Origin of the sequence: Ekhidna sp., assembly GCF_965212185.1 — a bacterium.
Classification (GTDB): Bacteria; Bacteroidota; Bacteroidia; order Cytophagales; family Cyclobacteriaceae; genus Ekhidna.
The window spans coordinates 657,501-888,186 of record NZ_OZ243102.1 but is presented as its reverse complement, the minus strand read 5'-3'; the positions used below and the strand labels follow the sequence as shown (position 1 = coordinate 888,186).

213 protein-coding genes, 1 tRNA gene, 2 rRNA genes and 1 riboswitch (2 of these 217 only partly in view) are annotated in these 230,686 nt (G+C 38.7%); of the genes, 123 read left to right on the top strand and 93 right to left on the bottom strand.

Annotated features, from left to right (window positions below; genetic code table 11):
* Both ACOMC3_RS03995 and ACOMC3_RS03990 read right to left on the bottom strand, forming a co-directional pair.
* Positions 1-335, bottom strand: the 5' end (the start) of a protein-coding gene (locus ACOMC3_RS03995; protein ID WP_420318237.1) for a SusD/RagB family nutrient-binding outer membrane lipoprotein. It extends 994 nt beyond the left edge of the window; the window shows 335 of its 1,329 coding nt (coding positions 1-335); its start codon is at positions 333-335; its stop codon lies off the left edge, out of view.
* Between the two features lie 21 nt (positions 336-356).
* Positions 357-3,623 carry a SusC/RagA family TonB-linked outer membrane protein gene (locus tag ACOMC3_RS03990; protein WP_420318236.1) on the bottom strand — a complete coding sequence of 1,089 codons (3,267 nt, stop codon included), beginning with the start codon at positions 3,621-3,623 and terminating at the stop codon, positions 357-359.
* Positions 3,624-3,838: 215 nt separating this feature from the next.
* Between ACOMC3_RS03990 and ACOMC3_RS03985 the strand changes: the two genes are divergently transcribed.
* The 3 genes from ACOMC3_RS03985 to ACOMC3_RS03975 all read left to right on the top strand — a co-directional run bounded on the left by ACOMC3_RS03985 (position 3,839) and on the right by ACOMC3_RS03975 (position 6,919).
* On the top strand, positions 3,839-4,690 hold the full coding sequence (locus ACOMC3_RS03985; protein ID WP_420318235.1) for a transketolase: 852 nt from the start codon (positions 3,839-3,841) through the stop codon (positions 4,688-4,690).
* A 15-nt stretch (positions 4,691-4,705) separates the two neighbouring features.
* Complete coding sequence (locus ACOMC3_RS03980; RefSeq protein WP_420318234.1) at positions 4,706-5,662, top strand: transketolase family protein; 957 nt, start codon at positions 4,706-4,708, stop codon at positions 5,660-5,662.
* 75 nt (positions 5,663-5,737) lie between these two features.
* On the top strand, positions 5,738-6,919 hold the full coding sequence (locus ACOMC3_RS03975; RefSeq protein WP_420319301.1) for an aspartate aminotransferase family protein: 1,182 nt from the start codon (positions 5,738-5,740) through the stop codon (positions 6,917-6,919).
* Between the two features lie 12 nt (positions 6,920-6,931).
* On the opposite strand, the gene ACOMC3_RS03970 is transcribed toward ACOMC3_RS03975, so the two are convergent.
* Positions 6,932-8,110 (bottom strand): aspartyl protease family protein, encoded by a 1,179-nt coding sequence (locus ACOMC3_RS03970; RefSeq protein WP_420318233.1) that lies wholly within the window; start codon positions 8,108-8,110, stop codon positions 6,932-6,934.
* An 85-nt stretch (positions 8,111-8,195) separates the two neighbouring features.
* On the opposite strand from ACOMC3_RS03970, the gene ACOMC3_RS03965 reads away from it, so the two are divergent.
* A complete protein-coding gene (locus ACOMC3_RS03965) occupies positions 8,196-9,008 on the top strand; it encodes a purine-nucleoside phosphorylase (protein ID WP_420318232.1) in 813 nt (270 codons plus the stop codon).
* A gap of 5 nt (positions 9,009-9,013) precedes the next feature.
* Here the strand turns inward: ACOMC3_RS03965 and ACOMC3_RS03960 are convergent, their stop codons facing one another.
* The gene (locus tag ACOMC3_RS03960; protein ID WP_420318231.1) at positions 9,014-9,229 is read right to left on the bottom strand and encodes a hypothetical protein; all 216 of its coding nucleotides are present in this window, start codon (positions 9,227-9,229) and stop codon (positions 9,014-9,016) included.
* A 358-nt stretch (positions 9,230-9,587) separates the two neighbouring features.
* Here ACOMC3_RS03960 and ACOMC3_RS03955 point away from each other — a divergent pair, with 358 nt between their 5' ends.
* On the top strand, positions 9,588-10,040 hold the full coding sequence (locus ACOMC3_RS03955) for a DUF2214 family protein (RefSeq protein ID WP_420318230.1): 453 nt from the start codon (positions 9,588-9,590) through the stop codon (positions 10,038-10,040).
* Between the two features lie 248 nt (positions 10,041-10,288).
* Here the strand turns inward: ACOMC3_RS03955 and ACOMC3_RS03950 are convergent, their stop codons facing one another.
* Complete coding sequence (locus ACOMC3_RS03950; protein WP_420318229.1) at positions 10,289-11,485, bottom strand: acyl-CoA dehydrogenase family protein; 1,197 nt, start codon at positions 11,483-11,485, stop codon at positions 10,289-10,291.
* Between the two features lie 75 nt (positions 11,486-11,560).
* Here ACOMC3_RS03950 and ACOMC3_RS03945 point away from each other — a divergent pair, with 75 nt between their 5' ends.
* Genes ACOMC3_RS03945 through ACOMC3_RS03935 form a run of 3 tightly spaced genes read left to right on the top strand, consistent with a single transcriptional unit; the run spans position 11,561 to position 14,710 of the window.
* Positions 11,561-12,520 (top strand): tryptophan 2,3-dioxygenase family protein, encoded by a 960-nt coding sequence (locus ACOMC3_RS03945; protein ID WP_420318228.1) that lies wholly within the window; start codon positions 11,561-11,563, stop codon positions 12,518-12,520.
* The gene (locus ACOMC3_RS03940) at positions 12,513-14,345 is read left to right on the top strand and encodes a toxin-antitoxin system YwqK family antitoxin (RefSeq protein ID WP_420318227.1); all 1,833 of its coding nucleotides are present in this window, start codon (positions 12,513-12,515) and stop codon (positions 14,343-14,345) included. Before ACOMC3_RS03945 ends, ACOMC3_RS03940 begins: the two co-directional genes overlap by 8 nt.
* On the top strand, positions 14,342-14,710 hold the full coding sequence (locus tag ACOMC3_RS03935) for a CoA-binding protein (protein WP_420318226.1): 369 nt from the start codon (positions 14,342-14,344) through the stop codon (positions 14,708-14,710). The genes ACOMC3_RS03940 and ACOMC3_RS03935 overlap by 4 nt, the downstream gene beginning before the upstream one ends.
* On the opposite strand, the gene ACOMC3_RS03930 is transcribed toward ACOMC3_RS03935, so the two are convergent.
* Positions 14,707-15,501, bottom strand: a complete 795-nt coding sequence (locus ACOMC3_RS03930) for a DUF2490 domain-containing protein (RefSeq protein WP_420318225.1) — start codon at positions 15,499-15,501, stop codon at positions 14,707-14,709. The two genes, ACOMC3_RS03935 and ACOMC3_RS03930, sit on opposite strands and share 4 nt — an antisense overlap.
* Positions 15,502-15,881: 380 nt before the next feature.
* Between ACOMC3_RS03930 and gyrB the strand changes: the two genes are divergently transcribed.
* Positions 15,882-17,840 carry a DNA topoisomerase (ATP-hydrolyzing) subunit B gene (gene gyrB, locus ACOMC3_RS03925; RefSeq protein ID WP_420318224.1) on the top strand — a complete coding sequence of 653 codons (1,959 nt, stop codon included), beginning with the start codon at positions 15,882-15,884 and terminating at the stop codon, positions 17,838-17,840.
* A 206-nt stretch (positions 17,841-18,046) separates the two neighbouring features.
* On the top strand, positions 18,047-19,876 hold the full coding sequence (locus ACOMC3_RS03920) for a M1 family metallopeptidase (RefSeq protein ID WP_420318223.1): 1,830 nt from the start codon (positions 18,047-18,049) through the stop codon (positions 19,874-19,876).
* Position 19,877: 1 nt separating this feature from the next.
* Here the strand turns inward: ACOMC3_RS03920 and ACOMC3_RS03915 are convergent, their stop codons facing one another.
* On the bottom strand, positions 19,878-20,954 hold the full coding sequence (locus tag ACOMC3_RS03915) for a DUF1573 domain-containing protein (RefSeq protein WP_420318222.1): 1,077 nt from the start codon (positions 20,952-20,954) through the stop codon (positions 19,878-19,880).
* A 72-nt stretch (positions 20,955-21,026) separates the two neighbouring features.
* Here ACOMC3_RS03915 and trpS point away from each other — a divergent pair, with 72 nt between their 5' ends.
* The 4 genes from trpS to pgi all read left to right on the top strand — a co-directional run bounded on the left by trpS (position 21,027) and on the right by pgi (position 26,441).
* A complete protein-coding gene (trpS, locus tag ACOMC3_RS03910) occupies positions 21,027-21,998 on the top strand; it encodes a tryptophan--tRNA ligase (protein WP_420318221.1) in 972 nt (323 codons plus the stop codon).
* A complete protein-coding gene (locus tag ACOMC3_RS03905; protein ID WP_420318220.1) occupies positions 21,991-23,712 on the top strand; it encodes a phospho-sugar mutase in 1,722 nt (573 codons plus the stop codon). Before trpS ends, ACOMC3_RS03905 begins: the two co-directional genes overlap by 8 nt.
* Positions 23,713-23,828: 116 nt before the next feature.
* Positions 23,829-24,839 (top strand): calcium/sodium antiporter, encoded by a 1,011-nt coding sequence (locus tag ACOMC3_RS03900; RefSeq protein ID WP_420318219.1) that lies wholly within the window; start codon positions 23,829-23,831, stop codon positions 24,837-24,839.
* A gap of 12 nt (positions 24,840-24,851) precedes the next feature.
* Entirely contained in the window at positions 24,852-26,441 is a 1,590-nt protein-coding gene (gene pgi / locus ACOMC3_RS03895) for a glucose-6-phosphate isomerase (RefSeq protein ID WP_420318218.1), read from the top strand.
* Here pgi and ACOMC3_RS03890 read toward each other — a convergent pair.
* Positions 26,423-27,154: a TrmH family RNA methyltransferase gene (locus tag ACOMC3_RS03890; RefSeq protein WP_420318217.1), complete on the bottom strand. Its 732-nt coding sequence runs from the start codon at positions 27,152-27,154 to the stop codon at positions 26,423-26,425. The two genes, pgi and ACOMC3_RS03890, sit on opposite strands and share 19 nt — an antisense overlap.
* A gap of 44 nt (positions 27,155-27,198) precedes the next feature.
* Here ACOMC3_RS03890 and ACOMC3_RS03885 point away from each other — a divergent pair, with 44 nt between their 5' ends.
* Positions 27,199-29,691: a BamA/TamA family outer membrane protein gene (locus ACOMC3_RS03885; protein WP_420318216.1), complete on the top strand. Its 2,493-nt coding sequence runs from the start codon at positions 27,199-27,201 to the stop codon at positions 29,689-29,691.
* Positions 29,691-30,587, top strand: coding sequence for an oxygen-dependent coproporphyrinogen oxidase (gene hemF / locus ACOMC3_RS03880; RefSeq protein WP_420318215.1), 897 nt, complete (start codon positions 29,691-29,693; stop codon positions 30,585-30,587). Before ACOMC3_RS03885 ends, hemF begins: the two co-directional genes overlap by 1 nt.
* A gap of 15 nt (positions 30,588-30,602) precedes the next feature.
* Here the strand turns inward: hemF and ACOMC3_RS03875 are convergent, their stop codons facing one another.
* On the bottom strand, positions 30,603-31,307 hold the full coding sequence (locus tag ACOMC3_RS03875) for a LytR/AlgR family response regulator transcription factor (RefSeq protein WP_420318214.1): 705 nt from the start codon (positions 31,305-31,307) through the stop codon (positions 30,603-30,605).
* The gene (locus tag ACOMC3_RS03870) at positions 31,308-31,889 is read right to left on the bottom strand and encodes a riboflavin synthase (RefSeq protein WP_420318213.1); all 582 of its coding nucleotides are present in this window, start codon (positions 31,887-31,889) and stop codon (positions 31,308-31,310) included.
* Positions 31,890-31,912: 23 nt separating this feature from the next.
* On the opposite strand from ACOMC3_RS03870, the gene ACOMC3_RS03865 reads away from it, so the two are divergent.
* The 4 genes from ACOMC3_RS03865 to ACOMC3_RS03850 all read left to right on the top strand — a co-directional run bounded on the left by ACOMC3_RS03865 (position 31,913) and on the right by ACOMC3_RS03850 (position 35,599).
* The gene (locus ACOMC3_RS03865) at positions 31,913-32,578 is read left to right on the top strand and encodes a protein-L-isoaspartate(D-aspartate) O-methyltransferase (RefSeq protein WP_420319300.1); all 666 of its coding nucleotides are present in this window, start codon (positions 31,913-31,915) and stop codon (positions 32,576-32,578) included.
* Between the two features lie 12 nt (positions 32,579-32,590).
* Positions 32,591-33,112 carry an acyl-CoA thioesterase gene (locus ACOMC3_RS03860; RefSeq protein ID WP_420318212.1) on the top strand — a complete coding sequence of 174 codons (522 nt, stop codon included), beginning with the start codon at positions 32,591-32,593 and terminating at the stop codon, positions 33,110-33,112.
* Between the two features lie 135 nt (positions 33,113-33,247).
* Positions 33,248-33,784: a hypothetical protein gene (locus ACOMC3_RS03855; RefSeq protein WP_420318211.1), complete on the top strand. Its 537-nt coding sequence runs from the start codon at positions 33,248-33,250 to the stop codon at positions 33,782-33,784.
* 24 nt (positions 33,785-33,808) lie between these two features.
* On the top strand, positions 33,809-35,599 hold the full coding sequence (locus tag ACOMC3_RS03850) for a hypothetical protein (RefSeq protein ID WP_420318210.1): 1,791 nt from the start codon (positions 33,809-33,811) through the stop codon (positions 35,597-35,599).
* A 74-nt stretch (positions 35,600-35,673) separates the two neighbouring features.
* Here ACOMC3_RS03850 and ACOMC3_RS03845 read toward each other — a convergent pair whose 3' ends face one another.
* Together ACOMC3_RS03845 and ACOMC3_RS03840 are read right to left on the bottom strand one after the other, a co-directional pair.
* The gene (locus ACOMC3_RS03845) at positions 35,674-36,138 is read right to left on the bottom strand and encodes a hypothetical protein (RefSeq protein WP_420318209.1); all 465 of its coding nucleotides are present in this window, start codon (positions 36,136-36,138) and stop codon (positions 35,674-35,676) included.
* A 47-nt stretch (positions 36,139-36,185) separates the two neighbouring features.
* Positions 36,186-36,500: a hypothetical protein gene (locus ACOMC3_RS03840; protein WP_420319299.1), complete on the bottom strand. Its 315-nt coding sequence runs from the start codon at positions 36,498-36,500 to the stop codon at positions 36,186-36,188.
* A gap of 58 nt (positions 36,501-36,558) precedes the next feature.
* On the opposite strand from ACOMC3_RS03840, the gene ACOMC3_RS03835 reads away from it, so the two are divergent.
* From ACOMC3_RS03835 to ACOMC3_RS03810, 6 genes are all read left to right on the top strand, one after another.
* A complete protein-coding gene (locus ACOMC3_RS03835; RefSeq protein WP_420318208.1) occupies positions 36,559-36,828 on the top strand; it encodes a hypothetical protein in 270 nt (89 codons plus the stop codon).
* Positions 36,825-37,202: a sensor histidine kinase gene (locus tag ACOMC3_RS03830; RefSeq protein ID WP_420318207.1), complete on the top strand. Its 378-nt coding sequence runs from the start codon at positions 36,825-36,827 to the stop codon at positions 37,200-37,202. The genes ACOMC3_RS03835 and ACOMC3_RS03830 overlap by 4 nt, the downstream gene beginning before the upstream one ends.
* Complete coding sequence (locus tag ACOMC3_RS03825; protein ID WP_420318206.1) at positions 37,177-37,485, top strand: sensor histidine kinase; 309 nt, start codon at positions 37,177-37,179, stop codon at positions 37,483-37,485. Before ACOMC3_RS03830 ends, ACOMC3_RS03825 begins: the two co-directional genes overlap by 26 nt.
* Positions 37,486-37,496: 11 nt before the next feature.
* Positions 37,497-37,589, top strand: a complete 93-nt coding sequence (locus ACOMC3_RS03820) for a hypothetical protein (RefSeq protein WP_420318205.1) — start codon at positions 37,497-37,499, stop codon at positions 37,587-37,589.
* Between the two features lie 2 nt (positions 37,590-37,591).
* Positions 37,592-38,281, top strand: a complete 690-nt coding sequence (locus tag ACOMC3_RS03815) for a response regulator transcription factor (protein WP_420318204.1) — start codon at positions 37,592-37,594, stop codon at positions 38,279-38,281.
* Positions 38,282-38,545: 264 nt separating this feature from the next.
* On the top strand, positions 38,546-49,033 hold the full coding sequence (locus ACOMC3_RS03810; RefSeq protein WP_420318203.1) for a cadherin domain-containing protein: 10,488 nt from the start codon (positions 38,546-38,548) through the stop codon (positions 49,031-49,033).
* On the opposite strand, the gene ACOMC3_RS03805 is transcribed toward ACOMC3_RS03810, so the two are convergent.
* From ACOMC3_RS03805 to alaS, 4 genes are read right to left on the bottom strand one after another with little or no spacing between them, the layout of a single operon-like run.
* On the bottom strand, positions 49,005-49,595 hold the full coding sequence (locus tag ACOMC3_RS03805) for a methyltransferase domain-containing protein (RefSeq protein WP_420318202.1): 591 nt from the start codon (positions 49,593-49,595) through the stop codon (positions 49,005-49,007). The two genes, ACOMC3_RS03810 and ACOMC3_RS03805, sit on opposite strands and share 29 nt — an antisense overlap.
* A gap of 3 nt (positions 49,596-49,598) precedes the next feature.
* Positions 49,599-50,711: a peroxiredoxin family protein gene (locus ACOMC3_RS03800; RefSeq protein WP_420318201.1), complete on the bottom strand. Its 1,113-nt coding sequence runs from the start codon at positions 50,709-50,711 to the stop codon at positions 49,599-49,601.
* Positions 50,712-50,716: 5 nt separating this feature from the next.
* Positions 50,717-52,171, bottom strand: coding sequence for an Asp-tRNA(Asn)/Glu-tRNA(Gln) amidotransferase subunit GatB (gatB, locus tag ACOMC3_RS03795; RefSeq protein WP_420318200.1), 1,455 nt, complete (start codon positions 52,169-52,171; stop codon positions 50,717-50,719).
* Positions 52,172-52,173: 2 nt separating this feature from the next.
* The gene (gene alaS / locus ACOMC3_RS03790) at positions 52,174-54,786 is read right to left on the bottom strand and encodes an alanine--tRNA ligase (protein WP_420318199.1); all 2,613 of its coding nucleotides are present in this window, start codon (positions 54,784-54,786) and stop codon (positions 52,174-52,176) included.
* Between the two features lie 141 nt (positions 54,787-54,927).
* Between alaS and ACOMC3_RS03785 the strand changes: the two genes are divergently transcribed.
* The 4 genes from ACOMC3_RS03785 (at position 54,928) to dprA (ending at position 58,617) form a co-directional block, all read left to right on the top strand.
* Positions 54,928-55,911 (top strand): M23 family metallopeptidase, encoded by a 984-nt coding sequence (locus ACOMC3_RS03785; RefSeq protein ID WP_420318198.1) that lies wholly within the window; start codon positions 54,928-54,930, stop codon positions 55,909-55,911.
* Between the two features lie 66 nt (positions 55,912-55,977).
* The gene (locus ACOMC3_RS03780) at positions 55,978-57,162 is read left to right on the top strand and encodes a CapA family protein (RefSeq protein WP_420318197.1); all 1,185 of its coding nucleotides are present in this window, start codon (positions 55,978-55,980) and stop codon (positions 57,160-57,162) included.
* A gap of 18 nt (positions 57,163-57,180) precedes the next feature.
* Positions 57,181-57,516, top strand: a complete 336-nt coding sequence (locus ACOMC3_RS03775) for a MerR family transcriptional regulator (RefSeq protein ID WP_420318196.1) — start codon at positions 57,181-57,183, stop codon at positions 57,514-57,516.
* A 3-nt stretch (positions 57,517-57,519) separates the two neighbouring features.
* Positions 57,520-58,617, top strand: a complete 1,098-nt coding sequence (gene dprA, locus ACOMC3_RS03770; RefSeq protein ID WP_420318195.1) for a DNA-processing protein DprA — start codon at positions 57,520-57,522, stop codon at positions 58,615-58,617.
* 3 nt (positions 58,618-58,620) lie between these two features.
* On the opposite strand, the gene ACOMC3_RS03765 is transcribed toward dprA, so the two are convergent.
* From ACOMC3_RS03765 to ACOMC3_RS03740, 6 genes are read right to left on the bottom strand one after another with little or no spacing between them, the layout of a single operon-like run.
* Entirely contained in the window at positions 58,621-59,466 is an 846-nt protein-coding gene (locus tag ACOMC3_RS03765) for a hydroxymethylglutaryl-CoA lyase (RefSeq protein WP_420318194.1), read from the bottom strand.
* A gap of 1 nt (position 59,467) precedes the next feature.
* Complete coding sequence (locus ACOMC3_RS03760; protein ID WP_420318193.1) at positions 59,468-59,926, bottom strand: hypothetical protein; 459 nt, start codon at positions 59,924-59,926, stop codon at positions 59,468-59,470.
* Positions 59,927-59,979: 53 nt separating this feature from the next.
* Complete coding sequence (gene metF / locus ACOMC3_RS03755; RefSeq protein ID WP_420318192.1) at positions 59,980-60,933, bottom strand: methylenetetrahydrofolate reductase [NAD(P)H]; 954 nt, start codon at positions 60,931-60,933, stop codon at positions 59,980-59,982.
* A complete protein-coding gene (gene metH, locus ACOMC3_RS03750) occupies positions 60,934-63,621 on the bottom strand; it encodes a methionine synthase (protein ID WP_420318191.1) in 2,688 nt (895 codons plus the stop codon).
* A gap of 5 nt (positions 63,622-63,626) precedes the next feature.
* Entirely contained in the window at positions 63,627-63,980 is a 354-nt protein-coding gene (locus ACOMC3_RS03745; RefSeq protein ID WP_420318190.1) for a four helix bundle protein, read from the bottom strand.
* 13 nt (positions 63,981-63,993) lie between these two features.
* Entirely contained in the window at positions 63,994-65,019 is a 1,026-nt protein-coding gene (locus ACOMC3_RS03740; RefSeq protein ID WP_420318189.1) for a homocysteine S-methyltransferase family protein, read from the bottom strand.
* 46 nt (positions 65,020-65,065) lie between these two features.
* A riboswitch (SAM riboswitch) is annotated at positions 65,066-65,177 on the bottom strand.
* Positions 65,178-65,236: 59 nt separating this feature from the next.
* Between ACOMC3_RS03740 and ACOMC3_RS03735 the strand changes: the two genes are divergently transcribed.
* Positions 65,237-66,142 (top strand): Ppx/GppA phosphatase family protein, encoded by a 906-nt coding sequence (locus ACOMC3_RS03735; protein WP_420318188.1) that lies wholly within the window; start codon positions 65,237-65,239, stop codon positions 66,140-66,142.
* Positions 66,143-66,317: 175 nt separating this feature from the next.
* On the opposite strand, the gene ACOMC3_RS03730 is transcribed toward ACOMC3_RS03735, so the two are convergent.
* From ACOMC3_RS03730 to ACOMC3_RS03720, 3 genes are read right to left on the bottom strand one after another with little or no spacing between them, the layout of a single operon-like run.
* A complete protein-coding gene (locus ACOMC3_RS03730) occupies positions 66,318-66,830 on the bottom strand; it encodes a DsrE/DsrF/DrsH-like family protein (protein ID WP_420318187.1) in 513 nt (170 codons plus the stop codon).
* Positions 66,831-66,849: 19 nt separating this feature from the next.
* Positions 66,850-67,158 carry a TusE/DsrC/DsvC family sulfur relay protein gene (locus ACOMC3_RS03725; protein WP_420318186.1) on the bottom strand — a complete coding sequence of 103 codons (309 nt, stop codon included), beginning with the start codon at positions 67,156-67,158 and terminating at the stop codon, positions 66,850-66,852.
* Between the two features lie 11 nt (positions 67,159-67,169).
* Positions 67,170-68,447, bottom strand: coding sequence for an NAD(P)/FAD-dependent oxidoreductase (locus tag ACOMC3_RS03720; protein ID WP_420318185.1), 1,278 nt, complete (start codon positions 68,445-68,447; stop codon positions 67,170-67,172).
* A 288-nt stretch (positions 68,448-68,735) separates the two neighbouring features.
* Between ACOMC3_RS03720 and ACOMC3_RS03715 the strand changes: the two genes are divergently transcribed.
* Positions 68,736-69,764 (top strand): metallophosphoesterase, encoded by a 1,029-nt coding sequence (locus tag ACOMC3_RS03715; RefSeq protein WP_420318184.1) that lies wholly within the window; start codon positions 68,736-68,738, stop codon positions 69,762-69,764.
* 141 nt (positions 69,765-69,905) lie between these two features.
* Here the strand turns inward: ACOMC3_RS03715 and ACOMC3_RS03710 are convergent.
* Positions 69,906-69,978, bottom strand: a tRNA-Met gene (locus ACOMC3_RS03710).
* Between the two features lie 46 nt (positions 69,979-70,024).
* The gene (locus ACOMC3_RS03705; protein WP_420318183.1) at positions 70,025-70,471 is read right to left on the bottom strand and encodes a YybH family protein; all 447 of its coding nucleotides are present in this window, start codon (positions 70,469-70,471) and stop codon (positions 70,025-70,027) included.
* A gap of 14 nt (positions 70,472-70,485) precedes the next feature.
* Between ACOMC3_RS03705 and era the strand changes: the two genes are divergently transcribed.
* The 6 genes from era to ACOMC3_RS03675 all read left to right on the top strand — a co-directional run bounded on the left by era (position 70,486) and on the right by ACOMC3_RS03675 (position 77,881).
* Positions 70,486-71,370: a GTPase Era gene (era, locus tag ACOMC3_RS03700; RefSeq protein ID WP_420318182.1), complete on the top strand. Its 885-nt coding sequence runs from the start codon at positions 70,486-70,488 to the stop codon at positions 71,368-71,370.
* 15 nt (positions 71,371-71,385) lie between these two features.
* Positions 71,386-73,218, top strand: a complete 1,833-nt coding sequence (locus ACOMC3_RS03695; protein ID WP_420318181.1) for a S41 family peptidase — start codon at positions 71,386-71,388, stop codon at positions 73,216-73,218.
* Between the two features lie 61 nt (positions 73,219-73,279).
* Positions 73,280-75,019 (top strand): DUF885 domain-containing protein, encoded by a 1,740-nt coding sequence (locus tag ACOMC3_RS03690; protein ID WP_420318180.1) that lies wholly within the window; start codon positions 73,280-73,282, stop codon positions 75,017-75,019.
* Positions 75,020-75,069: 50 nt separating this feature from the next.
* On the top strand, positions 75,070-76,374 hold the full coding sequence (der, locus tag ACOMC3_RS03685; RefSeq protein WP_420318179.1) for a ribosome biogenesis GTPase Der: 1,305 nt from the start codon (positions 75,070-75,072) through the stop codon (positions 76,372-76,374).
* The gene (locus ACOMC3_RS03680) at positions 76,371-76,979 is read left to right on the top strand and encodes a SprT-like domain-containing protein (RefSeq protein WP_420318178.1); all 609 of its coding nucleotides are present in this window, start codon (positions 76,371-76,373) and stop codon (positions 76,977-76,979) included. Before der ends, ACOMC3_RS03680 begins: the two co-directional genes overlap by 4 nt.
* Positions 76,980-77,071: 92 nt before the next feature.
* Positions 77,072-77,881, top strand: coding sequence for a ParA family protein (locus tag ACOMC3_RS03675; RefSeq protein WP_420318177.1), 810 nt, complete (start codon positions 77,072-77,074; stop codon positions 77,879-77,881).
* Here the strand turns inward: ACOMC3_RS03675 and ACOMC3_RS03670 are convergent.
* The 7 genes from ACOMC3_RS03670 to miaA form a co-directional block, all read right to left on the bottom strand.
* The gene (locus ACOMC3_RS03670) at positions 77,874-78,443 is read right to left on the bottom strand and encodes a hypothetical protein (RefSeq protein WP_420318176.1); all 570 of its coding nucleotides are present in this window, start codon (positions 78,441-78,443) and stop codon (positions 77,874-77,876) included. The genes ACOMC3_RS03675 and ACOMC3_RS03670 overlap by 8 nt on opposite strands.
* Before the next feature lie 92 nt (positions 78,444-78,535).
* Positions 78,536-81,253 carry a TonB-dependent receptor gene (locus tag ACOMC3_RS03665; RefSeq protein ID WP_420318175.1) on the bottom strand — a complete coding sequence of 906 codons (2,718 nt, stop codon included), beginning with the start codon at positions 81,251-81,253 and terminating at the stop codon, positions 78,536-78,538.
* A 187-nt stretch (positions 81,254-81,440) separates the two neighbouring features.
* Positions 81,441-82,250, bottom strand: a complete 810-nt coding sequence (gene murQ, locus ACOMC3_RS03660; RefSeq protein WP_420318174.1) for an N-acetylmuramic acid 6-phosphate etherase — start codon at positions 82,248-82,250, stop codon at positions 81,441-81,443.
* Positions 82,243-83,082 carry a hypothetical protein gene (locus tag ACOMC3_RS03655; RefSeq protein WP_420318173.1) on the bottom strand — a complete coding sequence of 280 codons (840 nt, stop codon included), beginning with the start codon at positions 83,080-83,082 and terminating at the stop codon, positions 82,243-82,245. The genes murQ and ACOMC3_RS03655 overlap by 8 nt, the downstream gene beginning before the upstream one ends.
* On the bottom strand, positions 83,075-84,079 hold the full coding sequence (locus ACOMC3_RS03650) for a Gfo/Idh/MocA family protein (RefSeq protein WP_420318172.1): 1,005 nt from the start codon (positions 84,077-84,079) through the stop codon (positions 83,075-83,077). The genes ACOMC3_RS03655 and ACOMC3_RS03650 overlap by 8 nt, the downstream gene beginning before the upstream one ends.
* Positions 84,079-85,359: a glycosyl transferase gene (locus ACOMC3_RS03645; RefSeq protein ID WP_420318171.1), complete on the bottom strand. Its 1,281-nt coding sequence runs from the start codon at positions 85,357-85,359 to the stop codon at positions 84,079-84,081. The genes ACOMC3_RS03650 and ACOMC3_RS03645 overlap by 1 nt, the downstream gene beginning before the upstream one ends.
* Positions 85,360-85,387: 28 nt before the next feature.
* Positions 85,388-86,305, bottom strand: coding sequence for a tRNA (adenosine(37)-N6)-dimethylallyltransferase MiaA (gene miaA, locus ACOMC3_RS03640; protein WP_420318170.1), 918 nt, complete (start codon positions 86,303-86,305; stop codon positions 85,388-85,390).
* A gap of 127 nt (positions 86,306-86,432) precedes the next feature.
* Between miaA and ACOMC3_RS03635 the strand changes: the two genes are divergently transcribed.
* From ACOMC3_RS03635 to ACOMC3_RS03500, 28 genes are all read left to right on the top strand, one after another.
* Positions 86,433-89,693, top strand: a complete 3,261-nt coding sequence (locus ACOMC3_RS03635) for a PAS domain S-box protein (protein ID WP_420318169.1) — start codon at positions 86,433-86,435, stop codon at positions 89,691-89,693.
* Positions 89,686-90,060, top strand: a complete 375-nt coding sequence (locus ACOMC3_RS03630) for a response regulator (RefSeq protein ID WP_420318168.1) — start codon at positions 89,686-89,688, stop codon at positions 90,058-90,060. The genes ACOMC3_RS03635 and ACOMC3_RS03630 overlap by 8 nt, the downstream gene beginning before the upstream one ends.
* Positions 90,050-90,325 carry a hypothetical protein gene (locus ACOMC3_RS03625; RefSeq protein WP_420318167.1) on the top strand — a complete coding sequence of 92 codons (276 nt, stop codon included), beginning with the start codon at positions 90,050-90,052 and terminating at the stop codon, positions 90,323-90,325. The genes ACOMC3_RS03630 and ACOMC3_RS03625 overlap by 11 nt, the downstream gene beginning before the upstream one ends.
* Positions 90,322-91,083, top strand: coding sequence for an MBL fold metallo-hydrolase (locus ACOMC3_RS03620; RefSeq protein WP_420318166.1), 762 nt, complete (start codon positions 90,322-90,324; stop codon positions 91,081-91,083). Before ACOMC3_RS03625 ends, ACOMC3_RS03620 begins: the two co-directional genes overlap by 4 nt.
* Positions 91,084-91,179: 96 nt before the next feature.
* Complete coding sequence (locus tag ACOMC3_RS03615; protein WP_420318165.1) at positions 91,180-92,715, top strand: NFACT RNA binding domain-containing protein; 1,536 nt, start codon at positions 91,180-91,182, stop codon at positions 92,713-92,715.
* Between the two features lie 1,059 nt (positions 92,716-93,774).
* Positions 93,775-94,323, top strand: a complete 549-nt coding sequence (locus tag ACOMC3_RS03610) for a hypothetical protein (RefSeq protein ID WP_420318164.1) — start codon at positions 93,775-93,777, stop codon at positions 94,321-94,323.
* Between the two features lie 498 nt (positions 94,324-94,821).
* A complete protein-coding gene (locus tag ACOMC3_RS03605) occupies positions 94,822-95,226 on the top strand; it encodes a hypothetical protein (protein WP_420318163.1) in 405 nt (134 codons plus the stop codon).
* A 351-nt stretch (positions 95,227-95,577) separates the two neighbouring features.
* Positions 95,578-96,168, top strand: coding sequence for a hypothetical protein (locus tag ACOMC3_RS03600; RefSeq protein WP_420318162.1), 591 nt, complete (start codon positions 95,578-95,580; stop codon positions 96,166-96,168).
* 254 nt (positions 96,169-96,422) lie between these two features.
* Complete coding sequence (locus ACOMC3_RS03595; RefSeq protein WP_420318161.1) at positions 96,423-96,857, top strand: hypothetical protein; 435 nt, start codon at positions 96,423-96,425, stop codon at positions 96,855-96,857.
* A 52-nt stretch (positions 96,858-96,909) separates the two neighbouring features.
* Entirely contained in the window at positions 96,910-97,356 is a 447-nt protein-coding gene (locus ACOMC3_RS03590) for a hypothetical protein (protein WP_420318160.1), read from the top strand.
* Positions 97,357-97,648: 292 nt separating this feature from the next.
* The gene (locus ACOMC3_RS03585) at positions 97,649-98,812 is read left to right on the top strand and encodes a PKD domain-containing protein (RefSeq protein WP_420318159.1); all 1,164 of its coding nucleotides are present in this window, start codon (positions 97,649-97,651) and stop codon (positions 98,810-98,812) included.
* Between the two features lie 328 nt (positions 98,813-99,140).
* The gene (locus ACOMC3_RS03580) at positions 99,141-100,346 is read left to right on the top strand and encodes a TlpA family protein disulfide reductase (protein ID WP_420318158.1); all 1,206 of its coding nucleotides are present in this window, start codon (positions 99,141-99,143) and stop codon (positions 100,344-100,346) included.
* 129 nt (positions 100,347-100,475) lie between these two features.
* Positions 100,476-100,919 carry a hypothetical protein gene (locus ACOMC3_RS03575; RefSeq protein ID WP_420318157.1) on the top strand — a complete coding sequence of 148 codons (444 nt, stop codon included), beginning with the start codon at positions 100,476-100,478 and terminating at the stop codon, positions 100,917-100,919.
* Positions 100,920-101,265: 346 nt separating this feature from the next.
* Positions 101,266-101,850, top strand: coding sequence for a hypothetical protein (locus ACOMC3_RS03570; RefSeq protein WP_420318156.1), 585 nt, complete (start codon positions 101,266-101,268; stop codon positions 101,848-101,850).
* A gap of 144 nt (positions 101,851-101,994) precedes the next feature.
* Positions 101,995-103,161, top strand: coding sequence for a threonine aldolase family protein (locus ACOMC3_RS03565; protein ID WP_420318155.1), 1,167 nt, complete (start codon positions 101,995-101,997; stop codon positions 103,159-103,161).
* Positions 103,162-103,303: 142 nt separating this feature from the next.
* On the top strand, positions 103,304-103,492 hold the full coding sequence (locus tag ACOMC3_RS03560) for a hypothetical protein (protein ID WP_420318154.1): 189 nt from the start codon (positions 103,304-103,306) through the stop codon (positions 103,490-103,492).
* Positions 103,493-103,518: 26 nt separating this feature from the next.
* Entirely contained in the window at positions 103,519-103,680 is a 162-nt protein-coding gene (locus ACOMC3_RS03555; RefSeq protein ID WP_420318153.1) for a hypothetical protein, read from the top strand.
* Between the two features lie 161 nt (positions 103,681-103,841).
* A complete protein-coding gene (locus ACOMC3_RS03550) occupies positions 103,842-104,243 on the top strand; it encodes a lysozyme inhibitor LprI family protein (RefSeq protein WP_420318152.1) in 402 nt (133 codons plus the stop codon).
* 8 nt (positions 104,244-104,251) lie between these two features.
* On the top strand, positions 104,252-104,950 hold the full coding sequence (locus ACOMC3_RS03545) for a hypothetical protein (RefSeq protein WP_420318151.1): 699 nt from the start codon (positions 104,252-104,254) through the stop codon (positions 104,948-104,950).
* A gap of 20 nt (positions 104,951-104,970) precedes the next feature.
* Entirely contained in the window at positions 104,971-105,645 is a 675-nt protein-coding gene (locus ACOMC3_RS03540) for a DUF6624 domain-containing protein (protein WP_420318150.1), read from the top strand.
* Positions 105,646-105,878: 233 nt separating this feature from the next.
* Positions 105,879-106,829: a helix-turn-helix domain-containing protein gene (locus ACOMC3_RS03535; protein ID WP_420318149.1), complete on the top strand. Its 951-nt coding sequence runs from the start codon at positions 105,879-105,881 to the stop codon at positions 106,827-106,829.
* A gap of 67 nt (positions 106,830-106,896) precedes the next feature.
* Positions 106,897-107,238 carry a hypothetical protein gene (locus tag ACOMC3_RS03530; protein ID WP_420318148.1) on the top strand — a complete coding sequence of 114 codons (342 nt, stop codon included), beginning with the start codon at positions 106,897-106,899 and terminating at the stop codon, positions 107,236-107,238.
* 12 nt (positions 107,239-107,250) lie between these two features.
* Positions 107,251-107,694, top strand: coding sequence for a YHS domain-containing (seleno)protein (locus tag ACOMC3_RS03525; RefSeq protein ID WP_420318147.1), 444 nt, complete (start codon positions 107,251-107,253; stop codon positions 107,692-107,694).
* Between the two features lie 128 nt (positions 107,695-107,822).
* On the top strand, positions 107,823-108,062 hold the full coding sequence (locus tag ACOMC3_RS03520) for a CBU_0592 family membrane protein (RefSeq protein ID WP_420318146.1): 240 nt from the start codon (positions 107,823-107,825) through the stop codon (positions 108,060-108,062).
* The gene (locus ACOMC3_RS03515) at positions 108,062-108,262 is read left to right on the top strand and encodes a YwbE family protein (protein WP_420318145.1); all 201 of its coding nucleotides are present in this window, start codon (positions 108,062-108,064) and stop codon (positions 108,260-108,262) included. The genes ACOMC3_RS03520 and ACOMC3_RS03515 overlap by 1 nt, the downstream gene beginning before the upstream one ends.
* A 124-nt stretch (positions 108,263-108,386) precedes the next feature.
* The gene (locus tag ACOMC3_RS03510; RefSeq protein ID WP_420318144.1) at positions 108,387-110,108 is read left to right on the top strand and encodes a chitobiase/beta-hexosaminidase C-terminal domain-containing protein; all 1,722 of its coding nucleotides are present in this window, start codon (positions 108,387-108,389) and stop codon (positions 110,106-110,108) included.
* 24 nt (positions 110,109-110,132) lie between these two features.
* Positions 110,133-111,857: a tetratricopeptide repeat-containing sensor histidine kinase gene (locus tag ACOMC3_RS03505; protein ID WP_420318143.1), complete on the top strand. Its 1,725-nt coding sequence runs from the start codon at positions 110,133-110,135 to the stop codon at positions 111,855-111,857.
* Positions 111,858-111,951: 94 nt separating this feature from the next.
* On the top strand, positions 111,952-113,805 hold the full coding sequence (locus ACOMC3_RS03500) for a cation:proton antiporter (protein ID WP_420318142.1): 1,854 nt from the start codon (positions 111,952-111,954) through the stop codon (positions 113,803-113,805).
* Here the strand turns inward: ACOMC3_RS03500 and tilS are convergent.
* Positions 113,783-115,093: a tRNA lysidine(34) synthetase TilS gene (gene tilS, locus ACOMC3_RS03495; RefSeq protein WP_420318141.1), complete on the bottom strand. Its 1,311-nt coding sequence runs from the start codon at positions 115,091-115,093 to the stop codon at positions 113,783-113,785. The genes ACOMC3_RS03500 and tilS overlap by 23 nt on opposite strands.
* A gap of 24 nt (positions 115,094-115,117) precedes the next feature.
* On the opposite strand from tilS, the gene ACOMC3_RS03490 reads away from it, so the two are divergent.
* The 9 genes from ACOMC3_RS03490 to ispE all read left to right on the top strand — a co-directional run bounded on the left by ACOMC3_RS03490 (position 115,118) and on the right by ispE (position 123,971).
* The gene (locus ACOMC3_RS03490; protein WP_420318140.1) at positions 115,118-116,752 is read left to right on the top strand and encodes an OstA-like protein; all 1,635 of its coding nucleotides are present in this window, start codon (positions 115,118-115,120) and stop codon (positions 116,750-116,752) included.
* A gap of 58 nt (positions 116,753-116,810) precedes the next feature.
* A complete protein-coding gene (locus tag ACOMC3_RS03485; RefSeq protein ID WP_420318139.1) occupies positions 116,811-117,617 on the top strand; it encodes an outer membrane protein assembly factor BamD in 807 nt (268 codons plus the stop codon).
* Positions 117,618-117,627: 10 nt separating this feature from the next.
* A complete protein-coding gene (locus ACOMC3_RS03480) occupies positions 117,628-117,960 on the top strand; it encodes a DNA-directed RNA polymerase subunit omega (RefSeq protein WP_420318138.1) in 333 nt (110 codons plus the stop codon).
* 10 nt (positions 117,961-117,970) lie between these two features.
* Positions 117,971-119,161: a bifunctional phosphopantothenoylcysteine decarboxylase/phosphopantothenate--cysteine ligase CoaBC gene (gene coaBC / locus ACOMC3_RS03475; RefSeq protein ID WP_420318137.1), complete on the top strand. Its 1,191-nt coding sequence runs from the start codon at positions 117,971-117,973 to the stop codon at positions 119,159-119,161.
* Positions 119,158-120,045, top strand: a complete 888-nt coding sequence (locus ACOMC3_RS03470) for a DUF4835 family protein (RefSeq protein WP_420318136.1) — start codon at positions 119,158-119,160, stop codon at positions 120,043-120,045. The genes coaBC and ACOMC3_RS03470 overlap by 4 nt, the downstream gene beginning before the upstream one ends.
* 26 nt (positions 120,046-120,071) lie before the next feature.
* On the top strand, positions 120,072-121,742 hold the full coding sequence (recN, locus tag ACOMC3_RS03465) for a DNA repair protein RecN (protein ID WP_420318135.1): 1,671 nt from the start codon (positions 120,072-120,074) through the stop codon (positions 121,740-121,742).
* 96 nt (positions 121,743-121,838) lie between these two features.
* Positions 121,839-122,261, top strand: a complete 423-nt coding sequence (locus tag ACOMC3_RS03460; protein ID WP_420318134.1) for an endonuclease domain-containing protein — start codon at positions 121,839-121,841, stop codon at positions 122,259-122,261.
* A gap of 11 nt (positions 122,262-122,272) precedes the next feature.
* Positions 122,273-123,085 carry an enoyl-ACP reductase FabI gene (locus ACOMC3_RS03455; protein WP_420318133.1) on the top strand — a complete coding sequence of 271 codons (813 nt, stop codon included), beginning with the start codon at positions 122,273-122,275 and terminating at the stop codon, positions 123,083-123,085.
* A gap of 97 nt (positions 123,086-123,182) precedes the next feature.
* Positions 123,183-123,971 (top strand): 4-(cytidine 5'-diphospho)-2-C-methyl-D-erythritol kinase, encoded by a 789-nt coding sequence (gene ispE, locus ACOMC3_RS03450; RefSeq protein ID WP_420318132.1) that lies wholly within the window; start codon positions 123,183-123,185, stop codon positions 123,969-123,971.
* A gap of 7 nt (positions 123,972-123,978) precedes the next feature.
* On the opposite strand, the gene ACOMC3_RS03445 is transcribed toward ispE, so the two are convergent.
* The 4 genes from ACOMC3_RS03445 to ACOMC3_RS03430 are packed head-to-tail and all read right to left on the bottom strand — an operon-like array spanning position 123,979 to position 126,994.
* Positions 123,979-124,761, bottom strand: coding sequence for a queuosine precursor transporter (locus ACOMC3_RS03445; protein ID WP_420318131.1), 783 nt, complete (start codon positions 124,759-124,761; stop codon positions 123,979-123,981).
* Complete coding sequence (locus ACOMC3_RS03440; RefSeq protein ID WP_420319298.1) at positions 124,751-125,662, bottom strand: ribonuclease Z; 912 nt, start codon at positions 125,660-125,662, stop codon at positions 124,751-124,753. The genes ACOMC3_RS03445 and ACOMC3_RS03440 overlap by 11 nt, the downstream gene beginning before the upstream one ends.
* A gap of 15 nt (positions 125,663-125,677) precedes the next feature.
* Complete coding sequence (locus ACOMC3_RS03435; RefSeq protein ID WP_420318130.1) at positions 125,678-126,049, bottom strand: STAS domain-containing protein; 372 nt, start codon at positions 126,047-126,049, stop codon at positions 125,678-125,680.
* 6 nt (positions 126,050-126,055) lie between these two features.
* The gene (locus ACOMC3_RS03430) at positions 126,056-126,994 is read right to left on the bottom strand and encodes a phosphoribosylaminoimidazolesuccinocarboxamide synthase (RefSeq protein ID WP_420318129.1); all 939 of its coding nucleotides are present in this window, start codon (positions 126,992-126,994) and stop codon (positions 126,056-126,058) included.
* Positions 126,995-127,042: 48 nt separating this feature from the next.
* On the opposite strand from ACOMC3_RS03430, the gene ACOMC3_RS03425 reads away from it, so the two are divergent.
* Positions 127,043-127,855 carry an alpha/beta fold hydrolase gene (locus ACOMC3_RS03425; RefSeq protein ID WP_420318128.1) on the top strand — a complete coding sequence of 271 codons (813 nt, stop codon included), beginning with the start codon at positions 127,043-127,045 and terminating at the stop codon, positions 127,853-127,855.
* A 358-nt stretch (positions 127,856-128,213) separates the two neighbouring features.
* On the opposite strand, the gene ACOMC3_RS03420 is transcribed toward ACOMC3_RS03425, so the two are convergent.
* From ACOMC3_RS03420 to ACOMC3_RS03410, 3 genes are all read right to left on the bottom strand, one after another.
* Positions 128,214-128,372, bottom strand: a complete 159-nt coding sequence (locus ACOMC3_RS03420) for a hypothetical protein (protein ID WP_420318127.1) — start codon at positions 128,370-128,372, stop codon at positions 128,214-128,216.
* Between the two features lie 177 nt (positions 128,373-128,549).
* Positions 128,550-129,557 (bottom strand): 3-oxoacyl-ACP synthase III family protein, encoded by a 1,008-nt coding sequence (locus ACOMC3_RS03415; RefSeq protein WP_420318126.1) that lies wholly within the window; start codon positions 129,555-129,557, stop codon positions 128,550-128,552.
* Between the two features lie 94 nt (positions 129,558-129,651).
* The gene (locus tag ACOMC3_RS03410) at positions 129,652-131,214 is read right to left on the bottom strand and encodes a hypothetical protein (RefSeq protein WP_420318125.1); all 1,563 of its coding nucleotides are present in this window, start codon (positions 131,212-131,214) and stop codon (positions 129,652-129,654) included.
* Positions 131,215-131,474: 260 nt separating this feature from the next.
* On the opposite strand from ACOMC3_RS03410, the gene ACOMC3_RS03405 reads away from it, so the two are divergent.
* Genes ACOMC3_RS03405 through ACOMC3_RS03395 form a run of 3 tightly spaced genes read left to right on the top strand, consistent with a single transcriptional unit; the run spans position 131,475 to position 133,573 of the window.
* The gene (locus ACOMC3_RS03405) at positions 131,475-132,029 is read left to right on the top strand and encodes an RNA polymerase sigma factor (protein WP_420318124.1); all 555 of its coding nucleotides are present in this window, start codon (positions 131,475-131,477) and stop codon (positions 132,027-132,029) included.
* Positions 132,022-132,540 carry a hypothetical protein gene (locus ACOMC3_RS03400; RefSeq protein ID WP_420318123.1) on the top strand — a complete coding sequence of 173 codons (519 nt, stop codon included), beginning with the start codon at positions 132,022-132,024 and terminating at the stop codon, positions 132,538-132,540. The genes ACOMC3_RS03405 and ACOMC3_RS03400 overlap by 8 nt, the downstream gene beginning before the upstream one ends.
* Entirely contained in the window at positions 132,512-133,573 is a 1,062-nt protein-coding gene (locus tag ACOMC3_RS03395) for a hypothetical protein (protein WP_420318122.1), read from the top strand. Before ACOMC3_RS03400 ends, ACOMC3_RS03395 begins: the two co-directional genes overlap by 29 nt.
* Positions 133,574-133,612: 39 nt before the next feature.
* Here the strand turns inward: ACOMC3_RS03395 and ACOMC3_RS03390 are convergent, their stop codons facing one another.
* Positions 133,613-134,677: an NAD(P)H-dependent glycerol-3-phosphate dehydrogenase gene (locus tag ACOMC3_RS03390; protein WP_420318121.1), complete on the bottom strand. Its 1,065-nt coding sequence runs from the start codon at positions 134,675-134,677 to the stop codon at positions 133,613-133,615.
* The gene (locus ACOMC3_RS03385; RefSeq protein ID WP_420318120.1) at positions 134,655-136,328 is read right to left on the bottom strand and encodes a 1-acyl-sn-glycerol-3-phosphate acyltransferase; all 1,674 of its coding nucleotides are present in this window, start codon (positions 136,326-136,328) and stop codon (positions 134,655-134,657) included. Before ACOMC3_RS03385 ends, ACOMC3_RS03390 begins: the two co-directional genes overlap by 23 nt.
* Positions 136,329-136,493: 165 nt before the next feature.
* Between ACOMC3_RS03385 and ACOMC3_RS03380 the strand changes: the two genes are divergently transcribed.
* Positions 136,494-137,468 carry a polyprenyl synthetase family protein gene (locus ACOMC3_RS03380; RefSeq protein ID WP_420318119.1) on the top strand — a complete coding sequence of 325 codons (975 nt, stop codon included), beginning with the start codon at positions 136,494-136,496 and terminating at the stop codon, positions 137,466-137,468.
* On the opposite strand, the gene ACOMC3_RS03375 is transcribed toward ACOMC3_RS03380, so the two are convergent.
* Positions 137,469-138,209, bottom strand: a complete 741-nt coding sequence (locus ACOMC3_RS03375; protein WP_420318118.1) for a tryptophan-rich sensory protein — start codon at positions 138,207-138,209, stop codon at positions 137,469-137,471.
* 101 nt (positions 138,210-138,310) lie between these two features.
* Between ACOMC3_RS03375 and ACOMC3_RS03370 the strand changes: the two genes are divergently transcribed.
* Complete coding sequence (locus ACOMC3_RS03370) at positions 138,311-139,498, top strand: phosphoglycerate kinase (RefSeq protein WP_420318117.1); 1,188 nt, start codon at positions 138,311-138,313, stop codon at positions 139,496-139,498.
* 105 nt (positions 139,499-139,603) lie between these two features.
* On the opposite strand, the gene ACOMC3_RS03365 is transcribed toward ACOMC3_RS03370, so the two are convergent.
* Positions 139,604-141,490, bottom strand: a complete 1,887-nt coding sequence (locus ACOMC3_RS03365; RefSeq protein ID WP_420318116.1) for a RecQ family ATP-dependent DNA helicase — start codon at positions 141,488-141,490, stop codon at positions 139,604-139,606.
* A gap of 33 nt (positions 141,491-141,523) precedes the next feature.
* Positions 141,524-142,765, bottom strand: coding sequence for an MFS transporter (locus ACOMC3_RS03360; RefSeq protein WP_420318115.1), 1,242 nt, complete (start codon positions 142,763-142,765; stop codon positions 141,524-141,526).
* 126 nt (positions 142,766-142,891) lie between these two features.
* Here ACOMC3_RS03360 and ACOMC3_RS03355 point away from each other — a divergent pair, with 126 nt between their 5' ends.
* The 6 genes from ACOMC3_RS03355 to ACOMC3_RS03330 all read left to right on the top strand — a co-directional run bounded on the left by ACOMC3_RS03355 (position 142,892) and on the right by ACOMC3_RS03330 (position 149,987).
* Positions 142,892-146,161, top strand: coding sequence for a S41 family peptidase (locus ACOMC3_RS03355; protein ID WP_420318114.1), 3,270 nt, complete (start codon positions 142,892-142,894; stop codon positions 146,159-146,161).
* Positions 146,162-146,261: 100 nt separating this feature from the next.
* Complete coding sequence (locus ACOMC3_RS03350) at positions 146,262-146,801, top strand: DUF2975 domain-containing protein (protein WP_420318113.1); 540 nt, start codon at positions 146,262-146,264, stop codon at positions 146,799-146,801.
* A gap of 3 nt (positions 146,802-146,804) precedes the next feature.
* Positions 146,805-147,011, top strand: a complete 207-nt coding sequence (locus tag ACOMC3_RS03345; RefSeq protein ID WP_420318112.1) for a helix-turn-helix domain-containing protein — start codon at positions 146,805-146,807, stop codon at positions 147,009-147,011.
* Positions 147,012-147,035: 24 nt separating this feature from the next.
* Positions 147,036-147,731: a CPBP family intramembrane glutamic endopeptidase gene (locus ACOMC3_RS03340; protein WP_420318111.1), complete on the top strand. Its 696-nt coding sequence runs from the start codon at positions 147,036-147,038 to the stop codon at positions 147,729-147,731.
* A gap of 94 nt (positions 147,732-147,825) precedes the next feature.
* The gene (locus ACOMC3_RS03335; protein WP_420318110.1) at positions 147,826-149,310 is read left to right on the top strand and encodes an OmpA family protein; all 1,485 of its coding nucleotides are present in this window, start codon (positions 147,826-147,828) and stop codon (positions 149,308-149,310) included.
* A 128-nt stretch (positions 149,311-149,438) separates the two neighbouring features.
* The gene (locus ACOMC3_RS03330) at positions 149,439-149,987 is read left to right on the top strand and encodes an REP-associated tyrosine transposase (RefSeq protein WP_420318109.1); all 549 of its coding nucleotides are present in this window, start codon (positions 149,439-149,441) and stop codon (positions 149,985-149,987) included.
* 56 nt (positions 149,988-150,043) lie between these two features.
* On the opposite strand, the gene ACOMC3_RS03325 is transcribed toward ACOMC3_RS03330, so the two are convergent.
* Positions 150,044-153,487 (bottom strand): pyruvate carboxylase, encoded by a 3,444-nt coding sequence (locus ACOMC3_RS03325; RefSeq protein WP_420318108.1) that lies wholly within the window; start codon positions 153,485-153,487, stop codon positions 150,044-150,046.
* A 94-nt stretch (positions 153,488-153,581) separates the two neighbouring features.
* Between ACOMC3_RS03325 and ACOMC3_RS03320 the strand changes: the two genes are divergently transcribed.
* From ACOMC3_RS03320 to ACOMC3_RS03300, 5 genes are all read left to right on the top strand, one after another.
* Positions 153,582-154,067, top strand: a complete 486-nt coding sequence (locus ACOMC3_RS03320; RefSeq protein ID WP_420318107.1) for a MarR family winged helix-turn-helix transcriptional regulator — start codon at positions 153,582-153,584, stop codon at positions 154,065-154,067.
* Complete coding sequence (locus ACOMC3_RS03315; RefSeq protein ID WP_420318106.1) at positions 154,060-155,499, top strand: pyridoxal phosphate-dependent decarboxylase family protein; 1,440 nt, start codon at positions 154,060-154,062, stop codon at positions 155,497-155,499. Before ACOMC3_RS03320 ends, ACOMC3_RS03315 begins: the two co-directional genes overlap by 8 nt.
* Before the next feature lie 8 nt (positions 155,500-155,507).
* Complete coding sequence (locus tag ACOMC3_RS03310; protein WP_420318105.1) at positions 155,508-156,026, top strand: GNAT family N-acetyltransferase; 519 nt, start codon at positions 155,508-155,510, stop codon at positions 156,024-156,026.
* Positions 156,023-156,514 (top strand): GNAT family N-acetyltransferase, encoded by a 492-nt coding sequence (locus ACOMC3_RS03305; RefSeq protein WP_420318104.1) that lies wholly within the window; start codon positions 156,023-156,025, stop codon positions 156,512-156,514. The genes ACOMC3_RS03310 and ACOMC3_RS03305 overlap by 4 nt, the downstream gene beginning before the upstream one ends.
* A 291-nt stretch (positions 156,515-156,805) precedes the next feature.
* Positions 156,806-157,234, top strand: coding sequence for a DUF6326 family protein (locus tag ACOMC3_RS03300; RefSeq protein ID WP_420318103.1), 429 nt, complete (start codon positions 156,806-156,808; stop codon positions 157,232-157,234).
* Positions 157,235-157,541: 307 nt separating this feature from the next.
* Here ACOMC3_RS03300 and ACOMC3_RS03295 read toward each other — a convergent pair whose 3' ends face one another.
* Both ACOMC3_RS03295 and ACOMC3_RS03290 read right to left on the bottom strand, forming a co-directional pair.
* Positions 157,542-158,132 carry a LysE family translocator gene (locus tag ACOMC3_RS03295; protein ID WP_420318102.1) on the bottom strand — a complete coding sequence of 197 codons (591 nt, stop codon included), beginning with the start codon at positions 158,130-158,132 and terminating at the stop codon, positions 157,542-157,544.
* Positions 158,133-158,482: 350 nt separating this feature from the next.
* Positions 158,483-158,857, bottom strand: a complete 375-nt coding sequence (locus ACOMC3_RS03290; RefSeq protein ID WP_420318101.1) for a DUF2784 domain-containing protein — start codon at positions 158,855-158,857, stop codon at positions 158,483-158,485.
* 276 nt (positions 158,858-159,133) lie between these two features.
* Here ACOMC3_RS03290 and ACOMC3_RS03285 point away from each other — a divergent pair, with 276 nt between their 5' ends.
* Positions 159,134-159,535: a DUF6326 family protein gene (locus tag ACOMC3_RS03285; RefSeq protein ID WP_420318100.1), complete on the top strand. Its 402-nt coding sequence runs from the start codon at positions 159,134-159,136 to the stop codon at positions 159,533-159,535.
* Between the two features lie 153 nt (positions 159,536-159,688).
* Here the strand turns inward: ACOMC3_RS03285 and ACOMC3_RS03280 are convergent, their stop codons facing one another.
* Both ACOMC3_RS03280 and ACOMC3_RS03275 read right to left on the bottom strand, forming a co-directional pair.
* Positions 159,689-160,261: a hypothetical protein gene (locus ACOMC3_RS03280; protein ID WP_420318099.1), complete on the bottom strand. Its 573-nt coding sequence runs from the start codon at positions 160,259-160,261 to the stop codon at positions 159,689-159,691.
* Positions 160,262-160,499: 238 nt separating this feature from the next.
* Positions 160,500-161,033: a hypothetical protein gene (locus tag ACOMC3_RS03275; RefSeq protein ID WP_420318098.1), complete on the bottom strand. Its 534-nt coding sequence runs from the start codon at positions 161,031-161,033 to the stop codon at positions 160,500-160,502.
* A gap of 67 nt (positions 161,034-161,100) precedes the next feature.
* On the opposite strand from ACOMC3_RS03275, the gene ACOMC3_RS03270 reads away from it, so the two are divergent.
* The 4 genes from ACOMC3_RS03270 to ACOMC3_RS03255 all read left to right on the top strand — a co-directional run bounded on the left by ACOMC3_RS03270 (position 161,101) and on the right by ACOMC3_RS03255 (position 163,682).
* Positions 161,101-161,922, top strand: a complete 822-nt coding sequence (locus ACOMC3_RS03270; protein ID WP_420318097.1) for a peptidylprolyl isomerase — start codon at positions 161,101-161,103, stop codon at positions 161,920-161,922.
* Positions 161,923-162,007: 85 nt separating this feature from the next.
* On the top strand, positions 162,008-162,481 hold the full coding sequence (locus tag ACOMC3_RS03265; RefSeq protein WP_420318096.1) for an outer membrane protein: 474 nt from the start codon (positions 162,008-162,010) through the stop codon (positions 162,479-162,481).
* 47 nt (positions 162,482-162,528) lie between these two features.
* On the top strand, positions 162,529-163,221 hold the full coding sequence (locus ACOMC3_RS03260; protein ID WP_420318095.1) for an SIR2 family NAD-dependent protein deacylase: 693 nt from the start codon (positions 162,529-162,531) through the stop codon (positions 163,219-163,221).
* Positions 163,218-163,682, top strand: a complete 465-nt coding sequence (locus ACOMC3_RS03255) for a nuclear transport factor 2 family protein (protein WP_420318094.1) — start codon at positions 163,218-163,220, stop codon at positions 163,680-163,682. Before ACOMC3_RS03260 ends, ACOMC3_RS03255 begins: the two co-directional genes overlap by 4 nt.
* 185 nt (positions 163,683-163,867) lie before the next feature.
* Here the strand turns inward: ACOMC3_RS03255 and ACOMC3_RS03250 are convergent, their stop codons facing one another.
* Genes ACOMC3_RS03250 through ACOMC3_RS03240 form a run of 3 tightly spaced genes read right to left on the bottom strand, consistent with a single transcriptional unit; the run spans position 163,868 to position 166,950 of the window.
* Positions 163,868-164,920, bottom strand: coding sequence for an amidohydrolase family protein (locus tag ACOMC3_RS03250; RefSeq protein ID WP_420318093.1), 1,053 nt, complete (start codon positions 164,918-164,920; stop codon positions 163,868-163,870).
* Positions 164,921-164,945: 25 nt separating this feature from the next.
* The gene (locus ACOMC3_RS03245) at positions 164,946-166,103 is read right to left on the bottom strand and encodes a tetratricopeptide repeat protein (RefSeq protein WP_420318092.1); all 1,158 of its coding nucleotides are present in this window, start codon (positions 166,101-166,103) and stop codon (positions 164,946-164,948) included.
* Between the two features lie 46 nt (positions 166,104-166,149).
* Positions 166,150-166,950, bottom strand: a complete 801-nt coding sequence (locus ACOMC3_RS03240) for a hypothetical protein (RefSeq protein WP_420318091.1) — start codon at positions 166,948-166,950, stop codon at positions 166,150-166,152.
* Between the two features lie 413 nt (positions 166,951-167,363).
* On the opposite strand from ACOMC3_RS03240, the gene ggt reads away from it, so the two are divergent.
* The 3 genes from ggt (at position 167,364) to ACOMC3_RS03225 (ending at position 172,895) form a co-directional block, all read left to right on the top strand.
* Positions 167,364-169,061 (top strand): gamma-glutamyltransferase, encoded by a 1,698-nt coding sequence (gene ggt, locus ACOMC3_RS03235; RefSeq protein ID WP_420318090.1) that lies wholly within the window; start codon positions 167,364-167,366, stop codon positions 169,059-169,061.
* Between the two features lie 64 nt (positions 169,062-169,125).
* On the top strand, positions 169,126-170,907 hold the full coding sequence (locus tag ACOMC3_RS03230; protein WP_420318089.1) for a DUF3857 domain-containing transglutaminase family protein: 1,782 nt from the start codon (positions 169,126-169,128) through the stop codon (positions 170,905-170,907).
* Entirely contained in the window at positions 170,904-172,895 is a 1,992-nt protein-coding gene (locus tag ACOMC3_RS03225) for a DUF3857 domain-containing protein (protein ID WP_420318088.1), read from the top strand. The genes ACOMC3_RS03230 and ACOMC3_RS03225 overlap by 4 nt, the downstream gene beginning before the upstream one ends.
* Here the strand turns inward: ACOMC3_RS03225 and ACOMC3_RS03220 are convergent.
* Genes ACOMC3_RS03220 through aat (ACOMC3_RS03195) form a run of 6 tightly spaced genes read right to left on the bottom strand, consistent with a single transcriptional unit; the run spans position 172,892 to position 180,497 of the window.
* Positions 172,892-173,800 carry an ROK family protein gene (locus ACOMC3_RS03220; RefSeq protein WP_420318087.1) on the bottom strand — a complete coding sequence of 303 codons (909 nt, stop codon included), beginning with the start codon at positions 173,798-173,800 and terminating at the stop codon, positions 172,892-172,894. The genes ACOMC3_RS03225 and ACOMC3_RS03220 overlap by 4 nt on opposite strands.
* Positions 173,797-175,053: a sugar MFS transporter gene (locus tag ACOMC3_RS03215; protein WP_420318086.1), complete on the bottom strand. Its 1,257-nt coding sequence runs from the start codon at positions 175,051-175,053 to the stop codon at positions 173,797-173,799. The genes ACOMC3_RS03220 and ACOMC3_RS03215 overlap by 4 nt, the downstream gene beginning before the upstream one ends.
* On the bottom strand, positions 175,046-176,023 hold the full coding sequence (locus ACOMC3_RS03210) for an isoaspartyl peptidase/L-asparaginase family protein (RefSeq protein ID WP_420318085.1): 978 nt from the start codon (positions 176,021-176,023) through the stop codon (positions 175,046-175,048). Before ACOMC3_RS03210 ends, ACOMC3_RS03215 begins: the two co-directional genes overlap by 8 nt.
* A 3-nt stretch (positions 176,024-176,026) precedes the next feature.
* Positions 176,027-178,927, bottom strand: coding sequence for a GH92 family glycosyl hydrolase (locus ACOMC3_RS03205; protein ID WP_420318084.1), 2,901 nt, complete (start codon positions 178,925-178,927; stop codon positions 176,027-176,029).
* Positions 178,928-178,974: 47 nt separating this feature from the next.
* The gene (locus ACOMC3_RS03200; protein ID WP_420318083.1) at positions 178,975-179,850 is read right to left on the bottom strand and encodes an alpha/beta fold hydrolase; all 876 of its coding nucleotides are present in this window, start codon (positions 179,848-179,850) and stop codon (positions 178,975-178,977) included.
* Positions 179,850-180,497, bottom strand: coding sequence for a leucyl/phenylalanyl-tRNA--protein transferase (gene aat / locus ACOMC3_RS03195; RefSeq protein ID WP_420318082.1), 648 nt, complete (start codon positions 180,495-180,497; stop codon positions 179,850-179,852). Before aat (ACOMC3_RS03195) ends, ACOMC3_RS03200 begins: the two co-directional genes overlap by 1 nt.
* Before the next feature lie 99 nt (positions 180,498-180,596).
* Between aat (ACOMC3_RS03195) and ACOMC3_RS03190 the strand changes: the two genes are divergently transcribed.
* Both ACOMC3_RS03190 and ACOMC3_RS03185 read left to right on the top strand, forming a co-directional pair.
* Complete coding sequence (locus tag ACOMC3_RS03190; protein ID WP_420318081.1) at positions 180,597-180,962, top strand: glyoxalase/bleomycin resistance/extradiol dioxygenase family protein; 366 nt, start codon at positions 180,597-180,599, stop codon at positions 180,960-180,962.
* An 80-nt stretch (positions 180,963-181,042) separates the two neighbouring features.
* On the top strand, positions 181,043-182,158 hold the full coding sequence (locus ACOMC3_RS03185) for a DUF2914 domain-containing protein (RefSeq protein ID WP_420318080.1): 1,116 nt from the start codon (positions 181,043-181,045) through the stop codon (positions 182,156-182,158).
* Here the strand turns inward: ACOMC3_RS03185 and aat (ACOMC3_RS03180) are convergent.
* From aat (ACOMC3_RS03180) to ACOMC3_RS03155, 6 genes are all read right to left on the bottom strand, one after another.
* Positions 182,155-182,796, bottom strand: a complete 642-nt coding sequence (gene aat / locus ACOMC3_RS03180) for a leucyl/phenylalanyl-tRNA--protein transferase (RefSeq protein ID WP_420318079.1) — start codon at positions 182,794-182,796, stop codon at positions 182,155-182,157. The genes ACOMC3_RS03185 and aat (ACOMC3_RS03180) overlap by 4 nt on opposite strands.
* Positions 182,797-182,799: 3 nt before the next feature.
* Complete coding sequence (locus tag ACOMC3_RS03175) at positions 182,800-183,549, bottom strand: ABC transporter substrate-binding protein (protein ID WP_420318078.1); 750 nt, start codon at positions 183,547-183,549, stop codon at positions 182,800-182,802.
* 3 nt (positions 183,550-183,552) lie between these two features.
* On the bottom strand, positions 183,553-184,005 hold the full coding sequence (locus ACOMC3_RS03170; RefSeq protein WP_420318077.1) for a hypothetical protein: 453 nt from the start codon (positions 184,003-184,005) through the stop codon (positions 183,553-183,555).
* Positions 184,005-185,072 (bottom strand): M42 family metallopeptidase, encoded by a 1,068-nt coding sequence (locus ACOMC3_RS03165; protein WP_420318076.1) that lies wholly within the window; start codon positions 185,070-185,072, stop codon positions 184,005-184,007. The genes ACOMC3_RS03170 and ACOMC3_RS03165 overlap by 1 nt, the downstream gene beginning before the upstream one ends.
* Positions 185,073-185,266: 194 nt before the next feature.
* Complete coding sequence (locus ACOMC3_RS03160; protein ID WP_420318075.1) at positions 185,267-185,956, bottom strand: SDR family oxidoreductase; 690 nt, start codon at positions 185,954-185,956, stop codon at positions 185,267-185,269.
* Between the two features lie 43 nt (positions 185,957-185,999).
* Positions 186,000-187,583, bottom strand: a complete 1,584-nt coding sequence (locus tag ACOMC3_RS03155) for an acyl-CoA carboxylase subunit beta (RefSeq protein ID WP_420318074.1) — start codon at positions 187,581-187,583, stop codon at positions 186,000-186,002.
* Between the two features lie 116 nt (positions 187,584-187,699).
* On the opposite strand from ACOMC3_RS03155, the gene ACOMC3_RS03150 reads away from it, so the two are divergent.
* Together ACOMC3_RS03150 and ACOMC3_RS03145 are read left to right on the top strand one after the other, a co-directional pair.
* Positions 187,700-188,644, top strand: coding sequence for an exopolyphosphatase (locus tag ACOMC3_RS03150; RefSeq protein ID WP_420318073.1), 945 nt, complete (start codon positions 187,700-187,702; stop codon positions 188,642-188,644).
* A 24-nt stretch (positions 188,645-188,668) separates the two neighbouring features.
* Positions 188,669-189,748 (top strand): Ldh family oxidoreductase, encoded by a 1,080-nt coding sequence (locus tag ACOMC3_RS03145; RefSeq protein ID WP_420318072.1) that lies wholly within the window; start codon positions 188,669-188,671, stop codon positions 189,746-189,748.
* 4 nt (positions 189,749-189,752) lie between these two features.
* On the opposite strand, the gene ACOMC3_RS03140 is transcribed toward ACOMC3_RS03145, so the two are convergent.
* A complete protein-coding gene (locus ACOMC3_RS03140; protein WP_420318071.1) occupies positions 189,753-190,070 on the bottom strand; it encodes a hypothetical protein in 318 nt (105 codons plus the stop codon).
* Between ACOMC3_RS03140 and ACOMC3_RS03135 the strand changes: the two genes are divergently transcribed.
* From ACOMC3_RS03135 to ACOMC3_RS03120, 4 genes are all read left to right on the top strand, one after another.
* A complete protein-coding gene (locus tag ACOMC3_RS03135) occupies positions 190,069-190,380 on the top strand; it encodes a hypothetical protein (RefSeq protein ID WP_420318070.1) in 312 nt (103 codons plus the stop codon). The genes ACOMC3_RS03140 and ACOMC3_RS03135 overlap by 2 nt on opposite strands.
* Before the next feature lie 2 nt (positions 190,381-190,382).
* Complete coding sequence (locus ACOMC3_RS03130; RefSeq protein WP_420318069.1) at positions 190,383-190,808, top strand: DUF1801 domain-containing protein; 426 nt, start codon at positions 190,383-190,385, stop codon at positions 190,806-190,808.
* Complete coding sequence (locus ACOMC3_RS03125) at positions 190,792-191,280, top strand: hypothetical protein (protein ID WP_420318068.1); 489 nt, start codon at positions 190,792-190,794, stop codon at positions 191,278-191,280. Before ACOMC3_RS03130 ends, ACOMC3_RS03125 begins: the two co-directional genes overlap by 17 nt.
* A gap of 121 nt (positions 191,281-191,401) precedes the next feature.
* The gene (locus ACOMC3_RS03120; RefSeq protein ID WP_420318067.1) at positions 191,402-191,758 is read left to right on the top strand and encodes a SiaC family regulatory phosphoprotein; all 357 of its coding nucleotides are present in this window, start codon (positions 191,402-191,404) and stop codon (positions 191,756-191,758) included.
* On the opposite strand, the gene ACOMC3_RS03115 is transcribed toward ACOMC3_RS03120, so the two are convergent.
* The 4 genes from ACOMC3_RS03115 to ACOMC3_RS03100 all read right to left on the bottom strand — a co-directional run bounded on the left by ACOMC3_RS03115 (position 191,755) and on the right by ACOMC3_RS03100 (position 194,500).
* Positions 191,755-192,282: a hypothetical protein gene (locus ACOMC3_RS03115; protein WP_420318066.1), complete on the bottom strand. Its 528-nt coding sequence runs from the start codon at positions 192,280-192,282 to the stop codon at positions 191,755-191,757. The two genes, ACOMC3_RS03120 and ACOMC3_RS03115, sit on opposite strands and share 4 nt — an antisense overlap.
* Positions 192,282-192,584, bottom strand: a complete 303-nt coding sequence (locus ACOMC3_RS03110) for an FtsB family cell division protein (protein ID WP_420318065.1) — start codon at positions 192,582-192,584, stop codon at positions 192,282-192,284. Before ACOMC3_RS03110 ends, ACOMC3_RS03115 begins: the two co-directional genes overlap by 1 nt.
* A gap of 217 nt (positions 192,585-192,801) precedes the next feature.
* On the bottom strand, positions 192,802-193,227 hold the full coding sequence (locus ACOMC3_RS03105; RefSeq protein ID WP_420318064.1) for a type I restriction enzyme HsdR N-terminal domain-containing protein: 426 nt from the start codon (positions 193,225-193,227) through the stop codon (positions 192,802-192,804).
* A complete protein-coding gene (locus ACOMC3_RS03100) occupies positions 193,205-194,500 on the bottom strand; it encodes an MFS transporter (protein ID WP_420318063.1) in 1,296 nt (431 codons plus the stop codon). The genes ACOMC3_RS03105 and ACOMC3_RS03100 overlap by 23 nt, the downstream gene beginning before the upstream one ends.
* A 70-nt stretch (positions 194,501-194,570) precedes the next feature.
* Here ACOMC3_RS03100 and ACOMC3_RS03095 point away from each other — a divergent pair, with 70 nt between their 5' ends.
* Together ACOMC3_RS03095 and ACOMC3_RS03090 are read left to right on the top strand one after the other, a co-directional pair.
* Entirely contained in the window at positions 194,571-195,500 is a 930-nt protein-coding gene (locus tag ACOMC3_RS03095) for a succinylglutamate desuccinylase/aspartoacylase family protein (protein ID WP_420318062.1), read from the top strand.
* A complete protein-coding gene (locus ACOMC3_RS03090) occupies positions 195,497-195,946 on the top strand; it encodes a GNAT family N-acetyltransferase (RefSeq protein WP_420318061.1) in 450 nt (149 codons plus the stop codon). The genes ACOMC3_RS03095 and ACOMC3_RS03090 overlap by 4 nt, the downstream gene beginning before the upstream one ends.
* Here ACOMC3_RS03090 and ACOMC3_RS03085 read toward each other — a convergent pair.
* Together ACOMC3_RS03085 and ACOMC3_RS03080 are read right to left on the bottom strand one after the other, a co-directional pair.
* Positions 195,943-197,421, bottom strand: coding sequence for an OmpA family protein (locus ACOMC3_RS03085; RefSeq protein ID WP_420318060.1), 1,479 nt, complete (start codon positions 197,419-197,421; stop codon positions 195,943-195,945). The two genes, ACOMC3_RS03090 and ACOMC3_RS03085, sit on opposite strands and share 4 nt — an antisense overlap.
* Before the next feature lie 121 nt (positions 197,422-197,542).
* Positions 197,543-198,193: a DNA-3-methyladenine glycosylase gene (locus ACOMC3_RS03080; protein WP_420318059.1), complete on the bottom strand. Its 651-nt coding sequence runs from the start codon at positions 198,191-198,193 to the stop codon at positions 197,543-197,545.
* Between the two features lie 16 nt (positions 198,194-198,209).
* Between ACOMC3_RS03080 and ACOMC3_RS03075 the strand changes: the two genes are divergently transcribed.
* Positions 198,210-199,073, top strand: coding sequence for a DUF2911 domain-containing protein (locus ACOMC3_RS03075; RefSeq protein ID WP_420318058.1), 864 nt, complete (start codon positions 198,210-198,212; stop codon positions 199,071-199,073).
* A 32-nt stretch (positions 199,074-199,105) separates the two neighbouring features.
* Here ACOMC3_RS03075 and ACOMC3_RS03070 read toward each other — a convergent pair whose 3' ends face one another.
* A complete protein-coding gene (locus ACOMC3_RS03070; RefSeq protein WP_420318057.1) occupies positions 199,106-200,812 on the bottom strand; it encodes a sodium:solute symporter in 1,707 nt (568 codons plus the stop codon).
* A 134-nt stretch (positions 200,813-200,946) separates the two neighbouring features.
* Entirely contained in the window at positions 200,947-203,415 is a 2,469-nt protein-coding gene (locus ACOMC3_RS03065) for a PIG-L family deacetylase (RefSeq protein WP_420318056.1), read from the bottom strand.
* Between the two features lie 130 nt (positions 203,416-203,545).
* Here ACOMC3_RS03065 and ACOMC3_RS03060 point away from each other — a divergent pair, with 130 nt between their 5' ends.
* Complete coding sequence (locus ACOMC3_RS03060) at positions 203,546-204,706, top strand: hypothetical protein (protein ID WP_420318055.1); 1,161 nt, start codon at positions 203,546-203,548, stop codon at positions 204,704-204,706.
* Entirely contained in the window at positions 204,703-205,857 is a 1,155-nt protein-coding gene (locus ACOMC3_RS03055; protein ID WP_420318054.1) for a histidine kinase dimerization/phosphoacceptor domain -containing protein, read from the top strand. Before ACOMC3_RS03060 ends, ACOMC3_RS03055 begins: the two co-directional genes overlap by 4 nt.
* Before the next feature lies 1 nt (position 205,858).
* On the opposite strand, the gene ACOMC3_RS03050 is transcribed toward ACOMC3_RS03055, so the two are convergent.
* Both ACOMC3_RS03050 and ACOMC3_RS03045 read right to left on the bottom strand, forming a co-directional pair.
* Entirely contained in the window at positions 205,859-206,332 is a 474-nt protein-coding gene (locus tag ACOMC3_RS03050) for a response regulator (protein WP_420318053.1), read from the bottom strand.
* Positions 206,333-206,485: 153 nt separating this feature from the next.
* Positions 206,486-207,874: a 7TM diverse intracellular signaling domain-containing protein gene (locus tag ACOMC3_RS03045; RefSeq protein WP_420318052.1), complete on the bottom strand. Its 1,389-nt coding sequence runs from the start codon at positions 207,872-207,874 to the stop codon at positions 206,486-206,488.
* A gap of 138 nt (positions 207,875-208,012) precedes the next feature.
* Here ACOMC3_RS03045 and ACOMC3_RS03040 point away from each other — a divergent pair, with 138 nt between their 5' ends.
* Positions 208,013-208,315 (top strand): hypothetical protein, encoded by a 303-nt coding sequence (locus ACOMC3_RS03040; protein ID WP_420318051.1) that lies wholly within the window; start codon positions 208,013-208,015, stop codon positions 208,313-208,315.
* A gap of 52 nt (positions 208,316-208,367) precedes the next feature.
* On the top strand, positions 208,368-208,835 hold the full coding sequence (locus ACOMC3_RS03035) for a nuclear transport factor 2 family protein (RefSeq protein WP_420318050.1): 468 nt from the start codon (positions 208,368-208,370) through the stop codon (positions 208,833-208,835).
* Between the two features lie 7 nt (positions 208,836-208,842).
* Here ACOMC3_RS03035 and menC read toward each other — a convergent pair whose 3' ends face one another.
* Complete coding sequence (gene menC / locus ACOMC3_RS03030) at positions 208,843-209,898, bottom strand: o-succinylbenzoate synthase (RefSeq protein ID WP_420318049.1); 1,056 nt, start codon at positions 209,896-209,898, stop codon at positions 208,843-208,845.
* Position 209,899: 1 nt separating this feature from the next.
* Here menC and ACOMC3_RS03025 point away from each other — a divergent pair, with 1 nt between their 5' ends.
* Positions 209,900-211,060 carry an S-adenosylmethionine:tRNA ribosyltransferase-isomerase gene (locus ACOMC3_RS03025; protein WP_420318048.1) on the top strand — a complete coding sequence of 387 codons (1,161 nt, stop codon included), beginning with the start codon at positions 209,900-209,902 and terminating at the stop codon, positions 211,058-211,060.
* Here the strand turns inward: ACOMC3_RS03025 and ACOMC3_RS03020 are convergent.
* On the bottom strand, positions 211,057-211,497 hold the full coding sequence (locus ACOMC3_RS03020; RefSeq protein ID WP_420318047.1) for a DoxX family protein: 441 nt from the start codon (positions 211,495-211,497) through the stop codon (positions 211,057-211,059). The two genes, ACOMC3_RS03025 and ACOMC3_RS03020, sit on opposite strands and share 4 nt — an antisense overlap.
* A 450-nt stretch (positions 211,498-211,947) precedes the next feature.
* Between ACOMC3_RS03020 and trhA the strand changes: the two genes are divergently transcribed.
* Together trhA and ACOMC3_RS03010 are read left to right on the top strand one after the other, a co-directional pair.
* The gene (gene trhA / locus ACOMC3_RS03015; protein ID WP_420318046.1) at positions 211,948-212,580 is read left to right on the top strand and encodes a PAQR family membrane homeostasis protein TrhA; all 633 of its coding nucleotides are present in this window, start codon (positions 211,948-211,950) and stop codon (positions 212,578-212,580) included.
* 175 nt (positions 212,581-212,755) lie between these two features.
* Positions 212,756-215,827 carry a two-component regulator propeller domain-containing protein gene (locus tag ACOMC3_RS03010; RefSeq protein WP_420318045.1) on the top strand — a complete coding sequence of 1,024 codons (3,072 nt, stop codon included), beginning with the start codon at positions 212,756-212,758 and terminating at the stop codon, positions 215,825-215,827.
* Positions 215,828-215,837: 10 nt separating this feature from the next.
* On the opposite strand, the gene ACOMC3_RS03005 is transcribed toward ACOMC3_RS03010, so the two are convergent.
* On the bottom strand, positions 215,838-216,794 hold the full coding sequence (locus ACOMC3_RS03005) for a hypothetical protein (RefSeq protein ID WP_420318044.1): 957 nt from the start codon (positions 216,792-216,794) through the stop codon (positions 215,838-215,840).
* A 26-nt stretch (positions 216,795-216,820) separates the two neighbouring features.
* Between ACOMC3_RS03005 and ACOMC3_RS03000 the strand changes: the two genes are divergently transcribed.
* From ACOMC3_RS03000 to ACOMC3_RS02990, 3 genes are read left to right on the top strand one after another with little or no spacing between them, the layout of a single operon-like run.
* A complete protein-coding gene (locus tag ACOMC3_RS03000) occupies positions 216,821-217,345 on the top strand; it encodes a DUF1905 domain-containing protein (protein WP_420318043.1) in 525 nt (174 codons plus the stop codon).
* Positions 217,346-217,364: 19 nt separating this feature from the next.
* A complete protein-coding gene (locus ACOMC3_RS02995) occupies positions 217,365-218,087 on the top strand; it encodes a hypothetical protein (RefSeq protein ID WP_420318042.1) in 723 nt (240 codons plus the stop codon).
* Between the two features lie 51 nt (positions 218,088-218,138).
* Positions 218,139-218,543 (top strand): OsmC family protein, encoded by a 405-nt coding sequence (locus ACOMC3_RS02990; RefSeq protein WP_420318041.1) that lies wholly within the window; start codon positions 218,139-218,141, stop codon positions 218,541-218,543.
* Here the strand turns inward: ACOMC3_RS02990 and ACOMC3_RS02985 are convergent.
* The 3 genes from ACOMC3_RS02985 to ACOMC3_RS02975 are packed head-to-tail and all read right to left on the bottom strand — an operon-like array spanning position 218,540 to position 220,533.
* Positions 218,540-219,142: a hypothetical protein gene (locus ACOMC3_RS02985; protein WP_420318040.1), complete on the bottom strand. Its 603-nt coding sequence runs from the start codon at positions 219,140-219,142 to the stop codon at positions 218,540-218,542. The genes ACOMC3_RS02990 and ACOMC3_RS02985 overlap by 4 nt on opposite strands.
* Before the next feature lie 15 nt (positions 219,143-219,157).
* Positions 219,158-219,511, bottom strand: a complete 354-nt coding sequence (locus tag ACOMC3_RS02980) for a response regulator (RefSeq protein WP_420318039.1) — start codon at positions 219,509-219,511, stop codon at positions 219,158-219,160.
* Positions 219,508-220,533 (bottom strand): sensor histidine kinase, encoded by a 1,026-nt coding sequence (locus ACOMC3_RS02975; RefSeq protein WP_420318038.1) that lies wholly within the window; start codon positions 220,531-220,533, stop codon positions 219,508-219,510. Before ACOMC3_RS02975 ends, ACOMC3_RS02980 begins: the two co-directional genes overlap by 4 nt.
* A 65-nt stretch (positions 220,534-220,598) precedes the next feature.
* On the opposite strand from ACOMC3_RS02975, the gene ACOMC3_RS02970 reads away from it, so the two are divergent.
* Entirely contained in the window at positions 220,599-221,540 is a 942-nt protein-coding gene (locus ACOMC3_RS02970; RefSeq protein WP_420318037.1) for a carbon-nitrogen hydrolase family protein, read from the top strand.
* Complete coding sequence (locus ACOMC3_RS02965; protein ID WP_420318036.1) at positions 221,537-222,406, top strand: hypothetical protein; 870 nt, start codon at positions 221,537-221,539, stop codon at positions 222,404-222,406. The genes ACOMC3_RS02970 and ACOMC3_RS02965 overlap by 4 nt, the downstream gene beginning before the upstream one ends.
* 133 nt (positions 222,407-222,539) lie before the next feature.
* Here ACOMC3_RS02965 and ACOMC3_RS02960 read toward each other — a convergent pair whose 3' ends face one another.
* The 9 genes from ACOMC3_RS02960 to ACOMC3_RS02920 all read right to left on the bottom strand — a co-directional run.
* Positions 222,540-222,947 carry a DUF2721 domain-containing protein gene (locus tag ACOMC3_RS02960; RefSeq protein WP_420318035.1) on the bottom strand — a complete coding sequence of 136 codons (408 nt, stop codon included), beginning with the start codon at positions 222,945-222,947 and terminating at the stop codon, positions 222,540-222,542.
* An 18-nt stretch (positions 222,948-222,965) separates the two neighbouring features.
* Positions 222,966-223,934 carry a glycosyltransferase gene (locus ACOMC3_RS02955; RefSeq protein ID WP_420318034.1) on the bottom strand — a complete coding sequence of 323 codons (969 nt, stop codon included), beginning with the start codon at positions 223,932-223,934 and terminating at the stop codon, positions 222,966-222,968.
* Between the two features lie 5 nt (positions 223,935-223,939).
* Complete coding sequence (locus ACOMC3_RS02950) at positions 223,940-224,902, bottom strand: glycosyltransferase family 2 protein (RefSeq protein ID WP_420318033.1); 963 nt, start codon at positions 224,900-224,902, stop codon at positions 223,940-223,942.
* Positions 224,892-225,416, bottom strand: coding sequence for a DUF4199 domain-containing protein (locus tag ACOMC3_RS02945; RefSeq protein WP_420318032.1), 525 nt, complete (start codon positions 225,414-225,416; stop codon positions 224,892-224,894). The genes ACOMC3_RS02950 and ACOMC3_RS02945 overlap by 11 nt, the downstream gene beginning before the upstream one ends.
* 3 nt (positions 225,417-225,419) lie before the next feature.
* Positions 225,420-225,914, bottom strand: a complete 495-nt coding sequence (locus ACOMC3_RS02940; RefSeq protein ID WP_420318031.1) for a DUF4199 domain-containing protein — start codon at positions 225,912-225,914, stop codon at positions 225,420-225,422.
* Between the two features lie 11 nt (positions 225,915-225,925).
* Positions 225,926-227,179 (bottom strand): dihydroorotase, encoded by a 1,254-nt coding sequence (locus ACOMC3_RS02935; RefSeq protein WP_420318030.1) that lies wholly within the window; start codon positions 227,177-227,179, stop codon positions 225,926-225,928.
* Entirely contained in the window at positions 227,176-229,047 is a 1,872-nt protein-coding gene (locus ACOMC3_RS02930; RefSeq protein WP_420318029.1) for a BatA domain-containing protein, read from the bottom strand. The genes ACOMC3_RS02935 and ACOMC3_RS02930 overlap by 4 nt, the downstream gene beginning before the upstream one ends.
* A gap of 89 nt (positions 229,048-229,136) precedes the next feature.
* A 5S ribosomal RNA gene (rrf, locus tag ACOMC3_RS02925) occupies positions 229,137-229,248 on the bottom strand.
* A gap of 91 nt (positions 229,249-229,339) precedes the next feature.
* Positions 229,340-230,686, bottom strand: a 23S ribosomal RNA gene (locus tag ACOMC3_RS02920) (it continues 1,517 nt past the right edge of the window).

Below are 230,686 nucleotides of genomic sequence, written 5' to 3'. Positions count from 1 at the left end.
TCTTCTGCTATAGCTGTTACAGTTCTTAGCTCAACAATTACGTTTTCATACATATCACTCCAATCAGCATCAAATCGATTGGCAGTAACCACATAGTCATTGAAGGAATCCCACTGACGTGCAACACCTTCTACTTGCTGACTAAACATACAGTTCCATCGAGAAGTACCTCCACCATAAGTGTCAGCCATCTGAATTTGAATCTGTCCAAGTTGACCAGAAATAGGCACATCAAGTGGCTTATTCGGATCTGCGTTCAAGTCTCCACCTATAAAGTCCTCACATGAGAATGCTGTAAGAGCCAATACAATAGGTAGTATATTTTTTATTTTCATAAATTTCATAATCTTTTGCTATTAAAAGTTAACAGATAGCTTAAACATGAAAGTTCTAGTTGATGGGTTGTTGAAGTAGTCAAATCCTTGACCATTTCCTGTTCCAGTCAAACTAGTTTCAGGATCTACTCCATCATATTCCCAATCATACCAAAGGTTTCTTCCAACGAAACCTACAGAAGCATTCTTCACAATGTTGTTAGCAAACCATGCTCCAGGTAGTTGGTAATTAACACTAAGCTCTCTTAGTCTTATCCAACCTCCATCTTCAACAAATTGCTCACCAACTGCACCAAATCCTCCTAGAGACGACTGCCAGTAGCTTTGATCTCTTACAATTTCAATATTGTTTGGAGATCCGTCAGAAAGTACTCCAGGAATAGCAAATGGAGATTCTTCTCTTGTTTGAGCGGTCAGAGCAGATCTTCCGAAGAACGAAAGTGCCCACTGTGTACCATTCCAAAGATCACCACCTTCTCTCCAATCTAATAATGCTCCTAAGGATACATTCTTATATGTGATACTGTTTCTCCATCCTAAAATGAAGTCAGGAATTGGATTTCCAATAGCTCTCTGCACTGGATCAACTGCCTGGAATCCATATTCTGATGAGTTAACATCATCATTGATTACAACAGCACCAGAAGGAAGAGACAAGTCACCATCAGGGTGAGTAGCCGCACCTTCTCTTAAGTATGCACCTCCTCTAATACCACCATATGGCTGACCAACAATAGCATAAGATCCTGCACTGTTAAATCCAGCAAGGAATACACTCTCAATACCAGGAGCTAGTTCATCTACAATTGTCTCTGTAGTTGACCAGTTCACTTGAGTATCCCAGTTGAAATCACCTGAACTTACCGGAGTAGCGTTCAACGTAATCTCAATTCCATCTGAAGAAAGTTTACCAGCATTTAACCATGCACTAGTATATCCTGACTCAGGAGATACTGACGCTGGAAGAATCGCATCTTCCGTTGTTTGCGTGTAGTATGCAAGGTCTAAACCAATTTTTCCATCAAAGAATCTCAAATCAAGACCAATCTCAGTTTGAGTCGTTAACTCAGGAGTCAATCCTGGATTTCCAAGAAGATTATCTCTTTCGAATGATGTAACACCATTAATTGGCCATGGAATTGTAGTTCCCCATCCGTCACCTACTCCTACATTTTCATATACTGAAGAAGTACTGTAAGCGTTTGGAGGTGGAGCACCTACTTGTGCCCATGAGAATCTTACTTTACCGAATGATAATACATCATTAGATGGCATTAACTCAGAAAAAGCAAGTGCTGTTGAAATTGATGGATAAAAGAATCCAGCAGCAGAAGCATCAAATTCAGCAGGATTCACTAATCGTGAATCATAATCTTGTCTAGCTGTCAAGGTTACGAATGCTGTGTTTCTCCAGCTTGTTTCAACTTGTCCAAATATACCAAGCGTTCTATATCTTGTATCATCTTCCTGTGCACTAATGGAAGTTGCATTAGATATATCTCTGAACCCGCCAAACACTAGACCATCACCTTGTGTATAAGTGTTGTGTCTGTTATAGCTAAACATGTTAAGTCCAACCAAGTAGTTTAAAGAGAAATCATCATTAAGTTGACCTTGTCCACTTAAGTTTAGGTAGAAATCTGTCTGACGAGTAATGTACTCATCAAGAATAATTGTACCATTTGGATTTGTTCTTGAATTGATTTCAAATTCTTGCTTTCTATCATCATTCGTGATATCCGTACCAATGTTCATTCCGAAATTCACCCAATCACTTACTTTGTAATTAGTTTGGAAGTTTCCGAAAGTACGGTGAACAGTTTCAAATCTCAATGCATTATTAACTACCCAGTAAGGGTTGTCATAACCACCACCACCACGGTAGTTTCTCTGCTGTCCATCTGGGAAGATGTAAGAAGAAGGCTGGTTATATGCATCATTTCCAAAACCATTGGAGTTATCAAATGAAGCTGGCGTTCTATACAACCCTAATAATAGACCAGAAGTGTTAGATCCTTGCTGGATTCTAGTATGATCACTTCTTGTGTAATTAATCGTTGCAGAGAATGAAAGTGCATCAGATGCTTTCAGTGTTGATGCAACACTTGCTGTTTTTCTCAGATACTCTTCATTAGGAATAATTCCTTGCTGATCATGATTTGATCCAGAAAATCTGAAAGTAGCTACCTCATTTCCACCAGAAATACTTATCGAACTAGTATTGGTAACACCAGTATTATAGAAATCTCCAAGATTATCATAAGTATTCGCAGGAGCGGATCCTCCAGAAGATACCAAGAAACCATTTTTATCCCACTTATAATTTCCATCTGCATCAAACGCATTTGAATTGGTTGGAGCTTCCGGGTGGTTTGGATCGTTAGAATATTGCAAAGATGAGATTCTTGGACCCCATGAAGCAAAATATCCAGTTGAAGGATCTCTATAAGTACCCGCAGTACCTTGAGCAAATGTGCTCTGAAGGCTTGGAGCTGTAGTCACTTTATCAAAAGCAGTCTGATGAGTAAAGTTTACAGATAGTCCAGCACCTTTTTGGCCTTTCTTAGTCGTAATTACAATTACACCAGTAGATCCTGCAGTTCCATATAATGCTGTCGCAGCAGCACCTTTTAGAACACTGACATTCTCAATGTCATTCACATTCAAGTCCATCAACCTGTTTGACTGAGCAGTACCAGCTGTGTTAGCTTCAGTACCACCAATGGTTTCGTTATTGGTTCTTACACCATCAATAACGATAATAGGTTGATTGTTACCAATAATGGACGTAATACCTCTCAAAAGTATTCTTGATCCACCACCAGCAGAACCTGAAGATCGAGTAATTTGGATACCTGCAGCTTTTCCTACTAATGCATCTACTGCACTAACAGCACCGGAATTAACAATTTCTTGGTTTCCGACTTCTTGCACTGCATAACCCAACGCTTTCTCGCTTCTTTCAACACCTAATGCGGTAACAACAACCTCTTGTAATTCAGTTGCTCCACCCATTGTAATGTCTAAAGTAGTTCTTGAACCAACCGCAACTTCTTGCGATTCAAAACCTACATAAGAAAAAACCAGGGTTGCACCATCTTCAACGGAAATACGATAGTTTCCATCAAGATCGGTTGTTACCCCTGTAGTTGTGCCTTTAATCACAACATTCACACCTGGTAAGGCTTCTCCGGAATCATCCGACACCTTACCAGATACTGTCCTCTGCGCCATAACTGTAATGACGGCAAGAGAGAACATAACAGTAAGTAGTAAAATCCTCTTCATACTTTACTTTTTAGTTAAAAATTAAGTTACATGCCGTTAAAGTAAGTTAAAATTTAGCTTCTGCACAATCTAAATGTTGAGAATTAAATGTCATAACATCTATTTTCTCTTTTTTCGAATTAATATTTGGAATTTTCTTTAGTACAGGAAATTAAGATCGTCTGCCTTTTTTAATTGAAAAGAATAGATTTGCGCTCTTAACTCAAATCATTAACATGACTGCCAAGCCAGATACCAAAACCCTGAAGGAAATTTGTTCACAAACCAGAAGAGATATCGTACGAATGGTCCATGCTGTAAACTCTGGGCATCCAGGAGGCTCGCTCGGATGCACTGAATTTTTTGTTGCTCTATATCATCATATCATGGAATATGACAACTCATTCAATATGGACGGTAAAAATGAAGATGTTTTCTTTCTTTCAAATGGACATATCTCGCCTGTGTTTTATAGCACTTTAGCCAGAGCAGGATTTTTTGATGTATCGGAACTTGCTACTTTCAGAAAGATAGATTCACGCTTACAAGGACATCCGGCTACAGAAGAGGGATTACCTGGTGTTCGAATAGCTTCAGGATCACTAGGTCAAGGTCTCTCAGCTGCAATTGGAGTTGCTTTAGCTAAAAAAATAAATGGTGATGATAAAAACGTTTTCGTCCTGATGGGTGATGGAGAGCAACAAGAAGGACAGATTTGGGAAGCTGCATTATTTGCCGCTCATAATAAAGTGGACAATCTCATTGCTACCATAGATTATAATGGTCAGCAAATCGATGGACCATTGGAGGAGGTGAACGGACTTGGGGATATTAAGTTAAAATATGCATCCTTCGGTTGGTCAGTCCTGGAATGTGATGGTAATAACCTTGAAAGTTTAATTGATACACTTCAGGATGCTCGATCAAAGTCAGGAAACGGAAAACCAATCATGATTATCATGACAACAGAAATGGGTAAAGGAGTAGATTTTATGGAAGGAACCCATAAATGGCATGGAGTTGCTCCAAATGATGAACAGCTTGTGGATGCATTGAGTCAATTAGAAGAAACATTAGGAGATTACTAATCACCATAACTAAATATGAAAACAAAGCTTACTTATACAGACAAAAAAGATACTCGATCAGGATTTGGTGATGGACTCTTAGAAGCTGCCAAGCAGAACCCTAATATTGTTGGTTTATGTGCTGATCTTACAGGATCTCTTAAAATGAATGCTTTTCAAAATGAATTCCCGGAAAGGTTTTTTCAAGTAGGAATTGCAGAAGCAAACATGATGGGCATTGCGGCTGGATTAGCGACTGCAGGTAAAATTCCATTTACAGGCACATTCGCAAACTTTTCAACCAGTCGGGTATATGACCAATTAAGGCAGTCAATTGCCTATTCTGAAAAGAATGTAAAAGTGTGTGCATCGCATGCTGGTCTTACATTAGGGGAAGATGGTGCTACGCATCAGGTTTTGGAAGATATAGGGATGACGAAAATGCTACCAAACTTTGTAGTGATTAATCCCTGTGATTATCATCAAACAAAAGCTGCTACCCTGGCAATTGCTGATCATCATGGACCCGTTTATCTACGTTTTGGAAGACCAGGATGGCCAATGTTTATGGAGGGGCAGCCATTTGAAATTGGTAAAGCCATTACCCTTATAGAAGGAGCCGATGTTTCCATCTTTGCAACCGGACATATGGTCTGGAGGGCTATAGAAGCAGAAGCTATTCTATCAGAGCAAGGCATTTCAGCAGAAATTATTAACATCCACACCATTAAGCCACTAGATGAAGAGGCTATTTTGCGCTCAATCTCTAAAACGGGTTGTGCAGTCTCTGCGGAAGAACACCAAATGGCTGGAGGTCTTGGAGAAAGTATTGCTCAGACTATTGTTAAGAATCAGCTTGTACCTCAAGAATTTGTGGCTGTCAATGACCAATTTGGAGAAAGTGGGAAACCTGCCGACCTACTTGACAAGTATGGCTTAAGTGTAAATGACATTGTAGAAAAAGCTAAAAAGGCAATTAATAGAAAAAACTGATCCATCATCGGATTCTCAGAGAAAGCCGAAACAACGTTGTTTCGGCTTTTTTTGTCATGCATCTTTGCAACTATGATTACCAATCGACAGATTTTTCTATCTCATCTTGCGCAGACTTCTGATGCTCCTTTAATGCTTGAAATGGTATCAGCGGATGGCATCTACATGAGTGATGTAAATGGAAAGAAATATATAGATCTTATTTCTGGAATTGGTGTTTCAAATGTAGGTCACCGACACCCTCGAGTCATAAGTGCCATAAAGAAGCAGGTAGATAAACATCTCCATGTAATGGTCTATGGTGAGTTCGTACAAAGCCCTCAAGTGCAGCTTGCCAAGGCCTTGACAAATACACTTCCAAAAGATTTAGATTCTGTCTATTTGGTAAATTCCGGAAGCGAAGCAATTGAAGGTGCTATGAAGCTCGCCAAAAGATACACGGGGCGTTCCAATATCATGGCTTGCAAAGAATCTTATCATGGCTCCTCACATGGTGCACTTTCATTGACAGGAAGTGAATCATTCAAACAAAATTACCGCCCATTATTGCCCGGAATAGCTCATATCGAGTTCGGTAAAATTGAAGATCTGAATTTAATTAGCGAAGAAACAGCCGCATTTATCGTTGAGACTGTTCAAGGTGAAGCAGGAGTTCGACATGCTGATGAATCTTACTGGAAAGCTGTGAGAAAAAGATGCTCAGAAACAGGCACACTTTTAATTCTTGATGAAATTCAGTGCGGCTTTGGAAGAACGGGGAAACTTTGGGCCTTCGAACATTACCATATTCAGCCGGATGTGCTAGTCAGTGCAAAAGGAATGGGCGGAGGTATGCCGATAGGCTGTTTTATTTCTTCAAAAGAAGTGATGAATGTATTTACCCACAATCCAGTACTAGGACATATATCTACTTTCGGAGGACATCCTGTTTCTGCGGCAGCATCAAAAGCAACACTAGAAACCATCTTAGAAGATGGCCTTCTAAAAGGTGTTGAACAAAAAGAACAGCTATTTCATCAGCTTTTAAAGCATGCTAAAATCAAAGAAATAAGGAGTAAAGGATTGATGATGGCCGTGGAATTTGAATCGTATGAGGTACTTAAATCAATAATAGATAGAGCTATCGAATTAGGCGTTGTTACCGACTGGTTTTTATTCAATGATAAATCAATGCGAATTGCACCACCATTAACAATAACGGAGGATGAAATAAAAGTAGCCTGTGAATCAATTTTACAGGCCATTGAAAGTGTTTAACTTGTAAAAATCTTAAATAAGTTGCCGTAGATCTAGTTTAATAGACTTCTCCTCCCCCATTTGCCATAGCGTTAATTCTACATCTTGATTTACCTCTTCAAGTAATTCTCTGAGTTCCGGTAATGAATATTCACTTGCATCTTTGCCATTCACTTTAAGAATTTCAGCATCTACCACTACTCCTGCTATTTTTGATGGGCTTGCGTCATATACTCGATGAACGATCACCTTACTCATATCTTCATTTAACTGAAGGTATAATCCACTTGCATTGACTTTGAATGCATCATTATAACTCTTGTTTTTCAAAAAGTAGATTTTCCCTCTGGAATAGTCAAAAGTGATATTAAATCTCCTAAGTAATTTATTACCCAGGATTCCAGCTACTTTCTTATTGTTTTGAATTCCACTTTTAGCTGTACTTATTCCGATAGGCATTTTCGAAAAATCGAATGTTCCAAATCCGAAATTCCTAACCCTTCCTTCGTAATGCATGGTCTCTTTCTTGCTCAAACCAGCTACAGGATATGAAAAATGTTTTCCTGTTTTAGATATAACATCATTTTTTTCAGCAAATCGTGTATTAAAATCAAGCGTAGTGCCTGCTCCTGTATTGATAAAGAATTCTCCAGAAATTACCTCTCCATCATTCAAAGTAACTTCTCCCTCTATATGTGGAATATAATTATCAAGTTTAAATTCAAAACTTTCTCCAAATCCATCATGATTGTAGCTACCTGGGTCGTACAATTCAAACAATCCTTTATCATAATCAAGCTTTACCACATAATGATGTAACAGGTCATATCCGATAATACCGTCTATATTTTTACCTATACTCCTCTCAAGGTGGCTCAAACTTGTTGCGTAAAGTTGAATATCCTTTTCCAGTAAAATTCCATTCAATTCTATGGTGTTATGATCAATTAAGGCTCCCTGAACAGTTCCTTGTGCGCTTGTTTTAGATGAAGAATGATCAAGATCAAGATTAAGGCTTTCTGCAATATCAATATCAATTACCGGAAGGCCATCACCAGTATCAAATATGAAATCCAGTGGATCTGACCCATCGACACTTAAACTTATGAATATATGATCTCCATACAGTTTCATCTCGGTTGATGTAATCGGCTTTTGGGCCGATATGGTAATACAAGACGCTAGAGCTGCTGTTAAAAACAATTTTTTCATTGGGAATGAATCTATCTAATTAATTTCAAGTCAATTTAGAGATTTCTTCTAAGAATCAGACTTAAAAAATAATCACACTATGCAAATGATCGAAAAAGTTAGTGCAGCTGTAAAGTTTTTAAAAGAGAAAGGGTTTGACAGTCCTGAAGTAGGAATCATCCTTGGAACAGGGCTAGGTGCTTTAGCTGAAGATATTGAGGTCATTCAGGAGTTTGTATACGCTAACATCCCACATTTTCCTATTGCAACCGTTGAATTCCATAAAGGAAAACTTATTTATGGGAAATTAGAGGGTAAGTCTGTTGTCGCAATGCAAGGCCGATTTCATTATTATGAAGGTCATAGTATGCAACAGGTTGTGTTTCCAGTGAGGGTAATGCAAATGCTTGGGATACAGAAATTGATTATTTCTAACGCAGGTGGATGTATGAATTTAGAATGGAAAAAAGGTGAGCTTATGCTCATTGAGGATCATATCAATCTTCAACCTGACAACCCTCTAAGAGGGCACGAGGCGAATGCCTTTGGTCAGATATTCACTGACATGAGTCAGCCTTATGATGTAGAAATGAATAAGGAATTAATCAAAATTGCCAAAGACAAGAATATATCCTTAAATCAAGGAACCTACATTTCAGTGACGGGTCCAAGTTTAGAGACAAGAGCTGAATATCGCTTTTTAAAAATGATTGGAGCTGATGTAGTTGGTATGAGTACGGTACCTGAAGTAATTGCAGCCAATCAAATGGGTCTCCCGGTATCTGCCATTTCTGTGCTAACTGATGAATGTGACCCTGATAATTTGAAGCCAATAAACATTGAAGATATAATTGCAACTGCTAAGACTGCCGAAAAGGATTTGGTCATCCTCCTTAAAGAACTACTAAAACGAATCTAAATCAACTACTTTAATTCATAAATTGATAGCAAATAATGAACATTTGGATCCACTTTACTGAGTGTTCCAGTAAAGGGCCATGGCTCATCTAAGTCGATATGACTCACATCTGATTTCTCAATGCCAGAAATATATTTCTCCCTTGGAGTGTGAGACATTTTGGCTTTTACTATGACTAAAATGATAAAAAGATTGATTGAGATAATAATTAATTTCTTCATGTCTTTTAGCAAATACATTGAAGGTTAAATGTATGCTGCTAATTCAACAAAGTAAATCCCTAAAAAAGGGTATTTTCAAGATGAAAGTTTAATTAAAAAAATCTAAGACATTGGCTCTTTAAGATTTATTTGAGTTTTTATTATTAGTAACGCTACCCACTTTATGGTATTTTAAATAAAAAAAAATAAAAAATGACGTAATTACTCGCCAGAAGTAATTAATCTAGACCAATAATTCTAAAAGATAACTTTTCACATCTTGTAAAAGATCTATCTACGGATAGTTGGTTTGGTTCGACTTGGCATCAGCTAAAGTCGGACCTTTTTTTTATATTCCTGCCAGCTAAATAATGAATAAATGATTAGTCTGGCGTTTAATACCTATGTGCATTTAATTTTTATTGTAACAATATTCTGTTGTCTAACGGCAGAGATTATCATACTAAAGAAAAACCTCAGTGCGAAATCATTAAAAATTCTAAGTCAAGTTGATGGCATTTATGGATTAGCTGCCATCATGGTCGTAGGAACCGGACTTTTAAACTGGTTCATTTTTGGTAAAGGGTCCTCCTATTATTCAAGTAATTTGATTTTTTTAATCAAAGTAGGTCTATTCATTATTGTAGGATTATTGTCCATCTATCCCACTGTCATGATTGCAAGAGCTAAAAAAAGTGCTCGCATCTTAGATCTAAAAGATATTGAGATTACCAATGAGAGAAAAATTAAGAGATTCATATTTTTTGAATTGATTATCATGGGATGTATACCCCTACTCGCTGAATTAATGGCAAATGGCATAGACTTATAAATCATGTAGTTGCCTCAATGCAAAATCTATTGAAATATTCCTTCGGCACTAATCTTCACCTTTTCTCCTGCATCCCAATTCACATGAAGGTTTCATTGTGGAAGCATCTAAATAATCAACACCTAACAATTTTCAATCAATTGAGTTTTTACAATACAGAGTGGGTTTAGATCTATTTTCTAACCTCATTTTGTAGTAGTAGAGTAGGTTTTAAGCGCCCCAATCCCAAATAGGGGCGCTTCTTTTATTTATGTGAATGCTGGAATACCAGTGATTTCAGCACCAAGGATTAATAAATGAATATCATGTGTTCCTTCATAAGTGACCACTGATTCTAAATTCATCATATGCCTCATCATCGGATACTCACCAGTGATGCCCATACCTCCATGAATTTGTCTTGCTTCTCTCGCAATATTCAAAGCAACCTCAACACTGTTTCTCTTTGCCATCGAAATTTGCGAAGTAGTAGCATTCCCTTCATCCATCATTTTACCAAGCTTCCAATTAAGCAATTGTGCTTTTGTGATTTCTGTCAGCATTTCTGCCAGTTTCTTTTGAACTAACTGGAACGATCCAATTGGCTTACCGAATTGCTCTCTTTCTAAGGAATATCTTCTTGCAGAATCGTAGCAGTCCATTGCTGCACCAATGGCTCCCCAGGCAATTCCATACCTTGCTTTATCAAGACAGCCAAGTGGTGCTCCTAATCCACTCTTATTAGGCAGCAGGTTGTCTTTGGGCACTTTAACATCACTGAAAACCAACTCGCCAGTACATGATGCTCTTAATGACCACTTCCCGTGAGTCTCTGGTGTTGTAAATCCTTCCATTCCACGCTCTACGATCAATCCATGGATCCTACCCTCTTCATTTTTAGCCCACACAACCGCAATGTCAGCTTTTGGTGAATTGGAAATCCACATTTTGGCACCATTCAATAAATAATGGTCTCCCATGTCTTTGAAGTTGGTCTCCATTCCGCTCGGGTTAGAGCCATGATTTGGTTCTGTTAGACCAAAACAACCCAACATCTCACCAGAAGCCAATTTTGGTAAGTATTTCTTTCGTTGATCTTCAGAGCCGTAGGCATAAATGGGATACATTACAAGGGACCCTTGAACAGAGGCTGTTGAACGCATCCCAGAATCACCCCTTTCAATTTCCTGCATGATCAGGCCATATGAGGTGTAATCCAGTCCCCCACCTCCATATTCTGCAGGAACAGTTGGTCCAAACGCACCAACCTCACCAAACTTTTTTACAATTTCCTCTGGAAAATGGTTCTTTTCAGCCCACCCTTCTATGTAAGGTGTGATCTCTTTTTTTACAAAATCTCTAACCGAAGATCTTATTAATTTATGCTCATCAGTCAAAAGATCATCAAGAGCATAAAAATCCGGTGATTCAAATTCATCAACAAAGTTTCGCTTTTCTGCGCTCATCAAAGGTAGGGTTTATGTCTATTGTTAAAATTTGGGCCAAATTTACAACCATAAAACACAACTAAAACAACTACTATGGACGAAAAGAAGATCGATGAAAACATTCTTAATCAACTCCATAAACTCGAAGAAAAATATGAGGCAATGGGTCAGGATCTATCGAGTTATTTGGATGGTCTTCTTTATTCAGATTATCTGACCTATTGGGACTATATTCATCTCGATACTCTATTGAGCCTTCAGACTCCTCGAACGGCCATTCCTGATGAGAAAATTTTCATTCTATATCACCAGATAACTGAGCTTTATTTCAAATTAATTCTAAATGAAATGGAGCAAGCTACTTACACCGACTCAATAGATCCTCAGACATTTCTAAAGCGCTTAAAACGGATTAACAGATATTTGGATCACCTAATTGACTCATTTGATGTAATGACAGATGGCATGGATCAGAATCAATTTCTGGCATTTCGTATGGCATTACTCCCAGCAAGTGGATTTCAGTCTGGTCAATATCGAAAACTTGAAATTATGTCCACAGATTTTAAAAATCTGGTAAATGTTGAAAAGAGGGAAGAACTCAAAAATGAAAATGATATTTCAAAATTATATGAGTCGCTATACTGGAAAGCGGGGGCAACTGAATTGGCAACAGGTAAAAAAACACTCACTTTAAAGCAATTTGAAGCGAAGTATAGTAAAGAATTTATCGAGATGGGCGAAAACTTGAAAGATTGTAATCTTCAGAGGAAATACCATGTTCACTATGAAGGAGACAAAGAAATAATTGAAGAATTAAAGAAATTAGATCAAAAAGCCAATGTTGACTGGCCACTTCAACATTTAAAATCGGCAACAAGATATTTACAGAGAGATCCCGATGTAATAAAAGCTACTGGTGGAACAAATTGGCAAAAATATTTGCCCCCACGTCGGCAAAGAATCATTTTCTACCCTGAGTTATGGACACAAGAAGAAATGAAAGAATGGGGTCAAAAGTTTAAAAGAGAATTGTCGAGCTCACATGCTTAGACCTATCGCATATATTGTATTATTATGCTCCCTTTTTTCAATTCAAGGGCAACTCAAGCAAGTCAAAAACTACTTTGATTCGGACAGTACAAAGATTAGTGAGATCTACCACTATTCAATTCAAGATTCTACCCTGGAAGGCTTATATGAAGCTTTTTATTTCAATGGATCATTAAAAACCTACGGTTGGTACAAAAAAAATCTAGCGGACAGTGTATGGAATTATTATTATGAAAATGGCAGAAAGAAAGTAGAAGGAAGATTTAAGAAAGGCAGTCCTTTTGGCAAGTGGCGATACTTTTATGAGAATGGAAACATCAAGTCTGAAGGTGTTTTAAAAGGATCTTCGAAGGAAGGAATATGGAAATTCTATTTTGAAAATGATGGTGAAAAAAGTAACGGTGCATACGAAAAAAATAAGAAGGTAGGCATTTGGAATTACTTCTTTGAAGATGGATCAATTAAGTCGCAATCTGTCTTTAAAGAAGGAGTTGGTTTCTATACTGAGTTTTATCCCTCCGGCTCAAGAAAAATGGAAGGACAAAATATCAATAATAAAAGTCATGGCGAATGGACTTACTATTATGAAACAGGAGAAATTGAGGCAGTCGGACATTTTGAGAACGGACTAAAAGCAGGAGAGTGGGTTTATTACCACAAAAATGGCATTGAGGCTGCTACGGGGTTTTATGAAAATGGAAAACGACAAGGAGATTGGAAATACTTCCACGATAATGGTGAACTCAGTCAATCAGGGAAGCTTATCAATGATCAAAAAGATGGCTATTGGAAGCTCTTTTATCCTACTGGCGAAATATTAGGTGAAGCAACATTTAATGAGGGAGATGGGGTTTTTAATGAATACTATCCGAGTGGTAACCAGAAATCAAAGGGCCAGATTATTGACGGAAAAAAGAGTGGTCAATGGTCATATTTCAGCGAGAAAGGGCAGCTCGAAGGAGAAGCTGAACTAAATGATGGAGAAGGCCCATACATTGGCTATTATCCCAATGGGACAATCAAAATGAAAGGTCAAATCAAGGATGACAAGCGTGTTGGTGAATGGACGCTTTTCAAGCCTGATGGAACTACTGCTGGAACATATAGACCAATATATGAAGATGAGAAACCGATTTTTAAGACTAGAATTTCTGATGATGAAATTGAAAAAGATTTGCTCGATAAACCTAACTATCATCCAGAAAAACGCGGCTTAAGATATTTTCTTCCAAGAGTAAATGAATATAAAGGGATAATTATTGGAACCAATCCATTATGGTTAATAGATGATCAGCTTCCTATATCTGTAGAATACTACATTCAAGAGCGATTAGGCTATGAAGTTCAAATAGATATGATTCGATCACCTTTCTTCACTTCTGATAATGAAATCGATGACTATCAAGTATATCGAAGAGGTACGCGAATACATTTCCGGCAGAAATTTTATCATGCAGATTCTAAAATGGGAATGTTCTATTTCGGCCATGAAATAAATTTCAAGTATCAAAACAATCAGGTGAATCACACAGATACTCTTATTATACAGATGCCCAGAAGATTCGGAAATCTGGTTGAGACATCATATGGCTATGGAGTATTTGCTGGTACACGCTGGATGAAAGATGTAGGAACCTCAGGATTCACAGTTGATGCCTTCTTGGGAATTGGTGTAAATGGACGGTCTTATACAAAACAATATGAACCAATTCAGGTTTTGGACAATTACTTTGATCAAGAAATCAAATCCTCTGTTCATTTTCCTGTGATATTTGGATTGAATATAGGATTTGCGGTAACGAAAAGTAAGAGTAAGACTCAATGAGTAAAAAGACTGTCATTTTTGGTGCTACCAACAACCCAATGAGGTATGCATACATTGCAGCCGAAAGGCTGAAAGCAACCGAACATGAATTAGTGCCATTAGGAATTAAACATGGAGAGGTGTTTGGTCAAAGTATTCTGGATCTCCGTAAAAAACCAACGATAAATAACGTACATACTATCACTATGTATGTTGGGCCTAAAAATCAACAAGAATGGGAGGATTACATACTATCTCTTAATCCAAAACGAATCATCTTTAATCCAGGAGCAGAAAATAGAGAATTAGCCGCGAGAGCAAATAAACAAGGTATTGAAACATTGAACGCCTGCACATTGGTCATGCTTTCAAATGGACTTTATTAATGAATTGGTATTGGCCGCTCCTCTCTGTGTCTATATAAGTGCAAATCCATATGGTGATATAGGCTCAATCGGATAATATGTCGTTGTTCATAATGATATGGAGAGCCCTTATGTCTAAATGTAAACATATACCCTCCCTGGACTTGAAATTGTTCGCTTAAATTATAGCCCAGTCCCAAAAAAGTCCGATTATCTTCAAAATAATTGTAAACAATAGATTTACCTGCCTGTATAAATATCTCATTGTAGGTCGAGACAAACAGTGTGTGGTTTTCAAATGCTGGCTTATTTAATGGTACATAAACTGTAAGTTTATAACGAAATCGGTAGGTTAATTCGAATGGTGAATCTTGTTTATAATCTCTCCTCCAACGTTGTTCCGTTCTTAGGGTATGAAAAACTTTTATATGATCAAAAGGAGTAGCCAGTACAGCTTGCTGCCAAAGTCGATACTGAGGTACAACTTCATCAACATTTGGATCTTCTGAATTAGGTGCCCAATAAAAGGGAAGAACTATACCTGCAGTAAAATCAAGATATTTTTGAATGGTATAAGTCGCTCCAAATCGGAGATACAATTGAGCCATTTCACTAAAACCATTTCGTTTCCTAACATGGTACTCTCCGTAGTACGCCCATTTTTCATTGAAGTGATACTTCGTGTAAAAACCTAACCAAACTCCATTAGAATTGGTGATTTGTTTTTCAGGAGGTGGATTGTTTGTTTGAGAATATGTTTTAGTAGCAAATAGAACTAGTACTCCTACAAAAAGACGAAATAGCTGATTCATTTCCATAGTGGTTAGGAAGTATCAAAAATGACCTTTTTAAATGGGAAAATTTCTTCTTTCCTATAATAAAAAGTTCAAACTACAGGATTGAAAGAATAATAGTCAAATATTGTGTCTTTGAGTCCAACTAAAATGACCCATTTCACTATAATATCATCTCCAAAAATTCATTTATGTGGTATACCACATTCCAAATTTATAAGTCATGTCAATTGTTGATTTCAACGGTCGATTTAAAGCTGTAAAAACCTCGCCAGATCGAGATAATTTTAGTACTTTTGCCTATTGAAAATGACTACATTTTAAACACTTAGGAGCACATTGAAAAACTATTAATAAATCTATCGATTTAGCTCTTAATTCTGTTTTAATCACTGCACATGGAAGAAAATAAGCAAAACAAAAAAGGGGATTATTCCGCCAGTAATATCCAAGTTTTAGAAGGTCTGGAAGCTGTTAGGAAAAGACCGGCGATGTATATAGGTGACATTGGGGTAAAAGGACTTCATCACATGGTCTGGGAAGTGGTGGATAATTCCATCGATGAAGCACTTGCAGGGCACTGTGATACCATTACAGTAGAAATAAATACTGACGAATCAATTAAAGTCACTGATAATGGTAGAGGTATTCCTACTGATATGCACAAAAAAGAAAATAGAAGTGCATTAGAGGTGGTTATGACCGTTCTCCACGCAGGGGGTAAATTCGATAAGGATACTTATAAAGTATCAGGTGGCCTTCATGGTGTTGGGGTTTCATGCGTTAACGCCTTATCCTCAAAGCTTGTGGCTACTGTTCACAGAGGTGGCAAAGTCTTTCAGCAGGAATATAAGATTGGTGTGCCTCAGGCCCCAGTTAAAGAAATTGGCAAAACAGATATTAGTGGAACAATCATCCATTTCAAGCCTGATATGGATATTTTTAGTGCAAATCGCTACAATTCTGAAACGATTGCCTCAAGATTAAGAGAATTGTCATTTCTTAACGCTGGTATCACAATCATCATGATTGATCACCGAAACCTCGATGAGGATGGTGAACCGGAAAAAGAAACATTCTTCTCTGAAGGTGGGTTAGCTGAATTCGTTACTTACCTTGATTCAACGAGGGAAAATCTGATTCCAGCTCCTATTTACATGAACAGTGAAAAAGGAACTGTGCCGGTAGAAGTTTCATTAAGCTACAATACTTCTTACTCTGAAAATGTTGTTTCCTATGTAAACAATATCAATACCATTGAAGGTGGTACCCATGTTTCAGGATTTAGAAGAGCACTTACCAGGACACTTAAAAGTTACGCAGATAAGTCTGGCTTACTTGATAAGGTCAAAGTTGAAATCTCAGGAGATGATTTTCGGGAGGGGCTTACTGCTGTAATTTCAGTAAAAGTGGCAGAACCTCAATTTGAAGGCCAAACCAAAACAAAGCTTGGAAACTCTGATGTGATGGGCGCTGTAGACACATGCGTAAGTGAGATTTTAAATGAGTACCTCGAAGAAAATCCAAAGGAGGCTAAGCAGATTGTTTCTAAGGTGATCGTCGCTGCTCAAGCCAGACATGCAGCAAGAAAAGCTCGTGAGATGGTGCAGCGAAAAAACGTCTTATCCGGCACTGGACTTCCTGGTAAGCTTGCTGATTGCTCAGATAAAGACCCATCGGTTTGTGAGCTATATCTGGTTGAGGGAGATTCAGCTGGAGGATCAGCTAAACAAGGAAGGGATCGTAAATTTCAAGCTATACTTCCATTGAGAGGTAAAATTCTTAACGTGGAAAAAGCTCAGGAACACAAAATTTATGATAACGATGAGATCAAAAATATGATCACTGCGCTTGGCGTTTCATTCGGAACCGAAGAAGATGAGAAAGCGCTGAATATGGTAAAACTTCGTTATCACAAGATTATAATCATGACGGATGCCGATATTGATGGCAGCCATATTAGAACACTGATTTTAACTTTCTTCTTTAGATACATGAGGGCTCTTATTGAAAAAGGATATTTATATATCGCTTTACCTCCTTTGTATTTGATTAAAAAGGGGAAAACTGAGAAATATGCATGGTCTGAGGATGATCGAGAACGTGTGACAAAAGAGATTGCGCCAAATGGGAAAGAGGATTCAGTAAATGTTCAGAGGTACAAAGGTCTTGGAGAAATGAATCCGGATCAGTTATGGACAACTACGATGGATCCGGAGCACAGAAGTTTGAAGCAGGTAACCATTGAGTCTGCTGCAGAAGCCGATCATTTATTCTCAATGCTCATGGGAGATGAAGTTGCACCTCGCCGGGAGTTTATAGAGAAAAATGCTAAATACGCTAACGTAGATGTTTAAAAATCTACTTTGATAATATAATCTGATACATGGCCTGGATAAACTTCCAAATTACAGCAAACGTAAAGAGGATTGCAGATCCAAAAGCGAAAATGATCAGAAGAAAAAAGTCTAAAATTTTTTCCATACTCTCAGGATTAATTGAATAATCAATATACATGGTATTAAACCAGAATGGAGATAAAATGTTAAACTAATTTTCAAATATGAAATATAATTTTATTAATAAAGTCTTTTTCCTATTAATCTTTGGTTGTTACGGGTCATTTAGCTACTCACAAGGCTATTGGCAACAGGAAGTGGCTTACAAAATGGACATAGATTTTAATGTTGAAAATCATCAGTTTACTGGTAAGCAAAACTTAAAGTACGTTAACAATAGCCCGGATACCCTGAATAAGGTTTTCTATCACTTGTATTTCAATGCTTTTCAACCTGGAAGCATGATGGATACCCGAAGTAGAACAATTGAAGATCCCGATAGTCGTGTCGGAGATCGAATTTCTAAATTGGATGAAACAGAGATTGGTTTCCAGAAAATCAAAACACTCACACAGGACGGATCACAATTAAGATACAATATCGAAGGAACTGTTCTTGAAGTAGAATTAGCTAAACCAATCTTGCCTGGATCTGAAACCATTTTCGATATGGAATTTGAGGGGCAGGTTCCAATCCAAATTCGAAGAAGTGGCAGAAACAATAAAGAAGGTATTGACTACAGCATGGCTCAATGGTATCCTAAAATGGCAGAGTACGACGAAAGAGGGTGGCATGCCCACCCTTATATAGCGAGAGAATTTTATGCGCCATGGGGAGATTTTGAAGTAAACCTAACTATTGACAAGGATTACATAGTCGCAGCATCGGGTATCCTTCAAAACCCAAACGAAATAGGGTATGGATATGAAGATGCAGGCGTAAAAGTGAAAAGAAAAGATAAAAACCTTACCTGGAAATTTAAAGCTGAAAATGTGCATGATTTTGTCTGGGCTGCAGATCCTGATTATACACATACAACTGCCATGGTTGAAGGCGGACCGGAATTACACTTCTTTTATCAGAAAGGAAATAAAACTGAGGCATGGGAAGATTTACCTGATCTAGCAGTAAAATCATTCGAATATATTGAAGAGAACTTTGGTGAATACCCATATCCACATTATTCAATCATTCAAGGTGGAGATGGAGGTATGGAATACCCAATGGCAACCCTCATAACCGGAGAACGAAATCTTCGGAGTTTACTTGGCGTAACTGTTCATGAAGGATTACACAGTTGGTATCAAGGATTACTAGCAACTAATGAAAGCTACTTAGCATGGATGGATGAAGGTTTTACTACATATGCCACCGCAGAAACACTTAAGAATGTACTCGCAGAACCAAACCGAACCCAAAGTGGTAATTATAGATCATATGTGTATTTGGCAAAGTCTGGTAAAGAAGAGCCTTTAAGCACACATTCTGACCATTTTAATACAAATATGGCTTATGGGATAGCATCATACAATAAAGGAGCTGTTGCACTTGCTCAAATGAACTATTTGATTGGTGAAGCAACTACTGCAAAAGCCTTAAAAAAATATTATTATCAATGGAGATTTAAGCATCCGGATGCGAATGATTGGATCAGGGTGTTTGAAAAGGAATCTGGACTAGAATTGGATTGGTATCTTGATTATTGGGTAAATACGACCCATACCATTGATTATTCAGTAGATGCTGTGGTAGAAGAATCAGGAAATACTGTGGTTACTTTGAAAAGAGAGGACATGATGCCAATGCCGATGGACGTTTATGTGACATTTAAAGATGGTTCAAAGAAGATTTACTATGCTCCGCTTAGTATTATGAGAGGAGAAAAGGAAAATGACACGGAATTAGAGCGCATCCTCCTTCCTGACTGGTCTTGGACTCACAGATATTATCAATTTACCATTGAAGGACCTATCAGCAATATCAGTACTATCGAAATTGACGAAAGCGGATATATGGCTGACATCAATAGAGAGAACAACAAATGGGATAACTAAATCAATTATCCGCTTTTTGGACGTTCCCTTTGATTGTAATTATCTGAGTGGGGGCTACCGGATCATTGGAATAAATAGTGATTGATTTATACTGATTCCCACGCATTTCTGAGGTATCAAAAAAGACATTAAGCGTTTGAGTTTTTCCTTTTTTGATACCTCTTTTTTTAATCCCATATGTTAAGCAGCCACAATTTGATTTAATGGCTCGTAATTCCAATTTATTGTTTCCAATATTGGACAACTCAAACTCTTTCTCCAACATTACTCCTGCTGTTACTTTCCCGAAATCATAAGATCTTTCAGTGATATCCAATTTTGGCGCATTGTCTAGCTCTTCAGCCGACATTTCAGGAAAATATTCTTCAATAACAGCAATGACTGAAAGACTTTCTTCAGACCTATCAGCTAGCTGAATATTATCACTTACAAAACCGTAATCCTTTTTCAATACTGGATCATAAAAGATCTTCACATCACCTACTTCTCTTTTCTTAAGTGAATCTTGTACTAATGAAATTTTAATGTGATCAGGAAGTATAAAGTCACCTTCATTCAACCTTACGGTAGAATCCGTATGGTTGAAAATTTCAAATGTTTTTTCGACTGGTTTCTCTGTTGTGATTTTACCAATATTCAGTCCTCGATATTTGAATCGTAAATTTCCAATAAGAATTGGAAACTCTTCTTCCGGAGATTTAGGCTTTGGTTTCACATAACCAGAAATATAAAGCGTGGTATTTGAAGACGGATCTGATGTTGTAATTCGTAAAGATTTTCGAAATTTTCCAGGCCTATTGTTGGGATTATATTTGGCTTTTACATAGCCAGTATCTCCAGGCTGAACTTCCTCTCTACTCCATCCAGGCGTTGTACATCCACAAGAAGCCTTAACTGACGTTAATTTAATTGGATTTTCTCCAGTATTCACAAAAGTAAATGTGTATTCAACAGGGCCTGCTTGCTCTTGAATATCACCGAAATTATGATCAGAAACTTCAAATTTAAGTTTAGACTGACCAAATACTGATGCAAACACAAATAATGAACTTATACAAATAATTACTCTCATCTTCATATTCAAAATTTCAACAGGTTCTCTAAAAAATCAAAACACCAAATTATATAGGTTTGCACAAATTTCAACTGCATGGCCCGAATTCTAACAGGTATACAAAGTTCTGGGAAACCTCATTTAGGTAACCTACTAGGGGCAATAAAGCCGGCGATCGAATTATCTAAAAACAAGGATAATGAATCATTCTTCTTTATAGCTGATTTGCACTCCCTTACAACCATCAAAGATGCAAAAATACGCATCGAAAATACTAACGCAGTTGCTGCCGCATGGTTAGCGTGCGGATTTGATACATCAGCCAATACTTTCTATAGACAATCCAGAGTGCCGGCATGCACTGAGCTTACATGGTATCTAAACTGTTTCACGCCATTTCCAATGTTAGCGAATGCACATTCATTTAAGGATAAATCTGATAGGCTTGCTGATGTTAATGCTGGATTATTTGACTATCCTGTCTTGATGGCTTGTGACATCCTATTATATGATGCCAATTTTGTGCCGGTAGGTAAAGATCAAAAGCAGCACTTAGAAATGACTCGCGACATTGCATCATCATTCAATCATCAATTTGGTGAAACATTCACTTTACCAGAGGTACTTATTGATGATAATGTGATGACTGTCCCTGGTACTGATGGACAGAAAATGAGTAAAAGTTATGGGAATATTATAGACGTGTTTCTACCGGAGAAGAAACTCAGAAAGAATGTGTTGCAAATCGTTACTGATAGTACACCACTTGAGGAACCTAAAAATCCGGACACATGTCATGTTTTTGCAATTTACAAGCTCCTGGCATCTGAAGATCAAGTCAGAGATATGCGAGCCAAATATGAAGGTGGAAATTACGGATACGGTCATGCTAAGCAAGAGCTGTTTGAGCTGATTTTGGATCAATTCAAAGTTGAAAGAGAAAAGTTTGATTACTTCATGAATAACCTGGGTGAACTTGAGGAAGAATTGCATAAAGGTGAAAAGAAAGCCTCAGAAATAGCCAATGAAGTTTTGTTAAGAGTTAAGAAAAAATTAGGATATGCCTGAACAAGTGATGAGTGCAAGAGAGAATGCGATTCTTTGGATGAATGCATCCAACTTAGATGAAAGTGCAAAAAAAGAAATCGAAGCTCTTTTAGAAAATCAAGATGAACTTGATGAGACTTTTTTAAACAGTCTTGAGTTTGGGACTGGTGGGCTAAGAGGTATAATGGGAATTGGCACCAATAGAATAAATAAATATACCATTGGCATGGCCACACAGGGATTCGCCAATTACCTAAAAAGTCAATTTAGTGAGAAGATTAAGGTTGCTATTGCTTTCGATAGTAGAAATAACAGTGCGCATTTTGCGCAAACAACCGCCAATGTTTTCTCAGCAAACGGAATTGAAGTTTACTTATTTGATGAACTTCGCCCGACTCCTCAATTATCATTTGCGATCAGACATTTAGGATGTCACGCAGGAGTTGTCATTACTGCTTCTCATAATCCAAAGGAGTATAATGGATATAAAGCCTACTGGTCAGATGGTGGGCAAATAGTACCACCACATGACAAAAATATAATTGAGGAAATAAAGAAAATTAAATCAATCGATGAAGTGAATTTCAATGCTAAAACTGCATTGATCCATACTTTAGATTCTGAGATGGATGACGCTTATATCAGTATGATAAAGCGTCTCTCTCTATCTCCTGATGCTATTAAATCAGCCAGTGATACCAAAATAGTTTATTCATCCATTCATGGTACAGGAATCACCATGGTGCCACGGGCATTGAATGAGCTAGGGTTTAAAAATGTGCATGTTGTTGAAGAACAAAAAAATCCTGATGGAAATTTTCCTACTGTAGTTTATCCAAACCCAGAAGAGGCTGAAGCAATGTCAATTGCACTTGAAAAAGCTGAAGAACAAGACGCTGACATGGTCATGGCTACTGATCCGGATGCTGACAGAGTAGGTATCGCTGTAAAAAATACTAAAGGTGAGTACCAGTTATTGAATGGTAATCAGACAGGTGCTTTGTTAGTCTATTACTTATTAAGTAAATGGCACGAGAAAGGATTAAAAGGCAATGAGTACATAGGCAAAACCATTGTGACTACAGAATTAATTCGCTCGATTGCAACTAGCTTTAATACCAACTGTTATGATACACTTACTGGATTTAAGTGGATTGCAAATATGATTCGAGAGAAAGAAGGTAAGGAGATTTTTATAGGAGGAGGTGAAGAAAGCTATGGCTATATGATCGGAGAAGAAGTTCGTGATAAGGATGCTGTAGCAAGTAGTGTGATGATAGCAGAAATGGCAGCATGGGCCAAAACCAAACAGCTATACGTTTTTGAATTATTAATTAACATTTACAAGGATCATGGATTTTACTACGAGGAGTTAAAATCAATTACCAAAAAAGGACTTAAGGGGGCAGATGAAATCAGGAAAATGATGATTGAATTTAGGGAGAACCCTCCATCAACACTTGCTGGCTCTAAAGTAACCACTACGATCGATTACCAAGAACAAATAAAATTCGATGAAGAAGGGAAAAAAGAAGATGTCAATCTTCCAAAATCAAATGTCCTTCAATACCTTACTGAGGACGGGACGAAAGTAAGTATCAGACCTTCTGGAACAGAACCGAAAATAAAATTTTATTTTTCGGTTATGAGCAAACTAGAAAATGACGATTATTTTTCAACCCAAGAAAAATTAAAAAATAAAGTGCATAACTTATTGAAAGACTTGAATTTGTGATCAAACTCCTAATTATTGGATTAAATAAACCAAAAGTGTTAATTTGCGAAGATTAGAGAGAATTAATTACATTTCATCTTTCTTGAAAGTGAGTCACCAATCTAACCGAAACTGAATTGAGCAACGTTGCATTAAATTTTGTGCTTGTAATTGTTGGGTTTGTTCTTCTTATAAAGGGAGCTGACTACCTGGTAAATGGAGCATCATCTTTAGCTAAAAGATTTAACGTTTCTGACATTGCAATTGGACTCACAGTTGTTGCTATGGGTACCTCTGCTCCAGAACTTGTTGTAAATATCATTTCTGGATCAGTGCAAGATGGAGGCAGTGGTGCAAATGAGGTGGTATTTGGTAACATTATTGGTTCCAACATTTTTAACATATTCCTTATTCTAGGAATTGCTAGCATCATCTATCCCCTTACTGTTGAAAGAAATGCGCTCTGGAAAGAGGTGCCTTATTCTCTTCTAGCCACATTCATCTTTTTTATATTGGTTAATGATGTTATGTTCTTTGGCGGAGATGTCAATGGGCTTGACATAAAAGACGGGATTATTCTTCTGGTAATGTTCTGCCTGTTCTTAATATACATTTTCATGAACCTGAGTAGAAATCCAGAAGCGGAAGTGGTAGAGGATATAGAAATTTATGGCAGTTTAAAGACTACCGTAATGATCGTATTAGGTATTGTTGGTCTTGTTTTCGGAGGTAACCTAATAGTAGAAAATGCAGTTACTATCGCAAAGTTTTTTAATGTTAGTGACAAAATGATTGGCTTAACAATTCTTGCTGCAGGAACCTCACTTCCAGAACTTGCAACCTCAGCTGTCGCTGCATTCCACAAAAAATCAGATCTAGCTGTCGGGAATATCGTAGGTTCAAACATTTTCAACCTGCTACTGGTACTGGGCGCTACAGCATTAGTGCATGCACCATTGATCTATACACCTTCTCTAAACACAGATTTAATTATGGTGATGGTAGGTACATTGATGTTATTTCTATTCATGTTCACGCTCAACAAATACAAACTGGATAGAGCAGAAGGCATGGTGTATCTCATTGGCTTTGTTGCTTATTCATACTACCTCTTTGTGAGAGAAGGCATTCTGCCTGGGTTTTTCTAAACTATAACAATTATGCTTCCAAAAATTGATCCTTTGACCACTAAGTCTTGGGCATCACTTCTTGATCTTTCTTCTAATAGAATTGATATCAAGAAATTACTTGATGATCCACAGCGCATAAATAAGTTCACCTTTGATCACCAGGACTTACATTTCGATTTTTCAAAAAATCAGATTTCTGATGAAGTATTTGACATACTTATAAGCCTTGCAGAGGAATGTAAACTGCAAGAAGGGATCAATTCCATGTTTAATGGGAAATTGATCAATGAAACTGAAAATCGAGCCGTACTGCACACCGCTCTAAGAAATGTCTCAAAACCTGAAGTAAAGCGGGAGCTGGATAAGGTTAAAGTCTTCAGTGATAAAATCAATTCTGGAAACTGGAAAGGCTTATCCGGAAAAAAAATCACAGATGTAGTAAATATTGGAATTGGTGGATCAGACTTAGGACCGAAAATGTTAACATATGCTTTGAGGCCATATTGGAAAAATATTACACCACATTTTATTTCAAATGTAGATGCAGCTCAAATGGTTGAGACTTTAGAGCATCTCAATCCCGAAACCACTCTTTTTATCATTGCCTCTAAAACGTTTACCACTCAAGAAACCCTAACCAATGCATTCTCTGCAAGAGATTGGTTTTTAGAAAATGGAGGTACTAAAGAGGCTATCAGTAAGCATTTTGTTGCGGTGAGCACCAATCAGGAAGCGGTCAATGATTTCGGCATTTCTACCGAGAATATGTTCGAATTCTGGGATTGGGTTGGTGGAAGATACTCCCTTTGGTCGGTTATTGGATTATCCATTGCTTGCGCAGTAGGATTTGAAAATTTTCGAAAATTACTTGATGGTGCTAAGAAAATGGATGATCATTTCAGGAATTCTGATCTTCGTGAGAATCTACCTGCTATTTCAGCACTAATTGGAATCTGGTATAATAACTTTCTTGGCTTTGATTCGATGGCCATCTTGCCATATGATCATCGATTGAGATATCTACCCTCCTACTTACAACAGGTGGATATGGAGAGCAACGGCAAGTACATTGATCGTTCTGGCAATAAAATAACTTACCAATCAGGACCTATCATTTGGGGTGAACCAGGAACAAATGGTCAACATGCCTTTTATCAGCTTATTCATCAAGGTACCAAAATCATTCCTTGCGAATTTATTGGTATCGCAAATGCTGCACATAATCATGAAGATCATCAAGAAAAGCTTCTCGCAAACTTCTTTGCTCAATCCGAGGCACTTCTAACCGGGAAATCAAAAGATCAGGTCATCAAAGAATTGGGTGATAGCTCCAATGAAATATTGATCAACTCAAAAGTTTTTGAAGGCAATAGGCCCTCAACAAGCATATTGGTAAATGAATTAAACCCATATGCTCTAGGCCAACTAATCGCTTACTATGAACATCGGGTATTTACTCAAGGATTAATTTGGAACATATTCAGTTTTGATCAATGGGGCGTTGAGCTTGGAAAACAGTTATCAAAACCAATATTGAAAGAAATCAAATCAAAAACTAGCGGTAATCATGATCCATCTACCCAATCGCTAATGAAGAAATATCAAAGCATGCGTAAATGACCAGCCAAAATACCGGTGGCTATTCCAACATTTAGTGATTCGGCTTGACCATATTTTGGTATAGCAATCTTTTTATCTGCTACCTTCTCCGACAATTCACTAATACCGTGTGATTCACTACCCATTACAATCACTGAGGGCTCATCGATTGTTGTTTCGTTCAAAGGTTCACCCGCCATATCAGTAATGAGAATTGGCAGCTTATTCATTTTGTAAAACTCATTCAAATCAATGTGAATTACTTTCAATCGCGTAAATGATCCCATTGTGCTATTAATCACCTTAGGATGATAAAATTCGGCGCAGTTGTCTGAGCATATAAGTTGGGAAAACCCAAACCAATCCAAAGTTCTGATAATCGTTCCTACATTTCCAGGATCTTTAACATCATCTAAAACAAAAAGATGATCATTAAAGACAATTTCTTCTAGTGAGGTTGATTTCGTTTTAGCAACTGCAAGTACATCTTCATTCGTTTTAAACGTACCGAGCTGAGCTAATAAATCCGGCTTTACAACCTCATTTCGATGATTTCCAGTTTTGAGATTAAGTGAAAAATAATCTTCTGTACCAACAATTAAATCAATCTCAAAATCTGATTGTAATAACTCCAGCACATTTTTTGCTCCTTCCACCAAAAAGCGTTTTTCGCGCACCCTGTACTTCTTAACTTTGAGCGATTTTATTAATTTCTGTTCCTTCCTAGAGAGCATCTGATTTGAAGAGATTTTTTAAACTGAGTCAAATATCACTATTCGTGGGCATATTCTTGACCTCCTGCCTTGGCTCGAAGTTTTTAAAGGAAGATGAAAAAATTCTGGCAAAGCAAAAAATACATGGATTATCCGGATCGCTTAAAGACGATACCAAGGGACTATACGAGCAAACTCCAAACAGTCGGATTCTATTTGGTCAATTTCCATTCACACATTTAGCTCACTTATATAAGCTTGGGGAAAATGGATTTCTTTTTATTGATGGCTATGACAAACAAAAGGCAATTGCTAAAAGAGATTCTTTAGCAGTGAATTATGATCGAAAGATCGAGGAAGCTACCTCTCAAAGTAAAAGACTGAAGCTAAGAAATAAGAAAGCGAAAAAATACGATAAGAAAAACAGAAAAGTTAAACAGGGGAACCAGCTCATGAGATGGGGCGAACCATTGGCCGTTTACAACAATGCGAGTACTCGCCTTGCTATTGAAAAAATGAATCAATTCCTAAGTTCAAAAGGATACTTTGATGCTTCGATTCAGATAGATACGTCCAACTATGACAGCCTCAACTTTGTTGGCAAGTTTGGCAGAAATGTCAGGAATTGGGTAAGTGGTTGGACTGGAAAGAGTGATGGATACATCAACCTCGATTATCATATCGAGTTAAACACACGCTATTACATTGATTCTATCCAGTATCAAATAGAGGATTCTGTGCTACAAGCGCTCATCTTAAAGAATCGTGATGAAGCACCTTTACAAAAAGGTCATTATAGCCAAGATAAACTTACAAATGAAAGAGATTTTATATTTGACTTAGCTGTAAACAATGGCTACTATGACTTCTCAAAGCAGTATATCTCATTTCAATTAGATTCTACTGAGCTTGGTCTAGATACCGTTATCGTAAGAGAAACCATTAAAAATCCACCAGGCACAAATCAACATAAAATTTATTACCTCGATTCAATCGTTTTCATATCTGAAGCAAGTGTTAGCGAACAAGTTGATAGAACAGAGGAAAAGTATCGAGATATAACATTCAGTTTTGCTAGAAACATCTACTCAAAAAAGGTGCTGGAATGGCGCATTCCACTTGAACAAGATGATCGCTACAGTCGTGATCTTACCATTGAGACCCAAAGGCAACTGTCTTATCTTGACAATTTTAAATTTATAAATATTAATTACGACACAACTGGAAACTATTTTGTAGCAAATATTTTCACTTCACCATTCGCTAAATATGAAACTTCCAGCGAATTTGGATTCTCCAGATCGCAAGGGAAACCAGGACCATTTGCGAGTGTTAATTTAAAGAATCGCAATACTTTTAGAACGCTCGAAATTTTAAGTTTGGACCTAGACGCTCGATTAGAGGATTTACCATCTGTCAGGGAGACTACAGAGTTTAACGGAAATTATACTTCAAGGCAATTTGGAGCTGAGGGGGCAATAACATTTCCACAATTCTTATTTCCGCTGGGGTCATATTATAAAAACAAGATTGGCAGATTCAATCCCAAAACAAGAGTTTCACTTAGCTTTTCATTCGAAGATCGGGTAACTGAATATAGAAGGCAGACGTATACCGGCAGGTTATCTTATAGCTGGCAGATTAAAGATCAGGTAAAGTATGTGCTTACCCCATTTCAATTGAGTATAACCGATGCTAACACTTTTGGTGAGTTTAGATCATATACTGATTCTTTAATTGCTGAAAACAATCCATACGGTCTCGCATTTGTACCTGCCATTGTTAGCAGTGCTGCTTTTCAAGTAGATTTTTCATTTGGGGATTACTCGCAAGGAAAAGATGGAGCTTATATTAGATTAAACAGTGAATTGGGAGGGAATTTAGGAAATGCAATAGGAAATCCATTAAAGAATGTATTTGGTGATAGCTTAGAGACCTATCAATTTGCCCGAATTCAAACAGATTTAAGAAAAATTGAACGACTGTCCAGAAAAACCAACTTAGCATTTAGATTCAATTTGGGGCTTGCCTATCCTTATGGTTCAAATGAGTCCTTACCCTATGAAAGGTATTTCTTTGCAGGTGGTAGTAGTAGTATTAGAGCCTGGAGACCAAGAAGATTAGGACCCGGGACATATACTGAGTACGTAAAGGATGAAAATGACAACTTGACAGATGAAATTGATGACCAAAACGAACGTCAGGGAAATTTGCTGATCGAATCAAGCATTGAATTGCGTCAGGATTTAGTGGGATTTTTAGAAGGAGCAATATTTTTGGATGCAGGTAATATCTGGCAGGTGAGAAATTCACTTGTCGGAAAAGATCCTGAGGGTGATGATGGTCTTTTCAGGTTCGATGACTTTATGAATGAATTAGCAGTAGGAACAGGTGTTGGTCTGCGTTTTGATCTTCAATTTCTTGTCTTCAGGGTTGACCTTGGTATCAAATTGATAGATCCAGCGAGGATGACAGGAGAGAGATTCGTTGGTGACGAACTTTTCACAAACTTCAATGAAAACACCCAGGTTAATATAGGAATAGGATATCCGTTTTAATGGAAGATATAACGAAAGAAAACATTGCCAATTGGTTCAAAGATTTACAGGATTCAATTTGTAACACTTTGGAAGAACTCGATGGTAAATCAAAATTCCTTGAGGATAAATGGGAACATCCTGAAGGAGGTGGTGGAAGATCAAGAGTTATAAAAAATGGTAGCTTAATTGAAAAAGGAGGCGTCAATTTCTCTGCAGTTTCAGGACCTACACCAGACAAAATCCTTCAAGCATTGAATTTGCCTCAAGCTGATTTTTTTGCGACTGGCGTTTCTATCGTTTTGCACCCTGAAAATCCATGGGTTCCAATCATACACATGAATATTCGCTACTTTGAAATGAGCAATGGAGTCTGGTGGTTTGGCGGAGGCATTGACCTAACTCCGCATTATGTAATAAAGGAAAAAGCTCACTCTTTTCATCAATATCTAAAAGCAGCTTGTGACAAGCATGATTCAAGTTTCTATCCGAAATTTAAGAAATGGGCGGATGATTATTTTTTTGTAAAACACAGAAACGAAACTCGTGGAGTCGGTGGAGTATTTTTTGATCGACTCACTAACACTGAACATAAATCAAAAGAGGACCATTGGGCATTTGTTAAAGAAATAGGTCAAACTTTTATTCCTGCATATGAAGATGCTGTTGCAGAATTAAGAAACCGTGAGTGGAACAAAGCCGATAAAGATTGGCAAAAAATTCGTAGAGGAAGATATGTTGAGTTTAATCTTGTTCACGATAAAGGAACCAAATTTGGATTGGATACCAACGGTAGAACTGAATCAATACTGATGAGTCTTCCTCCTGAAGCTAATTGGGAATACGATTATCAACCGATCAACGATCTTCAAAAAAAGACATTGTACCTACTTAAAAAAGACATTGACTGGATCTAATCCTAAGTAAAAAGTCTACAGCATATTAAATTTCTCCATTAAGGCTTCCTTATATGAAGCACCAATTGAGAATGTTTTTTCGCCAATATGTACTTGTAGGTCTTCTATTTTATCAATTTTATTTCTATTGATAATGTAGCTTCTGTGCACCCTACTGAAGATACTCTCAGGAAGTCTTTTTTCTATTCCCTTCATGGTGTGATGAACAATGTGTTTTTTGCCAATTTCTGTATTGAAAATTACATAATCAGCCAAAGCTTCTACGAAAAGGATGTTGTTATAGCTAAGGCGAAATAGCTTTCCATCACTTTTTACATAAATGTGATCTTCTTGCTCAGCGATCGCCTTTTCCTTTTCAAGGTTTTCTTTCACCTTGTTCACGGCTTTCATGAAGCGCTCGTACTCAACAGGCTTCACCAAATAATCTGCTACCGCATCTTCAAATGCCTCAATAGCATATTCTTTCTTAGAGGTTACAAGGATAACGTTATAAGCATGCTGGAGGTCTTTAACCAACTCCAACCCGCTCATTCCAGGCATCTCGATATCGAGAAAAACAATATCTACATCATTAGCACTTTCTCCTAAAAGAATATCATGAGCTTCCTGAGTATTATCAAGATCATGAGTCAGTACCAGTGAATCAGTTTTATCTATAAATTTCTTAACAACGAGACGAGACATCTTGTCGTCATCTACTACCATGCAATTGAGAGCCATCTATTTTCTATTTACTATTAGGTGAATATACTTTCCGATAATATCAAATTCAATATTTACAGTATTACCAACTGCTAGCTGATTGAAGTTGGTATGTTCAAATGTATATGGAATTATTGCCACAGAAAAGATTTTTTTATCAACGGCGAAGCATGTTAAACTCGTGCCATTGATACAAATACTTCCTTTTTCTACCACTAAACCGTCTTTTTGAAGTTCAAATGTAAAAATCCAACTTCCATTTTCATCTGAAATTTCTTTCACAGTGGCAGTGGTATCTACATGTCCCTGCACAATATGACCATCAAATCTACCATCAGCTTTCATGCAGCGTTCCAGGTTAATTTGTGAATCTACGTTCAATTCAACCAAGTTAGATTTTTTCATGGTTTCATCAATGGCTGTAACCCAATGTCTCCCCTCATCTACTCTCGTCACCGTGAGACATACGCCATTATGGGATACGCTTTGATCTACCTTCAATTCATCAGAAATTAATGATGATATGACAAAATCAACATTAGATCCTACTTGTGAAATTTCTTCTACTTTCCCTACAGTTTCAACTATTCCTGTAAACACGCTGATTAAATTTAAGCTTCAAAATAAGTCAATTGGAAGATACCTACAAGCATAAGGGATTACGGAAGCAATTAGTTTTAGAAATTGCAAAAAAAGGAATCAAAGACAAGCGTGTTTTGGATGCTATAAGCAAAATCCCCCGCCATTTCTTCTTTGAAAAAATTTTTGACATCCATGCCTATGAGGATAAGGCTTTTCCAATTGATGCAGGACAAACCATTAGCCAGCCATATACCGTCGCTTTTCAATCTGCTCTATTGCAAGTGAATCCTGGTGATAAAATTCTTGAAATTGGTACAGGTTCAGGTTATCAAGCATGTGTCTTAGTTGAGATGGGAGCAAAAGTTTATACCATTGAATACCAAAAAAAGCTTTATCAAAAAGCCATACGATTTCTACCTAAACTTGGCTATCAACCACATATGTACCAAGGGGATGGCTCAAAAGGAATGCCTCGCTTTGCACCCTATGATGGAATAATTGTAACAGCCGGCGCACCAACTGTTCCGGAGGAATTGATTCAACAGTTAAAAATTGGTGGAAGATTAGTTATCCCAGTAGGGAACAATGACATACAATCTATGGTTTTGATCCAAAAAGTGGGCGAAAACAAAATAAAAAAGAAGCAATTCGACCATTTTAGCTTCGTACCTTTGCGTGGTGAAAAAGGATGGAGTGATAACGAATAAAAAAAGTACTTAATGAAAAAAGTAAAAAAATGTAAGGACTCCTTCGTTACGATGACTGAGTTGGTACTACCAAATGATACAAATGGATTGGATAATCTAATGGGCGGTCGACTTATGCATTGGATGGATATTGCAGCTGCTATTGCCGCTCAAAAACACTCTAATAGAATCGTTGTAACTGCATCCGTTGATAATATTTCTTTCTCTGAACCTATTAGAAAGGGAAATACCGTGACGATTTCAGCATTCGTGACTCGTGCATTTAGTTCTTCGATGGAGGTTTATTTGGAGGTAGTTGCCGAAGATATTCCTGCAGATAAGAAGGTACATACTAACCGAGCATTTTTCACCTTTGTAGCAGTGGACCAATCTGGAAAACCAATAGATATTCCGCAGCTAGAACCGGAAACGGAATTTGAAAAAGAACTTTACGAAGGAGCATTGAGAAGACGTCAATTAAGGTTGGTTCTTGGTAAACGAATGAAACCAAGTGAAGCCAAGGAACTAAAGTCTATCTTTGATATGGAAGACTGATACGCTCAAAATTGATTTGTCATTTCGACAATCCTGCCACGGGCAGGTGAGGAGAAATCTTTAAATTGAGCTTCTGTGCTCATTTGAAAAAGATATCTCACTGCGTTCGATATGACATCTAATATTATCTAGTTGATGGAAAAAGAACACCTACACTTATTGATTCACGAAGAAATCTTCTTGCTACCGCAAGACGAAATCATTGAAGATGAGACTGATAAGACAGAAGAAGTTCAGGAATCTGGTCAGGTAGCAGAGCCAGAACCTGAACTAATTGATAAAAAGGTGGAAACAGAGGAAAAACAACCAGAAACGACAGAAGAGCATCATCAGGACTCCCCTCATATTCCGCATCACGACCTACCGGATGCTAAGCCTTTGCCGTTTGCAGTTTTTCACACCAGTCATGTTCCTACAGAAAATGATCTCTTACATAAAATAATAGAGGCATGTAAAATTCCTGAGGATCAATACAAGATCTTCAGCAATGGTTTTGATCAGGCCGTAAAGTTTAAAAAGGCCCTGGTATTTGTTCCTGAGGCAAAGGCCTTCTATACTCCTATCCCATACAAAGGCAGTGAATTCCTTTGCTCTAAACCTCTCTCACTTCTGGCTGCTGATCAAAATGAAAAAGCAAAGTTGTGGACAGCATTGCAAAAATTTGTACTCTGACAAGTGCCTTACTCAGCTTCCAATATGATGAGGACTAAACTTCTGTTTTTAAACCTTTCATTTATTCTTTTCCTGGTGGGCGTAGCTCTTGCCGTTGATTCCCAATTGCAGCTGGCAGCAATTAGCATGCTTAGTGGAGGGGCCATTATAGCAGGTGTTGTGATCATACAAATCTACCAATTGCTAAAAGCATCCCAACAATGGAAATGGCATGCATTAGCACTATGTGGGTTCTTGTTTGTGTTAGCAATCATTTTCATCCACGGATTTAGCTCATCTATTGGTATGATGTTCGTATACCGAATTAAAGCATTTACATATTTATACTTTCTAGCGGGCACGCTCCTACCAATCCTGCTTTTTTATTTTAGCATTAAGTCATCCATTGGTTTAATGGATAAAAAATGGGTAATCATAGGGACAGCACTAGGATCTATAATAGCCATATGTGGTTTTTTAGGCTTTTCGCAACTCATCCCTTATACTGGGAAATTGGTCTTTTATAGCTGGATATTCTTGCTTGTTTTCTATTTCATTTTTTTAATCAAGCTAATTTTAACAAACAAAGAGAACAGATCTGAATGGATTAGGCTACTAATTATTACCTCAACTATGATCGGCTTTTGTTTTTTCCGATTTATGGGGTCTGATCAAATGACAGGTGGATTATCGAAAGCAATCATCTCCTTTGGATTTATTCCATGCATAATCCTTCCTTTTACCGTTTTATCCACGAAAAAACTGTACGCATTTACAGCATTTATATGTTATTTCATTTGTCTGGATTTCTTCTTCATTCATTTCGATTCAAATTACAATTACCTCGTAAAAATTGGGATTAATGGGTGTGTTGACTATGAGCAGGCAACCGATTATCCAATCAATACTGATCCCGGCTTACCAGTATCCGAACTTCTTAAAGAACCTACGGAAGATGAAATTAAAACCATCATGCGCGAATGGGAAATGAAGGATTTTAAACCAAAAGATGTTCAGGTTGTTTCCAATACCGTACTTGGCAATGGTGATTCTATTAAGGTGATTTCGCACCTTATCAACGGACAAAAACACTATGGAGCCATTCGAATACCCAACAATATTGATGTGCAAAATGCTCCCATACTCCTTGAACTAGAAGGCGGTGGAACTGGTATGGATGTCTCTGAAATAAGTACGTTAACTCGTGGAAAATGTGAAGAAATAAGGACCAGGTTTATTTCAATTTTACCTTCTTACAGAGGTTGTGTGTTGAGAGGAAAGGATATCTGCTATCGATCTGGAGGATACTACGGGGATGCCTGGTTAGGACCAGCCGAAGATGCGGTTGCTTTCCTGGAAGCAGTCAAAAGCATGTATAACAAATCGGATAGCACGCGAGTATTAGCTCATGGAGTCAGTCGAGGAGCAACAGTCTCTTTAATTATTGGGGGGCTTACCAACAAACTCGATTATATCATTGCAACCTCAACTCATACCAATTTTGCAGATCAATATGTGTTTGAGAATGAAAGAGTTGGGAATTCATACAGCAGAGCTTTCTTTACCCCTGCGGCTTCTAAACAGCAAATAAGGAAAAAGATCATCACAAGTTCATCTTTATATTTTGCAGAAAATCTTCCTCCATTTGAGCTTCATCAAGGAACCGACGATGAGCTAAATACGGTGAGACATGCCATTGCTCTAAAGAATGAGCTTCAAAGATTAGAAAGGGACAGCAGCACTTACAAAATATATCTACATGAAGGTAAAGGTCATGGCTATGATGACGATGATATTGTATGTGCATCGATGGAGGGGTTTATCAATAACCATTGAGTGAGGACTCACAATAAAAGGTTGAATCGTTAACAAAAACAGATGTCCTGTAAAAGAATCTGATAATCTCCTCATTACCTATTAGAATTGATCTTAATCGCCAACTTTAGTTTCTTATTTGATTTAATGTGAAACGGAATGGATGAAACAACCATAGCACCTCCTAAAAAATAGGGTGCCTTAATAACCTGATAGGGCTCATCAGGCTTATTACTAAAGGCGGAATCAACAAAACTCCCTACAACATTTAGGAAAAGGCCAGTTACAATTAAGACCCCACCTGAATAAACTAAAATATTCCCCACAGATCGTTTCTTTAATGATTCGTCAAGATATAAGTTTATTTCAGGATGGTTCCAATCGTAGGTTTCTGTATTAAACCCATTACTGTTTAGCCATTTATTTTTTCCTTTTCTGTAAGGGGTTTCATGCTTAAGTATCGTTTCGGATTTGGCCGAATCACTTTTTTGACATTTTGCCTGGTGACCAAATAAAAAGAGAATGATGGAAAATAGGTAAATGGTGAGATTAGGTTTCATACCTATTTGTCAAATAATGGTTTAGCAACCCCTAAAAGTCAATCATACTACGTCCTATTTAGAAGAATAAAAGCTTCCCTCCCCTTTCTTGGTTTAATGGAATTGTAGCAGGGTTCCAATGTTATGATTTGAAACTGAGAATCAAACAACTTCTCATACTCATCTAAAGATCCTCCAAAAGGAGGTTGATCCTCGTTCATAGCAACTGACCATAACACTCCTACCAGTTTACCACCTGGTCTTAAAAGTTCTTGAATTTTTCGTACGTAAGATTTCCGCAATGATGGATCAATCGCACAAAAAAAAGTTTGTTCAAGAATAAGATCATACGACCCTCGGTGCTCAAAGAAATCTTCTTGAATTAATTGATTTTCAGGAAAGTCAGGAATTCGTTCTTTAGATTCTCAAGTGGACAAGACCATGCGAGCGATCATTAATCCTATTTTAGAGAAACAAGGCATTGATTTACAATATGAATATGCCGTTTATGAACACAAACCCATTGAATCCGGATTTGATTTCGTTTTAGGTGATAAATGTTCCAGTCCTGAATTTCAACTGACTAGTTGTGAAAATCCCAATGAAAGAGGTCATGGTTGGGCCAATTTGACCTGTGCTGCAGGAGGAAATCTCCACCTTGCACTATTCTTTCCTGAGCCTATGTATTCGCACAATCAAAAGGCGCTTTGATTTTATCCGTTGTTTTTATCGAATTATTAATTAGAAGCTTTACCTATACGTTGATAGTTATTCGAAAACAAAAGCGACTTTCATCCATTAAAAACAATTTTATTAATAACCTCACGCATGAATTTAAAACTCCAATAGCTTCCATTTCTCTGGCAACCAATATGCTCAAAAATGGGAGTACATCGTTGGATGATAAAAAGAGGACCAACTATCTGAATCTTATTGATTTAGAAAGCAAACGATTGGAAGGACAAGTGGATAAAGTGCTACAGATCGCTATGATAGATTCTGGCAATTTCACACTCGAAAAGCAAAATCTGGATGTCCATGAAGTAATTAACCAGGTTATTGATAGCGTCAGTCATAGTAAGTAAAAGAAATGGTTCCATTTCGCTTCAATTAAATGCAACCAATACGGAGGTATATGCAGATCGAACTCATTTGCTAAATATCATCTACAACCTTATTGATAATGCATTAAAGTATACCATGGACATTCCTGAAATAATTATAGGTACATCTGATCATCCACAAGGGGTTGAGATTTCAATTAAGGATAATGGGATAGGTATGGTGAGGAAATTCAGAACTACATTTTTGATAAATTTTAAAGGGCTGAATCTGGCAACACCCAAAATGCTAAAGGGTTTGGTTTAGGTTTAAGCTATGTGAAGAAAATTATTGAAGAACATAGAGGAACCATAGCACTTCAAAGTCAGCTAAACCATGGAAGTGAGTTTCGTTTATATTTTCCATTCTGATAATGGCTTTAGGTAAAATCTTGCTAGTAGAAGATGATGAGAGTTTTGGATACATCTTAAAAGAGTATCTGGAAATAAATGATTTCTCTGTTACACTAGCGATTAATGGTGAAGATGGATTAGAAAACTTCAAACAAAATACATATGATCTGTGCCTGCTGGATGTGATGATGCCACTCAAGGATGGATTTACGTTGGCCAAAGAAATCCGTGATGCAGATCCGGACATTCCGTTTATGTTTCTCACTGCAAAAGCTCTGAAAGTGGACAAACTCAAAGGATTCAGGTTGGGTTGTGATGATTACATTGTGAAACCAATTGATGAAGAACTACTGGTCGCCAGGATCAAAGCATTAATTAGACGTTCATCCGCTGAAAGTGAATCAACCATAAAAAACTACCATTATCAAATTGGCAAATACCAGTTCGACTTTTCCAATCAGGCACTGTCGCTGAATGGAAAAACGAATAGACTCACTGAGAAAGAAGCTCGCCTACTTCAGCTATTATGTGAAAATAAACACGCCATCCTGGACAGGAATAAAGCACTGAAAAGTGTCTGGGGCAAATCAGACTTTTTTAATCGTAAAAGTATGGATGTGTTTATTCACAAGCTCCGCCAACATTTGAAAGATGACCCTTCTGTTCAAATTTTAAATGTTCATGGCAAAGGATTTGTACTGCAGGATTGAGTTAAGCCTCCAGAAAATTAATTATCTCTTGTTTTCTCTAGATTAATGAAAACCTCTTTGTTCTTCGCGGTTTGACGGAACAATTAAAAAGTGCAAGAATATTCGCTTTTCTACTTTGCCACAATTCAACATCTGGTCTCAGAGTCAATAATTTCTAGCAAAATTTCATAGCAGTTATTGAACAATTAAATGTCTAATTGCCACTGAGTTAGTGCTTTTGAAACATGCTAGAAATTCATTAAATTAAAGGTAAACTACCTCACCATGAACTACTTACATCATCTTTTCTTTATCACTACAGTTGCTATTGCCTGCAATTTATCAGCCCAATCAATTACTTATTCATCACCGATCGATCTAACAAATCATTCCAATGTTTCCTTTGACCAGCCTTTTGACGTTTCGTCTGAATTGGAAGAGCCTGAAGGAATTGCTTTCAGCTCAGATGGAACCAAAATGTTTGTTCTGGGCAGTTTTAACTTTCCTGAGATTGATCAGTACAGCCTAACTACCCCCTTTGATATTTCATCAGGGGTAAGTTTTGACGGGAGCCCATTAGATATATCCTCTCAAGTATCTACTCCATATAGCTTAACCTTCAATCCAGATGGCACTAAGATGTATATCGTAGGAAGCGGAGAGGTTAATCAGTATAGCTTGTCTACACCATTCAATATTACCTCCGGTGTAACTTTTGACAATAATCCATTTGATCTGACGACCCAGGAAGGCCAACCAACAGGCTTAACATTTAATTCCGACGGGACCAAGATGTTTGTAACCGGATTCAATAATGACAATGTCTATCAGTACAGCTTATCTTCTCCTTATAATACGACTACTGGTGTAAGTCATGATGGAAATCCGTTGGATATTTCATCAGAAGTGGATTACGCTGTTGGGATTGCATTCAATACTAATGGTTCAAAGTTATTTATCGTTAACAGCCTTAATAGGCAAGTACTACAATACAGTTTATCTACTCCTTATATTGTAACATCCGGAGTAACACATGATGGGAATTCCCCTTTTATTTCATCTGAAGACTTAACACCAAGGGGAATTGTCTTCAATACAACTGGGACAAAAATGTTTGTGACTGGTAGATCGGATCATGAAATCAATCAGTATAGCCTTAGTGTGAACGTTTTTAAAGAGTCTTCGTCCAATGATGCTTCAGTAAATGGATCATTGACCATATCGATTAGTGAAGATACCTTTGTTAATGGGGGTGGTTTATTGACTTCTCCTACCCACTTTAATGTTGATAACCTGCCGAATGGCCTCACACCTTCTATGTCTGTTATGACAGATGGTCTTTCAGCCTCTATGACATTAGCTGGAAATGCTACTGAACTCAGCGATATCCCGGATCTTCAATTTACTTTCACTGATGCGGCATTCACAACTTCAAATGCAAGTTCTGTTACGAACGCAACAGGAACTGGTAGCGGACTAGGAATAGATTTTAATAGCCGGAAACTCAGTTACTTCTCTCCAATCAACCTTGACGCAGGAGTCAGTTTTGATGGAAGTCCATTGGACCTGTTACCACAAGATCTAGGTCCTGGTGATATTACTTTCAGTGCAGATGGTACGATAATGTATATGGTTGGAACTGCAGGAACTGATATAAATAGGTACAACTTAACAACCCCTTTTGATATTACAAGTGGTGTGAGCTTCTATAACTCCAGAAATTTATCCGGAGAAATGGACACATCCATGGGTATGGTATTCAATAATGATGGAACAAAAATGTTTGTAGTAGGAAGAGGGTTTTTCAGCTCAGCCGTTCATCAATATACGCTGGTAGCTGCACCATACGGTATTTTAAACGCAGCATATAATGGGTCATTCAATGTCACAAACGAGGATTTCCAAATGAGTGGGATTGCGTTCAATACTGATGGGTCAAAAATGTTTTTAATAGGGGATATTAACGATCAAGTACATCAGTATACACTGACAACTCCATTTGAAGTAACTTCAGGAGTCAGCTATGATGGTAGCCCTCTCAGTGTGGCATCTGAAGAAACAACTCCAACAGATGTTGCATTTAATGCAGATGGATCACATATGTTTGTAACAGGCTCTATTTTTGATGAAATAAGTCAGTATGAATTATCTACTCCTTTTGATATTACATCCGGTGTAAGCCTCAGCAGTCAGTTTGATGTTTCATCTGAAGAAGGAGCCCCCACAGGTGTTGCCTTTAATACGGATGGAACAAAGATGTATGTCATGGGAGCAGGCGATGATGAAGTCAATCAATACACTTTGAGCAGCAATGTTTTTATTGAAAATAATACCAATGACGGTACTGTGGTTGGTTCACTTATCATTCAGCTGACCAATGATGCCTTCATCAATGCAGGCAGTTCCTTAACTTCTGGAATTGACTACTCAATCAGCAATCTGCCCTCTGGATTAATACCTGACTTGTCCATTTCATCTGATGGCCTGTCTGCGAAGCTAACATTGTCAGGAAATGCTGATAATCATGGAATTCAGGACGGTATAAATGACCTCCTCTTCACTTTTGAAAATTCTGCATTCTCTGTGAGTGATGCAAATGCAGTGACCAATGCAGTTGATGCAAATAGCAGCTTCGGGATTGATTTTGATGTCAATCCGGTTTTAACATATCATTCTCCTATTCAGCTGGCTAATCCGGTTATTTGGGAAGATAGTCCACTAAATGTTTCGTTAGAAGAAGGATTACCTCAAGGCTTGACCTTCAGTGCTGATGGCTTAAAAATGTTCATTGTTGGCGCCATCGATTCTGATGTGGATCAATACAGTTTAACAACCCCATACAACATTATTTCTGGAGTCACTCATGATGGTAGTCCCTTTGATGTCGCAGCTGAAGAATCCGCTCCTACTGGAATTGCTTTCGATGCAGAAGGCACCAAAATGTTCATATTGGGAATTGGAGGAGGATCTGAGGTGAACCAGTATAGCCTATCCAGTCCCTTTGATATCACCTCTGGGGTTACGTTTGACGGGAGCCCGTTTAGTCTGGCATCTGAAGAACTATTTGCGCAAGATCTTACATTCAATAGTGATGGAACAAAAATGTATATCGTTGGATCCAATGGTGATGAGGTCAATCAATATAGTCTTTCCACTCCATTTGACATAACATCAGGGGTCTTGTTTGATGGGAGTCCACTCGATATCTCTTCTGAAGAATCAGACGCATTAGGTCTTGCTTTCAATGTGAATGGTACCAGGCTGTTTATTAGTGGTCAGGGGGGTCAGGAAATAAATCAATACATACTTTCCACCCCATTTGACATTACTTCAGGGGTAACAGTAGATACTCCGTATGATCTTTCAGCGGTAGATCCAACTCCTACCGGAATAGCCTTTAATGATGACGGCACAACTCTTCTTGTACTCGGTTTTGGTTTTGGTGCGGAGGTCAATCAATTCAGTTTGAGTACAGGTATTTTTACTGAATCAGCTTCTAACGATGGGTCAGTTTCAGGTGAACTGATTATTTCCATTACTGATGATACTTTCTCACTTCCTTCACTATCATATCCTACTGACTTTAGCATCACCAACCTGCCAGCAGGATTTAGTGCAAACGTGAACGTTACTAGTGATCGCCTGTTTGCTGCCATAACAATTTCTGGCAATGCAAGCAATCATCAGGAAGTTGATAATCTGGACGACCTGATTTTCACGTTTGAAAACTCCGCATTCACTGGAAATAATGCATCAGCAGTTTTTAACTCCAACAACGCAAGCAGTGGATTTGGGATTGATTTTTCAGAAAATGCCAGTCTTACCTACCGATCGACAATTGACATCACAGATGCTACCTCCATAAGTTTTGCTGGCAATCCATTTGATATTTCAGCCGAAGATACGGGTCCTCAAGATATTGCTTTTAGCAAAGATGGCTACAAGATGTTCATCTTAGGTGTAGCAAATGATATAGTAATACAATATAGCCTTGTGACACCATTTGAAACAACGGGAGGAGTCAGTCTAGATGGAACCACTTCCATACCTAATAATGCTGGGGGTCTCACTTTTAATTCCGATGGGACCAAAATGTATATCATGGAATTTAATAATGATGAGGTCTATCAGTATAGCTTAACTACACCTTTTGATATTACAGCAGGTATTTCTTCAGACGGAGCACCTTTTGATGTGACCACTGAAGAGTCTAGTCCATTCGGTATTGCTTTCAATGCCAATGGCACAAAAATGTTCATAGTAGGATCAGGAAGCAATCAAGTAAACCAATACACGCTCTCTTCTCCTTATGAAACTACTTCTGGTGTTACCTTTGATGGAACCCCTTTCGATGTATCTGCCGAAACAGTCGCTCCGGTGGATATTTCCTTTAACCCAACAGGCACCAAAATGTTTGTCGTTGGACAGATATTTCAGGAGATTAATCAGTACAGTCTTTTGTCCCCATTTGATGTGACATCTGGAGGGTCGTTTGATGGAACATATTCCGTTTCAATCGAAGATCAGACCCCCAGGGGCGTTTCTTTCAATTTCGAAGGTACTAAGATGTTTATTGTCGGAGCAGGTGGAGATCAGGTCTATCAATACAACCTTGGGGCTGTGACATTCAACGAGGTATCTGCAAATGATGGTTCGGTACAAGGCGAGTTACTCATCTCCATTGCGGATGATAGTTTCACCAATCCTGGTAGTACGCTTGCCTATTCTACAGACTTTAATATTATTAACCTGCCAGCTGGTTTAGTTCCGAACTTATCTGTTGCCAGTGATGGTCTGTCTGCAATTTTAACAATATCAGGTAATGCAACCAATCATCAGGAGGATGATAATCTTGACAACATAATTTTCACCTTTGAAAATTCAGCTTTTGTTGGAAACAATGCTTTATCAGTATTGAACTCTGCTAATGCAAACAGTGGCTTTGGGATAGGTTTTGCCAATAATCCGATCCTGACTTATGCTTCTTCTATTGACTTGTCTAACCCTGTCACCATCGACGGGAGTCCTTTGGACCTGTCAACTGAAGAGAGCTTTCCTCAAGGCTTTACCTTCAGTCCTGATGGATTGAAGATGTTTGTGGTAGGTGCCAATGACACGGAGGTAAACCAATACAGTCTAACAAACCCTTTCGATATCACCTCAGGAGTAACATTTGATGGAAGCCCATTCGATGTATCTTCAGAAGAGACCGTACCCACTGGCATAGCTTTCAATACAGCGGGTACCAGGATGTTCATCTCTGGAATTGCAGGGGGCTCTGAAATAAACCAATATAGCCTCACAACACCGTTTGATGTAACCTCCGGAGTAACATTCGATGGAAGCTCATATAGTGTGGCAACTGAGGAATTATTTGTACAGGATCTTATATTTAATCTGGATGGAACCAAACTATTTATTGTGGGATCAGACGGAGATGAAGTCAATCAATACAGCCTCACCACTCCTTTTGATATCACATCAGGCGTCTCTTTTGATGGGAATCCTTTGGATATTTCAAATGAAGAAACGGATGCTTTTGGTATAGCTTTTAATGCTATTGGCAACAAACTATTTATCAGTGGTCAAAATGGTCAGGAAATAAATCAATATCATCTGGACAACCCTTTTGACATTACTTCTGGCGTGACAACCGATACACCTTATGACATCTCATCAATTGACCCCACTCCCACTGGAATTGCCTTTAACAATACAGGGACAAAGCTTCTGGTTATAGGGTTAGGTTTTGGTGCCGAGGTTAACCAGTTTAGCTTGAGTACTAATGTATTCACTGAATCAACTGCTAACGATGGTTCTGTTTCGGGCGAATTACTCATCTCCATTACGGATGATAGTTTCACCAATCCTGGTAGTACTCTTGCCTATCCTACAGACTTTAGTATTACTAATCTGCCAACTGGATTAACCCCCAACTTAGCTGTAGCAAATGATGGTTTAACTGCAACACTTAATTTTACAGGAACTGCCGACAATCATCTTTTTAGTGACGATGTTGATGAGCTCATCTTCACTTTCGAGAACTCCGCTTTTACAGGGAATAATGCTTCAGCTGTTAACGATGCTATTGCAGCAAACAGCAACTTTGGTATCGATTTTATATCAAGCTCGGAAACAGACATTCTATCGTTCAGTTTTCCCGAACAAACTAGTGTGGCAGTAATCGATGATGTTAATCACACCATAGACATTGAAGTGGCTGCCCTTACCAATGCAACGAACTTGGTGAGTACATTTACTTTATCTGAAGGTGCCATTCTGCAGGTTGCCGATGTGGATCAAGTCAGTGGTATTACTGCCAATGATTATACTAATCCTGTAACCTATACGATTACCGCCGATGATGAAGTAACTACACAGGATTGGACGGTAACTGTAACGGTCGTTCAAATACCTGCACTGATCTATTCAAAGTCGCCAGACCTTTCAGAACTGTCTCCAACGGGAGCTAAACTCTCTGTTGCTACTGAAGAAGATGAACCTAAGGGTATTGCGTTTAGCGCTGATGGATTAAAACTTTTCGTGGTTGGCAATGCCGTCAATGTGTTTGAATATACCCTTAGTTCACCCTATGATCTATCCACAGCTACTTTGAGCAACAGCTTAGATGTTTCCTCCGAGGAAGTTGTCTTGCAAGCAATTTCATTTAATAATGAAGGAACGAAATTGTTTTTGCTAGGGGCCTCCAATGGGGTTAATCAGTATGGATTGAGTTCTTCTTTTGACATTAGCACGGCAAATTATATCAGCAGTTATTCAGTACAAGCTCAAGATGTATCCCCCTTTGGGCTTTCTTTCAGTAGTTCAGGTTCGAAAATGTATATCGTTGGGAACTTTAATGATAATGTATACGAATACCAGCTAAGTACTTCTTTTGACGTAAGTACGGCAAGTTTTAATTTTAGTTTTTCTACTGCATCTGTACAGGAAGTACCTACCGACTTATGGTTTTCAAAAGATGGTAGCAAAATGTATTTAACTGGATTTACTGGATCAGCAGTTAATGAATTTTCTTTGTCCACTCCATTTGATTTAACAACAGCGACACACGATATCTCAGTTAGTGTATTACCGGATGCTACCAGTCCTCATGCACTTACTTTCAACCAAAGTATGTCCAAACTGTATGTTGCTGGCATCACCTTTGATGAAGTTGTTGAGTTTGATTTCGGACAACAAGCCTTTACTGAGACTTCCAGCGAATCTGGAATGTTGGATGGAGAGCTAAACATTACATTGATAAATGAAACGTTTACGAATGCTGGTGGTACTCTTACATTACCGACTGATTTCACTATTGCTAACCTACCAATTGGGCTTGGCGCCAGTTTGTCTATCTCGGTAGACGGAAAGTCAGCTATTTTGCAGCTTTCTGGCATGGCCACTAGCCACACAGATGCTGATGATATTGATGATCTAATCTTTACATTTGAAAATTCAAGCTTTACGGGTAATGACGCTTCGGCTGTTTCTAATGCAATAAATGCCAGTAGCAATTTAGGTATTGATTTCCTAGAGGATAACCCTCCTGTTTTTACTTCTTCAGATGTAGCAGATTTTAATGAAAATGGAACAGGAAGTGTTCTTGATATAGATGCGAATGATGGTGATGGCGGAATTGATGATGATAACATTACCTATGCAATAAATGGTGGAGCTGATCAAACCCTTTTTAATTTGGACATCAATGATGGCGTATTAACATTCATTTCTTCACCAGATTACGATATCCCAAATGATGCTAATACGGACAATGATTATGAGCTTGAAATATCAGCTGATGATGGTATTAATACAACAATTCAATCAGTAGTAATCACGGTATTGGATGTAAATGAGGATCCTGTTTTCACATCTACAAATACGGCAGACTTTGATGAAAATGCGACTGGAGCTGTGATTGATGTGGATGCCAATGATGGTGATACTGGAACCAATGATCTGGGGATAACATATAGCATAAGTGGAGGTGATGATCAGTCTGAATTCAATATTGATGAGGATAATGGAATGCTAACCTTTTTGACTGCTCCTGACTTTGAAGACCCTCAGGATGCCAACCTGGATAATGTATACGAAGTACAAGTCACTGCAGATGATGGAGTCAATACTACTGATCAACTCCTCACGATTACCATCATAGACCTCATGGATATTCCTTCATTGAATTATGCTGCTGGTTTCAACATTCAAACCGCCTTTTTAAATGACACTAGATCTGTAATTGATGAGGAAGATGGTTCCAGGGATGTGGAATTCAGCTCAGATGGTTTAAAGATGTATCTCCTTGGCTCTGGAAATACAATAATCCATCAATATTCGCTATCCGATCCTTTCCAAATATCAACAGCAACATTCATGGATACATTCATTGATGCACAAGGGTCTTCTGGATTCAGTCTTACTTTCAATAATGATGGCTCGCAGTTGTTTGTGCTCGGCAACAATGAAGATGAAGTCAATCAGTACCTATTGACTACTCCATGGGAAATCAACACTGCAACTTTTTCACAAAGCATTTCCATTACGAATGATGAGCCTGATCCGTCTGGATTATTATTCAATGATGATGGTACCAGCATGTTTGTCTCCGGAACTTTAGTTTCTGAATTTACTTTGACTAGTCCTTTCGACATATCTACAGCCGTTTTCTTGAAAAGTTTTACTCCGGTGGCCTACGCAATGGATGTATCATTTAGTAATGACGGTTCCCGTATGCTCATTGTTGATGTAGTTGATAATGTACTTCAATACGACCTTGGTGCTCCTTATGATGTTACTACAGCCTCACCACAAAGCGAAAGTAAGTTCATTGGAAGTGATGGAAATGCACCTCACGGATTCACATTCGATCCTGATTTTACCTCTATGTTTATTGCAGATGCAGCTATTGATGCAATCAATGAATACAAAAGTGCAACAGCTTTTTTTGAGTCATCGTCAAATGACGGGTCAGTAACAGGAACATTAACAATAAGAATTGTGAATGGAAGTTTCTCTAATGCTGATGGCGATCTCACCTCACCTACTGATTATACCATCTCTAACCTTCCTGCTGATTTAACACCCAATCTATCAATCTCAGCAGATGCCAAATCTGCAATACTCACACTAACTGGCAATGCTTCAAACCATCAAAAACTTAATGGTGTGACTGATTTAATTTTCTCTTTTGAAAACTCAGCTTTTGAAGGAAATGATGCAATTGACGTTGAAAATGCGTTAAGCTTCAACACCAATTTGGGAATCTTTTTTGATGATAATCCGAATACTGATCCAACCATTTCAGATCAGATTTTCTCAATTGATGAGAACGCCACTTTTGGAACTAGCATCGGAACAGTAGAGGCTTCAGATGCCGATAGTGATCCTCTTACCTACTCCATTACCAATGGCAACACAAATGATGCATTTGCCATTGATGCCAGCACAGGGAGTTTAATAGTCAATTCCACTTCTGCATTGAACTTTGAGACGACTTCTTCCTTTGCTTTAATAGTGGAAGTCAATGATGGAAATGGTGGAATTTCAGATGCCACCATAACGGTCAACCTACTTGACATTAATGAATCTCCACTGATCTCGGATCAAACATTTTCTATGGATGAAAACAGCCCTTTTGGAGCGATCGTGGGAACAGTTGTAGCTACAGACCCTGAGAACGACCCACTTACATTTTCAATTATTACTGGCAATACACTTGATGCATTTAGCATCAACGCATCGAATGGAGAATTAGCCGTCAACAATTCATCAGCACTCGATTTTGAATCCAGAGAAGCAATTGATGTAGGTGTGCAAGTAGATGATGGTAATAGCACTATAGCAACAGCAGTCATTACTGTTCAGCTCAATGATATAGATGAATCATCGAATACGGCACCAGTCATTTCAGATCAAAGTTTCACTATTGATGAGAATAGCCCTTTTGGGACGACCATTGGCACAGTAGTGGCATCAGATGCAGATAGTGATGCACTTTCCTATTCAATTACCGCTGGTAACACGAATGATGCTTTCGCCATCGACATCAGCAATGGAGACCTATCGGTCAATAATTCTTCGGCATTAGATTTCGAGACCACACCGTCCTTCTCTTTAACAGTAGAAGTCAATGACGGGCTTGGTGGAATAGCAGATGCTACCATTACAATCAGCCTCAATGATGTAGATGAAAACGAAAATGCTGAACCAGTCATCACAGATCAAAGTTTTTCTATTGATGAAAATAGTCCTAATGGCGCTTCCGTAGGTACTGTGATAGCCACTGATGAAGACGGTGATGCACTTACCTATTCCATCACAAATGGAAACACCAATAATGCTTTTGCTATAGGATCCAGTACCGGTGACTTGACAGTCAAAACCACATTAGCCCTGGACTTTGAAACCACACCCTCATTTGCTTTGAATGTGGAAGTAAATGATGGTAATGGGGGTATTGCAAACGCTACCATTACCATTAATCTAAAAGAAATTGAGGAAGCAACTGGAATTAAAAACTTAGATCAGTTGATGGATATATATCCCAATCCTTTTACTAACAAATTGATTATCGAATTAAAGCAAATATCAAAAGACTATAACATCATTCTTACAGATATTTCTGGTAAAACACTTAAGTCCTTCAATGGAGACCTTCCAAATGAATTAATTATGGATCTTTCCGGTTTGTCTGATGGCTTATATATCCTACATATTGAGACATCACTATCAAATGCTGTCATTCGAGTTCTAAAGAAAGCAAATTAATGAACACTTCCCTCCCCTTTCTTGGTTTAATGGAATTGTAGCAGGGTTCCAATGTTATGATTTGAAACTGAGAATCAAACAACTTCTCATACTCATCTAAAGATCCTCCAAAAGGAGGTTGATCCTCGTTCATAGCAACTGACCATAACACTCCTACCAGTTTACCACCTGGTCTTAAAAGTTCTTGAATTTTTCGTACGTAAGATTTCCGCAATGATGGATCAATCGCACAAAAAAAAGTTTGTTCAAGAATAAGATCATACGACCCTCGGTGATCAAAGAAGTCTTCTTGAATTAATTGATTTTCAGGAAAGTCAGGAATTCGCTTCTTTAGATTCTCAAGTGGTTGTTCTGCAAAATCTATAACATACACATGCTCGAATCCCTTTTCATAAAGGTATTCAGCCTCATACGCATTGCCGGCACCAGGAATAAGAATTTTTAGATGTTTATTCTCAAGCTGATCTATATACTCTACGAATGGTCTTGTGGGCCCGCCAGCATCCCAACCAGTAGATCCATCATGATAGCGCTTTTCCCAATAAGCTTGATCTAAGCGCATCGGCTATCCAAAAATCTCTTTTAGTTTGGCTTCTAAACTTGCTCCTCTCAAGTTCTTAGCAATAATTTTCCCGTCAGGATCGATCAAGAAGGTAGCAGGAATAGCGTTCACCTGATAATCCACAGCTGCCTTACTTCTCCAGTACTTAAGGTCAGAAACATGAAGCCATGGCAGACCGTCTTGCTCGATGGCTCCAAGCCATTTGTCTCTTGTGCGATCCAAAGAAACCCCTAATATTTCGAAATTCTCATTGGAGTATTTATTGTAGACACGAACTACGTTAGGGTTTTCAGCTCTGCAAGGTCGACACCAAGCAGCCCAAAAGTCAATAAGTACGTATTTACCTCTTAGTGAGCTTAAAGTGATGGTTTCGCCCTCTGGATTTTGAAGTGCAATCTCTGGTGCTATTTTACCGATTGCAAGGCTTTTCTTAGTAGATACTTGCGAGATAAGATTTTCAACATGGAAGTTTTCAGGCATTTCCGCTTGCAGCTGCGTAGCAATTGAGTCAATGAATTCGAAATTTTGAGTCGCGTCAATCATCTGAAGCCCATAAAAAGCTGCCAATGAAGGGGTAGCTTGTTTGATCAAGTCTTTTAATTGTCCCTCTGTTTGCTGAGAAAATGCTATCATCTCAGATTGAGATTGTTGAAAAGCCTGCACATCATTGTTGGCGCGTGCTTGTCTCTGAGTTTGTTGCATGATTTGAATTTCAGTCCGATACTGTTGCATGATCGCGTCAATTTGATTCTTGAACTCAGTATCATAAGATCCGGACACTTCAAAAAACCCTCTTGGGTCATTGCCGTGAGCATTTACAACCACCTCTTGTTCTTCTCCGGTTAAAATCAAAGTAATGATCTGTCTTCCATTGATATTTACTCTGAAAAATGCAGGTTCTTCAATCTCTAAAAAAGATATAAAATTTCCACTTGCATCAAGCTCCAAAGTATCATATGGTTGAACTCCATTTTCTCCTATTATCTCTAAGTAAGCAAAACCTCCAACCGGAAACTGCTCAAAATTTCCAGTGAGTTTCACACCCTCACTGCCTTGCTGATTGCATCCAGAAAGGATTGCTAAAAGTGCTAAAATCAAGAATTTATACTTCATCATTTTGTCTAGTTCTTCTTTTCCAACGCCTCTAATAAAAGTTCGTTCGTTTTTTTCGGGTCTGCCTTACCGTGGGTTTGTTTCATAACCTCACCCATAAACATTCCTAATAGGTTTTTCTTTCCATTTTGATAAGCTTTTACTTTATCAGGAAATGCATTCACCACTTTCAAAATTACATCGGAAATATCATCTTGACTGACTGTTTCCACATCAAGTTCGCTCAATAATTCAGCTATGCTTTTTTCACTGTCTACTAAAGCAGGGAAAACTTTTTTCATAGCAAGTGAGTGACTCAACTTTCCATTTGCTATAGCTTCGACCAGTTCAACTAATTGATTTTCGGTAATTGGCAATGCTGGCTCATCTGAATCATCTTCATTGATTACTGATTTTATCGGACCCATTATCCAATTTGCTACCTGTTTATAATGAGTTGTTTTTTGACAAACGTTTTCAAAATAATCTGCAGTCATCTTAGTGTCAGTAAGTACTCCAGCGTCATAGGGTGAAAGTCCAAATTCTGAAATAAATTTTTCCCGTTTCATCCCTGGTGTAGCTGGCATATTATTCTGAATCTCTTTCAGCCATTCTTCAGAAACTGTAAAAGGGCTAAGGTCTGGTTCCGGAAAATATCTGTAATCATTCAATTCTTCCTTCGTTCGCATACTCGATGTGGTCCCAGTATTGGCATCAAATAAACGGGTTTCTGAAATGATTGAATCGTCGTTTTCCTTTAGCTCAATTTGCCTATTAAACTCATACTCGATAGCTCTTCCCACATTACGAATCGAATTCATATTCTTTACTTCTACCTTCTGACCGAGCTTCTTATCTCCTTTCTTTCTAATCGAGATATTTGCATCGCATCTCAACGATCCTTGTTCCATATTACCATCACAGATTTCCAGGTAGCGAACGATTTTTCGAATTTCAGTCAGAAAAGACATGGCGACCTCAGAACTTTCAATACACGGTTCTGTTACAAGTTCCACTAACGGTACTCCAGCCCGATTTAAATCAATCATTGAATCTGATGAGTCTTCATCGTGAATCGATTTACCTGCATCCTCTTCCAGATGTATCCTATTAAGTGTAACATCTACCTCATTACCGTTTTTTAGAGAAACGGGTACATTACCACCTATACAAATTGGTGTTTTGTCTTGGGTTGTTTGAAATCCCTTAGGTAAGTCTGGATAGAAATAATTTTTACGGTCAAAGATGCAATACCTGGAAATCTCGCAATTGCATGCTAATCCCATTCGAACTGCATATTCGATAGCCTTTCTATTTAGCTTAGGCATGGTTCCAGGATGCGCAAGGGTTATCACACTGACATTACTGTTTGGATTTTTTCCAAAAGCAGTGGAATCTGATGCAAACAACTTGCTTTCAGTGGCCAGTTGAATGTGCACTTCCAACCCGACAATCAACTCATATTTACTCGCCAGATCTGACACGATCAACCCTTGATAAGTTCTTCACCAATTATCAATGCCTCATCCAAACCAGAGAGGTCTTTACCTCCAGCAGTGGCATAAAATGGTTGACCCCCTCCTCCTCCTTTGATAGGAGTTGCCATTTTTCGAATGATTTCATTCGCGTTCATTCCATCCTTGACCAAATTATCCGCCAGCATCACAGTAAGCATTGGCTTTTCGTTAATTTTTGCAGCGATAAGAAGCACAAGATCGTCTACTTCTCTTTTCAAATCGAAGGCTACTTGTTTCATGCTATCAGCAGATGGGAATTCACCTTTATAGGTGATGAGTTTTTTACCATTTATCTCTTTTGCGCCATTCTTTAACTGATTCTTAATCTGACCAGCCTGTTGCTGGTTCATCTCATCAATCTTTTTCTGATTTGCCAGGTTTTCTTTTACCAGATTTTCAACCGTTTTCTTAAGATCTTTTGGATGCTTAAGCATCTCCTCTATTTCAGAAATCAATTGTAGTTTATTCTGATAATACTTCTCTGCCTCAACCGATGTAACCGCTTCAATTCTTCGCACGCCAGCAGCACTAGAACCCTCACTTACAATCTTGAATAATCCAATATTTCCAGTTCTAGGGACGTGGGTTCCTCCACACAACTCAACAGAATAGTCGGAATCAAAAGTGATCACTCGAACAAAATCGCCATATTTTTCACCGAAAAGTGCCATTGCCCCCATTTCCTGAGCTTCATCAATCGGCACATTTTTCTTTTCGCCTAGCGCAATGTTTTCTCTGATCTTCTGATTGACTATTCGCTCTACTTCAGCAATTTCTTCATCCGTCATTTTTGCAAAGTGCGAAAAGTCGAATCTTAACACCTTATCATTTACTAATGATCCTTTTTGCTGAACATGATCGCCCAAGACCGATCTGAGAGCGGCGTGCATCAAATGAGTTGCAGAGTGATTGTTTTCTGTCAATCGTCGTTTACTTTCATTTACAACAGCCCTTACCTCTCCTTTTAAGGATGAGGGTAATTTTTTAGTAAAGTGAACAATGAGATCGTTTTCTTTTTTGGTATCCACAACATCGACCTTTTCTTCACCAAACTGTAGGTATCCCGTATCTCCCACCTGACCACCACTTTCAGCATAGAATGGAGTCGTTTCCAGAACTATCTGATACAAGGCCTTATCTTTTTGCTTCACTTCCCGGTAGCGAAGCAGTTTAGTCTCAGATTGAATTTCATTATAACCAACAAACGTTACATCATCTCCTTCATTTACTACCGTCCAGTCTCCTGTAGTTTGCTTTCCCGCACTTTTAGATCGGTTCTTTTGGACTTCCATTTCTTTTTGAAAACCAGCCTCATCCACTTCCATATTGTTTTCTCTGGCAATCAATGCAGTCAGATCCAATGGAAAACCATAGGTATCATATAATTCAAATGCTGTAGACCCCTCAATCACTTTGGAATTTCCTGATGTGATTGTATCGAGCTTTTTCAATCCATTATCAAGCGTTCGAAGGAATGACAGCTCCTCCTCCTTAATCACCTTAGCAATAAAATCCTTTTGACCTGTCAATTCAGGAAACACCCCATCAAACTGGTCGACTAATACACCTAGAAGTTCGTGTAGGAATGGCTCTTTGAATTCAAGAAATGTATATCCATAGCGAACAGCCCTTCTAAGAATTCTACGGATAACATATCCGGCCTTATTATTACTTGGAAGTTGACCATCAGCTATGGTAAAAGCAATTGCTCTAATGTGATCGGAAATTACCCGAATAGCAATATCTGTTTTTTCATCCTTTCCGTATTCTACACCCGCCTTTTTTGCAATCCACTGTATTAGTGGTTGGAAAACATCCGTGTCATAATTGGACTGTTTGCCCTGAATGGCCATTGCCAAACGCTCAAAGCCCATTCCGGTATCCACATGCTTTTCAGGAAGATTTTCCAATGCTCCGTTTGCCAATCGGTTATATTGAATAAATACCAGGTTCCACACTTCTACAACCTGAGGGTGATCCTGGTTAACTAAATCTTTTCCAGGCACTTTGTCTACTTCACTTTGAGGTCTGAGATCTATATGGAGCTCTGAGCATGGACCACAAGGTCCTGTATCTCCCATTTCCCAAAAGTTATCTTTTTTGTTCCCATTGAGCACTCTATCAGCCGGAAGATGCTGCAACCAATATTTTTTTGCTTCTGAATCCTGATCCAGGTTTTCAGATGAATCACCTTCGAAAATGGTTGCATAGAATCGTTCCTTAGGTAATTTGAATCTATCAGTAAGCAACTCCCACGCCCAATCAATGGCTTCTTCTTTGAAATAATCACCAAATGACCAGTTCCCAAGCATTTCAAACATGGTGTGATGATAAGTATCAATTCCTACCTCTTCAAGATCATTGTGTTTTCCTGATACACGAAGACATTTCTGCGTATCTGCTACACGTTTATTTTCCGCAACCTTGTTACCCAAAAAGTAGTCTTTAAACTGATTCATGCCCGCATTTGTAAACATTAGGGTTGGATCATTTTGTACCACAATTGGCGCTGAAGGCACTATTTTGTGCGATTTGCTTTTAAAAAACTCAAGGAATGTGTTCCGGATTGACTTAGAGTCCATTTAGGATGAAAAAATTAGAATGTTACTGTAAAATCTTGCAATTATGAAAAAATCTTAAATATCTGTAAATTTGCCGCTGTAATTTGTAAACCACCTGCTTTAAACTATTTTGCAAAATTACGATTAATTACGCATCAACCCATGGCAAAAATTAAGTACTACTACGACACGGAATCTTGCCGGTATGAGCGGATCAAAGTCTCTTCATGGGATATTGTGCTCAACCTACTAGGTTTTTTAGTAGTTTCTTCCATTATCGGACTAGGCATTTTTTTTGTGACAGACCATTACTTTGAGTCTCCAGCAAAAGCTGCTTTAAGAAAGGAAAATGAAGAGCTGAAACTATACTACCAATTACTTGAAAAAGATGTAGCTGAAGTTAACAAGATGCTTGCAGTTCTTGAGGAGCGTGACGATGATATATATAGAGTTGTATTTGGAGTAGAGCCTATCCCTGATGAAATTAGATCTGCCGGTGTTGGGGGTTCTAACAGATATCGAGAGCTTTTAGAAAAAGGGTTGCAAAGGGAAGAACTTATCCTTAACAATATGCAACGCATCGATAAGCTGAAGAAACAGATGTATATCCAGACCATGTCATACGATGACATTATGGATATGGCGAAAGATAAAGAGGATCTCTTGGCTAGCATGCCAGCAATTCAGCCTGTTTCTAATAAAGAGCTCAAAAGACTTGCCTCTGGATTTGGTTATCGAATGCATCCAATCTATAAGGTTAGAAAGATGCATGAGGGAACTGATTTCTCACTTCCTACTGGAACACCAGTATATGCTACAGGTGACGGTGAAGTAGTATATACTAAGACCAAGTTTTCTGGCTATGGTAAGCATATTAAAATCAAACATGGGTTCGGTTACCAAACTCTATATGCTCACTTAAGTGAATTTATTGTGAAGCCGGGACAAAAAGTGAAAAGAGGTCAGGTCATTGCTTACTCCGGCAATTCCGGAGGATCAACAGCTCCTCACTTACACTATGAAGTAATTAAGGATAATAAGAAAGTAAATCCTGTAAACTTCTTTTACCAGGACTTGAGTGATGAAGAGTATGCTGAGGTTTTAAGATTATCAGCTCTTGAAAATCAATCAATGGGTAATTATTAGTACCTAAATCAAAGAATATTGAAAGCGGTTAGTCATTCTGGTTAACCGCTTTTTTATTTGTATCCAATGAAAACACGCTACTTCATTTTACTGATCATTGGAACGTGGGCTTGCAAATCAGTCAAAACCACCACCTCAACGCCTGTTTTGATTCCCGTCGAAACTGTTGCAAAAGATGTAGCCATTGATACTATTTATTTGATCACTCAAAAAGGTGATACCCTATTAAGTCTTGACGAAGAAGTAAGCATTACCATTGAACGGCTACTACCTGATACAGTAACCATAGCTGCTGTTGGAGATATCATGACTGGAACAAATTTTCCAAACACTTCTTATTTACCAGAAAACGATGGGGCTTATTTGTGGCGTGAGGTGAAACCCTATTTACAATCAGCTGATATCACGTTTGGAAACCTGGAAGGAACCATTTTAAATGATGGAGGAGAGCAAAAGGAATGCAACAACCCTAAGCTTTGCTACTTATTTCGATCACCCGAATACCTTGCAAAGAATTTTGTTCAAAGTGGATTTGATTTAATGAGCGTGGCAAACAACCATGCTAACGACTTTGGGGAGACAGGCAGAAAAAATACCCAAAAAGTACTCGACTCTTTAAATATTACTCATGCTGGATCTATTGATCAACCATTCACTATCGTGAAAATTGGTCATCTAAAAATTGGTTTTTGCGCATTTGCACCTAACAGAGGTACCGTAAGTATTCATAATTACGAAAACATCAAATCTACCATTCAACATCTTGATAGTCTATCCGATATCGTCGTGGCTTCTTTTCATGCCGGAGCTGAAGGTTCGAAGCATCAGCACGTTACCAGGAAAAGAGAATACTATTATGGTGAAGATAGAGGGAATGTTTATGAGCTAGCTCATCTAATGATTGATAAGGGTGCAGATGTAATACTTGGTCACGGTCCCCATATTGTCAGAGCGATAGAAGTATATAAGGAACGTATCATCGCATATAGTCTGGGTAATTTTTTGACTTATGGAAGATTCAATTTGAGAGGTCTGGCTGGCGAAGCTCCTCTTTTAGAGATCAAAACAAATGCTTCTGGTAAGTTTCTTTCGGGAAGAATTCATGCTTTTCGACAAAGTTATTCGCTTGGACCAAGAAATGATTTGAATCTTTCTTCTATAAAAACAATCCAACGATTATCTTTGGAAGACTTTCCTGAAAATCCTGTGACCATTGATGATGAGGGAAGAATTATCTATCTTCAAAAATAAAAGCCTACTTCACCAAAAGTGCCCTACAAGGAAAAGGAAATTGAAAAGAAATACTACACCATCGGCGAGGTTGCCGACGAGTTAGGTGTAGCTACTTCCTTAATACGATTTTGGGAGGGTGAGTTTGACAACATCAAGCCGAAGAAAAACCGCAAAGGCAATCGGCAATTCACGAAAGATGACCTTCAGAATGTCAAACTAATATTCCATCTGGTTAAAGAGAAAGGCTATACGCTTCAGGGCGCAAGAGACTTCATCGCAAATGGCGGAGAAACCACATCAGACAAAATGGAGATGATTGAGTCTCTCAAAAAAATCAGAAAATTTCTTACCGAGCTTAAGCAAGAGCTTTAATACATGTCCGAAGAGTTGGTTTTCCAGATAGCGCTGGAGCTAATTCCAGGTGTTGGCAATAGAGCCACTAAGCAGCTTATGAGTTATTGCGGCTCAGCGGCATCTGTATTTCGATCTTCAAAAAGTAAACTCCTTAAGATCCCTGGTGTTGGCGAAAAAATGGCTGACATTATCTCCAAATCCAGTCCTTTTAAAGAAGCAGAAGCTATCTGTAAATTGGCTGAAAAGATCAAGGCAGATGTTTTACATTACAGCAATCCAAGATTTCCGAAACGACTGAAACAGGTTCCGGATGCTCCAAATATTCTTTATGTTAAAGGAAAAGGAGAATTAAATCCAAAACGCTCCATTGCAATCGTAGGGACCAGAAAAGCTACTGAATACGGAAAGAGCATTACAGATAAAATTGTAGCTGACCTTTCTAACCTTAATGTTTCTATCACTAGCGGCCTTGCTTATGGTATTGATATTCAAGCTCATAAAGCTTGTCTAAATAGTAACATACCCACATTTGCGATATTGGCAGGAGGACTCGATCGAATATATCCATCAGTTCACAAAAAGTATGCGGAGCAAATCCAAGAATCTGGTGCAATCCTTACAGAAAGTATACCAGGAACCAAACCTGATCCTCATCTATTTCCTGCTCGTAATCGTATCATTGCAGGTACTACCGATGCGACAATTGTAGTAGAAGCCGCAGAAAGAGGAGGAGCTCTTATCACAGCAAATATTGCAGATTCATATAACAGATTGGTCTTTGCCGTCCCCGGTGATGTCGGACATACCTTTTCTGAAGGCACCAACAAACTCATTGCAACTCAAAGAGCCCTTATCTACACAGGAGTAGAAGACTTAATCTATCATCTCAATTGGGATGTGAGTCTCGAGGATGATAAACCTAAAATCATGCCTGAGCTTACTGTTGATGAGCAAAATATTTTTGAACTGCTATCAGAGAATCGGTCACCCATTGAAATAGATTTGATCGCATTAAAAACACAAATCCCTATCAATCAGGTTGCTTCCCATCTCTTGAGTCTAGAATTTAAAAACTTGGTGAAAAGTATGCCTGGAAAGAAATTTGGGGTTACTTCTTAAACTTCACCCCAACACTGAAGGGGCCATAGCAATGGCTTCTTCAAATTTTTCCTGATTCAAACCGGTTTCAACTCTGTTTTCATCCAGCCAAGAAACCATTACCTCTGTAGCCATATTGCCCGTGAGGTCATCTTTGGCCATGGGGCAGCCTCCAAATCCTTTTATCGCTCCATCCATTCTTCTACAACCGGCTTCATAAGCGGCCTTTACTTTCTCTTTAATTGTATCAGGTGTGGAATGTAAATGTGCTCCAAATTCAATGTGTGGGAACTTTGGAATCAGTGTTTCAAAAAGGCTTGTAATATTAGCAGGCTCAGAAACACCGATGGTATCTGCTAGTGAAATAATTTGAACCTCCATCTTATCCAGCCGATCTACAAATTCTCCAACGTAACCCATCTCATATGGATCACCGTATGGGTTGCCAAAACCCATAGACAAATACACCACCAACACTTTTTCATGATCTTCAGACAGCTCCTGCATTTCAGCTAAATCATCAAAAGCATCATTGATGGATCGATTGGTATTTCGCTGTTGAAAGGTTTCGGATAATGAAAGTGGATATCCCAAATATCGAATTTCATCAAATTGACAGGCGTCTTTTGCACCTCTAATATTTGCTACAATGGCTAGCAATTTTGATGTAGTTTCTGCCAGATTTAATCTTTCCAAAACCTCTGCTGTGTCTCGCATTTGAGGAATAGCTTTTGGAGAAACAAAGCTTCCAAAATCTATGGTGTCAAATCCAACTTTAAGAAGCTGATTAATGTAGCTGATTTTGGTTTCTGTAGGGATGAAGTCATGCAAACCCTGCATGGCGTCTCTTGGACATTCGATAATTTTCATATCATTTGTCGAATATTTTATTTAACTCTTCCATCTTACTCTTAACTTTCTGAAGATCATCCTCTGTGATCATGGCTTTCATTTGTTCTGAAGAGGCAGCCATATATTGTTGCACTTGTGCTCTTTGTTCTGCTGGCATTTTAGCCATTTCCTCTTCCATTTTCACTAATCCGTAAGCTATTGATATGGTAATCCACTTTCCTGTCCAATCCCCATCCCAGCCGTGCTTTGCAAAAACTGATTTTATTTTCTCATTTGCTGCAAGTGTTTGAATCATATTGTAGTCTCCTACATTATCAAATGATTCACCTAAAGCATCTAAATCTGCTACTAGAGGCTCATATGTTTTGATAAATTTATCTACATCACCTTCTTTAAGTGGTGTTGTCGTAGGCATTTGAGAAAAAGAGAGAATACTCGCGGATAGGAAGAATGCAATTGAGAAAAGTGATTTTTTCATAGTAATAGAATTAAGACTTGAAGTTAACCACTTCCGAAATCGTGCCAAAGAAATTAGAAAAACTCTCTTGCTATTCGACGAATAGCGTCTGATTTTCCCATGCTGTAAAAATGGATCACTGGAGCTCCGTAATCAATCAACTCTCGGCACTGCTGAATCCCCCATTCTATTCCTAATTCCTTCACCTCAGTATTGTCTTTACATTTCGTTATCTCCTGCTCCAATTCATCGGGTAGATCGATCTTGAAAATGTTGGGAAGTATGGTTAAATGTTTTTGAACTGCAACAGGTTTGATTCCAGGGATGATCGGAACATTGATTCCAATAGCTCTACAGTCTTCTACAAATTTGAAATACGCCTTGTTGTCAAAAAACATTTGAGTAACAATATATTCTGCTCCCAATTCGACCTTTTTCTTTAACCATTTCAAATCAAAGTTCATGTTTGGTGCTTCAAAGTGCTTTTCCGGATAGCCTGCCACCCCAATGCAGAAATCAGAAGGAATCGCATTTTGTAATTCTTCATCCAGGTATTCTCCTTTATTCATTGCAGCAATTTGCTCAACAAGGTCTGAGGCATAAGCATTTCCATCTGGTTCTGGTTTGAATTCCCTTTCAGACTTGATGTTATCTCCACGTAGCGCTAATACATTATCAATTCCGAGGAAATTAAGATCGATTAAGGCATTCTCAGTTTCTTCTTTTGAAAATCCACCACAAATGATGTGAGGAATAGCATCTATGTGATAGTGGTTTTGAATAGCCGCACAAATACCTACCGTCCCGGGACGCTTCTTGATACTTCGTTTCTCTAACAACCCATTTTCACGTTCTTTATACACATATTCCTCCCGATGATACGTCACATCAATGAATGGAGGATTGAATTCCATCAATGGGTCAATCTGATCAAAGAGATTTCTGATGCTATCACCCTTTTTGGGTGGAATGATCTCTAACGAAAAAAGTGTCTTATCTGCGTTTGCTATATGTTCGGTTACCTTCATTTACTTGTAGTTCAAATTCGGAGCAAGCCATTTTTCAACCTCCTCAAGTTTCATTTGCTTTCGTTTTGCATAACTCTCTACCTGATCCTTTCCGATCTTTCCTAGCCCAAAATATTTAGAGTCCGGATGTGAAAAGTAGAATCCACTGACTGCTGCAGCTGGATACATGGCATAGGATTCCGTAAGGGATATACCAGTATTCTTCTTAACTTCCAGCAGATCAAAAAGTGTTTGCTTTTCCGTATGATCCGGACAGGCAGGATACCCGGGTGCTGGTCTAATGCCCTGATACTTTTCCTTGATCAAATCCTCATTTGACGACTCTTCATTAGCAGCATATCCCCACAATTCCTTTCTCACCTTTTGGTGCATCAGTTCAGCAAAGGCCTCAGCCAATCGATCGGCTAATGCTTTGGCCATGATCTCTTTATAGTCGTCGTGCTCAGCTTTATACTTTTCTATTAGTTTCTCCAGGCCAATTCCTGCCGTCACAGCAAACCCACCCATAAAATCATTTTCTTTCGGATTTAGAAAATCAGCCAATGAAAGGTTAGGAATATTAGGTGCTTTTTTCCCTTGCTGACGTAAAAAATGGAACGATTGATCGCTTCCAACAACCTTTACATCATCGCCATTTCTAGTTACTTCAAATAGTCCTACGACTGCATTTGCCTGAAGTGTTTTATTTGAAATGATTTCATCAAGCATCTGCTCTGCATCATTGAAAAGCTTCTTGGCCTCACTTCCTACTGTTGGATTCTCAAATATGGCCGGATATTTCCCTTTGAGCATCCAGGTAGAGAAGAATGGGGTCCAGTCGATGTACTTGCGAATTTCTGACAAGTCATAGTCCTCTAATACGGTGATTCCTGGTTTATTTGGTTTAGTAATTTTGTGCTCAGACCAATCAATGGGTAACGCGTTTTTCTTTGCTACATCGTATGAAATATAATTTTTAGCCTCTGTTCGCGTCGCATGATCTGAAGCTAAATCTTTGTATTCTGACTTGATCAATTTGCTATACTCTGAAGACCTATCACTTAGAAGGTTGGTGGACACTCCAACGCTTTTGGAAGCATCCAACACGTGGACGACCGTCTGATCATATTTAGGCGCAATTTTTACCGCAGTGTGAATTCTTGACGTTGTGGCTCCACCAATTAACAAGGGTGTTTTCATCTTGCGGCGACTCATTTCTTCGGCAACATTCACCATCTCATCCAGTGATGGAGTAATCAAACCACTCAAACCAATGATGTCAGCTCCAATTTCTTCTGCTCGATCCAAAATTTTATCTGCGGGCACCATCACTCCCATATCCTCAATATCAAAATTGTTGCAAGCCATAACGACTCCAACAATGTTTTTCCCTATATCATGAACGTCTCCTTTTACAGTTGCTAAAAGGATCTTCCCTTTGGTGTTGCCGGAAGCTTTTTCTTTTTCCAAATATGGCGTTAGGTATGCTACTGACTTTTTCATCACCCGTGCACTTTTTACTACTTGTGGCAGAAACATTTTTCCGCTTCCAAACAGATCTCCTACAATATTCATCCCATCCATCAGTGGACCTTCAATCACTTTCAGCGGACTTTGATATTTAAGTCGTGCCTCCTCTGTATCTTCTACTATAAAATCAACGACTCCTTTCACCAACGCATGTGACAATCGATCTTCTACACTGGCTTCACGCCAACTGAGATCTTCTACTTTTTTCTTGCCACCTCCTTTTACATTTTCAGCAAATGCAAGTAGCCTTTCTGTAGCATCCTCCCTGCGATTTAGAAGTACATCCTCTACGTGCTCGAGAAGATCTTTCGGAATCTCATCGTACACTTCAATCATACCAGCATTGACTATACCCATGTCCATACCTGCCTGAATCCCATGATACAGAAAAGCAGAATGCATCGCTTCTCGGACTACATTGTTTCCTCGAAAAGAGAATGAAACGTTACTTACTCCCCCGCTTACTTTGGCCCCTGGTAGGTTTTCCTTTATCCATTTGGTTGCTCTGAAAAAGTCAATTGCATTGTTGTTGTGTTCTTCAATTCCAGTTGCGACTGGGAATATATTCGGATCAAAAATGATATCCTGCGGTGGAAATTTCACCACCTCTACAAGGATTCGATAGCTTCTTTCGCAGATTTGAATTCTTCGTTCATAGCTATCTGCCTGGCCCTTCTCATCAAAAGCCATCACAATTACTGCCGCACCATATCGCTTGACCTTTTTTGCATGATCAATGAATTCCTGTTCGCCTTCTTTCAAACTAATAGAATTCACTACACCTTTCCCTTGCACGCATTGTAAACCTGCTTCAATGATTTCCCATTTGGAAGAATCGATCATGATTGGAATTCGTGCGATTTCAGGCTCGGATGCAATCAAATGAAGGAATTTGATCATGGCTTTTTTTCCATCTAACATTCCCTCATCCATGTTCACATCCAGAATCTGTGCTCCTCCTCGTACTTGATCCAGCGCCACCTCCAACGCCTCATCGTATTTATCTTCAGCTATGAGTCGAGCAAAACGTTTGGAACCTGTCACATTGGTGCGCTCACCAACATTGACGAAGTTGGTGTGCTCAGTGACGATTAGCGGTTCTAAACCAGAAAGAATTAGGGGCTTCATTGCTTCAGTCGACGGCTGCCTGTCGACTGTCGACTGATCTGCTGTTGACATATTCCTCATATCAACCCCTTCTTTAAAGCTTGAATCATCACAATAATTTCCTCAGTTTCTTTATAAAATCTATTAAAATCCTCATCAGATATTATTTTTCTCCTCCTTCCAACATATAAACATGAAACCACTTCAATACCGGATCGTTGAGCATAGCCTAAGAACTTGGCAAATTCCTTATTGGACTGCCCAGTAGATCCTTCGGCAATATTCAGACAAATGGAATCTGCAGCTCTTTTGATCTGAGCGGTGAGAATGAATCGCTCATCAGGTGGAAATTTCTTGGTAAGATCATCAATGTCCCCAGTGAGCTCTAGAGCCTTTTGCCAAACTCGTAAATTTTCAAACTTAAATGCCATTCTAAATTGATGATTATTGTTGACTATCGACTAAAAACTGTGGACTATATGCTAATGATCGTGGACTGTAGCCTTGCGCAAGCTTGGCTATCGCTGCAATATGCTCAGGCGTGGTTCCACAACACCCTCCAATGATGTTCACTAATCCTTCCTCTAAGAATTCCTTAATCTGATCCGCCATCATTTCAGGAGTTTCATCGTACTGACCAAATTCATTTGGTAAACCGGCATTGGGATGGGCGCTTACTAAAAAGTCCGACTTATCTGCCAAAACCTTTAAGTATGGTCTTAACTGTGCAGCTCCTAACGCACAATTCAACCCTACACTTAGCAAATCCATGTGTTGAATTGATATTAGAAAAGCTTCTGTAGTTTGGCCTGAAAGCGTACGTCCTGATGCATCTGTGATAGTACCAGAAACCATGACCGGAATATCAATTTTTCGCTGTTCTTTGATTTCATCAATAGCAAATAGAGCGGCCTTTGCATTCAAAGTGTCAAACACGGTTTCCACCAACAGCATATCTACTCCACCTTCTATCAATGCTTCCGCCTGCTGCTTGTATGCTACTCTCAGTTCTTCAAACGTAATCGCCCGAAATCCTGGATCATTTACATCTGGAGAAAGAGAAGCAGTTCGATTCGTAGGACCCATTGCTCCAGCTACAAATCTTGGTTTATCAGGCTCATTTTTCGTGAATTCATCAGCAGCTTCTCGAGCAATTTTAGCAGATTGATAATTCAACTCATACACTAAATCTTCCAGCCCATAATCAGCTTGAGCAATGGTAGTTCCTGAAAAAGTATTGGTTTCTGCAATGTCTGCGCCAGCCTCAAAGTACTGAGCATGAATCTCTTTGATAATATCTGGTCGGGTAATTGAAAGAAGGTCATTGTTCCCTTTCAATGATTTTTCATGATCCTTCAACGACTCATTTCTAAAGTCATTTTCCTCCAACTTATGCCGTTGAATCATCGTGCCCATGGCTCCATCGAGCACCAGGATTTTTTTTAGTAAAAGTTCTGTTAGTTTCTTCATTCTCTGGATTAAAGCTTACTTACCAGAGAAAGTTCCGATTGGATTCAACTCATCTCTCCCGCAACTGCGAGATGGGAAGTAGCACCGAAATTCATTCACTGATGAACAGGTTGCTAAGACGTCACAGGGCCCAGTCCCTCGGTCTTTCTTGATAAGTAATGCAAATATATCAGAAAATAATTCTCAGCAGTAAATAGGATGTTACCTTTATCTTAAGATGAAATTAGCAGCGATTGATATAGGCTCCAATGCAGTTCGCTTACAAATAACCAGAGTGTTGGAATATGAAAAAGTGATCACATTTAAGAAGTTAGAGTATGTTCGATTCCCTCTTCGGTTAGGACACGATGTATTCTCGGAAGGCCGGATCAGTGAATACAATGAGGACCGATTTTTTAAGCTTATGACGGCCTTTAAAAACCTAATTGATTTGTATGAAATCGATGGTTATTTTGGTTGTGCTACTTCTGCAATGCGTGAGTCAGAGAATGGAAAAGAAATCGTGGATAAAGTTCATGAACAGCTAGGTCTGAATATTGAAATTATTTCAGGAGAACAAGAGGCTGAGATGATTAACAAAGTCATCTTACAAGGATTAGATGATGGGCATTATATACACATTGATGTTGGCGGTGGTAGCACTGAGTTGAATATATATGACAGGCATGAGAAAATATTTTCTCACTCTTTTAAGATTGGATCCGTACGAACACTTGAAGGCAGAGATACACCAGAGGCCTGGGAAGAAATGAGGGAATGGGTAGCCAAACATGCATTTAAAAAAGGAGAAAAGATAACAGCCGTTGGTACAGGGGGTAACATCAATAAACTATTTGAACTCTCAAATCCTGAGAAAAAGAGTCGCAAAATGTCATTGAATACGCTTATGCGTACACAGGATATTTTGAAAAATCTTTCGTTGGATGATCGATTGAATAAGCTTCAACTTAATCCAGACAGGGCTGATGTAATCATCCCTGCATCAGATATATATGTTGGGGTAATGCAAGCTGCCAGAGCTAAAAGCATCATTGTTCCAGATGTGGGATTAAAGGACGGTATCAATTATCACCTTTATCAGACACACCACCCTGAGAGTGAGAAGGTTTTTGTGAAGAATTGATTGATGTTGTTTTTTTTGTAAATATTGGGTTTAGTCTAGGAAAAGGCTCCTGAAAATTTGTTCATCCATCCTTCCAGATGGATAAAACGCTTGTCTCTTTGATAATTTGAAAGAGCGTTTTTTTTAGGAAATTCAAAAAAAGGGCTCTAAAACAAGAGCCCTTCAATTCACTTAATTATATGAAGATGATTTGTGATCCCTCTTCCTGTCCACGTTCGTAAAAATCACCGACAGTCAGCACATCGTCCAACTCGTCCCAAAGGTCTTCCTTTTTAAGATGAAACATATCCATGGCAAGCTTGCAGGCAAATACTTTACCTCCAGATGCTTTGTATATTTCTAAAAACTCACTGACAGGAGGGATATCCAGTTTATCCATTTCGCGTTTCATCATGGCACTTGCCAATGTTTCCATACCTGGTAACCCTCCGATCATTGTTGGAATATGCATCCCGGGATTACCCACGGTAGCTACATGTAGGTTGTCCATCTTCTTGGGCTGTAGCATTTCCAATCCAAAGAAAGTACAAAAGATCTCAGACTCCAGCCCCTCCATTCTTGCTCCGTTCGCAAGTATCAATGCAGCATAAACTGAGTCTACGGTAGCTTTGGAATTGATAATCATCAATTTCTTCAATGCTCGTTTTTTCTTTGTTGTTTCCTTTGCAGGTGCTTCTATTGTTTCCATTTTGGTAAAATTTTAAGTTTTAAATACAACTTGCAGGTTTGGGTATTCCTGCGCAGCGAGATGCCTTTTTAAGTGGGCCACCAGGAAAGAGTTGATAGAATTCCTTTATGTCCACCACCCCGGATTTGCCTACCCTTCTTATAGACAGGGCAGTTCCTTTCACTTGCTCTTCCCTCAGATAATCCAGGATTTCAAAGTGACGATCAGTCAAATCAATTTCTTCCTCAGCAGCAATACTTTTGGCAATTTCTTTGTCCCATTGCTCCATGTCCAATAAGTACCCTTGCTCATTTACTTCTACTGGTCTATTTGCAATTAGTGTTTCCATGATTCAAATATTTAGTGTGTTGTCAGTTCTTCTTTTTTTGTTAGTTCTTCTTTTTTTTGCTCCACCTCTTTGCCTGCATAGGACATTTGAGGAGATATAAATGGTATCGTTTTACCTTTCATTAGTCGATTCCAGTAAATCCATCTAAAGGCTAATTTTCCCCAGTGATTGACTTTATTTTCTTTTAATAGCTTCATTGGACCTACACCCTTAAAAGGAAATAGTCCAGGAACAGGCTCTTGATCGTAATTAAAATCGATCAACATTGCTTTATTAAAACCTGTCTCAACGAAACAGTTAGCATGACCATCAAAGGCCGGTTTCAATTCCTTTCCATCGACGTAATTCAAAATGTTTTCTGTCAACACTTCAGCTTCAAAGTGAGCGACAGAGCCAGCTTTGGAAGTCGGGATATTTGTAGCATCGCCAATTACAAATACATCTTCATATTCCTGAGATTGTAATGTATGCTTGTTAGTAGGCACAAAGTTCAAATCATCCCCCATTCCACTTCTGAGAATTACATCATCACCCATATTTGTTGGTACCGTAACCAATAAATCAAATGGCACTTCTATTTCGTCCCATGAGACAATCTTCTTATTTTCATTATCTACTGAAGCTATGGCAAAATCCGGGACTATTTGGATGCCCTTTTCGTCAAGCAGATGTCCCAGCGTCGCAGCTGCTGTGGGCTTGGTGAAAGCCCCATCCAATGGAGTCACATAGGTGATCTCCACCTTTTCTCTGATGCCTCGTTCCTGAAAGTACCAGTCAGCCAAGAATGCAAACTCTAGCGGTGCTACCGGACATTTTATTGGCATTTCGGTAATGTGAACCACCAGCTTGCCTTCATCAAATGTTTCCAATTTCCTTCGTAATTGGCTAGCACCTTCGAATGTGTAAAAATCAAAAACAGATTTTTGCCATTCTGACCCATTCATACCCTCAACCTCCTCTGGCGCTATTCTGGAGCCCGTTGCGATAATCAATAAGTCATACTTCAAGACATCCCCTTCTTCTAACCTGACCTGGTGCTGTTCTGGCTCAATTACTTCAATCCTCTTTTGGATATAGTTTACTCCCTCAGGAATATATGCTCCCTTCGTTCTAAAGCAGTCCTCCTCTTCATAAATTCCAAATGGAAGAAATAGAAATCCGGGTTGATAGTAATGTTTTTCGAATTGATCAACAATTGTAATCTCCCAGTCTTTAGGTAATCTCGTTTTTAGATGATTGGCCATCATTGTTCCTGCCGATCCTGCTCCGAGTATGAGTAAATTTTTCATCTTTTATCTCCTTTATTGATGGGGTAAAATAAGACCACAATGAGGGGAGAAGTGCTGATAAATATCAAGGACAGACATGAGCTATGTCGCTGATAGTTAGTTATGTAACAAATGTTACATAAGGCTTTACTCATTTATTAAGTAAAGCGAAACCACACCTTAAATCGCAAGTGTTATAATAGTTTCCTTTCCCTTCATGCGAAGCAGGCGGCTTACTTTTTTTTGCGAGACCAAATGATGGTGCTACATCAATGCATAATGAGGAGCACATTTTATAACTTAGACTTTATGTTACGACTCATCATTGCTGCACTAGCAATAACCTCCTTATTCATTGCAAATGCTCAAAACAACAGCCATAACTCTAATATCAACGACGGTCCCTACATCTTCATTGAAGACCAACAGCTGGTACAAAAAAGCGTGGTAGACGGAGCGGTGGTCCGAAAGGAATTAATAGCAGAGACCTATGATACTACTTTCCGGGTGGAGCCATCCACGTACATTAAGGTGGAGAAGATCGCTGCTTTGAGTGACATCCATGGCCAATATGATTTGGCTGTAGAGATTCTTCAAAACAATCAAATAATTGATGAGGAGTTGAACTGGAGTTTTGGAAAAGGTCACCTTGTTATTGTTGGTGACATTTTTGACCGTGGAGACACGGTAACAGAAGTCCTTTGGCTTATCTATAAGCTAGAAAAGCAAGCGCAGAAGGCGGGTGGAAACCTCCATTACCTGCTTGGTAATCATGAATACATGGTCCTTCACAAGGATCTGAGGTATCTACATGAAAAATATCCAGTGGTTTCTGAATTACTGAAAATGAGTTATGATGATTTGTATGGAAAAAATACCGTTCTGGGACGGTGGTTACGTTCCAAGCACACCATTATCAAAATCAACGAACACGTGTTTGTACATGGAGGGATCTCCAATGCTTTTTTGAGTACTGTTAGGTTCGACCTAGCATCCATCAACAAAACCATGCGAGAATCCATTGATCGAAGTAAAGAGGAGATGAAAGCCACTGATTTCTACACTACATATTATGGAAGCTCTGGCCCCATCTGGTATCGGGGTTATTTTTATAATCCTATTCCGGAGCAAACGATAGATAGCATTCTAACTAAAATCACATCGGATCATATTGTTGTTGGACATTGCTCTAATGAAGAAGTTGTCAGTCGGTACAACCACAAAGTCTTTGGGGTTGACTCCAGTATCAAAAAGGGAGAATATGGAGAAATCTTATTCTTGTTAGATGATAGGTATTACCGTGGAACGAAAGAGGGGGATATAATTGAATTTGAATAAAAAAATCTCAGATTTCTCTGAGGCTTAGCTTGTAGCGAGGACAGGACTTCCCGTGGCAAGCACGAGACAGGCTTCTCGCCTTGTTTTATTTCTCATAAAGAAAAAAATCCCAGTCATATAATGACCAGGATTCTTATCTAGTAGCGGGGACAGGACTCGAACCTGTGACCTTCGGGTTATGAGCCCGACGAGCTACCAACTGCTCCACCCCGCGATATGAGTGCAAAATTAGATAGAATATATTGATTCGCAAAAGAATTTCAATCTTCCTCTTTAATTCTATTCCAGATATCTAAATAGATCTTCCAAACACCGTCAACCTTGCGCCAAATGACCACATACTTTCCTCTCCAATTATAAGTTTGTTCGCCATAGGAACTTGTACCTTCATAATACCCAAAGTCATAAGCTTCATTCTCCCATACTTTAATCTCAGTAGGTATAAACTTGTGATGTGTGGTTTTCCATTTTCTTTCTTTATCAGCTGGATTCCAATAATTGGACAGCTCTTTGCCCTCAAGAATATCTGTATCTTCAGGGAAGATTTTGGCATCTTTGGTGTACATCGCCACCACCTTATCACGATCTCCGGAAATAAGATATTTAGAGAATTTTGTAGCCTGAGATTTAATCGCCTCGACTTCCTTATTCTGTGCATTGGTAGCTATAGATACAATCAGTATTAGTATGGTTAGGGTTATCCGCATAGTTTTGTGTTTGAATGAGTGAAACGAAAGACTTTAAATCTGGGTTCGTCAATATCATTGGTCGACCCAATGTAGGCAAGTCAACCCTGCTAAATGCTTTGATGAATGAGAAAATTGCCATTACCAGCAACAAAGCTCAAACAACGCGTCATCGCATGTTTGGAATCCTAAATGATGAAAACTATCAGATCGTATTCTCAGACACTCCGGGCGCTATCGACCCAGCATATAAGTTGCAGGAAAAAATGATGGGATATGTGCGTACAGCTCTTGATGATGCCGATGTAATCCTTTACATGGTTGCTCTGGAAGATAAAAATGAGTATCCCGAACTGATCGAGATGGCACAACGAGCAGAAGCTCCGGTCATCTTTCTCATGAATAAGACAGATACCGGGAAAGGCTCTCAAGCATATGATAAGTCTAACTATTGGAAAGAGCTTTATCCTGACCTGGAGATCATGAACATTTCTGCTCTTGAACAACAAGGTACGCAGGAATTAATGGATAGAATACTGGAGTTGTTGCCCGTGCACCCAGCTTTCTTCCCAAAAGATGAAATCACTGATAAGAGCGAACGCTTCATTAGTGCAGAAATCATCCGTGAGAAAATTTTCATGAATTATCAGCAGGAAATTCCATACAGCTCAGAAGTGGTAGTCACGAGTTTCAAAGAAGAGGAAACCATCATTCATATTGATGCGGAAATATATGTAGAGCGTGACAGTCAAAAAGGCATCATCATTGGGAAAAAAGCCGAATCCATCAAAAAAGTGGGGACCCAAGCCCGAAAAGACATGGAAGCATTCTTCGGTAAGAAAATTCATTTACAAACTTTTGTTAAAGTAGAAAAGGACTGGCGGAAAGATGACCGGAAATTGACTAGGTTTGGATACTAACTAAGTCAAAATTCTATGCGTTCATTTATTCTTTTTTTAATTACTATTTGCCTCTTATTTTCATGCACGTTTGTGAACGGAAATACTTTTAAAAAAGAAGGCAACCTACCTGAAATCGAAAGACTATATCTAACCTGCAAGATCTGGGGCTTTTTGAAATACTACCACCCCCTGGTAGGAAAAGGTTCATTCAATTGGGATGATAAGCTTCAATCAGTATTAAAAGTTACGAATGATATTACTACGTACGAAGAATTCTCAGACTACATGTATAAGTGGATCTATTATATGGGAGAACTCAAGGAATGCAAAAGTTGTAGCAAGGCAAACAAAAACGATCTATTTCTTGAAAATTTTGACCTTTCGTGGACGCAGAGTCAATATTTTTCTGACGAATTGCAAAAGATCTTAAAGTATGTTGAAAACAATCGCTTCCAAGGCAACCATCATTATATAGGAAGAGGGGATTTAGAACAATTTGAAGCTAAAAATGAAAATCAGGACTATGGACTAAGTTGGGAGAATAAAAATGTTAGACTACTTCCTTTGTTTCGATACTGGAACTACATCGAATATTTTTTTCCGTACAAATACAAAACAGACCAACCCTGGAACGAGGTATTAAAAGAGATGATTCCCAAGTTTTTGGAAGCAAAAACACAGCTCGATTTCCAGCTGGCTATGCTGGAACTAGTAGTAAAAGTAGATGATAGTCATGGAGCTTTCCTACCACCTTTAGTTGATCAACTTCCCTATTTCAATTTTCCTTCCGTAAAATTTGAAATGGTGGAAGACCAAATAATGGTAACAGAGATTATTGATGAAGAAAAAGCTCAAAAGGATGATCTTCAAGTAGGTGACGTACTTCTTTCGATAAATAATCAATCAGCCAAGCAGATTCACGAATCCCAAAAAAAATACATCTGGGCTTCAAATGAAGCCGCCAAAAATGCAGGAATTCGATATGCCCTATTTATGGGCATCAAAGGTACCGCCCAAATTACAATCCAGCGAAATGGTGCTACTAAAACTGGAAGTATTACACTCTATCGTTCAACAGATTTAAAACTCAAAGAAGTATCTAAGCCCAAGTGGAAAAGTATTAATGACCCTATCGGCTATGTTGACTTAAAAAATCTGACTATTAAGGAAGTCAACGAGATGATGGAGGAGTTAATCAATAAGTCTGTCCTCATTTTTGACATCAGAAATTATCCTCGGGGGACCTACCGGGCCATTGCCAAATATTTGCACCCTTCGGAAACCACCTTTGCAATCTTTACCCGACCTGATTACACCTACCCGGGTAAGTTTATCTGGTCAGGTGCCAGTTCGTGCGGAAATAAAAACGAAGATTACTACAAAGGGAAAGTCATCTTATTGGTTAATGAAAAGACCCAAAGTCATGCCGAATTTACCTGCATGTGCCTGCAAACTGCACCTAATGTTGTCATTGTCGGAAGCCAAACTGCAGGTGCGGATGGCAGTGTGACCAAATTGCCAGTGTTTAAACGATATTACTCATCGCTATCAGGAGTAGGAGTATACTATCCCGATAAAGGCGAAACTCAACGTATCGGGATTGTGCCCGATATTAAAGTTAAACCGACAGCCGCTGGTGTTCGGGCAGGTAGAGATGAAATTCTGGAGGCAGCAATAGAGGTAGCCAAAGAAGAAATAGCAAGATTGATTGCTGAAGCTGCTCGATTAGAAGCTGCAAGACTGGACTCTATTCTGCAAGATTCTATTCGGATGCAAATGCTGCTGATGGATTCATTGCAGATTGATTCGATTCAAATGGATACACTGCAGATGGATACACTACAAATCAAAGATGGAAAACAATAGGTGCCTCCCCAGCATGTAAGAACATAGTTATTTATATTGAGTGAGGTTAAAGATTACTGATATGAGAAACGTTCTGACATTGCTACTGCTTATTGCTGGAATACGAATTCATGCGCAATCCGATGAGAAGCTTGCTTCCATCATTGATAGCCTTGATAAAATTGATAAGCGCTATTCAATTGAAAATCCCATCTGGCGTGGACAGCACCCTACCACTTTTACTTTCCAGAAGATGGAGGCGAAGATAGAGCAAGTCAACAGCATGCGTCCTTACTTAGAAGACCTGGAAGCTCTGGGACGAGAAGATCTCACAGAACAAGGATACATAAACCGTTCAATCAAGCTTCTTCAGATAAGTAATGAAATCAGTGAAGTTGATTACAAAATTTATTTAATTCCATTCAATGCAGAGGGTGGATTTTTTAATCGACCATCCTTTTTTTTACCAAACTTACCTTTTGAGACCAAGCAAGATTATGAAGCTTATTTAAGATGGCTGCCTTCATTCGCTCAATACATTTCTTACAATCAAGGGTTACTAGAGCAAGGGGTTAAAGAAAAAATTCAGGCTCCCAAAGTGATCGTGCTCAACATCATCTCCCTTCTTGCGCCATGGACAGGCGAGGAAATAAACAACAATCCGTTTTACACACCATTTAATGTAATGCCTTCAGCTATTGGTGAACAAGACCAGCTTGAACTAAAAGAAAAAGCTGCTAAAATCATTGGTACGGATATCTTACCAGCTTATCAACAATTAGAGAAATTTCTCAAAGACGATTATCTTCCAAAAGCACCTGAAAAAGTTGGGATTAGCGAAATCAAGAATGGTAAGAGCTATTACGAAAACAGGGTCAGACATTTTACAACTTTAGAGATAACACCAGATTCGGTCTTTGCAACCGGATTGGCTGAGGTGGCTCGAATAAGAGCTTCAATGGATGCTGTTTTAGAGGAGGTTGGTTTTGATGGTTCATTTGAAGAATTCCTGGCTTTCCTTCGAACAGATGAACAGTTTTATCCAATATCTCCACAAGAGCTACTCAACTATGCCGCATGGTTAAGTAAGAAAGCGGAGGGACAGTTACCTCGCCTTTTCTCCAAGTTATATGAGTTGCCGTTTACCGTAGAGCCTGTACCAGATGATATTGCACCAAAATATACTGCCGGAAGATATGTTGGCGGAAGCAAGGAACAAGGCAGACCAGGTATCTACTGGGTCAATACGTATGATCTGAAAAGCAGAACGCTTTACACTTTGCCCGCTTTAACTCTTCATGAAGCGGTTCCGGGACACCATTTGCAAAATGCGATAGCCGCAGAGTTGGAGGATGTTCCCGAGTTTAGAAGGAACTATTACATCAGTGCCTTTGGAGAAGGCTGGGGATTATACTCAGAGTATTTGGGCGAGGAAATGGGGATGTATGATACACCTTATGATTTATTCGGAAGATACACCTATGAAATGTGGCGTGCGTGCAGATTGGTAGTGGATGTTGGTCTTCATTATAGGGGATGGACCCGTCAAGAGGCTGTAGATTATATGGCAAGCAATACCGCACTTTCCATTCACGAGGTAAATACAGAAATAGACCGGTACATAGGATGGCCGGGGCAGGCGGTGAGTTATAAGATGGGTGAGCTCATGATTAAGAAACTACGCAATGATGCTTCAACTGCATTGGGAGAATATTTTGATATCCAGGAATTCCATTACCATGTTTTGAAAAACGGCTCTATTCCCCTACCAATTCTGGAATCTGAGATCAAAAGTTACATCACAGCAAAAAAAGGTGAGTAACGCATACATATGCGTTAACTTCGCGGATTGAACTGAATCTGTTTTAATCAATGGCCAATATCCTTGCAATTGTCGGACGACCTAATGTCGGTAAATCCACCCTTTTCAATCGATTAATCGAAAGGAAGCAAGCTATCATGGATAATGAGTCTGGCGTCACTCGCGACCGACACTATGGGTATGGTGAATGGAACGGGAAAAAGTTTACAGTTATAGATACTGGAGGGTATGTCGAAGGGTCAGATGATATTTTTGAGGGAGCTATTCGCACGCAAGTGAAAGAAGCACTCGAAGAAGCTACTTCCATCCTTTTCATGGTGGATTGTGATACCGGATTGCACGGTCTGGATCAGGACTTTGCAAACGTGGTTCGGGAAGTTGATAAGCCGACATTTATAGTTGCCAATAAAGCAGATAATCAGGAAAAATTACTTGCATCCAATGAATTCTATTCCTTAGGATTGGATGCTCCTCTATATGCTATTGCTGCAGCCAGTGGTGCCGGAACTGGAGACCTTCTGGATGAAGTAGTTAAAGATTTTGACGATGAGGAAATCGCAAAAGATGATGTTCCTCGAATTTCGATTGTAGGGAGGCCCAACGTAGGTAAATCTTCCTTTGTCAATGCTTTGGTAGGAAAAGAAAGAAGCATTGTTACTGACATAGCTGGCACTACCAGAGATGCTATCAATACGAGATATAACTTATTTGAAAAAGATTTTATTCTCACTGATACCGCTGGAATTCGAAAGAAATCAAAAGTGAAAGAGAACATTGAGTTCTACTCAGTTCTTAGAGCCATTCAGGCTTTGCAAGATTCAGATGTATGCATTGTAATGATCGATGCTGATACCGGGCTTGAGTCCCAAGATATGAACATCATTGGGCTGGCGCACAAGTACAGAAAAGGCATAGTGTTGATGGTGAATAAATGGGACCTTCAGGAAAAGGATTCTAAAACGGCAGATACTTATCGCAAATTCCTGGAAGAAAAACTTGGTCCACTCAACTACATTCCAGTCATTTTTACCTCTGTGCTTAATAAGCAACGAATTATGCAGACATTGGAGCTAGCACTTCAAGTATATGAAAACAGGTCCAGAAAAATTCCTACCTCAAAGCTCAATGAAATTATGGGCAAAGAGATTGAAAATTATCCTCCACCAGCAGTGAGAGGGCACTATATCAAGATAAAGTACATTACCCAACTACCCACCCATACCCCTACTTTTGCTTACTTCTGTAATTTTCCGCAGTACATCAAGGAACCGTATCAGCGCTACTTAACCAATCGAATGAGAGATCATTTTGACTTTCGAGGTGTGCCCATAAAAATGGTTTTTAGAAAAAAATGACTTCAGAGGAAGTCTTTAAGAAATTTGTTCCAGAAGCTTCCGTAGCATATTGCGTGAAGCTATATGAACGTCTGGGGTTTGAATTCAAAATCAAGAAAGCCAGACAAACGAAGTTGGGAGATTATCGCTTCAATCCTAAAACCAACAGGCACACGATTACGATTAACAACGATCTAAATCCTTTTGCCTTTTTAGTCACCTACCTGCATGAAGTAGCTCATTTAATTGCCTTCAAGCAATACGGCAGAAGAATTCAACCCCACGGTAAAGAATGGAAAAACAGTTTTAAAGAAATCTCTGAACCTATGCTTACCGCTAACATCTTTCATGTAAGCGTACTTGCAGCTTTGAAACGCTACTTTAAAAATCCAAAAGCTTCCAGCTGCTCCGATCCTACTTTATACCAGATTCTAAAGCAATTTGATGAACCCTCTGAAAAAATATTCCTTAGAGATCTTTTGATAGGAGAAGCTTTTCTCTTCAATAAGAAACAATTTGTGAAGCTTGAAACAAAGCGCACACGATCCGTGTGTCAGGAAATTGGTACAAAAAAGAAATATATGATTTCAGATATCGCTGAAGTTAAGCGGCTATCTACTGATTAATCCATTTTTAGGATCATTTTAAGAAATAATTTTATTATTTTAACATATTCATAAATCACCGCTGCTGGGAGAACCATGGATTTGAAATAAAAATGTCTCACTCACTAGCAGTATATAATTTCAAAGGAGGGGTTGGTAAAACAAGTACCTCACTCAGTCTGGCTCATAGCTGGTCAAGATCGTTTAAGGTCCTGTTGATTGATTGTGATCCGCAAGCAAATCTTACCCAGGCTTTGGTTGATGAGCAATCTACTACATCACTTTTTACACTAACTAAATCATTTTTACACAATGAGCAACCTGATGTAAAGCCTATAGAAATTCACCCTTACCTTCATCTGATACCAGGTGATTTCCAAATGTCTTCCATTGAATCCAATTCTCAGTTTATCTCATTTGGGCATATCATATTTTACAAACTTCTTTCAGCCATTCGACATCAATATGATTTTATCATTCTTGATTTTCCGACTCACTTTGGTGTCACTGTAAAATCATTCATAGCCAATATCAACAGCATTTTGATCCCCGCCACTCCAGGTTCATTTTCTGTTTCAGGATTCAAAAAATTGCTGTCCTATCTAAGTCAAGTCAAAAAAGAAAAGCAGTTGCATATCCTTGGGATATTCTTCAATCAGTATCGCAAACAAACATTATTTCATCAGCGTATTGTTCGAGAAGCTGAGCAAGAACTGGGCAGTCTTATTTTGGATCAGCGCATTCGCGAATCTATTCGTGTCAGCGAAGCGAACGAGCAAAATGAATCCGTTTATTCATTTACAGATCAGAGTGCTGTTGCGGAGGATTTTTTAAAACTGAGTGAAGAAGTGATTGCCAGAATGAATCGAACAGAGCTTCAGCATGCAATCGAATTACTAGAGGAAAAGAAAGTTGCTAAATAGCTAAACGTCTCAATATCAAACTATTCACCAATTCGAAAAACTTCAATGGCGGTAAAGTCCGCCATTTTTCAATTTGAAGACTACCGGACATATTGATATAGTTATCAATGTTGTAGTTCTTCATTTCATCGATGATGAACTCTCCAAAATTTATTCCTGCAACCCATCCATCTTCTACATCTTCGAACCATTCTTCGTAGTAGCTGTCGTCACTGCCATGGAAATTCATAATGTTCTCACCCACCAAAGCAAATTTGTTGATGTCATAAGTCATCATATGTTCTATGATGTTACGCTTAAGATGCATGATGTCATTATTCAAGGCATCATTCCACTCTCCTATCATCTCAATGACGGCAAATCCACGATCATAATCAACAAATAATAGCTTGATGTAAAGTGTTTCTGATCCAAAGTAATCCCAGGCTGGATCTATGTAATAGCCATAAATATTTTCTGAGTAGAGGTCGTAATTATACTCTTTTCCAGCAAATGGAGATCGGTCGTCATGGCTGGAATTGTAATACTGATTCCAGCGCTCATATGGAGTGATGGTATGCACTGCCACAAAGGTAGTAGAGCGAGGAAAGAATAGACACAAAAAAAGAGGATGTCTGACGACATCCTCTCCATAAAATCTAAAATTTTATCTAATTAGAAGTTGAAGCTAAGTGTAGCATTCCATGTTCTACCAAATCCAAACCATACTTGGTTCATTACATCAATACCATTGTAGGTAGTTGATCCTGCTTCAGCATGGATGTTTGTGTTAGACTCAGCGATATAAACGGTATCAAACAAGTTGTTTACATTAACTCTGAATGTACCGTTTGTATCAAATAACTGGAATCTTGCAGTAGCACCAAAGTCTACTAATCCGTATGAAGGAAGCTTCAACGCACCCTTGTTGTCTGGATCCAAGAAATCTGAATCATCAATACTGTAATCAGCATATAATCCATCTACAAATCTGTATCCCAAATCAAGGCTCACGATTCCAATTTTGTAGTCGGCAGATAAGTAGCTTGTGAATTGCGCTGCATCTCCAACTTTAGCATCTTTTGTGTACAATGTACCTGTACCAATTTGATTCTGATTGTCGTCAAAAACTGCAGATGTAAAATCTTTTGTGTATCTCCAATCACCAGCTGAGATCATACCTCTTAATTTCAAGTTGTCAATTGGTCGGTAAGTTGCCTCTAGTTCGATACCTTGGTGCAATACATCAATATTGCTAAACTGAGCAGTTCCTGATTCAGTGTCACTAACAGCTACAGATCTAGAGATGAAACGGTTACCCCATGAAGTATTATATGCATTCACATTAACAGTCAAGTATCTATTAACGTATCCATACCCAACCTCAACTGATTTGATAATCTCATTTTGAAGTTCAGGGTTTACATCATTAGCAAAACCAGGGAATACCGCATCAAATAGTGGTTGACGAGAGATGTATCCTGCATTAAAGAACACATTTGACTTATCGCTCACGTTGTAATTGGCACCTCCTTTTAGATATCCACCAGTGATATTTTTTTGCTCTGAAAGCGGGTTGCCTATTTGATCAAAGAAATCTTCTCGTTGGAATCCTTGGTTTGAAAGACCCCCTTGTAGTACCGCGGTAAGGTTTTCACTTCCACTGTACTCAACCAATCCGTTAACTCCTTGCCAGCTTACATGTCCAATATTGTAATAATCAATTTTTGGACCTGTAAGTCCAGTGTCATTGAATGGAGATGCCTCAATGGTAGTTTCGATAATCATTCCATTAGAGTTATCGTTTCCTGTTGAATAATATCCATCAAGACCCATCAAGTTATTAACAGCTCGGTAGTGATAACCCGTGTATTTTCTTAAATCAACACCCAGTGAATACCTGAATTTATCAGTTTCATAATCTAAGTTAGAGATTCCACCAACCCAGTTATGCGAGTTCATAGAAGCTCTTCTTATCAGTGTAGCCCTGTTTACATTGTCATCTCTGAATCCATTTGATCCAATTAATAATCCATCATATCCAGAAATTGGTCCAGTGTAACCTAGTGTAGTTTGCTGGTTCACAGCAACTATCGAGTTGAAATTGATTTGCCCATTGGCATATCTTCCTCCTTTAGTTCCATCTTCAAGATGGGAGGTTAAATCTCTTCTGAAAGGAAAAACATCGATATCATCATTTCTAAAATTGTTTCCTCTTGGGCCAGTTCCTCCTCCTCTACCGGCAGAACCATAAAGTGAGGTTGCTAGTGAAAGGTTATCAGTGATTTGCCAGTCCCAATTTATTGTAGCTAGAGGCTTATTGTAGAAGTTTCTTCGCATGTTGAATTCTTCTCCCTCTAAAATACCAGCGTCAGTATTCCATCTTCTGTCTAGACCATCTTTCTTATCATCACCGAAGTTTTGATAATCTCTAATTGACACCCAAGTTGATCTCTGGTGGTGCCACTGACCTGCTCCAAGAAAAGATAAGTTAAATGCATGATCAGACCCTTCAGGTGAATATCCAACAGCTCCAAAATAAGTCCATCCTTCACCCTGAGTTCCGTATACATATCCATCTCCTTGCCACTTACTTAGCAAAATTGATGTAGCCCATCCGCTATCATTTCGTCCTGAAGAATAACTTGCGGTAGTTTTCAAGTAACCATCATTACCTATGGTCTGAGAAGCTCGTCCACCTTTTGCCAGTTCTGCTGCTTTAGTGAAAATAGAAACTGTTCCACCTACTGAAGGAACTGCTAATCTTGATGCGCCTAATCCTCTTTGAATCTGAATTCCAGAAGCTACATCAGTTAGACCTTGCCAGTTTGACCAGAAAACACGACCGTTCTCCATGTCATTAACAGGCTGTCCATTTATTAGGAATGAAGTATTCACTTGGTCAAATCCTCTAAGAGAGATTCTTGAATCACCATATCCACCGCCTTGTTTTGTTGCGTAGACTCCAGGAGTTCTGTTCATAATTTCAGGAAATTCCTGATTACCCACTTTAAGTGCAATTTCAGCTGGCGAAATAGATGAAACAGCGACAGGCGTTTCTCTTTCTCTTACAACATCAATCACATTTGAAGTAATTACTACTTCTGCAAGAATACTTGTTCCTGGTTTTAGTGTCACCTCCATGCTATTAGAAGCTGTAGCTTCTACAGATTCAAATCCAATGAATGAAATAACAAGGGCTGTACCCTCCTTAACATTCAAAGTGAATTTTCCGTCTACATCGGTGATTGTTCCATTTTGAGTACCCTTCACAAGAACGGTAGCTCCCGGTAAACCTTCACCCGCATCATCCGTTACTGTTCCACTGACTGTTTGTGCATACGTCAGGAGGCCAGCAACTACAAGCGTTAAGCTTAGTAAAATTTTCCTCATCTTTTTTTGGTTTGATTTTAAAGTCCTACAAAAGTAAAATTTAGTAGCTAAGTAGAGGTTCTTTCTTCTTTAAATTTTATGAGTTGACTTAATAATTTCTTAACATATAAAATTTTGTTAAGTCTGATTTAGAGAACAAAGTTTAATGCAATCCCTCATGTTTTAGAATAAACGAGGTTTTAAGATCTTATTGAGATGCTTCAATTGCCCTTCGGACAGAGCCGTATTTAGCTAACAATTGTTTTGCATTTTCCTCAGATATGCTCAGGTGCTCTTGAAGCATTTTTATGCCTCTCTCAACCAGCTTTTCATTACTGAGCTGCATGTCTACCATTTTATTGCCTTGCACATGACCAAGCTTAATCATGACACTTGTAGAGATCATATTCAAGATTAGTTTTTGTGCAGTCCCCGCTTTCATTCGTGTACTTCCTGTTACAAATTCAGGTCCAACCAGTGCTTCAATCGGATGCGCAGAAACTTCAGCAAGCTTAGTATTTTCATTACAGGTTATGCAACCGGTTAAACACCCATTTTGTCCTGCGGACTCAACTGCTCCAATAACATAGGGCGTACGACCTGAAGCAGCAATGCCAATAACAATGTCGAGTGAATTAATTCCATGTTGTTTGAGATCTTTCCAACCCTGTTTGCTGTCATCTTCAGCAAATTCTACTGCTTTTCTAATAGCACCATCCCCTCCTGCAATAAGTCCAACTACTAAATCATGAGGCACTCCAAATGTTGGTGGGCACTCTGATGCATCTACAATCCCCAATCTGCCGCTAGTGCCAGCTCCGATATAAAATAGCTTCCCTCCTTGTTCCATCCGTGGGACAATTTCTAAGACTAGCTTTTCAATCTCAGGTATGCACTTTTCAACAGACTGTGCAACAGTTTGATCTTCCTGGTTGATGTTTTCCAACAATTCCAAGACAGTCATTTTCTCTAAATGATCGTAGTTGGAATCAGATTCAGTGAGGAGTTTTTTAGCCATTTTGTTGGTGGTATAATACTAAACCGGATATGGGTGACTGCACGATATTCTTGATCAAAATTCCTCTTTCGTTTCCTACCTCTCTTAGGTAATCAGCAAAATAATAGGCGATTGAGCCTGAAAAATGATAAGAAATATTTTTTGAATCCTCATGTCCAAAAAATGCATCGAAAAATTCATTGAATGATTCAATGATTAACTGATGAATTTCCGGATAATGTCTAACCTCATGAATGAAGGAAGCAAAAGAAGCTAAATAGTGATTAGGTTGTGGTTCATGATAAATACGATTGATCACTTTATGAGGAGTAAGACTGAATCGCTCATTAAATCGCTTCATGATTTCTTTGGATAGCTGCTCTCGAAAAATTCGAGTCAATAATTTCTTTCCCATATGAGCCCCACTTCCCTCGTCACCCAATATATACCCTAAAGAAGCACTCACTTTATTTACGTTCTGGCCATCATAAAAACATGCATTAGAACCAGTTCCCAAAATGCATGCATAACCCTCTTCTACACCACAAAGCCCTCTGGCAACCCCAAGAAGATCATTCTCCACACTTACCTTACTACCCAATATTTCGCTCAAAGAATTGGATACTTCCAGAGCTTGGCCCTTGGTATCCACACCTGCAGAATAAAAGTAAACAGGAAATTCTTTAGGTATTTCATCAGCAAAAACTGCTTTGATGTCATCACGTAGCTGATCGACACGATGTGTGTAAGCATTGAATCCAATGGTTGCGAATTGATGGATTTCCTTTCCCTTCACCAGCCTCCATTGAGTTCCTGTGCCTCCTGCGTCTCCAACTAGAAAGTTTTCAGGCATTAGCGGATTTATATATTTTTTCTATTATCTCAACCGTCTTTAGGCCTTCTAAGCCATTGGTGGCTATACTACCCCCTTTTTGTAAAACATCGATAAGGTTTTCATATACACGATCGTGGTTACTCATGCTGCCTTGATATTCACCATACTCGTTAGCTGGATTACCCTCTCTCAATTCGCTAATTGGTTCCCCTTCAAAAGATTGATAGTCGAGTTTGTTCAAATACTGACCACCTACCTTCACTGTTCCTTTTTCACCAAAAATGGTAATCGATCCTTCCATGTTCTTTGCATAAGCATTGACCGTGTAATTGATGGTTCCCAATACCCCGTTCTTGAATTTAAGAGAGACCACACCCGTATCTTCGAATTCAATAACCTCCTGATGCGCGTAGTTGTGAAGCAGAGCATTTGCTTCTTCAATATCACCAATCATCCAATAGAGTAAGTCAACAAAGTGGCTAAACTGCGTAAATAACGTGCCGCCATCTAAATCTTTTGAACCTTTCCAATCTGAATTTTGATAGTAAGCAAAATTTCTATTCCAAAAACAATTTAACTGAATGGAATAGATCTGCCCGAAAGCACCCTGATCAATTTTCTCCCTTACAGCTTCTATTGCCGGGTTAAAGCGATTTTGTTTGACAATAAATAGTCTTCGATTACTCCTTTCAGCGGTTTTGATCATTTCCTCACAATCTGAAGATGTAAGCGCCATAGGTTTTTCACACAAAACATGAAATCCTGATTTCAATGAATCTATGGTGTGTTTAGCATGAAGGCCATTGGGTGAACAAACAGCTACAACATCCATTTCTTCTTTCAAAAAATCATTTTCTGAAATAAACCATGGAACATTGTACGCATCTCCCAGTGATTTGGCCTTTTCTTCATTAATGTCACACACAGCCGCTAATTCTGCAAGCTTTTCAATGTGGCCAGCATGTCTTTGTGCTATTCGACCACACCCAATCAATCCAACACGGATTTTATCCATTATTCTGTAATTAATTTCTCTAATTGAACAACCAAATTTTCATGAGAAAATTGATTTAGAAGTGATTCACCATCCTCCTTATTTGGTAACCTCTCATTTTCATAGACATCTTCTAGAAAACCCCTCAATCCATCTATCTCATTAAAAGCTAAAATTTCACCAATATCTTTTGAGTTCATCAAATCGCCCAAATCACTTTTTCTATCACCAAGTGCCAAAATCATTCGCTCAGCGGCTAAATACTCAAAAAACTTAACTGGAAGAATCCACTGAGAGTTGCTCGATTTATTTAAGAGTAAAAGTAAAACATTGCACTTTTGATACTCTTGCTGAATGTTGTCATGAGGCAAATATCCCAGGAAATTGACTTTGCCATTTAATTCTTTGTATTCACTCAATTCATTTTTGATATTCTCAGCAACTGTCCCTCCTATTCTAATTCGAAGTTTGTTAGCAAAAACTTGATTTTCCCTACACATTTGATCCAACAGATGCCATAGTTGACGTGGGTTCCTAAGTTCATTTAATAAACCGAAATAACCAATGGTAAAGTGAGATTCATTGGGTTGATTTTTGAATGCATTATTTAATGTTAATCCATTGTTTAAGACACGAATCCCACCAAAGGCTTCTGCAAGTCTTGGAGAGACTGTTACACTATGATCGGCCGCCTTTAAAACATTTCTTTCCATTTTTCGATGTAAGGATAAAACCAAAGAAGATGTTCTTAATTTTTCCAGTACATCCCATTTACTCCAAGGGTCTCTAAAGTCAGCAATCCATTTAATGCCAGTTTTCTTCTTTACCCCCTTACCAATAAGGTGCATGCTGTGAGGAGGACCAGTTGTAATAAGTGTAGAAAATCTCTCCGATTTAACCAATTCTATTGCTCGCTTTACCGCAGGTCTAACCCAAAAAACGCGCGGATCTGGAATCATCAAATTTCCTCTTAACCACACAACCCAACGATCTTTAAAAGACTTTTCTGATTTTTCCATCACCAGGCCTTGCTGTACATTTTTCTTGTCCTTGTTTCCTGTAATCTTATGAAAGAGATCAAATGGTTCCCAGATAGGGAGTTTTACAACGGGTATGTCTTTTACTTTTTCGAGTAGCTTATCATCTTTAATTTCAAACTGCGGATTTTCCGGAGTTAAAACCCAAGGTTCCCAACCTCTTTTCTTAAGTTGTATGGCAAAATTCATCCATCGCTGTACTCCAACTCCACCGCTGGGTGGCCAATAGTAAGTGACAATTAAGATTTTTTTGGAGGAATCCATATGAATCGCAAATCAACAATAATCTTCGTTATTGAGAAAGTGCTTTCGTTATCAGTGTCATAATTTCAGTATACTGGTTCGGTTCAAACCAATGGATGTCGTCATATTTCCTGAACCAAGTTAATTGGCGCTTGGCATATCGTCTGCTATTTCTCTTAAGCAATCGAATGGCCTCATCTTTGTCATAATTACCCTCCAAAAATCCAAAAATCTCAGAATAGCCGACTGTCTGAAGAGCATTGTGACTTTTAAATTCGTATAATTTCTTAGCCTCATCAAACAAGCCATCTTCGATCATTTGATCCATCCGCCTATTGATTCTATCAAAAAGGAGCTCACGCTCCATATTTAAGCCAATCTTAAGCTGATCATATGGCATCACATTTTTTATTGTTTTTCTAAAACTCGAAAAGGCTTGATCTGTTGATCGAATGACTTCAAGTGCACGAATAACTCTTTGCCCATTGTTTTGGTCCACTTCCTTAAAATACTCAGGATCTTTATCCATTAGCTCAGATAGTAATGGTGCAATTCCTTTTGCTTCAAATTCATGATTTAGTTCCTCTCTCACTCCCGCTTTGATTTCCGGCATTTCATCAAATCCTTCCCAAATTGATTTTAGATACAAACTCGATCCACCTACTGCTATTACTGTTTTGTGTGATTTGTGTAATTCAGTGATTCTCTCAAGGGCATCACGACCATATACTCCAGCGCTATAAAGCTGTGTTATAGAGTGAGAGTTTATGAAGTGATGAGGCACTTGTTCGAGTTCCTCTTGTGAGGGCTTAGCAGTTCCGATGGTCATTTCCTTATAAAACTGCCGCGAATCTGCTGATACAATCTCGGTCCCTAGATGCTCAGCGAGTTTTATCGAAAGAGCTGTTTTTCCGACAGCCGTAGGGCCAACTATGGAAATTAATATGGGTTTACTCGTTTTCGACATCATTCAAAAGGCTAAAATGCCTAATTTTAATGCTTATGACATCATTTGTGCAAAAAGATATTCAGGCCAGCAATTTAAATGTCATTAAAGTTTTTTGGCCGTGTTTTAATGGGGCTTAGCCCTTGGTATGGCAGAGGTAGAAAACGATATTGATCAGCTAAAAAAGAAAATTGCCAATCTACAGGCTCAACTTGAAAATACGCAGCGGGATTACTATACCCTCGTAGAAAAGACCAATCAAAACCTTAAAGATCTTTTTGACAACTCAAATGATCTGATTCTGATTTTTAAAAGAACCGGTGAAATTAGGTTTGCGAATGAGGCTGTAAAGAAAAAATTAGGTTACACCGAAGAAGAAATTACAGATATGAAATTTCTTCAGGCGGTGCATCATGAATATCAGAGAGGAACGCTTCAAAATATTCTTAAAATCACTGCGGGAAGTCGCTTTGAAAGATTTGAGACGGTACTTATCTCAAAATCCGGGAAAAACATCTATGTGACAGGGAAAATGACATCAGTCTATGAGAACGATGAACCTGTGGAATATCGATGTGTATTCTACGACATTACCGAGAGAATCAGAGCTGAAAGTGCTCAAAGTTTATATTATCAGATCGCCAATATTACAATCACAGAAAATGATCTTGAGCAACTGTATAAGAACATTTATCATCAGTTAAACCAGATGTTGAAAGTTCAAAACTTTCACATTTCACTAAAGGAGGGAAAACAATACCGCCAAGTCTTTTGCATTAATGAAAAAGAAGATGAGAACAAGCTTGCGTTTGATATAGATCATTCGCTCATGGACTATACTGTTGAGCGTGATCGTTCACTAATAATTTACAAGGAAGGAATTGAAAAAATTAGCCAACAGGATGGCATAACATTTAAAGATCCGGTCCCAAAGATTTGGTTGGGTGTGATCATCAGAACTGCCTCAGAAATGGGAGTAATGTCCATTTGTAGTTACAATGATCAAAGTGCATTTAATAACAAGGATCTGGAACTCCTCGATTACATTGGAGGTCAAATTAGTCTGGCCATGGAACGCCAGCATAAAGAGGAAAAAATTGAAAATCAAGCAGCGACTCTCGGGGCAATCTTTGACAGTAGTACGCATGAAATATGGTCCGTAGATAGAGACTATTGTTTCACTTCATATAACCAAAATTATGAGGAGGCATTTAAAAAGTATTATGGGACACCACCGAAAATCGGAACAAGTATTAATGAGGTTTCAACAAAGCTTTTAACCGGTGAAGTCAAAAAATTCTGGATTGAAAAATATCAGGAGGCATTCAATGGTAAGTTCATCAACTTTCAAACCAACAACAGGGACAAATCAGGAAAAATGGTTTGGAGGGAAGTGTTTGTTAACCCAATATTCCTACCAAATGGAAGAATTGAAGAGCTTTCTATCATAGCCAATGATATTACCGAGAAGAAAGAATCAGAAAGTGCTCTAATCTCAAGTGAGGAAAAATTTAGAACCATATTCGAGTCATTTCAGGATATCTATTTTAGATGCGACACGAAAGGGAAAATTACGATGATCAGTCCTTCAATTCAGGAAGTGATGGGATACTCCCCTGACGAAGTAATTAATACCAACGTTTTGAATTATTCGGAACGAAAATCACAGATTGTTGAAATCAGCAGAAGAATTGGAAAAGAAAATCGGATAAGGAACGTAGAAGGAACACTGCGCACTGCCAAGGGCAAGAAGCTCCAGTTCTTTTTCAATATTCGATTGATCAACAAAGACGATGGGACTGCAGAAATAGAAGGTGTTGCCAGAGATGTATCGCAATTAAAGAAGACAAACGAAGAGCTGAAGCGAGCAAAAGAAATGGCCGAACGATCGTTGAAGATCAAAGAGCGGTTTCTTGCGAATATGAGTCATGAAATACGAACACCTATGAACGGTATCATAGGAATGATTGATCTGCTTGCCAGTACTAGTTTGGATGGAGAACAATCTGAATATGTTAAGACCATAAACAAGTCTTCTCAAACCTTACTTAATATTCTAAATGACATCCTTGATTTATCCAAGATTGAAGCTGGCAAAATGGATCTCCGTCTGCAACCGGTTCATCTGGTTAAAACCATTGAGAAAGTATATGATCTATTCTCTCAACAAGCGTCATCTAAAGACAACAACCTTTACTATCATATAGATGAAAATATCCCGGAATGGATTTTAGGTGATGAGACGAGACTTATCCAAGTCCTATCCAACCTCACTTCAAACGCAATCAAATTCAGTGAAAACAAGGGCAACATCAATATGAGTATTCGCCTTGTTAAAAAACGAGGGAAGCAATATGTTTTCAAAGTTTCAATCAAAGATTCTGGTATTGGTATATCGGAAGAAGATCAAAAAAGCCTATTTCAAAGTTTCCATCAGCTTGACAACAGTAGTTCGAAGAACTTTGGTGGTACGGGTCTTGGTTTAGCTATCTCCAGAGAATTGGTGAAATCAATGAAAGGAGATATTGGGGTTGTCTCAACGCCTGGGTTGGGAAGTACTTTCTGGTTCACCTTCATGGCAGAGGAAGTTTCTGCTGACGAAGTAAAAGAAACCAAACCTGACAAACCTTTCACGAAAGAGTTCACTGGTAAGCAGCCTAAAATTCTCTTAGTAGATGATAATGATGTGAACAGAAAAGTTGCTTCCAGTATTATGATAAAGTCAGGCTGTCATGTAGAAGAAGCTTTTGATGGTTTTCATGCCATTGAGAAAGTATCCAATCAAAATTATGATTTGATATTTATGGATATCCAAATGCCTAAAATGGATGGATTAAAAGCAACACAGGAAGTCCGGAAATTAAAATATGGAGGTAATACACCAATCATTGCGATGACTGCCTACTCAATGGAAGAAGATCGTGAAAGATTCTTAAAAGCTGGACTTGATGACTATTTAGCTAAGCCAATCAAAGCGGAAATGTTGATCGATAAAATCAAGAAATGGGTGGACTTTAAGCCGATTGAAGTTTCTATCGATGCAATTATTGAAAAAGCCGAAGAACTTGCCATTAACCAAAACACACTTAATCAATTAGCCAAGTTTGGTGGCCAAGAATTGATTGAGGCCACTTTAGTTGACTTTGAAGAAGAGGCAGAAGAGCTTGTTGCAAAAACTGAATCATTCTTACAATCTAAAGATTATGAGAAAATGAAGGGTGAATTACATACCTTAAAGGGAAATGCCGGGACATTAGGCGTAGAAAAACTTTCTAAACAAGCTGCACATATTGAAAAAAGATTAAAAGAAAATAAATTTGAGGGGTTGGAGGAGGAAGTGAATATATTGAAGGAGTTATTTCAAGAATTCAAGGAGAGTAGCCAAAACCTATTAGTCACCAATGAGTAAAAAAATAATAGTCGCCGAGGATAGTAGTGTTATCCAAAACCTTACCAAGAAGATTTTGTCTCAACTTAATTACGAAATTTCTTCTGTCAAAAATGGTCAGCAAGTGCTTGACTTGTTAGGTAAAAATGATTTTGAATTGGTGTTGTTAGACATACATATGCCGATAATGGATGGTATGGAGTGCGCTGAAAAGATTAGGGCAATGGACGGGAATAATAAGGATATTCCCATTATTGCTATCACTGGAAATGCCAATAACTACACAATGGATGATTTTGAGGCGGTAGGAATTAATGCTTTTATACCAAAACCGCTCAATTATGATTCTTTAGTGGAAATGGTAAAAAGGTATACCGATGACAATTAAATACACCAGCCATTTTTTACACAAACTTGAGGATATCATGTCAGAGACGGATTATATCCTCCGCTACGAAAAAGGAAACTTCCAGTCTGGTTATTGCATCTTAAACGATAGTAAAATCGCTATTATCAATAAGTTTTTCGCTTTAGAAGGAAAAATAAACAGCCTAATAGAAATCATCAGATCGATCAAGGTCGACGGCTCGAAACTGAGCGAAAACAACAAGAAACTTTATTCTGAAATCACCAATAATCAACTTCAGTTGTGAAAGTTGTTTTCCTTGGAACTGGAACTAGCCAGGGCATTCCTGTAATAGGATGTAAATGTGAGGTTTGTTCGTCCGTTGACTATCAGGACAAGCGTCTTCGAGCTTCCATTTACATTGAATACGAAGGATTGAATATTGTGGTAGACACAGGCCCTGATTTTAGGCAACAAATGCTTAGAGAGCGAATAAATAAGCTAGATGCAGTGCTCTTTACACATGCTCATAAAGATCACACGGCGGGGTTAGATGATATTCGAAGTTTTAATTTCTTGCAGAAAAAAGATATGCCCTTATTTGCCAGAAAGGAAGTGCAGGAGCAATTAAAAAGAGAGTTTTCATACATTTTTACTGAAAGCAACTACCCCGGAATACCTCGTGTTGAGCTTAATACTTTAGATGGGAGTCCATTCAAAGTTTCAGAACAAACCATTATCCCTATTGAGGTAATGCACTATAAGCTTCCCGTTTATGGTTTTCGATTTGGAGATTTTACCTACATCACAGATGCCAATCACATCTCGGAAGAAGAAAAAGAAAAAATCAAGGGATCAAAGGTTATCGTTTTGAATGCCCTTCAAAAAAAATCTCATATCAGTCATTTTAACCTTGATGAAGCCCTGGCACTGATGGAGGAGCTGAAACCAGAAAAAGGTTATCTCACACATCTTGGCCACTACATGGGCAGACACATAGAAGTCTCCAAAGAGCTACCGGATAACGTAGAGATTGCCTGGGATGGGTTGCAGCTAGTTATCTAGTTGCTGGTTTCTGGTTATTTTCATCGAATGAAAAGTTATTGTGATTTAGATATTTATAAAGAGGTATTTCAGTTGTTCATCAACTAATCAACCAGCATGTTCCACAACTACTTTTTCCTTAAACGCCTTGCTCCTGAACTCGAAAAAGAACTTGAAGGGCTTGCGTTACTTGAATGCTTCTCACAAAATAAGGATGAATTAATTCTGTGTTTCGGTAGTCCTGAAAAGGAATATTTTATTAGAGCTAATCTAGATCCCAATGTCTCCCTCCTCTCCTTTCCTGAGGATTTTGCTCGAGCCGGAAAAAACAGTGTAGATCTCTTTTCAGAGCTCATTGACAAAAAAGTTACTGCTGTGTCTGAATTTAAATTCGAGCGGTCGTTTCAAATAGTATTTGAGGATGATGCGTTGATTTTTAAGATGCATGGCCGAAGAGCCAATATTCTCCATGCGAGAAACAATGAGATTGTCAGCCTGTTTAGAAAAAACCTTAGTCCCGATTTTGAGATTATTCCGGATGAGCTTAATAAACAGATTGAAATCTCAGAACCTGAGCTGGCAAAACATCACTACGACCCAACCGCTTTGATTCCTGCATTGGGGAAAGAAGTGAAGCACTATTTGGAAGAGAATGGCTTTTATGAGAAGGAAGAAAAACAAAAATGGGAAGCATTTAATCAACTTTTAACCCAACTCGAAAACAATCCGATTTACCTGCATGAGGGTCCATTTATCAGTTTGATACAAAAAAGCGATGAAAAAACTGATCGTGCAATAGCAGCAGCAAACTGGCTTTACAATAAAACAGTCCGAAGCTTCTATTTCGAAAAGGAGAAAGCAGACGCCATTAATAAGCTCAAGCAGAAAATAAAAAAGTCTGAAAGCTATATCTCCAAAACACGAAGTAAGCTCCAGCAAATTGAAAAGTCCAGAAGTCCGGAAGAGGTAGCAAATATTTTAATGGCGAATCTCAACAGCTTGCAAACCGGGCTAACTAAAGCCGTGCTCCATGATTTTTATAAAGATGAGCCGATTGAAATCAAGCTGAATCGAGAACTGAGTCCTCAAAAAAATGCAGAAAATCTTTACCGAAAAGCAAAAAACCGGCATCAGGAGATCAATGTGCTCAAAGAAAATATTCAAGCAAAGGAGAAGCTTATTGACAAGTTAAGCAGACAAATTCTGCACCTTGATGAAATTTCAGAAACCAAAGAGCTCCGAAAGTACCTGAAAGATCATGGCTTAAGTCAAAAGGAGAAGGTCAAAGAAGAGCATCTACCCTATCATGAATTTAAAGTGGATGGCTGGCAGATCCTGCTTGGCAAGCATGCCAAAGCAAATGACGAGCTCACACTAAAGGTGGCTAACAAAAACGATTTATGGCTGCATGCCAAAGATGTAGCTGGATCACACGTAGTTGTAAGACAAAAGCCCGGGCAAAACTTCCCCACCCATATCATCGAAAAAGCGGCTGCATTGGCTGCAGCCAATTCCAAACGAAAAACAGACAGCCTCTGTCCGGTCATTTACACCCAGAAAAAATTTGTTCGCAAAGCGAAAGGGGCCCCCGCCGGTCAGGTTATTGTGGAGAAAGAAGAAGTGGTGATGGTGGAGCCGCAGACTCTGACCTAAAGATCCTTTTAGAAAGGAATGGCCTTCAACTTGCAAGAAGTGACTATTTCGATTGGCTTGATGGGTAATAGCAAATTTCTTAATTACTTTTTGCTCCAAATTTCTTGTCTTCCATTGCGCCACAGACGGAATTGATTCCTGCTATTATGACTAATAAATCGAGCATTCTTGTAATGAAGGTGTGTGGTTTTATACTGATGCCGAAGAATATATCCTTCGTTACTAACCAAATAATTTTCAAATCCCTTAATTTTCCACTTGAACATCATGAACTCCGTAAAATTAACGTTTTGCACGGGTTTATGCGTGTTACATAAATGTTATAATCAATTACCGCTTTGTAGGATCGTACTTCTGTCAGCTAACTGAATCCTACACTCCTTTCTTTCCAAATAACGACATCAGGAACTTTTGCAGAAAACGCATTGTTTTCAGCTTTGCGGTGAACTATCGACAGTGCTTCAACGAAGGCGTGCGCCTGGGAGCTCGCTCAAGCAGATTGCGCAGGGATGGTAGCATCTGTCAAGTTAACAGCATCTGCTGAAAACTCCCCTCTTCAACTCTAGATCTCGTTACGTCTCGGCGGGCTGCAGGAAAATACGGCGGACTGTGCGAAAGGGCCGTGTTGCTGGTGTGTAGTTGGGCAAGGCTGAGGGTGCGCGACGGCCGTGGGTTCCATTTATTTTCCTTAAGGGTTTTTGCTTCGTTTTTGCCCTCAAAAATGAAGGCCCTGCTGGCAAGCAGATCGACTAAAAAATGGACGTAGTACTTGATCAATATAAACGTAGAACTTGACGTATAGAACAGATTATAACAGGCGCTATGCATGCAGATGTCGAGCTGCTATGAGCAACACTCCTGCTTTACATCCCGCTCAGTGTCCCTTCTGATAATCCATTGCCTATAGGATTTCCGTGCTTCTGGAGGTATCTTTCTGTTCGCAGTATTTCATAGATAGCGTTTGTGCGTGTGGGACACCTTCGCTACTTTTATCTCAAAAGAGCTAGTGACGGACATCCGCCTGCTAGCTTAGCGTTATGTGGCATTACTGCAACTCGCATGAGATTACTTTTCATTCTTCTTTTGGCTCCAACTCTTTCTTTCGGACAGAACGAACGAATAAACTATATCCGTCAGCAGTTTCAAGAGATCAACTCTAACATTGAATCTTATCGGAAGGTTGATACCCCTGATATTAATGTTTATAGAGACATAAGCCCCGACAACTATTCTTACGAGTCAACTGAAATTTACCGACTGGCAGTTGTGAACATGGTACGATATTACCGAGGTGACGTCTTGGTGAAGGCTGAACTAACTTTTGACGGAGATCGACAAAACCTCAGAAGTGAATATTACTTTGACGAGAACGGACTACTATTTGCATTCCAGCAACGAACAGATTTTGATGAACCTAAGTGGTCAGACACGTTTAACGAACACGAAAAGGATGTTTTAGAAAACCGCTATTATTTCGACTCTAACAAGCTAATTCGCTGGATTGACGAAACGGGAACAACGACAGAACTGCGAACGGAAAAGCTTGAGGAACTTGAACGAAAAGTGCTGTCGGACGCTGAACTCTATCGAAAATACAAAGCCACATAACAAGTGCTAGCACGAATGCGCCAACTGCCATTTTACAAACTGCAGTGCGAACATCACCATGAATCAGCCGCTGTCGAGCTTTTTTGCCGTCACGACGGTCCGATCCGCAACGGCGGTCCGACCTTTTCAGTGACTGGAAAAAGTGGCGAACCATCATTCGGCAGATTTCACTAATTTCATCGCTTTAATTAAAAGGTAAAGCCCCATGCTTTATCTAGTCGTTGTGGAACATACTGCCAGATCCAAGATACCCTTTATAGAACGAGAGAATGGGACTAATTGAAGAGATTGTATTTATCCTGATTTTTGGAATCTTCATCTATGCTTGGAACATCTTTGTAATTCCAAGAATGATTAAGTTGGTTGTCAAAATGAATGAGAATAATCAATGGTTGAGCAGAAATCAAGCAACAATCATTAGATGTTATCAAGTCTTTTTTTGGGGTGCCCTTATTCTATATGTGTTAAGCAGACTCTTTTTTGGATTGTTCGCATAGTATGAACTCATTAAAAGTTGCATACCGATTCCAAGAAGATAAAGAAGCAATTAAACGGATTCAATCTGTGTCGAAGGATAAAAAATCTAATTACGGGTTAAAAACTGAGAACGGACTCCTTGTAGGGACAAAGAAATGGTTTGATGCAATTGAATCAGGAATTATCCCGCAACAGACGATTAAAGGTCAAATAACAAAGGTTTTTATGTCGGGACATAATGATTGGCCAGAATTTGAACTTGAATCAGAAGAAGGAAAATCTAATTGGACGAGGGAGGGTGTTGATCAATTGTATAAAGTCGGTAAGCATATCGAACTAACTTATGTGATTCAGAAGTACAAGCTTCCTTTAGACATCCTCGGCCCAACTACAAAACAGGTCATAGAAATTAAAATAGAAGAGTAACAACGAATATTGGAATTATCTAACGAGGAAGCCCTTTGCATGCCGAGCCGGCGATGGCCTAAGGGGTGAAGGCCGCTAACGAGCGGTCCGATTCATGCTGTCGAGCTTTTTTGGCCACTTTTTCAGCGACTGGAAAAAGTGGCGAAACCATCATTCGCGGAGGGAAAGTAGCAATTGGTTCGCTTGATAAAGAATTAGAGCACGGTCCAATTCATTTTCATCTAAGAGAAAAAGAAGAGAATTTTTCCAAATCCCTTAATTTTCCATTTCAACACCATACACTCTTAAATTAACGATTAGCAGGGTTTATGGCGTTTACATAAATGTTGAGGCCCATTAGAGCCAGAGTAAATGGAATCAGAACTAAAAGAAAAACTTTCTTCGCTTCCTTCCGACTTCTTGCCAATCAAGAATTTTGTTAACAAATACGCTGAACAAGAATCTCGAATTGATAACCTTGGCACGATCCAACTGGTGAAGAACACTCAATTTACTGAAGCTTATTTCATTAAGCTTTTTGAAGGAGCTCCCCAACTCTATTTCGACAACTTCTTAATTCGTTATAACCTTGAAATTCCTGAATCTCTAAAGAGTTTCTTTCGAATCATGAATGGTTTCCATTTCTACGATTTCACCATTTACGGTCTAACTCCAAGCTTGTATAAATCAACTGATGGTCTTTTGGACAGAACAATGCTTCAACCATTGGATATAGGAACGGCTAACGAATACTGGAAGCATGAATTTGAACGATCAGACTTCCACTTTGGAACCCGATATTTTGATGATGAACAGAATTGTGGATACTTCTTAGAAGGTGATACTATCTTAAGTTGCTTGACAACAGGTGAAATTGTGAGAACCTGGACCAATTTCTCAGACTTTCTAACTTCTGAACTAACAATTACAGAACAAAACGAAACGGACCTCAACAGTTGCTAGTACGAATGCATCAGAGTGCTTTCTACTAGTTTCATCAGTTATTTACCGCTCCGCTACCCATTACCTGACGATCAAACGGGTCAGATCTGAAAGTATCTTCTCTCCTAGCAACTGTGGTGGTTCTGGATTTTCACTTCTGAACGCAGCTCTTTGTAGTTACCGTTGTAGGTGTTGGGCAGCTGCGCTATATTAGTATCTTTCTGCCAAGCTCGGGGCGCACTCCTGCTAGCTTGGCGTTAGAAATCATCCCACCAATGAGTACATTCAGCTTTGACATTGCGGAGAGCAAAGATTGGTTTGACAAACTCGAACGTGAATACAACGATTTCCTTAAAGACAAAACCTCATCTGATCGTGCCATCAACTTTTCAATTACCGCACATCATATGAACGAATGGGCCAAGTCCGAACTAACTGAAAAGGAAAAGGCTAAACTGGCTTTGAAGAGAAAACCCGTACAAAATGATTTCAACATCATCCAAGATTTGGCCAACGGAACTAAACACAAGGTTCTGAAATACGAGTCCACAATTAAAACGACCGAACATTCTCGAGGTGCATTTAGCAGTGGGTTTAGTCGAGGTTTCAATATTTCAACTCTGAATATCCTAATGAACTCGGGAGAAAAGATCTATTTTGAGGATGTTGCTAAGAACATTTACAATTTCTGGAAAGACTACTTCAATTAAAGACAAGAATCAAATAGCGCAAACATTAGGGTCACGGCTAACTATCATTTTTATGCTATTTGGGCTTTTTATTGCTGGAATTATCATGATTACCCTAACATTTACTTGGTCGGAATCATTAGATAAGAGCTTTAACTCGTTGATCAAATTCATTGTGAGCATGTGGCCTAACTTATTAACTGGTATACTCTTGTTATTTGCTACTTCTCATTATTTTGGGCGTAAGGCTGGAATCCTTATTCTAGTTAAGAACAGAGCAAAATTGATAGTCGGAATAGGAACTGCGTTTGTCGTTTTATTAACTTCAACGTTTGTAGCTTCTTGGGTTGGATTCATTCAAGAAGGCATTGATAACATTGGAACGAATGACAATCCCTTTGAAGATTACATATTCAAACCAATGTATTGGATCACCGTTTTTGGATCAATTCCAAGCCTAATCTTGGGTGGTATTCTTGGATTAACCATAAGATCGAGGGGCAAAAACTACGATTTCTAACAAGCGCGCTATCGTTTATATGCCAAAGTGCTTTCTGGCTAGCTTCAGTGCAACTCGACCATGAATCAGCCGCTGGGAAAGGTTAGTGCTTTCTACTGCCTTCAGTTCGCAGGATTTTAATCTTCCTGAACGTAGTGGCTATTTGATACTTTGGAAGCCCAGACAGACTTCACTATTTTAATGCTGTCCACGAAGTGTAAACACACGCCTCATACATGGAGGTTGGGCATGCATGACTTGATTGCAATTTCAATCGTTTTTCGATATATTAGGATAACTCATTTTCCAAAAAATGATGAATTTCTATCGGTACTTTTATCTGGCAATCATAATTTTTACAAGCTGTTCCATTTTAGATAGTTCCGGTGATGACATTGACATCCAAGCATGTTTCTTTTGGGATGCACCTCTTAATTCCAATTCGAGTACCTGGGAAGGACCTGTAGTCAATCAGGAAATCACTTTTAGAGATTGCTCTAACCAAGGAGAGCAATTTATCTGGGATTTTGGTGATGGTAACACAGCTACGAATCAATCACCCAGACATACTTACACTTCGATTGGTTCATACACTGTCAAACTTACGGTTATGTACAAAGGAGAAATGGAGGTGAAAACCCAGGAAATTTTGGTGGGTAATCCCATCAAGTTAATAAAAGTAAATGGTGATAATCAAGTTGGCGGACCTGGTGTCACCCTTGAGGAGCCTCTTGTGGTTCAAATAACGGATTTAGACAATAATCCGGTTCAAGGGTTATCTGTGAGTTTTGAAAGTGAAGGCTCTAGTGGCATCATTGATACTGATGAACAAGGAAATGCGTCATTCAATTGGACAATGGAGGAAAAATTTGGTGATCAGATTTTAAATGCAATTGTTCAAAATGGGACAGGGTCTAACGAAAACGCAAGTTTTTATTTTGTACCTGAAAACCAGCCATTTTATACCGAATTCAATGCGACAGAACATCTTTATTTCATCTCATTTAATGCTAATGGAGTAGAAAGGCGATATGACAAAACCCAAGGAGAGGATGATGGTAACTTCAGGTTACGATTCTTCCCGGCCTCAGAGTTTAATACCGTGTTTAGCTCTCAATTCTATTGCGAACTAGACAATGAAATATATGGTACTGATTTTATTTTTGTAGCGGCAGAAGTAGGATGCACTGTCGAACTATTAGAGAAAACTTATACGATTGGTGTTTCCGATGATTGTACACTTGTTCAGGGTAACAGTGGAATACGCTTTCGAGCTGATCCAACGTGTGCTACCTTAAGCTTTGTTGGAGGTGGTTCTACCACCACCGGAACCATTACACTTTCTAAGGTAAGAAATAACTTTGTAGAAGGTACTTTTGAATTCACCCAAGTCTTTCAGGAAAACAGTTGGGATGTGGCAAATGGATCTTTTAGAGCTCCAATATGTTCCTTAGAAACAGCAACAGGATGTTATTAATTTAAATACAGAAGCTAACACCCATTGTTCGGTCATCCATCACCGAGCTTTATAGATTCTTCTTTTTTCTGACCCGCCATTCACCCATGGGCCTTATCATTAGAATTTGCCCTATTGTGGCAATGGAATTTCCTGTTCTTGGCTAAAGTCAGAATGCGGTGCTGTCTTGATTTTGTCCTTTCGACGTTCCAATTCTTTTCATCTAAGAGAAAAGAAGGGAATTTTTTCCAAATCCCTTAATTTTCCACTTCAACACCATATACTCTTAAATTAACGATTAGCAGGGTTTATGGCGTTTACATAAATGTTACCAGCAAAAACTGTATAAATGAAAATAGCTAATCCTTTATCACTGGCAATTTTAATATTCTTATTTAATGCCTGCTCTAATAAACATTCGACTGATGAAAACAAACAGCTAATCGAGAACATCTTAACAAACCTAAGAAAGGTTCAAACTGCAGGTTACATTACAACAATGTCCACTTACAATATATATGACACCATGAAACCTGTTTATGTAAGTGATCATTATTTCAAAGAGTACATTAATGTGGAAGATACTTTCGTTGGTGCCAGCTTTGTTAGACTCAACATCAAAGACACCACAAAAATGGAATATAGCTATGATGGTATCATGAGATCTCGTGTACATTGGGAGGAAGGAACCATGGAAATAGATAGTTTCAGAACGATGCGGTTTCCTTGGCGTGAGGTACCTTCTCCATTTTTTACTAGAGCTAAGATTATTCTTGATTATATAAATGAAACAAATGATAGTATCTCCTACAAGGTCAGTGATTTCGTTGATTCCTTGGCTATCAATTTAGTTATCTACGATACTGTTAATGTTGTTGATTTTATGATGGGAAACCAATCAATCTATTTCCCAGAAGTTTCAAATGCTTATGAGATGGATTTTTCAAGATATACTATTTGGGTCAGGAAGACAGACCTTTTGCCGTATAAAATAAAACGTGACTTACCACATAACATTAGTATAGAAAGCACTAGACAAACCCGAATAAACAATGACAACATTTCTAACTTTTTAGCCAAGAAGTATTTTCCTGACTTGCCACTGCGAGAAAAAAACAGCAAACCACTTTCATTGAATTTAAAGGGAACAAAAGCACCCAATTGGTCACTTCTTGGGACAAAAGATGAAATTATTTCACTTGAGGACTTTAGAGGGAGAATGGTTCTAATAGAATTCACTGGAATTGGCTGTGGCCCTTGTCATGCAGCGATCCCGTTTTTAAAACAACTGGTAAATGAAGGTTCCATTGAAGTTGTAAGCATTGAAACTTGGACTAAAGATTTAAACATTATTAAGAGATATCAAGAAAAGCAGAAACTAAACTTTAAAATTCTAAAGTCTGATAAACTGGTTGAAAATCAATATAGTGTTCAAAGTGTTCCTCAGTTTTATATACTGGATCGTAATCATAAAATTTTAGAAATTATTCAAGGGTATAGCAAAGAAAATACAAATGAGAAAATTAGAGAATTAATCAATCAACATAGCATGTAAAGCGCATAACAATCACTATCATCCATAAGCTAACTGAGCTATTTGCAAAGGCAAGTGCTATCAGATATTTTAGTTGAAATTTGAAAAGTCCAGCTTACGGATGATAGTTGGCGTTAGACTCAATTCTCTGTGACCAGATCAACATTTTTTAATCGACATTTAATTGTATTTGTAGTTGCCTCAATCTTAACTGCAGTTTTGATTGGCAACTTGATAACTGGTACTTCAGGAACTTCGATTCTGCTTCGACTATTTCTAATCCTATCGACACAAACAATGATCACAATATTCTTTTTTGCGAATGTTAGAAAAAGAAACAAACAGAATCAAGAACAACAAAACGAACGGAGTAAGGACATAGCCCAAGAAACTAAATCTAACTGGTGGAAAGATGGACTTTTTTTTGGTGGATTCTTATATCTATCATTGACCATCATCTTACCTCTGGTTTTCGCGACTGAATACGATATCTACATTTTCCTGAACACTCTGCCAGTAACAATAATAGCTGGACTTTTTTTCGGACTAGGAATGAAGCTGATTGACGGCAAAAAAGAGTCCAACAAACGATGATGGCGCATGGCCTTACTTAGCTATCTGCTAAGAGCCTATAAAACATCCCGCTTATCTACCACCCTGCCTTTGACGGCAAAAAGCTCACTTCGGAGTTGTGCGTTGGCCGGGACAGCATGCCGAGCCGGCGATGGCCTGAGGGGTGAAGGCCGCTAACGAGCGGTCCGATTCATGCTGTCGAGCTTTTTTGCCGTTACGACGGTCCGACCTTTTCAGTGACTGGAAAAAGTGGCGAACCATCATTCGGCAGATTTCACTAATTTCATCGCTTTAATTAAAAGGTAAAGCCCCATGCTTTATCTAGTCGTTGGTGGCAATTGCCACTTCGTAGATAACTTAACTGAATATGAACGAAAGATTCCTAAGAGCTAAGCATTGGCAACTATTCCTGCTAACATTTGGAATCCCAATGATATTTCAAATTATCATGATGATTTCAATGTTTGCAAGCATTGGAAACAATAGTCAACCTAACCCAACATTCATGATGAACTACTTCACAGCATTTCCTTTAATGATGCTAATATTCACGGGAGTATTTTTCGGTTGGTTTTGGGCGGTTGCGGTCGGACTGCAATCCAAAGTCCCTCAAGATGTTACAATGAAGGTTACCAAATTCAAAGTCTTCCTTTTTATACCACTAGTTTACATTTTATTCTTACTTGGATTCATGGCAACCACTATGAATGGTCCTTTTCAATATGGAACGCCTCCTAACCCAGGGATGTTTGGACTGATTGTTCCTCTCCATCTTTTTTCAATGTTTTGCATTTTCTACTGCCTGTATTTTGTCGCTAAGACTTTCAAGACAGTTGAACTCCAACGAAAAGTTACTTTCTCTGATTTTGCTGGCGAATTCTTCATGATCTGGTTCTATCCAATTGGAATCTGGATAATCCAACCAAAAATCAATAAAATGGTAGGACAATAACAACCGCCAACAAAATATAAAAGGCATGTGCTTCCGGGCATTCTACAAACTTTGCCCGCCCAGGCAGACTTCACTATTTTAGTACTACCCATAAAGTGATAGTACACGCCTCATACATGGGCGATAGGGATTATAAACTGAACAATGAAAAGAAGAGAATTCATAGGCACAGGAAGCTTAGCAGCGGCTCTGCCCCTATTTACAGGCTTAACTTTAAATGCTAAGAACGCCACTCCGAATTTCGGATCAGAGGAATATGGCATCAATCTAATATTAGATGGGTACTTCTTTCAACCAAAACAATATTTAAAGAAACTCAGTGAGATCGAATCCAAATCTGGCATCAACGGAGATTTTTACTCATCGGGAGGAGTAATAGCTGAACTAGAACAAGACTTTTGCAAGATAACTGGCAAGGAAAAGGCGATTTATATGCCATCTGGTACAATGGCTAATGAACTTGCTTTGCGAATCCTTTGTGGTGATAAAACCAAAGCCATAGTTCATGGCGACAGTCACATCTATCGAGATGAAGGTGATTCTGCGCAGGCCATTCATAATAAAAGATTGGTTCCAATAAACTCAGGTAAACACTACTTTTCCAGGGATGATTTAGAAAATGCTTTGAAAGAACTCAGTAGTGGAGAGTCCTTTTACAACGGAGTTGGTGCCTTATCAATGGAAAACCCTGTTAGACGGCACAATGGAAAAATTGTTGATCTTGACTATATAAAAGGTGTCACTGAGTATGCAAAAAAATTTGGAATCAAAACACACTTGGATGGGGCTAGAATTCATTTAGCATCAGCCTATTCGGGGATAACAACTCTGGACTACTGCTCACCTTTTGATACTGTTTACATCTCTCTCTATAAATATCTTGGAGCCTGTGGTGGGGCAATTTTATGCGGGGATGCAGAAGTGATCAATCAAATGACTCATTTAATGAAGATTTTAGGTGGAACTGTATTCAGAAGTTGGACCAATGCATCAATTGCCAAGCACTTTCTAGATGGATTAGAAGAAAGGATGGAAAGAATGATCATGCAATCAAATGAGCTTGTTTCTCAATTGAACGAACTCGATGAAATAGAAATAAAAACGGTTGATGAGGGAACAAATGTTGTTTTCATTAAATCGAACAGACTGAATTTGGAGACATTTGCGGATGTGATTAATGATAGCCATGGAATTTGGATGAATTATCCAGAAAATGGGGAAATCGAAATTCACCTAAATGAATCCATACTCTTGAAGAGTAATCCGCAACTCTTAACAATTTTTAAAGATTCAATACTAAAAGCAAAATAACAGATCCCTAACAGGCCTTTAGATTCACCCCATTGAATAAGATTAGGATATAGCTTGACGTCCTTATCTTTAAGTTATTAAATTTTGCTTTTTAGAATAATTATAGGATGAGAAGCTAAAGGTTAGCATCAATTAATAAAGCATGAAAGGAAATAGGTTAGGTATAGGAATTGCGCTAGGAGTTGGAATTGGAACTGCAATAGGAGTTGCAACTGACAATTTGGGATTATGGTTAGCGATTGGGGTAGCTATTGGTGCTGGAGGTGGAACAACCTTAATGCAGCAAGGAAACAAAAAGGGTAACGAAGATGAACTTAATAAGGGTAGCTAACATACATCAGCATCTATCTTGCCAAGATGAGGAAGATTGAATCAACTGCAACGATTAACCAAATTCTTCTAAGGCAACAGCAACTACTTAAGCCTTTTCTCAGAAACTATAACTTTGACGAACCAAGAGACAAGAGGAAGTTTGACGAACTCAATCAAACAATCATGTTCCTTATACTCTCTGATTGAGAAGCCTTAGCATCTGTCTTGCTTCTGGACTTAATCTTTCATAATGCATTTTCTTCGAGATAGCTTTTGAGGGGTGGTGCACCTTCGTTACTTTTAGTGCTTTCAAGGTAAGTTTGGACAAATACCGCTTAGCTTAACGTTACCTTTGAACCATCATCATTATGAGATATTTATTTGTAACTATCATCTTAACCTTTTTCATGGTTGGAACTTCTAACTGTCAAACTCAGTCAGAAATGAACAAAGTAGCAGCAGAAGACTATAAGAAAGCGGACGCTGAATTGAACAAAGTTTACCAACTGATAATTAAGGAGTATGCTGACGATCCAACTTTCTTAGAAGCCTTACGAACTTCTCAGCGTAACTGGATGACGTTTAGAGATTCTGAATTAAAAATGAAATACCCTGACCGTGAACCTGGATGGTATGGAAGTATTCATCCTATGTGTGTTTCTTACTACATGGCCGAACTGACTAACGAACGAACTGCTAAACTTAGGACTTGGCTAACTGGAACTGAGGAAGGAGACGCTTGTGCAGGAACCATAAAACCGAAAGAGTAACGATCCTCATGGAGAAACTAACAAGTTACATCATTGGCTCAATGATATTTCTGTCATGTGTTGATATTAAAAAAGGTGATGATAAAACAAATGAGGCACATCAAGATAAGTCTGTTGAGGTAAGTAAGATTCTTAGTAATTCACAGAATAATTACGGCATCAATATTACTACCACTGGACCAAGAGGAGGAAGCTATTCCCACCCCGAAGGTGCTGAAGTTAGATATACTGTATTTAGAATACAGATTGTGAATGACACCATTATATCGCTGGACTTAGAATTAGATTTTCCAGAAACCCCGGCACACCTTCTAACTGATTCAATTGTTCTGCTGAGCATATTCTTATTACCCGATTCTTTGACTCCAAAAAATATTCAAGATGATTTGAACTTTGGTGTGATTGGAATAGAAAAATTCTTTGAGTCAGATCTTAGTAGCCACTCAACCCTAAAGACATCAATTCAACCTAAAGGGCAACAAACTTTATACGTTGGACTTAAACTTGAATCAGAAATTGGGAATGGCACCACTCGATCAATATTGTTTATTAATGGGCAAAATATAGATGCACCTTTTTTGCCGATCAAGACTATCGCGAAAGATGACACAGATGGCACCACATTGGATCTTGTTTATGGTATTGGAGTGGACCCTCCAAACAATTACAGATTAATACCATGTGGGCAGATCAAGTACATAAATTAAAACCATTTGTTAATACGGTAATGAAATTCAGTTTAGTGTTCTGTTTTCTGTTAATGATGAGCTGCTCTAGCAAGGCCAAATCAAAAGGAACACTTGTAACACCGGAATATCAAGAAAATCTGATAGCAGTTCTTGATTCTATCTGGAAGAAGGAACAAGTGCCAATTAGATCAAGAGACTCACTGATGAAGATTTATGGTGCCGAATCAGAATTGGTTAAGCAACAGCAAGCCATCTATGAGCGCAATCACATCATCAATGAAAGAAAAGTAAAAGAGATTCTGGATAAATATGGATGGCCAACGAAAGAAATGGCTGGCGAGCGAGGTAATTGGACCATTTGCAATGTTATTCAACATTCAGATAATGAAGTTCGCATTCAATACCTCCCCATGATGAGACGAGCGGTTAAAGAGAAGAAATTGGAACCACGCTTTTTGGTTAGAGCTGAAGATAGAATTGCAACAGAGCGAGGTGATTTGCAAATCTATGGAGGGCAAATGAAGTATTATCCAGAAACCAAAAGTTTCAACGTGTGGCCAGTATTTGATCCAGAGAACATTGATAAAAGAAGAGCTGAAATCGGACTTGAACCCATTGCTGAATTTCTAAAAAACAGGTTTGATTTTGAATGGAATCTCGAAGAGCAGATAAAGCGAACCGCTGAATTTGAAAGAAACCAAAACAAACAATAATACCGAAATACCAAGAATCATAACTCTAGATTCAGTTTGTTAAAAAGCCATTTAGAAATAGTAAAATCGTAGATAATATAGATTGATCTAAACTATTTGTATCAGTTGCCAGCACTCATGCCTCCGTGTTTTCCACCATATGATCATTCCATTTGACGCTGGCTAGACAAACACTGCGAAAAGTAAGTGTTACATCCAGACTCTAACGCTGATGTCTCGTACTTTTATTTTCGATGGAAAAGACTCAGCAGCCATTTGTATATCTGTTGCAACCTGATAGCTTCTTAAAGCTAAATTTCCAAACCTATCATTTCAACGAAACTTCAGCTGTATTCATCCCAAAAGGGGAATATGTAAGCATAGAGCCTGCTCTAAGTCTTGCAGTAGATGACCGAGCATCAAGTGAGTACCGATTCCTGTTCTCGCAAGTACTCAGTGTGGGTCATGTGGACGCAGGAAATGATCTACCGCTGGAAGATCAAAAAAGTACCCTAAAATCCGCTCAGGAAAGATGGCTTCAAATGAACCCGTTTAATGCGACTCAAGATGAGTTATCTACACTATTTGATCTGAATGAGTGGCTGGAGCAGAATGTAGAGGCCAAGATGGATTCTCCATATTTATCCTATCATGATGTCCAGCGAATTTCTAAAGAAAAACTTGACCTGACATTCTTCCAGTGGAAGAACCAAAAGCTAATAAACAAGGCCAGGAAATCACTTTTTGAAACCAAAGGTTCTGTAAAAGAAGCATCTTATTTGCTGGGGTTTAAAGACCCGGCATATTTCTCCAGGTTCTTCAAAAATCACACCTCTTTAACACCCGGTGAATTCGTTGACGGACTTGAGAATGTTTCGCGAGGCAGGGCCTTATTTAATGCATTTAGTGAAGCAATGAATCGGCATATCACCAACTCTCATCAAGTTACATTTTATGCCAATCTCCTGAGTCAAACACCAAAAACTTTCACTAGAAATATCCACCAATCAACTGGATTGACTCCAAAAGAGCACATCACGAAGCGAGTTATTTCATTAGCCAAGGAAATGCTATTTAACAAAGAATCAATTTCATCAATAGCTTTTAGGCTAGGCTTTGAAGAAGTCGGTCACTTTTCGACTTTTTTTAAGCTTCATACAGGTGTTTCCCCTTCAAATTATAGCTTAGAAAGTACAAGTGAATGACCCTTTTTTGTAAACAGTAAGGGTCTAGTCGGTTATTGATTTGCATTGTATTTAAACATAAAAAGCAATGCAAGAATTAGTAACACAAATGGACAACTTGGTGCTGCGTGGGGAGATTCCACAAGCGGTTGCCAAATTTTTCAATGACACAGCTCACACGAAAGATGTGGATGGTACTGAGACGACCACTAAAGATGAAGCCGTTCAAAAGCTTACTGGATTTGTCGGCAGTATTGAGAAAGTGAATGAAATCTCACTCCTTAATAACTCAATCGGGGACAATGTAAGCATGTCAGAATTCCGATTTCATTTCGACATGAAGGATGGAAGTGAAATCAAATGGCATGAGGTCATTCGCCGTGTCTGGGACAATGGTGAGGTAGTAGATGAAACCTATTTTCAAAACTAAAACTCAAAAACAATGAAGATTACAACTATATTTTTATCAATGCTTTGTTCCATTGGAGCAATGGCTCAGTTATTCAATACGGATGACAGCAAGATCGGTTTGAATGGATACAGCCCGGTTTCTTATCTGGATTTAGCATTAGCTCAGCAAGGATCCAAAGAATATATGTCCGAATACAAAGGGGTGAAATATTTCTTCACTTCGGCTGAACAAAAGAAGTCTTTCGATGCAACTCCCGGAAAATATCTTCCTCAATACGGAGGATGGTGCGCAACTGGTATTGCTGTTGGTGCAAAGTTCAGGACAGACCCAAACAAATTCTTGGTTAAGGATGGTAAATACTATGTCTATCTCAACAGCATTGAAGTAGATGCACTACAAGTTTGGAATGAAAAAGGACATAGCGAAATGGTTAAAAATGCGAATGAAAACTGGAAAAAACTGAAATCTAAGTAAGTGTGAAGAGGCTTAATTATGGTTGATGTTTAGGGGGCAGAAGGAATTCTGCCCTTTTTGATTCAAAAATAAATTTGAGTAATACTATGTTGTAAAAAGCTTCTACTTTCGCTTCTTACTTTTTCAACATGGATACACTAGAACTTATTGGCTGGTTAGGGGCAGGAAGTCTCCTGCTGGGATTCGCTTTAAATCTATTTCAAAAAATTAATGCAGAATCTGTCAGCTATTTGATGCTTAACCTGATAGGATCAATATTACTACTCTACAATGCCTACATGAATGGAGCTTTTCCTTTCGTAGCTGTCAATTTCGTTTGGGTAGCATTTTCGGCTTTCAAATTGATTCAAATTAAACTTAAGGCCTGATGGAGGGGACCATTAGAAAAAACATAATCATTGGCATTGAGGTGGAGGTAGTTCAAAAACACCATCAACGAACGGGCGAACTAACAAAAGGATTCGTGCAAAAAATCCTTACTAAGTCTACGAATCATCCGCATGGAATTAAAGTAATGTTAGAAGATGGGATAGTAGGCCGTGTGAAGAAAATTCACAAAGAACTGTAATCTTTAGTCGTATTATTCGCACGTTGATCGAATGGGGTATCCGTTCCGTCTTATAATAATCACCTTAGGTTCATTCTAGGTATATATTAGTGACTGAAGTTTGCACTTTTAACCAGATTAACCAATGAGTAAAGAAATAATAGGGATGTTAATAATCACGTTCCTCACAACCAGCCTAAGAGCTCAGCAACAACCGCAACATGAGAAAAAAATACACAAGGACCAGGATGGCAAAGTGTATGTAAACAAGGATTTACCTGTTTATCTAAGTATCTCAACGGATAAAGAAGGGTCAGATAGTGAAATACTTGAAGGCAAAGACCCTAAATATACAAGCCCAATGTATCTTGATTCTGAAGGATACAATTCAATCAGATCTCCATGGAAAGTAGATCCAGAAACTAAGAAAATCGTCTATCCAAAGGAGGAAGTTGTTTTTGAACTCTATGCAGATAGCAAGGCACCTCAAACGTCTATTTCTTTTGGTGAGCAAAGAATTGCCAGGCTGGATGGAAAAGTCATTTTAGGATCGGGAGCTATCGTGCTATCGTCGACTGATGAAACATCTGGAATTGCATCTATTTATTACTCGGTGGATGGTGGGGTATTTGAAGAATACACCTCTGCAATTGCTCTCAACGATGAAAAGTCTTATGTTTTAAAATATTATGCTGTTGATAAGGTTGGGAATACCGAAAACCTACAATCAATTAACATTCAAATTGATAAATCAGCACCTGCCTCATCATTAGCCGTTGAAGGTGATCTCTCTGAAAACGTGGTTTCCAATAGATCAACTATTGAATTAACTACGCAAGACAATGTCTCAAAGGATGGAAAGATATTTTACACCATAGACGAGGGTAAAACGTTTGTCTACTCGTCTCCAATAAACCTTTCCAGTTTAAGTGAGGGTGAACATACCCTTACCTACTTTGCTGTAGATGATGTAGATAACAATGAGGAGAAAAAGACTTACAGCTTTTTTCTAGACAAGTCCGCACCAAGAGTAATTGATGAAATCATCGGTAATACATTCATTGCAAATGGGAAAGAGTACTATTCAGGTAGAACTAAATTGAAATTGGTGGCAATGGATAATAAAGCTGGAGTAAAAGAAATCAGATATTCTGTCAATGGAGGAGAATTTAAACTGTATGAATCACCGTTCTATTTGACTCAGTCCGGAAACCTTAACATTGAAGTTTTGGCAATGGATAAAGTCAACAATACCACTCGAACTACTGAGTTTTCTGATAAGAATAGCCTCATTAGCTATGTAGATCTTTCAGGACCAAGTCTGAGTTACAATCTCTCTGGTCCGGCTTTTGATGTGAATGACACCATTTTCATAACAAAAGAAACCAAATTTGATCTGCGCGGGACAGATAAAGACTCAGGCTTCAAAGAGATTGATTATCAAGTGGATGGAGGATTATCCCAAACATTTTCAGAGCCTTTCAATATTGAGGAAGATGGTTTTCATGTCGTAACTTATAATGGATATGATAATCTGTCGAATTCAAGTACAAAGAAAATTCTCTGCATTGTTGACAATACTGGACCTGAAGTCTATAATCGATTTAGCATAGACACGAACAGAACACGCGTAATAGAAGGTGAAACAGTGAGTGTTTTTCCACCGCATGTTTTACTCTTTTTATCCTCAACGGATCAGCATGCTGGTTTAGATAAGATTAGTTATCAAATTAATGGAGGTACGCCTCAACCATATAAAAGTTTGATTGAGAATTTCAGAAAAAACAACCTTTACAGAATCAATGTGAGTGTTACTGATAAGCTTGGAAATGAAAATCAAGAAGAAATTGTCTTTTACGTAGAATAATGAAAATGAAAGTAAATTTACAACATGATTAAATTGAGCAGAGCTTTATTATGTGGCGTTGCTTGCATGATCATCGCCGCTTATTCTTTCGCCCAGCAACTGACTGCAGATGTTCAGGATCAGATTGATCAATATCAGCAGGCTTTAGAAATAGCAATTACGGAAAATAAGCATGATGATGCAGCAGGCATTTGCGGTAAGATTGCATACCTCTATTGGAACAATAGAAAAAACCAAGAAGCAATTTCTTACTTCAATCAATCGATTGAACATAATCAGAAAGCAGGTAATAAAAATGGTATCAAAAGTGCCTATTATAACCTTGGTCTGGTTCAGATTGATAATGAAGAATACCCTAATGCACTCACTAGCTTTAAAAAAGGAATAAAGCTCTCTAAAGAACTCAAGCAAAAGAACTACGTACTTTCAGGATTGATTAATGCAGCTTCTGTTAGTCAAAGCATCGGTCAAAATCAAGAAGCGATTGATTTAGCTTTAGAAGCATTGAATATTGCACAGGAGCTAGAAAACATCAATCTGACCAAGAGATGCTATGGTATTCTATATGAATGCTATCAAGCCATAGGTAATTCAGAGAAATCCCTCGAGTATTTTGATCTTTACTCCACAGTAGACAGGTTTCTGAGAGATGAGCAGGCTAAAAAAATACAAACAGAATCAAGTCAAAAAGTAGCTGCCATTGCCAATGAGAAAGCTAAATCTGATAAAGCACTTGAGATAAGTAATTTAAAACTTCAAATTGCCCAAGATTCATTATATCGAGCAAGGGAAATTGCAGAGCGCCAAAGACTTCAGCTTAAACTGAATGAAATAACACTCCGAGAACAGGAAGCACAATTAGAAAATGAGCGGTTAATTCGCAATGGATTAATTATTATCACCTGTCTTACCTTGCTATTTTTAGCAATACTATATATCCAGTATCGTCAAAAGAGAGAGAAAAATATTTTGCTTAGTGAGCAGAACGATCAGATTACCAGACAAAAGGGATACATACAAAAACAAGGTGAAAATCTATCCATTAAGAATGAAGAGTTGATTGCAGTAAATAAAGAAAAGAATCTTATGATGAGCATGGTAGCTCATGACCTTAAAAAACCAATCAATGACCTTACCTCCCTATCTGTAATTTTAGAGCAGTATAAAGATAAGCTTCCGGAAGACTTCAATCACCTGGTATCCGTCCTTAAAAAATCATCCGAAGGATATAGGGATATGGTACACAAAATTCTCGATGCGGGTGCCATAGAAAGCAGAAAACTCAATGTAGTTGAGGAAAAACTTGATGTAAGGGATGTTTTAGAAGGGAATGTTCAATCACAGAGTCTGACAGCAGGGAAGAAGAAAATATCTTTTGATTTATCAGAGATTCCTGATAATACCTTTGTAAAAGCGGACAAAATTTATCTGACCCAGGCCATTGAAAATGTACTCTACAATGCGGTGAAGTACTCGCCTGAAAACTCTACCATCTATCTTGGTGCGAATGGAGAAAATGGACACCTGGACCTTTTTGTTAGAGATGAAGGCCCAGGAATCACCACTCAGGACCAAAAATATCTATTCGAAACCTTCAAGCCATTAAAAAATGGTGACATTGAATCAACAGGATTAGGACTGTCTATATCAAAAAAATACATTGAGGCAATGTCTGGTTCTATCTGGTGTGAAAGTGAAGAAGGAAATGGTACTACTTTCTTTTTCCAATTACCAAAGTGGGATACCTAAATACTTAGGTAACCAAGGCATTCCCTAATTCCATTAAAATCCATTTCGCTATTTTACTGCTTGAGTTTCCTGAAACCAACCAGCAGTCTAACCAATGGATATTAATTATGGGCCACTATTTGTCGTTTTCGTCATCGCATGGCTGGTCCCATTAATATTGTCTTGGTTAGAAATATCACGATCACATGCAGTGATTCTAAAAATTGTATTGGGAGTAGTTATCGGTCCATATGTCTTGGATTTGATCGTGGAAACTCAGTACATGGATTTTTTGGCGCAAACCGGCTTCTTAATACTAATATTTCTCGCAGGATTTGAGATTAATGTCAATAAGATTATTTCCTCATTTCCTAAAAAACTAAAATTCGCTGATATCATAAGCAACACCCTAATTGTTGCCATTATCATATACTTTGGTTCTCTATTCCTCTCATTACCAGCGGCCTGGTTAATCAGCCAGTTTTTCGATGTAGATATCGTTTTCTATACCATTTTACTACCAACAGTAGCATTAAGTATCACGGTACCTATACTCAAATCAGACGGCATTCTATCCAGAAGATTTGGTCAAGTCATTTTGATGGAAGGTGCAGTAGCTTCAGTGATGAGTATCATTCTTATTTCTGTGTATTCAGGAGTTCTAAAAAATGGTTTTGAAGTAGAATTACTTTTATTTTCTGTCATATTTCTCGTTTTTATTGTCACCTATGTCATAGGAAAGAGGCTACTTAAGGTTCGCACATTCCAAAAATTACTCTACACACTAGAGCATGCTGCCAGCCAAATCAGAGTAAGAGGCGCTGTGGTATTACTACTGCTATTTGTAATAGTGGCTCACCTTCTAGATACAGAGCTTGTAATGGGAGCATTCTTTGCTGGAACACTCTTAAGCCTGTTTGTCAATAAAGAGCGTTCTGCTCTTCTTTTCAAGTTGGATGGAATGAGCTACGGGTTCTTTATTCCTATTTTCTTCATCATGGTAGGTGTAAACCTGGACCTTTCCGCACTTAGTAATTTTGAAGAATCCATCCCATTAATCCTGGTTTTAGTTTTTAGTTTCTTTTTCATTCAAATCATTCCTTCACTCGTGATGACCAGGCTTTTTGGATTTAAGAAAGCAATTGCAGCAGGTGTTTTAAATACAGCTAGAATGGGGTTGACCATAGCTGCAGCCCAAATTGGTCTTTCTCTTGAAGTTATCACCACAGCAGATAATGCAGGCATTGTGGCCTCTGCAATCATCGTGAGCCTTACCTGTCCTTTAATCTACCAATTCCTTAGTGGCGACAAGGAGGAGCATCATGGTACCTATATTTTTGGTGGCAGCAGAGCCAGTTTACACCTCGCTGAAAGAATGAACATGCACGATTCATCCTGCATAACCTATCTCCAAAACAAGGTGATCGCAAAAGAATTTGATCGGAAAGGGATTAAGCATCAGGATGTCGCGGTATTAGATACTGATTTTCTCAAAACACTTCATATCAGACCCTCAGATCTGATCATTGTACTGACTGAGTCTAAAAACCTCAATCTTGAATTAGCCAGGTTCCTCAAAAATGAGCTGAAGCATAATAAAATGATCATGCGAAAACAATCTGCATCACATGATCTAATTGATCCACAAGGTGACTTGAAAATCGTCGATCACGATGAGGTTTTAGCCAATCATATTGAAGATATGGTTACTCGGCCACACTCTGTAGGCACACTCCAGGAAAGCTTTGGTATGTATCGTGTAGAAGAAATACTTATTAAGAGTAAGGATATCCATCGCAAACTAGTGAAAGAAGTAGCATTCCCTCCTTCGGGTTCCTTGGTCATTCAGCGGAGAAACGGGGAAATCTTCATTCCTCATGGAGACACTCATCTCCTCATGGGTGATGTGATTACTGTTATCGGCAATACCACAGCTCTACATGATTTCAGGGGGATTCTTGAGGGATAAAGGATAATTTGAGTGCTGTATTTTTACTGGTTGTAAGTTTGAAAGATTCGGAAATTCGATAACCCACCACCCAGGCAATCTCATCTCCCGCCTCCAGAATCAAAACTTCTTTCTTTCTGTTTTGAGGTATCTTTAGATCAATGAAAAAATCACTGATTTTTTTCATCCCCCTCATTCCAAGTGGCTGGAACCGGTCCCCCTCTTTCCAATTTCTGAGTGAAAGTGGAAATTTAATTTTATCATGATTCAGAAAAGCTTCATTCTCATTTCCAAAATTTATCTGATCGCTGGAAACTATCTCAACAACTAGTTTTTTAGTACCAACCACATACTCTCCTTCTTCTTGAATAAGCAGATCAACATTTTCAGATTCACCTTTATCAATGAATAATTCGGATCGATCCATTGTAAGAAACCATCCTTCTCCAATAAAACTCTTACCGGACTTTCCGCGAGCTTCAAAAATTTCTTTCGAAGTAGTATAGTTTACACCAAATTCAGTTAAAAGATCAGCTAAAATCAATTCATCAGATGGGGCAGAGATCCAGTTAAGTTCCAGTCTAAACCCTCCATTATCCTCTAGTAAAAATTGTTTTTTAACTGCCTGCACCCTTTCACTAACAATGTGGCTCGCATGAGTAATTCGTTCCTGAGTCAGGATAAAAGAATTTAAGATTGAAGGATTTACCTTTTCTAATTCTGGGATTACATGATGCCTGATGTGATTTCGATCATAATCATCTGTTTCATTACTTGAATCTTCCCTCCAGTCGATTCCAACATCCATGGCATAATCGTGGATTTCCTTTTTGGTAGCAAATAATAGAGGCCTGATTACTTTTTCGTTTTGAATCGGGATACCAGCTAACCCCTTCACACCAGTTCCTCTTGCAAGGTTATTTAAAACTGTTTCTAAAGAATCATTTAGATGGTGCGCGGTCGCAATCTTATCCAGTCCATTTTCAAGTAACAGCTCATTGAACCATTGATATCGAACATTTCTGGCCTCCAATTGGATAGATCCGGCAAGATCAAAAGCTTTCACAAAGCAGTTAATGCCATTTTTATCAGCCCAATCAAGGACAAACACTTCATCCCCATTGGATTCTTCACCCCTTAATCCAAAATTGCAATGAGCGATTGCTATCTCAAATCCTTCCTTCAAAAACAAATCTGAGAGTACCATCGAATCAACACCGCCACTAACAGCAAGTAGTATTTTTTCACCGCCATTAATCAAATGTTTGGAATGAATAAAATCATGGAACTGTTTTTGTAAAGAATGCACAACTCGATCAGTTAATTTTGCAAAATGCGGAAGTTAGTTCAATCCTGTATGGTCCTTATTGTATTGTTCATGTCAATTGAGAGCACTCAAGCTCAAAAAGTTGACAGAATCAAATACAAAGCTGATGATTTATTTGAATTTCGTCAAAACGGCGAAAAAATACGAAGGCTCATCGGAAACGTAGTTTTCGCTCAGGAAACAACCACCATGTACTGTGACAGCTCTTATTATTATGTGAAGGATAATGTCATGGAAGCATTTGGCCGAGTAAAAATCATTGATGATTCTGTAACTATTACATCTACAAAGCTGATTTATAATGGCCAAAATAGAACCGCACAATTGAGAGATAATGTGATTTACACCAAAGGTGACCAACGTTTGACTACCAATTTTCTGGATTATAATCTGGATACAGAAATTGGAAATTATTACAACGGCGGAAAGCTCAAAGATTCAGTTAATGTACTCACAAGTGAGACCGGATATTATTACGGATTACAAAAATACGCGCTGTTTTGGAGTAATGTGATTTTGGTTGCACCGGACTATACCTTAAAATCTGATACGCTCAGATACAACACGCTACCAAAAATTGCTATCACAGAAGGTAAGACTACCATCATAACAGAAGATGAATCAATTCTTCATGCAAATGGAGGAACCTTTAGGACCAAAATTGAACAGTCAGAATTCATTGAAGGAACCATCGAAACTACCGATTATTACATGGAGGGTGATCAATTGTTGTTTGATGACCTAAAAAAATATTACGATGCGAAAGGCAATGTAAAACTAACGTCCAAGGAAAATGATGTCGTCATAACCGGAGATTTTGGATATGCGGACAAAGGGAATAACATAAGTAAAGTCTATGGCCATGCCTTGATGAGAAGATTTCTTGATCAAGATACACTTTACCTGGCAGCAGACACGCTAGTATCAATTGAAAGTGATTATGATTCAGCTAAAAGAATTTTAGCCTATCACAACGTTAGAATTTGGAAGAGTAACCTTCAAGGATTGGCGGATTCAGCAGCATATTATTTGCAAGATTCCATGCTCTTTTTTTACAAAGATCCCATTTTCTGGAATCTCAAAAATCAGCTGGAAGGAGATACCATTAAGATGAATGTGACTGAAAAGGAAATAAAGTCTATGACCCTGTTGCAACGGGCATTTTTAGCAACAGAAGATACGCTCAAGAACTATAATCAAATTAAAGGCAGAACGATGAATGCCTTCTTTGAAAAATCTCAAATTAATCGGATAAATGTCAATGGAAACGGTGAAAGCATTTATTACGTGCTAGACGAGGATGATCCGAATGATATCATAACCTTAGGAATGAATCGGATTCTGTGTAGTGATATGACCATCAGGTTTAAAAACGAAGAACTTGATAACATATCCTTTTACATAAAACCAGAAGCTCGCTTTATCCCGCCTCATGAACTCACGGCAGAAGTTCAGGTGCTCCAAGGTTTTGAGTGGAAAGGTGATCAAAGACCAACCCTTGACGAACTACTCACAGCAAAACAAAGGGTAAATGTAGATAAGAAGCCTACTGCATTACCACCGACTCAAAAATTAGACCTTGAAGGTGGTAAAAAAAGTAAGAAGGAATTGTTAAAATCCCTTAAAGGGAAGGGTGAATAACTCAACCATGTTTCCGTTTAAGGTATAAGTCCTTAGTTTTGCCGACTATTAAAAAATTATGAGGGAAATTAGAATTCTATTCTTGATAATTACAGCGATTTCAATTGCTGGCTGTAGCAAATTTAGAAAGATACAAAAAAGTGGAGATTGGAGGATTAAGTATGAAGCTTCCCTGGCATACTACGAGGAAGAAGATTATCATAGAACAATAATTCTATTAGAAGATATCTTACCGATTATAAGGGGTACGGAAGAAGCAGAATTAGCCAATTTTTACCTTGCCTATAGTTACTTCTACCAAAAGCAATACATTCTAAGTTCTCATCATTTTAGTGAGTTTGTAAGAATATTTGGGCGGTCTGAATACGTAATGGAAGCAGCCTATATGCATGCTTATTCTCTATTCCAGCAATCTCCAGACTACCAATTAGATCAGACAGTAACTTATGAAGCAATTGCTGCGATGCAGAAATTCATCAATAAATACCCAACTTCGAAGTATGCGCCTGATGCCGATCGGATTATTGATGAAATGCAACAAAAGCTCGAAAAAAAGGCCTATGAGCAATGTAAGCTTTACCACAAACTCAGAAGATATAAAGCTGCTCTAGTTGTTTATGACAATTTCTCCGATGATTATCCTGACTCACATTACAATGAAGAAGTCTCCTATTTAAGGATAGAAACGGCTTTTGACCTGGCGCAAGAGAGTATCCGTTCTAAACAAGAAGAGCGATTCAAAAATACGGTCGATCATTACATTGCTTTCATAGACAAATACCCTAACAGTAAATTTTTAAAAGAAGCAGAGAAAATTTATGTTGAAAGCATAGAAGAAATAACTAAATTTGCCGATTCAAATTAATAATGGCGATATGCAGCAAATAAATCCATCAATAATCACACGAGACAATCAAGATGTTCTTGAGCCTACTGGCAATCTATATGAGTCTTTAGTGATCATCGCTAAGCGAGCAAGACAAATCAGCGCGAATCAAAAGGAAGAGCTTAATGCAAAACTTGCCGAGTTTGCATCTTCAGTTGACAACTTAGAAGAAATTTTTGAAAATAGAGAGCAGATTGAAATCTCTAAATTCTACGAACGTATGCCAAAGCCAACAACGATGGCTATCGAAGAATTTCTGAATAGTGAATTAAATTTTAGATTACCAGAAGAAGAAGACGATTCTCCCTCAGATTTAACATAAATTAGTCGCCATGTTGGCGGGTAAGAAAATATTATTAGCGGTTTGTGGGTCAATAGCGGCCTATAAAACCGCTTTTTTTGTGCGCTTACTTGTAAAAGAAGGTGCGGAAGTTAAGGTCATCATGACCAATAGCGCCAAGGACTTCATCACTCCGCTTACATTAGCAACCCTGTCTAAAAATCCCGTATACTCTGAATATTTTGACAAGGATTCAGGTGAATGGCATAATCATGTAGAGCTTGGGATGTGGGCAGATCTAATGCTTATTGCACCATTAAGTGCCAATACGCTTGGTAAAATGGCAAATGGGATTTGTGACAATCTTCTTCTTGCAACGTACCTATCTGCCAAATGTCCTGTGATGGTTGCCCCGGCAATGGATCTGGATATGTATCAGCACCCTACAACGTTAGAAAATCTTAAAAAGCTTCAGTCTTTTGGCAATGAGGTGATTGAAGCTCGAGATGGAGAACTTGCAAGTGGATTATCTGGCCAGGGACGAATGGCAGAGCCAGAAGAACTAGTTGAACTAGTAAAAAAAAAGCTCTATAAATCAGATGCACTAAAAGGCAAGAAGGTATTAATCACTTCCGGTCCAACATTTGAAGCGCTTGATCCTGTTCGTTTCATTGGAAATCACTCCTCAGGAAAAATGGGAACTTCAATTGCTGAAGCTTTTAGCCAAGCGGGAGCCAAGGTAATCATGGTCTCAGGTCCCGCAGATCATTTTCCCAATAAGGGAGAACTCATAAAAGTCCAGTCTGCTGAAGAGATGCTTAATGAAACTCAAAAAAGACACGCGGATGCTGACATAGTCATTTTCTCAGCAGCAGTATCAGATTATCGTCCCAAAAATCCTGCAAAAGAAAAAATCAAGAAGAAAGACGATAGCCTCAAACTTGAATTGATTAAGAACCCGGACATTGCTGCAGTTCTTGGAAAAAAGAAAGAAAATCAGTTTCACATAGGTTTTGCATTAGAAACTACCAATGAGGAAGGTAATGCAAAGGAAAAGCTCACAAAGAAAAATTTTGATCTTATCGTACTCAATTCACTCAACGATAATGGAGCAGGTTTTAAGAGCGACACCAATAAAGTAACCTTCTTTGATAAGAACAATAACACGCAAAAATTTGAGTTGAAAAGTAAGGTCGAAGTGGCACAGGATATCGTTGATTATGTCATAAAAAATCATTCATGAGAGTTATTGGATTGATCCTAGTTTTTTTTAGTGCGTACGCATATTCACAAGAACTCAACTGTCGAGTGATTGTCAATGCTCAACAAATTCAGACAACAGAGCGAGCCATTTTTACAGAGATGGAAACAGAGTTTGCCCAATTTCTAAATACCACAAAGTGGACCAATGATGAATTTCAGGAAGAAGAGGTGATCAACTGCAATCTTGTGATTACAATGACAGAAATGCCAAGTATTGGGGTATTTAAAGCCTCTGTTCAGGTGTTATCTAGTCGGCCCGTTTATGGAACAAGCTATGAATCGGTCGTGATGAATTTTGCGGATAGAGACTGGGATTTTGAATATGTTCAATCTCAACCTCTGCGATTCAATGAAAATGCATTTACAAGTAACATCACTTCAATGCTTGCCTATTATGCTTACATGATAATCGGTTTTGATTACGATACCTTTGAGGATCTGGGTGGCACTAACCATTTTCAGAGCGCATTTAAAATTGTAAATAATGCGCAGCAAACCAATTATACGGGTTGGCAACAATTCAATAGTGTTAGAAATAGGTATTGGCTCATTGAGAATATTCAAAATCCGCAATTAGAACTTGTAAGAAAAGCGCTCTACACCTATCATCGAGAAGGTCTCGATATTATGGCTGAAGACCGAGAACAAGCAGAAAAGAATATCATATTAGCTCTTTCTGAGATTCAAAAAGCAAATAGAGCCCGACCAAGATCAATATTAACTATCGCTTTCATGGACGCCAAGTCAGGAGAATTGATTCAAATTTTTTCTGAATCTAATTTAGCCACGCGCAGACAAGCGTATAATCTTCTCAGTAATATTGATCCTTCAAGAACGGATGAATATAAAGCATTGATTGACTAGTCTCTAACCTATCTTTGCGATCGATCATGATCAAGTCACTTCAGATAAAAAATTATGCGCTTATTCAGGATTTAGAGATGGCTCCTTCTCCTCAATTAAATATAATTACTGGAGAAACTGGGGCTGGTAAATCAATCATGCTTGGTGCGGTAGGATTGCTTCTTGGCAAACGTGCCGACACAAAGGTTCTCTTGAATGAAAATCAAAAATGTATAGTAGAGGGAGTGTTTGATATTTCGGCATACTCTTTAAAGAGAATCTTTGAAGAAGAAGACTTGGATTATGACCTGGAATGTGTCATTCGGAGAGAGATCAGTCCATCGGGCAAATCCAGAGCTTTTGTGAATGATACCCCTACTAATTTGAGTGCATTGAAAGCCATTGGAGAAAAGCTCATGGATGTTCACTCACAGCACGAATCATTGCAACTAGGGAACAATCAGTATCAATTAGATGCATTAGATGCCTTTGCAGCACACCCGGAACTATTGGGTTCATATCAAACTGCATTTAGTAGCTATTCAGTAGCAAAAAATCAATTAACAAAACTTGAATCATTGGCTGCCCAAAGTGCTGAAGATGCAGATTATAAGCAGTTTTTGCTGACTGAATTGGTTGAAGCTGATTTGGATAATCTTAATCAAGAGTCATTGGAAAATGAACTTGAAGTGCTTGAGAATGCAGAAGACATCAAACTCAAGCTTTCCCAGGTCATCAATCTACTAGATGATTCTGAGGTTGCCATTCTTCAGCAGTTAAAAGAATCAAAATCTCTTCTATTCGCAATTTCGAAGTTCTCGAAGGAACTAGAAGACATAAGTGAGCGCGTAGAAAGTGTATCCATTGAATTAGCCGATGTATTCAATGAATTGCAGCATGTGCAAGAGATGGTTGAGCACGACCCTGAAAAAATACAGGTGTTAAAAGATCAATTGGATTTATTATATCGCCTTCAAAAAAAACATTCTGTTCTAACTGTAGAAGAGTTGATCAAACTGAGGGATGAACTGGACGAAAGCATAAACAAAGTTGCCAATCTTGATAATGATATTGCTAAGGCAAAGAAAGATCTTGAATTAGCTAAAAAAGAACTTCAAAACGTCGGAAAGAAGCTCACTGAGTCCAGAAGGCTATCGGCACTCAACTTTGCTGATGAGATTGAAAAAATCATTCATCGTCTTGGTATTGAAAATGGAACAGTTGACCTAAAGGTTCGTGAAAGCGAGCCAAATCCTAACGGACTAGATACCATAGAAATGCGCTTTAGTGCAAATAAAGGTATAAGGCCTCAAGAGTTGAAAGAAGTAGCTTCCGGCGGTGAGTTTTCTCGTTTGATCTTTGCTGTCAAATACCTAATAGCCGACAAGACGGCTATGCCTACCATCATATTTGATGAAATTGATACCGGAGTATCAGGTGAGGTTGCCTTACAAATGATTCGTATGATGCAGCAAATGGCAAAGAACCATCAAGTGATCAGCATCAGTCACCTTCCTCAATTTGCAGCAGGTGGAGATGCTCATTATTATGTGTATAAAGATCATACTTCAGATCGATCTGTTAGCCGAATCAAACGGCTGGCTAATGAAGATCGTATAGCAGAAATTGCTAAAATGATTGGTGGTGAGAATCCAGGCGCATCCGCTGTTGAGAGTGCTAAGGAGCTCCTGCAGATGACCCCAGAAAGGGAGAATTAAAGATATTTGCAAAAGCGCGATTCCCCCTTAACAAAGGGGGTGAGGGGGTTGTAAGAATAATCAATAAAGGTGCCTGGATTCTTATATTTGCTCAAAATGAAGATTTACTATGATCCAAAGTTAAAAGAGCTCTCACGTCAATTGAGAAAGAATAGCACCTTGTCTGAAATTTTGCTTTGGGAAGAATTAAAATCAAAAAAAATGTATGGATATCAATTTATGAGACAAAAGCCCATACTTAATTACATTGTTGATTTCTTTTGTAGTAAACTTAATCTTATAATCGAAATTGATGGTAAATCTCACGATCATGTAGAAGCCTATAAGGCAGATTTGAAAAGACAAAACGAAATAGAAAAATTAGGTGTTAGGTTTTTAAGGTTTGATGATTTGGATGTGAAACACAATATTTCCAATGTCCTGAGAACCATCGAAAGCTATATCTTAGATTTTGAAGATAGGAACAACCCCCCATCCCCCTTTATTAAGGGGGAGACAGACACATTAAAAAGAATTTAAAAACACTAATCATGTCAAATAATTTACTGAAAGGAAAGAGAGGAATCATCTCAGGAGCACTTGATCAAAATTCAATCGCATGGAAAGTAGCTGAAAAAGCCCATGAGCAAGGTGCCTCATTTACATTGACCAACGCTCCCATTGCGATGCGGATGGGTGAGATCAATAAGTTGGGAGAACAGTGCAATGCCGAAATCATCCCTGCAGATGCCACCTCGATGGAGGATTTAGAAAATCTTTTCAATAAGTCTCAAGAAACACTAGGAGGAAAAATTGATTTCGTTCTCCACTCCATTGGTATGAGTCCAAACGTGAGAAAAGGGAAAGATTATGGGGATCTGAATTATGATTGGTTTCAGAAAACATTGGATGTCTCTGCCCTATCCTTTCACAAGATGATGCAAACAGCTGAAAAACTGGATGCCATGAATGAGTGGGGATCAATTTTAGGTCTATCATACATCGCTGCTCAGCGAACATTCCCTGATTACTCTGACATGGCTCAAGCCAAAGCCTTATTGGAATCCATTGCTAGAAGTTACGGGTATCGTATGGGTATTAATAAGAAAGTGAGAGTAAATACTATTTCACAATCTCCAACGATGACAACAGCTGGCTCTGGCGTGCCTGGCTTTGATGTATTTTTCAATTATGCCGATAAAATGTCTCCACTGGGAAATGCGGATGCTGAGAGCTGTGCCGATTATTGCATCACCATGTTCTCTGATTTAACTCGAATGGTGACCATGCAAAACCTTATGCATGATGGAGGATTCTCCACATCCGGTATTACTGAAGCGATGGTGGAAGAGTTGAGTAAATGACAGTTATAAACTGTCATCGCCAACGTATTGAAGGATCCATCTAATTCGAGGATAGGTTCCTTCATTCATTGAATGACATTCTAATAAACATCAACCAATGATCACCTTCCCCAACGCAAAAATCAACCTTGGGCTCAACATCGTGAGTAAACGGGAAGATGGTTATCATAACATTGAAAGCTGCTTCTATCCTATCCCCTGGTACGACTGCCTGGAGATTATAGAGGCAGCTTCTTTTTCTTTATATAGCTACGGGTTGGAAATTCCAGGTGATTCTGACGCTAATCTGTGTGTGAAAGCATATGAATTATTAAAGAAAGATTTTGATATCCCTTCGATAGAAATTCATTTATTGAAAAACATTCCAATGGGTGCTGGGTTAGGTGGTGGCTCAGCTGACGGAGCGTTTACACTGAAGATGTTGAATGAGATTTTTAGGCTTGAGCTACCAAACCAAGAGCTAAAAGAATATGCCTTGCAGTTGGGTAGCGATTGTCCCTACTTCATAGAGAACAAACCAGCAATAGCTAGAGGACGCGGTGAAGTATTAAAAGAAATTGGTCTAGATCTAAAAGGATATTACCTCGCCATTCACAATCCCGGAATTCATATCTCTACTAAAGAAGCATATGCAGGTGTAAATCCAGGATCTGTTGATACTTCTATTCCAGAAATCATCAAAACGCCAATCGAGCAATGGAAAAATGGTCTTAAAAATGATTTTGAAGCTTCCATTTTTCCAAATCATTCAGAAATAGAGCAGTTGAAAAAGGAAATGTATGATGCTGGATCTGTTTATGCCTCGATGACTGGAAGTGGCAGTACCGTTTATGGGTTATTTGAAAATCCGCTGGAACATTCAAATTGGAAGATTTTCAACTTGTAGACAGAAATTAAAAGCTACTCTGACTTGCTTCCTCCTTGATTTTATCTGCCTCTTCTTTTCCCAAATATCGATCGATTAGAAAATGCCCCAGGTAAATAAGTGGAGTGAGAGCTATCGCCACAATAAACTTATAGATGTAATTGAGTGACCCCACTGAAAGAACCTGAGATAAATCCCATCTACTTTCAGCAGGTGCCAGAATATAAAAGGCAATTGCCAGGACAACAAAGCTGTCTATCAATTGTGAGATGAGCGTAGAGCCTGTAGCTCTCAGCCAAATCATTTTTTCACCGGTAATTTTTCGTAAGCGTTGAAAAATTGCCACGTCCAGCAACTGCCCAATCAGAAAGGCAATGATGGATCCTACGATGATCCCCAAACCCTGTGTATAAATTTTGTTAAAGGCAAAATTCATATTGAAGAAGTTACCTTCAGGATCTGTGTTATTTACTTCTAACCAGAAACCTGCCGGGCTTAGCTTGGTTACTACCCATATCATCAAAAAAGCATAAGAGATACATCCTACAGCAATGAAACTGATTTTACGAACACCTGATTTCCCAAAATATTCATTAATAATATCTGTAGTAATAAAAACAACTGGCCAAATCATCACTCCGGCTGTCAGATTGAAATCCAGCGTATATCCAAATATGTTTAGATTGGCTGGCTCCATTCCTATGGTCTGTTCCAGGGAGAATATCTTCACACCAATGAGCTCGGCCAGAATGGCGTTCGTTAGAAAAATCGCTCCTAATATGATGAAGAGATTCTGCTTTTTATTTCCCATCTACCGTAAATTTGGTTCCTTCAATTGCTAATTCCGTGTTGTCGAACACTGCTTTTGCTTCATTAATAATTGGATCCAGTTCTTTGTATCGAGCAGAAAAGTGACCCAATATCAATCTACCAACCTTGGCTTCTTTAGCATATTGGGCTGCTTGTTCTGCAGTCGTATGATACGTTTGAATCGCTCGATCCTTCATATCATTAGCAAAAGTGGCCTCATGATAAAGTAAATTAACCCCTTCAATCAATGGTTTTAATTCAGGTCGTAATTTCGTATCAGAAAAGAAGGCATAGCTAAAACTTGGATTGGGATCTAGGGTTAGCAGCTTGTTTTTATACTTCACAGATCCATCAGCTTCCAAAATGTCCTCACCTTCTTTAAGTCGAATAATATCCAGATTCGAAAGCTGAACCTCAGGTAGTTTATTACGATTGATCCTTCTTTTCTTTGGTTTTTCCTGAAAGAGATAACCGGAGCATGGTACTCTGTGATCCATCGGTAAGGTGGTTACCGTAAATTTTGGTGTCTCATAGACCACTTCTGACTCGCCTGGAGTAAACTCTAAAAACCTTATATGAAAATTGAGTGAGGTTTCTGAATACCTAAGCTGAAGTTGCAATATCTCCTTCAATCCGGGCGGACCAACTAGTAGCAACTCTTTTTTTCTACCAAAGAGATGCATCGTTGATAATAGTCCGATCAATCCAAAATAATGATCTCCGTGAAGGTGTGAAATAAGAATATGATCGATTCTGGAAAGCTTTACCTTATACCGCTTCATAAGCAGTTGAGTTCCCTCTCCACAATCAATCAAAAAGTGTTGGTCTTGCAATTTAAAAAGCTGGGCCGTATGATGCCGACGATGTGCAAACGCGGCTGAATTAGACCCTAGTATCAGCAATTCAAGACTCAAGGCTTACTCTGCGGCCCCTTGTCCTTTATTAATAGCTGATAATAATACGGCATCAGCAGCCTCCTCCTGACTGGATACAATATTCATCACTTTATCCAGTTGGCTGATAGAGATCAGCTTCATCACATGGTCAGTCACATTATAAAGTACAAAAACTCCACTTTCATCAAAAGATCGATTACCTACCAAAAAAGCACTTAGACCACTGGAATCCACATATTTTACAGCTTCCATATCTACAATGAGGCTTTTTACTCCATCTTGGGCCAGCTTCATAAATTCAGACTTAAGTTCAGGGGCAACAGTCGAATCGACTTTTTCCTGTTGGATTTTTGCAATTGAATAGTTTTCGTATTTGTCTACTGTAAATTCCATAATTCTTTATTCTACTATTTGAGTGATTGCCTCTTTAATATGGGCTAATTTATCGGAGTATTCGTCTTTAACAAACTTTTCACCAGAGATGTTCTCGTAAAGTTCAATGTATCTGTTGGAGATCATTTCCAATCGTTCTTCCGGCATTTCAGGAATCTGCTGTCCTTCCTTTCCCTGAAATCCTTCAGAAATCAGCCACTGTCTCACAAACTCTTTAGATAATTGCTTCTGTGGTTGATTGGCATTCAATAAGGCGTCATACGGATCAGAATAAAAATATCTGGAACTATCAGGTGTATGTACCTCATCAATCAAATAAATCTCCCCATTGAATTTCCCAAATTCATATTTGGTATCGACGAGTATTAAGCCTTGAGCTGTAGCTATTTCAGTACCTCTAGCAAATAATTTACGTGTGTATTCTTCAAGCTGAAGATAGTCTTCTTCTGTAACGATTCCTTGCTTGAGTATTTCTTCACGGGATATGTCCTCATCATGTCCTTGATCTGCTTTAGTCGTTGGAGTAATAATAGGCTGAGGAAATCGCTCGTTTTCTCTCATTCCATCGGGCATGGCCACTCCGCAAAGGATTCTCTTACCATCGCGATACTCCCTCCATGCATGGCCGGTTAGGTATCCACGTATGACCATTTCCACCTTGAAAGGCTCACACCTTTTCCCAAAAGTCACATTTGGATGGGGGGTGGATTCTACCCAATTGGGAACAATATTTTTTGTTGCTTCTAAAAACTTTGCAGCTAGTTGATTCAATACTTGCCCTTTATAAGGAATTGGCTTTGGAAGTACCACATCAAACGCTGAAATTCGATCGGTAGCTACCATTGCTAGCTTATCACCAAATTCGTATACCTCACGAACCTTTCCGGTGTATTTTCCGGTTTGTCCTTTAAATTGAAAGTCGGTTGAAATGATGCCTTTTGACATAGACGGCAAATATAGCCTGATGTCTACGATTGGATTAACGATCTGGTGATGAAAAAACTTGCCGTTATCATGATTTTAGTCACAGCCTGCCAATTCAGGATTGATGACGAGAAAGCAAAGGAATCTCTAGATATGGAGATTCAATTTGGAGATTTGATGGTAGACGAAAGAAACATGCATTATGCCTATACAGACCTGGGAAAATCTACGATGCTTGTATTCATCCATGGCTCTCCAGGATCATGGAACGCTTTTATTGATTTCTTTGGTTACGATTCACTTCGGATGAACTTTGATCTTCTTGCTGTGGATCGTCCAGGTTTTGGGAGTTCAGGCTTTGGTTATGCAGAACCTTCATTGGAAAAACAAGCATTTCAAATAAATGAGGTGCTATCGCTGTTTCCGGCAAAAGAAAAAATACTACTTGGACATTCTCTAGGAGCGCCAATTGCTGCTAGAATGGCAATGGATTTCCCAAATGCCTATAAAGGGATGATTCTAATTGCTCCATCTATTGATCCCGATCAAGAAAAGAAAGAGTGGTATCGAAAGGTAATAAAAACAAAGGTTGGAGCCTTTTTTACCCCAAAGGAATTTGAAGTGAGCAATGATGAAATTTTCACATTGAAAGATGAATTAACTCAAATGATTCCTTTATGGCCAAATGTTTTACTGCCTACTATTGTGATCCAAGGTACTTCGGATTCATTGGTACCTAAAGAGAATGTTGATTTTGCCAAAAGGGTATTACCTGATTCATTATTGGAAGTTGTGTTATTGGAAAATGTTAATCATTTCATTCCATGGTCACATCCTCAAGAAATAATAAAGGCTATCCGACGAATAACGGATAACCACTAATTCGCTAACCATAACTAAGTGCCAAGCGTCTGTTTCATAAAAATCTCACACTTCTCTCTGCTTCCTATATAGAGTATACTGTATCCTTTTTTCACCATCCAATCCCCGGATTGAGATTTTGTTAGCTGAATTTTATCCTTGCTGACTTTTTTGCTGAACAATCTAAAAATATTCATGGGTGAGTATGTTTTTGGTTCTTGATTGAATCATTCAAATATTAAACATTAATATAATAATTATATTATATTAATAGTGCAATTAATTATTTATATTTTCATATTTTATTAATGATTAGAAACAAAAAAAGGCAATCTTCGAATTGAAAAACTGCCTCTTAATCGGTGAGATTTTTAGTTTTTTACATTGTGTGGCTCATGTAGGTCTCACATTTGTCTTTCGATCCAATGTAAAGTACTGTTGACCCCTTTCTAACCACCCATTCGCCACTGGCATCCTTTTTCAATTTTAGTTGATTTTCGTCTGTAGATTTTCCGAGTAGTGTCTTGACAAATTTCATTATTAGTATGGTTATTGTTGTTTTATACTTTGTTGAGAACAAATTTAACTATTTTAAGTTAACAATTAAAATAGTTAAATAACTTCTTTTAATAATACAATTTATAAATCAAAACTGATTCATTCGTCGATGAAATCGTGGGATTTGTCCTATTGAATAATTGGAGTTAGTAAATATTTACCACTGAATTAGTGCGGATGCCCAGGTAAATCCACTACCAAAAGCTGCCAAACAAACAAGGTCTCCTTTTTTGATTTTCCCTTCCTGAAATGCCTCGCTCATTGCTATTGGAATAGATGCCGCGGTAGTATTTCCATACCGCATAATATTATTGTAAACCTGATCATCAGAAAGTCCCATTTTCTTTTGTACAAACTGACTGATTCTCAAATTTGCCTGATGAGGGACTAGTAAATCAATCTCATCCGGCTTTTTACCATTAGTGATTAAAGCTTCTCCAATAACCTCCATAAAGCGCGTAACTGCATGTTTGAAAACGAAATTGCCATTCATATATGGATAGTATGACGAATCCTCAGGATCATTTTCATTTATGATTTCAGGAACCCACTTTGAAGTATTGGGGCCAATAAGTACCAACTCCTCTGCATGCTTGCCCTCAGAATGTAAATGTGTAGATAATACACCTTTCGAATTGTCCTCTGAGCGCTGCATAACAACAGCTCCAGCGCCATCTCCAAAAATCACGGTTACTCCCCTTCCACGAGTTGATCTATCAAGTCCACCTGAATGATTTTCTGCACCAATCACTAATACATTTTTATACATTCCGGTTTTAATGAACTGATCAGCAACTGAAAGTCCATAAACAAATCCGGAGCACTGATTTCGAACATCCAAGGCACCTATTTCTTTTATCCCTAGTTGATCCTGCACCATAACTCCTGGTCCGGGAAAAAAATAATCTGGACTAAGTGTTGCGAAAACTATAAAATCGATATCATCAGGTGTAAGTCCTGCATTTTCAATGGCCATTCTAGCGGCCTTCGTACCCATTGTTGAGGGGCTATCATCGGTCGTCGGATCTATCCATCTCCGTTCATGAATTCCAGTTCGTTCTACAATCCATTCATCATTAGTATCCATCATTTTGGACAGGTCTTCATTGGTCACAACATTTTCGGGGACATAATGACCAAGACCAGCTATTATTGAGGTGTACATGCTGTATATTTTATTCTAAGATAAAAAAAGGTCCCGTTAAGACCTCTTGATTTCAAATAACATATCGCAGCATTGCAATTGAAGTGATCAAATATTATTGATCCAACTCTTCTTTTTCTCTACCTGAAACGATAAAATCTTTAATGTATGTGGTGTTAACACCGCCGGTAGCATGAATCTCGAAATCTTCCAAATGAAGTAAATCATTTGAACCATCTATTTTGATTTCTACTTCATAAACATCGTCCGCATTGATGGTCATTTCATAACTACCATCACTACTTATGACCGAGAAAAAATACATGTCTGTGTATTCAATGGGACGAAAGAAAATTCGTGCATTCGTAATTGGCTTCTCCGATTGATCAAGTATTCGACCTTTGATTTTTACGGTATGTAGTTCCCAGAAGAAGAAAATATCATAGTCGCCAATTGTATGAAGCCTGTTGGATGTAAAATACCCTGACATCTGATCATGATTGAGTTTGAAATGAATTTCATCGTCAGGAGTATTTACTGGAAATCCAAGGTTTTCAGGTTCAGACCATGAAAAAGTAGCTGAATCATATTCAGATTTAAATATGTCATATCCACCCATTGTTTCATGGCCATCTGATGCAAAGTAGATGGTTTTTTCATCGGGACTTAAATAAGGGCTATCCTCATTGTATTCGCTATTGATTGTTGTTGCGAATAATCCTGGTTTACTCCATTCTCCAGTAGATGGGTCCTTGAATGACTCAAATAAATCCAGGTTAGGATCGTTCTTTGTGCCTACATTTTTTGCGAAAATAATGCGATCCTCATGCTCATTGATATAGAAATGGGAACTTAAATGAGTAGATGAAATTTTGCTATCAAATTCTCTTGGTACAGACCAACCGGTTTTACTTGCTGTCGGTTCACTGTAAAATAGATCTCCTCCCTTATCAGTTCTGAACTGAAATAATCTTCCATCCTCATCAACAACTTCGATATTGGCATTATCTCTTTCAAATACGCCCACATTGTAAATAACCGTTGGCTCAGTCCAGGTTCTATCACCTTTATGTTCGGAATGATAAATCTGAAATTGATCTGGCTTTGATTCATCTCTATTGGATAAAAACAGTAATTCTTCGTTTTCTGAAAAATAGACAGGGCTTAACTCTGCATACTTTGTGTTTATCCCTTTTTCAAGTAGATGGATTTCATAATACTTCGGATTATCCATAAACCTTTTGGCATTGATGCCCCAGTTTATCCATCTACGTGCCTCTTCTAAAATTATATCACTTTTCTTCTCAGGTAGATTGATAAATTTTCTAAGTGATTCTACGGCTTCTTCAAACTCATATTCCTTCATTTGAATTCTGCCTTTCCAGTAATAGTAGAACTTATCTCTATTTGCCATTTCCTCTTCATAATCATTGAAGGGTTTCATATCCTCATATTGAGTAATGGAAAGTAGTTTACAGATTTCAATTTTATACCGAATATCTTCATAAGCAGAATCAATGGTCTGAATCTCCTGATACATAATTAAAGCATCGCCAAATTTTTCATCGTAGAAAGCATCTTCGGCATCACTATACAATTTAAAAATTCTCTGAGCATTGATGTCAGAGAAGGCCATTAAGGTCAGAAGCACAAATGATATACGAATAGTCCTTATCATATTTTTCCAATAATAGCTGACGCACAAGTTTAATTAAATAACCCTAAACCGCTATAAATAAATAAGTTAAATAACTAAAAAATTAAGATTACATCATACGTTTGACAAGATAATAACATAAACATATACGATTTGTCTATTATGTATTTTCAAAAAACTTAAGTCATGAATTAAGTAAATTTCATGAACCTATTTGAAAATTATAATCTACATGCAACCCATATCATTTTGGGAAGTCTTTATTATGAACTAACCTGAAATTGGAAGCAAATACGGTAAATATCCATGCAGGCCTAATAGCCAAATGCAGAGAAAACGATCGTTCGGCTCAGTTTGAAATATACAAACTGTATAACAAAGCGATGTTTAACACTGCACTGAGAATAACAGGCGGACAAGATGACGCTGAAGATGTATTGCAGGATGCATTTGTAAGCGCATTCCAAAACCTAAATAGCTATAGAGAAGATGCCTCTTTTGGCGCATGGCTGAAGCGTATTGTAATAAATAAATCTCTGAACCATGTGCAGAAGGCAAAAAAGGATTTAATGCTAGCGGAAGAAATTAAAGAAGATGCTAGTGAATATGAACCGGAAAAATCTGAGCCAAACTATACTGTTGATCAGATTAAGAATGCAATGAAAGAATTGCCTTCAGGATTCAGAACGGTACTAACTCTTTATTTATTTGAAGGGTACGACCATAAAGAAATAAGCGAAATACTGGGAATAACAGAGTCAACATCGAAATCTCAGTATAAGCGAGCAAAAGACAAATTGAAAATGATTATTAAACAGGAGGTGAACTATGGGTGACCATTTGGAAAAATTCATCATGGAGAATAGAGATGCATTTGATGATGCTGACCCATCGGTAAATGTATGGTCTGAAATTGATCAGAAATTAGCTAAAAAACGATCCTACTGGCCTGCCATGTGGAAGGTAGCGGCTGTACTTTTTATGGTTTCTACTGTCTACCTAATGATTGACAGGAATATCAATGCAGTAGATGAAGGACCAATGCTAAGTGAAGAGTTTACTCAGGCAGAGGACTATTATGTGAAATTGATTTCACAGAAGCGTTTAATGATTGAAGAGCAATTGACTCCTGAACAACATGAACAATTTTTGGTAGAGATCGACCAACTCGACTCTATGTATGTAGAACTGAAGAAAACCTACCAGACGAATGCTTCCAATGACCGGGTGATGGATGCAATGATCAGCAACTTGCAGCTGAGACTTGAAATCCTAAATAAACAACTGGACATTTTGCAAAACATCAAAAACCAAAACAATGAAAACGACATATCATTTGAAATATAACTTACTCGTAATATGCCTTCTTCTATTCACCTTTTCCTGGGCAAAAGATCAGGACCAAAAAAAGAAACATGTAGAGAAAAATTACAAAGTAAGTGCGACAACCAAGCTGCAAATCGAGAACAAGTTTGGGAAAGTAGAAATCAACTCGTGGGAGAAAAGTGAATTTGACATTAAGGTAGAAATTATTGGTAAAGGAAGGAATGAAGAGCGTGCCCAGAGAATCCTTGACGCCATTGAAATAGATATAACGGAGAGTAGTGCAGAGATCGTATTTGAAACGGAAATTTCAAGTACCAAAAACAAAAATGAAGAAGGGTTTGAAATAAACTATACGGTTTACATGCCTGAAAGGAATCCCTTGGAAATCAGAAATAGTTTTGGAGATGTGACCATGGGTGACAGAGAAAATGACTTAGACATCAATGTATCATATGGATCACTGAAAGTCGGAGATGTGGGCGGAGATGCGAAAATAAAAGTCTCTTTCGGGAATGGTAGCGTTGGTAGAATAATTGATGGAGAAGCTACCATTAAGTATAGCAATTTTGAGATAGACAATGCGAATAGGTTGGATTTGGAACAAGGTTTCTCGGACATTGAAATTGGAGAAGTAGTTGACCTTGAATTAGAAAGCAAATACGGAAAAGTAGAAATAGAGAAAGCTGGAAAAATAGATGCAGATGCTCACTTTACCAGTCTCGACATAGAAGAACTTACTGGCAGCATTGAATTGGATTGTAGCTATCTAGGGGATTTTAAGATAGACAAACTGGCAACTACATTTACACTGGTTGATATCGATGGAAAGTTTGGTTCTTACGAAATTGGATTAGAAGAGGGTATAAATGCAGACATTAATGCTGAATTTTCCTTTGCTGATTTGAAGATCTCATCTGATGTGGACGCTACGTTTAACTATCGGGTAAAAGAATCCAACAAGAGCAATTACAGAGGTAAAATAGGGAAAGGTGATCCTAACAAAATCATACGGATTGACTCGAGCTATGGGAATCTCAGATTGAAAATGGACTAAAATCAAATTAAAAAAGCTGCAAGATACTTGCAGCTTTTTTTATGTTTCAATAAAATCAATCTCAGCTCTAAATGGAAAACTCATCAAATAGGTATGAGCCTCCTGAATGGTCATTTCATCATGGATGATGCGATATAGGGTCTCTGTAATTGGACATCTGACTCGATAAGATTCAGCAAGCTGATTCACTATATTGATGGTCTTGATGCCTTCAGCCACTTCATCCATTGATTCGATTATTTCCTCCAGCTTTTCTCCCTTTGCCAACCTATACCCTACAGTAAAATTTCTACTCAAATTTGAAGTGCACGTTGCTATCAAATCCCCTACTCCGGCCAGGCCAAGAAAAGCCTGAGCATTTCCACCTAGTGCTTTGCCTATGTAAACCATCTCAACCAAACCTCTACTTATAAAGAGTGATTTGGCATTTTCGCCCAGGTTCATTCCAGCGATTGTTCCAGCACCTACCGCAATGATATTTTTTAAGATACCACACAGTTCTATCCCTATAAGATCACGACTACCATAAATCATGAAACGATCATTTTTCAGAAGTCTCTGTCCAATCTTAACAACCTCATCAAAATGAGATGCAACCACAGATGCAGCTGGCTTTCTTTGATCCAACTCTTTTGCCAGATTGGGGCCAGCCAAGCATCCAATCCTAAGAACAGAAGTCTCTTCTTTAATAACCTCCGAAATCGTTTTGACATGTTCTCTGGTGAGCGGGTTATTCTTGTCAATTTTTTGCTCGGTTGGCACAAATAAATCGAAACCCTTTGTCCCATGAATTAAGACGTGATAAGGACGTAAATGTGGTGCGAGTTTAATCACCATATCCCTAAAATTGGCTGAAGGTACCATAGGAAATATGACCTCACACTGCTGTGGAACTTCTTCCAGATTGTTCGTAACCTCAATGTTCTTACGGAGCTTTTGTCCGGAGCTCACCCTCTCCTTTTCAATCTTTTTTGTTTTCTCAGGATCTCTTATATAGAGTATGACTTTGGCGTTATTCTCCGCTAGAATATTTGCTACAGCTGTACCAAAACTTCCGGCACCAATAACTCCTACTACCTCATCAGATGTACTTTTCGAGTTCATATCCATTCATTCTATTGTGATAGTAGTATAAAGTATTGGTGTCTTGCACAATGATCTTATCACCCTTTTTAATGAGGGGTCGCTGATCATGATACAATCCAACATTCTGCAATCCATGTTCGATCGCATCCGTAGCTCTTTTCTTCATATGATCTGCCATATCCACCTGGCCTTTTTTATGAAGCTTCTCTAGCTTTGACCTAAGAATTTTGAAATTCTTCTTGAACTCCTCATAATCAAGAACTAAATCTTCATCTGGCAGTCTGAGTACATGATATAGGTCAAGTTTAGGATTTCTCCTCTCCAGCATTTTAAATGCTGTAAATGCTACCAGGTGACTTGCAAATACGCGATTATATTTATGATACTCCTCAACAATTCGTTTTGAAAGTACTCTCACATATTCTTTTTCTCGCTGAGCATCAAAAGTGATTTTCCTATCTCGCAGAAAGTAATCTTTTACATTTATGAGGTTACCGTTTTTATCAAAGCTATTTCCATCATTATCCACGTAATTTCCAAGGATATCCATTCCTCTTCCCACATTGACTGATATATCAGATCCTTTGGCGAAAAACTTGAACATAAAAGTTCCCAGCTTGTATGAAGTTGAAAACTCATCAGCTTCTACATAGTATCGCTCCCGACCCGTACGTTTCAAATAATCTCGGATAAGCGAAGGAGCTTCAAGGGTAAAGTGATAATTAATTACAACAGGAACAATAAATATCTTGCGGACCTCTTCATTCTCATCTGAAGATAAATACAATTCCCGCTGAGCTTCAATAGCAGTGCCCAACAGGCCTGTCTTTAAATTGGTTTCTAATTCGCCAGATCTGGATCTGGTTCCCCCTGGAAAAAATAATGAATGGCATCCTCGTTTTATAGCATTTCTCGAGTATGTCTTAAGTGTTTCGAGGTAAATAGGATTTTTCTTTCTTCTATCGACCTTATAAGCGCCGAGGCTATTCATGAAATAGGCTAAAATCTTGATGTTGAAAAGATTTAATCCTGCACCGTAGATAAATGGTGGTAATCCTAAATATTGGATGGCCCACCCAATTAGAATAGAGTCTAGATTACTAAAATGAGTCGGGACCATCACCACCGTTCCTTTTTTAGCAAGTGAACGGATATGTTCGGTTTCGCCAATCACATGAATCTTATCATCTAAATCCAATTGCCGGCTAAACAGGGATAAAAGTCCCTTAACCCTGGCTGCATTAAGCAACCTCGCAAATCCAAACGTGACGAAACTCTGAGCAAATTGATAAGCAGATCGCTTGAAGTTGCCGGCAATCTCTTGTGTGTATCTTCTGATGATCTCCTGAAGCAGTTCCTTCTCAAGCTCCAATCCTTTTCCTTTTTCATCCGGGTTGATATCAAGAAGTCGGGTCTGAATATTTTTCCAATAAACTTTTTCATCTGGTGGGTCAACACGCCAGGGATTGGCCTTCATCCTTAATTTCTCTCGATGAATGGTGGTTTCAATCTCTTCTCTAAGCGAACCATTCTTAAAACCAGTAAGGTGATTGTAAGTATCTTCTGTTACCTCCTCTGTAAATTCTTTTCTATCCCTGGACAACTTTACTATTGGCCACTCACTCTTATCAGGAATAATTTCCGAATACCTTACTTTCTTTCTACCCATTTAGCTGTTTTAGAAATTGGCGGAAAGATAGGTTCTTAGAAGAAATTATTGATTATTAAATGAGAAAGGTTGTATTTCAAACAATATACTTCAACATCTTTTTTGAAAGGATAATGGACTTAAATAGTCCTCTAAAGATGCAACATCAGTATTATTGCACTCGAAATGGCTCTTAGTTTAAAAGATATACAATCACCTGTTTCAACGGAGATGGCAGAGTTTGAAAAGAAATTCCGTCAGTCCATGAAAAGTAAGGTCATGCTACTCGATAAAATCACCGGATATATCGTCCGTAGAAAGGGTAAGCAAATGCGTCCGCTTTTTGTTTTCTTAAGCGCTGGGGCTACAGGAAATATCTCTGAAGCCACTTATCGGGGAGCTTCTTTAATAGAACTACTACACACTGCTACCTTGGTTCACGATGATGTAGTAGATGATTCTGACAGGCGAAGAGGATTCTTCTCTATCAATGCGCTGTGGAAGAATAAAATTGCAGTCCTTGTTGGCGATTTTTTACTCGCTAAGGGCATGCTACTTTCAATGGAGAATGATGACATTGATCTTCTCAGAATAACTACTGAGCCCGTGAAGGAGATGAGTGAAGGAGAATTACTACAAATGGCCAAATCGAAAACTCTTGACATCACTGAAGATGTGTATTACCAGGTTATTCGCCAGAAGACAGCTAGTTTGATAAAATCGTGCTGTAAAGTGGGAGCTTCTTCCGGTGGTGCTGATGAATCCACCATCGAAAAAATGGGACAATTTGGTTTAGCTGTGGGTATGGCATTCCAAATTAAGGACGACCTTTTCGATTATGGAACCTTTGAAATTGGTAAACCACGTGGGATCGATATCAAGGAAAAGAAAATGACCTTGCCTTTAATCTATGCTTTGAATCAATCCTCAAAGCTCGAGAGAAGGCGAATAAAAAAATTGGTAAAGAGGGCCGAGAAAAAACCAAAACTTGTATTCGAAGTAATTGATTTTGTTAAGAAATCAGGTGGAATCGATTATGCCATCTCTGTTATGGAAGAATACCATCAAAAGGCAAAAGATATTCTACAAACATTGCCAGAATCTACTTACCGTAATTCACTCGAAGATTTAGTTCAGTTTACTATTGAAAGGAATAAATAGCTATTTAAATACAATACTTCGTATTCCTTCAATAATTAGAATTACCAGTACCAAAATCATAACCACAGCGGCAGCTCCAGCGACTTCCGGAGTATCGGCTTGCTTTTCTGTAATTCCATAAGCGGCCCATGCCACCACTCCCCCAAAGATTGGATCCCGATACCTGATCACCATTACAGTAGCAATGGCTCCTGCTAGTGCAAGCTCCACAAACACCCATACTGTTTTTGTCATGATCCAATTATCCATACCAATCACAGACTGCTCAATGCTGATATTAGCTAAAGTTGCTACCGTTATCCACCCGAAATACAGACTAAAAGGCACTCTGACAAAAAGTTTATTTCGAAACCCACCAATCTTTCCGGGCAAAACGTGCCTATAAATTCCAATGAGAGAACCTAAAATCACACCCATTAGGATTAGCGCCAATGTGATCAATTCATAGTGCCATGCAAAAATCCAGAGTGTATTGGCCGTACAGTTTACAACGAAGTGTCTATTGATTCGATCATAAGTTTTATCCTCTCTATTGCGAGGTAAGTATTGGTAAATCACATAAGCTATCAAAAAGACATAGATGACACCCCAAATTGAAAAAGTAAATCCAGCCGGTGTGAAGAGCGTTGGATAAGCTTCTGACACCTCTCCAGTAGTTCGACCACCAATTGGCAGGTAATTGGCAAGGAAATTAACGAGCAATACAACAGAGAGCGAAAAGACAGGAATGACTCTGGACATAAAGACAAATTTACATTTTCCAACCCTTCTATTATCGGATTGTTTAAAAGGCATTCTTTTCCTCAAGGCTTCTTATGTTTGCGCTCTCAAAAGAACAAAGCATGAAAACCATCGAAGATTACAATTTTGAAGGAAAACGAGCATTAATTAGAGTCGACTTTAACGTCCCTCTTAATGAGGAAATGAAAGTTACTGATGAGACTCGCATCAATGCAGCAATTCCAACTTTGAAAAAGATCTTAAATGATGGTGGTTCTTGTGTACTAATGTCTCATTTGGGCCGACCTAAAAATGGACCTGAAGACAAATTTTCTTTACGTCATATTATTCCTAACCTTAGCGAGAAACTGGGTGTTGATGTGAAGTTTGGTGGAGATTGCATTGGTGAGTCTGCAAATGAGCTGTCAAGGCAACTTAAAAGCGATGACGTGCTGCTTTTGGACAATGTCAGATTTTATAAAGAAGAAACCGGTGGAGATGAAGCGTTTGCTGAGAAGCTTTCCATGCACGGAGACATCTATGTCAATGATGCTTTTGGCACTGCACATAGAGCCCATGCATCTACGACTGTAGCAGCAAAATTTTTCGATGAGAAGTGTTGTGGATATGTGATGAGTGCAGAACTGGAAAACGCACAGAAAGTTCTTGATAAAGCCGAGAAACCATTTACAGCGATTATGGGTGGTGCTAAAATCTCTGATAAGATCATGATCATTGAGCAGTTGCTGGACAAAGTGGATCATCTGATCATTGGTGGTGGAATGAGTTATACCTTCTTTAAGGCCATGGGTGGACAGATTGGCAACTCACTGGTCGAGGAGGATAAGCTTGATTTGGCCAAAGAATTAATCTCAAAAGCTAAAGAAAAGGGAGTTGACCTTCAGCTACCTAAAGACTCCATCGTAGCTGATAATTTTAGCAATGACGCGAACACACAAACAACTGACAATTACGCAATTCCAGATGGCTACATGGGATTGGATATCGGACCTGAATCCAGAGAGGTATTCTCCAAAATCATCGAAAACTCAAAAACGATTTTATGGAACGGTCCAATGGGTGTATTCGAGATGAGCAACTTTGCAGCCGGTACAAACACCATTGCTCAGGCTGTTGTAAAGGCAACTGAAAATGGAGGATTTTCATTGATCGGTGGTGGTGACTCTGCTTCTGCCGTAAACAATCTTGGATATGGCGATAAGGTATCCTATGTGTCAACTGGCGGAGGTGCATTGCTGGAGTACATGGAAGGAAAGGTGCTTCCAGGGGTTGCAGCGCTGGAAGCATAAATACTCAATGAACACCCCTGTAGTCCCCTCAAGGGGACAACTTAGATATAAAATTCTGTACAATTCCCCCTTTGAAGGGGGTTAGGGGGATGTTTAACTTCCAAACTACAATAAACTAAACCTCCCCCCACTCTCTACTACTTTCTTATCATCAATAAGGATTCGCAATGCTTCCATGATTTGATCTTGGGTGTAGCTTGACATTAATGCTCTGATTTCAGAAATATTGCGGGGTGACTCCAGCACCTCTTCTATTTTATCAACAGGTATCTCACTGGTTTTAAGCTTTTTCTTTCGCTCCAAATCATTGTCACAAACACCACATGTAATAGATGTTTCTTCATTAAAATATTTCTGAAAAATCTGTGTTCTACATTCCTTAGATTTCATGTAATCTATTACAGCATTGGCTTTGTCTAAAGCTAATTTTCTTCTCCACTCAATTTGTTTGTTATCAATCGGTAATTTTTCCGGATCCAACCTAGGAGTAAGGAATGTAATTGTCGCTGAATCTAATGCGGGCTGATAATCAATAACTTCACTGTCATTCAAAAATTTAAGCCATTGCCTTACCTGCACTTTGTCCGTTTTCAAAAGGGAACCGATATCCTTTTCTTTAATCTTAGCATAGCCAGCAAAAACTTCACCTCCATAAAGCCGCAATAAAGTTTTAATTATTGGATCCAATTTTGGATTAGCAATTTGAAATTTATAGGTCTCACTTTTATCAAGTAAAAAGGTAATTTTTGATTGCTCATAAAACCCTTCGGTCATCTGAATCAGTCCCTCATCGGTTAGCTTTTTAAGAGCAGAATAGGTCTCGACAGTTGGCAGATTATAGGTATTGATAAACTGCTCGTAGTTAAATGGAAAGCTGGATAGTGCATGGCTTCCAATTGCCATTTTAAAGAAATTAGCCAGCGCTTGATACGTTCGCTTGATTTGCTCTAAAGACACAACAGATCGATTCGTTCGATCCTTTAATTCTTCAATATCTTGGACGTGATAAAGTGCAACAGCATAGGCCTTTTTTTCGTCCCGACCTGCACGTCCAGCCTCCTGATAATATGCCTCTAACGAATCTGGTAAATCCATGTGTATGACGGTGCGAACATCCGGTTTATCTATACCCATCCCAAACGCATTGGTAGCCACCATCACTCGAGTTTTATTATTAATCCAGGCCATCTGTTTTTCAGATCGATCTAACCCGGTAAGTCCTGCATGATAATAGTCTGCGGAGATTTGACTTCTTCGAAGCATCTCTGCGATCTCTCGTGTGCGTTTTCTGCTTCGTACATACACAACTGATGAACCTGGGACATTTTCCAGTATTTCCAATAATTTACCCTGTTTATTCTCAAGTCTAAAAACTGAATATGAAAGGTTGGCTCTGGCAAAGCTTTTTTGAAAGACCTGAGCATCTGTCATACCCAGCTTATCGATGATATCTTCTTTAACCTCTTTGGTAGCAGTAGCTGTTAATGCGATCATTCGATCAATAGAAACAGCTTCCATAAATTCAGAAATTTGCATATATGGTGGACGAAAATCATATCCCCATTGGGAGATGCAATGAGCCTCATCAATAGCCAGAAGGCAAATATTCATTTGAGCGGCTCGCTCAAGAAAAATTTCTGTTTTTAATCGTTCAGGTGAAACATACAAGAATTTATAGTTACCATAGATACAATTATCCAGTGTGATATCTATTTCTCTTCTACTCATACTTGAATAGATAGCCGCTGATTTGATACCTTTTTTTTGCAGTTGATCTACCTGATCTTTCATAAGAGAAATTAGCGGTGAAACCACTATACAAATTCCCTCCATTGCTAAGGCAGGCACTTGAAAGCAAATGGATTTTCCTCCACCTGTTGGAAGTAACGCAAGCGTATCTTTTTCATCCAAGACAGATAGAATGATATCTTCCTGCATGGGACGAAAAGAGCTATATCCCCAGTATTGCTTTAAGATCTCAGCTGGATTCATTTGGCTAAGTTATGGGCCTTTTGGCAAGCTTCATCACTCTGTGCCAATCTTATGATAACGCCATGCACAAAAAGCCCCTAAAGCTGAAAAAGTTGCTAAAAGTAAAAACACATGTTGATGTCCAATCTCCCCTGGATTGGCGTCCAAAAGATATCCTATGATCACCCCGGCAAAAACATCCGGTGTAAATCCGACAACTGAGACAACTCCTACCGCGGTTCCAGTTAGATGCAGAGGTATTCTTCCCTCTCTCATTACCGCAAAATAAAGTGCACGTGCTGCATAAACTCCTCCTGAAATGGTAAAAATTGAAACCAAAAACACGGGTAAAAGACCAAAGCCCAAACCACTTGTAAACCATAATGATCCAATTAGCATGATAGCAAAACTTATAAACAGCCAAAGTGTAATCTTTGATCGATCGGCTGCAAAGCCAATCAGAACCCCTACCACTGGCCGCATAAAAAGTAAGAAAGTGCCTATTCGCGCCGAGTCAATTTCATCGTAAAACAAGACTTCTCTTGCATATAATGACACAATGTCTGTGGTTTTATAGCCCATATACGCACAAAGAATAATGATCATAAGTAACCAAACTGAAGGTAACTTGATTACCTCCTTTATCTGATCAATGGACAGGTGATCCACCTTTTCTAAAGCTGCTTTTTCTGTTTTAAGAAAGCGCCAAACAAGTACCCCAATAATTGCGATAGAAGTAGTGGAACCATAAATGGCCCACCTAAACGCTTCTCTCCGCTCAGCAAGGTTAATGACTACATTTTCAAGCAATGAATTCGAAAAAAGTGCTACCGCAAAAACTCCAAACAAAGCTCCTACTAATCCTCTCCCGCCATCTAATATTCCAAATGCTTTGCCTTGATCTGTTGCTCCTCCCCAAATACGTGTTGCCTTGATCATCGGAGACCAAAAGAGAAAGATCGTTGTAAATCCCCAGTATCCATAAAGAAGTTGAAGGACATAAAATCCCGGATATAGTGCATATATGAATCCCCCCAAGGCAGTCGTCCAAAGGGACCAGGCGATTAATTTTCTCGGCTCAAACCTGTCAGCAATTGGACCTCCAAGAAAATAGGAAAGCATCGCTGCTATTCCGTAATAAGTAAAGCAAAGCCCAAGCTCTGTATTGCTAATCGAAAAAACTTCAAGTACCGTTGAGCGAAACACTCGCTGCAACACAAATGGTAAGACAAATATTGCCTCTCCTGCCAATATGAGCAGAATTAAGTATATCCAGTTGGCCTTAGATTTTTGCACTTGGGAATTTAATGGAATTTCATAAGGTCTCGACCGTTCATCACTTGTGATTTCCTAAAGAGCGTTAAAAATTAAAATGTAATCCTAAAGAGAATTAGCTTTAATAGTACAACAATACCTAAAACTATGTTTTCCAATTCGTTACGTTTTATTGGAGCACTATTTTGCGTGCTTTTGCTTTCGTTGACAACTGTCAATAGTCAGGGCTTTGAAGGTTATTATCAAAATCCAGACATCCATAATGATAAAATTATATTTTGTGCTGAAGGTGATCTTTGGTCTGTCCCGCTTTCCGGAGGCTTGGCACAACGACTGACTACTCACCCTGAAGAAGAACGTTTCCCAATCATATCACCGGATGGGAGCACCATCCTTTTTTCGGCGAGTTATGAAGGTCCTACAGAAATCTATACCATGCCAATCAATGGAGGAATGACTACCCGCTGGACGTATGAAAGCGAGCCGTCAACCGCAACGACGTGGACACCTGATGGTAAAATCGTTTATTCCACTTGGGCATACAATAAAAAGCCGGATGATCGATTAGTAACAATCGATACAGAAACAAAAGTGAAAACGGTCATCCCACTTGATCAGGCAAGTGAAGCCTCATTCAGCTCAGATGGTCAAACGGTATATTTCGTAAGACCGGCAGACCATAATAATGTAACTAAACGATATAAAGGTGGCACAGCTCGTCAAATTTGGAAATTCACCTTTGGTTCAGATGAAGCCATCAAACTTACACCCGACTATGATGGAGAAAGTCATCATCCTATGTGGCATGAAGGACGCATTTATTTTCTATCCGACAGAGATGGAATCATGAATGTCTGGTCCATGGATGAAAATGGAGGTGATAAAAAGCAACATACCACTCTTGCTGACTTTGATGTTCGTTCTGCGAATGTTTCTAATGGTGTTATTGTATACCAGGTGGGTGCTGATCTTTGGAAATATTCGATCACTTCAAATACATCTGAAAAGATTTCCATTACGCTCGCTTCAGATCTAGATCAACTAAGAGAAAAGTGGGAAGATAACCCATCACAATACATCACTTCGGTGAATCCCAATAAGGATGGATCCAAAATTGCGATAACAGCAAGAGGTCGTGTATTCGTTGTGCCCACAAAAACAGGACGAACGGTTTCGTTCACCGAAAAAGATGAGGTAAGGTTTCGAGATGCAACGTTCAATTCAGATGGCAATTCGGTAATCGCTCTATCTGATGAAACCGGTGAATTTGAATTTGTAAAAATACCAGCAGATGGACTTGGAACAGAAACTGCCATCACCAATGACGGCAACTTATTAAGATATGGTGGTACTCCATCACCAGACGATAAATGGATTGCTTATGATGACTTGGAGAGCAACATGTACGTTCTTAATTCTGCTACTGGAGTAAGTACAAAAATCTCAACCAATCAGGAAGGTATCTGGGATTTCTCATGGTCGCCTGACAGCCAATGGCTGGCCTATGTGCAAGCTGCAACAAATAGCATGGCTCAAATTTGGGTGTATAATGTAAATACCAAGCAGCAATTTGCCCTTACAACTGATCGGGCCAATAGTTTTAATCCCAGATGGAGCCCGGATGGCAAGTTTATTTATTTCATCTCTGATCGAAATTTTACCACGCTTGTAGGTAGCCCTTGGGGAACTCGTCAGCCTGAACCCTATTTTGATGTAAGCGAAAAAATCTATCACATTCCACTTCAGAAAGGCAATCGATCACCATTTAGGCCGGCAGATGAACTTTATTCGGGTGATGATGAGAAGAAAGACGATGGAGACAAAAAGAAAAAAGGCGAAGAAGAAGATTCAGGTGTAAATGTGACCATTGATCAGGATGGAATCCAGGAACGACTAATGGAAGTTCCTGTCAAGCCTGGCAACTATTTTGGATTAGAAGTAAATGATAAGGCTCTGTATATGACCTCACAAGAAACAGGTGTAGGAGCAAAAAGTCACCTCGCGGTAATCAAAATCACCAATGAAGATCCTGAAGTAAAAACCATGGTCAGTGATGTGAATCGTTTTGATATGACAGCCGACGGTAAAAAGCTTCTAGTGTCGAAGCAACGGACTTTCTATGTCGTAGATGCAGGAACAGGCCCAATCAGTGATCTAAGCGACGGAAAAGTGGATTTAAGTGGCTGGAAATTCCCAGTTGATCCTCGAAAAGAATGGAAGCAGATGTTTACCGATGCATGGAGAATGGAAAGAGACTATTTCTACGACAAAAATATGCATGGTGTGGAATGGGATGCGATGCATGCCAAATACTTACCATTGGTTGATCGGGTGACTACACGAAATGAGCTTTCTGATCTGATCGGACGATTTGTAGGTGAATTATCCGCTTTACATACCAGTGTAAGAGGTGGTGACACCAGAAGTGACGAAAAAAACATCCCTGTTGCCAACCTTGGGGGTGTATTTACCCGAGATGAAGCAGCTGGCGGTTTCCGCATCGATTACATCTACAAGGTAGATCCCGACTATCCGGATGAAAAGTCACCATTGGATGACCCGTATCTTGATGTGCAAGTGGGTGATATCATTACAAGCGTTAATGGAAAAGCTGCGCTTTCAGCGAATGATATCGGTGAACTGATTCGAAACCAGGTAGATAAGCAGGTAAGATTGGCCGTCAAACGTGGTTCTAGTGTTCGGGATATCATCGTAAAACCAATTGGAAGTGCTTTTAATCTAAGGTATCATGATTGGGAATATGGTAATCGTAAATATGTAGATCAGCAATCTGATGAGACCATCGGATACTTACATTTGCGAGCGATGGGCAGCCGAGATATCAATCAGTTTTATCGAGAATTCTATCCGGTCTTTAACCGTCAGGGATTGATCGTTGATGTGAGATACAACTGGGGTGGAAACATTGACAGTTTTATTCTTGAAAAATTATTACGTAAGGCATGGATGTACTGGCAGGCACGCTCAGGAGAACCATACTGGAATATGCCGTATGCTTTCAGAGGACATATTGCTGTTCTGGTAAATGAAAACACCTACTCTGATGGTGAGGCCTTTGCTGATGGCTTTACCGAATTAGGGCTGGGTACCACCATAGGAACTAGAACGTGGGGAGGTGAAATATGGCTGCATAGCGGCAATCGTCTGAGTGATGGTGGTCTGGCCAGGGCTCCTATGTTTGGTGTGTATGCGAATGGTGAATGGCGCATTGAGGGAAGAGGATTTGAGCCGGATATTGAGATTGACAACCTCCCTCATGCTACATACAAAGGGAAAGATGCGCAACTGGATAAAGCGATTGAACACTTAAAACAAAAGATTCAAGAAGACCCACGACCGGTTCCCCCACCTCCTCCATACCCGGACAAGTCGTTTAAAAACAATAAGAAAAACTAGCTCTTTAGCCTCACATAATTGTGAGGCTTTTTTATTGTTAATAATGTATAAATTATTGTTTTTCAATAATTATTTATATAATTGCATAAATTAATTACTTATGAATAACAATATTTTACGTTTAGCAAAGCTCACAACTAGGATTCTGATCTTTGGTGACATCTTACTAGGATCCATTTTAATCATACTAATGATCGTATGGCAAATCGATGTTGGTTTTTTCGAGGACATCCGCGTAGTGCATGATGGCAGCATATTCAAGTTCACAAATAGTAATAATGCTGAAGGAATGCCATTAAGCAAATACAGTAGTTTTTATTTCTATTTCTTAGTCCTTCGTGCTTTGATCATAGTTGGAGTATTATATCTAATTCTACAAACTGCTCAACGTATTATTAAATCCATAGGAGACCTAGATACTTTCAGATCAGAAAATGTAACTTCTTTCCGTAGAATGGGCAATCTGTTTTTGATTTGGTTTGTACTGGCAATTCCAACTATCAAGATTTACGATGATGCTGCCTCTATTTCAGTCGGTTTCTATTTCAATTACGCAGTTTGGGCTTTGATCAGCTTTGTATTGGCAGAGATATTTTCGGAAGGGAACAAGCTTATGGAAGACAGCAAATTAACTATATAAGCCATGCCAATCATTGTAAACCTTGATGTCGTAATGGCACAGCGAAAGATCCGGTCAAAAGATTTGGCCCACAAGCTTGGAATAACTGAAGCTAATCTCTCTATCTTGAAAACAGGTAAAGCAAAAGCGATGCGTTTCACCACATTAGAAGCACTTTGTGAGGCACTTGAATGTCAGCCGGGAGATCTTTTGGAGTATACCAAATCCTAACAATAACTAAATTTTCATAATAAGTTGAATACAAAAAGAAAGAACTCTCTGGTCAATCCTGCAAGCCAGTTGAAACCGATTCATGCTTTAAAAGACCTTATCATATTTCTCTCTGTAATGTTTCTCATCAGAGAAGTGCACATTGAACAAATAGGTTTTTGGGGCAATGCTTTGCTAAGATCCATATCTACAGTAGGAGTAGCATCCATACTGCTTTATAATCGAAAGCAATCCTGGAGAGATATAGGTCTCATTAAACCAAGCAATATTTGGAGAATGTTGGGTATTGCTGGAATCACATTTGTTTCAACAATAGTATGCATCATCGTTTATAAAATGATCTCGCCTTCCCCAAAAGAAACGACTGAAGTAGTAGAAGAAATAACCAAAGTGGTTAAGAAAAGCCTAATCCAACAAATTTTCATCGTATTTTTCATTTGGCTGGAATCTCTTTTAGAGGAATTGCAGGATCGTGGTTTCTCACTTACTCGATTTGAATCTTTATTCGGAAATAAACTCATTTTCACAATTTTAGCCGTACTTATTCAAGCTGTCATTTTTGGGTTTAGACACAGTTATGATTTGTCCGATCGATCCATTACAACTGGCATGATTGGCTTGGTTTTTGGGATCGTTTATGTAGTGTCTGGAAGAAACCTATGGCCACTCATCATTGCTCATGTTATTCTGAATAGTATGTCCATTCAGAATCACCTGTAATAATTGAGAAAATTGATATTCTTTCCATCTAAGAATACTCTAGATCAAAATAATACTGGGGGGCTTATTTCTTGTATCAACTTAATTTTGCCATATGAAGCTAGCTATTGTAATTCTTTGCCTTCTGTCTGTATATCTATCAGAAGGTCAATCGATTGAACAGGTAAAATTTACAGGAAGAGCTGAGCTCATGCTAGAACTGACTCACCGCTATAAATCAAACTACCTAACGATTAGCCATCATCAATACCGTATGGCCTTTACAGAATTGCATCCTTACGAAAGTGATTTAGATGAGATTGTCACCGAAAAACATAATTTTCATGGTCATACATGGATGATTGATATTTTACCAGATTATGGTGATGATCAAGGCTTAGTAACACCTATTGGTTTCGACTATTATGGGGGATTATATTACAATAAGGTTCTGTCTGATGAAGTTGGTGGACACATATCAACGATCAACTACCTAAGCAATAACAACATTCTTTATGAAGATGTAATACCTGATCTTGTAAATCAATCTGGTCTACAAAGTGGAGGCCTCTCCAAAAATGACAGATTCATGATTCTAAGTACGCAAGGGGCTTTCACGCATGGAAAAGATGATTTATATGTCATTGAATACATTGAAAATAACTGGAGTCACATGACCAATCTTGGCTCTGTTGTAAACACCAAATATCAGGAGATTACTCCATTTCTGGCAACCGATAATAAAACCCTCTTTTTTGCCTCTGATCGACAAGGCGGTAAAGGCGGATATGATATTTATATGACCGAGCGGCTGGACGATACATGGCAAAATTGGACCAGACCCATCAATGTATCTGAAGTTAATTCAATTCAGTCGGAGACTTCATTTTGTTTTATTGAAACAGATCCATTCGCCTATTTTATTAGATCGGACGAACTCGATGTGTATGGAGATATCATGGAAATACCTATCAAACAAAACATTGTGGAAGATTCTTCTTTTACAGAAATCATAGATGTATATAAAAAGTCGTACTTTAAAGTTGTTGATGGTGCTTCTGAAAATAACATCCCAGCCGAACTCATCATTGTTGAAGATTTTATCACACGAAAGAAAGAGTCTGGAATTTTCGAGGCTGAAGATTTGGTTGGAAAAACTCTTGTATTTAAATCCGCTGGATATTTTTCATCAAAATTGAAAGTAGGAGAAAGTGTGCCTTTAGGGGAAAACATTATTTATCTACAACCACTAACGGCCGGATCAAGTATTACACTGGAGAATGTTTTATTTGAACGAGCTACCGCAAATATTCTTACCAGCTCTTATGAACAACTAGATTTATTGGTTGAAGTCATGAATGAAAACCCCGATCTCAACATACGACTAAAAGGACATACCGACAATAAAGGAAATCCGGTGAGTAATCTTGAACTATCCCAAAACAGAGTGGATGCAGTCGCAGACTACTTAAGAAATAAAGGAATAAACAGAAGAAGAATATCAGGTATAGGTTATGGTGGTAAATATCCCATAGCCAGTAATGAAACTGAGGAGACACGGCAACTCAACCGTCGTGTTGAATTTGAGATCATGGAGTAAACTTCAGCTTAAGTTGACTCCAATTTATTATAGTACCAATATTGAATTTTTTACCCCTAAGCTCGTCCTCGTTTGTAACGAGGACGATTAAACAATAGCATTTGCAATGCGATACTTATTATTGTACTATGTCTGGTGACCGATACATTATATCTGATCAAAATGCTCTTTACTTTCTAACATTTACAGTTGTAGGATGGACCGATGTTTTTACAAGGAAAGAGTACAAAATAGAAATAGTAAACTCTTTAAACTATTGCATCCGCAATAAGGGATTAACTGTATTTGCATGGTGTGTTATGAGTAATCATATGCATATCATCGTACAGGCTAAAGAAGGATATAAGCTGTCAGATATCATAAGAGATTTTAAAAAATTTACAGCTAAAAAAATCATTAAAATAATTGAAACTGAACCTGAAAGCCGACGCGAATGGATGCTTAATCAATTTCAATATGCTGGAAGAAACCTAAATAGAATTAAAAAATATAAATTTTGGAAAGATGATAATCATGCAATAGAAATGAAGAGTCATATGATTGATAAAAGACTCGATTATATTCATCAAAATCCAGTTAATGCATTAATTGTAGAGGAAGCAGAACAATATTTGTTCAGCTCAGCAAAAGATTATTCCGGAATAAAAGGAATGGTTGAAGTTGAATTAATAAGTTGAAAACTTAATGCTTTAGGAATCCTCGTTGCAAACGAGGACTAGATAAAGAGGGTATTCTAACGCAACTCAACCACTAAATCATCTTGTTCCACTAACTCTCCTGATTGTAAATGGATTTTCTTGACTGTACCGGATACCGATGAGGAAACAGTTGTTTCCATTTTCATGGCCTCAATAACAAACAGCACATCATCCTTTTTCACTTTGTCTCCCTCTTTCACTTTCACTTCAGCGATCTTGCCCTGAAGTGGTGAGCCAATTTCATTAGCAGCTTCAGCTTTTCGGTTGGAGACTTTCTGAACGGCCACCTTCTTATCCCGGATATCAATTTTTCTGGTTTGTCCATTCAGCTTGAAGGAAACCGTTCGCATACCTTCCTCGTCCGGCTCGGTGATATATCCCATCTCAATGATGATGTTCTTGCCTTTGGCAATCTTTACAATCACCTCTTCCCCTCGCTTCATTCCGTAGAAGAAAACTGGAGTAGGGAGATTCGTTACCTCATCATAATTTTGAATGTGTTGGTAATACTCTTTGAAAACTTTCGGGTATAGCTTGTATGAAAGGAAATCATCGAAATCTGTCAATGGAAACTCTTTCTGAAAGGCGGCAAATTCTTTTTCAAAATCAACCGGCTCCATGTTATCATTTGCTCGTCCCTTAAGCGGTTTTTGATTTTTCAGGATCAGCTTGCTGATCTCCGCAGGGAATCCACCAGGTGGTTGGCCTAAATCACCTTTGAAGAATCCGATCACCGATTCCGGAAATGAAAGTGAAGCTCCTTTTTCAAATACATCATTGGCACCCAGGTCATTGGCAGTCATAAACATGGCCATATCTCCTACCACCTTGGACGAAGGTGTCACCTTAACAATATCACCAAAAAGATCATTGACGATCTCATAGTTTTTCTTGATGGTCTCAAATTTATGCTCCAATCCAAGAGCAATGGCCTGAGGCCTTAGGTTTGAATACTGCCCCCCCGGAATTTCGTGATCATACACCTCAGCAGTTCCCGCTTTCAATCCAGACTCAAACGGGTAATAGAACTCCCTCACATCTTCAAAATATGTAGAATGCTCATTCAATGATTTGAGATTCATTTCCCTGCCACGTTCATGGTATTGTAACGTGGCGACTAGTGAGTTGAAGTTAGGCTGAGAGGTAAGGCCTGACATGGAAGCAAGTGAAACGTCCACAATATCAACCCCTGATTCTATGGCTTTCAGGTACATGGCTGCCTGCATGGATGAGGTGTCATGCGTATGCAGATGAATCGGTAAATCCACTGCCTTTTTCAACTCAGACACCAACAGCTGCGCACTGTATGGTTTTAACAGCCCGGCCATGTCTTTGATGGCCAAGAGGTGAGCTCCTTCGTCTTCGAGCTGACGTGCCATATCAAGGTAGTATTGAAGGGTATATTTTTTCTGGTCATTATCCTGCAATTCTCCTGTGTAGCATATGCAAGCTTCAGCCAATGATTCTGTTCGTTCGCGAACTGCTTTGATACTCACCTTCATGTTTTCAATCCAGTTGAGCGAATCGAAGATCCGGAAGATGTCCATCCCGTTTTCTGCAGTTCGCTCGATGAATCGCTCGATCAGGTTATCCGGATAGGCCGTATACCCTACTCCGTTGGATCCTCTCAAAAGCATCTGAAATAAAATATTGGGTGCAGCTTCCCGCATGAGTTGCAGTCTCTTCCACGGGCTCTCCTTCAGGAATCTCATCGAAACATCAAAGGTCGCTCCTCCCCACATTTCCATGGAGAATACTTCCGGGTTTTGCTGAGCATAACTTCTGGTCACCTTCAGCATATCTTCTGTACGGAAGCGTGTAGCCAACAACGATTGATGTGCATCTCTCCAGGTGGTATCCGTGAAATGCACCTTTGGGTCGTCTTTGATGTATTGGACAAATTTTTCTCTACCAAGCTTCTTTAATCGATCTCTTGAACCTTCCGAAATAGAAGCTCCTTTCTGAACAGGTGGTAGTTTTGGTGTTCTGAAGGTTTTATTTGGATCAAATGATTTTACATCCGGATTACCATTAACGGAAATTTCACCAATGTAGTTGAGTGTTTTTGTACCCCTGTCAAAGCTCTTCTTAATCTTGAAAAGATCCGGATGACTATCAATGAAATTGACGGTAGCCTTGCCATTGAAAAAGTCTTCGGTATAAATCACATTCTCCAGGAAGCCAATATTAGTCTTCACACCACGTACCCTAAACTCTCTAAGAGCCCGGTGCAATCGTTGGGCCGCCCCTTTCAACGTTCGTCCTTTGGCGGTTACTTTCACCAACAGTGAGTCAAAGAACGGAGAAATTTTTACGCCATTGTAGACATTTCCCGCATCTAGGCGAATACCGAAACCACCCGGACTTCTATAGGCGATGATGGTTCCATAATCCGGCTTAAATCCATTGGTAGGATCTTCCGTGGTAATCCTGCATTGTATAGCATAGCCACGTATACTGATCTGATCCTGAGAATTAATAAATATCTGTGGATGTGAAAGTTTGCATCCGGCCGCAATCAATATCTGAGTCCTGACAATGTCTATCCCTGTCACTTCCTCCGTGATAGTGTGTTCCACCTGAACACGTGGGTTTACTTCAATGAAATAAATACTCTCATCCGGGTCAACCAGAAACTCGACGGTTCCGGCATTGTTGTAGTTTACCTGTTTCGCAATGCGCAAAGCATATTCATAAAGTTTTTCCCGGGTTTCATCCTTCAATCCCACACTTGGAGCTACCTCCACCACCTTCTGAAATCTTCGCTGAACAGAACAATCCCGTTCGTATAAATGGACGATGTTACCTGCACCATCCGCCAGGATTTGCACCTCGATGTGCTTTGGGTTCTCAACATATTTCTCCAGGAAAATGGTATCATCTCCAAATGCTTTCCCAGCTTCCGATTTCGCTTCATTGAATGATTTGATAAGGGTCTGCTCATCTCTTACTACACGCATTCCTCTACCGCCTCCTCCAGCAGATGCTTTCAGGATCACCGGATAACCAATGCGCTTCGCTTCACCTTTGGCTATCTCATCATTTTCTAAAACCTTCAAATTGTCTTCAATAACCGGAACTTTAGCGGCCCTAGCTACTTTCTTGGCCATCACCTTGTCTCCCAGTTGAGACATCACCTCAGGTTCAGGCCCAATGAATGCGATTCCTTCTTCCTTACAACGTGTAGCGAATGTTACGTTCTCGGATAGGAACCCATAGCCCGGATGGATCGCATCCACTTCGTTTTGTTTGGCAACAGAAATAATCTCCTCAATGTCCAGATAGGGTTTTAATGGCTCATCATCAGGGCCAATTTGATATCCCTCATCTGCTTTGTATCGGTGTAATGAATAGCGGTCTTCGAAGGTGTAAACTGCCACAGATCGAATGTGTAATTCCGAAATGGCCCGCAGCACCCGAATGGCAATTTCTCCACGGTTGGCGACCATTATTTTCTTGAAGAACTTCTGATTTTCCATAAAGGTTGGAAATTAAAGAAATCAAAAGACAATCCATAAAATATGTAGAGCACTACATTTATTTATTTATATTTACGTAGTTGACTACATTGTTATGAAATACGATTTTGTAAATGAATTAGGGTATCTGGGGCTAGCTGTTCGTTTGAAAAGACTTAGTGAAGCCATGGTACATAGTGGCCGACAGATGTACAAAGAGCTGGGATTGGACATTGAGCCCAATTGGTTCCTGATATTCAAGCTTTTAAAAAAGTACAATCAGCTTTCAGTGACAGAAATAGCATCCAAACTTCATTTCTCTCACCCTTCCATTATCACGATGGTTGGTAAAATGGAAAAGGCTGGCTACCTCAATTCCATCATCGATAAGTCTGATTCCCGAAAAAAGCATTTTTTCTTATCTGCGAAAGCTAAAGAAAACCTGCCCCTATTTGAGGAAATTTGGGAAGCCGGAACAGAAGGAGTCCGAAACCTTTTTCCTGAAGACAGCAATTTCCTGGATCAGCTGGAAAAACTTGAGGTCCAATACAGTCAGCAAGATTTTAAAGAACGAACACTGAACGAATTAGGTAATGAATAACACGTTAGACTTTTCTCCCGAGCAATTTGAAAAGCTCCTCAATAAAACCTCTGATTTAGTTATCAATCAACTTTCTGGCCTGGAAGAAAAGAAAGCCTATCATTACCATTCTCAAAAAGAAGTCGAGAGCTGGTTTGATGAACCCCTTCCTGTAGAGGGCATGCAGCCAGATGAGGTAATTGATTTATTTAAAGAAAAAGTAATGGATACGGCGACCAACAATGTAGGTCCGTACATGTATGCATATGTGATGGCGGGGGGTTCACAGATGTCACTACTTGCTGAAAAACTGACAGCCACCATTAATCAGAACGTTGGGAAATGGCACCTCGGACCTGCTGCCAGTGAAATTGAAAAGCGTGTCGTGCAGTGGGCGGGTGAGCTTACCTCCTTTGGAAAAGACTGTGGGGGAGTGATGGTCAGTGGTGGTTCTGCCGCAAACCTGGCAGGACTGACAGTTGCCAGAAACATCTTCTTTGAAAAAGAAAATATCCGAGAAAAAGGACTGTTCGGCATGAAGCCTTTTACCGTGTATGCCTCAACTGAAGTGCATGGATGCGTGGATAAAAGCCTGATGGAGCTGGGCATTGGCACCAATCAGCTTCGAAAGATTGCTGTCAATGAGGATTTTACGATCAATATAGACGCACTTAAAGCAGCGATAGAGCAGGATAAAGCAGCCGGCTTCACTCCTTTTTGTGTGGTTGGTACTGCCGGAACAGTGAACACCGGAGCAATCGATGACCTGACTGCATTGGCTTCCATCTCTAAAGAACACGACATGTGGTTTCACATTGATGGAGCCTATGGAGGATTGCCGGCCTGTTTAAAAAGTATCCAGAAAGAATACAAAGGCATTGAGCTGGCCGATTCCCTGGCATTGGACTTTCACAAATGGATGTATCAGACGTTTGAAGCAGGTTGTTTGCTGGTAAATGACTTCAATATCCTACAGCGAACATATTTCAAGCAAGCCTCTTATCTGGACACCACACTGGAGGAGCAAGGGCGCACCAACTTCAACGAGCATTATTTTCAGTTGACGCGAAATGCAAAAGCCATCAAGGTGTGGATGAGTCTGAAAACCTACGGCATGAAAAAGCTAAAGGCGATGATCCAGAAAGACATAGATCTGGCTCACTACCTCGGAGAACAGATTGAAAAGGCGGATGACTTTCAATTGAAAAGCACTTCTCATCTGGCGGTTACCAGCTTCCGATACACGAACGGACTGACTGATGAAAAAACCATTGACGAACTGAACAGAAAGCTAATCCCAGCCTTGGAAAAAGATGGGAGGGTGTTTATCACGGGCACTACCCTGCACAATCAGTTTGTGATTCGTGCATGTCTGATCAATCACCGAATGCATGAAGGAACTGTCAATTACCTGTTGAAGGTTATTAGAGTGGTCGCAGCGACTCTAAACTAATCCATCAAATGAAGGTAACAATCGAAAGCATCAGTACAGACCAACTTGAACCTCTGCAAGCATTATGCATAGCGACGTTTACAGAAACCTATAGATCTCAAAACACTAAAAGTGATCTCGAAAATTACCTGGAGACAAACTTCAATTCAGCTCAATTAAAGAAAGAGCTTGAAAACCCTCAGTCGGAGTACTACTTTGTTAAAGTTGATGGAGCCATAGCGGGTTATCTAAAAGTGAACGTGGGAGATGCTCAAACGGAGATTAAGGAACAAAATGGGCTTGAGATTGAGCGTATTTATGTTTCCAAAGCCTATCAGGGGAAGAGACTGGGTCAGGCGCTGTTTGAAAAGGCAATGGAACGAGCAAGGTTTCATAAAACAGCCTTTCTGTGGTTGGGAGTATGGGATCAGAATACCAATGCCATCGGTTTTTATGAGCGAAATGGATTCAAAACCTTCGACACGCATGTGTTTCAGCTGGGGAATGACATGCAAACAGATCTGATGATGAAACTGGATCTCGCATGATGGAAATCAGAAAAGCCACCGAGACGGACCATGAAGGCGTCTGGGAGATTTTCTCAGAGGTTGTCAAGAAAGGCGATACCTACGTCTTTCCGGATGATATACCTAAGTCTGATTTAAGTAAGTATTGGTTTGCACCGGAGATGGATACTTATGTCGCTGAAAATGAAAACGGAGAAATTGTGGGCACCTACTTTCTAAAACCCAATTATCCCGGCCGAGGCAATCACATTGCGAATGCCGGATACATGGTAATGCCGTCTCATCAGGGAAAAGGAATCGGTAAGCAACTTTGCGAACACTCCATACAAATAGCCAAAGAAGCAGGTTATCTAGCCATGCAGTTCAACATTGTCGTATCAACGAATACAGCAGCTGTCCGACTCTGGCAAACTTTCGGGTTTGAGGTCATCGGAACCACACCCAAAGGATTTCAGCACAAGGAATTGGGATTGGTGGATACCTATGTGATGTGGAGGGGATTGGAATAGGTCGAATATTTAGCACTCCGCTATATTTGAAAGGTCGATAAAGGCTATATGGAGTTTATCCTTCTGCTGGCGCAAGCGTCTCGCTTGTGCTTTTGCAATTACATCCCCCTCAACTGCTCAACGCAACACATCCCCGAAACGTCGGACCGCCTTCAAAGGGGGAATTGCCTTCGAAGAAAATTCACTAACTCGATTCGTTTCCTCACGAACTAAGAACTATCGGGTTGTGAAGACATCAGTCACTAACTGTAACAAAAACGAGTATGAACCGTCATTTAAAAAACTAAAAGAATGAAAGCTGAAGAAGTAACTAACGACAGAAGAGTCATTTTATCCACACTATGGATCTTCGTTACCTTAAACTACCTGTATTGCGATGTTTTGTCCTTGATGTCAGCCGAAATGTTAAGTGCTTTGCTCACCGGTACAATCGCCGGCATTAACATGAATGAAACGACTTTATTAGCCGCTGGTGTCATCATGGAAATTTCAATTGCCATGGTTTTGCTGTCAAGGGTCTTGAAGTATAAATTCAATCGCTTAGCAAATATTATTGCAGGTTTTATCAAAACGCTGATAATGGTTGGGACACTGCTTATGGGAGGAGCTAGTTATCATTACATGTTTTTTGCAGCTATCGAGATAGCAACGACAATCTTCATTGTCTGGTATGCCTGGACATGGATCCAGCCTGAAACGCAGAAGGAAATCGTACAATAAAATTGAATAGACCTGACTAGGTTGGTGCCCTCACGAACTTGCTGATTAGGTTTATAAAAACCAAAACAATAAAAAAGCAGCTAGTTCAACTTAAATGTCATCTAGACCAAAGGGAAAGATATTTACTTTGATGGTAGAGATTTCTCACATGCGTTCGAAATGACAAATAGTTTAATTCTCCTACAATGGTTCATGTACTCACGAACTGAATGCTGATTGTGGTTTGTGGAGACAAAAACCATGGTGCTGGATGCAGGATCAAGTCCAGCTTAACAAACAAATTAATCTGGTAGATAGATCACCCGAGTTAAAAGAAGTCCATAATCTGTAACGCTGTGTAGACAAGTCCTAATGAAAGAATAATGTTGATGGCTTTTTTCAAAGTCCTGTTCTGCATGTACTTCTGAATAAAATTGCCAAACAAGGTCCAGACTGAAACCGAGCTAAAGCACACAAGAGCTAAAACAAATATCCATGGTGCATGTGAAAGTAATTGCTTGTTCGGGTTATAGAGAAAGGTGGTGAAAATAGTCATGCCATAAAAGATGCCTTTTGGGTTCACCATTTGCAGTAAAAACCCTCTGCTAAACTTTGCCAACTCCTTTATTTCTGATGATGACGTATAGCTTGCTTTCAGTGTGTGATAGGCCAGCCATAAAATATAAGCCGCCCCAATATATTTCAGATAGTTGTTGATGAATGGTGCTACTTCTAAAAGTACTGAGGACAGTAAAACACAGATCCACATCACGGAAAAGAAACCTGCCACTATTCCCAGTATAAAGCTAAACGTTTGTTTGTAGCCAAGATGCATGCCAAATGATGCACAAGTAATGTTGTTGGGTCCCGGTGTATAGGTGGTGATGAAAATGAAAGATAGAAATGCGACCAGGTTCATATCGGTGCTTTTAGCGCCAAGATTACACAAATTTTCAGTCCTCTGCCTAGGGTTCGTGTCCTAACGAACTGAAAACTGATTTTGGGTTGTGAAGAAAACAAACGCTAGAACTTGTTACCTCCCCCTCCTGCACTCAACCCAACACACTCCGAAACGTCGGACCGCCACCAAAGGCGAAATACCCACCAATTGTCATCTCGACCAAAGGGAGAGATATTTACTTTGATGGTAGAGATTTCTCACATGCGTTCGAAATGACATCTAGTTATATTCTCCAATACCGGTTTGTGTTCACACTAACTGAAAAACTATTTGGTTTGTGAGATCGCAAAACATGGCATTGGTATTCACTATTTCTTAGGAAATCGGGAACGGAGATTCACATATCCGGCACACAAAACACTCAGTATCAGCCCAACTGCAGTTCCAATGTCAACTAGTTTACGGTTAAGGTCCATGCCCGTGACTTTCTCCAGCATGTATTCAATGTATGAACTGGAAATGTTTCTTTCACCTAGTTCTCGCTTAATGTCCCAGTGCCAGTCAGTGAGTGGGCAATAACCGATCACGCCTTTATACCATCCAATTCCCAACCAGGCAATTAGGATTAGCCCAATAGCGACTATGTGTATCTTACGAGTAGGCTTAAATATCCATCCGGTTAGAACAAACAGCACAAAAACGCTGTGAAAAATGCTCAAAAAGTAGTCTAAGAAAACGTTCACAATCTTAAAGATGCTAAGATGGTGCCAGAAAATTCTTCCGTGGATTGAGACTGCATTATGAGATAGGAAAATACATCACCCTCCAGCCACGCCACCAATCTCTCCCCCGAAACGTCGGACCGCCTTCAAAGGAGGAATCCTGTGCATCTCACAACGTGTCTCTGAGACTGTCGAAGGGTGCGGGTGAGAGAAGATTTCGCAATGTTATTGCCTCGCGCAACCATTATCTATCCAGTTGCATCAATCTGTCAGTAATCCCTAAAAAACAAACCTAACATGCTAGACAATCCAAAAATCAATATTAAAATCAAACTATCCGCCTTGTGGACCTCATTGGTATTATGTTTCCTGTACGGAGATTATTTTGAATTATATACTCCGGGTAAGGTTGATAGCCTGCTAACAGGCAACAATGTGCTGGACAGTCCCATGACACTACTTATCGCATCAGTCATTCTTTCCATCCCATCGTTGATGGTGGCACTGTCTGTTTTACTCAACGCCAAACTGAACAGGATACTCAATATCTCTTTCGGCATGCTATTTACGCTGATGATGCTATTGATTGGAATCAACTCGATGACTCCCTGGTATTCTTTTTATGTGTTCCTTGCTTTTCTGGAAAGTCTGATAACCATTTATATCATATATCTGGCTTGGAAGTGGCCAAAAGTTTGACATGATCAATCGACGACTTGTCTTCCTTCGATAAACTCATGATGACAACTCGATAAGTGGTCACGTCATTGCGAACCTGAGGTACGAAGGTGAAGCAATCTCCTTATTGTGAGATCGCTTCGCATAGCTCGCGATGACGCTCCAAAAAAGAGTCTAGCTCCTACGCTCGTTTAGCTGATTGACGGCTGTTTGTAGTTCACGCTTCAGCTTTACCTGCGTTTCGCGTGCTTTGGTTTTGTGCTCTTCATATTCCGCTTGCAGTATTTCAAACTCTCTTCTCGTTCGGGAAGTCACGCTGTTGCTTCGAATGAACATGAAGTAGGCAATGACTGCCAGTACAGCTAAGGCAATGATAATCACCCAAACCATGATGTGGTACCCCACTTTCGAGAAAGGAATACCAAGGAAATAAATGGTATCATTTAGCTCCAGACTTTCGTCCAGTTTTGTCTGTACATCTGATAGCTGTTCACGGGCCTGCTGAGCCAGTGCTTTCGCATCTTGGGTTTCAGTTTGCAGCTGCAGGATTTTTTGTTGCTTTTGAATCAGGCTGTCGGTCACCTCTGACCAAAAAGCATTCAGATCCGTTCGAGGAATTACCTTGTATCGCTCATAGGTTTCCGTGTTTTCCAGCATATTGTCAAATTTTTGCTGGAGGGTTTCCTGAGCAGAAGCTGAGATTGAAAAAAGCAATACAAAGCAAAAAGTGAGTGATAAATTTTTCATACGTATCTGTCCGGCTGATTAGTTGTTCATCGTAACGACAATAGGTGGGAGAAATTATTTAAAGAGCTTCTCCGCTTATTTACCGCGAATCTAAAAAAGGTATCCTCCTACATCAATCTTTTAAGCCAAAAACCACTCATAATTTTCATTCCAATCCATCAATTACTTGGGATAAGACATCTAACTTTTTTTATCATCAGAACATTTATCTAACCACTTTGAACCTTATCATATGCTATTAATCCCCAATTCGCTTGATATATGTTCGTTCGGTTCGCTTCCATGTTCTTCCACCATCATCAGATCTTTCCTGAATTACCACATAATCAGATTTAGTAACCTCCGTAAATCGCAATTGATGTAGATAGTCAATTTTGCGGGACCCGCCTACTCTTCGTTGAATGATATCTCCGGAATCAATAATCCATTGATAATTTGCGACATGCCCATTACTGAAAATGTAGGTTTCTTCCCAAATTCCTGAACCTGTATTAACAAAGCCCATGGTTGTATAAGAAAAAGTAGAGTCAGGACTTGTAAACCGTTGTAATAAGGAACACCCATTTGCACCTAAACTGACCGAGAGTGTTCCAATAAATGTTTGCTCTCCATTTGTTTCGATTTCATACTCCTCCCAGATTCCTAGAAATGGCTGAATAAGCCTGTGGGAAACGCTATTGCAAGGCTCACCGTCTCTTTCTTGTGAGATAGATTCATAGCCAAGCAGCGCAATCAAAACAAAAATCATAATCGAATAACGGCTACTAATCATATCATTATTTAATCGGAGTTAGTTTACTTAGACATAAGGAAATCATAATTATCTTAACTAAAAAGTCATGAAACCTATTTCTCTGCTCGTTTTATTCCTTTCCCTCGTTAAATGTACTATACCTGAAAAACAGGAAAGCCCTTCAATCCCCGTACAAGTAGAGCTATTAACTACCAAAGGAAAAATAACACTTGAACTTTCTGATAAAACTCCACTCCACAGAGACAACTTTGTTAAGCTCGTAAAGGATGGCATGTACGATAGCATCATATTTCATCGTGTGCTTCTGGACTTTGTTGTACAGGCAGGTGAATATGATAGTCTTCGGTTAGCAAAAATGGATTCTTCAGTAATTGATAGCTTGGACTATCAAGTTCCTGCAGAGTTTGATTCCTCACTATTTCATAAAAGAGGGGCATTAGGAGCTGCCAGAACAGGCAATCCTGAGAGAGCGTCCTCGAGCATTCAGTTTTACATTGCGCAGGCCGGACCTCAGCCGGATAGCATGATTGTCAAAGGAGAAGAACGAATCAATGGATGGTTAAGACAGCACTATGCTACCCAAGCTCCAGAGAATAAAATGTGGTTAGACTCTATGAATTATGCATTAACCTCAGACGACTATGAACTTTTTGGAGCGATCTATGACACCCTTTCAAAGATTGCTGAAGGATTTGAAGATTTTGAACGCTATAGCATCCCTGATTATCAAAAAGAAATATACAGAACCCAAGGAGGTACTCCACATCTCGATCAGAATTACACGGTATTTGGTGAAGTAGTGAAAGGAATGAATGTCGTCGATTCGATAGCTTCGGTACCAGTTGGCGATGGAGGCAGACCTATAGAGCAAGTAATGATTATTAAGGCAAGAGTTCTTGAAAATTAACCAAGAACATACCATTTTAATAAGAAAGGCTATTTTTTCGATATCAGATTACTTACCTTTTACTATAAAATCAAAACAATCAGTTATGAAAAAACTCATTTTTACACTTCTATTAGTAACCGTAATTTCTTTGGCGTCCAATGCTCAATCAAGAGTAGGTGTTGGCCTTGCATATGGTGCTGAAATCGAGAGCGCCGGGATTGGTGTCAATGGTGAATTTGCCGCTTCGAGCCAGATCAATATTGCGCCAAGTTTCATCTATTACTTTAAAAAGGATAATGTCACCTGGTGGGAGTTAAATGGCAACATCAATTATATATTCAGTGAAAATAGCGCTACGATATATGGTATTGCTGGCTTAAATCTTACAGGTGTATCAGTAGATTTATCAGACTTTGGGGGAGGCAAACAGTCTGACTCAGAGCTAGGCTTAAACATCGGAATAGGTGCCAATTTTGATACAGGAGGTTCCCTTATGCCATTTGCAGAAGCCAAATATGTGTTAGGTAATGCAGACCAACTCTCATTATTCGGTGGAGTGCGCTTTCCATTGAATTAAAACAATCTCAATATCATTAAATTAAGCCTCCAAATGGAGGCTTTTTTATGCAAAAGATAGTTGTACTTACAGGAGCGGGTATCAGCGCTGAGAGTGGACTTAAAACTTTTAGGGATTCCGGTGGCCTCTGGGAAGGACATGATGTTACTCAAGTGGCTACACCTGAAGCATGGGCACGAGACAGAACGCTCGTGCTAGAGTTCTATAACCAACGACGAAAACAGGCCTTGGAAGTAAAGCCTAATCCCGGTCATCTCGCATTAGCTGAATTAGAATCAAAATTTGAAGTCTCCATCGTTACTCAAAACATAGATGCCCTGCACGAAAAAGCAGGGAGCTCAAAAGTGCTTCACCTACATGGAGAAATCAGTAAAGTCAGGAGTACCGAAGACCCCAACCTGGTGTATGAACTGGACGGGTGGGAACTTAAAGAAGGTGATAAATGTGACAAAGGATCTCAACTCCGACCACACATCGTATGGTTTGGAGAAGCTGTTCCAATGATGGAACCGGCTATCCAAGAAGTAATGTCCGCAGATATTTTTATTGTCGCTGGAACATCACTCGTTGTTTACCCAGCTGCAAGTTTGATTGATTTTGTTCGTTCCGAGGCACCCAAGTTTATCGTAGATCCAAAAATTCCTGAGGTCACCGTTGGCAATAACTTCTATCTTTATGAAGAACCTGCAAGTACAGGACTCCCGAAAATCAAGGATCAATTAATCCAAGAGTACTTATGAGTAAATCCACACTAGAAAAATTTTATACCGCATTTCAAAACCTGGATGCCCAATCTATGGCATCATGCTATCATAAAGAGGTCATCTTCAACGATCCCGTTTTCAAAAAGCTGAATTACCAGGAAGTAACTGGAATGTGGTCAATGCTCATTAAACGATCCAATGGTAATTTGGAAATTGATTTTCACAGCGTGATGGGCGATGAGGAAATGGCTCAGTGTATTTGGGAAGCTGACTATGAGTTCTCAAAAACAGGCAATCCAGTCCACAACATCATTCATGCGACCATGGAATTTAAAGACGGCTTGATCATCAAACACACGGATGAATTTGATTTTTGGCGCTGGTCCAAAATGGCTCTGGGTCTTACCGGCATATTAATGGGATGGTCACCTTACCTAAAAAACAGGGTAAGCAAAGTAGCCAGGATGTCACTGGATAAGTATTTGAAGAAGTCTTAATAATCCTATCCTTCCTCAAAAGCAGGGCTGCTGCATTCTAGGTTAATCAAGTCTTTCTTATACGATTTTAGCTTTTTAAAAAACCTATTTTATATATGACCTACCCCTACGCCCCTTCGAGAAGGGGATTTATGGTGTTTTTCAAAAAGCTAAATCAGAATGCAGCTCTATCCCATAATGAGAGCTTAATTGGACTCCATCAAGACCTTCAAAAGGTCTTTGTTTTTGCTTTCACTTAGTCCTAACCAATCCAAAGTAGATTGATAAAAGATGTTATCTATATCTTTTTGTGGAAGATCCATTTCAGTGATGAACTTTCCGATTTCCAGATCCCCTAGCGGAAATGGATAATCCGACCCAAGGCATACTTTTTCGGAACCAATCAAATCAATGACATATTGAAGGTAAGTTGCATCATGAGTAATACTATCTACCCAAAATTTGCCAAGATATTCTCTTGGGTTTATGTCATTATGAACAGCCACAAGATCAGGCCTGCAATTAAAACCGTGCTCTAACCGGCCAATAGTTGCCAACAAAGATCCTCCCGCATGAGCAAAACAGACCCTTAATTTTGGATAGCGCTCAAATACACCTCCAAAAATCATGGATGCAGCAGCTCGTGCTGTTTCGGCAGGCATACCAACAAGCCACGGCAGCCAGTATTTCTCCATGTATTCAGTACCCATCATCTCCCATGGATGAACCAATACGGCTAAACCAAGGCTCTCGCAGGCTTCAAAAAATTCAAAAAATCGAGGCTTACTCAGGTTATGATTGTTGATGTTAGAGCCAATTTGAACGCCAGGAATACCAAGCTTTTTCAATCGCTCCAATTCCTTAACGGCAAGCTCAGGATCCTGCATTGGCACAGTTCCTAATCCAATGTAATTCTTAGGATTTTCCTCAACCACTTGCGCGATATGGTCATTCAAATACATGGAAAGATCAAGACAATCGTGTCCATCAGCCCAATAGCTGAACATTACCGGGATCGTACAAATAACCTGAACCTGGGTATCAAATTTTTGATACTCTTCGATTCTTAACTTTTCATCCCAACAGTTTGATTGTATTTCTCGAAAGAACTTATCGCCCTTCATCATTCGTGCAGCCTCTGGCTTGTGATGCAATAGACTAATAAAGTCCCCATAGCCAAACTTTTCTGCGAAATTTGGGATGGTGTGAGGTAAGATATGCGTGTGCATATCAATTTTCAAACTGGTTTGCTTTGCCATACTACAAAGGTAAAAAGAAAATTACCTATTGGCTACCACAGTGCTTATCAGACATTTCCATCGCCTGGCTCATACCCAATTCTCTTGCTTTTTCTAAATAATCACACCCTTTCCTTTTATCATCCAGACTCATATATGCCATTGCCGCATTAAACCAGACATTTCCATATGATCTATCAATGGACAAATATTGCTCATAGAACCCCACTGCATCTTGAAATTTCTTTTCATAAAAAAGTGAATTTCCAATCAAGTAAAAGGCCTCTGTTCGTGAGGGTTCAAGTTGCATTGCTACAATAAAATCATGTCGAGCTTGCCCGAATGCTCCTGTTCTTAATAGCGCCTTACCGCGACTAATGTAGGCCAGGTCATCCTCTGGATCAGCTTCGATGGCTTTTGTATGATACATTGCTGAAGAGCTATAATCCCCACTTTCATAGGCATTCGCACCCATTAGGTTTAACATGGGAATAAATGAGTCATCATTTATCAAACTAGCTGGGAGCTGTACTGATTCATCCAGAATAGCAAGGTTATACCATGCTTTATAACTAGTGGAGTCCAGAGATATCGCCGATTGCAAATCGCTAATTGCATCTTGTTCTCGTCCCATTTTCGAATAAAGCTGTGATCGATTGATTAGGACATCAACGCTCGACTCTAATTCAAAGGCTTTATTGAAATCAGCTAGCGCCTTCTCCCAATCTCCTAATTTCTGATATGCCATTCCTCGATATTGATAGACTTGAGCCATCATCGACTGCAAAGTTGTTAGGAAAGTGCCTTGATCTCCGGTAGGATCATTACCATAATAGATCGCTCTGGTTTCAGAATCAGATTGGTTGTCAATTACATAAGTGAAATCCTGAATAGCCTGCTCAGTGCTTGCTGAGTTGTAGTAAATCAATCCTTTTTGAAAGTAGGCTTCTAAATTATTCGGATCCTTTTGGATGACGGCTTCATAGTCAGCCAAAGCTCTCAAATCTTTATTCTCAGCTTCATGGATCATGGCACTCAGAAAGTAATCCTCAGCGGAAGGCTTTCTCGTCAAATTTTTGTTGATCAAATAGCGAGCAGAATCAAGATTGTCTTCATGATAATGAGCTCTTGCCTGATCGTAATAATCTTGAGATTGCGATTGGAAGGTCGCAATAATTAAAAGTAAAAGTATTGAAGTGCGCATGAGGTTGGGGTTTCAACACATGAAAACGAACCTCAATAGTGTTAGGTTATAGCACGCGTTGGATTTGCATACCGCTTTCCTTACTCAAATGCTGAAATTTACCACTATCAAAGTGGTAGAAACTAACGGCCATGACTAGAAAAAGTCCCGTCCCCTCAGGTATGATTCTATTATCAATTGAAATCATTCCTGTCATTGGTTCTGTTGGAATTTTTAAAAGAGGAAGCATTGAACTTTCGTATGTTCCATACTTTCCGTGCAAGTCTTTATTTACTGGTTTGTAACCTCCAGCTTTTTGATCAAACTGATAATCCGAAAGTGCGATTAATCGAGCTGTAATTTTAAAGTTTGTGGCTCCCTTAGGGCTCTTGAAAGTTTTCTCCGGAACGAAAGCAGGAAAGTGTAGAATCACCTGTCCTCTTTGAGATCCTGGCTTGACGAAATATTTTGCTCCAAATATTTTTTCATAAGGCGCCTTTGAATTGAACTCAAACCCGTTCAATAAATGGCCATGTTTACTAAGGAATAGCGGTCTTGTACCTGTCTTTCCTTCTTCCATTTTAGCGAGGTTACGAAACTGTGCAGTAAGCTTACCTGACACATACGTCTCGCATATTTCTGACATCCCCGATGATAATGATTGCCTCAATGTTTTGGCCATCATAGAGGCCACACCAAATTCTTTTTGATTATTTCTTAGCTCCTTGTATGAAGCTTTGGTTTTAATCTGTTTTGCAGTCGGCCCACCTTTCTTAGCAATTATTTCTTTGTCCACACCCTTTAATTTATACCTTCTATAACCTTTCGGAATTTCGATTTCAATAGGGTTTCTTGGTGACTCTTTCATTTATTCGCTGGTTAACGTTAGGTTGATCGTTTGTGATTTTTCGCTTAGGGCAGATGAAGATAGTAATTCGACCCGTAACAACAAAATTTTCTATTAAGGAATCGCTTAACTTAAGTAAATGCTAACCCTTGATAATTACCTACTTATGAAATTCGTCTAATTTTATTTCTCATAACGTGGCAGTTTCATCATTTTTTTGATGTTTGTTCGTTGTTTAGTTTCACCTTTTAATCATGATCAAAAAACTTCTCTTTGCTTGTATCATTTTAGCTGCTGGCCTAATCACACCTTCATGCAGTTCGAGCTCTCATACGGTAAAAGTGGTTAAGCCTAAAAAGCATTGGTTTCCTTATAATCAAAAAAAACATCGAAAGAGAAAGCGCACCAAAATCGTTCGAATGAAATCCTAAACTATGAAGATATTTAAGCTGCTCATCCTAACCTTACTGATTGCTTGTCAGGCAAGTCAAAATCAAACGATCAAAGAACCCGAAATTGGTCCATTAGGTGAGCAGGCGATGGTTTCTTCAGCTCACCCACTGGCTACCAGGGCTGGAGTTGAAGTACTTAAAAATGGAGGCAATGCGATAGATGCGGCAGTCGCCGTGAAGTTTGCATTAGCAGTAGTATTCCCACGAGCTGGGAATATTGGTGGGGGTGGTTTCGCTCTGTATCGAATGAATGATGGAAGCATAGGTTCACTGGATTTTAGGGAGAAAGCTCCTTTGAATTCAAACAGAGATATGTTCCTGGATGAAGATGGGAATGTAATTGAAAACATGAGCACTATTGGTCATAAAGCATCTGGGGTACCTGGTTCTGTTGATGGCATTCTAAAGCTTCATGAAAAGTTTGGCGCCAAGCCGCTGGCGGAGCTTATACAGCCCTCGATCAATCTTGCATTCTATGGTTTTACCATTACAGAAAATCAAGCGGAAGAATTGAACGAAAAACAAGAGCTTTTTAGTGAGGTCAATGGTTCTGATTTCTTTTTGCTCAAAGATGTGCCATGGCAAGAAGGTGACACCTTAAAATTTACAGAGTTAGCAGGAACTTTGACTCAAATAAGAGATCGAGGAAGAGAAGGTTTTTATAGTGGCATTGTGGCAGATCAAATAGTTAAAGAAATGCAGCGTGGTGGTGGCTTGATTTCCGAAGAAGATTTACAAAACTATAACTCCCAATGGCGTGAACCTATTAAAGGTGAATATAGAGGACACACCATCATTTCTATGCCTCCCCCTTCAAGCGGTGGAGTTGCAGTCATTCAATTATTGCAAGGGGCTGAACAATACGATATTGGATCGATGGGGCACAACACTCCTGAAACGATCCATTTAATGACCGAATTGGAACGAAGGGTATATGCAGATCGAGCGACACATTCCGGTGATCCTGATTTTTATGATGTACCATTGGATATGCTTCTAGATCCGGCCTACAATAAAGAGCGATTTTCAGATATTTCACTGTCAGAAAAAACTGACTCACAAGATATCAAAGAAGGAAAGGTTGACGTAATCGAAAGTGTTGAGACCACCCATTTTTCCATTGTAGATCCGGAGGGGAACGCTGTTTCATTAACCACCACACTTAATTCGTTTTTTGGCTGTAAAGTTTATGTTCGAGGGGCTGGATTTTTCTTAAACAATGAGATGGATGACTTTAGTGCCAAGCCGGGCATTCCCAATCAATTTGGTCTGGTCGGTGGTGAAGCCAATGCCATTCAACCTGAAAAGAGAATGCTTAGCAGCATGACCCCAACAATTGTAGAAAAAGATGGTCAACTTAAAATGGTTGTGGGTACTCCTGGAGGTTCTACCATTATCACGTCTGTATTTCAATCCATTATGAACGTTATTGACCATGGCATGAGCATGCAGGATGCGGTCAATGCAACTCGAACTCACAGTCAGTGGCTACCAGATAGAATCCTGATAGAAAGACGACCAATCAATGAAGATGTAATCGGTGAGCTTGAAGAAATGGGCCATCAGATTGAAAGAAGAGAAGCAATGGGAAGGATGGATTGTATCCTGGTAAGAGAAGACGGAAAACTGGAGGGTGGAGCAGACTACACCAGGGGCGACAATTATGCTGAAGGGTTTTAATTATTACGTCGATATTGTGAGCCTACCTAAGTTTATAATCCTCTTCTTTCAACTACTTTGTTCTTTGTATTCCTTTTCACAAGTCCTTGATCATTCAATTGAAATTATTGTTGATGGTGATTATGTGACTACTAAGAAATCAATCACAGTACAGATAAATAATTCAAGTCAAAAATGGCTTGGAGAAATTGAAATTCCATTTCAAGAGTCCTATGAACCACAGATCCATGAAGCTGTTATTATAAATAGGCAGGGTGAAATCGTTCGAAAACTTAAGAAAAAAGAGATAACGACTCAAAGTATAAGGTCCTCAATCAGCTTCTATGAAGACAATTACCAAAAGAAGTTTAATTTATACTGGAATGAGTATCCATATAAAATCAAGTACAGTTATAGTATAAGCGAGGATAATTTCATTCAACTCGCCTGGTGGTATCCACTCATTGCATACAATACACCTCACTTTAATTGTAGCTTAACCCTTAATGTACCTGGAGGTTTTTCATTTTTCAGTTATATAAGCCCCCAATTTGACGAAAGTAATTCTAAGACCGAAGAGGGGAGAACTATTTATCAATGGTCTCTCACAAATGGGTTTTTCCATGAACCTCAACATCATTCCCCTCATTGGCGGCAGTTATATCCCAACATCCTACTTATGCCGAAGGAGTTCAATTATGCAAAAAAAGGTTCAGCAGAGAGTTGGGAAACATATGGCAACTGGATTTACAGATTGAATGAAAATAAAGACCAACTAACATTTGAGGAAGGCCAAGTAGTTGATCAATTAACGAAAGGCGTGGTTGATCAGATGGAAAAAGTTAAGATCTTATATAATCACCTTCAATCAAATACTCATTACGTCAATGTATCAATAGAAGAAGGCGGATTAGAACCATATCCAGCTTCATATGTTAGCTACAATGGATATGGAGATTGCAAGGCCTTGACTATATACATGAAGGCACTACTTAAACATATAGGTATACCTTCATATTATTGCCTGGTTAATGCAGGAATTAATGCTCCGGATGTCTTTACAGATTATCCAAGTGCTCAATTTAATCATGTGATTTTAGCCGTACCAATAGGTAAGGATACCGTGTGGTTAGAGAATACAAATCAGTCAATTCCATTCAATTATTTAGGAACATTTACTCAAGGACGCAAAGCACTTTGGGTATCAGAAAATAATAGTCAGCTTATCGCTACTCCTAAAATGACCGAAGAAGACCTAAAGGAATACGGAAAATTTGATTTTGTCTTATCAGATTCGGGGACATCTGTCACCATCCGTCATCTTCTTGGTGGTGAAAAATTTGAAACCTACTTAAGCCTAAGCCAAATTGATAATGAAGAGGAATTGATTGATTTTGTAAGAGAATCGATAGATATCAAAGATTTAGAAATTATTGAATACGAAACTCTAAGTACAGTGGAAAATAAGGTTGAGATTAATCTTAAAGCAAAATGTTACAACCAGTCTAGATCTGTTGGAAATTACAAGATTATCTCTCACCCAAAAGTTGAATTACCTGAAATTAATCCTGTTGAAAAGAGGCACCACCCATTCAAAATTCCTGTTGTGATAAACAGACAAATTGATACAAATATTTCAATCCATGACAGTTCTTCCAATTCAATTGAGTTTCCAACAAATACATCATTGAGTTCGCAGTTTGGTGAATACGAAATTTTATATGAAACTGATAGTAGGAAAATCGAAATAAAAGAAAGACTACATATATATTCGCAGAATTATACTAAAACTGAATATTTGAAGTTTTGTGAATTCATAAATAAAGTATCATCCGTTCAAAACAAGTCATCCATTTTATTGAAATGAAGTACTCTTTAGCTCTATTATTTTCCTTATTGATTCTTTCATCAACCGCCCAGAAAACATCTAAAAAATTTGGTCAATTCACTCAATATGAAATCGACCTTCAGAAGTATGAAAAAGATCTAAAAGCTGAGGCTGTCGTTCTTTTTGACATTGGTAAATCGAAATTCATTGATACACCGGAAGGAGGCTATAATATTGAATTTACTCGCACAAGAAGGATAAAAGTTTTTTCAGATAATCTTGCCGAAGAGCACAAAACTGTCTCTATACCATTCTATGAAGAGGGCTATGGCAAAACAGAGAAAATCAAATCCATTGAAGCTTATACTGTGCATATAGAAAATGGCATACCAGTGCCTAAGAAAGTTAGAAGCGTTGAAATTTATGAAGAGCGCATTAACAATAATTGGAAGGTCAAAAAATTCATTTTCCCAGATGTTAGAGAAGGGGCCTTTTTAGAATATAAGTATACCATTGAAACACCATTCGTATTCAATCTACCTGATTGGGAATTCCAGAGCACCATTCCAACTATGTATAGTGAGTATGAAGTTCGTATGATAACCTTTTATGAATATGTATTCCTTGTACAAGGAGTATCAAAGTTTGATCACCAAAAATCTTATATAGATAAGAAGAAAAGAACTTGGGGGTCAGTCGCTAAAAGCTATGGACAAAATGTATCCAATGGTGTTGAATTTCAAGATTATGTTCACATTTATGGCCTTGAAGATATTCCTGCATTTAACGATGAAGCCTATATCACATCAATCAATGACTACATTGTAAAAATTGACTTTCAACTGGCAAAAATTAATTATCCAACTGGAGGTAATCAGGAAATTGTAACTACATGGCCTGAGCTTATTTCCGACATGTCAAAAAATGAAGCATTTGGCAAATACATAAAAGCGAGTAAAAAGTATGCTAAAAAAGTAGTGACCAATCTTAAGGTTGATGGCAAATCAGATCTTGAAAAAGCAGAAATTGCCATTAATTATGTCAAGAATAATTTCAATTGGAATGGATTCAACGATAAGTATGCACCCAATAATCCAAAAGAATTGCATACAAAAAAGGAAGGAAACTCCGCAGAAATCAATCTCTTTTTAGTGGCATTGTTAGATGAATTAGGCATTGAAACAAAGCCCGTTATTCTTAGCACCAGAAATCATGGAAAGATTAAGATGGATTATCCATTTAAGCACTTTTTTAACTATGTTATTGTACTGGTTAATGTGGGACAGCCATATCTTACGGATGCAACAGAGCCATTCCTACCATACAATCAAATTCCTTCTAAGTGCTTTAATGACAAGGGTTTGATAATTAGTGACAATGGTGTGGATTTTGTTGATCTGAGGAGTCAACAAATTTCTTTAAAGAAAACTACCATTCGAATCAATGAATTAGATCTGAACAATTCAAAAGCTAAAACGACCCTTAATATTCAGACGAACGGTTATGAAGCTCTAGGCTTGAAAAATAGATATTCTGATCGAAAAACCGACCTTTTGAGTAATCTATCCAATGATGTTTTAACGCTCGCTTCTGGAAATACTTTGAATTACAAATCACAGGACAAGCCATATGTCATGGAACTCGATGGGAGCTGTTCATTTGAAAGTGCTGGCGATAATATAATATTTAAGCCTTTTCTTAATCTTCCACTCCAAACCAATGGGCTCACTCAAAAAACAAGAAGCTATCCTGTTGATTTTACTTATCCTTTCTCTGAGGTTTACGAATCCAACATTAGTTTACCAACAGATTACTCGGTTTCTGAATTACCAGAAAATTTATCAATTAAAAATGATCTTGCTGAAATTGAATTAACCTATTCCAAATTAGAAGGAGGGATAAAGGTTGTTGGGAAATATCAATTCAAAAAAGCGGTGTATAATGCGAATGAGTACGCAAGAATAAAGTTTTATCTTGATGAGATTGTCAAGAAATTTAATCAAGAGATTCTTTTAGAGAAGTCTTAATCCCTCATCACTAAAGCCGCACTCCCTAAAATTGCTGCATCATTTAAAGGCAAGCTAGATTTAAGAAGTTTGATCTTGTTTCGATAGAGATTGTGCACATTCTCTTCAAGTGACTCTTTGAGAGAGGAGAAAAACAAGTCGCTGGCCTCAGCAATGCCACCGAAAAAAACGATTGCTTCCGGACTGGTATAAACAGCTGCATCAGCCAGTTTTAATCCCAGCCATTTGCCTGTTTGATCGTAAACAGACAGACATAACTCATTACCTGCGTTAGCATTTTCTGCAATCTCATTGGGCGAGAGATCACCTGCTCCTCCTAGCTCATTGTACGTTTGTTTAATTCCCCTTAATGAGACGTAAGCTTCCAGACATCCTTTCCTGCCACATGTACAGTCACGACCATCCGGAATCAAAATTGAATGCCCCATTTCTCCGGCAAATCCATCATTGCCATAAATCACCTGCCCATTGCAAACTATGCCGCTACCTAAACCTGTTCCTAACGTGATGTAAATGAAATCTTTGAGATTTTTAGCAACTCCAAACTGCATTTCGCCAATTGCTCCTGCATTGGCATCATTGGTTAAGATCGTACGTTTTTCAAGCTTTTCTTCAACCATCGATGCTATTGGATGTATTTCCTTCCATGGCATATTGGGGGCTAATTCCATCGTCCCGTTATAGTAATTGCCATTCGGTGCTCCTATTCCAATGCCTTCCACACTGCATTGATGTTTGCCTTCCAACCTCTTTACTTCCGATACCATTTGGTCAATGAATTGATCTATTGGCCCATCAGCAAATGCCTGGATTTGAATTATTGTGCGATCAAGAACTTCACCTTCCTTAACCAACCCAATACTTGTACTTGTCCCTCCTATATCCATGCCTATATAGTAGCTCATGATTTGTGCTTATACCCTTTCCATCCATACCAAGCAATGTATGCAAAGCAGCCAATCGTAATTAGAAAAGAATTATGTAGCCCAAACGAGCTATCAGCTATCAGCCCCTGCAAAGGGGGTATGAGTGCTCCTCCTACAATCGCTGCAACCAATACTGCCGATCCTTTACTAGTCATGGAACCTAAATCAGCAATTGCTAGCGTAAAAATATTACTCCACATGATAGATAAGAACAATCCAGTACCTATCAATAACCACATAGCCAGATAGCCACCTGAAGCATTGAACACGAGCATCAAGACTATACAGATCATGGCTGAAAGCATTAATAATCGGTGACTTGAAATGTATTTCAATATGTAAAAACCTAAAAGTCTTCCCACCATCAGACCTCCCCAATAAAAGGGTAGGTATCTGGCACCAATTTCACGAAATACGGCTATTTGGTCATCTTTGGAAGGAAGCCCTGAAACATAACTTTCGTACTCGGCGATGTAAGGAAATATATTTTCACTCAGGTAGATTACGAGGAAAGAAGCGATGGTTACCTCCGCTCCTACATAGAGAAAGATGGCAACTGCGCCTTTCACTAAATGCGTCTTTTTCCAAATACTTTCAGAATCAGCCTGATCACTTTCTGGAACCTCTACTACTTCGGGCAATTTCAGAAATGAAAAAATTATGGCGAGCGTCAGGAGTAATGTCCCAAGCAAAATGTATGGTATCTGAACGGCTTCAGCCTGTTGTTCCGATGATAGTCCTGCAAGTCCACGAAGGATAAAATAACTGCCCGCTAATGGAGCAATCACCTTCGCGACACTATTAAAACCCTGAGCAAGATTTAATCGGTTGGATGCTTTTGATGGGTCTCCCAACCGAGCCACATAGGGATTTGCAGCAACCTGCAGCAGCGTTACTCCAGATGCTAATACGAATATAGCTCCCAGAAAAAATGGATAAGAAATAAGTGACGCAGCAGGATAAAATAACCAACTACCAATTGCCATTATTAGTAGCCCAACTATAATCCCCCGATGATATCCAATCTTGTTGAGCAACCATGAGGATGGAAGACTTACACAGAAGAATGCGATAAAAAAAGCAAACTGAACCAAAGCAGCTTGAAAATTATTCAGATCGAAGAGTCCTTTGAGATAAGGAATCAGCGCGCCATCCAGCTCAGTCAAAAACCCCCAGGTAAAAAAGAGCACCACCATGTAAAACATGGATGCTCCATATTTTTGATTAGCCATTCAGATAGGATTTAGCGTCAATCAATTCATTTTTTCCATCTACCGTTTCTGCATAATTAAAACCTGGATGAATGGCATATGATCCGGTATTCCCGGCTATATCCATGGCCAGATATCCAACCTGAAAAGATTTATACTCCAATTTGTCTACAATACGTTGAATAGCTGCCTCACATGCATCCTGCGCACTGGCACCTTGTCGAATCAACTCCACTACCAAGAAGGAACCTAAAGTTTTCATCATAAGTTCTCCCATGCCTGTGGCTACCGCAGCACCATAATCATTGTCTACAAATAGTCCTGCGCCTATGATCGGTGAATCCCCAACTCTTCCATGCATTTTATAAGCCAGTCCGCTGGTGGTACACGAACCGGATAGGTTTCCCAGCGCATCCTGACAGATTAATCCGATAGTATCGTGATTTTCCACATTGATGATGGGGTTGTACTCCGCTGATTTCAACCATTTCTCCCAGGCTTTTTTTGAGCTTTCAGTTAAAAGATTTTCCTCTGCAAAACCTTGTGCAATGGCGAAACGCTTGGCACCTTCCCCTGCAAGCATGACGTGAGGAGTTTCTTCCATGACTTTTCGAGCTACTGCTATTGGGTGCTTAATGTTTTGCAAAAAACACACAGACCCGGCATTTCCTCCATGATCCATGATGCACGCATCCAGAGTGACATTCCCATCTCGATCTGGTAATCCTCCAATTCCAACAGAGCTCCCTTTCGGATCAGCTTCTACAACCATCACCCCTTTTTCAGCGCCATCCAATGCGGAACCTCCTTCATTCATCACATGCATGGCCTCCTCATTGGCTTCCAACCCATGCACCCATGTACTTATTGCTTTGGGTTTATTCGAACGAACTAGTGATTTAGTGCTGGTCTCAGCACATGCTGATCCTACCAATCCCACACCCGCAGTAGCTGCAAGGGAATTTTTAAGAAATTTTCGTCTGCTGCTCATCAATTAGTTGATTACAATTTCGTCTGCAAAAATCCATGACTTCCCTCCTGCACCTTTATGATCCGGTGGGCAAACGCCCCGATTTTTAGCCACTATTTTAATGTATCTCCCCTTGAAAGGGGTGTTTACTCTGAAATCTTTAAGAATCGCTCCCTTCTCTTTGTAAGAAACATCGTTGACATCTAAACCCAGTTCACTGAAGTCTTCTCCATCTTCAGATGAGAAAAATCGAACTTCCAGCGGCATGAAAATCCAGGCATTCTCATCTTGCAAGAAACCAATCTTCACCACATTATAATTACCAACTTTGCCCATGTCTACTACAGCTTCAAGGTCTACTCCTTCATATCCTTGCCATGAACCAGTCCGGAAATCCTTTCCTCCCCGTATAAAATCTATCAATGCCATTTCTCCTCCTCCATTATAGTGGTTGGCGTATTGGGTACCCAAGGTGATATTCCGTTTCTCCGGAATTTTATAGAAGGTGCTTTTGGCTTTCAGACTTTCCTTACCGTCCTTTTCAGCCCAAACAACCAGATCAGTTGATCGATCAATTAAAAATGGTTTTCTATAGGTTTTCTTTTCTCCACCAGCAGTAAACGAATAAAAAATGGTTGCATCTGTGGTTGACGTTGAAAGCGTTACTTCTGTATTGTCCATAAAAGCATGATCCCCAGTTTCCAGTGCTGGAATGGCAATAGCTTCGGTATCAATTCTGGATCTTGGTCGATGTTCTTTAATTGTTCCCCAATCTGAAGGTTCAGACTGCATCCTAAATGTGAGTTTCCCACCATTCATGATGTCTTCATGGCCTATGAAAGAATATGGATGTGCTTTGCTATTTAACGATACTGATCCCACATAGAAATTATCAACACCATTGTCTTTTGCCTCTATCACAAATTGATTTCCATTCTCTAGGTTGATAATCGCCTTTTCAAACCAGGGACTCCCCAAAATGTAATCGGTGCTTCCCGGGGTGACGGGATAAAAACCCAAAGCACTCATCACCAACCAGGATGACATCTGTCCACAATCTTCGTTTCCTGAAAGCCCGCCAGGTTGAGCTGCGTACAATTCATTCATGATTTGGCGAACTAATTTTTGTGTTTTATCCGGACGGCCTACAAAATTGTACAAGTATGGAATGTGATGACTCGGCTCATTTCCATGCGCATACTGTCCTATGAGTCCGGTGATATCCGCCTGATCTCTGCCAAAAGTCTTCGAATCAGCTGAGAAAATGTCATCTAGTTTTTGTTCTGCTGCTTTATCCCCACCAAGCATTTCAATCCAGGATTCTACATCCTGAGGCACATAATAACTGTATTGCCAGGAGTTGGCCTCCGTGTAGTTAAAATTGACTTCTGCCGGCTCAAAGGGATAGAACCAACGATTGTTATTCCGTGCTCGCATAAATCCAGTGGACGGATCAAATACATTCTTGTAATTCTGCGCTCTATGATAATAGACCGAAGCAACATCGGGCTTACCCATCTGATTGGCCATTTCAGCAATCGTCCAGTCATCGTAAGCATACTCGAGTGTTTTTGATACACTTTCTGCTTCCATATCAGAAGGTATATAACCCGAGGTGCGAAATTCCCCAATACCCAATCGATCTTGCATGGAACTTTGGATCATCGCTTCCAATGCCTTTTCAGAATCAAACCCTTTGATCCCTTTCATATAGGCATCCGCAATGGTTGGTACTGCATGATAGCCTATCATGCAATCAGTGTAGTTGCCCGCAAGCTCCCACATAGGTAACCTACCACCATATTCATATTGCTTAAGAAACGTTTGAATGAAGTCAGATGAACGCTCTCGCTCAATAATGGTATACAGGGGATGGGTACTGCGATAGGTATCCCACAATGAAAACACTGTATGATTTGTGAATGTAGTGTCATGATGGACTTCAAGGTCAGTGCTTCTATACCTTCCATCTACATCATGATATAAGTTCGGTGCAATCATCGTGTGATACAGCGCACCATAGAAGATTTCCATTTGCTCATCAGTTCCGCTTGCTACCTGGATCTTATCCAATTGATCTTCCCAGGCCAACCTCGCATTCATTCGGGCATTATCAAAATCCCAATCCGGTATTTCTGCTTCCAAATTTTTTCTGGCCCCTTCTTCATCCACAGCCGAGATGGCGACTTTTACCTTAAGTTGATCTCCATCACCAAAGGACAGTGCCGCCTTTTTTCCGCCCGTGCCTTCTCCATACTCTACGGACTGAATGGGTTCATTAAAGATCATCCGAAAGAAAAGGTATTGCTGCTGCGCCCAGGATTTACTGTGACGATATCCTGTTAACTCAAAGTCATTTACCTGAGTAAGTTTAGATTCCAAAACCTCATCTCGATGGGCTAAATCAATGATAACTTTTCGATCCTTAGCACCATTGAAGTCATACTGATGGAATCCTACCCTTTTGCCTACAGTCAATTGAACGTCGATCTCATCATCCTGCAGATTGACTGCATAATACCCAGGTTCCGCAACTTCTGTTTCTTTCAAGAAAGAAGAGCTGTATCCCGTTTGACCATCAGCGCCATTATTAAAGTAGGTGTCTCCGGTGTAAGGCATGAGAAGAATGTCTGCATAATCTGCAATGCCCGTCCCACTTAAATGTGTATGACTGAAGCCATATATAACAGAGTCTGAATAATGATATCCGGAGCAGCCATCCCAACCTTCCAATCGCGTATCAGGGCTTAGCTGAACCATTCCAAAAGGCATGGTAGCTCCGGGAAACGTATGTCCATGTCCACCTGTTCCGATGAATGGATTGACATATTCAAATGCTGTTTTGGGATCTTGATTATTACATGAGATTAGAATTAATCCTATGATAAAGCCCAAACCAATTTTCAATAAACTGCTACTCTTCATACAGAATGGAAATTAATGAAACGGTGAGGAAATCAGAATTTTGATGATTAAAATGCATTCTTTTCCGAAAACTCTTTATAAAACCTCACCACCTCCTCCGGAGCTTCTATCTGTGGATTGTGTCCGATGCGATCCATCGTCCAGATATTTTTTGCAGAAATTATCTCCTTATAACGATCGACCATGACTTGGCCTGAGATTGGATCAACTAATCCATTAATCAAACCTAATGGGTGTTTGAAATTTTGTAATGCGCCTACCCATCTTTCCCGATTGACCACTCGTTCTCTCATGTACTTTATAAGCAAATGAGCAATGCGATGGCCATTCTTTTTTGACACCAACTGCCAATAGGTGCTCAATTCCTCAGAGCTAAGTCCGGTATCCGGTCCAAAGATTCTTCCAAAACTCTTTTCAAATTTTCTCTGATTGAGAAGCTTACTCAATAGAAAACCAATTGGGCTCATCAGCATTTTTTGAATCGGTAGAGGGTGATGCGATTCCGGGAAAATACCTCCATTTAGCAAACAGACGGATTTAAACTTCAATTTACCTCCATCATTGTACCTAGCTATCAATTCCTGAGCAACCGTGTCTCCATAATCATGAGCCAGTAAGTGGCATTCTGAGATGTCCAGATGAGACATCAAGTCTTCCACCAAATCTGCTTGTTGTATGATGGAATAGGGATATGGGTTGGGCTTTTCTGAATAGCCAAACCCTAACATATCCAGCGTTACCAATGAAAACTGTTTGCTTAACGGTTCCCAGATTTCATTCCAGTCATACGATGCAGTAGGAAACCCATGGATTAGTAAGAGCCAAGGTTTATCGCTGTTATGTGTTTTATAAACAATCCGATAGCCTTTCCAATCAAATGTATCGGACAGATCGTACCAATTATTGAGTGAAACATTTGACATTATTTCTTTATGTCATTCAGGTATTTAAGAAAATCTTCTCTTGGAATGAGTTCGGCTCCCATACTCGCCATATGATCTGTATAAGCCTGACAGTCATACAGCTGACCTCCCTCTTCCTGAAACTTTCGCATGAACATAATCAAGCCTGTTTTGGAGGCATTGCTCACTTTGGAAAACATGGATTCTCCACAATATACGGTTCCCAGGTGGATGCCATACATCCCACCAACCAGCTCATTGTCTTTCCATACCTCTACCGATTGTGCGTGCCCTAATTCATAGAGTTTGATGTAAGCGGCTACCATTTCTTCAGTGATCCAGGTGCCATCCTGACCCGCTCTTTGCATCTGCTTGCATGCATTAATGACCCCTTCAAAATCTTGATTATAGGTAACTGAAAACTCTTCCTTTTTCAAAACACTACGCATGGACTTTGATACATACAGTTTCTCGGGAAGCAAAACGAAACGTGGATTGGGACTGTACCACATGATAGGTTCATCATCACTATACCAGGGGAAAATACCTGAATGATAAGCGAGCATCAGTCGCTCAGGACTAAGGTCACCACCAACCGCCACCAAGCCATCTTCTTCAGCTTCAGATATTGGTGGGAAATAAAGTTTATCAGTCAGTTGATAGCTCATTTCTATTTATTGTTAGACATTTCATTGTCAAGTTATGCTAAAACCACTAATCAGAAATACGACGTAACGCAAAGTAACAGTCCACGTTATTTAAACCTTATGAACACACCTTCCTCTACCCTTTACATCATCCCTGTTTTATCTTCTTCTGATATCGATCGTGACCTAAAATGGTATAAACAATATGCAGGTTTCAACTTCTATTTTGGAGATAAAGGATACACAGGTTTGCAAAGAGACAACCTTGAATTTCACCTGCAATGGCATCATGATAACGAAGAAGATCCGGTGCACCCCTCTGTGATGAAAATCTTCGTAAAAAACATCCAGCCTTATTTTGATGAATTTGTAGAGCGGGGTACGGTTGAGAAAGACAAACTTCGGATGAATACACCATGGGGAACACATGAGTTTGGCTTTTATGATTTGAATAACAATGCCATCTTCATCGTGCAGGAGGCGTAATCTGTAATTATTTGAACTTTAATCATCATCCCATAGGATGTGAATTCAAATCGATCTTATTTTGAATTTTTCAATTTAAAATGAGTAAAATACTAGCGAAGTATCGGGACAGTGCCTTTAGGAAATTCCTTCGAAGGAATGAAAAATATGCTCCAATCTTCTTTTTTATTGGAGGCTTTATCTTTGATTCCCTAACCCTTGGCAGGATCGACAGGCTTTATGACCTCACAGTGTTGTGCATGCATATGACGCTGCTCTCTTGCACACTTTATGTATATAACCGCGTACCAGACGGAAGATGGAAAAACACATTTCTGGAAAGATTTGAAGAGTACCTTCCTTTAGCAATTCAGTTTTTCTTTGGTGCACTTTCCAGCGCATATGTGGTCTACTTTTCACGAAGTGTCTCCCTCACTAAAACGGCTTATTTTTTCGCAATATTAGTATTGCTGCTTTTTGCCAATGAGTTTCTGAAAAAACGTATTTCAAATAAGTACTTGCAGTTTAGCATTTACTTCTTTCTAAGCTTTACTTTCTTCACTTTCATAATCCCTGTATTCATTAAAGCGATGAATCAAAATGTATTCATTCTTTCGGGTGCAATAAGCTTGTTGTGTACGCTGGCTTTAATTGTCTTGATTTATCGGGTAAGTCCGAGTACTAAATCAGAAGTGCATTTAGGTAAGCTTCTGACCATTGTTTTCACGATTTATTGTGTCATCAACGTCTTCTACTTTTTTAAACTTATCCCTCCAGTACCCTTAGCCTTAAATACAGGTATTGTTGCCCATGATATAAAACGTGAGAATGGTAAATATGTGGTTTCCTTCGAACGAGATAAGTGGTATGTATTCTGGAGAAAACATAAAAAAGAATTCATTTGGAATCCAGATGAGCGAGTTTATGTTTTCTCATCCATATTTGCCCCTACGGACTTGAAAAAAACGATATTCCACCGCTGGAGTTGGTACAATGCTTTAAAGGAAGAATGGGAATTTATTGAGGATATCAAGTACGATATTTTGGGTGGAAGAGACGGAGGATATAGAGGGTATACTTACAAAAATTATGTGAAAGAAGGTGAATGGAAAGTCGAGGTGCTGACAGAAGAAGAGCTGGTTTTAGGTGTGATTGAATTCGAAATTCAAATGAATACAGCTCATGAACCGAGTAGGCTTGTAAATCGAAAGTTTTAATCATCAATCAAAAACTTCTGGTACGCTTCACGACTGATATTTTCTGCTCCCATGCTTATCATATGATCTGAATGGACCTGACAATCGAATAGCTCACCACCTTCCTGTTGGAATTTTTGAAAAAAATGAATCAAGGCCACCTTGGAGGCATTACTCGCTTTTGAAAACATGGACTCTCCACTAAACACTTTATTTGTTCGTACGCCATACATCCCTCCTACCAAATCATGCCCTTTCCATACTTCAACAGATTCTGCAATACCCATATCATGCAATCGGATATAAGCCAACTCCATTTCATCGGTGATCCAGGTACCTTTCTGACCGGGTCTTAGCATTCGCTTGCACTCGTTGATAACTTTTTCAAATGCTTGATTAAATGTCACGGTGAGTTCACGCTTCTTTAGCACACGCTTCATCGATCTGGATATATGCAACTTCTCTGGAAACAGCACAAAACGTGGATCCGGACTCCACCAGATAATTGGCTCACCTTTGCTATACCATGGAAAAATACCTGATTGATAGGCTAGCACGAGTCTTTCAGGAAGCAAATCACCACCCACTGCCACGATCCCATCTTCAGCACCATCAATAGGAGGAAAAATGATGTCTTCGGTAAGTTTATAAATGGGCATAGATCAGGATTTCCATTTTCTCAAACGACTCCCATACCAGCTATATAGTTCACCATCTACTAATTGACATTCACTTATTGGCCACTTGGATTTGACCTCCTCAAGATGTTGTTCTTTGAATGGAAAGGGCTCAGAGCTAAATAGAATCTTATCAGGTTTTAGTTCACTGATTTTTTCATCCGTCAGTTCAGGGTAGCGCTCTTCCTTGACCATGTTTTCATAACCGAGATGGTTCAGCAAATGATCGATGAAAGTGTTTTTCCCGGCTGCCATCCAGGGGGCTTTCCAGATCAAATAAATCACCTTACCTGATTTGGAATTTTTAATCTTTTCTGTAGCTGTATGACAAGCTTGAACGATTGTTTCTTTCTGCTCATTCAAATTGCAAATCCCGCCTAGCGCATACATCATTTCAAAGGAATCTTCCAGCGTGTAGATATCGCTCATCCAAACAGGGAATTCCTTTTCAAGTTCTTCGATACCCTCACGATAATTCTCTTCCTTATTCCCTATAATGAGGTCCGGCTTAAGCTGCCTGATTTTATCGATATGAAAATTTTTCGTACCTCCAATTACAGGAAGGTCTTTGACTTGATCGGTTGGGTGAACGCAAAATTTAGTCCGTCCCACTACAGGCGCACCAATATCAATCAAAAATTCTGTCTGAGAGGGGACTAATGACACAATCCGACGAGGTGGAGAGGCTATTGTCACCTCTCTCCCCATCTGATCGGTATATGTTTTAGAAATCATTGATTAATGACCATGCCCTACATGTGATCCACTCTCTAGCCGTTCGAACAGCTCATTCATCAATTCCTGATTCTCACCTAGCCTGCCTTTTATGTCAGGCACCATTCGATCCAATAGAAAATATGTTTTTAATGAATCGATCTTATTATCTCCAATGAATGTTGCTTGGAAAAGCTCCTCACTTGATTTATTTACTATCAACTGAAAACTATGCTCATCAACTATTCTACTTTCAATCAACGAGAAATCAAGCGTTTTACCATCTCGCTTTAAATCATAAAGTAAGAACTGATCGATTCCACTCAGGTAACTCATGGCTTTATCTTCACCTAACCATAGTTCCATGTAGTCTCCACTTTCTGCATAGGTATACCACTTCCCTTTTACCGAAGAGCTTTCCTTGGTTACACAACCAGCAAAAATTAAAATAAAGCCTAAAAAGAGAATCTTTTTCATTACTTAAAATAGGTAAAATCCTGCCCGTCTTTGATCTGAGCAACTGTTTCATATATTAATCGAATCACGTTTTCCACATCTTCCTTGTGCACCGTTTCGACAGTCGTATGCATGTACTTCAATGGAAGTGAAATCAATGCAGAAGCCACTCCTATATCGGAATAAGCAAAGGCATCTGTGTCTGTTCCTGTTGTTCTGGATGCCGCCATTCGCTGATATGGAAGCTTGTTTTTCTCTGCAACCTCAAGAATCATGTCACGCAGATTATTCTGAACTGCCGGGCCGTAGGTCACAGCTGGCCCCTTTCCTGCCGTCATGTCTCCGCTTGTAATCTTATCGTACATGGGAGATTGTGTGTCATGGGTAACATCTGTTACAATTGCTACGTTTGGCTTGATCCTTCTGGAGATCATTTCAGCTCCACGCAATCCTATTTCCTCCTGAACAGAGTTTACCACATAAAGTCCAAATGGTAGTTTTACTTTCTTTTCTGAAAGCCTTCGAACCACTTCGGCAATCATGAATCCACCCATTCGGTTATCCAGCGCTCTTCCAACCAAATACTTTTTGTTCATTTCGAAAAGCTCATCCTGGAAAGTAGCCACAGTACCTACATGGATACCCATTTTCTCCACTTCCTCCTTACTTTCAGCTCCAACATCGATGCAGATATTCTTTAAAGTTGGATTATCCTCCTTATCCTTTCTGACATGAATGGCTGGCCATCCGAAGACTCCTTTGACCACTCCATCTTTCGTGTGTAGGTTCACCCGCATGGAAGGGGCAATCTGATGATCAGATCCACCATTTCTAACAACATAGATGTAGCCTTTGTCGGTGATATAGTTCACAAACCAGCTGATCTCATCCGCGTGCGCTTCAATCACCACTTTATACTTGGCCTCAGGGTTTACTACTCCATAAACACTTCCATAGGTGTCAACTTCATAGTCATCCACATAAGGCTTGATGTAATCCAACCATATTTTTTGGCCTTCCTGCTCAAAGCCAGTCGGTGCAGCATTATTAAGGTATTTGTAAAGAAAGTCTTTGCTTTTAGTATCCATTGAATATCTGTATTTCTGATTGTTTCAAAATATTTTTCTATGCCTTACTTTTTTCCTTGATGAAAAAAGTAACAAAAAAATCAAGAAAGTTTGAAAGCTATCAACACACGAGCCAACACTGGCCCGCCAAACTTTCTAACCCCTCCCTCTTAGACGTGAATTAATTTACTATTCTCATAAAAGTTATGAATCATCTATATTGATTTTACTAATCCTCCATCGATGAGGAAGTCTTGTCTTGTGATATATTCTGATTTATCGCTCGCTAAAAAGGCCACTAAATTAGCAACCTCTTCGGGCGTTCCTTGTCGCAACATCGGAATTTGATTGATTGTTTCCTGATCTGCTTTATAGCTATCAATGAATCCTGGCAGCACATTATTCATACGAATATTTGAAGCACCGTATTTTGTTGCAAATAGCTTGGTAAAGCTACTCAACGCGGTTCGTGCTACCGATGAAATCGGGAAACTCAATGAAGGTTCTTTCGCGCCAAATGTTGAAATATTGACGATCGAACCTCCTCCATTCATGTATGAAACAACCAATCGTGACATGCGAATGACATTCATCAATGCCAGGTCAAATCCTTCTTTCCATTGATCGTCTGTTAATTCAAGCAGCTCTCCTTTCGGCGGATGACCGGTATTATTCACCACCACATCAATCTGACCGTACGTTTCCATGGTTGCATCCACCAAACGTCTTAAATCCTCTTCATTGTCTGTCGAACCCTGCACCGCAATGCCACCAAACTTGTCTGCCAGATCGTGAATCTCTGATGAACGAGAAAGGATAGCCAGTTGATAACCTTCTTTTGCCAATTTCTCAGCACAGGCTAACCCCATTCCTTTGGATGCTGCTGTTATGATTGCAGTTTTCATTTAGAACCTCCCCTCTACCCCCTCCAAAGGGGGATTTTTTTAATTATAAAGGAATATTTCCATGCTTCTTCCTTGGAAGCTTATCCACTTTATTTTCCAGCATTTTAAATGCATGGATCAATTTCGTCCGTGTATTATGAGGCATAATTACCTCATCAACAAAACCGCGTGATGCTGCGATGTACGGGTTGGCAAACTTCTCGGTGTATTCGTTAATTTTTTCCTGAAGCTTTGCATTCGGATCATCTGCCTTCTTGATTTCTTTTTTGAAAATAATCTCAGAAGCTCCTTGTGCTCCCATCACTGCAATCTCAGCTGTAGGCCATGCATAGTTCATATCTGCCCCGATGTGCTTAGAGTTCATCACATCATAGGCTCCACCATATGCTTTTCTTGTAATTACTGAAATCCTTGGAACGGTAGCTTCACTAAATGCATAAAGTAACTTTGCTCCGTTGGTGATGATTCCGTTCCATTCCTGATCTGTACCTGGTAAGAATCCGGGCACATCCACCAACACCAATAATGGTACATTGAAGCTATCACAGAATCTCACAAAACGACCACCTTTAGTACTTGAATGAATGTCCAATACACCAGCCATACTCATTGGCTGATTGGCTACAATTCCTACACTTCTTCCAGCCAGTCTTCCAAAACCACAGATGATATTTTCTGCAAAATCTTTATGTACTTCTAAAAACGAATCTTTATCAATGATACCATTGATTACATCATGCATGTCATACGGCTGATTCGGATTGTCAGGTAGAATATTATCTAGTTCATTTCTTGTTTCATCTCCAATTTCGTAATCAAGCATTGGCGGCTCTTCCTCACAATTAGAAGGTATATAGCTCATGAGTTGCTTGATCTGTCGGATGCACTCAGCTTCATTTGCACAAGCAAAATGAGTGACCCCACTCTTTGATGCATGCGTTTGAGCACCCCCAAGTTCTTCGCTGGTCACATCTTCCTGAGTCACTGTTTTTACTACATTGGGTCCGGTTACAAACATGTAACTGCTTTGTTCCACCATGAAGATGAAATCAGTAATGGCAGGAGAATAAACTGCACCTCCTGCACATGGACCCAGAATAGCAGATATCTGAGGTACAACTCCTGAGGCCAGTGTGTTTCGATAAAAAATATCCGCATAGCCGCCAAGGGAAACCACCCCTTCTTGAATACGCGCACCTCCAGAATCATTCAATCCAATGACAGGTGCTCCATTTTTCATTGCCAGATCCATGATCTTAACAATTTTCTCTGCAAAGGTTTCGGAAAGTGAACCTCCAAAAACGGTGAAATCCTGACTGAATACATAGGTCAGCCTTCCATCTATGGTTCCGTATCCGGTTACCACACCATCTCCAAGGATTTTCTGTTTATCCATACCGAAATCCGTGGCACGGTGAGTGACAAACTTTCCTATCTCTTCAAATGAACCCTGATCAAGAAGTAAATCGATTCGCTCGCGTGCGGTGAGTTTTCCTTTTTCATGCTGCTTGGCAATTCGATCTTCACCTCCGCCCTTTAAGACTTCTTCATTCATGGCTTCCAATCGTTCGATCTTTTCTGCGATAGATTGGATGTTGGTTCCTGTTTTTGGTTTCTCTGTGCTCATATTTCGATTGCAAAACGCCAAAGATAAGGTGAGCCATGGACAATGAAGAATCCAACATTTTCAATCTACAAAATCACCAAACTCTCACTCTCATTTTGCTATATTGCGGCCTGTTTATGAAGGTTGCAGTTATAGATTTAGGCACTAATACCTTTCACTTGATGATAGCACAGGTGGATAAAGATTCGCATGAAATTCTTCATCGCGAACGAAAAGCTGTGAAAATTGGTGAGAAGGGAATAAATAAAGGAGAGATTACAAAGGCAGCCTGGGATCGAGCATTACAGACACTTAATGAGTTTAAAGAAAAAATTTTAACCAACAACATTGATAAAGTGTTTGCTACTGCGACAAGCGCAATCAGGAATGCAAGCAATGGAAAAGAATTAGTAGAGGAAATAAAATCTCAAACCGAGATTGAAATTGAGGTGATTTCTGGTGCCAGAGAAGCGGAACTTATACACCTGGGAGCCAGTAAAGCACTTGATCTAGGTAAGGAAAAAAACCTGATCATGGACATAGGTGGTGGCAGTATTGAATTTATCATTGCTGACTCAAATCAAGCATATTGGATGCGAAGTTTTGAGGTAGGTGGCCAGCGACTGGTTGAAAAATTTCACAGGAACGATCCGATTTCTGATGATGAAATCAAACAGCTTTATACTTATTTCGATGCTGAACTACAACCACTGATACAAGCTTGCGGCGAACATAATCCGGAAACACTAATTGGCTGCTCTGGCACCTTCGATACACTTAGTGATATTTATTGTGAGGAAAGTGGGATAATAAGAAATCCAGATGCTACTGAATATCCTTTTGGTAAAAATGTTTTCAATGCTATTTACAGAGAGCTTATTAGTAAAAATCGTGAACAGCGATTAGCCATCCCTGGAATGATTGAAATGCGCGTTGATATGATTGTGGTGGCTTGTGTTCTGATCGATTATCTGGCAGAAAAATTAAATCTTAAAAACTTGAGAATTTCTGCATACGCTCTCAAGGAAGGAATTCTCTATGATGTTCTGGATAAGCTTCAATCGAATTTAGCCTCCAAATAACCCTTAAATGCGTAATTTCGCCGCATGATTTTTTCTGCGGATGAACTAAGGCGATTCGCCAAAAACATTTTCATAAAGATTGGATGTCCTGAAGATGAAGCACAGCAGGCAGCAGATGTGTTAGTCAGTGCAGACTTAAGAGGAGTAGATTCACACGGAGTGGCACGCTTATCCGGCTATATCAGACTACATGAAAAAAACAGACTGAATGCCACTCCCAATATCCAAACAACTCATGAAACTCCTTCTACAGCAGTTGTTGATGGTGATCTTGGTCTTGGACTAGTTGTAGGTCCACACGCCATGAAATTGGCAATCGAGAAAGCTAAAAATGTAGGCTCTGGCTGGGTGGCAGTAAAGAATTCTAATCATTATGGGATTGCAGGATATCACGCCATGATGGCACTGGAAGCAGATTGTATTGGGATATCGCTTACCAACGCTAGTCCGTTAGTTTCACCTACTTTTTCTAAAGAGCGACTTTTAGGAACCAACCCTATATCCATAGCGATCCCCACTAAAAATCAGCCTCCGTTCGTGCTGGATATGGCTACCACTACTGCTGCAAATGGTAAGTTGGAAGTCTTGCAGAGAAAAGGACAAGATGCGCCTGAGGGATGGTTGCAAGACCAAAAGGGGCATATTACAACTGACGCCAAAGGGCTAATGAAGGGTGGCTCCATGCGTCCACTCGGAGGAGATCGTGAGCATGGTTCGCATAAAGGCTATGCGCTAGGTGCTGTGGTTGATATTCTGTCTGCTGTGCTTTCTGGCGCTAATTATGGCCCATGGGTGCCTCCATTTGTTGCATTTATTGATCCTGCTCCTAATCCTGTGGGTGAAGGACTTGGTCATTTCTTTGGTGCAATGCGTATAGATGCTTTCCGTGATGGAGAGGAGTTTAAGTCTCACATGGACAACTGGATTGAGCGATTCAGAGCTTCTGAAACAGTGAATCCAGAAGAAAAAGTACTCATCCCGGGAGATCCTGAAAGAGAGATGACAGCAGATCGATTGAAAAATGGCATTGACCTACTCGATCCGGTGGTTAAGGACTTAAAGGAATTGGGAGAAAAATTGGGAGTTACACTACCTCTTAAATAGCAACTTACACATCCTGATTTTTGCGAATAAGTGTTTTGTCAAGTAAATTGATTTCAATCAAAAAAACACCCATGAAATCAAGTTTGCTGAACAAATCACTTTTAGTACTCCTATCAGGCATTATTGCGGTGCTAGTAATCTCAGGATTCTTAAATGCTCGATCTATAATGTACCCGGAAAACCCCGGTGCACTAAACTCATTTTTTATAGGGCTATTCTTAATATCTATTTGTGCAGGTTTACTACTTCGATTCAGAAAAAAGCCCTTAGTGCGATCTACATCAATTGGAGTTTTGCTCACTTCGATAATGGCACTATTCATGGGACTCGGCTATTCCTTCAACTTAAAAACATCAGAATTCTTACTGTATTTTTTAGCTACTCTGTTAGCTTCAATTGTCTCCGTTGCTGGATTGGGTGCTAATCTGAGACTATTGATTGCTAAAGATGTTGTTACAATCGACTCTATTTCCCGATTCCGTACAATCACCTTCCTTGGATTTGGAATTGGCCTTTTATTAATAGTACTTCCTGTAGTAGCGACTGCTTATCTATGGACAGGCGTAATTTTTCTTATGTTCGTTACACTCTTTTTGTTGCGATCTGCCAGATTTGCAAATAGCAGTCAATGATCATGTCTGATCTCAAAACCAAACCAAACCAACAAAGCGTTTTTGAATTTATTGACTCTGTGGAGCCTGAATGGAAGCGAGATGATGCTCTAGAAATTTTAAATCTCATGAAGCACGTTACCAAAGAAGAACCAATGATGTGGGGAAACTCCCTCGTTGGGTTTGGGAAGTACCACTATAAATATAAAAGCGGAAGAGAAGGCGATTGGTTTGTGGCAGGATTTTCGCCCAGGAAACAAAACATGTCGGTTTATATCATGGGAGGGTTTGAGAATCAGGAGGATTTACTCGCAAAATTAGGAAAGCATAAGACAAGCGTTGGATGCCTGTATTTCAAAAGACTTGAAGATATTGATCATAATGTTTTAATACAAGTGATCTCTCGATCAATAGAAACCGTGAACAAAAGATATGCGGACTATAATTAGTTTTTTTCTTATCACAACAGTTACTTCATTCTTAGTTGCTCAGCGGTTAAAATTCAATGACCCTGACTTATCATTCAGCTTAAAAAAACCCAAGAGTTGGCAGGTTTTTGATAATGGGTACGTCGTTAAATTAAGCCCATCAGCAAATGACACAAGCAGCATATATTTTACGATTACATATTTTGAGGATGCTTCGCCTTTGGGTGGAAACGAAACTCTTCAAATCATACAACCGAAGGAATATGTAATAACTGAGTTACCAACTCCGAATACGATAAAAATTGGAAAGTATCAGCTCCAAACAGGTACTACCAGAGCATTTATCAATGACAATTATTACCACCAGCAGCGGTACATATTTAATAACAATGGTCAGCGTTGGGAAATAATCACATCTGCCCGAGAAAGCGAAAAAAAGGAGTTAGAAAAGATTTTCAATCGAATGATCAAGTCTTTAAAGATAACAGAGTAGCCGACCATTAGCTCACCGAAAAATTGTAGCGTTTCACCGACAGCACTTCATAACTCAACTAATCCTTAGAACTAGAATTAGGAGTAAGAGTTAAACCATTTACACCCTAACACTCTTTTGAATGGATTATTTCTTAAAAGCCACCCGAACCACACCTGCTATTATTATGGATTCCAACTCTAAGTCTGCCTTAATTAAAGGTGTTGCACTTAGCAATGATTGGTCATTTCATCAGCAATTAATTCTGGATATTAGTAAACAATTACAAAATTCAAATTACAACGATTTGAATATTCAGTTAAAAGTCTTCAACATAAAAGCAGCCAAATTTCTAATCGAAGTTCTTAAGACAATCAAAGACTGTGAGTCGCCTATAAATATTCATTGGCTCTATGATAAGGAAGACTTAGAAATGCTTGAGATGGGTAAGGACTATGGTAAACTTCTAGGAATGAAGTTTGAATTAAATCCTAATTAAAATATACCGATTCCAACGCCGGCTCTGATTATCCATGGGCTATTATAAGGCCTTAGTGGATCAGCTTCATCATAAAGCACATTGTACAATGCCATAATACTAAATGTAGCTCTTCCTGATAGCTGCTCTGAGTAACCAGCTCCAATTAACAAACTATTATATGTAGACTTTTCTGTTTGCTCTGGAGTAAAGGAAGTAAAATACTCAAACCTCATTCGTTCAAACTCTGCATATCCAAAGAATTGACGAGTAATATTGAATCTATTAAATACACTCCACCCAATATTTGATAATGAAGAATTTACAGGTTGATTAATTTTCACATATTGATAAACTATACCAAACCCGGCTGAATACCTCTCGGTAACCTTATATCCCAGAAAGGGTGAAACGCTTATATTAACCTGATTCGAACTGGCACTAAATCCACCTCCTCCTCCGTAGTAAATCTTATCTGAAAGATTACCCTGACTAAATGCGGTAACCATCCAGAAAAAACTTACAATTATTAGAAATGATCTCATCAATCCTTATTTACGACAATATAAAGATCTTCGTTTGGCTTTTTCATGAGATACTTCTCACGAGCTATTTTTTCCAGTAAATCAGGGTTATTATTAAGAGCTGCCTGATCATTTTTGACTTGTAAAATCTTCTCCTGATAAAATTCACGGGCTTCTTCTAAATCAGCTTTCTTGCTGGATAGTTGGGCCTGCAAAAACAAATCGTTGCTATCAATAAAAGCTAACCATACCAAAAAGAATGTGATGGCCAAAAAATAAAAGTTTTTAAAAAAACCTGGAATACGATCAAATAAAGTTTTCATGCGTCAATTGATTAATTTTCAACGGCACACATGGAATTCGCATGTACAACAATCTCCAATTTTAATAAACTGGTAATCATGCGCATTTCATCTGCTTTGAATTTGGTGGGTGGTTTGTATTTCAAAGCTTCAGCAGATCAATACAAATGTAACGAGAAACAGGCAGTTTTGATAGGTTATTTGATATGATCTACCTTAATAATACCTCTCAATATGATCAATTGAAATTGGGGAACTCTCTGATTTGATTAAATCCTTCTTCCATTTTTTCCCAGATAAAATGGTTCATTCCATTAGTAATCGCGAGATACCTCGCATCAAGAACTTTATTGTAAGCGGAAACCTGGCCCAGAACTTTTTGATCTAATCTTATGGATGGAGCTTTGCATTCAACTAATAAAAAGACCTTCCCGTCCCGATCTAGAACAACAATGTCGGATCGTTTTTGATTTTTGAAATAGCTCATGGTCTGTTCCAGCTTAAAGAGACCTTTAGGATACGCAAGATGGGTTATAAGTAGATTAATGAAGTGTTGCCTAACCCACTCTTCAGGGATAAGCGTAATCCATTTTTTTCTAATCAGACAGAGTATTTTGTTATTCTCTATTTGATAATCAAACTCAGGCAGTTTGAGTGGTTGCATTTTTCAGCTTCACTTGAGATAAGAAAATGATTCCGATAATAAAGAAGGAGGCGAGCGCAAGCGTGCTGTTCCTCATACTGCCAGTGACTTGTTCTATATACCCGTAAACAAAGGTTCCAAAGACGATAGAAAGATTATAAGTCACATCATAAAAGCTAAAAAACGAAGCAGTATCTACCGTATCAGGAGGCATAATCTTAGAGAAAGTAGCCCTGGAGAGCGATTGTATTCCGCCCATGACAAGGCCAACAACAGCCGCCAATGCAAAAAACTCAATTTCCTGATTGACAAAATAGGCATAGAGGCAGCAAATGATCCAAATGACAATCATCACTAATAATGACTTGATATTGCCCCTTTTCTTAGATAAGAATGCAAACAAATAGGATCCTGCAATGGCCACAAACTGAATAAGTAAAACAGTCATAATCAGTTTCGAAGCTTCCATTTTCAATTCTTTAGATCCAAATGTTGCAGCCAAATACATCACTGTCTGGACACCCATGTTATAAAAGAAGAAGGCAAGTAAATATTTTCGCATCCCATCCATGTCCTTTAACTGACCCCACACATTTCTTAGCTCACGATAGCCATTGGTTAAATAATGACCTTCAGGTTTTCTTCCATGTGGATTTTCCGGGAGTTTAGAAATAGCATACAGTGAAAAACCAATCCACCATACCCCAACAGTAAGAAATGCTACACGAGATGCTATTCCGGCATCAGCAAGCCCAAACGTATTGGGCATTTCAATGACCACCAGGTTTAAAACCAGAAGGATTACACTTCCTAGATATCCATACGAGTACCCTTTCGCACTCACGATATCGCGCTTATCTTCAGTAACTATTTCATTCAAAAATGCATCGTAAAACACCAGGCTACCTGAATAACCGACACTTGCCATAACCGAACAAAGAATCCCCCACTCGATATTCTTTCCAGTAAAGAAGAAGAGCCCAATACATGAAAATGAGCCTATGAGCATAAACATCTTAAGGAAGAATTTTTTCTTACCTGCATAATCTGCTATGCCCGAAAGTATCGGAAGTATTATCGCTACCAGTAAAAAAGAAGCTGAAAGAGCATATGAATATAGAACAGAATTCACCACTTCTGTACCAAAGAAACTCACCTTATCTCCTCCATTGGCATTGACAGCAACCGCTTGATAGTAAATAGGGAAAATAGCTGATGTAATCGTTAATGAATAAACAGAATTAGCCCAGTCGTACATACACCAGGCCCTAATGGTTTTCTTATCGTTCAGCATAGCAAATTGCGTTGATCCGGCAATATAATGAATGCATCTTTGACTACTTTTAGCCTAACCAAATAAGAACATGGATTTTAACCTAAAGCTGGAAAAGCTGCATCGTCAGAATATCCCGACCGCTCGCCTGCCATCAGGAACTGTTATTGAAATCCCTATTTTGTCTTATCAATCAAAAAATGATGGACCAACGTTACTTTTAATGGCCGGCATGCATGGAGATGAGATCAATGGGGTCGAAATCATGCGGAGGATCATTACCAATAAGTTCTACAAAGTCGAAGCAGGACGTGTGATAATGATTCCAGTATTTAATGTCTTTGGATTTATCAACTTTAGCAGAGAAGTCCCAGATGGAAAAGACGTCAATCGATCATTTCCTGGCAATAAAAATGGTTCTCTGGCAAGCCAGTTTGCATTTTTTCTTACCGATGAAGTCCTGCCACACGTTGATTATGGTATTGACTTCCATACCGGAGGCAAACAAATCAATAACTACCCACAGGTACGGGCAATGCTGGACGACCCTAAAAATCAAGCATTGGCCAATGCGTTTGCATCTCCATTTATCATCAACTCGCCTTTTCGAGACAAGTCACTTCGGAAAGAGGCTGGTAAAAGGGAAAAAAGCATCTTAGTTTATGAGGCCGCTGAATCATTGAAACTGAGAAAACCGGCCATTGATGAAGGACTTGCTGGAATGCAGCGAGTAATGAAACATCTGGGTATGATTGCTGATGCACCAAAGCCAACTAAGCAATCGACAATCATCGTTAAATCATCATGGACCCGCGCCAGCAGAGCAGGGTTGCACTATGCTCAGGCCAGAAATGGATCCTTTGTAAAAAAAGGGGACGTGATGGGTGTAATCTCGGACCCCTATGGAGAATATGAGAAAAAAATAAAAGCAACACACGATTGTCATATCCTTAGTATCAACAACAATCCGGTGGTTAATCGTGGGGATGCCTTGTTTCATACAGGAGTGTCTGAACAATGATCAAAAAACTGAATCATAAAAATCAAAATCTAGCAATTAAGATTCGAAATGTCTTTCAGGCATCATATGCAATTGAAGCAAAACTTCTTGATGTAGAAGAAAACTTCCCCCCACTTAAAAGGCCACTGGAGGCATATACTGAAGCTACTACAGATTTTTATGTCTACTTAGTTGAAGAAGCTATTGCAGGAGTCATAGAAATTAAAAATGATAGAGAACAAACACACATTCAGAGTCTTGTTGTTCACCCGGATTTCTTTAGAAAGGGCATAGCTAGTAAGCTTCTTTCCCACTTGTTTGAGCAATCAAGCTCAAATATGTACACTGTAGAAACTGGAGCTAAAAATGATCCGGCAATCAAACTATATGAAAGACATGGATTTACATTGACAAAAAAATGGATGACCGATGTTGGGATTGAAAAAGTAGCCTTTGTGAAAACTTAATCCTCTACCACTTCAAATTCTACTCTCCGATTGAGCTTGCGCGTTTCCTCTGTTTCGTTACTAGCTATTGGTTGATTTCCACCATACCCCTTCCCACTAACTCTGTAAGCACTTATCCCTTGTGAAATAATGTATTCTTTCACCGTTTTTACACGTGCCTCCGAAAGCTGAATATTTTTCACCGGATCTCCCGTGTTATCGGTATGGCCTTTTAGTAGAATTTTTATGTCCGGGTTGTCATTCATTACTTCAACCACCAGGTTGAGTTCCTTCTTAGATGCATCCACCATATCAGATGTACCCCGATGAAAAAGAACATGATCCAACGTGATCACACTTCCTTTAGCAATCGAAGATAGTGCGATAGGGTTCTCTCCCGGTTTTAACTGATCATCAAGCAAAATAACTTTAGGAAGATATCCCATTGACTTGATCTCAATCTCATCACCTGAGAGGGAGTCTATTTCAAAAATCCCATTGGCACCAATTCGACGTTCATTTCCATTTATCAACTCTGCTGGTAACACTTGCTCTGTCTTTGCATCTATTACTTTTAAAAGGATTTTATCATTTTCTTCCAGCTTAACTTCTACAATTGGTGTCGATGCTATTTCAGTTGTATCCTCCTCAATTTGCTCCTTAAAACTGATCTTCATTATATCACCATATGCATCACTATCCTGCGAACTGACATAGTAGGCCCACTTATCTCCATCATTGTAGACAAATGACGTTTCCGCACCTGTAGTATTGATCTGCGATCCCAAATTGATTGGCGCGCTCCAGTTTCTCCAGCTATTGTCCTGTCGCACTGTATAATATAGGTCAAAACTACCTTGACCTCCAGGTCTGTTTGAAGCAAAAAATAGGGTTTTGTTATCCTCCGCCAGGAAAGGTGTTACTTCCTGAAACTTCGTATTCAATTGCGATCCTAGATTCTTTGCTTTCTCCCAACTCCCATCATATTTACGCTCAATTACATAGAGATCCTCCACACCATAGGTATGATTAGACTCCATACTTATAATCATGTATTTCCCATCTTTTGAAATGTGACCACTTTGAACAGGGGCTTTATTTTTAAAGAATGGGATATCTACACGCTCGGGCTGCATGGTAGCAGATCTTGTTCGAAAAATGCCTCCTCTATAAACCCCTAACTCACGAATCACTTTATTGAAATAAATCCACCCCTCGGAAAATCCAATAGGGCTTACCATGCCAGGCGTATCCAGCCAATCGGTAAATAAAATGACTCCTCGCCCATTGATAGTTTCAGCATCCATGAATGAATCCGATAGACCACTCCGATCTTGAGTGAAGGCCATTCTTTCAGAAACCGGATCAAGCACCAGATAATTCTGCCCATAATGAGTGTTTAATGAATCAACTGGTTCGCCATTTCCTTCGAAAGCAATTTGGGCACTGGAAATAAGGTTTAAGAAGACTAAGAATGTAGTTATTGAACTTTTCAATTAATTAATTTAATTTTTTTGTGATTATTATTTGATAATATAAATATTCGTATATATTATTGTACTTGTAAAGTTTCTCTATTGGTTAGTTGGTGACAAAGCTAAATAGCTAGTGAATTATTTAGAGTCCGGTATGGTTAGCCGGACTTTTTTCTTTTACCCCCTTGCTAACAAACTTATTTTCTGCAATGATAAAGCGCCATGGTTTTAAAGCATCCTCTTCGGCATATTCTACGCCAATGCGAGCATCAGACAAAATATTAATACTTTCATCTTTTCCATTTGTGCCAATCCAGATCTGATCCGACAAAAGATCTAATCCAGTCATTTTCACATGAATACCCATCGCTTGAGATAGTGTTCCTGGCCCTGAAGCTAGCTTTGCATGTGTGTTTTTCCTTCGCTCGGTCATCACATCTATTCCTTCAATTGGTTCCAGTGCTCTGACCAACACTGCATCAGCCTGTCCTTCCTTGTTTGTGACAACATTAAAAAGGTGGTGAATGCCATAGCATAAATAAACATAGGCATGTCCACCTTCTCCGTACATCACTTCGGTTCTAGGTGTTCGTTTACCGTTGGCATGGCAGGCCTTATCCCCTCTTCCACAGTAAGCTTCAGTTTCCACAATTTTTCCAGCCGTGATAACTCCATTCACCTGAGTTACCAGTACCTTACCCAACAAATCCATTGCTATTTGCACGACATCCTCTCTCAAGTAAAACGATCTTGGGAGTTTTTCGTAAATGGATGTATTAATTTCGAAAACCATAAAAACCTTTTAACAAATGAAACGAATCACAAATCTAATTTCACTATGCGTGCTAGTCACGTTTGGTGCTACTGCACAAATCAACACACCTCAGCCAAGTCCGGCAGGATCTGTCAGCTCTACTGTAGGACTAACAGATGTGAAGATCGAATATTTTAGACCAGGAGTAAAAGGAAGACAGATTTTCGGTACTGGTGATGGATTTTTGGAGCAATTCGGAACGGTATGGAGAACAGGAGCTAACGCTGGAACAGTTATATCATTTAGTTCGGATGTAAAAGTTGCAGGACAAGATGTGAAAGCTGGAGAGTATCAAATCGTGTCTATTCCAGGTGCTGATGAGTGGCAGGTGATGTTACACTCTGAAATGATCGGGGGAAATATGAACAACTTCAATGAAGAAAAAGTAGTTGCAAAAGCTACTGTGAAACCAATGAAGTTGGCTAATTCAGTAGAAAGAATGACTTTCCAAATTTCAGACATAAGCGCTGACAATACTTCTGCGAATATTCACTTTGCCTGGGCAAATACTTCATGGAAAGTGCCAATTACTGTGGACTTCCACGAAACCGTAATGAAAGACATTGCTGGCAAGACTCAAGTAAATCCACAGAATTATGTAGCTGCAGCAAACTATTACCTGAATTCAGGTGAAGATTTGGAAAAAGCGTTAGAGTGGATGAACAAGTATTTATCTATGGGAGAAAACTCTGGTCAATTTTGGCATGTACATACCAAAGCTCAGATCTTAGCTAAAATGGGTAAGAAAAAAGAGGCTATCGCTACTGCTCAAGATTCAATGGCTAAAGCAAAAGCTTTTGAGCAAGGTGACTTTGGATACATCAAAAGAAACGAAGACTTAATTGCTTCTTTGAAGTAATTATTATCCAAGTAAGATTGAAAAGCGTGGGCCTAGCTCACGCTTTTTTTGTTACCAATAATTGCCTGCAATAGAATACTTAGAAGCATTGTACCTACACATCCAATAACATTATAAAGAAGGTAACTCAAAGAGAATATTCCTAATTCAGTCATAAAATGAATAATTATGACGGCTGTTTGAGCGATAATAGCTGAAATAAAAACAGCATTACCTTTCACCCATTTAAGGAAGAAGGCCACAAGAAAGATTCCAAGGACAGTGCCGTAAAAGATTGAGCCAACTATGTTAACTGCCTCAATTAGGTTCTCTGAGTTCTTAGCCAAAATCGCAAAGAGAATAGCCAATACACCCCAGCCAAAAGTCATCAACTTTGAGGTATTCAGATAATGATAATCAGACCCGTCTTTCTTTATCGCCCGCTTATAAAAATCTACCTGAGTAGTAGAGGCAAGTGCATTCAGTTCTGAGGAAGTAGAGGACATAGCCGCTGAGAATATAACTGCAATTAAAAGTCCAATTAGTCCATGAGGCAAGTAGGTAATGATGAATGTAAGGAAGACGTAATCTGAATCCTTGGTCTCAAGGGTTTCATCGGCTTTTAATATCACTTCCTTGGCCTGCTCTCTCAGCTTGACCGATTTGGTGTCCGCATTGAGTAATGCAGTAGATAACTGCTCTCTTTCAGCGTCGGAGATTGAGCTTTGAGCCAAGCCTTCCGCAGCAATTCGACGCTCCTTGAGCACTTCTCCATATTGAGTATTTAGACGATTAAAATCTTCAGCATATTCAGAATTTTGAACGATTTCTACGGAAGCTTCTTTAAAGTGAATTGGAGGTGTATAGAAGATAAAAAACACATATACCATCACTCCTACAAACAAAATGAAGAACTGCATGGGGATCTTCAAAATGGCATTAAACATCAAACCCATTCTACTTTCAGCCGCACTAGATCCTCCCAAATACCTTTGAACCTGAGACTGATCGGTCCCGAAATAGGAAAGCGCCAGAAAGAATCCCCCTATAAGACCTGACCAAATCGTATATCGTTCACCCGCATCGGTACTGAAGTTTACTGCTTCCAGCTTACCAAGATTACCCGCAATTTCAAGTGCTCCACCAAAGCTGGTAAAGTCATTGATGTAATTGATTATCACAAAAAAGGCAGCAAACATACCCGCCATAATCACGAACATTTGTTGCTTTTGAGTAATAGAAACGGCTTTCGTCCCGCCAGATACGGTATAAATAATTACCAATATTCCAGTGCCTAGAATGGTTGTTGTTAAGTCCCAATGAAGGATCGAAGAAATAATAATCGCCGGTGCATATATGGTAATACCGGCTGCCAATCCCCTTTGGATAAGAAACAGTGTGGCACCTAAGTAACGTGTTTTCAAATCAAAGCGCTTCTCCAAGAATTCATACGCTGTGTAAACATTTAGTCGATAAAATATTGGTATAAAGACCGCAGAAACAACAATTAGTGCAATGGGTAATCCAAAGTAGTTTTGAACAAAGCCCATCCCACTTTCATACGCCTGACCGGGTGTTGAAATAAATGTGATAGCACTCGCTTGGGTTGCCATGACGGACAATCCAATGGTACCCCATTTCATGGAATGACCTCCTAGTAAATAACCTTCAATGTCTTTTTGACCTCTCGTTTTATAAACGCCATAGGACACAATAAAAAGTAGAGTGCCAAACAGCACAATCAAATCAAGGGTGTTCATATTTTAATATGAGGAGCTAAAAAGATGAAACAAAATAATTAAAACAGCTAGCCAGCCAGCTACAAATAAGTAGAGGAATCTCCATTTTTTGAAAAATGGTGGTTTGTCTATGTTTTTTTCAGAGATCAATTCTGTCATTTACCTAAGGATATCAAGTTTACAAAAATTCTGTATGCTCCGGGTACTCCTGCTGGCAATTCTCTAAACCAACTGTACCCTGAGTATACATAGTATCCCTCACCGTACTTAGCGACGAGCAACCCTCCGGCTTTTGGACTCTCTCCAGGGTCATTACTTTTTAAGATTGGTGTAAAGTCATCAGACCACTCTCCAGGAAAGTATAATCCGCGTTCCTGCACCCAATTCTCAAAATCTTTATCAGTAATGCGGTTCGGTCCATTCATGACTGGATGATCAAATGCGATGATTTCAACAGGTGCTTGCTCCACAGCCACTCGATCCCTTGAAAGCTTTAAATCATATGGTGCAATTTCCTGAGTCACCAGTCGGTGGCTGGTATTATATTGAATGATAAGATTGCCCCCTTGTTTCACGTATTCGAATAGATCCGTATTTTTATATGATAGCCAGTCTACGGTATTAAATGCCCTCACTCCAAGAATAATCGCATCATATTTTCGGAGTTTATCGGCTTCCACATCATCTTTTGAGAGTGTCTCCACCTTATAACCTATCTGAGCAAGGTTCTGAGGTATTGCATCACCAGCACCATCAATGTACCCAATAAGATTACCTTTTTTCTTAAGGTCTATCTTGACAACCTTTACACTCGCATTTGGAAATAGAGTTTGCTTTGGAATATGATCATAATCAATGACTGTCCTTCCCTTTTGATAGGTCTTTCCACCGATTGATGCAACCGCTAAAACTTCACCTTCAGATGCCTCCGTTGGTGGAGTTAATGTGAAGGTGAATATTTGTTCTTGCCCTTTTTGATCTAAGCTAAATGCATACTCAGCTGGTACAATCTTCCAACCTTCTGGGGCTTCAAGTGAAACATTGCCTTCAATATTTTTCTTGCCTGCTATAACCCTTACATCTACTGATTTCGGTTGACTATCTCCAAAAACCAAAACTCCGGAGGCAATATTGACCATAACTGGAGGCCCAATAGTTAATGGTTCCGAAATCTCACCTTCTACAGGATCAGTTCGCTTAAATAAAACTGGAACTGATAGGTCAATTTTTTCCTCACCAATCATGATAGTAACAGCAGCAGTTATAGCAGGATCGTTTTCAGGTTTGCCAATCATCTCCTGATCATTGACGGTATACATACCTAATTCCCCATGCTCTCTCAACCAATAAGGATGGCTGTATGGTATCCCTTCCGGGATCTGAAAATTCATTTCTGAGTTGAAAGGCTTGTTATTTGGTAAAGGTGCAGTAAGCTGAATGGGGTTAGACCAGGATGAAAACTTTATCCTTTCCAGTGACATGTTTACATCACTCCTGTTGACTGCTTCTAAGGAAATGGAAATAGAATCTCCAACTGAAAAATTTGGTTCATTAGATCTAAGAGAAACATAAAGTCCTGTGGCCGCCACAATTAGTTCATCGATTTCTTTCAGCTTTACCTCTTTCCAAAATGGGTCATCGATTTTATTAAGTGCTTCTTTCGCACCCATCAATGGCGCTACAATGGTGCTTGGATTTCTTTCATCATATTGAGCAATGGCCTTGTTGATATAAAAAGCTACTTCCTTTGAACCTTTTACTCGCTCCCATGAAGTATCTATATTATCAAATGGTGTATCCGTTTCCTCTCCGCCCCATTGGAACAAATACTCCATTTGGTCGCCTCTAGAACCTGACGAGCCAAATCCCTGACACTTGTGCATACTTCTACTTCGTGCTGCTATTTCAGTATAAGATTCTCCAAGTAAAGGATTGTATTGCCCAACATTCAGTTTCTTTAGCTGAGTTGTATCCATCTCTCCATTTCGAAACCACCACCAGCCTGTGTTCCAAAATATTTTCTTCGGTTGCCATGGCTCTACATAAGCAAGTTGCTCTGGGTACGCTTTTTCGTCACCACTTAGTTTAAATGCTTCTCTGGCCAAAATAGCGCTAGCCGTATGGTGACCATGAGATCTTCCCTCTGAATCAAAACGAGTAATGATTACGTCTGGACGAAATTTCCTGAACGTCCAAACAAAATCAGCAAGCACCTTATCTCTGTCCCAAATGGTAAAGGTCTCATCCGGATTTTTAGAATAACCAAAATCGTTTGCTCTTGAAAAAAACTGTTGGCCACCATCAATACTCCTAGCAGCCAAGAGCTCTTGTGTTCTAATCAAACCCAATTCTTCCCTTATTTCAGGACCTATTAAGTTTTGCCCACCATCCCCGCGCGTGGCTGATAAGTATGCGGTTCGCATCAATTCCTCATTAGCGTAATACGCTATAAGTCTAGTGTTCTCATCATCTGGATGTGCAGCAACATAGAGCACTGAACCCAAAACATTTAGTTTCTCCAAGCGCTGGCGAATTTCACCTGGTTGATACTTTTGAAAAGTTTGCGCAAATGAAGTGAGAGTAAGTACTATTAGAACAGTACTTAAAAAGGCATGGGTTTTCATAGATCGGTTTTCGTTGCGGTTAGTTACGAGATAGAAAAAAGAAAGTTATGAGAATTGGATGAGTGGTTAATATAGCCTAAAAATAAGCACATCAGATTTTTCAAGTAGTTTTAAAAACCAAACACCTGATGTGAAAGTTTTCGATCACACTCCAAGTCAATATGTCAAAAGTGAATACGCTAGCATTGCCAGCGTAATCAACATTGGGTTTATCCTCCTGCCTATATTCCTCTTGGTTGTATTTACAAGACAACTATTACAACGTGATTATGATATGGCTTTTCTTATTGGCTCAGGAATTGCTTTTTCCCTGATCACTAGACACATTTTCATAAAGGGTAATTTAAGAAGGTCCGTAATGATGATTATCACCTTCTTTACGATACTACTTACAGCAGTATGCTCATTTGGGAATGGTATACATGACATAGGACTTATAGGATTCCCTGTAATTATTGGTTTTTCAAGCATTGTACTCGACCAGAGACAACTGATATTAGCTTCGGGATTAAGTATTGCTGGCCTAGCCTGGTTGGTTCTTGGCGACCGGCTTAATATGTTCGAGCCAATTCCTGTTCCGCCGGGTGATACGGGCGACTTCATCATATCTAGTTTATTAATTATTCTGGGAGGATTTGTTGCTTTCAGTTTAACAAATAACATGAAAGATTCATTAAAGCAAGCAAATGACGAAGTAGAAACCAGCAAAAAGGAAGCTGAAAAGCTGATCAAAGAGATTGATGAAAAAGAAGATATCATCGGAGAAATTCATAGAGCTGTTATAAACAGCCTTAACCATATCCGTCATCTGATCGAGAATCAAGCAAATAACAACCGGGAATTAGTCACCATTTACAATAGCCTTGAAAGAAAAATAATGGTGATTGAAACCGCTCATGAAACGTTGTTAAAAGAACAAGAGCACCTTCGGCTTGATCTGGCTGATTTTACACGAATGCTATTACCAAAATTTGAAGTAACTATTGAAGCTCCAATACTTCAATTGAATACTTCAACAACCCCTTGTATTGTTAGTTTGGATCAAGCCATATATTATGGAATATTCTTACTGGAATTATTATTAGAGATTGATGAACATAAGCCTGATCATCTAACCATAGGACTTTCACATAAAGATTCACAGATAAAACTTAAGCTAAGTGGATTTAATATTTCAAACTATACTAATCGTGGTTTGATCGTTGATTTACTTACTCAACAATTAAAGGGAAAATTAGAAAAAGCATCCGATGAATTAACTCTAGAATTTAAAATGAAATCTGTTGAATGAATTCTAAATGGCTACCATATGATGATAGCTTGGATAGCTACTCAAGAAAAGAAGTAAGCAACCTACTTCGTACTTTTTTATACATCATCCCACTAGTTGCAGTAATACTAGCAGCAGTTAATTTCTCCTTGGGATTAAGACAAATTGCGCTTTCCATTCTTTCCGTTCCTCTTTTTTGTCTTGCTTCTTTCATTGCACTTAATAAAGGGATGGTCAATCTTTCAATGGTTATCCTCATCTTTATTCTAATCGCATCGACAACCCTCAGTTGTACCTTAGGTAATGGTGTTCATGAAACAGGCATTATGGTCTTGCCGATAATAGTCTTGTTCTCTAGTTTAGTTATGAATGTACGTGGAGTACTTATCACTACTATTACTGTGATTCTTTGCTTAGCATATATCGTTTTTGGAGAAAAATTTGGATTCTATCCTTCTAGAAATGTCCCTGCCGTCAGGTGGGTGGATTTAGTGGTTGTTCAGACGATTACAATCATTCATATTTTCGTGACCTACACATTTTCTAGTATTACCAAAAAAAATCTACATCGTATTCAAGTCGAATTAAAGAACCAACAAACCTATAAAGAAGAAATTGCACAAAATCTAAACGAAAAAACAGAATTATTACGCTTGGTGCATCACAGAGTAAAAAACAACTTATTGCTTATCAACAGTTTAATTGAACTTGAGACACATGGAAAACCTGAGGTCAAAAATGGGCTTTCTGAAATAACTAGTAGCATTCATACAATTGCTCGCGCCCATGATCCATTATATCACACCAAGGACTATAAGCAAGTAGAAATTAAGCCTTACCTGGAGAAACTAATAGCGACATTCATTCAATCTTCTGGATTCAATAACATTGAAAATAATTTTGAAGATGAATTAATCTTTCATGAAAATGCACTGCTTTTAGGAATTATTCTACAAAAGATACTAAGTGAATTAAGCGCATCAACTAAGAATATTGGAATTGTACTTGTTAAGATCAATCAAAAAATGCAATTCAACATATTGTTTAGTGAATCTTATTCACTGTCTTCAGGCGCTATTTCTCTGATCACCAATTTGGTCGATGAATTGAAGGGTGAATTGCAAATATCTGATGATAAATTAATGATCGAGTTCTTACCTAATAAAGGCTGATTTAACCAAGCTTGCTAAAATCCTTGACGTCTGCGTCAGTGGTTAGAATCCTCTGAAAAATAGCGTTCAAATCTTCAAAGTCCCATGGCTTTGTGACGAAATCATGAATACCAAAGTCACCAATTGTTTCAAAAAGATCTGCTCGTTTTATGAACCCGCTAAGTATCATTCGTTTGATATCTGGCTTGGAGGAAAAAACATCTTTAAGTAATTCCACCCCTGACATATGAGGCATTCTATGATCAGTTACGATCAAGTCAATTTTTTCTTTTTTTATGATTTCCAGTGCTTCTTGAGGACCCAAAGCAGTATGTACATTGTAAAGGCGTCTAAAGGTTGATTTAAATCCCCGGAGATTGGGCATCTCATCATCTACGTAAAGAATTGTGTATTCTTTTTCGACCCTTGATGCCTGTCTTGCGGCTCTTCGCGCGGCTCTTCTCTCTGCTCGTTCTTCTGCTGTGAGTGATTCCATAGGCTAATATCTTCTTTACAAAAATACACGAAATGTCGAGAGATGAATATCTAATTTTATTTAAGTAAAATACTTAATTTCTCGTGTGATTCTAACGTTCAAAAACTCAATTTTTAATCAAAATGAAATTCATTTCTAGTGGATGGAGGATGATTATTCTGCTCTCATTGTCACTTCAAATACAGATCCTTTTTTGTCTGGATTATCGAAAACCTGAATAATGCCACCATTTTGTGTAACCAAGTCTTTGCATATGAATAATCCCACTCCAGAGCTTTTTTCATTCTCTGTTCCCGGGCGTTTGTTGTCTTTTTTCATTTCAAACAATGAAGCCTTCATTTCATCTGGAATTCCAATTCCAGTGTCACTATATCTCACAATAGCTTCCCCATTTTTTTGCATCAAATTGACTGAAATTGACCCTCCTTTTTCAGTGAACTTGATCGCATTGGACATTAAATTCCTAAGTACTACCTTCAAAGCATTTTTATCAAATACACATTTCGCACCAAGATCTCCCTCGATAGAAAGTGAGAGAGTCTTTCTATCAATAGCTGGCTTAGCTTGTGCTATTATTTGATCTAAAACCTCTTTGATAATGATTTTATCCTGACTAATCTTCTGATTAGATGATGCCGCTCTACCCCACTCCATAAGCTCATCCAACATCTGAATGGTATGATCCACACCTGTATCAATAGTAGCTAAAAATTCCTTTGTTTGTTCAATAGTTAAATCCCCATCTCGAGTTAGTGAGATTACGCTTTTAAGATTTCCTAAGGGGCCTCTAATATCATGGCTTACAATACGAATCAATGTATCTCTTAATTTACTCGCACGCATCAGTTCAATGGTTTTCTCATCCACTCTTTTCTCTAAATCTTTATTCAACTCTTGATTCTCTCTGAATGACTTTGCAAAGATTTCTGAAAGAGCCAATGTTTGGAAGAATAAAAAAATAACAAAACCTGTATTTACCAAATTAGGACCAACATCAACAGAAATCACACCAGAAGTTTTTAATAGCTCTGCCATTACAAACAGAAAGCATAATGCAGTTCCGCTAAATACATACATAGACCCTGTTAAGTCTCTTTGAACTGCCCTAAAAAGCATGGCAAATGCCAAAATGTAAGAGAGCAGGATTATTACATTGTATGTGTTTAGCGTATGAAAAAAAATACGGTAAGGAGTAACCAACACAAATAATAAGAAAAACCCGGAAATCACTAAAAAGACGTTAACCCACTTTTTGAATGCCTCAATGGTATAGAGCTTATGTATAAAAAGTAGTGTCAGAGGAACACCTGCATAGCTACAAAAGAACTCGATCTTACGCCCCAATGTCAAAGACGCAGATGGGAAAAAATGATAGAAAACCATTGAGCCATCATCCACTAGGGTCGCTCGTACTAAAATTACAAGACACAATAAGCCAAGGTAGAGGTAATGTCTATTTCCAATCTGAAAAAACAACACCAAATTGTAGGCTGCAAAAATTGCAATGCCTCCTATCTCCATCATTTCTATTGGTTGGTGCATAATTTAATTACGTGTTTAGAAAGATGTTATAAAACAAAATTGATCTTGTAATATTCAACTGTGTTCGGTATTTTTCTCACATCTACTAAGATATCTACATATTTCTATATCTTTAGCTAACCTCTAAAATCCAATATTATGTCAATGTACTGCCTTGTGTGGAAATACAAAGTCACATCAAATAAAGACAAGTTCGAAGAAGAATATGGTCGAAATGGAAGTTGGTTCAAATTTTTTGAGCCCTGTGAAGACTATTTGGGGCATGACTTGTTGAAAAGTGCTGATGGGAGTGTTTTTATTCTTGTAGATAAATGGATGTCGAAGGCAGATTATCAGGATTTTATCGAAGACAACAAGACTGAGTATGAAAGTCTAAATGAAAAAATGAAAGCGTTGTATGAAGAAGAAGTACAACTTGGTGAGTTTGATCTACTACAATAGTAACCACACGTTTGTATTGGCCGTTTGAGTTGGTAACTAAATCCAACTTACAATGAAAGCTCTATTCAAAATATCTATCCTTATTTCTGCTGTCATTCTTTTTGCATCATTTATTTACAAGAATGATACAAATACTTTAGAGGTTGATGCAGTAAAAAAACTAGTATCTGAATCCTACATAAATGGCGCATTTAATGAATTAAACACTGAGGCAATGGTGAATGGATTCCATAAAGATTTTTCCATTTATACGGCTAAAGGCAGTGAAATAAGTAAGTACCCCATAGATAAATGGGTGGAAGGTGTTAAAAAAAGAAAGTCCAATAATTACAATCCAGATGATCCAAAAAATGTTTGGGATCACAATTTCGCAATCGTAGACGTGACAGGGAGTTCTGCACAAGTTAAAGTAGAATTATCCAATCAAGGTAAACTCGTCTACACAGACTACTTAAGTCTTTTGAAATTTGACTCAGGCTGGAAAATTGTAGCCAAAGTTTATCATAAGCATCAAGATTGATTAGAGATTAAATGTCTCCCCAAACCATAGAATTCGCATAAGCTAAATATCCTTTTTCAACTATTATAGGAGAGGTAATATTGTTATGATATATCTCTCCTGTACCCAGTCCGTGATGTTCGGTATTCTCCGGATATTGACTAGCAAACTGAGCAATCGCATTCAACCCCAGATTTGACTCTAAGTAGGATGTTATCCACCATTTTATTCCATGGATTTCGGCAAGGTCAATCCATTCTTTAACTGAGGAAAAACCCCCATGTAAAGTAGGTTTGAGGACTAAATATTGCGGTTTTAAATCTTGAAGTATATCAATCCGATCTCTGGAATTGTGAATGCCAATTAGTTCTTCATCCAGTGCAATGGGAATTTCACTTCGATTACAGACCAACTCCATAGCTTCCGGTTGCATAGGCATGATGGGTTGTTCAATTGAATGAATGTTGTATTTGCTCAATTCTTTGAGCTTGGCCAGCACTTCATTTGTCTGAAAAGCTCCATTCGCGTCTAAACGAATAATTAATTCCTTTGAAATTCTTCTTAAAGATTTGATGATACTGAGCTCTGCTTCAAAATCCAGTGCACCAATTTTTAGTTTTATGCATGAAAAACCATTATCAAGTTTAACCTTAATCTGTTCCTTCATATATGACTCATCACCCATCCATACAAGCCCATTAATTGGAATCTTGATATTTTTCAAATTAGTTCTATAGATGTGTTTTTCCCCTCCATTAATCAAGTCTAATAAAGCCATTTCCAAACCAAATCGAACACTTGGTTTATTAGCCGGAACTATGCTTGTAATAAATTCATCTACCAGATCCTTATTTTCTGGCAATACCTTTTGATTTATTTCTTTAATCAATTGATTTAGGTATTGAGGTATTTCTTCGACCTCCTCCGGGCTTAAACGATGAATTGGTGCAACCTCCCCAATCCCAGTGATGCCTTCTTCATTTTTCAGCTTCAAAAACCACACCTTTCTGTTTTTCATTTCACCACGACTCGTGCGAGCTTGGAATTTAAAATCCAGAACATAGGGTTTAACTTCGAGCTTCATAATGGATCTAAAATTAGAAGATTTTTTATACGATCTCCCAGAAGAGAGAATTGCTAAACATCCACCAAAAGAAAGAGCTAACTCTAGGCTCCTTTTTTATAATCAAGGTGATGTTTCTCATCATCAATTCAAAAATATCCAAAACCTTCTTCCCGAAGGCTCATTACTTGTTTTTAATGACACCAAAGTAATTCCTGCTAGGATCATCATGCATAAAGAAAGTGGTGCACGAATAGAAATTTTTCTATTAGAGCCACTAAAACCGTCCAGGGTTCATGAGGAGGTAATGAATGCAAAAAACTCATGCACTTGGAAATGTATGATTGGTAATGCTAAAAAATGGAAGCAAGGAACAGAGCTGATAATACCATCTCTTTCAATAAAAGCACTAAGGACCAACACTGATGAAGTTACCTTTATATGGCAAAATGATTTCACCTTTTCAGACCTTTTAGCAGCTATCGGAAAAATCCCGTTACCTCCATACATAGACAGAGAGGTTAATGATCAAGATGAGGATAGATATCAAACAGTATATTCGAAAATGAAAGGAGCAGTAGCAGCCCCAACTGCAGGGCTTCATTTCACAAACGAGATTATAGAGTCATTACCAAAAAAAAATATTAAAACTGATTATTTGACTTTGCATGTTTCGGCAGGCACCTTCCAACCAATAAAAAACGAAAAAATCAATGAGCATCCAATGCATAATGAGCAAATCTGGTTGAGTAAAAGCAATGTGGAGAATCTAATTCATGCAGAGAAAGTAATAGCTGTTGGCACAACTTCTATGAGAACATTAGAAAGCCTATACTGGTACGGAGTGAAACTAATAAACGGACAAAACTCTTTCTTTATTGATAAAAATGATCCTTATACTTTAGATGCTAAACCATTGTCTCAAGCTTTGGAAGCAGTACTTAATAAAATGGAGCAGTCTGGGAATGAAAAGATTGGTGGACACACTGAAATTTTCTTATACCCTGGTTATGAATTTAAAATATGTGATGGACTTATAACAAATTATCATTTACCAGGATCTACTCTCATTTTACTCGTCGCAGCATTCATTGGTGAAGACTGGAGAAAAGTATACCGTTCAGCACTTGATAATAATTATCATTTTCTGAGTTATGGTGATAGTTCTTTACTTCTTCGCTAAACCGGTGATTTCATCTTTATGCGTTGATCTCTTATATAGTCAAGCGAAAACTTACCACTTCCAGTTATTGCGACTAATATTAACAGGCCTAAGATAATTGATGCTACAGGCAATTCCATGTAATTATCTGCGGTTAGCATTTGCAAGTAATTGAATATAACCGCACCAGCAAGAATTGGAATGTTCAGTAGACACATCCACCGAGTTAGAGCTCCACACATGAGAATTATTCCTCCAGCCATGTGTATGAAAATAATTGCGTGAGCTAAATGCGCTGCTACAAACACCCATCCTACAGATTGGATATTTGCAGTAAAACTGTCAAAGTTACTTGCAAAAACAATGCCTTTGTAAGTAATGAATCCACCTAGTGCGATGCGGAGGAAATCGACCAAAATAGGTGGATTTATCGATTCAATTTTTTGAATGATACCCATAATCTTGATAATTGGTCATTATTGAATTTACTGAATAATCTATTCAATTGCAATTTCAGGGTACTTATAGAGGTACTTCAACTATTCATCGAAAGTCTTGTAAAATACCCTTAATAGGGTATTGTCTTCTATGTAAAAAGCACTTTGATTTGTATTACCAACTATTCAACAGAAGCAATGAGTCAATTAATAAAAAGCCTATCAATTCAACGAATACATATTGAATTAGCAGGGAAAGCATTGCTATTAGCTTTAATACTTTTCTTGATGATTGGATAGATCGCTCTGTACACCGCACTATTTTCCGTTAAACATTAAGAAGGCGCCTTACTGGGCGCTTTTTTTTTGCCCAGTTCAAAAAGGTTTAGCTTGGTAATATGATTAAGCAATGCAATTCTTACTACTTTTCAAAAGACTAAATCATGACATTTAGCCAATGCACCATATAATATGTCTGAATCTCACTATACAGCATCTGAAGAACGTCTTAATGTTATTACCCATGGAATGGGCGTAATTTTCAGTTGTATTGGATTGATCTTTTTGCTGACCAAGGCTTCTAGCAAAATGGAGATTATTTCTTCAGTTGTTTTTGGTTTGAGCCTGATCATACTTTATTCAGCCTCAACAATGTATCATGCTTCTAAAAAACAACTAAAAAGAGCACAATTAAGAATTTTTGATCATGCCGCAATTTATATTTTAATCGCTGGCACATACACTCCTATTTGTCTGATAACACTGAGTCAAAGCATTGGAACAACTTTATTTTACATCATTTGGGCTATTGCAAGCTGCGGTGTATTCATCAAACTCTTTTTTACAGGGCGTTTTGACAAACTTTCTACCTTCATGTATGTAGCTATGGGCTGGATTGCAATTTTCGCAATTAAACCACTGTTTGATGTAATGACAATTAATGCACTTCTTTGGCTGCTTAGTGGAGGGGTTTTTTACACTTTAGGTGCAATTCTTTATAGCATCCGTTCCATGCCAATGAATCACGCGACATTTCATATCTGCGTCCTCGGCGGTAGTTTCTGTCATTACATCATGATTTATTATTATGTTCTGAAATCTTAGCTAGTTTTAGACGAATCAGCATAAATAGAGGATTTGCAAATCTTCTATCAGGAATGGTTTTCCTATATTCATACCGAGATTACAGTAAATGGCTAATACTTCCAAATTCAGTTTCTTAAATGCAATTTTTATAAAGCACTTTTCTAAAAGAATTGTGAAAATATGCTTTTGCCTCTTGCTTACTCAAATCGCATATTCTCAAGGTAAACTGGATGAGACAAAACGCCTTAGCCAATATCTATTGAGAGGATGGAATACTGATGACGGTATGACATCCGAATCCACTAATGAAATGATTCAATCTGATGATGGATATATCTGGATAGGAACGTATACCGGACTCCATAGATTTGATGGTAAAAATTTCACAATCTTTACGAGTCAAAATAGTGACCTCCCATCGCCCAATGTTTTGAGAATTAAAAAGGGTTTAAATGGCAAGATTTGGTTAGGAACACTGCACGGAGTAATCACTTATCAAAACGGAGAATTTACTACTCCAGAAGGTTTAGAGCAAACTAGGAATATGAGCATCGAAGAGATGTTGATAGCTGAAAATGGAAAGCTCTGGTTTAGCACCAAGTCAAATAAAATATATTGTTACGAGAATGGGGAGCTTGTCGATTTCACTAAAAAATTGAACTTGGAGGAGAGTACCGTCTTAAGCATAGCTGAAGATAGCAATGAGACAGTCTATTTTGGTACTGAAAAGTCCATTTTAGTTACGTACTCAAAAAATGGTGACATAAACCATATTTCCTTAGGGGTTGAAACAAATGGGATAAATACGATATACAACCATAATAATGAGATGTATATCGGATCAGGAAGAGGACTTTATACATGGAATGGAAAAGTGCTAACAAAATCTAGATTTTTAAGCAACACATCCATTACATCAATCATTATTGACAAAGACGAGACACTATGGCTTGGGACTTTAAGAGGGCTCTTCAGAAACCAGATAAAAAATCAAAGACTGGATTCATTGACTGAAGAAAGTGGGATGCCTAACAATATTGTCAGGGATCTGATGTTTGATCAGGAGGGTAGTCTTTGGGTAGGTACTTATAGAAGTGGTATTTTCTTTCTAACGGATGGTTCCGTCACAAGCTTCACAAAAAATGATGGTCTCTCATCAAATATCATTAGCAGTGTAACAGAAATCGATAACGATACTTATCTATTGGGAGATGAAAACGGAGTGCTAAATCAATTGAAGGACGGCATTGTATCTACTTATGATCCACCCATACCAATTCCTACTGAAAGGCTAAAGAATTTATTAACTGATGATAAAGGAAGAATTTGGGTTAGTACGTATGGCGGATTGGTGATCTTGGACGGTAATAAAAGCAAGCATCTAACAACAAATAATGGCTTCCCTGACAATTTCGTCAGAATAGCCTTTCAAGATAAAGATGGAGCCATTTGGGTTGGTACAAAAAATGCAGGACTCGTGATATTCAACTCAGTCAATAAATGGACTCAAATCACAATTGATGAGGGGCTTAGCTCAAATTATGTGCTATCTATTGAGCAAGATACCAAAGGTAGAATTATTGTTGGGACCATTAACGGGTTAAATATTATTGAAGATCGCAAAGTACTAAAAACGGTCACAGTGGAAGATGGATTACCTAGCAACTTCATGTTTGCAACACACTCAGCTACTGATTTCATATGGATTGCCTCGAATGATGGATTAACAGGATATAGTGAAAATCAAATTGTAAATTTTAATACTGAAAATGGTTTTCCTTCTAATATTATTTATGACATATTGGAAGATTCAAGCGGTCACTTCTGGATGCCCTCCGAAAATGCAATTTTGTGTGTACCGATAGAAGATCTGAGTAGAGCGATTTCAAATCCTGAGTACCAAATTAGAGTGAAGCATTATGATAAAAGTTATGGAATGAAATCCAGTCATTGCCTTGGTGCAGTCCTTTCATTTGTTGACAAGAGGGGAAGGTTTTGGGTTCCTACTTTAGGCGGGATTGTACAAATAGATCCTGGGGATGTGGAACCTCCCAGTTTCAATCCTCAGACAATCATTGAAAACATCTATGCGGATAATTCCAGTATTAAAATGTCTGATGAAGTCATAATTCCTTCAGGAACGAATAGACTATTAATAGATTTTACAGGTATAAGTTATCCCTACACAGATCTTATTCAATTCAGGTATAAAATGATTCCTTTTGACAATGAATGGGTTATGGCTTCTGATGATAGAAATGGATTATATACAAACTTATCACCAGGAGAGTATACTTTTCAATTACAAACAGGACTTGAAGGTGATTTTTCCACTTCAATCAGATCTCAAAGAATTACAATTGAAGCGGCTTGGTGGCAGACTGTCATTGCAAAAATCTTATTTGCATTATTAATTGCATGCCTGGCTTTGCTTATATATTGGTTACGGTTGAGGACCCTAAAACAGAATAATTTAAGACTTGAATCAATTGTTGCAGAAAGAACTAAAGAATTAGAAAAGCAAAAAAGAGAACTTAAAACAGCCTTAAATCAATTGAAAAGTGCTCAAGAGCAAATGATTCAGTCAGATAAAATGGCTTCTCTGGGAATTCTTTCTGCCGGAGTTGCCCATGAGATAAACAATCCTTTGAATTTCATTCAGGGAGGTGTTGAAGGGTTAGAAGAAACACTGAAAAGAAGTAAGAAAATCAAAAAAGAGCAATATGCTGAATTGTTAAGAGCAATCAAAGAAGGTATATCCAGAGCCTCAACTATCGTTTCAAGTTTGAATGAATTTAGCCATTCTTCAGATAGTAAGTTGGAGCCGTGTGATATTTACCATTTGATAGAAAACTGCCTGACAATGATCCGATACAGACTTAAAAATGGCATAGAGTTAGATAAAAAATTCGATCCAGGAAAACCAATTGTTTATGGCAACAATGGCAAACTTCATCAGGCTTTTCTAAATATCATAACCAATTCAATTCAGGCTATAGATAAAAGAGGGGCAATTGCAATCGAAACTGAAATTGCTAATGGAACAATAAAAATAGCATTTACTGATACTGGCCATGGAATTAAACCAGAAAACCTAAAAAAGATTACCGAACCATTTTTTAGCACCAAAGATCCTGGAAAAGGAACCGGATTAGGACTTTCCATAACTTATGCTATCATCAATGAACATGGCGGATCATTAAGGTACTCATCTGAATGGGGAAAGGGGACCACAGCGACTGTCACGCTTCCGCTTTCTAAGTAACTCGCTGAAATTAATCCCAATATTCATACTCGTATGTAATGGTATACTCTGGTTCGTTGTACATATTGAAAATCTCAGTTCGATCTTTCAATCCATCTTCATAATAATAAATTCGAGTATTGAAGAGAATCCCATCAACATAAAATTCCGATTTTATAAGTAAGTCGCCATCATAGTAAAACTCATGCCTTTTTCGTTTACTGAGTGTGACAGAAGTTAATTTCTCCTCCTGATATTCAAATTGCACGAGATTAGACTTAGGTGGATTCTTGATACTTTCTTCAAGCTCCTTTTTAATTTCTTCCTCATCTATTTCTTCATTGTCTATTTCTTCATTGTCTTTTTTCAAAAATTCTAAACGGGCTTTTAACATCTCTGGATAAACAAATTTATCGGCAGCCTCAATGACCTTTCCTTTTTCATAGGTATATGCTTTAATCACTCCTGAAAATGGTAAGTCAGATTCTTTATCATTTAAAATACGGCTCAACTTTATTTCTGATGGCTGCCGTTCATCATCAACCTCAACTATTTCCTTCCATGCAAACTCAGGCTTTTCATCCTCAGCTTTTCTTATGAGGAATTTTGCATATTTAGCTGGCCAATTGTTGCCATACAGTAAATTATTTTCAGCTGCATTTAATGATAAGCCATCCAAAATATATGGGAGCAGTGCTTTATTCGGTTCTTCCCAAACCTCTTTTTTTAATTCGTAATCACGATCATATGGATAGGTCGTTTGTTCTATCAACTCACTAAGACTACCATCAGGGTTAAAAGTAGCAATGGCTACTATTTTTCCATCTTTTTGCTTAGTATCAGACTGATGAGACGTGAAAATTGTTGTTATTGATTTCACATCATTGAGCGCTTCCATACGGACAATTTCTGATCGGTTATCTAAAGAACAACCAATTATCACTAGTAGAAAGGGGATTACTTTCTTCATGATTACGTATGTTTTCATTAATAACGTTTTGTAATTTACAATAAATGAAAAATTTCTTTTTAACACTAAAGGCACCTATCCTCAAATTTGAATCTGATGCATGGAGCTACTACGTAGCAATACCCAAGGATATCGGCAACCAATTCATAAATGGAGAAAATCGAAGAATCATTTGCACAATAAATAAGTCTGAACCTATTCATAGTGCATTGATGCCTAAAGGAGAAATTTATAGCGTTTATGTTAAGAAAGATTTCATGAAAAAATACAGCATTGCTGAAGGTGATGAAGTTACAGTTCAACTAGAAAAAGACATTTCTGAGTATGGTATGCCTATTCCTGAATCATTTCAGATATTGCTAGATCAGGACACTGAGGGTAGCACATATTTTCATGAACTCACAATGGGAAAACAACGAACATTAATTCACTTAGTTGGTAAAGTGAAAAACGTCGACAGCCAGCTAGCAAAAGGCCTGGCTATCATGCATCACTTGAAAGAATCAAAAGGTGAATTAGATTTCAAAAGATTGAATGTTTTGATCAAAGAGTATAACAATCGAAAATGAAAGTTATTAGCTTGGTCCCATGAAAAATTCAATTTCTTTAGTTCTACTATTCGTTACATCAGCACTATTCTCTCAAGATCAGTTTTATAAAGTATCCCTATTAAGAGCAAAGCCGGGAGAATTACTTGAGTTAATTGATCAAGTTAAAAATGATATAGAAAACTACGAATCTTACCTGGAGTATAAGCCATACCTTTTAAGACATAGCCAGGGTGATCATTGGGATTTAATGATCATTTATCCTATTGATGATTTAGAAAAATACTTTTCTGATGAACAGGTTTTAGTAAGATCAAATTCATCTACAATAGAAAAATCATACGGAGATGAATTTTATAATATAATCTCATTTCAAGAAGAAGCTATTGTGAAAGGTCCATCTGTAAATGCATTCATAGATTCGTTTGAAGAATTCAACCTGTTTCACATTGAAATCTTTACCGCCTTAGCAGGAAAGCAAGATGAACTTCTTGATCAAAGATTAGCAGAGAACCAATTTTACGCAGGAATCGAACATCGGCCTAATTTTATTTTCACACGAGTTTTCGGACCAAGTTGGGACAATTTCACAATCGGATTTTATGAAGACTTACATGATTTTGCTGGCTCTGAAGTACCATTTGAGAAAGAAGACCAAGCAGCAAAGGAAGCTGGATTTGAAGGAGTAAACTACATAGGAAGCTACCTGAGATCTTTGATTGCAGATCATCACGACACCCTGGCGTGGAAGGTGAACGATTAATTTAAAGAACTGTTTTTGTTCATATTTGCATTTTATTAACACTATCGGCACATGAAAATTGATTTACAATTCAAAGGAGACGAGGAGTTTTCTTCAGTTAACCAAAATGGCAATAAGGTTGAAATTGATATGCGTTCTGCAGAAGAAAAGGAACATCAATCTCCTACAGAATTACTACTCTCAGCTGTTGGGGCATGTGCAGCTGTGGAAATTGTATCTATGGTTAAAAAACGCAGAAAAACTTTCGTAGATCTTAAGGCAGAAATAAGTGGTGAGCGCAGAGATGAGCACCCGAGAGGGTTTACAAAAATCCATCTAAAATATTCAATTTATTCTCCAGACTTAACGGAAGAAGAGGCTCAAAGAATTGTAGACTTGGCGACTACTAAATATTGTTCAGTAGCTGGTTCATTAAGTGCCGAACAGACACATTCATTTGAAATAATCAGAGATTAACCTTCAATCATTTTGGTGAGCATGTTCGAAAGCTTGTTAAATGAACTCATTTCGTACATGATCAAAATATCGCCACTGATGTTTTTACCTCGGATAGAAAAGTTAGTATGACAAACCAGCACCTGGTTGAAGCGATCTTTATCTAACTGATTGTAGATGCCTTCTACATCCCCTTGATAACTTTTAGGCATATGATAGTCAAGCGGTGCATCTAAAATATTACCGAATGAACCCATAATGGCATTCAAGATAATATTGCCGACTTCTATCATTAAACCGTCCTTCATTTCTGCAATAGTTGCGGAATCCGGGTCTTCATGTACCAGTAGAGATGCAAGCATCTTCGCACTGTCTCCAGGCAGAATTACGTTGGCACTCCCTTCATACTCACCAGAAAATCTCATTTCAACGGAATGAACATTATCACCACCGCCAAGCTTCTTGATTTCGCTTAGCACATCATTGAATGTAATCACATTTACATAAGGTACATTCAATAAAATTTCGCCATCAATCATTTGACTGAGCGATGCAGATCCTTTACCTACTCCAATATTTATTATCTCGGTGATTGTATCTACTTGTTTTGAATTAAGCATATCTGTACCGCTTTCTTACTTAAAAATGTTATTCAAAATTGAAATCAACTCATCCTTGGAAACCACTTTATTCATAAAAGCTGATGCACCCAAACTCAAACTCTCTTCCTTTCGTGCTTTTTGTATATCTGCAGTAATAACTACTACTGGAATCTTATTCTCGCGAGCCTGTAGTGCCTTTAAAACATCAATGCCCGATATACCACCCATTAGTAAATCCAGAAATATGCAGTCGTAAGAATCATCAAGCTTTTCTAAAAGCTCTTCTCCAGAAGAAACTGCTTCTGAGTCATACCCTAATTCTTTAATGATGTCCTGCAAAGTCTTCCTCTGAAAAAATGAGTCATCTGCTATAATTATCTTTTTCATTTAGCCTTCTTTAAAATCAAACTTACTTGAGTGCCTTTATTTTCCTCGCTAGCTATTTTAAGATCTCCTTCGTGTAATTTCATAATCTGACGAACGATAGACATTCCAAGTCCATGACTGGGTTCCCCTTCAAGCCCATTGCGTTTGGCCTTCCCAAACCTTACAAAAACATTTCTTAAAACATCTGGGCTCATCCCAATCCCTTGATCAGATATTGTTAATTCAATCTGTGTACTATGATCATCAAGCTTAAAAGTAATTGTAGAACCTGCTTTACTAAATTTCACAGAATTACTTAAAATGTTGTCTAATGCACGGGTCAACTTTGATTCATTAATAAATGCACTTGCAGTACTTTCACAATCAAATTTGACCTGTATTCTTTTTCTCAAAGTTAGAAGGCGATGGGTTGCAAGATAGTTCTCAACAAAATCGCTCATTACCACTTTATCCGTCTTAAGTTTATAACCGTCCGATTCCATCTCAGCCAATTCCATAATTTCATCTGCTAATCTGAGACCTTTGTCAGAATTCACTTTGATCATATCCAAAAGAGTGATTACCTCCTCCTTATCAAGTTCATCCTCAGATTTAATTGAATGTTGAAGCAAGTTCACAACCCCAATTATGGCCCCTAATGGTGACCTGAAATCATGAGCAGCATTTTGAAGATAAAAAATGGAATGATCTTTTTCGGGAACAAGAATCCATAAGCTGATGATTTCTTTTTTGAGCCTAATTGATGAGCAATGAACATCAATTTTATCACCCTTAAAGCATATTGTAAAGTTTATATTAGTTGGTTCTTGATGAACTGAATCGCGGTATTCTTTAATAAAGTCTACATTCTTTTCATCCAATAGGCTATCAATTGCATATGTTCCTGTTGGAACTACCACATTTCCATGACACTCTTCTACCACCCACTGGTCCTTTTCACTCCAGCGCACAGTAGCAGAAGGTAGAGCTGACTCATATAGCTTTAGCCTCAGACGAAGATTCTCTTCATTAAGTTCAGACATTAAGGTTGCGGTTACATATGCAAGATAATTCCATTTATTTTAGTGAAACAGAATCAAATCCACTTATGGAAAATACACTTAAAATCGCATTAGCACAAATCTCCCCTGTATGGCTGGATCGAGAAAAAACACTAGAAAAGGTGATGAATTCCACAGCAAATGCTGCTTCAAAGGGTGCTCGGTTGGTGATTTTTGGTGAAGCAATACTTCCTGGATATCCATTTTGGCTGGACCGAATGAATGGTGCAGAATTTAATTCTACCTGCCAGAAAGAAATACATGCTCATTACATTCAACAAGCAGTCAACATTGAGAGTGGTCACTTGAATCCATTATGTGACCTTGCTAAAAACGTAAATATTTCAATCTATTTGGGCACTATTGAACGGCCAAATGACCGAGGTGGACATAGCCTTTATTGCTCCATGATATTCATTGATAATCATGGTGAAATAAAGTCGGTCCACCGCAAACTTATGCCTACATATGAAGAGAGGCTCTCATGGAGTCCCGGTGATGGTCATGGATTGGTAACACATGCCGTTCCTCCATTTACAGTCGGTGGTTTAAATTGTTGGGAAAATTGGATGCCGCTTGCCAGAGCTGCTATGTATGCGCAAGGTGAAGATCTTCATGTGTCAATATGGCCAGGAAACAAAAGAAATACCGAAAAGCTTATTCCTGTAATAGCCATGGAGTCTCGTTCTTTTGTAGTGGGTGTATCTGGTATGTTTTCAAAAGATGATATTCCTGATAGCTTTCCTTACGCTGAAAAAATGCGTAAACTCACCACAGAAACATTAGCAGATGGAGGTTCATGCATAGCCGCTCCAGATGGATCATGGGTTGTAGAACCTCTCACCAACAAAGAAGAGACAATTATTGCTGTACTAGATCACAAAAAAGTCCTTGAAGAAAGACAAAATTTTGACCCGTCAGGTCACTACTCAAGACCTGATGTTTTAAGCCTAAATATCAATAGAGAACGTCAATCGATCCTGAAATGAAGAAAATATCGATTACCCTTTTAATCTCTGCTTTTTGCTCGTGTTTAGGATTCGCTCAGACACCACAGCAAGATGACGTCATATACAAATCTGCGATTGACTGGCTGAATGGCAAACTGAACTATGTCTATTTTGACTCAAAAGGACAGCAATGGTGGAAAAATACATTTTATGCCAATGAGGACAAACAGATTACGATAAAGCATATTGTTTCAGAAAAGCCTAATACTGCTCATATTGAAAACAAAACCTACACCATTCGAACATTTAATATTCAAGACATTAACCCAAATAGTCTCAAGATAACTGATATCAAAAAAACAAGAGGTAGGATAGTTGAAGGTCAAATGTTGGAGTTACGCACCTTTAATTTTCAAGATTTGATTCATAAAAAGATCAATAATCGTAAAGCTAGTAGTACTTCATTTCTATTCCTTTCCTTTCCCAAAGACATCACTGACAGTATAGCCAACTACGCTGAGATTGTAAAGGTAAAATTCGAAGAAGCCATTTGGGCAACCACTCAAATATATCCCTCTGATTATGAGCATGATATTGACAGAATCATCTCTGTTTTAACTGGAAGTTTTCAAACGAAAGAAGGTGCTATTTGGAAAACAGAATTGGTGAGACCGCACGTTTTAAAACTCGATAGAGGGAATGGAAATATCGAATACTTCGGCTATGATAATAATGATCACAGATTTTATCTAATCACTATAACAGCTCAGGGAATAGTTGAACAGCATTTCACACTTGAAAATGATGAATTATTAATATTATCTGGTGAGGATAATCCTGCTGTATTTGAAATCACTAATCAAAATGCATTTAAGTTCTTAAACAGACTGTTTTTTAGACAATAACATTTACATGAAGAGCTCCTTCTGCTTGCTTTTTTATGTTCCAACCAGTAGACAGCTCTAATTTCAATAGTTTTCATTCTTATTATAAAAGCAAGTGAATAAATAGATTGCCGGTCTTGACCGGCTTACTTATTTAGAATTTTAATTTACTCCCAAGCTCCATGTCGCTCAACTCAATGTCCAAAGCCTTAGTTGAGAGCTGAATTTCTCGCAGAGAAATCACAAGGGATAAAAGAAGTAAAACAAGAGAAATTCCAAAAATTCCACTACCCCACTCACCTCCCTTTAAGTAAATAAAAAACATGGCAAGGACGCATAAAAAAAGACTCAAGACACCAAACAGTTGCATTGCCCTGATTAGGAAAAGTCTTTTTCTTAGATTTTTAAGTTGACCCTCTAATACACTTTTAGGATCATTCAAGTAGCTTTTATGTAGCTGTCTGATCAATGTTGCAATTGCAAGAAAACGATTGGTATATGCAAGCAAAAGCAGTGATATCGCAGGGAATAAAAGCGCTGGAGTGGTAAGAGTAATCTGCATAAGCTAAATATACATGCATCAATTAGTTCTTCTTTGAATTAGCTCATAAATAAATCCAAGACCATATGCTGTGTGTTGAAGGAATGTTGTCAGGATTGATAAAAAACCAATAGAAACGCTTTTTTTAAAAAGTCCAGAGTGAGCAAAAACTAAAAGAAAATAAAAAGCATAAACAGATAGAGCCTTTGCACCTAAGCTAAGGTTAATAAACAGAATAGCTATTGACAGAAAAAGACCACCGATAAAAGCAGTAGGAAATAGATGATACAGCTTTACAGGTATTGAATAATCTCTGGAGAGTTGAATTCGGGTTCTACCGAAAGAAAATATTTGATTATAAAATGACTTCAAACTATTTCTTCGTTTGTGAAATACTTTCAGCTTAGTAGAAATAATTGCTCTGTAACCTTCTTTCTGGAACCTATGGCTAAGCTCCATGTCCTCACCCATATTTGTTTTAGCAAAACCCTCTAGATATTGAAATGAGGAGGCTTTTAGTACTAAATTATAGCTTCTTAATTGAGGTATTTTATCAAGCTTTACTTTTTCCCCTCTGATTCCTCCTGTTGTGAGAAATGAGGTCATGCTGTAAGAAATAGCTTTTTGAAGTATCGAGAAATCCGACCGGGCAGCATCAGGTCCGCAATAAGCTTCAACTTCACTGTTTATATTAATTAATTCATCTAAATTATTTAGATAATCCTCAGGAACTATACAGTCGGAATCAAAAAATATAAGCCACTCTCCTTCAGCCTTTTCTGCACCGAAATTTCGACTAAAGCCCTGTCCTGAATTCTCTTTGAAATAGTACTTAATCTGAAGTTTAGATTCATATTTCTTAACAACATGTTCACATTTAATTTCAGATCCATCCTCAATAATTAATATTTCAAAATCTTTAAATGATTGACAAGTAAGACTTTTTAACAATTCATCGATTTCATCAGGACGATTATAAACAGGAATAACAACTGAATACTTTGGCATAGGAATTAGTCCTTTGTCCTTTCAGAAATAAGGTAATCGCCTTTTTTCTGGTTAACTTGAATCATCATCTCAGCAATAAAACCGGCAAGAAATAATTGCATTCCTACTATTAGTGCTACAAGCGCTAAAAAGAAAAGAGGCTGATCTACTACATCTCTTCTTTCCATTTGATGATATTGACGATATAGTTTCTCACCAATCACCCAAATAGTTATAAAAAAGCCGCCTAAAAATGAAAGAGTACCAAACACGCCAAAAAAATGCATCGGATTTTTCTTAAATCTGGAAACAAAGGTTACAGAAAGTAAATCCAAAAATCCGGTTATAAAGCGCTTCATCCCATACTTTGTATTCCCATACTTTCTAGCGCGGTGCTCTACAACCTTCTCTCCTATCTTGTTGTAACCATTCCACTTAGCAATAAGTGGAATATACCTATGCATCTCACCATATACTTGTATGTTTTTCACAACCTCTCTACTGTATGCCTTCAAACCGCAATTAAAATCATGAAGTCTAATTCCTGAAACCTTTCGAGTAACCCAATTGAAAAATTTTGATGGAATTGTTTTGCTTAGTGGATCATGCCTTTTCTTCTTCCAACCAGAAACTACATCTAGATTTAACTCATTGATTATCGAAAGTAATTCTGGAATTTCATCAGGGCTATCCTGCAAATCAGCATCCATCGTAATAACTACTTTTCCATTAGAATGATCAAAACCGGTCTGCAGTGCAGCAGATTTGCCATAATTTCTGTTAAATCGATACCCTGCGATTCGTTCATCTTTAACAGCCTGTTTTTTTATAATCGCCCACGAATCATCTACACTGCCATCATCGATCAAAAGTATTTCTGTATCTATCTTGCTTGCATCTACAACGCGAAAAATCCATTCCAATAGTTCTGGAATGGATTCTTCCTCATTATAAATAGGTATTACTATAGATAAATCTTTATCCTTCAAGTTCAGGTTCCTTCTTTTTGATTATTGCACCAGTTATTAGCGAAAATATTGCATAAATTATTAAGCCCCACAAAAATCCAATAAGAGTGCCCGATACAGAAAGTCGATCCAATGTATCTACTCTAGTCTTCTCTAGAGCTTCATCCATTTGATCCTCAGGCATTCCGAAATTTCGCATCATTGATTCCGCATTTTCAACAGATTGATCAGCCAGTAATTGCGGTAACTCAGGATCTATAACATTGTATAACAGAATGTTAAATATCGTTGAAAGTATTCCTGCAGCTATAAACACCTGCATAGAGTACACCCATGCCTTGCCAAACGACATATAACCGCCGATCTCGTTTCTATGCTGAATTCCAAAGTAGCAAACGAGTACAATGAAAACCAACAAGAATAAAAACATCCACATTGATACCAATAGTGATGCATTTACAATATAAATAAGTAAAGTGAGTACAATGCCGATAACGCCAACGATTAGGCCTGATTTAATTGCATGATTGTTCATAAGCTATTTAGGTTTTTTTCTTAAAATTATGGCAACAACAGGTGTAATTAAGAATCCAGCGATAATTTTCTTCCAAAAGGTACTAAATAGTAGCCGAACTGTAGTTTCATCATCCACAGCGGCGATTTGTTGTTTGTATTGCTCTTGAGAAAATTTCTCAATATATAACTCTTTCTGATTAACAAGCATTGTTTTAGCTCCCTCTTTATAGGCCTCTAATAACTCTGGATTTGCTTGAAAAATGATATAAAATACTATTGAGAATATTAAAACAGATGGAATCAAAACTACAAATCCAATGCTTATACCTTGCCAGAAGTGTAGAAAACCATCATTTCTATAATCTTTAAATTCCTTACCTCCAAAATAGATAAAAAGGAAAAAGACACCAATATCAAAGAAAAAATGGCGCATATCCAATAAAGGATTGCTCCCGAAGTTAATCGAGATAAAAAACAAGCCTACTAAAAATAGACCGCACAAGATTGAATATTTCAAAGTAGGTTTTATCACTGACTCAGTATCATCTTTTCTCCATTTACTACTCCCATCACCCTACCCTTAAGTTCCTTATTCCAAAATGGACTGTTTCTTGATTTAGATTTATTTGTTTGTTCATTAAGGATCCATGATTCATCCAAATCAAGAATTGCAAGCTTTGCAACATTTCCCTTATCAATTTTAATTTCGTCCTTCTTCAAGACCTTTCTTGGACCATTTACTACTTTTTGAAGCAAATCTTCCAATGGAATATCCTCAGAAATGGTCATTAATGCAGAAAAGAAAGTTTGTAGTGAAATGCTCCCAGCATCTGCATAGTCAAATTCCAACTGCTTGCTTTCCTGATCCAGTGGCCTATGATTTGAACAAATAGCATCAACTGTACCCCCTTTTATTCCCTTGATAAGTGCTTTTCTATCACTATTTGACCTGAAAGGAGGCGTATTCTTAAAAATGGTATCAAAATCACCAATGGATTCATCAGTAAACAAAAGATGATGCAAACTCACATCACAAGTTACAGAAAGTCCTTCCTTTTTAGCTTTCTTAATTAGTTCTAAACCTTTGGCTGTTGATACTTTGGTGAAATGTAGACTTCCGCCACTATATTTTAAAACCTCAATATCTCTTTGAATGGTCAACTCCTCGGAGATGGATGGTTCCCCCCTTAAACCTAAATAAGTACTAAACTTACCCTCATTCATCTGTGTATTTGAAGAAATATTTAAGTCTCTTGCATTTTGAATAATTGGTGCTTTGATTCCTTGAGTATATTGTAATGCCTTTAAAAGAAGTTCTGTATTCCATAAAGGATAATCTCCATCTGAAAACCCAACAGCGCCTGCAGCATATAGATCCAACATCTCCGTAAGATTTTCTCCCTTCAAGGATTCGCTAGTAGCAGCTATAGGATGTAAATCCACTAAACCAACTCGATTTTTGACCAAATAATTAATATCACTCTTAGATTCAATGGGCGGATCAGTCGCAGGAATTAGACAGATGTCAGTAAATCCGCCAGACCAAGCCACTTCAGATCCTGATTGTAAATCCTCTCTATGTTCATACCCTGGATCATTGAAATGGGCATTTAAATCAAAAAATCCACAACTAATGGATTTTCCTTTAAGGTCATAAATTTCATCAGCTGATTTGCCAGAAAGTGACGTAATTACGCCGTTTTTAATAAGAATGTTTACTTGCTTTTTATGAGCTGGTGAATTGGTATCTAGTACTCGTACATTCTTTAACAATATGCTCATCTGAAGTATCTATGCAGCATCGTTTCCGACATAACTAATAGAAGAACCAAAAATAATGCATATTTCCAAAAGCTAACCTCAGTATTTTCAGCTAACAGAACATTCTGCGTCTGATCAATCCTTGTGACTATTACATTTTCATTGTCAATGAAAAACTCTTCTATCTCATCTTTAGATAAAGAGGTCATTACAGATTCTTCTTTAGGTATATTAATTGCTATTTGATTTATTGTATCATTATTGTGAATAAGAAAATACTTTCCAGGCTTTGCATCAGAAGGAATTTCAATAATTAAATCATTTCCACTTGAATTAAATGCAGGGATAAATTCATATGATTGATTCAAAATTTTCACAGGATTATCGGATACATTGATATTGCTAACCACGAATTTATCTCCAGGATAATAGTATGGAACCTCAATGTTGTTTGATTCTCTAAATGCAATTTGATATAAAAGAGGAAGAAACAAGGCTTTTGATTGAAACCCATTTGAGGTGGTCAATTCTGTATTAAAGAAATAAACATTTTTTGATTTTAATAAAAATGGATCACCTGATCTATAATTAAAGATTGCATCAAAATTTCCTGAAATGACATTGAATGCAATTTGAGCTTCGGGTAAGATTGTTTCTTCAAAAGAATTGCTAAAAATTCCTCGTAGCAAGGGTTGATTTTCATCAAGAGTAATTTCTAGTGAAGATTCATCAGCTTTATTTAACCTTAAGTCTAACAATTTCTCATATGAATCAGTATTCAAGTTAGGTGCTGGAAAGACTATATAATTTACATTAGGGTTTTGATTGATTAGACCTAATGGAATTTCATCAACGAAATTTATAACTATAATATCTGCATTTGAAAGAGAATTAAATTCAAGACTATTTACATTGAGATTAGCTAGGTCAAATAGATCAGACTTAGAAAATGCTGTTCTTATGTATTCATTATTATCTTCATCAAAAACAACAATTCGAGGTTTTGAACGCTCACTAATAACAAAATGAAACGAATTGTCGAAGATTACATCATCGCCATCTACAATAATTTGGTAGGCCCCATATTGTTCAACCGGTATATCAAACTCAATTTGACTTAATTCAGAAACGGACTTTACGATAGAACTAATTTGCCTTGCATTTTGCATGAGCTTAATAACAACATTTCCTGTCTTTATATTAAATGCATTAAATCTCACTGTAATTGAGAGTTTTGATAAATCATCGGAATTAGGGGATACTATAAGTGTATCAATAGAAATATTAGAGAACCTATTTAGCTCTTCAAGGTATAATAGATGATAAACACTACTTGTATCCTGAATTAATGCATTAACAGATTCTAATTTTATTGATTGAAAATCAGATAAAATGTAATGATTATCGATTTGAGTAGATCTCAGCTTTTCATTTACATCTTGTAAGGATAATGCGAAATTTGAGTAATCATTACCGAGCCTTTCTATTCTAAAATCCTTATCCAAAAATATTTTGCGATTGTTATCAAAATAAATTCCATCTTCAGGATGCCTTTCCTTTAGATCCGTTAGCATTTGCTTAGCAATATCAATTCCGCCTGTAACCTGACTACTAATAGAGTTATCAAAATAAATCGTGAAAGATTCATCTTTAAAAATTGATTTCTGAGTAGAAATCAAATAAAGTAAAAATAAAATTGAGCTAAAAAGAAGAAATCGATTAGCAAGGATAATTCGGTGCTTAATCCTGGATTTAGATTTTGACTTAGCTGTTGAATTGGTAATGTATTTAATTGAAGAAAAGTAGAATTTTCTAACTCTTCTAAAACTAAACAAATGAACAATTACAGGAACTATTAGAAAAAGAGATAATGCCCACCAAAAATTCACTCAATTACTTTTTTTTAGTTTCCTAACGTCATTTCGAAGTTCAAGTTATGCAAAAAAAAAGCCCTCTTGATAAGAGGGCTTTGTTAATAAACTGGCAACGACTTACTCTCCCACCTGTTACGGCAGTACCATCAGCGCTGACGGGCTTAACTTCTCTGTTCGGAATGGGAAGAGGTGGACCCCGTCGCTATAATCACCATAAAATTTGCCTATATCCAATTAGGACAGGACTTAATGTCTTGACATTAAAAATGAAAGATTCACATGAAAAACGCGAGTTTATCGAAACGCTTCAAAAAAGTTTACGAGTAATTAGTACTGCTCAGCTTTGACATTACTGCCTTTACACCTGCAGCCTATCTACGTCCTAATCTAGAACATCTCTTAAAAGAAATCTCATCTTGTAGTGGGTTTCGCACTTAGATGCTTTCAGTGCTTATCCCTTCCCAACGTAGCTACCCAGCAGTGCTCCTGGCGGAACAACTGGTACACCAGCGGTTAGTCCAACTCGGTCCTCTCGTACTAAAGTCAGATCTACTCAAATTTCTTACGCCCACAACAGATAGGGACCGAACTGTCTCACGACGTTCTGAACCCAGCTCGCGTGCCACTTTAATGGGCGAACAGCCCAACCCTTGGGACCTTCTCCAGCCCCAGGATGTGACGAGCCGACATCGAGGTGCCAAACCTCCCCGTCGATATGAGCTCTTGGGGGAGATCAGCCTGTTATCCCCGGAGTACCTTTTATCCTTTGAGCGACGGCCCTTCCATACAGAACCGCCGGATCACTATATCCTAGTTTCCTACCTGCTCGGCTTGTAGGCCTCACAGTCAAGCACCCTTATGCTATTGCACTCTGCGCACGGTTACCAAGCGTGCTGAGGGTACCTTTGAAAGCCTCCGTTACTCTTTTGGAGGCGACCACCCCAGTCAAACTACCCACCACACACTGTCTCCCTTTCGGGGTTAGGCATCAGATAAATAAAGGCTGGTATTTCACCAACGACTCCACCATGCCTGACGACACAGCTTCAGAGTCTCCCAGCTATCCTACACATCATTTACCCAATACCAATGTGAAGCTATAGTAAAGGTTCACGGGGTCTTTCCGTCCCGTTGCGGGTATCCGGCATCTTCACCGGAACTACAATTTCACCGAGCTCATGGTTGAGACAGTACCCAGATCGTTGCACCATTCGTGCAGGTCGGAACTTACCCGACAAGGAATTTCGCTACCTTAGGACCGTTATAGTTACGGCCGCCGTTTACTGGGGCTTCAGTTCAGAGCTTCTCCGAAGATAACTCCCCCCCTTAACCTTCCAGCACCGGGCAGGTGTCAGGCCTTATACATCCTCTTTCAAGTTCGCAAAGCCATGTGTTTTTGATAAACAGTCGCCTGGGTCTTTTCACTGCGGCCAGCTCACGCTGGCGCCCCTTCTCCCGAAGTTACAGGGCTATTTTGCCTAGTTCCTTAACCATGAATCACTCGAGCACCTCAGGATTCTCTCCTTGACTACCTGTGTCGGTTTACGGTACGGGCACCTTTATCCTAACCTTAGAGGTTTTTCTTGGAAGTCTGCTTAGGCACACTATCCACGCATCCGAAGATTTGTGGTACTATCAGGTTCAGCAAGCAATG

Coding starts and splice junctions, on each gene's coding strand:
- ACOMC3_RS03990 (WP_420318236.1), bottom strand. CDS start 3,623: ATGAAGAGGATTTTACTACTTACTGTTATGTTCTCTCTTGCCGTCATT.
- ACOMC3_RS03985 (WP_420318235.1), top strand. CDS start 3,839: ATGACTGCCAAGCCAGATACCAAAACCCTGAAGGAAATTTGTTCACAA.
- ACOMC3_RS03980 (WP_420318234.1), top strand. CDS start 4,706: ATGAAAACAAAGCTTACTTATACAGACAAAAAAGATACTCGATCAGGA.
- ACOMC3_RS03970 (WP_420318233.1), bottom strand. CDS start 8,110: ATGAAAAAATTGTTTTTAACAGCAGCTCTAGCGTCTTGTATTACCATA.
- ACOMC3_RS03965 (WP_420318232.1), top strand. CDS start 8,196: ATGATCGAAAAAGTTAGTGCAGCTGTAAAGTTTTTAAAAGAGAAAGGG.
- ACOMC3_RS03960 (WP_420318231.1), bottom strand. CDS start 9,229: ATGAAGAAATTAATTATTATCTCAATCAATCTTTTTATCATTTTAGTC.
- ACOMC3_RS03955 (WP_420318230.1), top strand. CDS start 9,588: ATGATTAGTCTGGCGTTTAATACCTATGTGCATTTAATTTTTATTGTA.
- ACOMC3_RS03950 (WP_420318229.1), bottom strand. CDS start 11,485: ATGAGCGCAGAAAAGCGAAACTTTGTTGATGAATTTGAATCACCGGAT.
- ACOMC3_RS03945 (WP_420318228.1), top strand. CDS start 11,561: ATGGACGAAAAGAAGATCGATGAAAACATTCTTAATCAACTCCATAAA.
- ACOMC3_RS03940 (WP_420318227.1), top strand. CDS start 12,513: ATGCTTAGACCTATCGCATATATTGTATTATTATGCTCCCTTTTTTCA.
- ACOMC3_RS03935 (WP_420318226.1), top strand. CDS start 14,342: ATGAGTAAAAAGACTGTCATTTTTGGTGCTACCAACAACCCAATGAGG.
- ACOMC3_RS03930 (WP_420318225.1), bottom strand. CDS start 15,501: ATGAATCAGCTATTTCGTCTTTTTGTAGGAGTACTAGTTCTATTTGCT.
- gyrB (WP_420318224.1), top strand. CDS start 15,882: ATGGAAGAAAATAAGCAAAACAAAAAAGGGGATTATTCCGCCAGTAAT.
- ACOMC3_RS03920 (WP_420318223.1), top strand. CDS start 18,047: ATGAAATATAATTTTATTAATAAAGTCTTTTTCCTATTAATCTTTGGT.
- ACOMC3_RS03915 (WP_420318222.1), bottom strand. CDS start 20,954: ATGAAGATGAGAGTAATTATTTGTATAAGTTCATTATTTGTGTTTGCA.
- trpS (WP_420318221.1), top strand. CDS start 21,027: ATGGCCCGAATTCTAACAGGTATACAAAGTTCTGGGAAACCTCATTTA.
- ACOMC3_RS03905 (WP_420318220.1), top strand. CDS start 21,991: ATGCCTGAACAAGTGATGAGTGCAAGAGAGAATGCGATTCTTTGGATG.
- pgi (WP_420318218.1), top strand. CDS start 24,852: ATGCTTCCAAAAATTGATCCTTTGACCACTAAGTCTTGGGCATCACTT.
- ACOMC3_RS03890 (WP_420318217.1), bottom strand. CDS start 27,154: ATGCTCTCTAGGAAGGAACAGAAATTAATAAAATCGCTCAAAGTTAAG.
- hemF (WP_420318215.1), top strand. CDS start 29,691: ATGGAAGATATAACGAAAGAAAACATTGCCAATTGGTTCAAAGATTTA.
- ACOMC3_RS03875 (WP_420318214.1), bottom strand. CDS start 31,307: ATGGCTCTCAATTGCATGGTAGTAGATGACGACAAGATGTCTCGTCTC.
- ACOMC3_RS03860 (WP_420318212.1), top strand. CDS start 32,591: ATGAAAAAAGTAAAAAAATGTAAGGACTCCTTCGTTACGATGACTGAG.
- ACOMC3_RS03855 (WP_420318211.1), top strand. CDS start 33,248: ATGGAAAAAGAACACCTACACTTATTGATTCACGAAGAAATCTTCTTG.
- ACOMC3_RS03850 (WP_420318210.1), top strand. CDS start 33,809: ATGATGAGGACTAAACTTCTGTTTTTAAACCTTTCATTTATTCTTTTC.
- ACOMC3_RS03845 (WP_420318209.1), bottom strand. CDS start 36,138: ATGAAACCTAATCTCACCATTTACCTATTTTCCATCATTCTCTTTTTA.
- ACOMC3_RS03835 (WP_420318208.1), top strand. CDS start 36,559: ATGCGAGCGATCATTAATCCTATTTTAGAGAAACAAGGCATTGATTTA.
- ACOMC3_RS03815 (WP_420318204.1), top strand. CDS start 37,592: ATGGCTTTAGGTAAAATCTTGCTAGTAGAAGATGATGAGAGTTTTGGA.
- ACOMC3_RS03810 (WP_420318203.1), top strand. CDS start 38,546: ATGAACTACTTACATCATCTTTTCTTTATCACTACAGTTGCTATTGCC.
- ACOMC3_RS03805 (WP_420318202.1), bottom strand. CDS start 49,595: ATGCGCTTAGATCAAGCTTATTGGGAAAAGCGCTATCATGATGGATCT.
- ACOMC3_RS03800 (WP_420318201.1), bottom strand. CDS start 50,711: ATGATGAAGTATAAATTCTTGATTTTAGCACTTTTAGCAATCCTTTCT.
- alaS (WP_420318199.1), bottom strand. CDS start 54,786: ATGGACTCTAAGTCAATCCGGAACACATTCCTTGAGTTTTTTAAAAGC.
- ACOMC3_RS03785 (WP_420318198.1), top strand. CDS start 54,928: ATGGCAAAAATTAAGTACTACTACGACACGGAATCTTGCCGGTATGAG.
- ACOMC3_RS03780 (WP_420318197.1), top strand. CDS start 55,978: ATGAAAACACGCTACTTCATTTTACTGATCATTGGAACGTGGGCTTGC.
- dprA (WP_420318195.1), top strand. CDS start 57,520: ATGTCCGAAGAGTTGGTTTTCCAGATAGCGCTGGAGCTAATTCCAGGT.
- ACOMC3_RS03765 (WP_420318194.1), bottom strand. CDS start 59,466: ATGAAAATTATCGAATGTCCAAGAGACGCCATGCAGGGTTTGCATGAC.
- ACOMC3_RS03760 (WP_420318193.1), bottom strand. CDS start 59,926: ATGAAAAAATCACTTTTCTCAATTGCATTCTTCCTATCCGCGAGTATT.
- metF (WP_420318192.1), bottom strand. CDS start 60,933: ATGAAGGTAACCGAACATATAGCAAACGCAGATAAGACACTTTTTTCG.
- metH (WP_420318191.1), bottom strand. CDS start 63,621: ATGTCAACAGCAGATCAGTCGACAGTCGACAGGCAGCCGTCGACTGAA.
- ACOMC3_RS03745 (WP_420318190.1), bottom strand. CDS start 63,980: ATGGCATTTAAGTTTGAAAATTTACGAGTTTGGCAAAAGGCTCTAGAG.
- ACOMC3_RS03740 (WP_420318189.1), bottom strand. CDS start 65,019: ATGAAGAAACTAACAGAACTTTTACTAAAAAAAATCCTGGTGCTCGAT.
- ACOMC3_RS03735 (WP_420318188.1), top strand. CDS start 65,237: ATGAAATTAGCAGCGATTGATATAGGCTCCAATGCAGTTCGCTTACAA.
- ACOMC3_RS03730 (WP_420318187.1), bottom strand. CDS start 66,830: ATGGAAACAATAGAAGCACCTGCAAAGGAAACAACAAAGAAAAAACGA.
- ACOMC3_RS03725 (WP_420318186.1), bottom strand. CDS start 67,158: ATGGAAACACTAATTGCAAATAGACCAGTAGAAGTAAATGAGCAAGGG.
- ACOMC3_RS03720 (WP_420318185.1), bottom strand. CDS start 68,447: ATGAAAAATTTACTCATACTCGGAGCAGGATCGGCAGGAACAATGATG.
- ACOMC3_RS03715 (WP_420318184.1), top strand. CDS start 68,736: ATGTTACGACTCATCATTGCTGCACTAGCAATAACCTCCTTATTCATT.
- ACOMC3_RS03705 (WP_420318183.1), bottom strand. CDS start 70,471: ATGCGGATAACCCTAACCATACTAATACTGATTGTATCTATAGCTACC.
- era (WP_420318182.1), top strand. CDS start 70,486: ATGAGTGAAACGAAAGACTTTAAATCTGGGTTCGTCAATATCATTGGT.
- ACOMC3_RS03695 (WP_420318181.1), top strand. CDS start 71,386: ATGCGTTCATTTATTCTTTTTTTAATTACTATTTGCCTCTTATTTTCA.
- ACOMC3_RS03690 (WP_420318180.1), top strand. CDS start 73,280: ATGAGAAACGTTCTGACATTGCTACTGCTTATTGCTGGAATACGAATT.
- der (WP_420318179.1), top strand. CDS start 75,070: ATGGCCAATATCCTTGCAATTGTCGGACGACCTAATGTCGGTAAATCC.
- ACOMC3_RS03680 (WP_420318178.1), top strand. CDS start 76,371: ATGACTTCAGAGGAAGTCTTTAAGAAATTTGTTCCAGAAGCTTCCGTA.
- ACOMC3_RS03675 (WP_420318177.1), top strand. CDS start 77,072: ATGTCTCACTCACTAGCAGTATATAATTTCAAAGGAGGGGTTGGTAAA.
- ACOMC3_RS03665 (WP_420318175.1), bottom strand. CDS start 81,253: ATGAGGAAAATTTTACTAAGCTTAACGCTTGTAGTTGCTGGCCTCCTG.
- murQ (WP_420318174.1), bottom strand. CDS start 82,250: ATGGCTAAAAAACTCCTCACTGAATCTGATTCCAACTACGATCATTTA.
- ACOMC3_RS03655 (WP_420318173.1), bottom strand. CDS start 83,082: ATGCCTGAAAACTTTCTAGTTGGAGACGCAGGAGGCACAGGAACTCAA.
- ACOMC3_RS03650 (WP_420318172.1), bottom strand. CDS start 84,079: ATGGATAAAATCCGTGTTGGATTGATTGGGTGTGGTCGAATAGCACAA.
- ACOMC3_RS03645 (WP_420318171.1), bottom strand. CDS start 85,359: ATGGATTCCTCCAAAAAAATCTTAATTGTCACTTACTATTGGCCACCC.
- miaA (WP_420318170.1), bottom strand. CDS start 86,305: ATGTCGAAAACGAGTAAACCCATATTAATTTCCATAGTTGGCCCTACG.
- ACOMC3_RS03635 (WP_420318169.1), top strand. CDS start 86,433: ATGGCAGAGGTAGAAAACGATATTGATCAGCTAAAAAAGAAAATTGCC.
- ACOMC3_RS03630 (WP_420318168.1), top strand. CDS start 89,686: ATGAGTAAAAAAATAATAGTCGCCGAGGATAGTAGTGTTATCCAAAAC.
- ACOMC3_RS03625 (WP_420318167.1), top strand. CDS start 90,050: ATGACAATTAAATACACCAGCCATTTTTTACACAAACTTGAGGATATC.
- ACOMC3_RS03615 (WP_420318165.1), top strand. CDS start 91,180: ATGTTCCACAACTACTTTTTCCTTAAACGCCTTGCTCCTGAACTCGAA.
- ACOMC3_RS03610 (WP_420318164.1), top strand. CDS start 93,775: ATGAGATTACTTTTCATTCTTCTTTTGGCTCCAACTCTTTCTTTCGGA.
- ACOMC3_RS03605 (WP_420318163.1), top strand. CDS start 94,822: ATGAACTCATTAAAAGTTGCATACCGATTCCAAGAAGATAAAGAAGCA.
- ACOMC3_RS03600 (WP_420318162.1), top strand. CDS start 95,578: ATGGAATCAGAACTAAAAGAAAAACTTTCTTCGCTTCCTTCCGACTTC.
- ACOMC3_RS03595 (WP_420318161.1), top strand. CDS start 96,423: ATGAGTACATTCAGCTTTGACATTGCGGAGAGCAAAGATTGGTTTGAC.
- ACOMC3_RS03590 (WP_420318160.1), top strand. CDS start 96,910: ATGCTATTTGGGCTTTTTATTGCTGGAATTATCATGATTACCCTAACA.
- ACOMC3_RS03585 (WP_420318159.1), top strand. CDS start 97,649: ATGATGAATTTCTATCGGTACTTTTATCTGGCAATCATAATTTTTACA.
- ACOMC3_RS03580 (WP_420318158.1), top strand. CDS start 99,141: ATGAAAATAGCTAATCCTTTATCACTGGCAATTTTAATATTCTTATTT.
- ACOMC3_RS03570 (WP_420318156.1), top strand. CDS start 101,266: ATGAACGAAAGATTCCTAAGAGCTAAGCATTGGCAACTATTCCTGCTA.
- ACOMC3_RS03565 (WP_420318155.1), top strand. CDS start 101,995: ATGAAAAGAAGAGAATTCATAGGCACAGGAAGCTTAGCAGCGGCTCTG.
- ACOMC3_RS03560 (WP_420318154.1), top strand. CDS start 103,304: ATGAAAGGAAATAGGTTAGGTATAGGAATTGCGCTAGGAGTTGGAATT.
- ACOMC3_RS03555 (WP_420318153.1), top strand. CDS start 103,519: ATGAGGAAGATTGAATCAACTGCAACGATTAACCAAATTCTTCTAAGG.
- ACOMC3_RS03550 (WP_420318152.1), top strand. CDS start 103,842: ATGAGATATTTATTTGTAACTATCATCTTAACCTTTTTCATGGTTGGA.
- ACOMC3_RS03545 (WP_420318151.1), top strand. CDS start 104,252: ATGGAGAAACTAACAAGTTACATCATTGGCTCAATGATATTTCTGTCA.
- ACOMC3_RS03540 (WP_420318150.1), top strand. CDS start 104,971: ATGAAATTCAGTTTAGTGTTCTGTTTTCTGTTAATGATGAGCTGCTCT.
- ACOMC3_RS03535 (WP_420318149.1), top strand. CDS start 105,879: ATGGAAAAGACTCAGCAGCCATTTGTATATCTGTTGCAACCTGATAGC.
- ACOMC3_RS03530 (WP_420318148.1), top strand. CDS start 106,897: ATGCAAGAATTAGTAACACAAATGGACAACTTGGTGCTGCGTGGGGAG.
- ACOMC3_RS03525 (WP_420318147.1), top strand. CDS start 107,251: ATGAAGATTACAACTATATTTTTATCAATGCTTTGTTCCATTGGAGCA.
- ACOMC3_RS03520 (WP_420318146.1), top strand. CDS start 107,823: ATGGATACACTAGAACTTATTGGCTGGTTAGGGGCAGGAAGTCTCCTG.
- ACOMC3_RS03515 (WP_420318145.1), top strand. CDS start 108,062: ATGGAGGGGACCATTAGAAAAAACATAATCATTGGCATTGAGGTGGAG.
- ACOMC3_RS03510 (WP_420318144.1), top strand. CDS start 108,387: ATGAGTAAAGAAATAATAGGGATGTTAATAATCACGTTCCTCACAACC.
- ACOMC3_RS03505 (WP_420318143.1), top strand. CDS start 110,133: ATGATTAAATTGAGCAGAGCTTTATTATGTGGCGTTGCTTGCATGATC.
- ACOMC3_RS03500 (WP_420318142.1), top strand. CDS start 111,952: ATGGATATTAATTATGGGCCACTATTTGTCGTTTTCGTCATCGCATGG.
- ACOMC3_RS03490 (WP_420318140.1), top strand. CDS start 115,118: ATGCGGAAGTTAGTTCAATCCTGTATGGTCCTTATTGTATTGTTCATG.
- ACOMC3_RS03485 (WP_420318139.1), top strand. CDS start 116,811: ATGAGGGAAATTAGAATTCTATTCTTGATAATTACAGCGATTTCAATT.
- ACOMC3_RS03480 (WP_420318138.1), top strand. CDS start 117,628: ATGCAGCAAATAAATCCATCAATAATCACACGAGACAATCAAGATGTT.
- coaBC (WP_420318137.1), top strand. CDS start 117,971: ATGTTGGCGGGTAAGAAAATATTATTAGCGGTTTGTGGGTCAATAGCG.
- ACOMC3_RS03470 (WP_420318136.1), top strand. CDS start 119,158: ATGAGAGTTATTGGATTGATCCTAGTTTTTTTTAGTGCGTACGCATAT.
- recN (WP_420318135.1), top strand. CDS start 120,072: ATGATCAAGTCACTTCAGATAAAAAATTATGCGCTTATTCAGGATTTA.
- ACOMC3_RS03460 (WP_420318134.1), top strand. CDS start 121,839: ATGAAGATTTACTATGATCCAAAGTTAAAAGAGCTCTCACGTCAATTG.
- ACOMC3_RS03455 (WP_420318133.1), top strand. CDS start 122,273: ATGTCAAATAATTTACTGAAAGGAAAGAGAGGAATCATCTCAGGAGCA.
- ispE (WP_420318132.1), top strand. CDS start 123,183: ATGATCACCTTCCCCAACGCAAAAATCAACCTTGGGCTCAACATCGTG.
- ACOMC3_RS03445 (WP_420318131.1), bottom strand. CDS start 124,761: ATGGGAAATAAAAAGCAGAATCTCTTCATCATATTAGGAGCGATTTTT.
- ACOMC3_RS03435 (WP_420318130.1), bottom strand. CDS start 126,049: ATGGAATTTACAGTAGACAAATACGAAAACTATTCAATTGCAAAAATC.
- ACOMC3_RS03430 (WP_420318129.1), bottom strand. CDS start 126,994: ATGTCAAAAGGCATCATTTCAACCGACTTTCAATTTAAAGGACAAACC.
- ACOMC3_RS03425 (WP_420318128.1), top strand. CDS start 127,043: ATGAAAAAACTTGCCGTTATCATGATTTTAGTCACAGCCTGCCAATTC.
- ACOMC3_RS03420 (WP_420318127.1), bottom strand. CDS start 128,372: ATGAAATTTGTCAAGACACTACTCGGAAAATCTACAGACGAAAATCAA.
- ACOMC3_RS03415 (WP_420318126.1), bottom strand. CDS start 129,557: ATGTACACCTCAATAATAGCTGGTCTTGGTCATTATGTCCCCGAAAAT.
- ACOMC3_RS03410 (WP_420318125.1), bottom strand. CDS start 131,214: ATGATAAGGACTATTCGTATATCATTTGTGCTTCTGACCTTAATGGCC.
- ACOMC3_RS03400 (WP_420318123.1), top strand. CDS start 132,022: ATGGGTGACCATTTGGAAAAATTCATCATGGAGAATAGAGATGCATTT.
- ACOMC3_RS03395 (WP_420318122.1), top strand. CDS start 132,512: ATGAAAACGACATATCATTTGAAATATAACTTACTCGTAATATGCCTT.
- ACOMC3_RS03390 (WP_420318121.1), bottom strand. CDS start 134,677: ATGAACTCGAAAAGTACATCTGATGAGGTAGTAGGAGTTATTGGTGCC.
- ACOMC3_RS03385 (WP_420318120.1), bottom strand. CDS start 136,328: ATGGGTAGAAAGAAAGTAAGGTATTCGGAAATTATTCCTGATAAGAGT.
- ACOMC3_RS03380 (WP_420318119.1), top strand. CDS start 136,494: ATGGCTCTTAGTTTAAAAGATATACAATCACCTGTTTCAACGGAGATG.
- ACOMC3_RS03375 (WP_420318118.1), bottom strand. CDS start 138,209: ATGTCCAGAGTCATTCCTGTCTTTTCGCTCTCTGTTGTATTGCTCGTT.
- ACOMC3_RS03370 (WP_420318117.1), top strand. CDS start 138,311: ATGAAAACCATCGAAGATTACAATTTTGAAGGAAAACGAGCATTAATT.
- ACOMC3_RS03365 (WP_420318116.1), bottom strand. CDS start 141,490: ATGAATCCAGCTGAGATCTTAAAGCAATACTGGGGATATAGCTCTTTT.
- ACOMC3_RS03355 (WP_420318114.1), top strand. CDS start 142,892: ATGTTTTCCAATTCGTTACGTTTTATTGGAGCACTATTTTGCGTGCTT.
- ACOMC3_RS03350 (WP_420318113.1), top strand. CDS start 146,262: ATGAATAACAATATTTTACGTTTAGCAAAGCTCACAACTAGGATTCTG.
- ACOMC3_RS03345 (WP_420318112.1), top strand. CDS start 146,805: ATGCCAATCATTGTAAACCTTGATGTCGTAATGGCACAGCGAAAGATC.
- ACOMC3_RS03335 (WP_420318110.1), top strand. CDS start 147,826: ATGAAGCTAGCTATTGTAATTCTTTGCCTTCTGTCTGTATATCTATCA.
- ACOMC3_RS03330 (WP_420318109.1), top strand. CDS start 149,439: ATGTCTGGTGACCGATACATTATATCTGATCAAAATGCTCTTTACTTT.
- ACOMC3_RS03325 (WP_420318108.1), bottom strand. CDS start 153,487: ATGGAAAATCAGAAGTTCTTCAAGAAAATAATGGTCGCCAACCGTGGA.
- ACOMC3_RS03320 (WP_420318107.1), top strand. CDS start 153,582: ATGAAATACGATTTTGTAAATGAATTAGGGTATCTGGGGCTAGCTGTT.
- ACOMC3_RS03315 (WP_420318106.1), top strand. CDS start 154,060: ATGAATAACACGTTAGACTTTTCTCCCGAGCAATTTGAAAAGCTCCTC.
- ACOMC3_RS03310 (WP_420318105.1), top strand. CDS start 155,508: ATGAAGGTAACAATCGAAAGCATCAGTACAGACCAACTTGAACCTCTG.
- ACOMC3_RS03305 (WP_420318104.1), top strand. CDS start 156,023: ATGATGGAAATCAGAAAAGCCACCGAGACGGACCATGAAGGCGTCTGG.
- ACOMC3_RS03300 (WP_420318103.1), top strand. CDS start 156,806: ATGAAAGCTGAAGAAGTAACTAACGACAGAAGAGTCATTTTATCCACA.
- ACOMC3_RS03295 (WP_420318102.1), bottom strand. CDS start 158,132: ATGAACCTGGTCGCATTTCTATCTTTCATTTTCATCACCACCTATACA.
- ACOMC3_RS03285 (WP_420318100.1), top strand. CDS start 159,134: ATGCTAGACAATCCAAAAATCAATATTAAAATCAAACTATCCGCCTTG.
- ACOMC3_RS03280 (WP_420318099.1), bottom strand. CDS start 160,261: ATGAAAAATTTATCACTCACTTTTTGCTTTGTATTGCTTTTTTCAATC.
- ACOMC3_RS03275 (WP_420318098.1), bottom strand. CDS start 161,033: ATGATTAGTAGCCGTTATTCGATTATGATTTTTGTTTTGATTGCGCTG.
- ACOMC3_RS03270 (WP_420318097.1), top strand. CDS start 161,101: ATGAAACCTATTTCTCTGCTCGTTTTATTCCTTTCCCTCGTTAAATGT.
- ACOMC3_RS03265 (WP_420318096.1), top strand. CDS start 162,008: ATGAAAAAACTCATTTTTACACTTCTATTAGTAACCGTAATTTCTTTG.
- ACOMC3_RS03260 (WP_420318095.1), top strand. CDS start 162,529: ATGCAAAAGATAGTTGTACTTACAGGAGCGGGTATCAGCGCTGAGAGT.
- ACOMC3_RS03255 (WP_420318094.1), top strand. CDS start 163,218: ATGAGTAAATCCACACTAGAAAAATTTTATACCGCATTTCAAAACCTG.
- ACOMC3_RS03250 (WP_420318093.1), bottom strand. CDS start 164,920: ATGGCAAAGCAAACCAGTTTGAAAATTGATATGCACACGCATATCTTA.
- ACOMC3_RS03245 (WP_420318092.1), bottom strand. CDS start 166,103: ATGCGCACTTCAATACTTTTACTTTTAATTATTGCGACCTTCCAATCG.
- ACOMC3_RS03240 (WP_420318091.1), bottom strand. CDS start 166,950: ATGAAAGAGTCACCAAGAAACCCTATTGAAATCGAAATTCCGAAAGGT.
- ggt (WP_420318090.1), top strand. CDS start 167,364: ATGAAGATATTTAAGCTGCTCATCCTAACCTTACTGATTGCTTGTCAG.
- ACOMC3_RS03225 (WP_420318088.1), top strand. CDS start 170,904: ATGAAGTACTCTTTAGCTCTATTATTTTCCTTATTGATTCTTTCATCA.
- ACOMC3_RS03220 (WP_420318087.1), bottom strand. CDS start 173,800: ATGAGCTACTATATAGGCATGGATATAGGAGGGACAAGTACAAGTATT.
- ACOMC3_RS03215 (WP_420318086.1), bottom strand. CDS start 175,053: ATGGCTAATCAAAAATATGGAGCATCCATGTTTTACATGGTGGTGCTC.
- ACOMC3_RS03210 (WP_420318085.1), bottom strand. CDS start 176,023: ATGAGCAGCAGACGAAAATTTCTTAAAAATTCCCTTGCAGCTACTGCG.
- ACOMC3_RS03205 (WP_420318084.1), bottom strand. CDS start 178,927: ATGAAGAGTAGCAGTTTATTGAAAATTGGTTTGGGCTTTATCATAGGA.
- ACOMC3_RS03200 (WP_420318083.1), bottom strand. CDS start 179,850: ATGTCAAATGTTTCACTCAATAATTGGTACGATCTGTCCGATACATTT.
- aat (WP_420318082.1), bottom strand. CDS start 180,497: ATGAGCTATCAACTGACTGATAAACTTTATTTCCCACCAATATCTGAA.
- ACOMC3_RS03190 (WP_420318081.1), top strand. CDS start 180,597: ATGAACACACCTTCCTCTACCCTTTACATCATCCCTGTTTTATCTTCT.
- ACOMC3_RS03185 (WP_420318080.1), top strand. CDS start 181,043: ATGAGTAAAATACTAGCGAAGTATCGGGACAGTGCCTTTAGGAAATTC.
- aat (WP_420318079.1), bottom strand. CDS start 182,796: ATGCCCATTTATAAACTTACCGAAGACATCATTTTTCCTCCTATTGAT.
- ACOMC3_RS03175 (WP_420318078.1), bottom strand. CDS start 183,549: ATGATTTCTAAAACATATACCGATCAGATGGGGAGAGAGGTGACAATA.
- ACOMC3_RS03170 (WP_420318077.1), bottom strand. CDS start 184,005: ATGAAAAAGATTCTCTTTTTAGGCTTTATTTTAATTTTTGCTGGTTGT.
- ACOMC3_RS03165 (WP_420318076.1), bottom strand. CDS start 185,072: ATGGATACTAAAAGCAAAGACTTTCTTTACAAATACCTTAATAATGCT.
- ACOMC3_RS03160 (WP_420318075.1), bottom strand. CDS start 185,956: ATGAAAACTGCAATCATAACAGCAGCATCCAAAGGAATGGGGTTAGCC.
- ACOMC3_RS03155 (WP_420318074.1), bottom strand. CDS start 187,583: ATGAGCACAGAGAAACCAAAAACAGGAACCAACATCCAATCTATCGCA.
- ACOMC3_RS03150 (WP_420318073.1), top strand. CDS start 187,700: ATGAAGGTTGCAGTTATAGATTTAGGCACTAATACCTTTCACTTGATG.
- ACOMC3_RS03145 (WP_420318072.1), top strand. CDS start 188,669: ATGATTTTTTCTGCGGATGAACTAAGGCGATTCGCCAAAAACATTTTC.
- ACOMC3_RS03135 (WP_420318070.1), top strand. CDS start 190,069: ATGGGACTCGGCTATTCCTTCAACTTAAAAACATCAGAATTCTTACTG.
- ACOMC3_RS03140 (WP_420318071.1), bottom strand. CDS start 190,070: ATGAATAGTGCCATTATCGAAGTGAGCAAAACTCCAATTGATGTAGAT.
- ACOMC3_RS03130 (WP_420318069.1), top strand. CDS start 190,383: ATGTCTGATCTCAAAACCAAACCAAACCAACAAAGCGTTTTTGAATTT.
- ACOMC3_RS03125 (WP_420318068.1), top strand. CDS start 190,792: ATGCGGACTATAATTAGTTTTTTTCTTATCACAACAGTTACTTCATTC.
- ACOMC3_RS03120 (WP_420318067.1), top strand. CDS start 191,402: ATGGATTATTTCTTAAAAGCCACCCGAACCACACCTGCTATTATTATG.
- ACOMC3_RS03115 (WP_420318066.1), bottom strand. CDS start 192,282: ATGAGATCATTTCTAATAATTGTAAGTTTTTTCTGGATGGTTACCGCA.
- ACOMC3_RS03110 (WP_420318065.1), bottom strand. CDS start 192,584: ATGAAAACTTTATTTGATCGTATTCCAGGTTTTTTTAAAAACTTTTAT.
- ACOMC3_RS03105 (WP_420318064.1), bottom strand. CDS start 193,227: ATGCAACCACTCAAACTGCCTGAGTTTGATTATCAAATAGAGAATAAC.
- ACOMC3_RS03100 (WP_420318063.1), bottom strand. CDS start 194,500: ATGCTGAACGATAAGAAAACCATTAGGGCCTGGTGTATGTACGACTGG.
- ACOMC3_RS03095 (WP_420318062.1), top strand. CDS start 194,571: ATGGATTTTAACCTAAAGCTGGAAAAGCTGCATCGTCAGAATATCCCG.
- ACOMC3_RS03090 (WP_420318061.1), top strand. CDS start 195,497: ATGATCAAAAAACTGAATCATAAAAATCAAAATCTAGCAATTAAGATT.
- ACOMC3_RS03080 (WP_420318059.1), bottom strand. CDS start 198,193: ATGGTTTTCGAAATTAATACATCCATTTACGAAAAACTCCCAAGATCG.
- ACOMC3_RS03075 (WP_420318058.1), top strand. CDS start 198,210: ATGAAACGAATCACAAATCTAATTTCACTATGCGTGCTAGTCACGTTT.
- ACOMC3_RS03070 (WP_420318057.1), bottom strand. CDS start 200,812: ATGAACACCCTTGATTTGATTGTGCTGTTTGGCACTCTACTTTTTATT.
- ACOMC3_RS03065 (WP_420318056.1), bottom strand. CDS start 203,415: ATGAAAACCCATGCCTTTTTAAGTACTGTTCTAATAGTACTTACTCTC.
- ACOMC3_RS03055 (WP_420318054.1), top strand. CDS start 204,703: ATGAATTCTAAATGGCTACCATATGATGATAGCTTGGATAGCTACTCA.
- ACOMC3_RS03050 (WP_420318053.1), bottom strand. CDS start 206,332: ATGGAATCACTCACAGCAGAAGAACGAGCAGAGAGAAGAGCCGCGCGA.
- ACOMC3_RS03045 (WP_420318052.1), bottom strand. CDS start 207,874: ATGCACCAACCAATAGAAATGATGGAGATAGGAGGCATTGCAATTTTT.
- ACOMC3_RS03040 (WP_420318051.1), top strand. CDS start 208,013: ATGTCAATGTACTGCCTTGTGTGGAAATACAAAGTCACATCAAATAAA.
- ACOMC3_RS03035 (WP_420318050.1), top strand. CDS start 208,368: ATGAAAGCTCTATTCAAAATATCTATCCTTATTTCTGCTGTCATTCTT.
- menC (WP_420318049.1), bottom strand. CDS start 209,898: ATGAAGCTCGAAGTTAAACCCTATGTTCTGGATTTTAAATTCCAAGCT.
- ACOMC3_RS03025 (WP_420318048.1), top strand. CDS start 209,900: ATGGATCTAAAATTAGAAGATTTTTTATACGATCTCCCAGAAGAGAGA.
- ACOMC3_RS03020 (WP_420318047.1), bottom strand. CDS start 211,497: ATGGGTATCATTCAAAAAATTGAATCGATAAATCCACCTATTTTGGTC.
- trhA (WP_420318046.1), top strand. CDS start 211,948: ATGTCTGAATCTCACTATACAGCATCTGAAGAACGTCTTAATGTTATT.
- ACOMC3_RS03005 (WP_420318044.1), bottom strand. CDS start 216,794: ATGAAAACATACGTAATCATGAAGAAAGTAATCCCCTTTCTACTAGTG.
- ACOMC3_RS03000 (WP_420318043.1), top strand. CDS start 216,821: ATGAAAAATTTCTTTTTAACACTAAAGGCACCTATCCTCAAATTTGAA.
- ACOMC3_RS02995 (WP_420318042.1), top strand. CDS start 217,365: ATGAAAAATTCAATTTCTTTAGTTCTACTATTCGTTACATCAGCACTA.
- ACOMC3_RS02990 (WP_420318041.1), top strand. CDS start 218,139: ATGAAAATTGATTTACAATTCAAAGGAGACGAGGAGTTTTCTTCAGTT.
- ACOMC3_RS02985 (WP_420318040.1), bottom strand. CDS start 219,142: ATGCTTAATTCAAAACAAGTAGATACAATCACCGAGATAATAAATATT.
- ACOMC3_RS02980 (WP_420318039.1), bottom strand. CDS start 219,511: ATGAAAAAGATAATTATAGCAGATGACTCATTTTTTCAGAGGAAGACT.
- ACOMC3_RS02975 (WP_420318038.1), bottom strand. CDS start 220,533: ATGTCTGAACTTAATGAAGAGAATCTTCGTCTGAGGCTAAAGCTATAT.
- ACOMC3_RS02970 (WP_420318037.1), top strand. CDS start 220,599: ATGGAAAATACACTTAAAATCGCATTAGCACAAATCTCCCCTGTATGG.
- ACOMC3_RS02965 (WP_420318036.1), top strand. CDS start 221,537: ATGAAGAAAATATCGATTACCCTTTTAATCTCTGCTTTTTGCTCGTGT.
- ACOMC3_RS02960 (WP_420318035.1), bottom strand. CDS start 222,947: ATGCAGATTACTCTTACCACTCCAGCGCTTTTATTCCCTGCGATATCA.
- ACOMC3_RS02955 (WP_420318034.1), bottom strand. CDS start 223,934: ATGCCAAAGTATTCAGTTGTTATTCCTGTTTATAATCGTCCTGATGAA.
- ACOMC3_RS02945 (WP_420318032.1), bottom strand. CDS start 225,416: ATGAACAATCATGCAATTAAATCAGGCCTAATCGTTGGCGTTATCGGC.
- ACOMC3_RS02935 (WP_420318030.1), bottom strand. CDS start 227,179: ATGAGCATATTGTTAAAGAATGTACGAGTACTAGATACCAATTCACCA.